This is a genomic window from Burkholderia sp. PAMC 26561 (assembly GCF_001557535.2).
GTDB lineage: Bacteria > Pseudomonadota > Gammaproteobacteria > Burkholderiales > Burkholderiaceae > Caballeronia.
Genome location: NZ_CP014311.1, coordinates 1 through 184,640, shown reverse-complemented (window position 1 = coordinate 184,640; position 184,640 = coordinate 1). Strand labels below are relative to the sequence as shown.

General features: G+C 56.2%; 171 protein-coding genes and 5 pseudogenes. 48 read left to right on the top strand and 128 right to left on the bottom strand.

Features of this window, described 5'->3' with window-relative positions:
* The first annotated feature begins 452 nt into the window (after positions 1–452).
* Complete coding sequence (locus tag AXG89_RS34355; protein WP_062175073.1) at positions 453–1,544, top strand: CAP domain-containing protein; 1,092 nt, start codon at positions 453–455, stop codon at positions 1,542–1,544.
* 663 nt (positions 1,545–2,207) lie between these two features.
* Here the strand turns inward: AXG89_RS34355 and AXG89_RS34350 are convergent.
* The 18 genes and pseudogenes from AXG89_RS34350 to AXG89_RS34265 all read right to left on the bottom strand — a co-directional run.
* Complete coding sequence (locus AXG89_RS34350; RefSeq protein ID WP_062175072.1) at positions 2,208–3,641, bottom strand: hypothetical protein; 1,434 nt, start codon at positions 3,639–3,641, stop codon at positions 2,208–2,210.
* Positions 3,642–3,656: 15 nt separating this feature from the next.
* Positions 3,657–4,277 (bottom strand): hypothetical protein, encoded by a 621-nt coding sequence (locus AXG89_RS34345; protein ID WP_062175071.1) that lies wholly within the window; start codon positions 4,275–4,277, stop codon positions 3,657–3,659.
* A gap of 13 nt (positions 4,278–4,290) precedes the next feature.
* Positions 4,291–5,409, bottom strand: a complete 1,119-nt coding sequence (locus AXG89_RS34340; protein WP_062175070.1) for a hypothetical protein — start codon at positions 5,407–5,409, stop codon at positions 4,291–4,293.
* 17 nt (positions 5,410–5,426) lie between these two features.
* Positions 5,427–6,863, bottom strand: coding sequence for a GspE/PulE family protein (locus AXG89_RS34335; RefSeq protein ID WP_335672011.1), 1,437 nt, complete (start codon positions 6,861–6,863; stop codon positions 5,427–5,429).
* Between the two features lie 774 nt (positions 6,864–7,637).
* Positions 7,638–8,219: a hypothetical protein gene (locus AXG89_RS34325; RefSeq protein ID WP_069638510.1), complete on the bottom strand. Its 582-nt coding sequence runs from the start codon at positions 8,217–8,219 to the stop codon at positions 7,638–7,640.
* Positions 8,206–9,486: a hypothetical protein gene (locus tag AXG89_RS34320; protein WP_062175090.1), complete on the bottom strand. Its 1,281-nt coding sequence runs from the start codon at positions 9,484–9,486 to the stop codon at positions 8,206–8,208. The genes AXG89_RS34325 and AXG89_RS34320 overlap by 14 nt, the downstream gene beginning before the upstream one ends.
* A gap of 8 nt (positions 9,487–9,494) precedes the next feature.
* Positions 9,495–11,165 (bottom strand): hypothetical protein, encoded by a 1,671-nt coding sequence (locus AXG89_RS34315; protein WP_062175067.1) that lies wholly within the window; start codon positions 11,163–11,165, stop codon positions 9,495–9,497.
* A 5-nt stretch (positions 11,166–11,170) separates the two neighbouring features.
* Positions 11,171–11,770 (bottom strand): toxin co-regulated pilus biosynthesis Q family protein, encoded by a 600-nt coding sequence (locus AXG89_RS34310; RefSeq protein ID WP_062175066.1) that lies wholly within the window; start codon positions 11,768–11,770, stop codon positions 11,171–11,173.
* A gap of 22 nt (positions 11,771–11,792) precedes the next feature.
* On the bottom strand, positions 11,793–12,221 hold the full coding sequence (locus tag AXG89_RS34305; protein WP_062175089.1) for a lytic transglycosylase domain-containing protein: 429 nt from the start codon (positions 12,219–12,221) through the stop codon (positions 11,793–11,795).
* Positions 12,222–12,232: 11 nt separating this feature from the next.
* Positions 12,233–13,495 (bottom strand): hypothetical protein, encoded by a 1,263-nt coding sequence (locus AXG89_RS34300; protein WP_062175065.1) that lies wholly within the window; start codon positions 13,493–13,495, stop codon positions 12,233–12,235.
* On the bottom strand, positions 13,492–14,295 hold the full coding sequence (locus AXG89_RS34295; RefSeq protein ID WP_062175064.1) for a transglycosylase SLT domain-containing protein: 804 nt from the start codon (positions 14,293–14,295) through the stop codon (positions 13,492–13,494). Before AXG89_RS34295 ends, AXG89_RS34300 begins: the two co-directional genes overlap by 4 nt.
* Entirely contained in the window at positions 14,288–15,538 is a 1,251-nt protein-coding gene (locus AXG89_RS34290; RefSeq protein WP_062175063.1) for a TrbI/VirB10 family protein, read from the bottom strand. Before AXG89_RS34290 ends, AXG89_RS34295 begins: the two co-directional genes overlap by 8 nt.
* 5 nt (positions 15,539–15,543) lie before the next feature.
* Positions 15,544–16,416, bottom strand: a complete 873-nt coding sequence (locus AXG89_RS34285; protein ID WP_062175062.1) for a TrbG/VirB9 family P-type conjugative transfer protein — start codon at positions 16,414–16,416, stop codon at positions 15,544–15,546.
* Between the two features lie 2 nt (positions 16,417–16,418).
* Positions 16,419–17,123 (bottom strand): type IV secretion system protein, encoded by a 705-nt coding sequence (locus AXG89_RS34280; RefSeq protein ID WP_062175061.1) that lies wholly within the window; start codon positions 17,121–17,123, stop codon positions 16,419–16,421.
* A gap of 963 nt (positions 17,124–18,086) precedes the next feature.
* Positions 18,087–19,092, bottom strand: a pseudogene (locus AXG89_RS45165) (reverse transcriptase domain-containing protein).
* A 489-nt stretch (positions 19,093–19,581) separates the two neighbouring features.
* Positions 19,582–19,983, bottom strand: a complete 402-nt coding sequence (locus AXG89_RS44525) for a hypothetical protein (RefSeq protein ID WP_335672010.1) — start codon at positions 19,981–19,983, stop codon at positions 19,582–19,584.
* Positions 19,984–20,333: 350 nt separating this feature from the next.
* Positions 20,334–20,564: a hypothetical protein gene (locus AXG89_RS44520; RefSeq protein ID WP_335672009.1), complete on the bottom strand. Its 231-nt coding sequence runs from the start codon at positions 20,562–20,564 to the stop codon at positions 20,334–20,336.
* Positions 20,565–20,877: 313 nt separating this feature from the next.
* A pseudogene (locus AXG89_RS34265) lies at positions 20,878–21,138 on the bottom strand (transposase domain-containing protein); the annotation flags it as partial.
* Between the two features lie 502 nt (positions 21,139–21,640).
* On the opposite strand from AXG89_RS34265, the gene AXG89_RS34255 reads away from it, so the two are divergent.
* Positions 21,641–21,985, top strand: coding sequence for a hypothetical protein (locus AXG89_RS34255; protein WP_162916217.1), 345 nt, complete (start codon positions 21,641–21,643; stop codon positions 21,983–21,985).
* Between the two features lie 8 nt (positions 21,986–21,993).
* Here the strand turns inward: AXG89_RS34255 and AXG89_RS34250 are convergent, their stop codons facing one another.
* The 3 genes from AXG89_RS34250 to AXG89_RS34240 form a co-directional block, all read right to left on the bottom strand.
* Positions 21,994–24,066, bottom strand: a complete 2,073-nt coding sequence (locus AXG89_RS34250) for a recombinase family protein (RefSeq protein ID WP_062175057.1) — start codon at positions 24,064–24,066, stop codon at positions 21,994–21,996.
* A 136-nt stretch (positions 24,067–24,202) separates the two neighbouring features.
* Positions 24,203–24,535, bottom strand: a complete 333-nt coding sequence (locus AXG89_RS34245) for a DUF6788 family protein (RefSeq protein ID WP_062174913.1) — start codon at positions 24,533–24,535, stop codon at positions 24,203–24,205.
* Positions 24,536–24,587: 52 nt separating this feature from the next.
* A complete protein-coding gene (locus tag AXG89_RS34240) occupies positions 24,588–24,884 on the bottom strand; it encodes a Y4bD/Y4pK family protein (RefSeq protein WP_062174803.1) in 297 nt (98 codons plus the stop codon).
* A gap of 2 nt (positions 24,885–24,886) precedes the next feature.
* Between AXG89_RS34240 and AXG89_RS34235 the strand changes: the two genes are divergently transcribed.
* Entirely contained in the window at positions 24,887–25,909 is a 1,023-nt protein-coding gene (locus AXG89_RS34235) for a reverse transcriptase domain-containing protein (protein ID WP_236873612.1), read from the top strand.
* A gap of 160 nt (positions 25,910–26,069) precedes the next feature.
* On the opposite strand, the pseudogene tnpC reads toward AXG89_RS34235, so the two are convergent.
* The 3 genes and pseudogenes from tnpC to tnpA form a co-directional block, all read right to left on the bottom strand.
* Positions 26,070–27,422 (bottom strand): annotated as a pseudogene (tnpC, locus tag AXG89_RS34230) (IS66 family transposase); the annotation flags it as partial.
* A 104-nt stretch (positions 27,423–27,526) separates the two neighbouring features.
* Positions 27,527–27,880, bottom strand: a complete 354-nt coding sequence (gene tnpB / locus AXG89_RS34225) for an IS66 family insertion sequence element accessory protein TnpB (protein ID WP_062004250.1) — start codon at positions 27,878–27,880, stop codon at positions 27,527–27,529.
* A complete protein-coding gene (gene tnpA / locus AXG89_RS34220; RefSeq protein ID WP_062175055.1) occupies positions 27,861–28,346 on the bottom strand; it encodes an IS66-like element accessory protein TnpA in 486 nt (161 codons plus the stop codon). The genes tnpB and tnpA overlap by 20 nt, the downstream gene beginning before the upstream one ends.
* A 1,473-nt stretch (positions 28,347–29,819) precedes the next feature.
* On the opposite strand from tnpA, the gene AXG89_RS34215 reads away from it, so the two are divergent.
* Complete coding sequence (locus AXG89_RS34215) at positions 29,820–31,157, top strand: replication initiation protein (RefSeq protein WP_062175054.1); 1,338 nt, start codon at positions 29,820–29,822, stop codon at positions 31,155–31,157.
* Here the strand turns inward: AXG89_RS34215 and AXG89_RS34210 are convergent.
* Both AXG89_RS34210 and AXG89_RS34205 read right to left on the bottom strand, forming a co-directional pair.
* On the bottom strand, positions 31,147–32,271 hold the full coding sequence (locus tag AXG89_RS34210; RefSeq protein ID WP_069638502.1) for a ParB/RepB/Spo0J family partition protein: 1,125 nt from the start codon (positions 32,269–32,271) through the stop codon (positions 31,147–31,149). The two genes, AXG89_RS34215 and AXG89_RS34210, sit on opposite strands and share 11 nt — an antisense overlap.
* Before the next feature lies 1 nt (position 32,272).
* On the bottom strand, positions 32,273–32,944 hold the full coding sequence (locus tag AXG89_RS34205; protein WP_062175053.1) for a ParA family protein: 672 nt from the start codon (positions 32,942–32,944) through the stop codon (positions 32,273–32,275).
* Positions 32,945–34,668: 1,724 nt separating this feature from the next.
* On the opposite strand from AXG89_RS34205, the gene AXG89_RS34200 reads away from it, so the two are divergent.
* Both AXG89_RS34200 and AXG89_RS34195 read left to right on the top strand, forming a co-directional pair.
* Positions 34,669–35,511, top strand: coding sequence for a hypothetical protein (locus AXG89_RS34200; RefSeq protein ID WP_062175052.1), 843 nt, complete (start codon positions 34,669–34,671; stop codon positions 35,509–35,511).
* 29 nt (positions 35,512–35,540) lie between these two features.
* Positions 35,541–36,017 carry a hypothetical protein gene (locus AXG89_RS34195; RefSeq protein ID WP_162916216.1) on the top strand — a complete coding sequence of 159 codons (477 nt, stop codon included), beginning with the start codon at positions 35,541–35,543 and terminating at the stop codon, positions 36,015–36,017.
* 52 nt (positions 36,018–36,069) lie between these two features.
* Here the strand turns inward: AXG89_RS34195 and AXG89_RS34190 are convergent, their stop codons facing one another.
* Positions 36,070–37,845, bottom strand: a complete 1,776-nt coding sequence (locus AXG89_RS34190) for a site-specific integrase (RefSeq protein ID WP_062175050.1) — start codon at positions 37,843–37,845, stop codon at positions 36,070–36,072.
* Positions 37,845–38,351 (bottom strand): hypothetical protein, encoded by a 507-nt coding sequence (locus AXG89_RS34185; RefSeq protein ID WP_162916215.1) that lies wholly within the window; start codon positions 38,349–38,351, stop codon positions 37,845–37,847. Before AXG89_RS34185 ends, AXG89_RS34190 begins: the two co-directional genes overlap by 1 nt.
* 736 nt (positions 38,352–39,087) lie before the next feature.
* Here AXG89_RS34185 and AXG89_RS34180 point away from each other — a divergent pair.
* From AXG89_RS34180 to AXG89_RS34125, 12 genes and pseudogenes are all read left to right on the top strand, one after another.
* Complete coding sequence (locus tag AXG89_RS34180) at positions 39,088–39,363, top strand: HU family DNA-binding protein (protein ID WP_062175048.1); 276 nt, start codon at positions 39,088–39,090, stop codon at positions 39,361–39,363.
* 620 nt (positions 39,364–39,983) lie between these two features.
* The gene (locus tag AXG89_RS34175; protein WP_062175047.1) at positions 39,984–40,307 is read left to right on the top strand and encodes a helix-turn-helix domain-containing protein; all 324 of its coding nucleotides are present in this window, start codon (positions 39,984–39,986) and stop codon (positions 40,305–40,307) included.
* Entirely contained in the window at positions 40,304–41,269 is a 966-nt protein-coding gene (locus AXG89_RS34170; protein ID WP_062175046.1) for an ABC-three component system protein, read from the top strand. The genes AXG89_RS34175 and AXG89_RS34170 overlap by 4 nt, the downstream gene beginning before the upstream one ends.
* Complete coding sequence (locus tag AXG89_RS34165) at positions 41,253–41,501, top strand: ABC-three component system middle component 8 (RefSeq protein WP_035924712.1); 249 nt, start codon at positions 41,253–41,255, stop codon at positions 41,499–41,501. The genes AXG89_RS34170 and AXG89_RS34165 overlap by 17 nt, the downstream gene beginning before the upstream one ends.
* Positions 41,488–43,284 carry a DUF2326 domain-containing protein gene (locus AXG89_RS34160; RefSeq protein WP_062175045.1) on the top strand — a complete coding sequence of 599 codons (1,797 nt, stop codon included), beginning with the start codon at positions 41,488–41,490 and terminating at the stop codon, positions 43,282–43,284. The genes AXG89_RS34165 and AXG89_RS34160 overlap by 14 nt, the downstream gene beginning before the upstream one ends.
* Positions 43,285–43,409: 125 nt before the next feature.
* Positions 43,410–46,986, top strand: a pseudogene (locus AXG89_RS34155) (helicase-related protein).
* Positions 46,983–51,224, top strand: coding sequence for a sacsin N-terminal ATP-binding-like domain-containing protein (locus tag AXG89_RS34150; protein ID WP_062175044.1), 4,242 nt, complete (start codon positions 46,983–46,985; stop codon positions 51,222–51,224). The pseudogene AXG89_RS34155 and the gene AXG89_RS34150 overlap by 4 nt, the downstream one beginning before the upstream one ends.
* A gap of 296 nt (positions 51,225–51,520) precedes the next feature.
* A complete protein-coding gene (locus tag AXG89_RS34145; protein ID WP_062175043.1) occupies positions 51,521–54,415 on the top strand; it encodes a DUF1156 domain-containing protein in 2,895 nt (964 codons plus the stop codon).
* A 5-nt stretch (positions 54,416–54,420) separates the two neighbouring features.
* Complete coding sequence (locus AXG89_RS34140) at positions 54,421–57,747, top strand: Swt1 family HEPN domain-containing protein (protein ID WP_062175042.1); 3,327 nt, start codon at positions 54,421–54,423, stop codon at positions 57,745–57,747.
* Positions 57,748–57,920: 173 nt separating this feature from the next.
* On the top strand, positions 57,921–59,489 hold the full coding sequence (locus AXG89_RS34135) for an ATP-dependent nuclease (protein WP_062175041.1): 1,569 nt from the start codon (positions 57,921–57,923) through the stop codon (positions 59,487–59,489).
* Complete coding sequence (locus tag AXG89_RS34130; protein WP_062175040.1) at positions 59,474–60,517, top strand: UvrD-helicase domain-containing protein; 1,044 nt, start codon at positions 59,474–59,476, stop codon at positions 60,515–60,517. Before AXG89_RS34135 ends, AXG89_RS34130 begins: the two co-directional genes overlap by 16 nt.
* 272 nt (positions 60,518–60,789) lie before the next feature.
* Complete coding sequence (locus AXG89_RS34125; RefSeq protein ID WP_442861788.1) at positions 60,790–61,962, top strand: PIN domain-containing protein; 1,173 nt, start codon at positions 60,790–60,792, stop codon at positions 61,960–61,962.
* A gap of 87 nt (positions 61,963–62,049) precedes the next feature.
* Here AXG89_RS34125 and AXG89_RS34120 read toward each other — a convergent pair whose 3' ends face one another.
* The 12 genes from AXG89_RS34120 to AXG89_RS34065 form a co-directional block, all read right to left on the bottom strand.
* Positions 62,050–63,024, bottom strand: a complete 975-nt coding sequence (locus AXG89_RS34120) for a hypothetical protein (protein ID WP_162916213.1) — start codon at positions 63,022–63,024, stop codon at positions 62,050–62,052.
* Positions 63,025–63,221: 197 nt separating this feature from the next.
* Positions 63,222–63,743 carry a type II secretion system protein gene (locus AXG89_RS34115; RefSeq protein ID WP_062175037.1) on the bottom strand — a complete coding sequence of 174 codons (522 nt, stop codon included), beginning with the start codon at positions 63,741–63,743 and terminating at the stop codon, positions 63,222–63,224.
* Position 63,744: 1 nt separating this feature from the next.
* The gene (locus tag AXG89_RS34110) at positions 63,745–64,152 is read right to left on the bottom strand and encodes a type II secretion system protein (RefSeq protein ID WP_062175087.1); all 408 of its coding nucleotides are present in this window, start codon (positions 64,150–64,152) and stop codon (positions 63,745–63,747) included.
* Positions 64,153–64,156: 4 nt separating this feature from the next.
* Complete coding sequence (locus AXG89_RS34105; RefSeq protein ID WP_082771738.1) at positions 64,157–64,687, bottom strand: type II secretion system protein; 531 nt, start codon at positions 64,685–64,687, stop codon at positions 64,157–64,159.
* Positions 64,684–66,765: a secretin N-terminal domain-containing protein gene (locus AXG89_RS34100; RefSeq protein ID WP_236873611.1), complete on the bottom strand. Its 2,082-nt coding sequence runs from the start codon at positions 66,763–66,765 to the stop codon at positions 64,684–64,686. Before AXG89_RS34100 ends, AXG89_RS34105 begins: the two co-directional genes overlap by 4 nt.
* Positions 66,766–66,941: 176 nt before the next feature.
* Positions 66,942–67,451, bottom strand: a complete 510-nt coding sequence (locus AXG89_RS34095) for a hypothetical protein (protein ID WP_062175036.1) — start codon at positions 67,449–67,451, stop codon at positions 66,942–66,944.
* Positions 67,448–68,143: a hypothetical protein gene (locus AXG89_RS34090; RefSeq protein WP_162916212.1), complete on the bottom strand. Its 696-nt coding sequence runs from the start codon at positions 68,141–68,143 to the stop codon at positions 67,448–67,450. Before AXG89_RS34090 ends, AXG89_RS34095 begins: the two co-directional genes overlap by 4 nt.
* Before the next feature lie 3 nt (positions 68,144–68,146).
* A complete protein-coding gene (locus AXG89_RS34085) occupies positions 68,147–69,418 on the bottom strand; it encodes a hypothetical protein (RefSeq protein ID WP_062175034.1) in 1,272 nt (423 codons plus the stop codon).
* A 31-nt stretch (positions 69,419–69,449) separates the two neighbouring features.
* Positions 69,450–71,135, bottom strand: a complete 1,686-nt coding sequence (locus tag AXG89_RS34080; RefSeq protein ID WP_062175033.1) for a GspE/PulE family protein — start codon at positions 71,133–71,135, stop codon at positions 69,450–69,452.
* Positions 71,132–72,322 carry a type II secretion system F family protein gene (locus AXG89_RS34075; protein WP_062175032.1) on the bottom strand — a complete coding sequence of 397 codons (1,191 nt, stop codon included), beginning with the start codon at positions 72,320–72,322 and terminating at the stop codon, positions 71,132–71,134. The genes AXG89_RS34080 and AXG89_RS34075 overlap by 4 nt, the downstream gene beginning before the upstream one ends.
* A gap of 11 nt (positions 72,323–72,333) precedes the next feature.
* Positions 72,334–72,789: a type II secretion system major pseudopilin GspG gene (gene gspG / locus AXG89_RS34070; RefSeq protein WP_062175031.1), complete on the bottom strand. Its 456-nt coding sequence runs from the start codon at positions 72,787–72,789 to the stop codon at positions 72,334–72,336.
* Positions 72,790–72,799: 10 nt separating this feature from the next.
* Entirely contained in the window at positions 72,800–73,894 is a 1,095-nt protein-coding gene (locus tag AXG89_RS34065; protein ID WP_082771737.1) for a cytochrome-c peroxidase, read from the bottom strand.
* A 285-nt stretch (positions 73,895–74,179) separates the two neighbouring features.
* Here AXG89_RS34065 and AXG89_RS34060 point away from each other — a divergent pair, with 285 nt between their 5' ends.
* The 3 genes from AXG89_RS34060 to AXG89_RS34050 are packed head-to-tail and all read left to right on the top strand — an operon-like array spanning position 74,180 to position 82,599.
* Entirely contained in the window at positions 74,180–76,630 is a 2,451-nt protein-coding gene (locus AXG89_RS34060; RefSeq protein WP_082771736.1) for an IPT/TIG domain-containing protein, read from the top strand.
* Between the two features lie 44 nt (positions 76,631–76,674).
* Positions 76,675–82,182 carry an RHS repeat-associated core domain-containing protein gene (locus AXG89_RS34055; RefSeq protein ID WP_162916211.1) on the top strand — a complete coding sequence of 1,836 codons (5,508 nt, stop codon included), beginning with the start codon at positions 76,675–76,677 and terminating at the stop codon, positions 82,180–82,182.
* Positions 82,183–82,200: 18 nt separating this feature from the next.
* Positions 82,201–82,599, top strand: coding sequence for a hypothetical protein (locus tag AXG89_RS34050; RefSeq protein ID WP_062175027.1), 399 nt, complete (start codon positions 82,201–82,203; stop codon positions 82,597–82,599).
* Between the two features lie 448 nt (positions 82,600–83,047).
* Here the strand turns inward: AXG89_RS34050 and AXG89_RS43925 are convergent.
* The 32 genes and pseudogenes from AXG89_RS43925 to AXG89_RS33890 all read right to left on the bottom strand — a co-directional run.
* Positions 83,048–83,332, bottom strand: a pseudogene (locus tag AXG89_RS43925) (IS5/IS1182 family transposase); the annotation flags it as partial.
* Between the two features lie 222 nt (positions 83,333–83,554).
* Positions 83,555–84,823 carry an IS256 family transposase gene (locus tag AXG89_RS34040; RefSeq protein WP_062173550.1) on the bottom strand — a complete coding sequence of 423 codons (1,269 nt, stop codon included), beginning with the start codon at positions 84,821–84,823 and terminating at the stop codon, positions 83,555–83,557.
* 330 nt (positions 84,824–85,153) lie between these two features.
* A complete protein-coding gene (locus AXG89_RS34035; protein WP_162916210.1) occupies positions 85,154–85,438 on the bottom strand; it encodes a hypothetical protein in 285 nt (94 codons plus the stop codon).
* A 336-nt stretch (positions 85,439–85,774) separates the two neighbouring features.
* Positions 85,775–85,975 carry a hypothetical protein gene (locus AXG89_RS42610; protein WP_162916209.1) on the bottom strand — a complete coding sequence of 67 codons (201 nt, stop codon included), beginning with the start codon at positions 85,973–85,975 and terminating at the stop codon, positions 85,775–85,777.
* A gap of 2 nt (positions 85,976–85,977) precedes the next feature.
* Positions 85,978–86,208, bottom strand: a complete 231-nt coding sequence (locus AXG89_RS34030) for a hypothetical protein (protein WP_062175024.1) — start codon at positions 86,206–86,208, stop codon at positions 85,978–85,980.
* 52 nt (positions 86,209–86,260) lie between these two features.
* Positions 86,261–86,560 carry a hypothetical protein gene (locus AXG89_RS34025; protein WP_162916208.1) on the bottom strand — a complete coding sequence of 100 codons (300 nt, stop codon included), beginning with the start codon at positions 86,558–86,560 and terminating at the stop codon, positions 86,261–86,263.
* A gap of 47 nt (positions 86,561–86,607) precedes the next feature.
* Entirely contained in the window at positions 86,608–87,006 is a 399-nt protein-coding gene (locus tag AXG89_RS34020; RefSeq protein WP_062175022.1) for a type II toxin-antitoxin system VapC family toxin, read from the bottom strand.
* A complete protein-coding gene (gene vapB, locus AXG89_RS34015; RefSeq protein ID WP_062175021.1) occupies positions 87,006–87,242 on the bottom strand; it encodes a type II toxin-antitoxin system VapB family antitoxin in 237 nt (78 codons plus the stop codon). The genes AXG89_RS34020 and vapB overlap by 1 nt, the downstream gene beginning before the upstream one ends.
* 305 nt (positions 87,243–87,547) lie before the next feature.
* Positions 87,548–87,847, bottom strand: coding sequence for a GNAT family N-acetyltransferase (locus AXG89_RS45160; protein WP_442861789.1), 300 nt, complete (start codon positions 87,845–87,847; stop codon positions 87,548–87,550).
* An 8-nt stretch (positions 87,848–87,855) separates the two neighbouring features.
* The gene (locus AXG89_RS42605) at positions 87,856–88,032 is read right to left on the bottom strand and encodes a hypothetical protein (RefSeq protein WP_162916206.1); all 177 of its coding nucleotides are present in this window, start codon (positions 88,030–88,032) and stop codon (positions 87,856–87,858) included.
* Between the two features lie 96 nt (positions 88,033–88,128).
* Positions 88,129–88,884 (bottom strand): DUF4393 domain-containing protein, encoded by a 756-nt coding sequence (locus tag AXG89_RS34005; protein WP_062175020.1) that lies wholly within the window; start codon positions 88,882–88,884, stop codon positions 88,129–88,131.
* Between the two features lie 74 nt (positions 88,885–88,958).
* Entirely contained in the window at positions 88,959–89,702 is a 744-nt protein-coding gene (locus AXG89_RS34000) for a hypothetical protein (RefSeq protein WP_062175019.1), read from the bottom strand.
* Positions 89,703–89,720: 18 nt separating this feature from the next.
* Positions 89,721–91,273 (bottom strand): IS3 family transposase gene (locus tag AXG89_RS33995; protein ID WP_236873610.1). Its coding sequence is split into 2 segments (ribosomal slippage): positions 89,721–90,811 and positions 90,811–91,273, totalling 1,554 coding nucleotides; the frame shifts between segments, so codons are not numbered across the junction.
* A gap of 124 nt (positions 91,274–91,397) precedes the next feature.
* A complete protein-coding gene (locus AXG89_RS33990; RefSeq protein WP_062175018.1) occupies positions 91,398–91,793 on the bottom strand; it encodes a Rap1a/Tai family immunity protein in 396 nt (131 codons plus the stop codon).
* A gap of 33 nt (positions 91,794–91,826) precedes the next feature.
* On the bottom strand, positions 91,827–92,144 hold the full coding sequence (locus tag AXG89_RS33985; protein WP_062175017.1) for a hypothetical protein: 318 nt from the start codon (positions 92,142–92,144) through the stop codon (positions 91,827–91,829).
* Between the two features lie 29 nt (positions 92,145–92,173).
* Positions 92,174–92,500: a hypothetical protein gene (locus tag AXG89_RS33980; RefSeq protein WP_162916205.1), complete on the bottom strand. Its 327-nt coding sequence runs from the start codon at positions 92,498–92,500 to the stop codon at positions 92,174–92,176.
* 147 nt (positions 92,501–92,647) lie between these two features.
* Positions 92,648–93,907 (bottom strand): hypothetical protein, encoded by a 1,260-nt coding sequence (locus AXG89_RS33975; protein WP_062175015.1) that lies wholly within the window; start codon positions 93,905–93,907, stop codon positions 92,648–92,650.
* Positions 93,908–94,665: 758 nt separating this feature from the next.
* Positions 94,666–95,310, bottom strand: a complete 645-nt coding sequence (locus AXG89_RS33965) for a hypothetical protein (RefSeq protein WP_062175013.1) — start codon at positions 95,308–95,310, stop codon at positions 94,666–94,668.
* Between the two features lie 66 nt (positions 95,311–95,376).
* Positions 95,377–95,859, bottom strand: coding sequence for a GNAT family N-acetyltransferase (locus AXG89_RS33960; protein WP_062175012.1), 483 nt, complete (start codon positions 95,857–95,859; stop codon positions 95,377–95,379).
* An 18-nt stretch (positions 95,860–95,877) separates the two neighbouring features.
* The gene (locus AXG89_RS33955) at positions 95,878–96,168 is read right to left on the bottom strand and encodes a DUF2471 family protein (RefSeq protein ID WP_062175011.1); all 291 of its coding nucleotides are present in this window, start codon (positions 96,166–96,168) and stop codon (positions 95,878–95,880) included.
* A gap of 620 nt (positions 96,169–96,788) precedes the next feature.
* Positions 96,789–97,130, bottom strand: coding sequence for a hypothetical protein (locus AXG89_RS33940; protein WP_062175008.1), 342 nt, complete (start codon positions 97,128–97,130; stop codon positions 96,789–96,791).
* A 16-nt stretch (positions 97,131–97,146) separates the two neighbouring features.
* Positions 97,147–97,479 (bottom strand): hypothetical protein, encoded by a 333-nt coding sequence (locus AXG89_RS33935; protein WP_062175007.1) that lies wholly within the window; start codon positions 97,477–97,479, stop codon positions 97,147–97,149.
* A 339-nt stretch (positions 97,480–97,818) separates the two neighbouring features.
* Positions 97,819–98,277 carry a hypothetical protein gene (locus AXG89_RS33930; RefSeq protein ID WP_062175006.1) on the bottom strand — a complete coding sequence of 153 codons (459 nt, stop codon included), beginning with the start codon at positions 98,275–98,277 and terminating at the stop codon, positions 97,819–97,821.
* 303 nt (positions 98,278–98,580) lie between these two features.
* A complete protein-coding gene (locus tag AXG89_RS33925) occupies positions 98,581–99,057 on the bottom strand; it encodes a hypothetical protein (protein WP_062175004.1) in 477 nt (158 codons plus the stop codon).
* Between the two features lie 65 nt (positions 99,058–99,122).
* Positions 99,123–99,506 carry an avidin/streptavidin family protein gene (locus tag AXG89_RS33920; protein WP_062175003.1) on the bottom strand — a complete coding sequence of 128 codons (384 nt, stop codon included), beginning with the start codon at positions 99,504–99,506 and terminating at the stop codon, positions 99,123–99,125.
* 72 nt (positions 99,507–99,578) lie between these two features.
* The gene (locus AXG89_RS33915; RefSeq protein WP_062175002.1) at positions 99,579–100,016 is read right to left on the bottom strand and encodes a DUF29 domain-containing protein; all 438 of its coding nucleotides are present in this window, start codon (positions 100,014–100,016) and stop codon (positions 99,579–99,581) included.
* A gap of 403 nt (positions 100,017–100,419) precedes the next feature.
* Positions 100,420–101,103, bottom strand: a complete 684-nt coding sequence (locus tag AXG89_RS33905; RefSeq protein WP_062175000.1) for a tyrosine-type recombinase/integrase — start codon at positions 101,101–101,103, stop codon at positions 100,420–100,422.
* A 183-nt stretch (positions 101,104–101,286) separates the two neighbouring features.
* Complete coding sequence (locus AXG89_RS33900) at positions 101,287–102,111, bottom strand: hypothetical protein (RefSeq protein ID WP_062174999.1); 825 nt, start codon at positions 102,109–102,111, stop codon at positions 101,287–101,289.
* Positions 102,098–102,322: a hypothetical protein gene (locus tag AXG89_RS42600; protein ID WP_062174998.1), complete on the bottom strand. Its 225-nt coding sequence runs from the start codon at positions 102,320–102,322 to the stop codon at positions 102,098–102,100. Before AXG89_RS42600 ends, AXG89_RS33900 begins: the two co-directional genes overlap by 14 nt.
* A gap of 74 nt (positions 102,323–102,396) precedes the next feature.
* Entirely contained in the window at positions 102,397–102,948 is a 552-nt protein-coding gene (locus tag AXG89_RS33895) for a phospholipase D family nuclease (protein WP_062174997.1), read from the bottom strand.
* Between the two features lie 319 nt (positions 102,949–103,267).
* A complete protein-coding gene (locus tag AXG89_RS42595; RefSeq protein ID WP_162916196.1) occupies positions 103,268–103,438 on the bottom strand; it encodes a hypothetical protein in 171 nt (56 codons plus the stop codon).
* Positions 103,439–103,509: 71 nt separating this feature from the next.
* Positions 103,510–105,831 (bottom strand): nuclease SbcCD subunit C, encoded by a 2,322-nt coding sequence (locus AXG89_RS33890; protein WP_062174996.1) that lies wholly within the window; start codon positions 105,829–105,831, stop codon positions 103,510–103,512.
* A gap of 80 nt (positions 105,832–105,911) precedes the next feature.
* On the opposite strand from AXG89_RS33890, the gene AXG89_RS42590 reads away from it, so the two are divergent.
* Positions 105,912–106,442 carry a hypothetical protein gene (locus AXG89_RS42590; RefSeq protein WP_162916203.1) on the top strand — a complete coding sequence of 177 codons (531 nt, stop codon included), beginning with the start codon at positions 105,912–105,914 and terminating at the stop codon, positions 106,440–106,442.
* Positions 106,443–106,584: 142 nt separating this feature from the next.
* Here AXG89_RS42590 and AXG89_RS33880 read toward each other — a convergent pair whose 3' ends face one another.
* The 5 genes from AXG89_RS33880 to AXG89_RS33860 all read right to left on the bottom strand — a co-directional run bounded on the left by AXG89_RS33880 (position 106,585) and on the right by AXG89_RS33860 (position 110,454).
* On the bottom strand, positions 106,585–107,958 hold the full coding sequence (locus AXG89_RS33880; protein WP_062174994.1) for a metallophosphoesterase family protein: 1,374 nt from the start codon (positions 107,956–107,958) through the stop codon (positions 106,585–106,587).
* 83 nt (positions 107,959–108,041) lie between these two features.
* Positions 108,042–108,527 (bottom strand): NADAR family protein, encoded by a 486-nt coding sequence (locus AXG89_RS33875; RefSeq protein WP_062174993.1) that lies wholly within the window; start codon positions 108,525–108,527, stop codon positions 108,042–108,044.
* A 171-nt stretch (positions 108,528–108,698) separates the two neighbouring features.
* Positions 108,699–108,887, bottom strand: a complete 189-nt coding sequence (locus AXG89_RS33870) for a hypothetical protein (RefSeq protein WP_062174992.1) — start codon at positions 108,885–108,887, stop codon at positions 108,699–108,701.
* An 8-nt stretch (positions 108,888–108,895) separates the two neighbouring features.
* The gene (locus tag AXG89_RS33865; RefSeq protein ID WP_062174991.1) at positions 108,896–110,188 is read right to left on the bottom strand and encodes a recombination directionality factor; all 1,293 of its coding nucleotides are present in this window, start codon (positions 110,186–110,188) and stop codon (positions 108,896–108,898) included.
* On the bottom strand, positions 110,185–110,454 hold the full coding sequence (locus AXG89_RS33860; RefSeq protein ID WP_335672013.1) for a DUF7696 family protein: 270 nt from the start codon (positions 110,452–110,454) through the stop codon (positions 110,185–110,187). The genes AXG89_RS33865 and AXG89_RS33860 overlap by 4 nt, the downstream gene beginning before the upstream one ends.
* Before the next feature lie 649 nt (positions 110,455–111,103).
* Between AXG89_RS33860 and AXG89_RS33855 the strand changes: the two genes are divergently transcribed.
* From AXG89_RS33855 to AXG89_RS33830, 6 genes are all read left to right on the top strand, one after another.
* Positions 111,104–111,703, top strand: coding sequence for a hypothetical protein (locus AXG89_RS33855; RefSeq protein ID WP_062174990.1), 600 nt, complete (start codon positions 111,104–111,106; stop codon positions 111,701–111,703).
* A gap of 85 nt (positions 111,704–111,788) precedes the next feature.
* Positions 111,789–112,706: a hypothetical protein gene (locus AXG89_RS33850; RefSeq protein WP_062174989.1), complete on the top strand. Its 918-nt coding sequence runs from the start codon at positions 111,789–111,791 to the stop codon at positions 112,704–112,706.
* Between the two features lie 11 nt (positions 112,707–112,717).
* Positions 112,718–113,188 (top strand): bactofilin family protein, encoded by a 471-nt coding sequence (locus tag AXG89_RS33845; RefSeq protein ID WP_062174988.1) that lies wholly within the window; start codon positions 112,718–112,720, stop codon positions 113,186–113,188.
* Between the two features lie 33 nt (positions 113,189–113,221).
* Positions 113,222–113,503 carry a hypothetical protein gene (locus AXG89_RS33840; RefSeq protein WP_062174987.1) on the top strand — a complete coding sequence of 94 codons (282 nt, stop codon included), beginning with the start codon at positions 113,222–113,224 and terminating at the stop codon, positions 113,501–113,503.
* 163 nt (positions 113,504–113,666) lie between these two features.
* Complete coding sequence (locus tag AXG89_RS33835; RefSeq protein ID WP_062174986.1) at positions 113,667–113,855, top strand: CsbD family protein; 189 nt, start codon at positions 113,667–113,669, stop codon at positions 113,853–113,855.
* A 245-nt stretch (positions 113,856–114,100) separates the two neighbouring features.
* Positions 114,101–114,421 carry a DUF4148 domain-containing protein gene (locus AXG89_RS33830; protein ID WP_062175081.1) on the top strand — a complete coding sequence of 107 codons (321 nt, stop codon included), beginning with the start codon at positions 114,101–114,103 and terminating at the stop codon, positions 114,419–114,421.
* A 480-nt stretch (positions 114,422–114,901) separates the two neighbouring features.
* Here AXG89_RS33830 and AXG89_RS33825 read toward each other — a convergent pair whose 3' ends face one another.
* From AXG89_RS33825 to AXG89_RS33755, 14 genes are all read right to left on the bottom strand, one after another.
* Positions 114,902–115,591: a hypothetical protein gene (locus tag AXG89_RS33825; protein WP_062174985.1), complete on the bottom strand. Its 690-nt coding sequence runs from the start codon at positions 115,589–115,591 to the stop codon at positions 114,902–114,904.
* A gap of 22 nt (positions 115,592–115,613) precedes the next feature.
* Entirely contained in the window at positions 115,614–116,054 is a 441-nt protein-coding gene (locus AXG89_RS33820; protein ID WP_062174984.1) for a hypothetical protein, read from the bottom strand.
* Positions 116,055–116,096: 42 nt separating this feature from the next.
* The gene (locus AXG89_RS33815; protein WP_062174983.1) at positions 116,097–117,830 is read right to left on the bottom strand and encodes an ATP-dependent helicase; all 1,734 of its coding nucleotides are present in this window, start codon (positions 117,828–117,830) and stop codon (positions 116,097–116,099) included.
* A gap of 10 nt (positions 117,831–117,840) precedes the next feature.
* Positions 117,841–118,695 (bottom strand): hypothetical protein, encoded by an 855-nt coding sequence (locus tag AXG89_RS33810; protein WP_062174982.1) that lies wholly within the window; start codon positions 118,693–118,695, stop codon positions 117,841–117,843.
* A gap of 312 nt (positions 118,696–119,007) precedes the next feature.
* Positions 119,008–119,622, bottom strand: a complete 615-nt coding sequence (locus tag AXG89_RS33805; protein ID WP_062174981.1) for a DUF4400 domain-containing protein — start codon at positions 119,620–119,622, stop codon at positions 119,008–119,010.
* Between the two features lie 203 nt (positions 119,623–119,825).
* Positions 119,826–120,344 (bottom strand): hypothetical protein, encoded by a 519-nt coding sequence (locus AXG89_RS33795; protein WP_062174979.1) that lies wholly within the window; start codon positions 120,342–120,344, stop codon positions 119,826–119,828.
* Positions 120,345–120,355: 11 nt separating this feature from the next.
* Positions 120,356–122,230, bottom strand: a complete 1,875-nt coding sequence (gene traD / locus AXG89_RS33790) for a conjugative transfer system coupling protein TraD (RefSeq protein WP_062174978.1) — start codon at positions 122,228–122,230, stop codon at positions 120,356–120,358.
* Complete coding sequence (locus AXG89_RS33785; protein ID WP_062174977.1) at positions 122,227–123,648, bottom strand: TraI domain-containing protein; 1,422 nt, start codon at positions 123,646–123,648, stop codon at positions 122,227–122,229. The genes traD and AXG89_RS33785 overlap by 4 nt, the downstream gene beginning before the upstream one ends.
* A gap of 1 nt (position 123,649) precedes the next feature.
* Positions 123,650–124,618 (bottom strand): type IV secretion system protein, encoded by a 969-nt coding sequence (locus tag AXG89_RS33780; RefSeq protein WP_162916202.1) that lies wholly within the window; start codon positions 124,616–124,618, stop codon positions 123,650–123,652.
* An 86-nt stretch (positions 124,619–124,704) separates the two neighbouring features.
* Positions 124,705–125,472, bottom strand: coding sequence for a hypothetical protein (locus AXG89_RS33775; RefSeq protein ID WP_062175080.1), 768 nt, complete (start codon positions 125,470–125,472; stop codon positions 124,705–124,707).
* A gap of 26 nt (positions 125,473–125,498) precedes the next feature.
* The gene (locus tag AXG89_RS33770; RefSeq protein ID WP_062174975.1) at positions 125,499–127,961 is read right to left on the bottom strand and encodes a VirB4 family type IV secretion system protein; all 2,463 of its coding nucleotides are present in this window, start codon (positions 127,959–127,961) and stop codon (positions 125,499–125,501) included.
* Entirely contained in the window at positions 127,955–128,218 is a 264-nt protein-coding gene (locus AXG89_RS33765) for a conjugal transfer protein (protein ID WP_062175079.1), read from the bottom strand. Before AXG89_RS33765 ends, AXG89_RS33770 begins: the two co-directional genes overlap by 7 nt.
* A gap of 46 nt (positions 128,219–128,264) precedes the next feature.
* Positions 128,265–128,615: a TrbC/VirB2 family protein gene (locus tag AXG89_RS33760; RefSeq protein WP_062174974.1), complete on the bottom strand. Its 351-nt coding sequence runs from the start codon at positions 128,613–128,615 to the stop codon at positions 128,265–128,267.
* Positions 128,616–128,628: 13 nt separating this feature from the next.
* The gene (locus tag AXG89_RS33755; RefSeq protein ID WP_062174973.1) at positions 128,629–129,678 is read right to left on the bottom strand and encodes a CpaF family protein; all 1,050 of its coding nucleotides are present in this window, start codon (positions 129,676–129,678) and stop codon (positions 128,629–128,631) included.
* 433 nt (positions 129,679–130,111) lie between these two features.
* Between AXG89_RS33755 and AXG89_RS33750 the strand changes: the two genes are divergently transcribed.
* Entirely contained in the window at positions 130,112–130,564 is a 453-nt protein-coding gene (locus AXG89_RS33750) for a zinc-finger-containing protein (protein ID WP_062174972.1), read from the top strand.
* A gap of 146 nt (positions 130,565–130,710) precedes the next feature.
* On the top strand, positions 130,711–131,076 hold the full coding sequence (locus AXG89_RS33745) for a hypothetical protein (RefSeq protein WP_062174971.1): 366 nt from the start codon (positions 130,711–130,713) through the stop codon (positions 131,074–131,076).
* 73 nt (positions 131,077–131,149) lie between these two features.
* Here AXG89_RS33745 and AXG89_RS33740 read toward each other — a convergent pair whose 3' ends face one another.
* From AXG89_RS33740 to AXG89_RS33680, 13 genes are all read right to left on the bottom strand, one after another.
* Positions 131,150–132,391: a vWA domain-containing protein gene (locus AXG89_RS33740; RefSeq protein ID WP_062175078.1), complete on the bottom strand. Its 1,242-nt coding sequence runs from the start codon at positions 132,389–132,391 to the stop codon at positions 131,150–131,152.
* A gap of 2 nt (positions 132,392–132,393) precedes the next feature.
* Positions 132,394–132,696, bottom strand: a complete 303-nt coding sequence (locus AXG89_RS33735; RefSeq protein ID WP_062174970.1) for a hypothetical protein — start codon at positions 132,694–132,696, stop codon at positions 132,394–132,396.
* A gap of 13 nt (positions 132,697–132,709) precedes the next feature.
* Positions 132,710–133,627 carry a hypothetical protein gene (locus tag AXG89_RS33730; protein ID WP_062174969.1) on the bottom strand — a complete coding sequence of 306 codons (918 nt, stop codon included), beginning with the start codon at positions 133,625–133,627 and terminating at the stop codon, positions 132,710–132,712.
* Positions 133,628–133,777: 150 nt separating this feature from the next.
* Positions 133,778–134,803 carry an ATP-binding protein gene (locus AXG89_RS33725; protein WP_062174968.1) on the bottom strand — a complete coding sequence of 342 codons (1,026 nt, stop codon included), beginning with the start codon at positions 134,801–134,803 and terminating at the stop codon, positions 133,778–133,780.
* A gap of 253 nt (positions 134,804–135,056) precedes the next feature.
* Complete coding sequence (locus AXG89_RS33720) at positions 135,057–136,592, bottom strand: hypothetical protein (RefSeq protein WP_062174967.1); 1,536 nt, start codon at positions 136,590–136,592, stop codon at positions 135,057–135,059.
* A gap of 99 nt (positions 136,593–136,691) precedes the next feature.
* Positions 136,692–137,153 carry a hypothetical protein gene (locus AXG89_RS33715; protein WP_162916201.1) on the bottom strand — a complete coding sequence of 154 codons (462 nt, stop codon included), beginning with the start codon at positions 137,151–137,153 and terminating at the stop codon, positions 136,692–136,694.
* A gap of 255 nt (positions 137,154–137,408) precedes the next feature.
* Positions 137,409–137,873 (bottom strand): hypothetical protein, encoded by a 465-nt coding sequence (locus tag AXG89_RS33710; RefSeq protein WP_062174965.1) that lies wholly within the window; start codon positions 137,871–137,873, stop codon positions 137,409–137,411.
* Positions 137,870–138,262 (bottom strand): hypothetical protein, encoded by a 393-nt coding sequence (locus AXG89_RS33705; protein ID WP_062174964.1) that lies wholly within the window; start codon positions 138,260–138,262, stop codon positions 137,870–137,872. Before AXG89_RS33705 ends, AXG89_RS33710 begins: the two co-directional genes overlap by 4 nt.
* Positions 138,263–138,355: 93 nt before the next feature.
* Entirely contained in the window at positions 138,356–138,652 is a 297-nt protein-coding gene (locus tag AXG89_RS33700; protein ID WP_062174963.1) for a hypothetical protein, read from the bottom strand.
* A gap of 45 nt (positions 138,653–138,697) precedes the next feature.
* Positions 138,698–139,159 carry a hypothetical protein gene (locus AXG89_RS33695; RefSeq protein WP_062174962.1) on the bottom strand — a complete coding sequence of 154 codons (462 nt, stop codon included), beginning with the start codon at positions 139,157–139,159 and terminating at the stop codon, positions 138,698–138,700.
* 117 nt (positions 139,160–139,276) lie between these two features.
* The gene (locus AXG89_RS42585; RefSeq protein ID WP_162916200.1) at positions 139,277–139,522 is read right to left on the bottom strand and encodes a hypothetical protein; all 246 of its coding nucleotides are present in this window, start codon (positions 139,520–139,522) and stop codon (positions 139,277–139,279) included.
* Between the two features lie 541 nt (positions 139,523–140,063).
* Positions 140,064–141,191, bottom strand: coding sequence for a hypothetical protein (locus AXG89_RS33685; protein WP_062174960.1), 1,128 nt, complete (start codon positions 141,189–141,191; stop codon positions 140,064–140,066).
* Between the two features lie 84 nt (positions 141,192–141,275).
* Entirely contained in the window at positions 141,276–142,700 is a 1,425-nt protein-coding gene (locus AXG89_RS33680; RefSeq protein WP_069638506.1) for an SEFIR domain-containing protein, read from the bottom strand.
* Positions 142,701–143,070: 370 nt separating this feature from the next.
* Between AXG89_RS33680 and AXG89_RS33675 the strand changes: the two genes are divergently transcribed.
* On the top strand, positions 143,071–143,526 hold the full coding sequence (locus AXG89_RS33675) for a response regulator (protein WP_082771734.1): 456 nt from the start codon (positions 143,071–143,073) through the stop codon (positions 143,524–143,526).
* 43 nt (positions 143,527–143,569) lie between these two features.
* Here the strand turns inward: AXG89_RS33675 and AXG89_RS43920 are convergent, their stop codons facing one another.
* The 10 genes from AXG89_RS43920 to AXG89_RS33625 form a co-directional block, all read right to left on the bottom strand.
* Complete coding sequence (locus tag AXG89_RS43920; RefSeq protein WP_236873617.1) at positions 143,570–143,743, bottom strand: hypothetical protein; 174 nt, start codon at positions 143,741–143,743, stop codon at positions 143,570–143,572.
* A gap of 762 nt (positions 143,744–144,505) precedes the next feature.
* The gene (locus AXG89_RS33660; RefSeq protein ID WP_062174955.1) at positions 144,506–145,552 is read right to left on the bottom strand and encodes a hypothetical protein; all 1,047 of its coding nucleotides are present in this window, start codon (positions 145,550–145,552) and stop codon (positions 144,506–144,508) included.
* 142 nt (positions 145,553–145,694) lie between these two features.
* Positions 145,695–146,540 carry a PRTRC system ThiF family protein gene (locus AXG89_RS33655; protein WP_062174954.1) on the bottom strand — a complete coding sequence of 282 codons (846 nt, stop codon included), beginning with the start codon at positions 146,538–146,540 and terminating at the stop codon, positions 145,695–145,697.
* Positions 146,537–147,178 (bottom strand): PRTRC system protein A, encoded by a 642-nt coding sequence (locus AXG89_RS33650; protein ID WP_062174953.1) that lies wholly within the window; start codon positions 147,176–147,178, stop codon positions 146,537–146,539. Before AXG89_RS33650 ends, AXG89_RS33655 begins: the two co-directional genes overlap by 4 nt.
* A gap of 1 nt (position 147,179) precedes the next feature.
* On the bottom strand, positions 147,180–147,902 hold the full coding sequence (locus AXG89_RS33645) for a PRTRC system protein B (RefSeq protein ID WP_062174952.1): 723 nt from the start codon (positions 147,900–147,902) through the stop codon (positions 147,180–147,182).
* A 16-nt stretch (positions 147,903–147,918) separates the two neighbouring features.
* Entirely contained in the window at positions 147,919–148,908 is a 990-nt protein-coding gene (locus AXG89_RS33640; protein ID WP_069638504.1) for a PRTRC system protein F, read from the bottom strand.
* Between the two features lie 41 nt (positions 148,909–148,949).
* Positions 148,950–149,165: a hypothetical protein gene (locus AXG89_RS43915; RefSeq protein ID WP_236873616.1), complete on the bottom strand. Its 216-nt coding sequence runs from the start codon at positions 149,163–149,165 to the stop codon at positions 148,950–148,952.
* Positions 149,158–149,376, bottom strand: a complete 219-nt coding sequence (locus AXG89_RS33635) for a PRTRC system protein C (protein ID WP_062174950.1) — start codon at positions 149,374–149,376, stop codon at positions 149,158–149,160. The genes AXG89_RS43915 and AXG89_RS33635 overlap by 8 nt, the downstream gene beginning before the upstream one ends.
* Positions 149,377–149,383: 7 nt before the next feature.
* Positions 149,384–149,857 (bottom strand): PRTRC system protein E, encoded by a 474-nt coding sequence (locus AXG89_RS33630; protein WP_062174949.1) that lies wholly within the window; start codon positions 149,855–149,857, stop codon positions 149,384–149,386.
* A gap of 86 nt (positions 149,858–149,943) precedes the next feature.
* A complete protein-coding gene (locus AXG89_RS33625) occupies positions 149,944–151,689 on the bottom strand; it encodes a PRTRC system ParB family protein (protein ID WP_082771733.1) in 1,746 nt (581 codons plus the stop codon).
* Positions 151,690–152,085: 396 nt separating this feature from the next.
* Here AXG89_RS33625 and AXG89_RS33620 point away from each other — a divergent pair, with 396 nt between their 5' ends.
* Entirely contained in the window at positions 152,086–152,535 is a 450-nt protein-coding gene (locus AXG89_RS33620; RefSeq protein WP_082771732.1) for a DUF6196 family protein, read from the top strand.
* 893 nt (positions 152,536–153,428) lie between these two features.
* Here AXG89_RS33620 and AXG89_RS33610 read toward each other — a convergent pair.
* The 6 genes from AXG89_RS33610 to AXG89_RS33580 form a co-directional block, all read right to left on the bottom strand.
* The gene (locus AXG89_RS33610; RefSeq protein WP_062174946.1) at positions 153,429–154,073 is read right to left on the bottom strand and encodes a hypothetical protein; all 645 of its coding nucleotides are present in this window, start codon (positions 154,071–154,073) and stop codon (positions 153,429–153,431) included.
* A gap of 91 nt (positions 154,074–154,164) precedes the next feature.
* On the bottom strand, positions 154,165–154,881 hold the full coding sequence (locus AXG89_RS33605) for a hypothetical protein (protein ID WP_062174945.1): 717 nt from the start codon (positions 154,879–154,881) through the stop codon (positions 154,165–154,167).
* A 1,345-nt stretch (positions 154,882–156,226) separates the two neighbouring features.
* On the bottom strand, positions 156,227–156,466 hold the full coding sequence (locus AXG89_RS33595) for a hypothetical protein (RefSeq protein ID WP_062174944.1): 240 nt from the start codon (positions 156,464–156,466) through the stop codon (positions 156,227–156,229).
* Positions 156,463–159,582 carry an SNF2-related protein gene (locus AXG89_RS33590; RefSeq protein WP_062174943.1) on the bottom strand — a complete coding sequence of 1,040 codons (3,120 nt, stop codon included), beginning with the start codon at positions 159,580–159,582 and terminating at the stop codon, positions 156,463–156,465. Before AXG89_RS33590 ends, AXG89_RS33595 begins: the two co-directional genes overlap by 4 nt.
* A 61-nt stretch (positions 159,583–159,643) precedes the next feature.
* A complete protein-coding gene (locus AXG89_RS33585) occupies positions 159,644–160,438 on the bottom strand; it encodes a class 1 isoprenoid biosynthesis enzyme (protein WP_062174942.1) in 795 nt (264 codons plus the stop codon).
* A 91-nt stretch (positions 160,439–160,529) separates the two neighbouring features.
* A complete protein-coding gene (locus AXG89_RS33580; protein WP_062174941.1) occupies positions 160,530–160,979 on the bottom strand; it encodes a hypothetical protein in 450 nt (149 codons plus the stop codon).
* A gap of 566 nt (positions 160,980–161,545) precedes the next feature.
* Here AXG89_RS33580 and AXG89_RS44120 point away from each other — a divergent pair.
* The 9 genes from AXG89_RS44120 (at position 161,546) to AXG89_RS33535 (ending at position 168,147) form a co-directional block, all read left to right on the top strand.
* The gene (locus AXG89_RS44120) at positions 161,546–162,316 is read left to right on the top strand and encodes a DUF1173 family protein (RefSeq protein ID WP_062174940.1); all 771 of its coding nucleotides are present in this window, start codon (positions 161,546–161,548) and stop codon (positions 162,314–162,316) included.
* Positions 162,317–162,354: 38 nt separating this feature from the next.
* Positions 162,355–162,756, top strand: a complete 402-nt coding sequence (locus AXG89_RS44115) for a DUF1173 family protein (protein ID WP_250645755.1) — start codon at positions 162,355–162,357, stop codon at positions 162,754–162,756.
* A gap of 68 nt (positions 162,757–162,824) precedes the next feature.
* Entirely contained in the window at positions 162,825–163,304 is a 480-nt protein-coding gene (locus tag AXG89_RS33565) for a hypothetical protein (protein WP_236873615.1), read from the top strand.
* Positions 163,305–163,364: 60 nt separating this feature from the next.
* A complete protein-coding gene (locus AXG89_RS33560) occupies positions 163,365–164,000 on the top strand; it encodes a hypothetical protein (RefSeq protein WP_162916199.1) in 636 nt (211 codons plus the stop codon).
* Between the two features lie 43 nt (positions 164,001–164,043).
* A complete protein-coding gene (locus tag AXG89_RS33555) occupies positions 164,044–165,180 on the top strand; it encodes a phage Gp37/Gp68 family protein (RefSeq protein ID WP_062174937.1) in 1,137 nt (378 codons plus the stop codon).
* On the top strand, positions 165,177–165,500 hold the full coding sequence (locus AXG89_RS33550) for a hypothetical protein (RefSeq protein WP_069638499.1): 324 nt from the start codon (positions 165,177–165,179) through the stop codon (positions 165,498–165,500). The genes AXG89_RS33555 and AXG89_RS33550 overlap by 4 nt, the downstream gene beginning before the upstream one ends.
* A gap of 50 nt (positions 165,501–165,550) precedes the next feature.
* Entirely contained in the window at positions 165,551–165,940 is a 390-nt protein-coding gene (locus AXG89_RS33545) for a DUF7682 family zinc-binding protein (RefSeq protein WP_062174936.1), read from the top strand.
* A gap of 334 nt (positions 165,941–166,274) precedes the next feature.
* Complete coding sequence (locus tag AXG89_RS33540; RefSeq protein ID WP_335672012.1) at positions 166,275–166,733, top strand: hypothetical protein; 459 nt, start codon at positions 166,275–166,277, stop codon at positions 166,731–166,733.
* A 499-nt stretch (positions 166,734–167,232) separates the two neighbouring features.
* Positions 167,233–168,147, top strand: a complete 915-nt coding sequence (locus tag AXG89_RS33535; protein ID WP_162916198.1) for a competence protein CoiA family protein — start codon at positions 167,233–167,235, stop codon at positions 168,145–168,147.
* 551 nt (positions 168,148–168,698) lie between these two features.
* Here AXG89_RS33535 and AXG89_RS33530 read toward each other — a convergent pair.
* A complete protein-coding gene (locus AXG89_RS33530; RefSeq protein ID WP_062174932.1) occupies positions 168,699–169,844 on the bottom strand; it encodes an integrase domain-containing protein in 1,146 nt (381 codons plus the stop codon).
* Between the two features lie 1,338 nt (positions 169,845–171,182).
* Between AXG89_RS33530 and AXG89_RS33525 the strand changes: the two genes are divergently transcribed.
* From AXG89_RS33525 to AXG89_RS42580, 3 genes are all read left to right on the top strand, one after another.
* Complete coding sequence (locus AXG89_RS33525; RefSeq protein WP_062174931.1) at positions 171,183–172,202, top strand: PRTRC system protein D; 1,020 nt, start codon at positions 171,183–171,185, stop codon at positions 172,200–172,202.
* Positions 172,199–172,537 carry a hypothetical protein gene (locus tag AXG89_RS33520; protein ID WP_062174930.1) on the top strand — a complete coding sequence of 113 codons (339 nt, stop codon included), beginning with the start codon at positions 172,199–172,201 and terminating at the stop codon, positions 172,535–172,537. Before AXG89_RS33525 ends, AXG89_RS33520 begins: the two co-directional genes overlap by 4 nt.
* Before the next feature lie 127 nt (positions 172,538–172,664).
* Positions 172,665–172,817: a hypothetical protein gene (locus AXG89_RS42580; RefSeq protein ID WP_162916197.1), complete on the top strand. Its 153-nt coding sequence runs from the start codon at positions 172,665–172,667 to the stop codon at positions 172,815–172,817.
* A gap of 296 nt (positions 172,818–173,113) precedes the next feature.
* Here AXG89_RS42580 and AXG89_RS33515 read toward each other — a convergent pair whose 3' ends face one another.
* The 3 genes from AXG89_RS33515 to AXG89_RS33505 all read right to left on the bottom strand — a co-directional run bounded on the left by AXG89_RS33515 (position 173,114) and on the right by AXG89_RS33505 (position 176,414).
* Positions 173,114–173,338: a hypothetical protein gene (locus AXG89_RS33515; RefSeq protein ID WP_062174929.1), complete on the bottom strand. Its 225-nt coding sequence runs from the start codon at positions 173,336–173,338 to the stop codon at positions 173,114–173,116.
* A 103-nt stretch (positions 173,339–173,441) separates the two neighbouring features.
* Positions 173,442–174,536 carry a DUF7146 domain-containing protein gene (locus AXG89_RS33510; RefSeq protein ID WP_062174928.1) on the bottom strand — a complete coding sequence of 365 codons (1,095 nt, stop codon included), beginning with the start codon at positions 174,534–174,536 and terminating at the stop codon, positions 173,442–173,444.
* Between the two features lie 543 nt (positions 174,537–175,079).
* The gene (locus AXG89_RS33505; RefSeq protein WP_062174927.1) at positions 175,080–176,414 is read right to left on the bottom strand and encodes a serine hydrolase; all 1,335 of its coding nucleotides are present in this window, start codon (positions 176,412–176,414) and stop codon (positions 175,080–175,082) included.
* A 111-nt stretch (positions 176,415–176,525) separates the two neighbouring features.
* Here AXG89_RS33505 and AXG89_RS33500 point away from each other — a divergent pair, with 111 nt between their 5' ends.
* On the top strand, positions 176,526–177,563 hold the full coding sequence (locus AXG89_RS33500) for a hypothetical protein (protein WP_062174926.1): 1,038 nt from the start codon (positions 176,526–176,528) through the stop codon (positions 177,561–177,563).
* 555 nt (positions 177,564–178,118) lie between these two features.
* Here AXG89_RS33500 and ssb read toward each other — a convergent pair.
* From ssb to AXG89_RS33480, 4 genes are all read right to left on the bottom strand, one after another.
* Positions 178,119–178,637 carry a single-stranded DNA-binding protein gene (gene ssb / locus AXG89_RS33495; protein WP_062174925.1) on the bottom strand — a complete coding sequence of 173 codons (519 nt, stop codon included), beginning with the start codon at positions 178,635–178,637 and terminating at the stop codon, positions 178,119–178,121.
* Positions 178,638–178,649: 12 nt separating this feature from the next.
* Positions 178,650–179,309 carry a hypothetical protein gene (locus tag AXG89_RS33490; RefSeq protein ID WP_236873614.1) on the bottom strand — a complete coding sequence of 220 codons (660 nt, stop codon included), beginning with the start codon at positions 179,307–179,309 and terminating at the stop codon, positions 178,650–178,652.
* A gap of 162 nt (positions 179,310–179,471) precedes the next feature.
* A complete protein-coding gene (locus AXG89_RS33485) occupies positions 179,472–179,903 on the bottom strand; it encodes a hypothetical protein (protein ID WP_062174923.1) in 432 nt (143 codons plus the stop codon).
* A 106-nt stretch (positions 179,904–180,009) separates the two neighbouring features.
* On the bottom strand, positions 180,010–180,327 hold the full coding sequence (locus AXG89_RS33480) for a hypothetical protein (protein ID WP_062174922.1): 318 nt from the start codon (positions 180,325–180,327) through the stop codon (positions 180,010–180,012).
* Between the two features lie 540 nt (positions 180,328–180,867).
* Between AXG89_RS33480 and AXG89_RS33475 the strand changes: the two genes are divergently transcribed.
* The 3 genes from AXG89_RS33475 to AXG89_RS33465 all read left to right on the top strand — a co-directional run bounded on the left by AXG89_RS33475 (position 180,868) and on the right by AXG89_RS33465 (position 184,320).
* Positions 180,868–181,581: a nuclease-related domain-containing protein gene (locus AXG89_RS33475; protein WP_062174921.1), complete on the top strand. Its 714-nt coding sequence runs from the start codon at positions 180,868–180,870 to the stop codon at positions 181,579–181,581.
* 213 nt (positions 181,582–181,794) lie between these two features.
* Complete coding sequence (locus AXG89_RS33470) at positions 181,795–183,063, top strand: hypothetical protein (protein ID WP_062174920.1); 1,269 nt, start codon at positions 181,795–181,797, stop codon at positions 183,061–183,063.
* Positions 183,064–183,135: 72 nt separating this feature from the next.
* A complete protein-coding gene (locus AXG89_RS33465; protein ID WP_062174919.1) occupies positions 183,136–184,320 on the top strand; it encodes a FlhC family transcriptional regulator in 1,185 nt (394 codons plus the stop codon).
* Positions 184,321–184,640 lie beyond the last annotated feature (320 nt).

Below are 184,640 nucleotides of genomic sequence, written 5' to 3'. Positions count from 1 at the left end.
TAGAGTTCGACCTTGAGACGTCCAACGAAGAGTATGTGACGATATGTCGGCGCTCCCGAGGTCGAATCGTAAGGGTGCTAGATAACAACGTATTCAAGAGCGCTGTACTTTCGCTGACGCTTCTCTGGATCGGCTCTTCGCTGCTTCCCATCGCCGGCCAGTCTGAGCCGGTGGCAACCGGCGCTATCCTTGTCGGCGCTTTCGTATTTCTACGAGTGAAGAGACGGCGCGGTCGTTCGCCGCGAGCCTAGCAAACGGTTGCGCATAGGCAACGGAGGGTTGGGCGGTCCCCTTACCTCGATTTACAATGCGTACCGGCCAATTTTAGGAAGCGGCAGATTAAGAAGACAGATCGTTGCTCACGCGACTTGACTTCTCATGCCGCTCGGTAAGCTAAGAAATAAGCAGATCGCAAAAATGCGACTGCACCAACGACCTACGAGGGTTTTCAAATGAAAGCATCAAAAAATATCAAGCTCATGGCTGCGGTCGCAGCTGCTTCTCTCCTTCTGTCGGCATGCGGTGGCGGCGGCGGTGGGAACAGTTCCGCGGCGCCAGCCACAGGCGCGAGCGCTCCGGCAGTTCCTGCAAGTGGAGTCGCACCGCAGACGTCAATCCCAGCCACGACATATGCTGCGGACTCTTTCCAAGCGACCGCATTTGCCACACTGAATAACTACCGGGCGGCTATGGGCGTCGGCACACTCAAGCAAGATCCCGTGCTTGATACCTCTGCGCAGGCTCACGCGCTTTACCTTTTTTCGAACCTTAAGACCGGCGCGTTGACGTCACTGTCGCATGACGAAGTCGCAACGAATCAGAACTATTACGGTGATTCGCCTTTGTCTCGGGCTCAGAAGGCCGGAGCGCCAGCCACCGAATGGATAGCCGAAAACGTTGCAGCCGGAGTAAAGCAAAGCGCTGACGTTGAGGCGGCGCAAGATTGCATTGGTCAAGCTTTGGCATCCGTTTATCACCTCGTCGCCCTGACCTCGAATCAAGAGTCAGTGGGACTCGGCTTCAACCCGGGCGATACAACGTATCCGATTTACACTTGCGCAAGTGACTTTGGCACGTCTACCGGCGTACCGGGTAATCCGCTTCCGAATGCATTTACCTCAAGCGGAGGGCAGATTCTCCAGCTTGGGCTTGTTTATCATTCGCCATATGCGAACGAAGGCAACGTTGCCCTCGCGATGCGCCCCGAATCGCCGAATCCTGCCACCGATTTGGCGGCTCCTGGTCGTCCAATCCTCGTGCAAGTGAACTCGCAGAGTGGTAACACCCTTACCGTGTCTCAATTCACGATCGCCGACAGCTCTGGCGCTGTGGTGCCAACGCGGATTTTGGTTCAAGCTAAAGCACAACCGGGCTCCACCGCAACAACTGTCGTAGATCCAAACAACCTCCTTCCTTCCGGAACGGCGATCCTTTTGCCCCTCGCTGCGTTGAAGGCCTCGACAACGTACACTGTAACGTTTAACGGTGCTCGCGACGGCAGCGCTGTAAGCTCAACTTGGAACTTTACGACTGCAGCAAACTGACCTGCTCGTCAGGTAGACAAAAGGCGCTCCTCGATGACGGGAGCGCCTTTTTGTTTTGTGAAGCAGCTGAAGCTGACCTTACGTTCCTCCACCGCATCCCGCGCAGGTAGGATAGTTGGGGCTCACTATGAATGGATTCATATTCTTCGGAGCCCAAGTACTTGTCGATTCGTTTATGAGACAAGTGACTTGCCAGCTATTACCTTGGTTTCCGTTCCAGTCCGTCCAAACAGGACCAATGCTGTTGTCGTAATACCGTTGCGTATATCCGCTACGTGTAAATGTTTGGTCGTTCGGGCCAAGGGTGATGCCCTGGCCAGCGGCCGCCGTTGCACACATCTCCTGCGGCGTCGGGTCAACTCGTGGCGGCGGATTTTGCGTTGCCGGCGGCGGCGGCGGCGGTGGCGGTGGCGGCGAATTACACGAGTACGCCCAAGCACTGCCAGTCCACACAGGTCCCGATGCGAAACCATACTGGCAGCTCGGCGGCGGTGTCATGCACTGATAGCGAGGTCCACTCTTAGTCCACGAGTAGCCAGGTGGACAGTTCGGTGCCTGTGGCGTAGTCAATGAGTTCTGCACCCATTGAGCATTAGATGGTTGAATGGACGCAGCCGCCAGCAGCGCCGCGCCCAAGATGACGATAGGTTTCAAGTCGTTTCCTCACTCATTCCCAAAAGAGCAACCGGTATCAACTTCGGCTTGCAGCCCGAGCTGATCGCCGACCAACGAATTCGCACCGTCGGCAAGGACATTAAATATTTGCAGCATCCAATTGGCGCCGGCGGAACCCATGACAAAGCGATTGCCCGCGAGGGGCGGATTGTGATTTGCATAGTCGGTACTGACCGACTGCGGGATGATCTCGTACCACGGTGAGCCGCCCGGGCCACATGCAGGAACGGCTATCTGCCAGCCGTTGGCATAGCCGCTCAGCTTTTGGACGGTCGTGAAGTTTCCGACGAGATTGCTAATGGGTACCCAGTTGCCCCATTTATTGCACACCCACATTTGGTTCGCGCCACGCATCGTGACCGTGTTCCACGCGCAGTTGCCCGCTGAAACGTTGAAGTTGACAGTTGGCGCGGTGATCGTGCCATCGGAATTGATACTACCTACTTGCTGAATAGGCGCGGAACCGCTGCCGGCTGCATTCTGAATATACAACCCGTTGTTGCCTCGAACCGCTGCACTTCCGTTTTGATCGCCGTAATAGGAGACACCGCCCGTCCCGATGGTCAGGCCGTTGCCATTGTTGCTCGCGTTGTACCCAGCCGCATTGACGTTTGCCATCGCGCTTCCCGCCTGGTTCTGGACAAAAAGCGCTCCACTCGTCCTGACAGCGGCATTGACCGTATCCCCGTAATACGTTGCGCCCGGACCGATCTTGAGGCTGTTACCAACGGGTAACGTCAGCGAATTTGCAGTGACGTTTTTCGCATTCTGGATGTCCTGATTGTTCGCGTTCATCGTCCCGGTCAAAGGCAGCGTGCCGTCGCGCCGGTAATACGGTGAATTGCCGTCCGCGCCAAACCCGTTGATGGCGAGGATCGTTCCGCTCTTGTTCCCGTTCGGATTTGCAAGCGTCCACTTCCCTTGGATCCCGGTGATGACAGCCGGCGCTCGATTGGTCGAGTAGCCAAACGAACTGCCACCCGCCGACGCGATGATGCCGGCGCCTTCGATGTCCGCCGTTCCACCTTTCATCAGCGGCAAGCTTGGGTAAAGCGACGTTGCGATGTGACACGTCCCTGCTGCAGTCGAACACGCGTCGGGCACGATCATCATCGCGATCTGATATGTGCCGCCCCAAAACGGCCCATTTTTGAACGTCACGCGATTGTTGGCCAAGGCGCTGAGTTGCAAGAGCGATGGCGGTGTTATTGGCGTCGCGACCGTTTGCGAGTAACCGGCTGGAATCAGCGATCCATATTGCGCCGTCACATAGCTGCCGAGCGCTGCATTGATCGAGGCAAGATTCTGCCCCTCGATCTGCAGCAGGTTCGTGTGCTTCGCGGCGATGTCTTCCTTGATACCCTGTACTGTCAGCAAGGCCGCGCCGACCAGGACAATCAACATCTCCAGAATGCTTCCCATGTCGGCAGCCCCGCCTTACGTGCGAGTCGTGTACAGCTGCAGGCTTGCAGTCGCACCTGCAGAGCTGCACGACGTGGCGGACGTGCTTGCACTAAACGGTACCGTGGGAGACGCTACGACTGTGCCGTTTACCGAAACCTGCGTGTAGACCGTGGACAACGCCGCAACGCTTAACGAGCAAATCGTCTCGGTGACTGGATACGTCAGGATAAGCGAATCGTTCGCTGTAACCAGCGTTCCAACGCTGGTCGATAGCGTGCCATTGAACAAGCCTTTGATCGTCGACTTGTCTGTCGAAACACGCGATCCTGCTGAGTCGAACGCATGGTTTTGCGCCAGAATCTGCAACGTCTCCGCGGAGAAGTCCGCATCGTTTTGCGTGGCATTCAGAATGCCCGTGTGGAACATCTGCGCCTCGCTCTTGAACTGCGAGGAATGAATGAGGTCAAGCACATACTTTCCACCCGCGTAGACCGCAAGTGCGAGCAACGCAGCGCCCGCCATAACAGCGCCTGCTTCGATCATCGACAACTCTCCCGACTGTTTCGTCCTGCGGGCAATCGTGAGCATGCGTTGGCGACGGCTCGCTTTGGCAAGCGCGGCGGCGTCGAGGTGTACCTGTTCTTTTTTCTTCATGGCCAAGCTCCTTTTAGTTAATTGAGACGCCGGGCGCGCCCGATGTCATGCTGATGGCGCCGGTCATCACATAGGAGCCGATACCGATGGTGAGAAACAGCGCGGCCGCAAAGCCGAGCATGAGGTAATGGGTGACGCGCGCATTGCGCTTGACGGATTCGACCACGCGATCCAGTGACTGCCGACCGAGATTTTTGATCGCCGCTTCGAATTGATCGCGCCCCGCTGCGTCGGTGATCGTGTCGACGATCTCCAACGAAAAGATGCCTGTATCGAGCGCGCGCATCGGCTCGTCCGAGCGTGCGGTGAGACGCCGGTGCATGGATTTCAGATGCCAGCGCAACCATGGGTCCGATGTTTTCAGCAACCGGTAAAGCGCAGCGCGCAACGTCAGGTTCGAATCGAACAGGCCGGCAAGCGACACGATCAGAAGCGCAGCTCTCAGGTCTCGGCGGTTACGCCACAGCATCGGCAGGCGATCGAACTTGTTCCGAACATGTCCGGTCCAGCGTTTGAGCGAATAGAAGTACATCGTCACCAGGCCGATCACCAAGCACAGCGAAAGCCACCAGTAGTCGTACGCGAAGGTGTCGACGTGATAGAGCCATCGTCCCGCGTCAGGCCACTGCTCTAGCGGCTTGGAATCCAGGATCTGCGGATAGATGGCTCCGCCGAACAACATGCAGTAGCCGTACATGTAGACCAGCAACAACGCTGGATACGCCATCTGCAATTGAGTCGTTGCCGACAGCACGCGTTTTGCGCTTGCCGCCATTTCGGCAAGTTCAAACCCGCGAACTACAGCGTCCTGTTGCGCGGACTCGTCGGCAATATCGAGCAATGCATATTCGTCACCCGGGATGAACGGTTTGATCGCGACAGAGAAGCTTTCGCCCCGCTGCATCGTCTCGCGGATCCTCGCGAAGACGGTCCAGACGATCTGGCCGCGCGAACGGTTGCGCTTCTCATACGTTTCCAGCCGGTCAAACAGCGTTTCGGTATTGCGCAAGCCTTTCTTCGCGATATCTAACCGCGTTTCGCGATAGAAGACTTCGCGCACCTTCTGAAAGCGCCAGCGGGCATACGCTTCCCGCTGCCGCACGGGCAGCATCTTTCCGATTAGGTTGAACATGGTGTATCCGCAAGCCCTTAAGGCATCAGACCATCGACGCCGGGCATCACGCGGTATTGCGAAAAGCCCTGCATCGAACGATTCACAAATTGTGGATCAATTAATCCGCGCGAAACCTTGTAAAGAGCGTGTTCATATAGCGTCTTTCCGGTCATGTCCCCATCGTCGAACCCGGTTTTGCGCGAGCCGCGCCAAACTTGACGCGCGCCCGCCCAATCCTTATGGCTCACCCGCTCCAGAAACTCGGGCGTCGGACGGTAAAGTTCAGCGACGACCGACTGGCGCTTCGTGCCGCCGGCGACCTTTCCGGAGCGCGTCGTGAGCCCGACCAGACGGCAATGAACACAGCCGTCCATGTTCCGGCATGCCATTTTCGACGTGTCGAGCCCAAACTTGCGGCGCAGGACCTCGAGGTCCGCCTTCGGCATCACATCTTCAGCGGGGATCTTGCAGTGATCGCAGAGCGTCGGGATCAGCTTCTGATTGCCGACCGCGTTGATGAAGCCCTCGGAAGCAAGCTCATCGATGGGCAACTGCAGGCGGCCACCGGCCATGCGCATGATGGCCGCAATGATGTCGCCGGCGTGCAAGGAGAAACGCACGGGGTGACCGGTAAGCGCGAGTTCTGCAACTAGACCCATCACCACCTTGTCCCGCACTTCGCCGATGGTCAAATCGTCGGGGTCCTGACGCATGAGCGTCCGAATAACTTCCGCATATTTGCGGTTCGCTTCTTCGTCGGTTTCGTCGGGCCTGCGGATGATTGAGTAGTCCGACAGCCACGGCATTGGATATTCGGAGGGTTCATTCACGGCAAACTGCTTCTTCAAGTCCCGATCGGGAATCTGATAAGACAGCGCACGCAATGTCGTCGTCTTGCCTGAGCCGGTTTCGCCAGTCAGTGCGGTAATCCCGCCGCTCACATAGTTGAGCGTGTCGATTAGCTCAAGCTGGCTCGGCTCAAACCCCATGTCCTTTGGCAAAAGGACGTTGTAGTTCTTGAAATTGCCGTCGAGCAGCCGAAGTGCCACGTCATAGCCACCGACCAGTGGCGACGATTGCCAGCGCAAGTTGACGGTATCGGTCTTAACGACCAGCGGAATCATTGCAGACTGTGGGGCGCTCGGTTGGAAGCTATTGCCTGAGTTGGTGTTCCGTTGAACGAGATCGCTGTAGGCTGCAAACAAGGCGCGACGCACGATGGTCTTCGGAAGTTTTTCGTAGGTGTAGAGGTCTCCATTCACACGAAAGCGCACCTCCACGTCACTCTCGAATTCTCGTGGTTCGAAGTGCACATCGCTCGCACCGTACTGACAATGCGCGGCTTCGATGACATCCCGAAAGTTTCCAATCGCGCGCGACGACTCACGCAGCCCGCCCTTCACTGCCGCCACCGCTTTGCCCGCGTAGATCGCGGCAATCACCTCTTCAGTCGCGACCAGTTCTTCGCGCACGAACACGTCGGCGGTCGCCAGGTCCTTGATAAACGTCGCGTATTGAGCGCGCTCGCAAAACCTTGCCGTTGCGACCGAAATCGCGACGCCCGGTTGCAGTTCGACCGCAATAAATTCCTTGCGAGCGGCAGCGGGAATTCGTAGTGCCGCATCGTCATCGGCGGTCGTGAGAATGCGTTTATAGTCAGGCAGTGCCTCGGCAGATACGAGATGCGGCCGCCCCGTTTGCGTAAAGAGCGTATCGGCTTTCTCGTTGAATGCCTTGTCTTCGTCGCTCAACATTTCAGGTACGGCAGCAGGCTCCGGCGAGACCATTTTGCCTTGGTCTGGTGTTGGAATAGCTGTTGATGTTGGAATCGCTGCTGATGTTGGGATCGCTGCCGTCGCGGCCGACTGCCCCCTATCAACGGCATGTGCCGTCCCGTCACCGTGCTCAGCGCTGCTGGTAGCCGCGGCCTCAATCGCGCGCGATATCGACTCAATTGCGGCTTGCTCAGCGACAATCTTTTCCTTGCCTGCAACAACGGTGGTGTCCGTTGCCTCGCCATGATTTCGCTCTTCGCCGACATCTACGCTTTCCACATCCTCGACATCCGCCGAGAGGTTTCGACCAAGGAAGCTAACAGAGGCGCCGGTTGCGCGCGCTGATTGCAGCCGTGGCTCAACCGCACTGGTCGGCTCGACAAAGCTTGCCTTCGGGGACCGCAACCGCTTGAAAAACCCTGAGCGTGTCTCAGGCACATCATCCTCGATTCCACCAAATAGGCTCATGGCTTACTTCCCCACCGGAATAAAAACAGAGTTTCCGCCCGGAGCGGTAGGCAACGGACTATTCAAATCGTTAAGCGCCTGCATGCTCGAGCCAGAAGCCGACGGCTCGGGCACCGGGATCGCCTGCGCGACAATCACCTGGCTCCAGCTGCGTTTGCCCTCCGTGACGGTGACCTGATAACCATCGATGCGAGACACGGTCCAGCCGTTGAGAAGCTTTGTGCCCTGCCGCCCGGGGTAGATCGCACCCATGTAGTCGTACAGGACGTAGGAACCCGTCGAGTCACTGAACGCACCGAGGAACGTGACAGGCACCGATTGCGCGACTGGAGCCACGCGCCGTGGTGCGGGCTTGGGTGCTTCTGCCGCCTGAGCGGGTGCTGGTGTCGCTGGTAACGACGCACCGAGCATTGGGGCAGCCTGCTGGCTTCCATTGCCGTCAGGCGTCTTCTTCATGCTGTCGACGATCTTCTGGCGCGCAAGCTGGTCGATATCATCAAGCGTGAGATGTTTCTCTTGAGCGTGCAGCCCGCCCGCAAGCGCGAGTGCCATCGCGCCGGCCAGAGCGGATTTACTTATAAGCATAATATTTGCCCTTTGCGGTGAAATGAACGCCGGTTCCGTCTTCCTTCAATTCGAGGTCCAAGGAGTCGAGCGCCATGTTGTCGGGCAGGCGCGCGAGCAGCGGTGCTTGCCATTTGTATCCATCGATTTCCCATTGCCCGCGCAAGATGAGCGGACCTTGCACATCGCCCGGCGCCGGCTGGCGTGGCAGGATGCGCTCGGGATCCTTGATATCTACGACGTATCCGTAGCTATCAAGCGTGAAGGGGGTGACGGACAGTTTCTGAGGCTCAGTCTGCAGCGCTTTGATGAGCGCCTGCGATGTGGGCCACATTTTGGCCTGAGCGAGCGCGACCCGTTCCACCACGCTTACCTGTGGGCCTTTCGCATCGAGTTGCGAGCCATTGGCGTTAAAGACCACAGGACGAATGTCCTCGGGCGCGTTCGCGTCGAAGTCCTTGAAGGTGCCGCCCTGTCGCTTATAAGTGACCTTGCAGGGACCTGTCGCATTGCAGGTGGCCTTCCAGAACTGCCAGCCGGACGTGTTGCTCTCATGCCCACCAAATGCCGCGAGCAGTCGGGGGGCCATGACTGACGCAAGCGGCGCCGGTGCCGCGAAAGTGCGTGCCACTGCAGTTTGATACTCCTGCATGTAGGTAGGCGGCGGCGGTGCCGGCGGTGGCGGGGGATTGAAAAATTCGATCGCCTTGCTTACGCCAAAGAAACCGGCGCACGCGATCACGAGCAATGGAAGCGCAACCGGAAGCTTGACCGGCACCTTCTTGATTTCGGCCGTCTTGCGCGCCGCGAGCAATTCCCGGATCGGAAATGGCTCGTCGACATCGTGCAACTGCGCGCCGTGGCCAAGCGTGACCAACGGCAGGTTGATCTTCGCGCACTGATCCTCGAGCGCGACACGCCGTGCATCCAGCGACACGAGCGGAATATCTTCATCGACAGAAACCGCGCCTCGCAACACATGCACGAAGTGCACGCGCTGATCGTTCTGGATCAACACAAGCACGGCCGGTTTCGCGCGCACGATTTCAAGTAGCGCGATTCGAGCAGCGGCGGAATAAAGCTTTAAGCCCTTGCGCTCATCGGGATCGAGGTTGCAGAACCCGCCGATCGTCTCTCCGTTCGTTTTGAGCTCGACGTAATGCGTAGCATCGAACTGCTCGGCGTAGCGCCGACGCTCAGCAGCCGCGCCCTTGGTCGCGTAGGCACGCCACTCGAGACCAAACACGAGCCGCGCGCCCTTCTCTCCTGGGATAGGTTCGAGATGCATGCCGGCGCTCACATCGACGAAACAACAGTGGCCGTGAGCATGATCACTTGGAACGTGCGCGACTTGTTCCAAGCACCGCTCAGCCCGGCGATACCGTTGTTGCTCGCCGCGTCATAGTGGTTGGTCACAGCCCCATACAGAACCATTGTCTGACCGTCGGAAAGGGCAATGGTCTGGTCATCCTTGCTGCCGATGATGTCGGGCAACTGGATTTGCTGCAGCGTCGCACCCGAGCCCGCGCTGATCGTCTGGAACGGGCCATTGAGTTTCGAGCTATCGCTCCAGTACGACAAGACGATCTGGTTGTGATCGTTGACAGACGGCAGGATATTCACGAAGTCGCCAACGGTCACCGAACCCGGTTGCAGCCCAACGGAGCCACCCGACGATCCGACAATTCCGCCCGCAGAAGGCGTCGTCGCCGCAAGATAGCCCTTCGTCTCGAAGGAACCCACTGACACCGGCAAGCCGTTCAACGTCATCTTGGTAACCGTGTTGTCCTGGACGGTTTTGCCATAACTGTTCACGCCATTGATGACAGCGTTCGTGCCTTCGAGCGGCGAGTTGGCTCGCAGGACGGACAAGCCGACCGAACCGGCTGATGTCGCGAGCGACGTCGGCGAGCCGAAGGCCACCGAGTACTTCTTCAAGCCGTCCGAGATACGGTTAAAGATCACATCTGCACTGATGCCTGCTTGCGTTCCATCGTTGATGTCGAACTGCAGCGTGCGCACACGCAACGCAACCTGACGCGTCGAAATGGCATTCTCGCGTGCCAGCAGCGCACCCATGCGATCGACGGCCTCTTTCGTATCGCGCACCATGACAAGGCGGCTTTGCGGATTCACCGTGACGACACCCATCGGCGACTTCAACTGGTTGAGTTCATCCTGAATCAACGCAATCTGATCAAACGATCCGTCGCGACCGGTCGACGTCACCGCCGAGAATGATCCTGTGTTGCCCGTCGAGCCACCCGTGGTTCCCGACGACTGATTGCCGGTCGAGGTATCCGTGCCCTTGGACATCGACGACTTCACATTGACCTTTCCGGGTACAGCCGAAATGGTGAACGTCTTCGTCACGAACCGAGAGATCGCGATTGTTGTGCCGTCGAAGCTCCAGTCGAGTCCGAGATCTTCGGTCACACCGCGTAGGTACTGCCCGACCTTGCAGTTGCAAGGCTGTGCGTACACCGGCTCCACGCCTGATTTGACACTTGCGCTTGCCAGCGAGGTCGGCAGTGGTCCGCCCAAACCACCCATCGGCGCGCCGGCCGCAACCGCAGGCGCTACGGATGCGGACCCGGCGCTTTTCGGAATCAGCGATTCACGCGGAATAAACACGTCCGGGCTAATATGGACCGGATAGCCGGTTGCACTCGAGACGAGCGTACCGATTCTGGAGATTGGCAGGTTCGGCGGGAACGTCACCATCTTGTCGCGAAATACCGCCGGGAGCGTCGCTTCATAAGCCACAGGTACAAGACGGTCGCCGAGAAATGCAGTCGGCACCTCCTCAACGAGGGGCATGGATTCTGGACCATTGCCCATTGCGGTAGCGGCGTCCGCGGCGGCCGCAGAGTACGCCCGATTGACATCCATTTGGCTGACAGCGCAGCCCGAAAGCATCGAGGCCAGGGTAAGCGACGCGGCAATTTTGATCGTGTTATGGCGCATGATGATTACTCTTGGCAGTTGGCCGCGCGTGCGACGACGCGGATCACGTTGTTGGTGTGCTTGCATACGCGGGTGGGCGTGCGCATGTGATTGGTGGCCTGCATGACCTGTGTGAGGATCGACTTGAAGTCGCCGGAAAACGTCGCGTTGAATTCAAGCGGCAGATCGTCATCGATCTTCCAGGCGAGTTGCCACCCCTGCTGCTGAAGCCAACGATCAAGCGCGTTGCGCAAATTGGAGTCTTGAGGTGTGATCGAGAAGGTCAGAATGCCGTTAGGTGCGACCGCTGCCGACGGCGAGGGAAGCACGACCGGTGCAACCGCGGTCGAAGTCGGAGCCATTGCTATCTGGATCGGTTTGGCGTCCACCGAACTCATACCGCGCGATGCGAAGGCATCGTTGGAGGCCGCACTTGCAGGCGTCATCTTTATCGGCGAGGCCGTTGCTTTTGAGCCGCTCGGGGCGGACAACACTTGCCAACCTTCGCCAGCCGGCGCTGCCAAGCGCGACTGATCAGGATCGGCGGCCATCGCATTGGCGGCTACGGCCAGCATCAAAAACGCGATCAAGCGGCCGACCGGACGAAACAGGAAAGATGTTTTCATAGGAATGTGTGACGTCATGCGGTCAGTTGCCGCGCTGGATGCGGCGATAAATATGGGTGGCATAAATCAGTTGCTTTGAACTGGATACGGCGTTGTACGCGCCTACGGCGCGCCAGGTCGGCCCGAACTGTTTGATGTTCGACGCGAGGATCCAGGTGCCGACGTAGCTGTTCACGCATGCGTCGAACAGGCGCTCGCGGGTGATGCCCCACCGCGAGAGCTTTGGCAACCAGGAGCTGTTGATCTGCATGAGGCCAATGTCTTCCGAACCATCGCGATTCACGTTGACGGCATTTGCACGCATGCCAGATTCTTGTTGCGCAATGGCGCGCACGAGGACCACGTTCACCCGATGAAATGCGGCTGCATCATCAAGGCAATCTGCACGTGCAATCGACGGCGCAGCCACGAGCCACAGCACGACGCCAGCAAGAAGATGGTTGATCGTCATGACGGCCGTGCTCACGATTTGGCTCTGTCAAAGAAACGCACGTCATGGCGACGCGTCACATTCACAACGTTGCCGTCCGCATTCACGATGAACTGGTCGGACGTGCCGTTAAACTTGTAGTAGCGGCCTTTCTGTTCGCCCGTACCGAGATGCCTTGCATCCGCCACCGTTACGTGACCGACCGAATCGGCGAATTTAAAGAACGTCGATCCGTCCTTGTCGAACACACTCTCCAAGGCGGCCTTGTTCCCTGTATCGAATTCGTAGACGGTTCCGGCGACCCGGGCCACTTCCACTTGGTCTGCGCCGTTCGATACAACGAAGCGCTCGGCGCGGTTGATCGTGAGTACGTTGCCGGAGTCATCCCACTTCGGGCGCAACGACTTGCCGCTTTCATCGACCACTTTGATTTCCGCTGCCGGTTTTGGCGAAAATTTGATCTGGACGTGCGAGTCGTCGCCATCACGAATGGCGACCGCACCAAGCTTTGAGGCAAGCAGCGAATCATGGACGGGGGCGTCTGCAGAGCTCGCGGCAATCGCAGCAATTGGATCCGCGATCGTCGATGCCGATGCCGATGCAGATGCAGATGCAGATGGCGACGGCGCGTTGCTCGCCACATAGTTCACAGCCACCGACTTGGGTGCCGAGCGCCGCAAGGTGACATGCCGCGAATCGAAATCGACGTCCGCGTACATGTCGGATGAGGCGATCAGCCGGTCGAACGACTGCATCCAGTTTTCGCCATCCCGCGTTGCGAAACTCGTTGAAGCGGTGAGGTCGATATCCTTCTGCGCAGAGCCTGTCCACCCTTGCGGCACCAACGCCTTAACCATTTGCGACAGCGGCATGGTGGCGTTCAACGCGCGGGTGTTTTCAAGGTGCGAATGCGCACCGATTAGCGCGAGACGTCCGGAGAAACCCGTGAAGCCGGACGGGAGATCGTCGCTTTCGCGGGTCTTATCGCCCATGAAGCGGTTTGCTTTCTTCCAGTACGCCGTGGCAGTGGTTTGTCCTGTGGAGTAATGGATGACGTCGGGCGTGCCAGGGACGACGACATAAGGTCCTTCGTTGTGGCCGCCCTCGACACGCAGATTCTGTCCTGCCCGGGGCTGAAAGTAGGTTGAACTTCCATCATTGAAGACGAGGGCAGGACGCTCGAGCACATTACCTGCGATTTCGTAGTCGAAGTCGAATGGGTCGGTGCCGGCGAGCGCGACGTTCACCGAGAGCAGTGCCAACGCAATAGAAACGACTGTGAGTGATTGCTTCATAAGCCGCGATCGATTTGAGAGAGGTGCTGGACGAACCGCGCGAGATATTCACGCCCCGGCTGCGGGTTGGCGCTGTGGTAGTACGCCACCGCTTTCACCGCGGAATGCGTCTTCTGATAGTTCTCGTTGAGAATCTCTTCGGCGACGTGGATGTTGGTCGCCGGACTCAAGGCGTCCCACGGCGAAGCAAAGCGCTTGGAGTGGTATCCCCAGTTGACTTGCATGATGCCAATGTCGAAGTCACTTCGACCATCCGCGATCAGGATGCGAATCGCGCGATAGGCATCATCGCGCGTGCGAAAGAAGAATCCGCGACCAGCCACATTCAGCGTCCATGGCCACGCCCTGCCGTTATAGGCAGATTCGTTAAGTGCTATCCCGGCGAGGATTTTTGGATCGACTGTGGAATGCATGGCGTCGAACGGCGCTTGCGCGGATGCGCACGCCCAGCCGCCACGGCGCTCGGTCATCGCAGCCTGGGCATCATCGGTGAGTACGCTGGGTTGTACCCATCCGCCTCTCACGAGAATGGCAAGCAGACTGACGGGCGCTCCATCAACGTTGACGGTTGGCGTTGCGCCCTGCCCCATTTCCAGCGATTGGCCGTCCAGCCGTTGAGCCCACGACTGAAACGGCTTCATCCCGCATGCGTAAATCGGGATACCGTCGATATCGAGAATGGTGCGCTGACCGGCACTGGAAACAACGAATTGGGTTGGGCTAATGATCTCTTCGATCGTGGCCGCATTACATGCGGATCCAACGAGGAGCAGCGCGGCCGCAAGGAGCGTGTTAGTCATGGTAGGGCTCCATGACGATGTCCTGCGTGACTTGCACAAGGAACTTCTCACCCGGATCGACCGTGATCGTGGGTGGGATGTTTTGGTTACGCTGCAAAACTGCTTGTGCTGTCGTCGCGGCGACCTGACCTGCCGTGCTGCCGTAGGTCGTGACGCCACTGGGGCTAGACGTCGTCGCTGTCTGGGCGCCATTGTCGAATGACTTCAGCAGAATCGCAGTGATGAAACCGGCGCCGAAGATTTTAAGGAAGTGATTGTTCACGTCGCCCGAGAATCCGGCATAGCCATTCTGGTCAGCGCCTTGCATGCCATTCATCGGCACGCTCTTTCCGTTGGGCAGGCGCAGGCTTGTCGAGGCAACTAGCAAGCGCTCTTGGCCAACCTTGACGTCCGCGCTGTACTGGCCGTTGATAAACGAGCCTTTCGGGATCATCAGACAGTCGCCTTGAAGGCTGTCGTACACGTCTTCATCAACCATGAGCGCGACACGTCCCGGCTTGTCCGAATTCAATCCCTCGATCGTCTTGACATGGATGTTGTGAGGGGGCGTAAGCGTGCAGCCGCGTGAGCGACCGTTGAACGTTGTCTGCTCGATGCCCCCTTGCGCCGCCGCCTCGCGCAAAAACGCGCGATCCCTGTCTTCAGGCGCTTGGCCCTGCTTGGCAAGCTGCATGGCGAGCTGCTCCGCACTTGGGTCGCCTGCGGCCGCTCGTGATGCACGAAACTCTTCCAACGAGGGAACACCTGGGGGAAGCGTCGTCGCCTGCTGAGGGTTATTTCGCGATCCGCCGGACTGCTTGAATACGGAGGACGTGTTAATCGCGTCTTGGGCTGCATTACGTGCGAGCGCCTGCGTATCCGCCCCACCCTTGTCAATTTCGCTTTGGAAATCAGTGCCCGTTAGCATCGGCTTCACAGGATGTTGAGCAGCGGCTGCATCAGACGCCGCGCGTGCGGCTGCCTCCGCCGCTGCCGCGTCCCGCTGCTTGCGGATTTCCTGTTCAATATCAGATGGACCTTTGTCGCCCGCGCCTTCAGTGCTGGACTTAAGCGCTAGGCTCTTTTTGTCGCGTGCGTCCTGCTCTGCCTGATTAGATGCCTTAAGTTCATAGAAGAAGCCCAGAACACCGATCACGATTGCGGCAAGAATGCCGATGCTCATGATGGCGTTCCGAGGTGTCTTGCCCTTCGTGAGCGCGATCTGCTCGTCGTTGGGATTGTCAGCGGGGTTTTTCTTGGCCATGGCGATCAGAACAGCCCGAACACGTGGCGACGACCGCGGGTGACCGTGACTTCGTCTTTGCCAGATTTCAAGACGATCTCATCGGCCAGGCGCTGCAGCACAAGGAAATCACCGCGACGAATGAAGTTGGCGACAACCGCGTCGCCGTGATCCTTGATAAACGGTACCGGCCACGACTGCGCTTTCTGCGGCATGCGCATCCAAATAGCGTGACCGTCGTCAAAGACCACCTCGGGTGTAAATTCGGTGCGACCGTCAACGCTGTAGTCCCAGTTCAATTTGTCCGGTGCGACACTGACCGATCCGGAGTCGACGCCGCCGCGATCGGAACCAGCGCCCTGGTCGTCGCGCGAGGTCACACGGGTCATTGGCGAGTGCGGATATTGAAAGCGAACGGTCTGGTAGAAAAAGCCCCCTGCCGGCGACGCAATGAGCGTGAAGTCGTACTCGCGCTTGTTGGTCGTAATGTGAAGCGTATTCACAAGATCAGCTTTGTGGGGCTTGATGAAGATGTGGTTTGACTTGTCGTCGTCGATTTCCCACTGGATGCTGTCGCCCATGGCGGGGTCCGCAATGAGCTTCTCGCCCTTCTCCAGTTCGATGGTCGTGAGCTTGAGCGGCGCGGTCAGAACACGGTAGATTTGATCCCGACTGTATGGAAAGACGCCGATGCGCGCGTCGCCGGGCATCGTCACGGGGTCTGCCCCGCCATTGAACGGATTGAGCGCGCTCATCGGGTTGTCGGCGATCATCGCAGGTGTCGTTGCGTCGCCTACTGATTTTCTGGCGATTGCCACAGGCGCGGTGACGACCGTTATCGCCGCGACTGCACAGATGGCGAATGCGCGCCGGCTAGCGTGTTTGAGATTGGCGTTCATGCTTAGGCAGTCCGCTCGAGGCGAAAGAACGGGATAAAGACCCCGAATGGATTTGACGTGAGCGCCGCATCCGCAGTGGGTGCGACGATCTGGTAGCGCAAGGTCAGCGCATAGGCTTTGACATCGGGCTTGCCAGCGCCGCCGGCCTGTGATGTCGAGGTTGTGAATTCAACAAGGACGGTTGAATCTTCCAAGAGCGCAATGTTTCGGACGTTGACCTCGCGGATCAACTTCGGGTTGGCGATAATCGCCTGGAAAGGTGCGTCTTGATCGAGCCAAGCCTTGAACTGACTTGAACCCGCTCCGATCATCTCTGCTTTTACGGAGTTGATATTTGCCGTCATGCGCGACGTTTCGAGCCGGTCCGTCAAAACCGGCTCGATCGTGAACCAACGGACCGCCATATCTTTAACGTGGGCGCGAATGGCTTGGGAATCCGGTTTGTATGCGACGAGCTCGGTCGTGACAGGATGGCCCGTCACATCAGCGGAGACACCGACGACGCGGACCACTGAAGGCGGCGGCTGGCGGGTCCACACAGCTCCCGCGGCGATGGCCGCGCAGGCAAATGCGATGAGCATCCAGCGGTTCGACTCAAGCTTGAGCCGTGTGCTGGTTTCGAAGATTACTTTGCTCGGGTCTTCCTCGGCATACATACCTGGAGCTGTCGCGAGCGCGGCCTGGCGCTGGTTTCTGAAAAGACGCATGGGAACCCTTGTTGGATTGGGTTCCATTGAACCAGCGTCATCGTTTGCGTTGATCGCTAAAGACAGGTGAAATTGCCTCTCTTTCTTGTGGCCAAGTAAAAAGAGTCGCGCCCACTCGAAATTTCGATGAGGGGTTATACGGCGTATAACCCCTCATCGAGAAACGTTGCGAAAATAGCGTCTCTTTCTGTTCCCGCGGACCACATCTTTGTGATAGGGGTCTGCCAAAAGCGCGTGAGCCCGTCGAGATTTAATCCTGCGTGGGAGTGATGCGACCCAAGACACACACTTCCCTTCGAACAAGTCAAGTCGTCTCCGGCGAGGTATCTGTGTCTCGGTGATGCGCCCATCGAAATTTGTGTATGCCCGGATTCGGTCCGAACAACGGTAGCCCGTTGCTCGAATGTTGAAGCGCTGATGGTTTGTGGCCCATATACGCCTTAGTGTCGACCTCAAATTGGCCAGCATCCGCCGAGCATGCTTGGACGTAGACGATGTTCCGGTCGCGGTAGGGACGGTGGTTACCCACCGCCCCCCGCACAGATCCGTACGTGCAGAACTACTGCATACGGCTCCTACCAAAGGTGTTGACGTAAAACCGCTCCGACGGATGCGGGTGGAGTATCTTGCAAGGAGGCAGGTATTTGCTGACCACACGACTGAACCGTGACCAAGGCAGCCGATGCCGCTGACTTCTTCGCATCAGTGCGTGACGCCAAGAGCGGCGCACTGCGTAAAGGAAGCCCGATAAGCGGCGAAGGTTGCCCGGCACTGCATGATAGTTAAAATACCCTTGAATCACCCGCCTCAGCCATCTACCTACCACAGGTACCGGTTCATGGCGACGCCGCATCAGCGTTTGCCGAATGCGCGCCAGTGATGCAAGCATCCGCTTCTTGCTCGTCAACCGAATGATCTTGAATTGGCCATTCGACCGAGCCGTGCCACAGCAGTGCGTGAAGCCTAGGAAGTCGAATGTCTCCGGCTTTCCGGCCCACGCTCTTGACGTTGTTGCGCGGCGAATCGCCCGAAGCGAATCAGCCGCGTTTTGTCCGGGTGCAATTCCAGTTTGAATTTGGCAAGACGTTCCCGCAGTGCTGCCAGGAATCGTTTTGCATCGCCTTCGTATTGGAAGCCCACCACACTGTCGTCGGCGTAGCGTACGAGGATGACATCGCCAGCCGCATATCGTTGGCGCCACTGCTGCGCCCATAAATCCAGCACATAGTGCAAGTAGATATTTGAGAGCAGGCGAAATCACAGAACCCTGAGGTGTCCCCGCACAGAAGCAATGCGGCGTCCGTCCTCGAGTGCCTGCCTTCAGCCACTTTCGGATTATGCGAATTACTCGTCGATCAGCAATCCGATGTTCTAGAAAGCGGAGCATCCATTCGTGATCAATTTCATCAAAGAACGAACGAATGTCCGCATCTAAAATCCAGTTTACTTTCCGATCCGAAATCCCTACCGATAAGGCATCGAGCGCGTCGTGCTGACCGCGTCCCTGTCGAAACCCGTACGAGAACCCGAGGAAGTCCTGCTCATAGATTGCGCTCAGTACCGTGGCTACGGCCTGCTGCACAATCTTATCTTCCAGCGCTGCAATCCCCAACGCACGCAACTTGCCGTCCGCTTTCGGAATGCAAACCCGTCTGGACGCTTGTGCACGGTAGGCACCCGAATGAATCTCCCGGTGCAGTTCGTGTACGCGCCCATAAAGATGGCTCTCGTAGTCGTGCCACGTTACTCCGTCCACGCCTGCCGCAGCCTGCTTGCGAAGAGCATAAAAGCTTTCCACCAACAGTGACGGCGTAACGTGGTGCAGTAGTGCCGTGAAACGCGACTTCCGATTCCGTCGAGCTGCTTCACGTACGCCTTCGAGTCCCGTCGACGCGGTTATATCCCGGCTCTGAGTCCGGGGCGCGGGGTCCTCGTCAGCGTTCCCTTTGGTTACACCCCTTCCCTCCATCACCTCCGCCGGGTCATCCCCTTTGTTCGGCAACTTCCTCGGTAGTATGGGCGTATCCGACTTCTCACCGGCGTCAATGGCTGGATTACGGTCATGGACCTTCCCAGCCCTGTCCGGCCATACTACGCCGGACACCGATGAGATCTCGCTGCTTCCGTATGAAAGACTTCCCGACATGCTCAGGGTCTCCGACCGCGCAGGATCAGCGCACGACTTGCGATTATCGTCATGCTCCGTGTTGCCTTCCGCTTCGCTTAACAGCGTCGGCATCCCAGAAGAAATATTTCGCGGCTGAATGGCTGGCCTGTCGGTTTCCCCTGTCAACGCTTCGACATGTACCTCGCGATGCATGCCGCATGACTCGGGGCCAGAGTGATTCGCCACTTCTTCTCCGTATTGAACTTACTCAACTATCTTTCATCGGCTTTGCAGCCGCACTAAGCGGTGTTTTCTCCACACTACGAAGGAAGCGTGAGGATCAGCGGTCCGCTAAAACGGCATATCGTCGTCACGCGGCGCGGCCAATGACCGCTTCACAATCTTTAGCCATTCCTTCAGTTGCTTGATGTCTTCGAATACGAGCAGGTCATGTTCAAGGGCGTGGAGGCTCTCCTGCAGCGAGAAGATATCAGAGGCAAGATTGCGCATGATGGTGCCGGGCGACACGTCGATGAAGGGTGGAATTCCGTAGCTGTGCTTGAATCCGTTCTCGACATGCAGGATTTCGTGGTCGAGTTCACCGACCTGTTCCTTTAGTATCTTGTTGTAGTGTTTCAACCGGTCTTCGCCGATGTTGTTGATGGCGCTTTGGTCGATATGTTCCAGCTCCAACTGCAACTCAAGTAATTGCAACAGGCTGTTTTTGCTATACGCCTGATTGGCCCTTTGCATGAGAGCGGTCTTCCGCTCACGTTCCTGCGGATCAGTTTCTCGATCAGGATGAAGAGCGCTGGCTAGTTTTCGGTAGACCTCGCGAATCGATAAGCTGAGCTCTGCCTGCTCCGCTTGTTCTCGTGCCTCTGCAGCGAGTTGTTTAGGGGTCTTTTTTCGTTTGCGCGGCGTTCTTCACGAGCTTGGTTTTCGACGGCGTCTTGTTTTCGGAGCTGCTCCATTTGCGCCTGCGCGCGCTGCAGCACATCCTCGGGCGAACTCATGTCAACGTCGTCGCCTAACTCAACGCCGAGCATGGCTCGAGCGCCAATTTCATATCATCAAACTCGGCGGCAGCTTCACTGTCAAAGTCAGATTCGCTGTACGGTTGTAAATCGTTTAAGCTCCGGATCATCGCTCTCGGCGACCAATTCCCCCGTCAAGTCGCTGATCAGGTCGGCAATCGTGCGCCGCTCGGATTTGGTCAGCCCCTTCATATCGTATGTTTGGTCCAGGCGATAAACGAGCTTGGTACGCAAGTCGACGGAAGTTTGCTCAAGGGGCGCGAACTCGCTAAGGTATTTCCGATGGAAGGCAGGCATTGCTGCCTCCCAGGCGCTCAGCCGAGCACGCCGCTTTTCGATCTGCTTGATCAGGGCGTTGAACGCCTTTTGCCCTTTTGACAGTTGAGCCTTATTGTGGTCGGGGCAATGCTGATGGCCCTGAGATTTGTCCTGGTCATAGGATGATTTCCGCTGGTCGATGCGAGAGAGCGAGCACCCCTATTTTAACGGAGGTCGCGGTCGCCGCGCGTTGGTCCCGCACGCGGCTATACAAGCACGCGCACGTCGCGATCGATGATCGACTTATGCCGCATCGTGTCGAACGGGGATTGGACCCCAGAGGGTAGTCTCTTCAGACGGCGGTTGTAGCAAGCTGCACGCGTTTCGCGAAGTTAAACGGCAGCAGGTCACTAATGTCAGCGCCCGGTGCCCGTTGTGGCATCTCGGTCAGCACATGAGGCAGATAGGCATAGGGCTCGACCTTGCATGCCCGGCACGTCAGCACGAGGCTATAGACGATGGCGCTCGCCTTCGCGCCCGCAACTGTGTCAGCGAAGAGCCATGAATTTCTCGCGGTTGCAAATGGCCTGATATCTCTTTCCAGAATATTGTTATGTGTGCCTTGCTAAGGCACGGTTGATTGGTCGGTGCAAATCCGACCCGGCCAACTCTCGCTCCGGCCGGAAGCACAAGGGCGGTCCAGGAGGTAACAAATGGGCTGAAGCACTCTTTGAAAAGGCCTCGAAGGAGGTCAGCGGGCTCTGCGGGCCGCAACGTGAGTGAACACTGAGCAGGCCTCGAAAAATCGTTGTGGAAGCCGACTCGCCATAATAACGAGGAAGGCCGATGTCGTCGGAGAAGCGAGCGAGATACGCATCCGGCGGTTCCACCGGGGTAGTGGTGGCAGCACGCAGAGAAGCGATTAACCGTGCAACAAGGGAAGTCCGTGTCGGTGCGTGGCGGGCAGTCGCGCAACGGCAATCTCGTGAGAGATCGAGCCGGCCGCACGGATGGCGGATGGGGCGTAGTAGTGATGAAGCCGGGTAACGCTGGTGGAGCCAAGGCCCCCTGTTTCAGAGCAAATGGCGGAAAGTGGAAAGAACCCAAGGATTGACGTGAGTCTACTAACCTTGCTTGATTCGGTTCGGACGCTACAGACCACATTGCAGACGAAAGCAAAGAACGAACCGGCTACGCGGTTCTACAGTCTGTGGGACAAGGTGTGCCGAGAAGATGTTCTGTTCGACGCCTATCGGCGCTGCCGCGCAAACCGCGGTGCGCCGGGAGTCGATCGAGAGCGTTTCGAGGATATCGAAGAACATGGACGAAACGACTGGCTGGAAAGATTGCAGCAAGAGTTAAAGGCCAAGACTTATCGGCCTCAGCCCTTGCTGCGCGTATGGATCCCCAAAGCTAGTGGTGGCGAAAGGCCACTCGGTATTCCGACGGTGATCTCATAATGCACCTCTCACAGTTGAGTGTTGGAATGTTGCCGCTGTAGATGCCCTGAAGTGCGCACCCAATCCTTTAGTTGCCGTTCCTTGGCGGCATCCAGCGTAACCCACCACGGGCCCCGCCCATCGAGCTTGCGCGCCTGGACTACCTGGCGCTCGATCCAGTAATACACGACGTGTGGACTGACATGCAGCCGATGAGCGAGCTGCTGTACCGTGAGCTCGTCTGGCCGCTTGAAGCAGGTTACTTCAATTCGATACCGGTAGCGGATCCATTTGACCATTTCAAGCGTGAACGATTTGCCAGTAGAACTGCGTATGCCTTCCTGATTGAGGTGCGCCACGATTTGCCGGTCAGGCAGATGCTGCGATAGTTCGCGCACCCGCTCGACGAACGCGGCGGGGTAACGCATCGCATCGGCAGCCGGCTTGGGCAAGTCCACGGTGATATCAGTACACGCGCTGCCCTGCCAGCGGATATGCAGCACCGCTTGTCTCGTGGCGGACCGTCTCTCGACCGTGATGTCCCGGATGAGCAGTCGCAACATGCGCTTGCGATCCTTCGCTGATGTGGTCGGCGCCCGCCAGAGGCGCGGCAGATTGCGCGCTAGCGCGAGGACCTGAGCTTTCTGTTCGGACGTGGCGACGAGTGCCTTCTGGCTTTGGAACTGGGCGGCTTCCGTCCTGATCGCCTCGAGGCGGAGCATCGCGTCATTCCAGCGCCGCTCGAGGGTACCCGCGACCAGACGGTTGGCCGGGTCGCATTCCTGATAGCGACGTTCAGCGAGTGCGACCTCATACTCGGCGCGTTCGATGCGCATGTGCCACTGGCGCATGATGGCATGATCGCGTTGCTCGAGTTCGCTCAGGGCGGTCACGGCGAGCTCGAGTTCGGCTGGCTGCAGGGCGGTGAATACAGCCTCGCCAATTGCGTTGTCAAGTAGTTCGCTGCGCATGCTCATGCAATCGGTGGTCGCCAGCCCCTCGCGGCGGCGAGCACTGCATAAGTACAATGGATAAAGGCCGCCGTTTCCTTGGTAGCGAACGGTCAACGCCCGACCACAGCAGCCGCATATCAGCAGTCCCTGAAGCAGCGCCAATCCTTCACGCGCCGCACCACTGAGCACGGTACCTTCGCCGTTGGTCCTGTTGAGCGCCAGGCGGTCTTGGTTGCGCTCAAATTCCTCCGGGGTGATATATCCATCGTGATGGTCTGGCAGATGAACGCGCCACTCTGCCTTCGGAACCGGCTGCACGCGCTTATGGACCTCTCCCCGTGGCGTGATGCGCTGCCGATACTGGTATCGTCCAAAAACATAGATGCCGGCATAGGAAGGATTCCGTATCAAACCGAGAACACGTTCGTGACTCAGGCGCCCCCAGATGAGTCGACCCGCCCATGCACCTCCATAGGCGCGCTTGGGAAAGCGCAGGCCCTCTTCGGCAAAGCGCTTGACAACCGCGTATGCGCTGCCGGTCTCCTGAAACAGACGAAATGCCAGTTGCACGGCACCGCGTACCTCGTCATCGGGATCCAGGACGATGCGTCCTTGATCGTCGTAGCACAGGCCAACCGGGAGCGGAAACCGCAATTCACCCTTCTGCGCCTTGTTGAGCTTACCGCCCTGGAGGCGCCCGTGCAAAAAATGGAGTTCGGCCTGCGCCATCGTTCCTTTGAGACCGAGAAGCAGGCCGTCGTTGAAGTCGCCCGGGTCGTAGCAACCATCGGCGTCGATCACGAGAGTATGAGTAAGCGCACACAGTTCGAGCAGGCGATGCCAGTCCAGGTTCGAGCGCGCCAGGCGCGACACTTCCAGTGCAAACACTGCACCCACTTGCCCCATCGAGACATCCGCCACCAGCGTCTTGAAGTCCTCGCGGCCCGTCATCTGCGCCCCCGACTGACCGAGGTCCCGGTCCAGCGTACGGATCGCCGTTTCCGTCCAACCCAATGCCAGCGCCTTGTCCTTCAACGCATACTGGCGCTCGGTGCTCTCCTGATGGTGTCGCACCTGGGCCAGTGTAGACTGCCGGATATAGATGTACGCCGGCTTGCTTTGATGTTGGGGGGTGATCTTGGTGTTCATCGGCGGCCTCCTCGGTCAGCTCCAGCGCGGGCCCGGCGGTGAGCCAGGCCTCGAGCATGTTGGCGATGAGTACGCCGGCCGATTGCGGATCGATGATGTGGGTGAGTGACAGCGGAGACTGGTTCACCGGCGCCCCTCAGAGCGCCTCGCGGCGGCGCAATAGTTCGCGGTTGATCTCGCAGATTTCCTCGATGATCTCGCGGACTCGGTGATAGTTCGCCAGACGTTCGGTAACGTCGGGGTAATCGGCTTGCGGTACGTAGTCCATTTGGGGCCGGCGGCCGGGAAAGCTCACGGACAGGTAGTACTTGGGGCCATGGCCGGGGCCGTCTGCACACTTGCAGCCCGGTTTGCCGCAGCGCTTGTAGCGCTCGATGAGAGAGCCGCGCAAGAGCGTCTCTAACGCCGGCATTTGCTTCAGCAATTGCGCGCGGCGTCTGCGCAAAGTGGACGACGGAATATCTTCCATTGGCGGACCACGTTGAAAACTGGTCTGATAATAGGACAAGGAGATGCATTGATCAAGCTCCTTTGTTCGACGACTTCCTGGATGGGGCGAGCTGGTCGATCAACGTGACCAGCTCCAACAACATGCCCAGATCGAAGCAGCACACTGACGCGATGGCGTCGTCGTGGACAGTCGGTGTGCCCCAGTCGGTCCATTCGCGCGCAATGCTAAAGCTGCCACGTTCTGTATCGCGCAGAAGCAATGTCTCGGTGCCTGCGACGCGGCGCTCCTTCAGAACGGGAAAGCGTTGGCCCCTGAGGGGATGGAACGGGTGACGAATCTCAGCCCATCCCAAATGCTCGCTGAGCACTTGTGCAGTTCGCGCTGACCGTCCCAACTGTTCGGGACCGTGTGGTGCAGATGGCGGTATTGCTGGTAACAGGTCCGATCTTCGAAGTGGACTTGTTTCGCTGGCAATATGGCTTTCGGACGGGAGTGGACGCAAAGATGGCGTTACGGCGCATCCATTTCGGCATTGTCGATCGGGGTGCACGGGATGTTGTCGATGCTGACCTGTCTGATTATTTCGACACCATTCCGCATGGCGACCTGATGCGCTGTGTGGCTCGGCGTATAGCCGACGGCTCCGTGCTGTCGGTGATTCGCGACTGGCTAAACGCCCCTGTGATCGAACGCACATCGAACGGTGAGCGGCAATCCACGGAAGCAAAGGACAGTCATCGAGGCACACCGCAAGGTGGCGTGATATCGCCACTGCTCGCAAACCTGTACTTCCGACGGTTCATGCTGGCTTGGTATGGCCACGGCTACGCCGATAAGTATCAGGCGGAAATCGTGAATTATGCCGATGACTTTGTGATCCTCTGTCGCGAAGGACGTGGTGAGGGAGCGATGGAAGCGATGCGGCACTTGATGGGAAAACTCGGCCTGACGGTCAACGAGAAGAAAACTCGGCTGGTGAAGTTGCCGGACGAGAGGTTTGACTTCCTCGGTTATACCGTCGGTCGCTTCTATGGTTTGGGAGGCCGTCCGTACTGGGGCACCCGGCCGTCGAAGAAGTCTATCAAGCGGCTGAAGGATGCGGTCCACGACGCCACAACTCGGCGTTGGAACGCCCTTGACGTAGAAAGTCGAGTCACGGAATTGAATCCGTTGTTGCGAGGTTGGGCCGGTTATTTTAATCAAGGCCCAGTGACGCGGATTTATGAAGATCTCGACCGGTACGTCGCGCGGCGCCTACGGGTCTGGTTGATGCGCAAACGCGGGAAGACGGGAACGGGGTACCGCCAATACTCTGACCAGTTCCTTTACGAATCATTGGGACTGATACGCCTCCGCACGCTTGCCGCCAACCGTTCGAACGCGAAGGTCTGATGTTCTGAAAGAGAGCCGGATGCGGGAAATCCGCACGTCCGGTTCGATGAGCGGGATGTGGAAACGGAGCTATGGTGAGGTTATTCGGGCACCGCCAGACGAAAGAGGCGGCAACAGACAAACCAACCCTACCGCCACCGCGCCACATCTCGACTCTACCCACGGGGGCACGCCCATCGATCACGTGTCGGCTTAAATATTTCCATTGGTTTCTCGTGTAGCTGATCGCCTTACCCAGCAAGCTTTCAGGCAGAACCTGGGGCGCCTGCGTATCCAGCCATGTCTTGAACGCTTCTAGCAACGGCGCGCTGTGTTGTTGCCGCAGCCGGTAGGTGTAGTCGGGTTGCGTCTCGCCATCGGGCAGTTTTGTCCGAGCGAGCGTCTCAACGTGGTAGAGCGCCTTGAAGTATTCAAGTGCCTGCAGCGCACGACCACCTGTCTTCTTTTTCTGTCCCTTATGCGCATCAACGAACAAGCGCCTTGCGTGGGCGATACAGCCGAAATGAGTGGCACCTTTGAGCGTTCGCCAAGCACTGTACCCGTCAGTCATTAGCATGCCTTTATAGCCAGCGAGAAACGCCTGCGGATATTGCTGCCCGCGCCCCGGCTGGTAGTCGAACAGCACCACCGGCTGCTCGCTGTCTGCGGCGCTTCTGTACGTCCACATATAACTGGTGCTTTGTGGCGTCTTGCCTTCTTCCTTGAGTACCTGCACCTTCGTCTCGTCGCCGTGGATCAGCGGCGGTGACAACAGTGTTTGGCGCATTGCTTCGTACAGCCGGCTGTAGTGCAGCTCAGCAGGCCTGATGATCCAGTTCGCCAGCGTGCCGCAACTCACCGCAATGCCCGCTCGGGCGAGCGCGCGTTCCATCCTGTACAGCGGCGTGCCGTCAACATATTTGCCGGTTGTCACCGTCGCAATCATTGCCGCGCTCGCGCTGCTACCCGGCAACGGCTGAACCGGCATCGGCGCGATTACTATCGGCGTGCGTTCGGCGTTGTGCTCGCAGTGGCGGCACGCATATTTGAAACGCACATGTTGGAGCACCAGCGCCTTGATCTCGATGTGCAACTGCTCGCTTGTTTGTTCGCCCATGCGGTGCAGCGCGTTCTGGCAACATGCACAGATCTTCTGCTCATCGGGAAGATCGTACTCGATGCGCCGGCGCGGCAACTCTGCCGGCAGCGGCTTGCGTCCACGCTTGCCGCGATTGGGTTTATCAAACTCCGGCAGTCCCGTATCGGGCAGCGCGAATGCGTCATCCGAATCATTGTCACCGAGTTCAGTCGCGGCGATTTGCTCGGCTTCGTCGAATATGCGATCCTTGAGTTTCTCGCTGCTCGGCGCGAAGCGCTTGAGCTGCGCCAGACGGAACAACTCCTCGAGTTGCCCGACGCGTTGCGCAAGTTGCTGGTTGTGGCACTGAAGCTCGAGAATGCGCGCGATCAGCTCATCGGACGAAAGCTGTTTGAGATCGTCCTCAGCGGACGGATGACTGGCGTCGGTATCCATGTCCTCCACAATAGCGAAGCCGCACACCGGATGGGTTTACGTCAAAGTGTAACAATCGCGCCGGGCGTCGCGCGCGCGACGCTCGGCGCGCTGCTACTGACCCTTCAGCTCACGTGTCGGTACTGCCTCGAAGGGTGACGACGCACGGCGTCGATGTCGATGCCTTCGAGTAACCAGTGAAGCTGCTCGCTCGTCAGTTCCATCACCGCCTGCTGTCGGCGTGGCCAGGCGAAACGGTCCGCCTCTAACCGTTTCATCATCAGCCAGAAACCCGAGCGCTCGTAAAACAGCAGCTTGATGCGGTTGGCCCGCTTGTTACGGAAGGCGAAGACCGCCCGGGCAAATGGGTCAAGCTGCATGGACTGCTCGACCAAGATAACAAGACCGTTGATCCCGTTCCTAAAATCGACCGCGTCGCGGTGCAGATAGACCCGCAGTTCAGCGTCCAGTCGGAACATCACAGCGCCCCAACGTTTCGATCATCGCCGATACCAGCGTCGCGTCGTGGACGCCGCACTCGAGTCTGAGTGTGATGCCATTGGGCATTTCCACAGTTATGCGCGATGGTGCCGACGGGCGCTGCGCGACACGCGTGGCGTCGCGGTGCGGCGGCGGCAACTGGGGAAGTGGCGGTTGTGGGTCGGCGCAAGCAATCTCGACGACCGGAACAAAAGCTGCCGCGTCCCCTGACCCCTGCGTCGCGCCCTCGCCGCGGTACGTCTTCTCGTGCTCGCAGATCCACCGGTGCAGTAAATTCGCGTTCACCCGAGCCCTCAGCGCCATGCCCGCCACCGATACTCCGGGCTGCAGGCAAGCCTCAATCAATCTCTGCCTGTCCCGTTTGTCAAAACGCCGTTTGCCGTCCCGACCCACGCTGATGACCTTAAGCGGCAAAAAATCTGAATCTGAATCATTCTGTGTCATGGAAGGTGTCCATTGATTTTCAGTGCACACATCCTGCGCTATCTGATCTCATGACACCACGTGCGCTCAATTCACCGCTTACGATGTTCGCGTTTCACGGACTTTGTGAGGATAGACTGGGCCTATCTCGACCGGCGCAACCCACCAAAGCCCCGAAGAAATGGCCTCGATGATCACAGGCTCGGCACGAAAAGGGGTTGAGCTCCTTGTCTCAAAGCTGTCTCTCGTGGCAAACGTGCTTGATCGACTGTCCAAATGTTCTCGTCAGCAGCGGCGGAACTCTCACTACTTTTGGACGCCAGTGACGCCTCAATCACAGCGAAGCGGTCTAACCTGCGCGTGAAACGCCTAGAGACATGCCTGCCTTCCGGTCGAGATTTACTTCTTAATAGCACCGGGATCGTTTACGTGTTTCTTTAACACTTTACTTCTTTAAAACGTTTACGCGGCTAGAAAGCCTTCTGGGATAAGGCTCTCAGCCGCGTTTGGTGTACGTTGGTGGGAGAATAGGTGGGTGTCTATGGGAGCGATAGTGTGTGGATATGGGAATACAGGTGTACGCCGATAGGGAGGATGGCGTGTGGATATGGGGTCGACGGTGTACTGCGGTGGGATTACGTTGCATAAAAGGTAAAAACTCCGAACGATCGGAAACCGGTGTACGCCTATGGGAAATTGCCACCTACGTTTGGTGTACGACTATGGTCTCCGAACAGCATCCGACTTGGTGTACGTCTATGGTGCTGGGCCTTCTCCCCTATGTAAGTCTTTGACAGCACTGGCGGAGCGGAATCACCTCAACCCTTATGTGCTCGTTAGTTTCTAACTTATTGAAAATTAACAGTTTTACATACATGCGTGGGTTTTGAGGTGTACGCTCATGGTGTTTTTCCACTTTTATTTCATGCCGACGTTGTCACTCAGAAATGTATATTTCCCGCTGACTTAAAGCCTCAGGTGTACGCCTATGGGATCCGGGTTGATAGAGAAAGCTGAGCGATGGTGTACGTCGATGGGAAATTTAATAAAAAACGTCTCGATGGTGTACGCCTATGTGGAGTAAGCCATGTGGGTCGCTAGTTAAGGTGTACGCCTATGGGACCATAGTGGCGCCGCTAACCGAATTTGTTGTGCTTTGGGGTCATTAAGTGCTTTGTGGCAGGACCGCGGATTCGTTTTTGCAGCTCCAAGGTGTACGCGTATGGTACCGGTGGGGATAAGACAGCAAAAATTCGCATCATTCCCGAGCTTCGATGGTGTATGTCTATGGTAGAGACGCCGAATTTAGTCACTCTGCCGCCCAAAATTTTTACCACGCGGCGAGGATCACGACGAAATGAAGAGATCGTGGCCTTCGTCTAAATGGTGGAACAATGCGAGAATTTTTCCACCATCGAGGTGGAAAAACTATGGTCTGTGTTCCACCTTTATGGGAGAATAAAGTCCAATCTAATTGGTTGAAAGACGATAAAAGTGGCCATTCGCAAAGATCTGAAGCTAGATAATGTTGAGCAATTCGGATTGTTCCCGACCGCTGAGTTGCCGGAGCCCTTCCGGAAAGCAACTGCGGCTGTGCACATGGCCCCGGAGAAAGGCGCCCTATCCTTGCCTCAATATAAACTCTTTGACGCACTGTTAAAGAACGCTGGCGCTCAATACAAGAAAGACCCCTCAAGAATCTGGTTCGACATTGGACTTGGTCAGCTCACAACGGAGATCGGTCTGAATTCAAATAATCGTAAGTACATGAAGACTGCGATTAACTCGCTGGTGACGTTCGGCGTCAATTGGGATTACTTGGCAGGGCTAAACAAAGGGCAGTGGAATGCAAGTGCGTTACTTGCGGGAGCGAGAATTACGCCTGGTGGAGTGCTGCAGTATCACTATGCGGAGAATCTGAAGGAGGTCTTTCTTAACCCGGGTGTTTGGGCAAACATCGACATGGCTATTATCCGTCGATTTCGGCGCGCGTCGTCTGCGGTGCTTTACGAGAATATTGTTCGCTACGACGGAATTGGAAAGACCCCAGAACTGAGCGTCGACGTGTGGCGAAACTTGATCCTAGGAATGGAGTGGAAGAAAGGTTCTTACGCAGAGTACAAAGAGTTCAAGCGGCGCATTTTGACGTTTGGTGTGAACGAGATCAACGCGGTATCAGACCATGTTGTAGAGATGATCGAGGTGAAGTCGAAGACCAACTCTCGGTCGGTCACGGCGATCCAATTTATCATGCGGCCAAAAGATATTCCGCACGTCGCAAACGAGGCAGATCTTGACGTACTCGGACGCGTAACCAAGCTGGATGTGCCGCTCTCGGAAGCTCGTCGTTTGCTGGCCACTCACGGGCAGGAGGCGATCGTTACCGCTCTCGACTACATGGATCAGCGTTTGAAACTAAAGGGCGGTCCGAAGGTCGAGAGCGTGCCCGCGTATTTCCGCAAGACCCTCCAAAATGGATATAAGGTAGACGAAAAAGCGAGTGCTACAGAGAGTGTGGTTGGAGGCTCTTCTGCCTCACACACCGCAGCTCGCGCAGCAACCAGCAACAACATTAACGACCTTTTTCAAACATATCGTCGCAAAGAGGTCACTGGGTATTTTTTCGAACTCGATGCGGCAGATCAAATGGCGGTCTTGCAGCGATACAACGAGCAGCAAGGGACCGCCAGCCTGAAAATCGAGTCAGGAAAGAAAATGAAGAAGACGAGTGAGACGGCGTTCTACACTTGGCTTGCAAACGACGTTTGGGGGCTTCCGACGGATAGCGACATCCTAGCCTTCGTTATGGATAACGCTAAAATTAGTTTGTAGAGGTTGTTTTGCCGGGAGCTGACTCGCTTGCGATGACTTCGCTCTGTCCAGATGCGGGCCTTGCTGCTTCTGGGGAATCCAACAGGTGTGTTGCTATGAATTCTCGAACCACCTTTTCAAGCCGCGTTACAAGGAGTGATTGTTGGTCGTCACTTAATCCAACCAACTTGAGTTCGGTTCGGCCATCCCGGTAGCGTTTAAGCGAGCCTACCTCCCGCCCCTCTGTAGTGTGAAACGGGACGTTCCCGCTGTAGTGCGTCTTCGTCGCTCCAGGGGGGGACGTGCCGTCCAACTTCTTAACGTACTCCTCAAGTCTACGGACAGACATCTCGCCGTTTACCACACGTTCGAGTATTGATTCGGCAGTGCTCTCGTTCGTGCGGTCGAGGATTAGTTTTATGTTGTATGCATGTGCAAGACCAACGCTACCTGTGTCTGCCATCTGCTGAAGGAAATGCTTTGGCAATCTGCCGACAAGTAGCGTCTTTGACACCAGCGCTTTGCTTACACTGAGGCGCTCTGCTAGTGCGTCCTGGCTCTCAAAAATCCCGCTAGATAAGACGCGCATCCACGCGACCGCATCGTCGAAGACTGTCTGCTGGGTGCGGCTTTTGTTAATACTGCTTGCCTTAAGGTAAAGTTCTTGGTCACTTAGTTCTGGAACAACTTCCGCATCGATGGCTGTTTCACCCAAGCTTTTTTTCGCACGAAAGCGGAATTCTCCATCGACGATAACGTACTTGTCAGGGTGGCGATGGTTTCGAGTAACCGTTATGGCGACATGTTGCCCCTCTCGCCGAAGTCGAACAGCGAGCTCGTCAATTGCAATTGGGCTGTAGAACTCGCGCGGGTTGAAAGGGTTTGAGACTAACTCGCTTAGTAGTAGTCGAACCCGTGGTGTTACTGCTGAAGCGTTTGCGCGGTGTTCGTATGTTTTTCCGAGTGCGTCATTCTCGCCGACGACCGTGATGCTCGCTGTCGGCGTGTCGGACCCATTCGGTACGCCGGTCACATCTAGGCGACCGTCTACGTCTGCTCTTTCGTTCGCTATTCCCTTGCGAATGGACGCGCCGAGCCCCATTTTGGGCTTCGCTGCTTTTTGGTTCGTTGTCACTTTAATCCTCAATGAGCCCTACGATCGTGAGAATTTCCTTCGCTACTGCGGTGATTTCATCTTTCGCCTGCTTGGCGGTGCGCTGCCCTCTTACGCTAAAGACAGTAGCGCCCATCCCGATAGACGTTTTATAAATCTCGCGAAGTGCGATGGTGTTCTTGAGAATCGGATAGGGATTGTCCTCGGCCATAGCCGCCCTTACTTCGGCATAGCCTGTGGTTTTTGTATTAACCCGGTTGAAAACAATCCCGCAACCTTTGGGGTTGCTGCCGATTGTTCTGCGAACCAGCTGAAGCATGCCGACGGTACTCCATGCGTCGAGTGCCGACGCGTCCATGGGAACTAATACAAAATTGGATGCACCCACAGCGACCTCAGTGTTTTTGTCATGCACCGACGGCGGACAGTCGACGATGACGAGGTCGTAATCGTTTGATATTCGTTTGATTTCACGGTCGAGATTTTTTCCAGCTGCCGCTAAGTTCACCACTGTAAATGGGTATGGAGCTTCGCCCGCTCCAGTCGCGCGAACAGACGAGCTCTGCGAGTCCGCATCAACGACAAGCACCCGCAATTCAGGGTCATCGTCACAATACGCACCGGCCAGATTTAGGCTAAGCGTGGTTTTGCCACTTCCACCTTTTTGGTTCGCGACGGCAATGACTATTCCCAAGGGGTTTTCTCCATTTAAGAAATCGCATAAATAGCAAACTAATAAGAATTCGGTAGTTATGTCTTCGCGTGAAAAATTTTGGTTTCTCCGAGACTACTTGCTATAAGAACGACTGTTGTTTTTGATTTTTATCAAATAACCGACCGGATGTCCAGAATTTTTACAACGCGAGCTTTGCGGCGTCCAGAAATATCTTGATGCCAAGTTTTTTGTCCCCGGACTTCAAAGAATCCATGGGTGGTAGAGGGACGATGTCGAAAAAGGCGCACGGCCCTACGAGGTGTGCGTGATTACCCAGGTTCGTCGCGAAAAAAACCGTCGAGTTTCCACGTGGAAATCGAACAGAGGAAGCATGCTGGCTGTCAGTTTGCTGGGTCGAGTTTCCACGTGGAAATCGGACAGAGGGAGCACGCTGGCCGTAAGTTTGCTGGAATAGGCTGACCTGTGGACGCCCAATGATGCCGGAACCGCGCCCTATTGATTGCGTCACTTCTTTGTCAGAACCGAGCAGATCGGACCAATTCTAAAATACTGCGATGACGACGTCATTCTTGTCATTATCGCCTGTGTCTGTGCTTGTTCAACGCAACTGGGTTGCATTCTATGCGCGTTTTGCGTCGCGTAGGTGTCGCCGTGGCTTACACGCTGGTCGTAGTTGAGCGCTCGGGCTTGGCGAAAGCGGGAAAAATCTTTATCTGACGACGAAGTGGTTTCCACGTGGAAACCGTAGAAAGATGGATACAAGGCATCGGCATTGCGAGCCGTTGATGACTCAAAAATCCGTTTTTTGTTAAAACAAGTCGAGGGTTTTCATGGCGGTCTTGGAAAGCTTTGCCACAGGCAATCAGGGGCTGTGCGGATCTTTGTTGATCACTTGCCGACGTTTCAGGCGCCAACCCGTGTGTGCCGCTGCCTCACCTTTCGAGTACCCGCAGGGTGTCTGAGGCTACGTGAAGATCTCGGAATTGGTGCCTAACTGTATAGGTCGCAGAAATAGCGATGGAACCAGGGCTGGATCCTGACGGATCCTTCGGTATTCAGATTATCTTGTCGCGAACTAAGGGGCTTGGACCCCATAAGTATCGAATGTTCGCTAATTTAAAATCTACCTTCGATTGTCTTTGGCTCAGTGCATTGCTCTCCTAATTTGTGTTCTAGACTAAGCCAAGCGTGTGAAGTTAAAGGGAGCGGTTCATTTTTCATCGAAAAATGTGAAAATTCGTCAGGTTAACGTTTTCAGGAGTGAATCATAGTCAGAGAAATTTCTCGCGCTTTGAAGGCTCATTCCATGTCCAGTGCGTGTGACACGAAGGTATGGCTCATCCGATGAGGGCTGACTACACTAGGTGAGAGAGATGAGGAGAGTATTCACGAAGGGCAACTGCTGTGGCCTTGGCGACGAACCGTCTCACGGCCGGAAGTAGACGGTGAGCCGCCCCAGCCTGGCGGGCTATGGCGGCCAGTGCGTAGTGAACATCGTCGTCGCGCCCGGCCGCTGACGCAGCACCCGGTCAGGGCAGACAAGCGGATCGCGAGCGAGGGTAATCGCTCGTTCGGTAGTCGCCTTTGCAATTCTCGCGTCCATTCCGTCGTCAAAGGACTGCAATTGAGAGTCTAATACGCTTCTTTTCGATGAGTTGACAACACGAAAGTTTGGATATCCTTGGGTAGCTGCGAGTTCCGCCATCGACCTTAAGACGTGGCAATCGAAAACTACAATCGAAATGGATAAAGAAACCTTAGTAAAAGATCACCTGGCCCTTGCCAATTTATATAGCAACGGGAAGGGCGTCTGGTGGAAAACAATCGAGGAAGCCTCTCACGTTCTGTCGTTGACCGAACCTCGAGTTTCGGCCCAGCAAATAAAACAAGCAAGGGCGGTGGCAGCATTTCCTGCGGAGGTCATTCGATTATTCGAGAAGAGTGGAACAAACACATATGTTCGCAGGAAAATTATTGAAGCAAAAGAATGTTTGGGGTGGCCGGAAGTAGTGAAGCGGGCATTGACGTTAAAACCAGCAGAAACGAGAGCTGAGCGACTCACTATCTTATCTACTCTCGCAGGTGGCAAACGATCGGAAAAGGTGTTTCGCGGCGAAACCCCCTTGGCGCTGCAAAAGACCTACCAGAAAGGTCTAGAAAACGGTCGTTGGAAAAATCTATCGCAAGCAAGCAAAGAGCTCGGTTTCACTAGCAATTCTTTATACAAAGCAATGGATATATGCAAGCTACGGAAACCAGTCACCGATCACTTTCCGCTGGATAAGATCTCAGTTTATCTTGGTACGGAGTTGCTTAAAGTGATGGATTTGTTGGGTTGTGCAGAGTTCGAAAGACGCGTTTCTCTTTTGGAAGAAAATAATCAAAACCTGTCTTTTAAAGCGAAACTAGCAAAGATTAGGGCGGACACCGTTTCGGTTGTTACTGAAATAAAAGTGCGCCGTGCGCGAGGCAAAGTAATTATCGAACTTCATTGCGACGATAAGAATGGAAAACTTACCTCCCGTCAAAGAGAATTAGTGTCGTTGATCGGTTCAACGATTAACGCCTTTAACTGTGTCCAATAGTAGATATACTGAATAACTCTCGACGTCAAGTGAACGAGCTAACAGGGCGAACAATGGGAAAAATCAGAAAACTCAAGGTTGTTGTTGAGGCAATGACAAATTCCGGGGATTTTGTGGAACTCTTCGACCAAGATTTCGTGGAAGAGCAGGCGAGGGCAATGATGGCAGCTGCAATGGCGGATGAACAGGCGCTCGATTTCGATGAGACCGAAGGCAATATCAGTGTGTCGTTGTTTAACGATAGGTTGGAAGAGGATGACCTTGATTCTTCGGAAACAGATTTCGTTCAGTTTCCCCACGACTTCGCTGTAGAGGCGCTGCATCTCCATTTTGGTTGGGATAGGTCGTTTTTATTTGAGGCTCTTTCAATACGCCGGATCAGGCGTCTGATAGAAGAGCATAACAATTTACGTGTGCCGGCAAATTCAAGGCACCACGAGTATTTTTACGACCTGATGTCCAGTTTGAACAGTGTTGATTCAATAGACAAGGGCTATTTCAATTAGCTATTTTAATGATGGTGCAGCCGTACGTTAGGTGCATACGCCAAAAAAGTACTCAGTCGCGGTTAAATAATTTTCCGGCTTCTTCCATCATTCTTTTTTTCTCCGCCTGTACATAGATGCTTGTGGTTTGCAGCGAGCGGTGGCCAAGAATCTTTTGGACAACATCAAGGGGGGCGTCGGCGGCTGCAGAAAGCGTTCCGAAGGTATGTCGAAATGCGTGAGAGGTTGTTTTGCTCAGTTTCAACCGTTCTTCTGGCCCAAAGACATCCGATTCTATAATCAAACTTAATAATGAGCGTTCGACAAGACGCCCTAAGGCACCCGGGTGATAGGGCGCTCGATTATCAGCGTGCTTGGATTGTGCGTCAGGAGCCTGGGGGATGATCATCGGCGAGATCAAAGGTCCTCGAGCGTCGGCACTGTCAAAATCTTCCATTCGATCTTTCCAATGCTCCGAAAAAGCGCTCACAGCGTTTGGACTTACAGGTACGGTTCGAAGTTTTGCGCGTTTCCCGATGACCGTCAGTTCCCACAACGGTTCCCGTGCTGTCCCGTAGATAGATAACCTAAGATTTTCGCGCCGAGCGTGCGCTGCTTCCTCACGTCTTAGACCGGACTCGGCCATGAGCAGTATTGCGGCCCTGGCAATGCGCCATTGGCTGGCCTGAGGCGCTTTCGCCCGCCGGTCAAACTCCATGGAAAGCCGTTCCCATAACCCGCGACTCAACGCACGCTCAATCTGGATATCGTCCTCCCGCGTAACGGTAACCGGATCGTTGACCGCTTTCCAGGGGTTGCCGGCGAGATAACGCACGTCGACAAGCCACGTGAATGCTGCGCGAATAGCGCGCGTGGCATAACGCTGCGACTCGGGGCTTAGGGCGCCAACGGAGAATGGGCGCCAACGTTCAGAGGATCTTGAAACTCTCGGTCCAACAAACGAAGGCGAGGGGAGTTTGAGGAAATCTTTATACGCTTCGCAGTCGTCGACCAGTAGTGAGCTCATCGGCTTGCCTCGGACCATAACGGACCACAGAACAAATCGTTCCAGTTCCTTTGTGTAAGCACGAAGGGTCTTTGGCTGATCTCGGTATTGGTTCAGATAGGCACGCACCGCGTCCAAGTCATGTTGCGCCTTGATGTAGCAAAACGCGCTAGAGCGGTTTTCACCCGTTTTCCCCGAGAGGCCGCTATTTAGACCCATGCGCTCAAGGGGGGCCAGCTTGCCCATCGCGCCGTCAATCAAAACCACGTTGGCTGACACCAGCGGTTTACTGGTATCCACATCATCGTCGACCCGACGTCCAAGCACGTCCTCGTGTCGCCGCAACCACGCGACAATGATGCGAGCACGGTGGGCACCAATGCGAGGGACCGAGCGCCACCAGGTCCCGCCGCGACGATTGCACAGGGCAATTAAGTCGCCGAGCGTCGATACCCGTTGGGATTTGAGACGCTTGGCAACCATGGGCCGGAACCACATCCCGATCCCGTGGTTGATGTGCGGTGAAGCTGCTGACAATTGCGCAGCTTCTGTGACCATCTTTAGCGTGACGGCTGTTAGTTTGGCGCTACCGTGCTTTTTGACCGATGTTTTCAGATGGTCGGCGAGTACCGTCGAGCCGTTCTCGATAGCCAGATGGACCAGCTTATTTAACAAAGTCCGCAGGTATCGCTCCATTGCTCCGGGCGTGGCAGCATGGGCGTCTTCGTCGGTGTCGTAATAGGTGCGCGCAATTACCTTAGGAGAAATCCGCTGAACGAAGGCTCGCAACGCAGCCAGATCTTTCGCGGTAAAGCTACGGCCGATTTCGAGATCTTCTGCCATTAGCTGCGCTCCTGCGGCGTTGAATAAGGGTCCAAGGTCCGTCGCGCGCGTGCCAAAACGACCTGAGGGTGTCGCGCAAATACGGATTCAAAGCCATCGAGCAATTCGTTGTAAAAAACGAGCCCGCGGACCGGATGAAAAATCCGATCGTTGTAGAGCGCGTGCAGTCGGGCTGAATGATCCATCAACAGCATGGTTTCTGCTGTTGCGATTAGCCCATCAACCGCGTAGCGCTTCAGCAATTGACTACTTGGCCGCGTGAAAAGTTGCTCGCCGAACAACTGCAAGGTCAGTTGCAGAATCTCTCGTGCGGGAGGCGTGAGCTCCGGCGACGCCATAAGCAGTGCAAGACTGGGTGTGGTTGGACCTTCGACGTTGAACGAATCTACCCCAACCACATCGAGCCTGAGTCGGGATATGGGTCTTGGGTATCCAAGCATCACCAGTCGGGCGCGGTGATAAAGACCATCAATCGAAGCCTCCTCGGTGTTGTCAGGTGATTCCAAAACCTACTCCTGCAAAGGGTCCGGTGCGAAACAGCGCTATTTTGCCATCGAAACGCAGGTGTGATAATATCGATTATCACACCTAGGCCGACCGAAGCGGAGCGCTTTCGAGTTCAAGACGACGATCGGGAACCGCGCCGGAGTGGCAGGGCGGCGTCGCCACGCTGATGTCGGTCGGCGTCACGATTGCCCGTGTTTGCAGGTGCGCGGTCCGACGCGATAAGGTGCGGGCTTCACTCACTGAACATCGCTATTAGCGATCGGTAGGAAGAAGGCCGGGCGGCAAGCCACCCAGCACGATTGTTCCGGTGCCGGTCCGCCATGTTCGAGGCCGTCAAGGCGTTTAAGAATGCAGTGAACGCGCCGTGATGAAGCCGGGACCATGTAGATGTTGACTAGGACCATTGGCGACGGAATTGAAGGGGTAGATAGTTTATGGCTATCTACCCCTTCAGTTGACACACACGCGCGTTCGATGCCGTCCAGGCCCGCCTCGCGAAGCGGGGACGGCGCGTAGCAGTTGGGCGCTCGCTGCGCCGTTGCAGAGAGAAGCTTGGCGACGTTCAGGTGAATGCGTATGGTTCGCGGAGCGCCTGCCCGGTCATCAGCTACGGCTGTCTGCTAAATGTTGCTTCGTTCTTACCCAATCAGGTAGGTGGCCGGCTAACCGTGGCCGACGGTTGCGCTTGAATGCCGGTGTGCGGTAGGGTGCCGATTTCAGCGGAGAAGCGAATTCATGAATAAGCAAGAATTGATTGACGCCGTAGTAGCAACCACAGGTGAGAGCAAGGCCGCAACGGGCGAGACCATCGACGCCATCCTGGATGCCGTGATGCGTTCGGTGACGGGAGGCGACGCAGTACAGTTGATCGGTTTCGGATCTTTCTCGATGGGGGCACGCGCTGCCCGCGTGGGCCGCAATCCGGCCACCGGCGCAGAAATCCAGATTCCCGCCGCGAAGACCGTCAAATTTACGGCTGGCAAGGCGTTTAAAGATGCCGTGAACGCCTAGTAAGCCGCGGCGCGGGCGATCCTAGTTTGCCGTACCCGGGTGGGAAGCGCCTGCTCAGCAATCTGTTTCCCGGTCCACCGGACGGCATTCGGACGCCCCGGCTTGCCTTTCTCCTGGTCTCTGAGGTTGTTGAAAGGTTCCCGCGGTCCTCGAAGACATACTTGGCGGCTGTCCCGGATATGCGCAGAACACGCCCGGACAACTGCCAAGCAATTCAGCTACTCGCGATTACTTCAGTTATCAGATGTGGCGATTTTTATGCCGGGTCGAAAACGACATGCTTTCGCCGGCAAAAACCGCAGGCGGTGGCGACGGGGCAGGGGAGGTGTGGCGGAAGCGGGCGGCGGCTGCGCGCGCTTTCTATGAAACAGAGGCGTTGCGCGAAGGCTGGTCGGTGCGCCAGCTGGGCTGTTGAGGAGAAAGCGTCAGTAATGATGAAACCAACTTCAATCTGACGTGTTTTCCGCTTCGGCCCGACGGCTGGTTAGGATATATTCGAACGGATATAATTTGAAATTGGGATTCACATCCGGGATCAATACTCAGCAGCCGGACGTGGGTTGATGGCGGAAGCGGTCGAAAGTAGTGCTCAACTGGTACGGGTTGAGCGGGAGATGACAATGTCTCGCAAGGCAATTTCTGGAGGCACGGACAGCGTGTTGGCTGATCTGGAGCTTGAGGATGCGGAGGAACTTTCCGCAAAAGCGGTCCTCGCGGTCAAGCTCAACGAGTTGATCGAGAAGCGTGGTCTGAGCCAGACAGAAGCCGCGAGTATCACCGGTATGACGCAACCGAAGGTGTCGCAGGTGCGCCGATTCAAGCTCCAGAACATCTCACTCGAACGCCTGATGCAGGCGCTCGTGTCGCTCGATCAGCACGTGCAGATTGTCGTTCGCCCTGCGCGCCGGGCTCATGGCGCAGGCATCACCGTAGCTGCGCGATGAGGTTTGCTTACGAAGACCTGAGCGACGGGCAGTTCGAGAACCTGATCGTGTTCTTGTGTCAGCGCCTGCTTGGCATTTCCGTGCAGGGGTTCGCCAAGGGACCCGATGGCGGACGGGACGCCAAGTTTGTCGGAACGGCCGAACTTCATCCCAGCAAGGCGGCACCGTGGGTCGGCACGACTATCATCCAGGCCAAGCACACCAACGGCTACAACCGCAATTTCTCTGAATCTGATTTCTTCAGCACGACGGCGGCGAACACGGTGTTGGGGAAGGAGATCCCGCGTATCAAGAAGCTGCGCGAAAGCAAGCAACTTGACCACTACATGCTGTTTGCCAATCGACGTCTGGCTGGCAATGCCGAGAGCGAGATACGCGCGTATATTGCTGCCCAATGCGACATCCCCGAATCGTCAATCCACCTATGTGGCCTGGAGCATCTGGAGGTCCTGTTGAAGACCTTTCCGGACGTTCCGGAGAAGGTGAACCTCGATCCGGTGGATTCGCCATTGATCGTGAGTCCCGATGACCTTGCCGAAGTTGTCCAGGCGCTCGCGCGGCAGCGGAGTGGGGTATCGGATGTCCTTGACGACCCGCCGACCATGCGTGTGACGTACGAGCAGAAGAACGCGCTCAACAACATGACTGGTGAGTATGCCAAAGCTCAGCGCCGACGTTACCTCAAGGAAACTGCACAGATCCGTGCATTTCTGGCCGCGCCCGAAAACCTCGAACTGCTGCGAATGTATGAGTCGGTAGTCGACGAGTTTCAGCTCAAGATTATCGCAAAGCGCAAGGACTACCAGACCTTCGACGCGGTGATGGAGTACCTGGTGGACTTGCTGTTCAACCGTGATCCTATACTGCGCCAGCACGCGCACAAGCGACTTACACGTGCGGTGCTGTTCTACATGTATTGGAACTGTGACATCGGGGAGGTGGGTGATGCTGCGGCCGAGTAAGCACTCTCACCCAGACCGCACGGTCATCAACGTGTCACTCCTGTTGCTGGCGCGCCTCAAGGCGCGCCGCGTGGACGAGTACGACACCTTGCGCAAGTATGCGAAGAAGGCCGTGATTGGGGGCGACGTGCTGTTTCAACCAGCGCTGAACTTTCTCTTTCTAATGGGACTGATCGACTATCGCCCCAAGACCGACGCCGTAGAATACGTGGGGCCAAATGAAGCTGTCTAGACTCTATTCGAACAAGCCCGACCGGTTCGAGCCCGTAGACTTCGAGTCGGGCTTGAACGTCGTCATGGCGGAAATTCGCTTGCCTGAGAATCGCAACAAGGACACGCACAACCTAGGCAAGACTACGTTGGGGCGGTTGCTTGATTTCGCTTTCCTCGCAGGACGCGACTCGAAGTTTTTCCTCTTCAAGCATTTCGACTTGTTCAAGGACTTCGTCTTTTTTCTTGAGGTCGAACTGCAGGACGCGTCGTACGTGACCATACGTCGCGGTGTCGAAGAGGCAACCAAAATCAGCTTCAAAAAGCATCGTGGTGCACATCAGGATTTCTCTACGCTCCCGCTGCAGGAATGGGACCATCAGGACGTTCCGTTCGAGCGCGCGCGCGATCTTCTGGATGGCTTACTTGATTGGCGCGTGCTTAAGCCCTGGTCGTACCGAAAGGGCTTGGGCTATCTGCTACGTTCGCAGGACGATTTTCGGGACGTGTTCCATTTACGGAAATTCGCTGCCGCGCACGCTGATTGGAAGCCGTTCCTCGCTCACATACTAGGTTTCAACGCAAGCCTGGTGGCCAAACACTACGAGAAGGAAGAGGAACTGACGAAGAAGCAGTCCACGGCACAGACCATCAAGAATGAGTTAGGCGGGTCCATCGAAGACATTAGCAAGATAGAAGGTATCCTGCTACTCAAACAGAAAGAAGCCGAGAAGAAACAGAAGCTTCTCGATGCGTTCGATTTTCGCGCGCAGGACAAGGATCGGACCAAGCAATTGGTCGATGTCATCGACGAACGCATCTCGGCGCTCAATGGCGAACGTTATTCGCTAAATCAGAATAGGAAGAAAATTGTTGCCTCGCTGGAGGAAGAGCAGATCCAGTTCAATCCAGACGAGGCTGAGCGGCTATTCGAGGAAGCCGGCGTGCTGTTCAGGGGGCAGGTCAAGAAGGACTTCGAGCAGTTGATTGCATTCAACAAGGCGATCACAGACGAGCGCCGCGTGTACCTCCAAGAAGAGCTCAGCGAGGTGGAGGCCGACTTGAAGCGTGTCAACGCAGAACTCGGCGTGCTCGGCAAGAAGCGTTCGGATACGTTGTCTTTCCTGAGCGGCACGGACGTTTTCAGCAAGTACAAGCAGGTTTCCGACGAAATGGTGACACTCAGGGCGGACATCACGTCGCTGGAGCGGCAACGCGGTTTCTTGCATAGGCTGCAGGAGTTGCGCACGGAAATCCGCACGTTGATGGACGAGCGAGGGCACCTACAGACACAGATTGAGGCCGACGTTGAGAAACAGAACTCGGACCAAACCAGCCTTTTCTCTGCTATCCGGCTATTTTTCAGTGAGATTGTCGAAGAGGTAATTGACCGCAAGGCATTGCTCAGTGTGTCGCCGAACCAGGCTGGTCATCTAGAATTCAAAGCGGAGATACTTGATGAGTCTGGCAATGCCACGAGTGCCGACTTGGGACACACCTATCGCAAGTTGCTGTGTATCGCCTTCGACATGTCGTTGCTTCGCGCTTATCTCGACGACAAGTTTCCGCGCTTTGCCTATCACGATGGCGTTTTCGAGTCGTTGGATGATCGCAAGAAGGAGAACCTGCTGGCGGTCATTCGTCGGTACGCCGAACTTGGACTCCAGCCTGTCATCACTTTAATCGATTCGGACCTACCCACTCGGGCGGAAACGGAGGGCTCGGTGTTCGATGAGAGCGAAATCGTGCTGCGGCTGCATGATGAGAGTGAGCAGGGTCGTTTGTTCAAGATGGCGACCTGGTAAGCGCGATAAAGAACTGAACGCCGCGAGCAATTGAGAATAATGAAGATCGCGATGGTGGACATTTTGCGGGACGAGGTGTTTTCAAGGCTTGCACAGAATCTGAGAATAATAAGGAAATTCCTGCGATGATGAAACTCGACCAACTCCAGCCCAACGCCGCCATACGCGGCATCGTCCCCAATGCGCTGGTGACGGTCGTCAACGTCCAGTGGTTCGGCTCGGAGGCACTGGAGATTACCTACAAAACGGCATCCGGTAAGGTTGCTAACGAGTTGCTTTACCGTCACGATGAGTCGCGCTTGGAATTGGTCGAACTTGGTAGGCCGTGGAGCTTTGACGGTGACGGCGCGCTCTTCCGCTTGGTGTCCGAGGCCCAGCGCATCCGGCTTGCGCATTTGTTTGACCCGGTGCTGGCGGTGCACACTTCGGTTGTCGATCCGCTCCCACATCAGATCACAGCTGTGTACGAGTCCATGCTCCCCGCCAGCCGTTACGCTTCCTATTGGCGGACGACCCGGGTGCTGGCAAAACCATCATGGCCGGACTGCTTATCAAGGAGCTGATCGCCCGTGGCGATCTGCAACGCTGCCTGATCGTCTGTCCTGGCAGCCTCGCGGAACAATGGCAGGACGAACTCTATCGGCGTTTTCACCTGCCCTTCGAGATTCTGACCAACGACAAGCTGGAAGCGGCACGCACCGGCAACTGGTTCTTGGAGACCAACCTGGTGATCGCCCGCATGGACAAACTGTCGCGTAACGAAGATGTGCAACAGAAGCTCCAGGCGCCCGATTGCCGCTGGGACCTGGTGGTCTGCGACGAAGCGCACAAGATGTCTGCCACGGTGTTCGGCGGTGAAGCCAAATACACCAAGCGCTATCGGCTGGGGCAATTACTCTCGACCCTAACCCGGCACTTCCTGTTGATGTCGGCGACACCGCATAACGGCAAGGAAGAAGACTTCCAGCTTTTCATGGCGCTGCTGGACGGTGATCGGTTCGAGGGGCGTTTCCGAGACGGTGTGCATACTGCGGACGTGTCCGACCTCATGCGCCGCATGGTCAAGGAAAGTCTGCTCAAGTTCGATGGCACGCCGCTATTCCCCCGCGGATTGCCTACACCGTGCCTTACATGCTGTCGGATGCGGAAACCCACCTTTACAAAATCGTCACTGATTACGTGCGCGAGGAATTCAATCGCGCTGAAGCACTGGAAAATGACAAGCGGGCTGGCACCGTCGGCTTCGCGTTGACTATCCTGCAACGGCGGCTCGCCTCTTCGCCGGAGGCTATCTATCAATCGCTGCGTCGTCGGCGCGAACGTCTGGAGAGCAGGCTACGGGAATTGGAAGTCCTTCATCGTGGAGGGCAGGCGATGCCCATCCTGGCCGCATCACTGCCAGCCTTCGATAGTGAAGACGTTGAGGACCTGGAAGAAGCGCCCGACATTGAGGTCGAAGCCGCCGAGGAGGAAATCCTCGATCAGGCTACCGCGGCTCGCTCCATTGCCGAGTTGCGTATCGAAATCGAAACTCTGAAAGGGCTGGAAGGCCATGCCATGGCCGTCCGCCGCAGCGGCACCGATACCAAGTGGCGTGAACTGGCCAGTCTGCTTGGAGAAATTTTCACCACGGGACCTATTGGTCAGCATGTCACCGAATCTGGCGCGGGCGCGATTCCCTCGCCCAAGCCATCCCCCCACCAAAAGATCGTCGTCTTCACTGAGCACCGCGACACGCTTAACTATCTGGAGCAGCGTATCGCTACGCTGCTTGGTCGCAAGGAGGCAATTGTCGTTATCCACGGTGGCATCGGTCGCGAGGAGCGCCTGAAGGTACAGGAATCCTTCAGGCACGACCCGGAAGTTCAAGTGCTGTTGGCCACCGACGCAGCAGGTGAGGGCATCAACCTCCAGCGGGCGCACCTGATGGTCAACTACGACCTGCCGTGGAACCCTAACCGGCTCGAACAACGTTTCGGCCGCATCCACCGCATTGGCCAGACCGAAGTGTGCCACCTGTGGAATCTGGTGGCAGACGGCACACGTGAAGGCGACGTCTATCGCAAGCTGCTGGAAAAACTTGAACAGGCGCGTCAGACGTTGGGTGGCCAGGTGTTTGACGTTCTCGGCAAGCTCCAGTTCGAGGGCAGATCGTTGCGCGATCTGCTGATCGAGGCCATCCGCTATGGTGAAAAGCCCGAGGTCAAGGCTTACCTCACCACCGTGCTTGATGCCGCTCTCGATCGCAGCCATCTTCAGGGGCTTCTCGATGAGGGTGCACTGGTTCGCGATGCCATGGACGTGAGCCAGGTACAGCGTATCCGCGAAGACATGGAGCGCGCCGACGCACGGCGTCTGCAACCGCACTACATCGAATCGTTCTTTCACGAAGCCTTCAGGCAACTCGGTGGCACCGCGAAACAGCGCGAAGCCAGACGCTACGAAATCACGCACGTTCCCGCTCCAGTGCGCAACCGGGATCGCCTTATCGGCATTGGCGAACCTGTGCTGCCGCGCTACGAACGTATCGCCTTTGAAAAATCTCTCGTGGCACCGCAGGGCCAGCCGCTCGCAGCTTTTGTTTGCCCGGGTCACCCGCTGCTCGATGCCGTCATCGACCTTACCCTGGAGCGCAACAGAGATCTCTTGAAACGCGGCACCGTGCTAGTCGACGAGGGGGACCCTGGCACCTCGCCGCGTGTAGTTCTCTACCTGGAGCACGCCATTCAGGATGCCGGCCTTACCCGTTCGGGCGAACGTCGTGTCGTATCCAAGCGCATGCTCTACGTCGAGCGGGATGCACAAGGCGTCACGCGCCACGTCCACTACGCGCCCTATCTCGACTACCGCCCCTTGGCAGGGAGTGAACCAGGTATCGAGGCCATCCTCGACCGGACAGAATGCCAGTGGATTAATCGCGATCTGGAGCAAAAGGCGCGGGCTTATGCCATCGCCAACGTGGTACCGGAACATCTGGCGGAAGTACGTGGCCACAAGCTCGGACACATCGCCAAGACTGAGGCAGCGGTAAAAGAACGACTCACCAAGGAAATCACTTACTGGGACCATCGCGCTGAAGAACTCAAGCTGCAGGAGCAGGCTGGAAAACAAAATGCCAAACTCAACTCCGGCGAAGCCCGCAAGCGTGCCGATCTTCTGCAAGGGAGGCTGCAAAAGCGGCTCGAAGAGCTGAAACTCGAAGCGCAGATCTCGCCACTGCCGCCCGTGGTGCTGGGAGGGTTGCTAGTGGTCCCGATAGGGCTGATCCAGGCTATGACCGGGGCGGCGGAAAACACTCTTGGTGTGCCTCTGGCACCAGTGGATACGCAAATCAGCGCCGCCCGTGCCCGCGCGATCGTCATGGAGATCGAGTGTAGCCTCGGCTTCGAGCCCACCGACCGCGAACTTGAAAAACTCGGCTACGACATTGAAAGTCGTGTTCCCGGTACTGGCAAGCTACGCTTCATCGAAGTGAAAGGCCGCATCGCGAGTGCGCAGACCATCACTGTGACGCGCAATGAGATCCTTTATTCGCTCAACAAGCCTGACGACTTCATCCTCGCCATTGTCGAATTTACAGGCGAAGACACTCACCGTCCCCACTATCTGCGCCAGCCTTTTCAGCGCGAACCGGATTTTGGGGTGACGAGTGTGAATTACGACTTCGCCGACCTCCTTGCGCGGGCGAGCGTGCCTTCATGACTGGCTCCCCGCCTTTCTTCGAGCCGATTCGCCAGCGCGCATCCCAGCGATGGGATCAGTTGGAGTGCGACCCCGAGTTGGCAGGGCCGTGGCATCAGCTCTTCAAGCAGGTGCAGAGCCCTCGGCACATCCTGTCAGAACTATTGCAGAATGCGGACGACGCCGGGGCAACTGAAACCTCCGTACGCATTGAAGATCGATGCTTTGTCTTCACGCACAACGGAGAGGACTTTAAGGAAGAACATTTCGCGTCTCTCTGCCGCTTCGGATATTCGAACAAGCGCGCTCTGCATACGATCGGCTTTCGCGGCATAGGCTTTAAGAGCACGTTCAGCCTAGGTGACACAGTCGAGCTCTACACACCGACGTTGTCTGTTGCCTTCGATCGCCGCAGGTTCACTGAGCCGAAGTGGCTTGCTTCGGCACGTACCGACGAAGGCGGCACGAAAATTAAGGTTGCCATTAGCGATGAGCACCGACAGCGTGAAGTCGAGAAGAATTTGCAGGATTGGCTGAAAAGCCCAGTATCGCTCCTTTTTTTTAAGCATATTCGCCGGCTGCGCATCGGCGATCAGGAGGTGCATTGGGGCAGTCTTGGCCCTGGTCCCGTGCCTGGAACCGAGTGGATGACACTTCACCAGGATCCTGAACAAGCGTTCCTCGTCGCGCGATCCGAGGCCGAGCCGTTTCCACCGGATGCACTAACCGAGATTAGGCAAGAGCGCTTGCTCGGCGCCGATCAAGACGCCGATTTTCCTGCCTGCAAGGTCGAGCTCGTCCTCGGCACAAAGGGGCGCCTGTACGTGGTCCTGCCAACTGGCGTCGAGACGTCTCTGCCGTTTGCCTGCAACGCACCGTTCATCCAGGACCCTGCTCGCCTTAAGATCAAGGATCCCGAAACATCGCCCACAAATCGGTGGCTGCTTGAGCGTGTTGGAACGCTGGCAGCTGCGGTAATGGTGCAATGGCTGGGTCAGTCCTCCTCGAATCTCGGCGAACGGTCCCGCGCCTATGGCCTTCTCCCCGATGTGGATCGCGACGACAGCTCCCTCGAAGGTACATGCGGCACGATCGTCGAGGAGGCGCTTTGGCATGAAATCCAAGACGAACCATTCCTCTTGACGCATGATGGCGAGCTCCGGCTCAATCGCCAGAGCGTGGTTATTCCGGAGCAACTGTTGGATGTTTGGCCCCCGGAGCGGGCCACCATGGTCATGGATAGCGCCAATCGCGCAGCGCTTTCATGCCATGTTTCTATTTGCGATCGCGAGAAACTGGTTCGCTGGGGTGCAATCGAAGTGATTGGCATAGATCGGGTTCTTGAAGTCTTGCAGGCCGAGCGTCTGCCAAGGCCAAAAAGCTGGCGGAACTTGCTGAACCTTTGGACGTATATCGCACCAGAGATCGCCGGATATCGTCCTTACATGAATGTAGATAGGAATGCGCTCCATATCATTCCAGTGCAGGGTAGGGACGTGCTCTATGCAGCGAATGAGGTTATACGTTTGGGGGAAAAGAGGCTTCTTCAGTCCGAAGCAGACTGGGAATTCCTCGCCGCGCATCTGCTGGTCGTTAATCAGAATTGGCCGCGTTTCCTTGCAGAGCAACGCCGAAGCGCTGCAGAGCACGATGCTGAACAAAAGAAGGAAGACATCGAGGCCGCATTCGCGGTCCTGAAAGCCATCGGGCTCGAGGAAACGAGCGAAGCAAACAGGGTCGTTGAACAGGTCGCGGTGGACTTCTTCAACCAGGAGTCAATCGCCTTAGCAGGTTGTGTTCAACTTGCACAAATCGCAGCCAAGCTTGGTGCAACGGCCGGCGAAACCCTCCGCTTCGTTACGCGTGATTGTCACGTGCGTTCACCTCGCCACGTCGTTCTCGTCGACCATGATGGTACGTTGGAGGACATGTTCCCGGAAAATTGGCGTTCCGCGCACCTGTTGCACGACGACTACTCGAAATCCCTTGGCTCGTGCACTTCGGAGGAATGGCTCCGATGGATCTCGTCGGGACGTTCTGGGCTGCAGACGTTCGTCCCCTTCATCCAGACGGTATCCACGATATGGGGACACCAGAATATCCGTGCTGAACTTCAGAACCGTGGGTTCGTGGGGACGGCCTACCGTCCTTATGTGACCAGCCACTACAGGGTCGAGGATTGGAACTTCGAGGAAGCTCACTGGCGGTACTGGGCCGCTCTCGCAAACGATGACCTGAGACTGTGGGAGCACCTGGTAGATCGTATCTTTGCTCAGCCCGAGACGTTCTGGTCGAAAGCCAAGGGTGCGCGGATAGTCCAGGTAGCCACAACCGGGAAGGCAGTGTCCATTACCAGTGAACCGTTATGGCCAGCTTGGATATTGAAGCTGCGTGATCTGCCCTGCCTACCAGACACGCACGGGTTTCGCCACAAACCGGCTGACCTCTTGCGGCGCACGCCGGAAACCGAGTCGCTCATGGACGTTGAGCCATTCGTTCACGGACGACTTGACGAAGAAACTACTCGCCCGTTACTGAAACTGCTCGGAGTGCGTGACACACCCACGGGTCCGGATCGGTTGCTGGATTGTTTGCGGGCGCTTGCGAAAGCCGGTAGGCCGCCGATCCATGAGGTCGAGAAGTGGTATCGGCGTCTCGATCAGATGATCGAAACGTGTTCGACGGCTGACTTTGCGGGAATCAGGAACGCCTTTCGTGATGAGCGGATCATCTTGACGGAAAGTGTCGGGTGGGTAAGCTCTGGAGGAGTGTTTCTGTTATCTGACGACGAGGACGTTCCCGGTGCCGCACTAATTCGTGCCTCGGTAAGCGACCTCACGCTTTGGCGGAAGATCGGGATCGCGGAACGGCCGACAGCGGACTTGGCCATTCAATGGCTGAAGACACTGCCCGCGGGCAAAGCGCTGACCCAGGATGACGTCTCTCGTGTTCGAGCCCTCCTCACAAGGCATGCTGTGCGCATCTGGAGCGAGTGCGGACATTGGATTAACCTCGTGAACGAGTGGGTACCGATCAATGCGCTCAATTACGCGATTTCCATGCAATCCTTGGTGCCATGGAGCCACCTGCATGAGTGGGTAAAACAGCAAACCGCGGATTTTCAGCGGTTACCTGCGGAGCTTACGAATGCACTACCGTTCGTAGCTATCCCACACCTTGTTAGTCGTATCGAAGATCGCTTCCACCGCAGTCCGTTGTGCTCGGGCCAGCCTGAACGCAAGGCGTGGCTGAACGTATTGGGGGCGGAGCTCTGCAGGATCGAACTGGACAACGAGTCCGACACTACCCGTGTACGCGCTCTCGCGGCTGAACTAGCCAAGTCAGCGTGGCAGACCGCGCCCGGCCTCGAAATCATTCCCTATATCGACGGGACGCCTGCCGGAACACCTAAACGCACCGAGGTCGTGTGGCTCGACGGAACGCTCTACGTAGATCGGCTGCCGAACGCGAAGCTAGCGCGCATGGTGCCGGACAGACTCGGGAAGATCTTTGGTAGGCCTGACATCACCGCGGCGCTCAACTACTGCTTTGCGAGAACCCCGGAGGAAGTAGCAGAGTATCTCGAAGAGAACTTCAAGCTGGCGCCGTGTGAAGCATTCGCGTTGTCCGACGTTGAAGGCGCCCGATCAGCACACATACCTGCCACAGCGGATATCGACACGACATCGTGGCTTTTGTCCGCGGGCGCGCCAATCAATCACGCAGCGGGCAGGGCGAGTGACGACGATGAGGTCTTTGCGGTTTTGCCGGCGAACGACGTCCCGTTCTCCTGGGAGATCGAAGGGGACTCCATTGGTCTCGAGAGCGAGGATTTCCAACGACAGAAAGAGCATACCCATCCGACAATCAAGCCGAGCATGATTGATCGCTTCGCTCACGGCCAAGGCTTCCGAAAGGATGGAGCGGATCATTTCGTTCACGCTGACGGCAGTTGGATCACGAAGTCAAACGGCGACCGTTTCGCCTGGGAGCGCGGGACTGCCGGCGGTGAAGTCATTCGCCGCTACTGGATAAAGGATCATTGCTTGGAGCGCGAGCCGCTCCAGCTCGACTCGGATGTGTGGGCATTGATCGACAGTTTTCCGGAGACCTATGCGCTCGTGCTTTCAAATCCCCAAGGCGGCCCGGTCGAGGTACTAGGCGTTCGTATTCGCGCCATGCGCGATCGCGGCGAGCTTACTCTTTATCCAGCAACCTATCGATTGGTTTTTGACCATGGCCGAGAACAGCAGGAATAGTCCGGAGACTAAGCTTATCGGTGTCACACTGTGACCAAGGCTGATCGTCATGATCCGGGAGCGCATGAAAGTGCCATATTGACCGCGACCATGGTCGCAGAGTCTGCAGGAGACACTTGTACTCCCCGGCCGCCCAGTCAATTTAGATCAGTTTGGCGCCAAAATATTGGAGGGGTGCGAAGGCACTCCGTGACCAAACTCTATCAACTTAGCTCCATCGACAGCCTGAACGACGCGCTTGCCGAGTATCAACAAGCCCAGATCGGCCATGTCAAGGCGCACAAGTTCCGCTTACTATGATCCCGAAAAAGAAACTCATTGAAGTCGCACTGCCGCTGGAGGCGATTAACCAGGCCAGCGCGCGCGAGAAGTCCATTCGCCACGGGCACCCGAGTACGCTCCATCTGTGGTGGGCGCGGCGGCCTCTGGCGGCTGCGCGGGCGGTGATCTTTGCGCAGATGGTCGACGACCCCTCGGCGCATCCGGACATCTTCAAAACTGAAAAAGCGCAAGAGAAGGAGCGGCAGCGGTTGTTCCGCATCATCGAGGAACTGGTGAAGTGGGAGAACACCTCGAACGAGAAGGTGTTGCAGCAGGCGCGTGACGAAATCTGGCAGAGCTGGCGTTACACCTGCGCCGAGAACGCCGATCATCCGCGCGCGAAAGAACTATTCGACCGCCACGTGCTGCCCGCATTTCATGACCCTTTCGCCGGCGGCGGAGCGCTACCGCTGGAAGCGCAGCGGCTAGGGCTGGAGAGCTATGCGTCCGATCTCAACCCGGTGCCGGTGCTGATCAACAAGGCGATGATCGAGATTCCACCGAAGTTTGCCGGCAAGCCGCCGGTGAATCCCGATGCGCAGCAACAAAAAGCGCAAATGGACCAAAGTTGGAAGGGCGCGCAGGGGCTGGCCGCCGACGTGCGGTACTACGGCCAATGGATGCGCAACGAAGCCGAGAAGCGCATCGGTCATCTCTACCCCAAAGTTGAGGTCACGGCGGCAATGGCGCAGGAACGGCCGGACCTGAAGAATTATGTAGGCCAGAAGCTTACCGTCATCGCCTGGCTGTGGTCGCGCACCGTGAAAAGCCCCAACCCGGCCTTTGCCAGCGTGGAGGTGCCGCTGGCCTCCACCTTCATGCTCGCGACCAAGCCGGGCAAGGAAGCCTATGTCGAACCTGTGATCGAGGACGGTGGTTACCGCTTCACGGTGAAGGTGGGCAAGCCGAAGGATGCGGAAGCGGCGAAGAACGGCACCAAGCTGGCGCGGGGGGCGAACTTCAAGTGCTTGATGTCGGGCACGCCAATGGACAGCGCCTATGTCAAGGACGAGGGTAGGGCTGGACGCTTGGGCGCGCGGCTCATGGCCATCGTCACTGAGGGGGAGCGCGGGCGGGTCTACTTGTCGCCTACTTCATTGATCGAGACTGCAGCCCAGATGGTAGAACCGACTTGGATGCCTGAAGGATCGTTTGTCGAAGACGCCCGGGCGTTCACTCCATGCATTTACGGGATAAAAGAGTGGCGACATCTCTTTACCCAGCGCCAGCTCGTGGCGCTGACGACCTTCTCGGATCTTGTGCAGGAAATGCGCAATGCGGTCAAATCGGCTGCATTGGTGGCGGCAGGGCGCCCTGATGACGGGAGAAGGTTAGTCGAAGACGACGCAGAGGCCACGGCTTACGCTGATGCGCTGGCCATATTTCTCTCGTTTGTGCTGAGCAGATCAGTGGACCGAGGCTCGACGATTTGCACTTGGGACAACAGCCCCAAGATGGAGGCGCTTCGGAATACCTTTGCCCGGCAGGCTCTTCCGATGACGTGGGATTTTGCGGAAGGGAATCCGTTCTCCGAGTCGAGCGGCAATTGGATGAACAATGTCGAATGGGTTGCGAAGGCCGTCGATTATTTTCCGGCGCGCGCGGGCGGCGGAGCGGCGCAGCAGGATGCGTCCACTCAAACGACCAGCGAGGGAAAGGTTGTTTCTACCGACCCACCCTACTACGACAATGTTCCCTACGCGGACTTGTCGGATTTCTTCTACGTCTGGTTGCGCCGTTCGCTGAGGCCGTTTTTTCCCGATCTCTTCGCCACGGTGGCTGTGCCCAAGGCCGAAGAACTGGTCGCCACAGCCTATCGACACGGCGGCAAAGCCGGCGCCGAAGCATTCTTCCTCGACGGCATGACGCATGCAATGCACCGTCTCGCTGAGCAGGCGCATCCAGCTTTCCCGGTCACTATCTACTACGCCTTCAAACAAGCCGAAACCAATGACGATGACGGCACGACGAATACCGGCTGGGACACCTTCCTCGCCGCTGTGATCGAGGCGGGATTTTCCATCAGCGGAACCTGGCCGATGCGGACTGAATTGGCCAACCGCATGCGAGGGGCAGAGTCCAACGCCCTCGCTTCCAGCATCATCCTCGTTTGCCGCCAGCGCGCTGCGAACGCGCCAACAGCCACTCGCCGCGAGTTCGTCGCGGCACTCAAGGCCGACTTGCCGCAGGCGCTGGCCCACCTGCAAGCCGGCAACATCGCCCCGGTCGACCTCGCCCAAGCGGCCATCGGCCCAGGCATGGGGGTCTATACCCGTTACGCCAAGGTACTTGATGCCGAAGGCAAGCCGCTCTCGGTGCGCGCCGCGCTGGCGCTCATTAACCAGACCCTCGACGAAGCACTGGCCGAGCAGGAAGGCGACTTTGACGCCGACACCCGTTGGGCACTCACATGGTTCGAGCAGACCGGCTTTGCTGAAGGTGATTACGGTGTAGCCGAACAGCTCTCCAAGTCGAAGAACACTGCTGTGGCCGGCTTGGTCGACGGGGGCATTCTTATTTCCAAGGCTGGCAAGGTGCGCTTGCTGAAACCCGCTGAAATGCCCACCAACTGGAACCCAGAGACCGATAGACGGCTCACTGTCTGGGAGATAGTGCACCACCTGATTCGCATGCTCGAGGCCGGTGGCGAACGTGCAGCGGCAGCGGCGGTGACCAAACTCGGCGTGAAGGCCGAAACCGCGCGCGAACTCTGCTACCGCCTTTACACCCTGTGTGAGCGCAAAAGGCGTGCAACCGAAGCCATGGCGTACAACGGCCTGGTGCAGAGTTGGCCGGAGATCACCCGGCTGGCCAGCGAAACGCCTCGTGCTGCTGCGCCAGGTACCGAAGATTTGTTTGATCAGGAATAAGCACCATGGCCATTACCAATCACGAACGTGTCGGCAAGGCACTGGAGCTTCTAAAGGCCGGTCTGGGGCCGTTTGTCGAGCGCGAATTCAAAGCAAAGTACGGGAACAACTGGGCGTTCGAAGTGAAGGACGTATTGTCGGACACCCGCCTCGGCGTCGGCAAAAATGAATCGCTCAATGACGTCGCTGTTTTGCTGGTGATCATGGACCGCAAATGGGGTGATGTATTTCGCCAGATTCTCGGCAAGACAGAGCGCAGTTTAGTGAACGAGATTCAGGCTGTACGCAACAGTTGGGCGCATCAGGAACCCTTCTCCAGCGATGATGCCTACCGGGCTCTCGATTCGGCTGGGCGCCTGCTTTCTTCCATTTCGGCAACTGAGGCGGACGACGTCGAGAAGATGAAGATGGAACTGCTGCGGGTGCGCTTTGACGAGCAGGCGCGCAGCGACAAGCGCAAGTCGGCTGGCATCGCCATCGAAAGCGGCGTGACGGGCAGCCTCAAACCCTGGCGTGAAGTGGTGATGCCGCACGAAGATGTAGCTAGCGGCCGGTACCAGCAGGCCGAATTCGCTGCCGACCTCTGGCAGGTGCATCTGGGCGAAGGCACGCCCGAATATCGAGATCCGGTGGAATTCTTCCGCCGCACGTACCTAACTGAGAGCCTGAAGGAGATGCTGACAGGTGCCGTTCGGCGTCTCACGGCGGGCGGTGGCGACCCGGTGGTGCAGTTGCAGACGAACTTTGGCGGCGGCAAGACACACTCGATGCTGGCGCTCTATCACTTGTTTTCTGGGATTGCACCGACCGAACTTGCCGGCATCGATGCGGTGATGGCAGCGGCTGGAGTCAGCAAGATTCCTTCGGCCCGCCGTGTGGTGCTGGTGGGCAACAAAATTTCTCCGGGTAATCCGTCCACCAAGCCGGACGGTACGGTGGTGCGCACGCTATGGGGCGAACTGGCTTGGCAACTGGGCGGAAAGAAAGCGTTCTCTCGTATCAAAGCTGATGATGAAAACGCCACCAGTCCCGGAGACGTACTGCGCGAACTGTTCAACGAGTATGGCCCTTGCCTGATTTTGGTCGACGAGTGGGTGGCTTACGCACGACAGCTGCACGACCAAAGTGACTTGCCAGCCGGCGGCTTTGAGACGCAATTTACCTTTGCACAGGTGCTGACCGAATCGGCCAAGCTGGCCAAGAACTGTCTGCTGGTGATCAGCCTGCCAGCCTCAGACACGTCCGGCTCTCCGCACACCCAACCTGATGACGTGGAAGTGGGCGGAACGCGCGGACGTGAGGCATTGGACAGGTTGCGTAATGTGGTGGGCCGTGTCGAGTCTTCATGGCGACCGGCGACCGCGGAGGAGGGTTTCGAGATCGTGCGCCGACGGCTGTTTCAGCCACTGTCAGACCCGGCACAGTTCAGGGACCGTGACGTGGTGGCGCGGGCTTTTGCTGAGTTCTATGGCACCCAACAGGCCGAGTTTCCGCCGGAATGCAGGGAATCAGAATACGAGCAGCGTATCAAGATGGCGTATCCGATTCATCCAGAGATCTTTGACCGGCTCTATACCGATTGGTCCACCCTAGTGAAGTTCCAGCGCACGCGCGGCGTGCTGCGCCTCATGGCAGCGGTGATTCACAGCCTTTGGGAAAAGGGCGACCGTAACCCGCTCATCCTGCCGGGCAACGTGGCGATAGATGACCCACGCGTGCAGTCCGAATTGACACGCTACCTGTCGGACAACTGGGTGCCAGTGATCGAGAAAGATGTTGATGGCCCCAGCTCTTTGCCGCTGCGGCTGGACAGCGAGTTGCCCAATCTGGGCAAGCTCTCGGCATGTCGCCGGGTGGCACGCGCCATTTATATGGGATCGGCACCGACCACGGCTGCTGCGCACAAGGGCATCGAAGATCGAAGGGTGAAGCTTGGCTGTGTGATGCCAGGAGAATCACCCGCCGTGTTTGGCGATGCCTTGCGGCGCATGGCCGGTGCGGCGACCTATCTGTATCAGGATGGACCACACTACTGGTACTCAACCCAGCCAACGGTAACAAAACTTGCGGAAGACCGAGCCGAGCAATTCAAACGAGACCCGGACAAAGTGGCGCATGAGTTGGAGCAGCGCCTGCGCAGGGACCTGGCGCGGACTGGCGACTTCAACCGCATCCACCCCATGCCGCAAACGGGGGCCGATGTGCCTGACGATCTCGATGCGCGTCTGGTAGTTTTCGGCGTGGGACACCCGTATAGCAAGGAGGGCGGCAGCGCCGCCGAGATTGCCGCCAAGGCGATTCTGGAAACGCGCGGGAACACTCCTCGCCTCTTCCGCAATACCTTAGTCTTTCTGGCTGCAGATAAGACCCGTTTGCAAGACCTGGACGAGGCGGCACGCAAGTACCTGGCATGGGCGTCGATCCTGGCCGAGAAGGAGCAGCTCAACCTGTCTCCATATCAGGTGACCCAGGCCGAGACCCAGAAGACCGCCGCCGACAGCGCTGTAACCGCAAGGTTTCCCGAGACGTACCAGTGGCTACTGGTTCCAGTGCAGAGCACACCGCAGGCCGCAATCACCTGGGAAGCGCTGCGGCTATCGGGACAGGATGCGCTGGCCGTACGCGCAAGCAAAAAGCTACGCACCGATGAGCTATTTCTGACCAGCTTCGCTCCAACGCGTTTGCGCATGGAGCTGGATCGCATTCCTCTCTGGCGTGGCAACCATGTGTCGGTGAAACAACTGGTGGAGGACTTTGCGCGCTATCTCTATTTGCCTCGGCTCAGCAATTCCATGGTGCTGCTGGACGCGATCCGAGACGGAGTGAGTCTGTTGACCTGGACGCAGGAAGGTTTTGGCTTTGCCGACAGTTTCGACGAGGGCGCCAGTCGTTATAAAGGCTTGCGCGGTGGACAAATGGTGACGCTTGCCGACGCTCATGCACCGGCGCTGGTGGTGAAACCGGATGTCGCGATCAAACAGCTTGATGCCGAGCGCACGGTTCCCCCGCCGTTTGCCGAACCGGGACAGCCACCGGGCGATGACCGAGGACCAGCACCCACTCCTCCACGTGAGCCCCCGCCGGCGCCAGCGAAAGCTAAGCGCTTCCACGCTACGGCAGTCCTCGATACGACCCGTGTTGGCCGTGACGCCAGCCGAATTGCGGAGGAAGTTATCTCGCACCTCGCCGGCCTAGTCGGGGCGACGGTGACGGTGACCATCGACGTCGCAGCCGAGATACCGGAGGGGGCTCCGAATCAGGTAGTCCGTACGGTGACCGAGAACATCCGGACGCTGAAGTTCACGCCGGGGAGCGGGTTCGAGGATGAATAGCGGAGCGTCGTCGGAGAATCCACATACATACCGTTCTTTGCTAGGCACCGGACGGTCGTTCAACGTGCCCCTTAACGTGTAGACGGGGTCGCAGGCGGTCGGTCAAGACCGTCGACGACCGAGCAGGCTAAGCGCGATCAAGGTAACAATCACACGAACGAAAGGCACGGGGAATGAAGGTCATCAAAAAGCTAATCCTCAAAAACTTCAAACGCTACAAGACGCTCGAGATTGAATTTGACGCTGATTTAAATATTCTGATCGGCGGGAACGAAGCCGGGAAAAGTTCGGTGTTGCAAGCACTCGATTTTGTGATGAGCACAAGCCGCAGTAAGGTAGAGAGCATTGGTTTGGAGTCTTTGTTCAATGCAGCTTGCATTGAAGAGTTCATGCGCGGCAAACGTCAGATCGAGAAACTTCCCACGATGTTCATAGAAGCCCACCTCGAAGGGTTCACCGACCTCGAGTTAAACGGGAAAAATCACGACAAACGCGACGTCGCTACTGACGGGATTCGGCTCATCTGTGAGCCTGTAGAGGAGTACACCGAGCATATCGGGGAGATCCTGAAGGATCCCAATTCCAGCTTTCCGTTCGAGTACTATGCCATTCGCTTTCTGACCTTCGGAGGGTATCCTGTCCATCCCTACAAGAAGCCACTCAAGCATCTGTTGATCGACAGTTCTCTGATCAACAATGAATACGCGACGCGCGAATACACGAGATCAATGTATCTGGCGAATGCCTCGGTGCTCGAGCGAAATCGTCACGGGTTGGAGTATCGGAACGCCAAAACGAAGTTTCGCGACGACGTGCTGATCGACGTGAACGGTAAGTTGCCAGACTACAAGTTCGGTGTCAGAAGCAGCCCAAGAGCGAGCATCGAAACGGACATCATGATTACCGAAGGCGATATTCCCATTGACAGTAAGGGGAAGGGGCGCCAGTGCTTCATCAAAATTGAATTCGCGTTGCGGGACCGAGAGCACACATTGGATGTTGTCCTCTTGGAGGAGCCTGAGAACCACCTTAGCTACGTCCATACACGGAAGCTCATCGATCGGATCAGCCATGCGACAAAGAAGCAAATCTTCGTCGCTACGCATAGCAGCATGATCTGCACGCGCTTGAACCTGCGTAAGGCAATCATTCTCAGCGAGACTGATCCGGGAAGTCCCACGTCGTTGAAGGGGCTGCCTACGGACACCGCGTCGTTTTTCATGAAGGCCCCGGACAATAACGTGCTTGAGCTCGCCCTGTGCAAGAAGGCAATTCTTGTCGAGGGAGACGCAGAATTCATCCTGATGGAGACTCTGTACAAGAAGCACGCGGACGGAGGCTCACTAGACAAGGACGGTGTGCACGTCATCTCGGTTGATGGTACCAGCTTCAAACGCTATTTCGATCTCGCCAAGATTCTGAAGATCAGGGTGGCGGCGATCCGTGACAACGACGGGGCATATCAGAAGACCTGCGTTGACAACTACGCCAACTACAACGAGCCCACGATCAAAATATTTTCCGACCCGGACGATACGCGATCCACCTTCGAAATTTGCATGTGCGAGGACAACACAGTCGCTTGCGAAGACCTGTTTGCCGCGGGAAGGAAGAAGCTCACCGTTCAGCAATACATGCTAGACAATAAGGCAGAAGCGGCGTTCCAGCTTCTGGATAAGAAGGCAGATGTGCTGGTCGCGCCGGCCTACATTCAGGAGGCGGTGGCGTGGATAAAACAGTGATCTTCGCCGTCGCCGGCTCGGGAAAAACATACAGGATTGTCGAGCGATTGGATAAGGTCCGACGCGTCTTGATTGTTACCTACACTGAAGCAAACCGGGACAATCTGCGGACCCGAATCATCCAAAAGTTCGGACATTTTCCAGCGAACATCGTCCTTTACACATACTTCACATTTTTGCATTCGTTCTGCTATCGACCGTTCTTGCTGAGCGAGAAGCGAACGAAAGGGATGACGTATGAGCGGCCTTTAGAAAAGGGGCCGAAATTTGGGCTTGGCGATGACCGCCGCTATATGACAAAGGGGCGCTGGCTATACCATCATCGACTCGCAAAATATGTGGAGCAAACTGACACGGTCAACGATGTGATAGCGCGAATCGAGAAATACTTCGATGCCTTCTTCGTCGACGAGGTCCAGGACTTTGCTGGACATGATTTCAATCTGCTGATGTCACTTTGCCGGAGCGAGGTCGAGTGCATGTTTGTGGGTGACTTTTTTCAGCATACATACGATACGAGCCGCGATGGCGCGGTGAACATCAACCTTCACGCCGACTATGAGAAGTACAAAGCGCGCTTCAAAGCGGCAAAGATGGACTTGGATCTCGTATCGCTGATAAAAAGTCGGAGATGTAGCAAGTCAGTCTGTGATTTCATTACTGAGCAGATTGGAATTCAGATCAAGTCTCACTCGGATGCGCTCACTGAAGTCAGATTGGTCGAGGATCATGTGGTTGTGCAGGAAATCTATCAATCGCCCGAAATCGTAAAGCTCTTTCTACAGGAGCATTACAAATATGGCTGCTACTCGCAGAACTGGGGGGCTTCGAAAGGTCTCGATCACTACCAGGACGTATGTGTGGTGCTGCACCCTGCCGCACTCGATGCCTGGAAGGCTGGAGCGTTGGCAACCCTCAACCCAGAGACTCGCAACAAACTCTATGTCGCATGCTCACGAGCACGCGGCAATTTGACCTTCGTTCCCGATGCATTCTTGAAGCAACACAAACGTAAGCGAGCTAAGTAGTCGGCGCACTAATCGCGATAAACAGCTTGCTCATAGAGGTGCGAGTACCCGCCGTCGGAGATACTGTTGCAGATTGCCTATTTTGCTATTCGAGTGGCCGGTCCAGGGTGCGGAGGCGACACACGAATGTCCAAACGTGGGCCGCGACGAATGACTCTTCCTGGCCGGGCTGGGACCTTACTGCCGGCCTCCGCTACCGCCGGACCGCCCTTCGCCAGTGACACAATTATTTCGCGTCTGGAAACCCTTGCCCAGTAAGGCTGGGCCGGAACGTGGTCGCCGTTTGGTCGCGAGTTGACACATATATTCTCGCAACGTTGGCAGTTTTAATACGCTCTACGGAGGCTGAGACTCATCTGAAATATAGAGGCCATACTTTGGTAGTCGATCTTGCGACTGTGAACGAGCTGGTGGCGACGGGTCTTGAGAAGGTACTAGCCTACAGTCCCGCTGTATATCTGGCCGCCTCGTCATCAGGCGTTCTCGACAACCTTATTTCGGAGGAAGAAGGCAACAAGAGCACAGCGAATATGGCGGAGCAAGACGGCCGTATTGTTCTGACTGAACTCGACGATGCCTATCACGAGAGGCGACGCGCGTATCTCCATCGCCTGCGCGAGTGCGTCGACAAATACTGCCAAGTTGTTCCCGTCTACGGAGTGGAGGACCCGCCCCTCGATCTTCTTAAATTCCGCGAATTGATCGACGAAGAATCATACGATGCACTCCTTCTTACCCTGGAGAAGAATGCTGTCTTCCTTACGTTGGACGGCCGTCTTCGGGAGCTCGCGAATGCCGTCGGCGGCATCAAAGGCGTTTGGCCGCAGGTATTCGTCGCTGCTGCAGGTAACGCGGGCCTGTGCTCAACGGGCGAGTATGCGCAGCTCGTATTTACGAGCCTTATCAAGCGTCGTTCGCACGTTGCAATCAATGCGATGGATTTCGTTTGGCTTCTATCACAGCCGATGGACTTCCAACATTTTGCGATGCGTGCGTTACTGAAACATATGGCTAACCCCGCTGTCGATTGGAGAAGCGCTGTGTTGTTCGTCGGCGAGTCGCTCAATCGTACTGCGGTGGCCGGCGCAACGCTCTCTGCGTTACGTCGAATTATCGAAACCTTCGTGCCTGTTCTCTTTGCCCGCAGGGACGCAAACGCTAACCTCGTTCACGTTTCACTGGAGCTGGGCGTTGCCCAGATTGTGAAAACGGGCTTTCAGCCGGAGCAAGCACATCCCATGGAGGCACCAAAGATTGCCGAAGACCAAGCTCTTTGGCGGCGCTTTCTCTCAGCATCGATATTCAAAGCTCGCCGTCTGGCGACGGAGCAAACAGTGGATGAGCTTGCTTCGCGTTCGCTCAACGTTGCTCCCGTGTACTGTTGCGTCGGACCTATGTATCGAATCAATGAGGCAGCTAAGTCAGGCCAATTGAAGCAAATCTGACGGTGCTGTTTTTAGTCCGTTGATGTTGGGAGTGGACAAGATTTTAGCCGTACCCCCAGGGGGGCAGTTTCCAGTGGAAATCAAAAGTTAGAAGCAGTCTTTTGCAATCGCGGCGAGTGGGCGCTCGTTCGTCTCGTGGAGCGAAAAGGGAGAGTCGCCGAATGAGCGAATTTCGGAGCCGTCCTTTCCTAGTAGCAAAAAAGTGTTGCTATCTCCCTCGATCACGTAGTAGCTCAAAGTAGTAGATCCGTTTTCGGGCGAGGGCAACCGGACGGCTCTATAGCGAGACAATTGTTGCTTGCCTTGGCAGGCATAAATTCGCAGTTCTTCCCGAGTATCCTGCGTCATCACATACTGCATCGGTATCGTACCTGTAACCGCAACGTAGATCGAAACGAATTGTCGGGCTCCATTTGCCCGAGCAGTCTTGAAAAGGATCTGCTCGACCAGAAAATAAGATCCGAGCACGGAGACTGATGTCAGAAGAATTGAGGCTAGCACCCTATTGATCGCAGTATTCTTAAATATCGCAGGCGATTTCGATAGCCGGCGCTCGTTGCGGAGTCTTATCGAACCCCGCTTTCCCAAGATGTTCCATCGCGCACGCGCTTGGGCCCGCGTTTCAATTATGTCCTGCTGCTTCCGAGCCGCCTGTGCGAAGCGATTTCGAAGTCCTATGTCGTCGCAATATTCAAATCGTCTTTTCTTAGCGCGAAGTCCGCCGAATTTTTTTGTCCACGCATTACCTGCGACTACGATCAGCCATAAGTATGAGCCCGAGACACTTGCGATAATCAAAAGCAGTCGCCAAAGATCACTTTGATTAATGCCGGCCAAAATTGTCTCATACACATCTGCTTTGAAGATGAACATCGGTACAGCGGCAACCTCATTCCAACCCTCATTTACAGACCGGCCGACGCCATAGCACAAGCCCGTAATCAATGGAATTGATAGTGCAATGCATTCAAGTGCATGACTGGAGAGCCAAACTCTAAGGCTAGTTGATTGTGGGCGTTTGTGGAGCGCCTTAGCAAATTTCAATCTTGCGTTTTTTTTCATTCTTTGATTTTCCTTAACGTCTGCCTGCGGATCGGCAGCGTAGTGGAGCAAGGTCCAGTTGTTACTGACGCCCGCTCTAGCGTGTTGACTACACGCCGGTGAGCGGTTTGGCTCGGCCCACGGCGCCTTGGATGCAAGATTCCTCCCGAAAGGGGCAGGTCATTCACTTGTCCCAGGGTTGAGCCGCGAACGCAATTTCATTGAGATGGTATTTGCAAGGGAGCAGCGATGCCGCCCGCTGATGCTGGCATGAATAGGAAAGCCCAGTCGCGATACGTCTCTTTATTTTCAAAGCTTTGATAGATTTCCGGGAAGTTAGCCCGCTTGATCGGCTTGGCGTTGGAAGAGCTGCGCACACCCAGTATTCCCCCTTCCGGCGCCGTGATCAGGTCCCACGGCGTATCCGGCGCGGCGGGGTCGGCGTACAGCGTGCGAAGGTATCTTTTTATCCCCGGGTACCGCGGGTCCCGCAACAGGTCCGAAAGTGAATTGGGATAGCGCGGCTGGCCGGGTGGCGTCGCTAGATAGTACCCTTGCAGTGCTTGACGATAGAGATCACCCCGGTAGAGAAGTTCCTGGTCGACCCACCGCCGATGTTGGGCCGCGCCAAGAATAAGTTGCGCCGACACTGTGATCGCAAGTATGGCAATCAAGATCAAGGTGCCGACGTATGTAAAGCCAGCTTGTCGAGATGGGCGGGGTCTGCGTGAAAAGGCCATTTCACCACTCTCCGTAGCTAGTGCCATCTGCAGCCGTGCCGGGAGCGGTGCTTTTCAGGTCATAGATAAGGCCTTTATCGGGGTCCTGTGGCGCGATCAGCGACCAGTTCGACGAGCGTGCAACTGGGTCGACCGGCAACGTCCTCAAGTATCGTTTGTCGACTAGTTCCTGAAGGGTGTCGGGGTAGCGCCCCGTATCGCCATAGAATTTGTCGATGGTGTCTCGAGTCGTCTTGAGATTTTCCCGCAAGACGGCGTCGCGGGATCGGTCGATGGTATGAAAATAGTTCGGGACCGACAAAGTCAGCAGGACCGCGATGATCGCGAGCACCACCAACAGTTCAATGAGCGTAAAGCCCTTACTGCGTTGTTGACGCCACGCATGGCACACTCGACGGGGCTTGGTCATGACCTCACCACTTCGCATAGGGGATGCCATTAAGCCCCTTCCTGGTCGATCGAGAAGCGACGTCATAGACATCGTCACCAGATTGAGGATCGGACGCCTCGCTTGCGTATGAACGTGTTATCCACGTCTGATCGTTGGCCAGCGCACCCTCATTGTTCATCGGGTCGCGTGGAATCCGACGCAGAAAAAAGATTTTCGCTTTGTTCGGGTCATGCGCATCTTCGACGCCGTCCACAAGCACCTGCAGGTTCGCGGGATAACCTGTACCTTGGGCCGGTCTAACGAACCGGCCATCATCCCCGGCGAGCTTATAAGCGTCGATCGCGGCTCTAATCTCCTTAAGCGCGTCGTTTAACTGCGTCTCCTTATGACGTTGAATCTCGCGTTGAACGACGGGGAGAACGGCGCTTGCCAGCACCGCCAGAATACCGAGCGTTATAACGAGCTCGATGAGTGTAAAGCCCCTCGCGCGCTGCACCGCGGGCGAAGGACGGCGTTGCACCCGAGAAGAAGAAAGGCTGCGCATGGTCGTCATGGGCTGATGAGCACCGATTGGGGCGCGGGCAACTGAAGATTGACCGCGGTGCCGTCGGGCGTCGCACCAGCCGCACTGATAACCCGGATTTGCGCAGAGGCCGACGCGGAAAGGGCCTTGAATGTGAGCGATAGGGCGGTTGCTGTAGCGGTTGCGCCCGTCGCCGCCTTCAGGTCGCTGTTCCGCGCGTCGGTCACATAAATTTGACCCACACTGCGGTCAACCCGTTGCGTGAATAACGTCGCAACCCCGCCTTGTGACAGGAACGGCCCTTCCTTGACATCCAGCACCTCGACTTGCTTCGGATCGTATCCAATCACCATCGGCAGACTAGCGAGCGGCTGCGTGGGCTTCATATCGAGGTCCACCCGAAACGTGTCGCCTGTCTTAACCTGAAGGGGACCGCGCCATTGCAAGCCGTCTGTCTGGTTGGGGTTAGTATCGGGCGCCGCGTTTACTTTTGGCGATCCGTTCCCAGGTGCGCTTGGGTGATCGTCATCGCTTGAATTGTTCGAGTGGATGCTCATGTCACGAAGACTCGATTCAGTCCCGGATTGGAATTCCATCGTTTGCAGCTGCATGCGCGGCTTGTTGCGAATCAGGCGCGGCGTGATCGACAGGACAATTTCGTCATTCTTCTTTTCATTTTGATCGGTGCCGAACAGGCGTCCCAACACCGGGATGTTCCCGAGACCAGGAATATGATTCGAGGTGCGTGTGCGCTCGTCGTCGATCAGCCCGGCCAGAATTTGGTTTTCACCATCGCGCAGACGAAGGACGGTGGACGCGCTGCGCGTGCCGATCGTGTAGGCGAGGGATCCCGAGGTCGTGGTTACCTGATTTGCGATGGTGCTGACCTCGAGCGATATCTTGATCGCAATTTCGTCGTTTATCGATATCGTTGGTGTCACTTCGAGCTTGAGACCCACGTCAAGATACTGAATGTTTTCAGCCACGAACCCAGTGGTCGTCGACGTCGAGGTGATATTGGGGACCTTATCGCCAATTAGGATTTTTGCCGTTTCTTTATTGCGCGCTCGAATTCGGGGATTGGCCAACAAATTTGCATCGTTGCCGGTTCCCTTTGCGTTGATGACCAGCGGCGAGATCGTAGCGCCAGTCGTCGCCTGCCGGGCGTGCAACACGTCGGCAAGAGTAAGCGCTGTGCCTGCGGGGAGCGGGACGAGCGACAACTGATCGGGGAAGGTGATCCCTAGATTCGTCAGTCGGTCACGATTGACTTCAAGTACCTCGACCTCGAGCATGACTTCCGGCTCGGGTAGGTCGTGCAGGGCCACGATCCGTTCGGCGAGGCTGATCGCCTCTGGCGTATCGCGCATGAGGACCATGTTCTGTTTTTTGTCGACCACGATGTCGCGCGTTTTCAAAAGCGTTTTGAGGCTCGCGGCGACATCCTCCGCTTCCGCATTGGCCAGAAAGAACGACCTTACCGTGAGCGGCTGATAATCCTTTTGCTTCGCGGTCGTGTCAGGATAAATAAGCACGGTGCTTTTGTCGAGCACGCGCTGAGCGAGCTGACCGGTCAACAAGACCGTGTTGATTGCATCCTTGATCGATGTCTTTCGCAAATAGACGGTGACCTTCTGGTCAAGGTGCACGTCCTTGTCGAAGACAAAATTCAGGCCCGACGTTTTCGACAAAACTTCAAACACCTGCTTGATGCTGGCTTCGCTGAAGTCGATCGAGATCGTGCGCCGATAAGCCTCGGCAAGCTCCGGGCTGTTGGTTGGGCTTTGCGTGCGTGTCTCGATGAGGCCAAGTAGCTCGCGGGCGCGGGCGTGATCGGGCTCTTCAGCGAGGATCATGCGCAGTTGCTGTCGGGCGCCTTCGTCGTCTTTCGCGGCAAGCGCGTTTTCCGCAGCATGTAACAGTTGGCCATCGACCGGCGCGCGCTGCACGCGACGCAGACCATCAAGCGCACGCCGATTTCCCGGGTCGGTCGCCAGAATACGTTGATAGATCAGTGTCGCCTGCGCAAAGTTAGATTTGAGGAGCGCATCGTTCGCATCGTTGAGAAACTGGGTAATTGCCTGCTCGCGGTACGTCTCGTATGCCATGCGGATCTGCGCGTTGTTCGGGTCGAGTTGGCGCGCCTGGGCAAACTTCGCAAGGCTCTCTTCGGTACGGCCTTGCGCACGTAGCGTTTGAGCGTCCTGGAACGCAGGGTTTGCCGTTGTGCAGGCGTTCAACAGGATCAAAGTAACAATGCAGGCGATTCTGAGTTTCATCGGTTTCAGTCAATTTGCAGCGTCTGCACCAGGTGTAGAGGCCTATTGCTAATGGTAATGGTGGGCAGTGCGATGCTGTCGATCTTGTAATCGTTGAGGATCGTGTCACCGGCGGAAACGACGAATGTCTCGCCGTCCTTCGATAGGAAGACTTTCCAACCCGTTGGCGTTGTCATTTTGCCGACGTAAGTGAACGGGCCGGCGGGCTTCTCCGCAAGCGCAGGGGGAAGGGGTGGAACGAGCGACACCGGTGGCGCCCAAGATGTCGGCCGGAACATGTCGTCTTCTTCTGCAAGACTGGTTGCCGAAGCCCCTTGATCAATGAGGCGTGATCTCAATGGTTTCACGCTCGGCTTGGCTATGTCGGTTGAACGATGCTCACCCGAAATCGCTGCACTTTTGCGTACGGGTTGCACCGTCGCACTCTCGGTATTGTCGGAACGCGTCGCGGTCCAGATAACCGACACCAGGGTCAGGCCGGACAGCACGAGCAGCAGTGTGCGACGCTTATTCATCGAAGCCCCTCAGGCAACGGCGGAAGATCCAGGGTCACGTTGGTAACATTGGCCATCGCAAGCGCCGCTGCTTGCGTGCTTGGCGCTGATTGTGCTGTCACGACCCGGTCGGCTGGCTTGTCGTTCACATAGAGCGTCAGGTGCAGCTTCGCCTCGACGACAGAAGAAGCTACGTTATTGCGCTTAAATTCAATATCGTCGAGCGACAGGTTGGGAATATCGGACAGCGCCTGCCGGATAAACCTGTGGATTGCCGAATAGGTCCCCTCGACCGGGCAGACAATCGTGTACTGGCCAAAGCCGCCGTCTTTGATCCACTGCGTTTCGTAGGATGCCTTCTTGACGATTAGACCGTTCTTCGAGCTTTGGTCAAACAGCGTCGCTAATCGCGGCTCGATCAAACCTGTGTTGCTTAACACCGCGTAAAACGCGAGCCCATTACGGTCGACAGGGTCCAAATCGACGCGCGCGCGGCGCACGGTGGATGCCTGATTCCGGTACACAACGAGTTCGGCTCGGGCCGAGGCGACGGACGACTCACCGGCCAGATAGACAAGTAAAGATCCGAGTGAACAGACCAAGAGCGCAAAAGCGCCTCCGATAACGGGCCAGCCGATGCGTAGAACGGTTATTTTTGCGTGGAGGGTCAGATTTCGCCACATATCGTCTCGCCCGTTTTTTTTCCTGCTCATAGCTCAGCTCGTCCACTTCGCACGAAACTCGAATCGCATCGGTTTCGCGGGGTCGCGATCAACCACTTCATGCGCGGTGAGATAGGCGTTGGCAAAAGGTGCCTGCAAACGAAGACGGTTGACGAAGTCGAGCATATTGCCGACATTGGCCGCCTCGGCGACCCCGGTGATCTCATTGCTGGCCGCATTCGGACGCAGAGAGAGAATTGCGACGTCGCCTTTGGAGGCGAGCGCGACGCCGTGCAGCAGTTCATCCCAGGGCAAATTCAGCGATGCGACCGCGCGATTGATCGCGTCGATCTGGCGCGACGTAGGTGCTTGCGCTGTCGGCGGTCGCCGGCTGGTTAAATGCGCTTGTTGGGCAATTCTCGTATGTTGCGCATCCACTTGTGCGATCGTTGCTTGTGTGACGGCGAACTCTTTCGCGCCCCAGACGAGCGGGAGGGCGCAGAGGAGGGCGAGGGCGACACCGATGGCGGGCAATTTAGCGCGTGGATGTTCGGTCTGCAGGAAATCAAAGCGGCTGAGGCGCCCGAGCGTCGCCCGGGAGGGGTCTCTTCTTAATGCGAGCCGCTTTCCTGCAAGCTTCCCACCATCTTTCACTTTCAGGGCCGCCAGCGAGATCGCTCGCGCTTCGTCGACCAGATAGGGCGTGGAACCCACCGTTGCGTGGCTTGCCATGTTCAACCGAGCGAGCACGGATTCGGTGAGGAACGATCGTGGGTCCACGTGATCCGGGAGAAATTCCTGATGCACGACGGGGTGGTGTCGATCGAGCAGCACCGCGGTAGCGCTAGAGGCGCTATAAGACACCAACCATTGGCTCTCTTTAGACGCGAGAGGAGCGATCCACCTGGCTGCCCACGTCAGAGCAGGGGAGACCGATGCGAGTTTGCATCCTCCTTCTTTTGACAAATGTAACAACGCGTCCATCAACTCGCGCTTGATGGCAAATACGGGCAGCCGGCTGTTCGGCGAGAAATTGGGCACCACAAGCCACGCGCTGTCATGCTCGTTGTAAAGACGACTAAAACGTGCGCGGGCAAGCGTGATAATGTCGGATAATCGTTTGACACTTTTGGGAACATCCACGGTGAATGCACGTAAATGGGGGCTGTCTAGTACTACGTCGAGCGCGGCGCCTCTCGACGAAACAGGTTCAACGAGCCGGCGAGCAATGGCGAGGATGTCAGCAGTGTCCATGCGCCAGTCGCAAGGAAGCTCTGTAAATGCGTTTTTGCGCGTCATGAACGATGAGTTGCGCTCGAGCACCATGCGCTCGGCACCGATCCTCAACGTGTATCGCTTAGTCTGCCATCGTGACACGCTTGACCTCGCTTAACGTGGTGTGCCCAGCGCACGCCAGTGCTACGGCGGCTTCGCGCAAGCTGCGCGTGCCCGACGCCCGGGCGAGCGTCTTGATGGCAGTCAGGGAGGCTTTGTTCAGGATCAATTCGCGCAATGCGTCGGTCATAACAAGCACTTCGGCGATCGAGCGCCGCCCTTTAAAACCAGTCTGCCGGCATTGCGCGCATCCCTTGCCATGCTTGAGCGTGGCGCCCGACAGATCGACAGGAGCCCAGGTCCTTTGGTCGGCTTCGCTCGGCTCGTAAGATTGCGCGCAATGCACACAGATCAACCGGATCAGCCGTTGAGCGCTGATCCCGTTAAGCGCCGATAAAAAGGCGTAGATATCCACGCCCATGTGCGTAAAGCGGCTGAACACATCGAAACTACTGTTCGCGTGGACGGTGGTGAGCACCAGATGCCCTGTAAGAGCTGACTGAATGGCGATCTCAGCGGTTTCACGGTCCCGAATTTCTCCGACCATGATCTTGTCGGGGTCGTGTCGCAAGATGGAGCGCAGCCCGCGTGCGAACGTCAGCCCCTTTTTATCGTTCACCGGGATCTGCAACACGCCGTTCAACTGATATTCGATCGGATCCTCAATGGTGATGATCTTGTCCCGGCCGTCATTGATTTCGCTGAGCGCCGCATAAAGCGTTGTGGTTTTGCCGGACCCGGTGGGACCGGTCACCAACAACATTCCGTAGGGGGCAACGGCAAGTTGGCGCAATGCATTGATATCCGCGGGATCGAATCCCAATGAGCTCATTGACAGCGATCCTGAACTGTCGAGCATGGATTTCTTGTCGAGCACGCGAATGACGGCATCCTCACCGTGGTGGCTTGGCATAATCGACACGCGCAGGTCGATTTGCCGGCCGCCGGAAGTAATGCGAAAGCTTCCGTCCTGCGGGACGCGCCGCTCGGCGATGTCGAGCTCCGCCAGCACCTTTAATCGCGAGACGACCTGTTCCGCCAAGCGTGAGCCGCTGATCGTTTTCGCTGGGTCGAGCACACCGTCAATGCGAAATTTGATCGCGAGCCCAGCGGCGATGCACTCCAGGTGAATATCCGATGCACCGAATTTCAGGGCGTCGTATAGGGTCGAGGTCAAAATGCGCACAGCCGCGCTATTGGCGTCATTCACTGCGGCGAGGCTGATTTCCTCGATGCCCGATTCAGTGAGTGCAGACACCTCTTGAACTTCCGCGACGACCGCATCGACCGCACGTGTGTCGGTATCAAACCGCGACAAGTAGGCAAGCACATTGTCTGGTGTAGCGAGCGCGACACTGATCGCGCATCGGTAAGTGGCTTCAACGAAGGGCCTGAGGTCTGCATCGAACGGGTCAGTGCAGACACAATAGAGTTGCCCGTCTTCAAAAAACAACAAAACCCGGCGCTCGATGCAGCTCGCTAGCGACAGCCGCGTGAAATCGGGCTCCACTTGTTCCAGATAGTCGGCGTTCAGAACCCGAAGCTTGAAGACCGCGCCGAGGCGGTCGACCAGTTGCGACGCGTCCAATTCCAGTGCGGCCTGTAGCGACTCGATGCTGGCATGTCCACTGATCCGGGCGCGTTGCACAGCGCTCAGAAAATTGTCCTGAGCGTGTCCAGCCGCAACAAGATCAGAATGTGCGGTCATTGCAGGCTCCCTGCGAGATCGAAGATCGGCATATAGAGCAAAACCACAATTCCACCGACGACCAGACCGATGATGGTCATCAGGATTGGCTCGAACGATCGCGTGAAGCTGTCGATAAAACGCGACACTTCGCCTTCGTAGAATTGCGCGGCGCTCGAGAGCATGTTGCCAAGTTGCCCTGAACGCTCGCCTGCGCGAAGCATGCGTAACGAAATAGCAGTCGTGAGCGAATTCGCCTGGAACGCGTCACTCATCACACCGCCTTGTTCAATGGTCTCGCGGGCAAGATCGAGTGTCGTCGCAACATCCGGCGCGTTGGCCGTGGCGACCGTGCGAATCGCTGCCACGACCGGGATACCGCCCTCAAGCAGCATGCCCAGCATGTTGTAAATTCTCGACAGACGGTACAGTCTTACGTGATGACCAACAAAGGGTGTCTTGGCAAGAAGCCTCCCGAAAAGAGCGCCCTTGCGTGCCCTATGGATTGCAACGATGAGCGCCATGACCACAATCAAAAGAACCGCGCCGATCGTCGGCTTGTTCGCCGAGACATACTCGCCGTATTGGAGCAAGATGCGCGAAGTCCAAGGGAGCGTCTGACCGGAGTCCTGATAAACGACGGCGAAGCTCGGCACTACGTAGCCGATCAGGAACGCCGTTACGAGTGTCCCGACCGAGGCGAGGATTGCAGGATAGATCGATGCGGAAATCAACTTGCCGCGGATCTGATCCACTTTGCGTTGGTAGTCGATGAATCGGGTGAGCGCGTGGGGCAAATTGCTCGTGCCTTCTGCTGCCCGAACAAGACCAATATACAAGTCGGTGAAGGTGGCCGGTTGCAGTGCCAGGGCGTCAGAGAGACGTTGCCCCTCTCGCACCGAAGCGTGAACAGCACGCAACACTAGCTGGCGTTGACCCTCGTCTTTTTCAGCGAGTCCCTCGAGGCATTCGGGTAGGCTCAGCCCGGCATTGAGCAACGCCAATAATTCCTGGCTGAAAAGGGTCAGCGAGATTTTGCTTTTGGTCCGCCACGGTTGTTTTGCGTTCCCAACCTTGAGCGCCCGGATGTCCAGTACGAGGTGACCGCTCGTTTCAAGACGCCGACGCGCGTCACCCATATCGGGTGCTTGCACCGATATAGTATGGACCTGCCCCGAAGGCGTGACGGCGCGAACGTCGAAGTGCATGGTCGGCTCAGTTAGGGGCCGACGACGTCGGCGTCTTCGCCCGTGCCGCCGGGCTGCCCGTCCTTGCCGTATGACGTGATGTCGTATTCACCCTTGGCACCGGGAATATGAAACACATAAGGGTGTCCCCATGGGTCCAGTGGAATATCTTTGCTCAGGTAGGGGCCGTTCCAGCTAGGGGCGGCGGAAGGACGAGTAATGAGCGCGGCGAGTCCATCTTCTTGAGTGGGAAGGGCGCCGACGTCTATGCGGTAGGCATCGAGTGCTTTGCTGAAGGCATCGATCTGACTTCGCGCAACCGTCGCCTTTGATTTGCCGACCTGGGCGAAATACTTCGGGCCGACGTACGACGCGAGCAACCCGATGATGACGATGACCACCAGCAGCTCTAGCAAGGTGAACCCACGTTGCCGAGCCGCTGTAGGTTCACGCTCGGCATTGAGCGTTGAATTGACGTGTTCTTTCATGTTGTCTGTGCTACCGAGCTGAAGTGGCTAATGCTTGCGAGGTTGTTGCGCGTGTCTTTGCCGTAGCAGGTTGGCTCAGTGCGGCGTCACGCAGTGGGAGCGTTGCTTCACGCCCTGTCAACGTGGTGAGAAAATCCAGCAGATCCATTCGCTCCACCGGCGTCAAAATGATCGGCCGGCCGCTCGCATCCGTTCGCTGGTAGGTTTCGAGATCAACAGCCTCTGCGAGCGTGTCGACGGAACCATCGTGCATATAGGGCCCTCCGATCGCTACGTTTCGCAGTGACGGCGTCTTGAACTTCCCGATGTCCTTTGGATCTTTGGTGACCACGAATCTTCCAAGTGCGGCGATATCGCTACTGCTCAAAACGAGCTTGCCGATCGCGGCCGCGTCCTGAGGATTTGCCGATAACACGGCTTCGACTGCGGACGACATGCGATCGCCCAAGTGCTCCATGCCAATACTAGAATTGTGAAACTTACGGTCCGTAAATAACGCATGGTTCTTTTCTATTAGATGACAGCTAGCACATTTCCCGGTGCCGTTGAATATGGCGAGTCCGTGAATTTGTGCAGTTGTTAATGCTGTCGAATCCTTTCCGAATGTATAACGGTCAAAATCAGAATTTCCTGATAGTAAAGTTTTCTCGAAAGCTGAAATAGATTTGGCGACGGCAAAAGCGGTAACTTTTGCAGATTTTCCAGGAAACGCGTTACGGTAGAGTTTTTGATATGTCGGATTCAATCTAAGTCGGGTAAGTAACTCATCAATGTCGCGCAATCCATATTCTTTTGTCGTTGTGAAGGGCTGAAGTGCCTGATCTTCCAAATTCGGACTTCTTCCATCCCAAAATTGTGACGCGGTGAAGGCAGAATTGACAATTGACGGCGCATGGCGCTCACCCTTTCGCTCAAAAACTCCGTCCGATAACGGTCTTTGGTCTGAGAACCCGTGGGTCGGTTCGTGGCAACTTGCGCAATTTACCTGGCCATCAGCACTCAGGGATTTGTCAAAAAATATCTTTTTCCCTAACTCGACAACATGCAAATTCGTCGTGATAACGGAGTTAGCTCCGGGCAAGCCTAACGGAATAAGCGTGCGCATTCTCGCCTCTTCAGCTGAAATACGCGAAGCACTGAAACAAAAAACGGCGACAGTTATCCACCAGCTCGCACGCACGAGCACTCCAATATATTAAATGTAATAAAAACGGAAGGTTAATGTAACTTTGAGTAAAATTTAGTAACACAGGACTTTCAGGGAAACCAATATTCACTTAAATAAGTGTTTACCCTTATTGTCTAGAATTACATATTCTTTGAGTATTCCCGTCAATTCGCCTGCATCCGGGCTGAGAAAATTACATAGACCTACTTTGTCGGCGGCCAGATGTCGGGGAAAAACCATCTGCGCGCGGTGTGTTCGCGCGCTCGTGTATTACGGAAGAACAATTCTGAACGTATCGATCAGCCAAGTGACGAACCCCGGCAAACGCGGGTAGGCATTCACACTCCACGGCTGCGAAGCTTAGCCTTCGGCGCCGTAGTACTGTTTCTTGTCGCCGGGATGCGTCCTGCGCTTGCACAGGTTCAGTACTCCTACGATCCGAACGGGCGCCTCGTCAAAGTGACGATGCCCAACGGCGCCTTCGCGACCTACACGTATGACCCCGACGGCAACATCCTGTCGATCTCCAACTCCGCCGCATCCGCCGTCTCGATCACGGCGATGACGCCGCAGTCGGGGCCGGTTGGCTCGACTGTCACACTGCAGGGAAGTGGATTCGATCCAGTCGCGGCGAACGATACCGTTCAATTCAACGGGACATCTGCAACGGTTACCTCGGCGAGTGCAACCAGCCTCCAGGCGACGGTCCCTCCGGGTGCGAGCTCGGGAACTGTTTCGGTGACAAATAGCCATGGCACGGCCGTCGCGCCTACGGCATTCAATGTCGTGGCCGCTGGCACCATACCGACGATCACAAAATTTTCGCCGGCTGCAGCTGCTGTTGGTGGTGCGGTGACGATCACTGGTACGGGATTCAATCCGTCGATGGCCGGTGACACAGTGAGCTTCGGGAACATCACGACGAATATCAATAGCGCGACAGCATCGTCGATCGTCGCTAATGTGCCGACGCAAAGCTCATCCGGAAAAATAACGGTGGCGACCTCGGGCGGGACGGCGGTCAGCAGCACTGATTTCTATGCTGTGCCGAACGCCTTCACGCCCGCGAATATCACGACAAAAATTAGAGTTCAGCCTGCCGCCGCAGCGCAGACTGTGAGCCTGGCGGGGTATTCCAAAGCGGCGTTAATGATCTTCGATGCCACGGCAGGCCAGAAGCTGTATTTCACTGGAACAAGCAATACTTTTTCGAATGCGACCTTGACGGTTTATTCGCCCACTGGGTCGGTCGTGACAAACACACTGACCGCGTCGACAACGAATTTCTCGGCCGACCGTCTGCCAGTCACCGGGACTTACACAGCGGCGCTGAACGGCAATAGTTCAGGCCATATCAAATATCAGTTATTGCAAGGTCCGACGGACATTTCCGGCACCTTGCCAACAGACGGCTCGACAATCAACTTTAGCCTGCCGATCGATGGGGGTGCCACCTATTCGTTCAACGGCAACGCAGGGCAAATGTTCGATATCCAGACCACAAACACAAATTCATCTACTGCCGGTTTGCCACGGTTGTTTGTGCAGGACCCAGAAGGTAACGTCGTTGCGGACGAGGGCGAGAGTTGGAGCGGAACAAGCATTTTGCACATACCCGCGCTTCCGTCCTCGGGTACCTACTCGCTCAGGCTAAGCCCAGTTGATCTGGGCACGAGCTCTGGAACGATTCAGTTGATTTCGGTTGTGCCGCCCGCTACCGGTACGTTCGCGATCGACGGAGCCCCACTAACTATTCAGTTTAGCCAGTATCAGTCGGGGACCTTCACTTTTAGCGGGACGGCCGGTCAACGGCTCTATTTTATGCCGACGAATTCGAGTTTCGATACGGGCCTTCAGGTGGTCGTAACGGCACCGGATCAAAGCGAAACTTTGCGAACAATGTTAAATGCGTTTGAGCCGGAGGCGGACGATTTGGCAGTCCTTCCGGTCAACGGTACGTATTCGGTTGCGATCACCACGCCCGACGATAGCGCCGGGGCAATGACTGTCGCGCTCAAAACCAAGCCGACGGACCAAGCGATTACGGCCACGGTGAACGGAACGGCGTCACAGCTGAGTCTCGCGTTTGATCAAGATGGACAAGTGACATTTACCGGCACAAAGAACCAAGCGCTGTGGATCCAACCCACAGCGTATTCCTATGCGAGTTGTGCTATAGCCGAGCTTTACGATTCGACCAATACCTCACTGGGAAGCACTGCTTTTTGCGATACGAGCAGTTCCAAAAATGACTTTAGCGGCAATCCGCTTGCGGCTAGCAGCACTTACCACCTGCACGTCTCGCGCAATGGCGATCCGAGCGCCGGCTCTTCTACGTTTGCAATTACGACCGTGCCTGCGGATAAGACTGGCACCTTGACGGTCAATGGCGCCGCGGTCACCGCGACTTTAGGCGTCCACCAATCCGGACACTACACCTTCGCGGCGAACGCGGGCGATGTGGTGACGATTGCTACCTCTGGTCAAACCCTCGACCCTTCCACGTTTATCCATTTGCTAGGCCCCGACGGTTCCGAAGTCGACGAGTGGTTTCCAAATAGCCCGTCTGATTCGCACACATTGGCTGCCCTCCCGACAACCGGAACGTACGTTCTTGAGATCGTTCCGAATACGACTGCCGCTGGAAAGATAACAATCAAAGCAACCAAATGATGGTGCTGGGCCTCGCCAAACGTATACGGAATGAAGAGAATAAAGTGAATAAAAAACACATGGTGTCCGGGGTGTTGCGCGTCGTGAAGCACAAGCGTGCTTACATCTTCAATATGTCGCGGGTGGGCGTATTCAGCTGCGCGGTGATTACTAGCTTCCTCTTGCAAACGTCCTTCGCAGCCGAGCAAGGTGTAGCCGCTAGCAAGGTCGTTTCGATGCAGCGCACGTTAGCCGCACAGCCGGATGCACTGCCGGGTCAAGCTGTCACGCAATTGGCCGACGGAAGGTGGTTGATGTCGGGAGGCAAGGGCGCACAAAAGACCTTAGCCGTTATTGATCCCACAACCGGTCGATCAGCAACACTGCCATACTCTTTGATTCAGTCGCGCATCGGCCACAGCGCCACGTTGCTGCCGGATGGCACGATCTTCGTTTTCGGTGGTACCGACGAATCAGGATCCGTCGTGAACACCGGTGAAATCGTCGATCTCCACGCCGGGGCTCCGCGAACACTCGGCACTCTCGGGTTAATTAGTCGGTCCGGACATACGGCAACGTTACTTGCCGATGGAACGGTTTTGCTTGTTGGTGGACGAGATGCCCGTGGCGTAGGCGTCGCAGACGCAGAGCTTTTCGATCCGATGTCACAAACGGCATCGCACATCAACACGCGCCTCGATCCCGTACGATGGGACCAGGTTGCTGCCTTGCTTCCTACAGCGGGCGTGCTGCTAGTCGGCGGAAAAAACGCGTCCCTGAGCGACATCCAGACCGCGCAGGCCCTTGACCCGATCGCGCAGACAATCAACGCCGTTGATGACGCGTCCGCCGCTGCCTTGGTCAACTCGATTTTGGGTACGACGGCACCATCAGTCGTCGCGACGTCGCCTGCAGCATCGAGCACGAATTTCCCCGTTAATAATCGCATCGTCGTCCGCTTGTCCAAGCGCATGAATGTCGCCACACTGAGCGCGCAGACGGTCACTTTGGTCGGTCCTAATGGTCCGGTCTCGACGACCGTGGTAGGCGCCGAACGTGGCCTTCTCCTCTTCGTGAGCCCGAAGCAAGATCTGCTTCCTGCAACCCATTATTCTCTTTTTGTAAAAGGTGCGACTGACGAATTGGGGCAGCCGCTGCCGGTCGTCGCGGTCGGATTTTCCACTGGTTCAATCGCCGCAGCCAATGCCCACGCCAAATCAGGGACTGCTGGCGTTGGCGCCCCTGTCGCGGATGCCGGATCATCAAATCAGTTGGCCGCTGCGCCAGTAGCGGCAGTTGCCTCACAGGGGCAGGTCGCAAGCGAGGCGGCGGTTGCAGATGCTGAGCTTGGCGTGGAAGAATGGACGCCAGAAAACCGGCATCAGCACGGTAATTGGCGAACCGGTCGGCACAAAAGCCGTTTTCAATCGCTTCCGCCGCTTCAGGCAGCCGGCGGTGTAACTGCTCTGGCTGGGCAGGTTTTGCGCCTCAATGGTAAGCCCTTGGCAGACGTCGAGCTACGCTCAAGTGGGAAGACGACCCGCACCGATGTGACTGGCCGCTTCATCCTGGAGAATCTTCCTGCAGGTCCGGTTGTCCTTGAGATTAATGGAGCGACGGCGGATGGCGGGGCGGTCGACTACGGCTATTTTTCTGATCGAGTGGTGCTGAAGGCAGGAACAACGACACCGCTGGGCTATCCCATTTGGATGACGCGGCTCGACACGAAGCATGTAGTTAACATCGCTTCGCCTACGACACAGGAAACCATCGTCACCAATCCGAGCATTCCAGGCTTGGAGCTGCATCTTCCGGCGGGAACGGTCATTAAGGATAGACAGGGCAAGATCGTCACTCAACTGTCCATCACGGCGATCCCGACTGATAGACCACCTTTCCCGTTGCCAGCAGGTGTCAATGTTCCGACATATTTCACCGTGCAACCCGGTGGTTCGACGATCGAAAATCTGAATTCACGTACGCCTGTTGGCGCCCGCCTGATTTATCCAAACTTTACAAATCAGCCCCCGGGATCGACCGTTTTGTTTTGGGACTACGACCCGCAAGCAAAGGGTTGGTACGTTTATGGGAAGGGCAAGGTCAGCGTCGACGGAAAACAATCTATTCCTAATCCTGGCGTGGCAATCTATCAACTTACGGGCGCCATGGTTGGCTCCCCTGATATGGGCCCCCCTCTAAATCCTCCGCCTTGCGAGGACGAGTCGTGCGATGGCCCGGACCCCACGCCTAATCCAGATCCACCTGATCCGAATCAACCCGACCCCAATCAACCTGATCCGAACAACGGCAGCGGCGACAGTGGTGGCTCGAGCTGCACCGGCGAAACCGCTGGCGATCCTGTGGACTGCTCGACGGGCATCTTTATGTACCGCCATCGGGATCTAACGATTAAAGATAAGGTGTCGATTGGGATCACGCGCACGTATCTCTCACGCGATGGCACGCAACGTGGATTTGGGATCGGCGCGACTCACGATTACGACATGTTTATGGTTGGAGACACGACTCCGTGGACTTATCAGGACCTGATACTTCCGAGAGGAGGACGGATTCACTTTACGCGGACGTCTTCGGGGACCAGTTATATAGATGCTGTTTATGTGGCACAAAGCACCGCCAATTCGCGCTTCCAGGGGGCAACGCTGTCATGGAACACGGCGGTTGGGGACTGGATTCTGCGAACGAAGGATGGCTCTTCGTATGAGTTTCCTGAAGCGGAAAACAACACGATTCCGTCATTTTCAGGAATGCTGGCGTTCACCGACAAGAACGGAAACAAAGTCACGATCGAGCGCAATACTCCGAATAACGACGTCTCCCGTGTTGTCTCCCCGAACGGCCGGTTTATTACGTTTGCCTACGACGACAATTACCGGGTCACTCAAATTACGGACATCTCGGGGCGGATCGTCCAGTACCAATACGACGACTTGGGACGGCTGTCGGCCGTAACCGACCCGAATGGGGGCGTCGAACGGTACACCTACGACAGCAATAATAATATGTTGTCTGTCACGGATGCCCGCGGCAATCTGAAGATTCAAAATACATACGAACCAACCTATCAGGGGGTGGCGACGCAAACCTTAGCGGATGGAGGCGTCTATCACTTCAGCTATGGGTTTTCATCGGCTACGGCTACGGCTAGTTCGTTCCCGAAACATCTGACGACGGACGTGACAGACCCCAATGGCGTGTTATCGCGTCGCACGTTTGATACAAACCAAAATGCGACAACAAACGTTGCTGGGATGAACGGCGACTATGTGCTTAGGTTTGATCAGGCGATTGGAACGTCGCTTCAATGGTCGCGCACAGCAGTTCGTGACGCTGCCGGAAGGATGACGTCGTTCACAGATGAAATTGGACGAACGACGACAAAATCGTACGACGCTTATGGTAACTTAGTTAGTCAAACACGTCTGTCTGGAACGCCGCAGGCAGCGACGACGACTTACGCCTATGACGGTAAAAATCGGCTTGTAACTAAGACGGACGCTCTTGGTCACACAACGTCTTATGGCTACGATTCTAGCGGTAACGTGATTTCAAGAACCGATGCGTTAGGTCACGTGTGGTTAAAGACTTATGATTCCCAAGGCAATTTAATAACGCAAAAGGATCCTCTTAGTGGTATGAAGAGCTACGTCTTTTCGAGCGGATTATTGTCCCAGGTCACGGACGAAATCGGGAGCGGGACTAGACTTAACCGCGACTTGCTAGGACGCGTTACCTCAATTGTCGATGCCTTAGGAAATACCAGAAATTACGGTTATGATGCCCTTGATCGTGTCACCAAGGTAACTGATGCAACCGGTCAAAATCTAAGCAAGCAGTTCGATGCGAATGGAAACGTACGGCAGATTACAACGCCAGCGGGTCTTATTTATGCATATACATACGATACTCGTAATAGACCCACATCAGAAATTGATCCTGCGGGAAAATCTACAACGTGGTCCTATGACGCAACAGGAAAGCTTTTGAAAATGGTCGATAGGAAAGGTCAATCGACGAGCATGATTTATAATGGGCTCGGTCAACTTACTGCACGTAACTATGCCGACGGAGTAAGTGACGCATTAACATGGGACGCGGCAAATAGATTGCTCTCGGTTACAAGAGGTGGCGACACTTATTCCTTTGTCCATGATGGATTAGACAATGTCGTTCTCGAACAAGGGCCGGCAGGGAGCGTAAGCTCGACTTACGACATCGTTGGTCGACGCACCATACTGATGCCTGACGCGCAGCCGACAGTCACGTACAGCTATGACAATGCCAATCGGTTATCGGTCATGTCGCAAGCAGCGGGTTCGTCGAACGGAAATGTGCCGCAAAATGTAGCATACGTATGGGATATCGCTAATCGACTTATAGGGCGTACATTGCCAAATGCTATAGGCGAAAATCGTGTGCTAAATGCGTCTGGTGATGTTTTACAGATAGGTTTTTCGTCAACAGCACAAAGCATTGGAACTATAATCTACACATACGATGCAACACATCGGCGTGTTTCAGTCAACAACACAGTGTCTCCTCCGATCCTTCCTGCTTCTGCATCGTTTCAGTACGACGCCGCTGGTCATCTAATTAATTTCAATGGCGGACAGTTAACTTATGACGCCAATGGGAGTATGACATCTGACTCGTCGTATTCCTATGTTTGGGACTCACGAGGTGCTCTCTCCCAACTAAATACTATCTCGGGGCAGTCAGTTGCATCTTTTTCTTACGATCCGTTGAAGCGTAGATCAATTGTCATGTTGCCTACCGATCCATCGCCACGTGCGTTTCTTTACGACGGGTTTAACATTGTCCAAGAAACGGTTTATATGCAAACAAATGACTCAGGGAAAAGCACAATCGCAACTTATTTAAATGGAAAATCTATCGACGAGGTAATTGCGCGTTATTCAACGCAAGGTTCCGAAACTATGATAGTAGACGGGCAGCGAAGTGTTATAGCTTTGTCGGACACTTCTGGAGCATTGCGAACCTTGTATCAATATGATCCAAATGGTGTTGGTACCAGCACGGGTAATACAAGCGCGAATCATGTGCAATATGCGTCACGCGAAAATGATAATACGGGTTTATATTTTTACCGGTCTCGTTATTATCATCCGGCTTTAGGGCGCTTTATCAGTGCTGACCCAATCGGGTTTGCTAGCGGCCAGTTGAGCTCATACGCTTATTTAAACGGAAGCCCGCTCAGTGGCCGCGATCCGTTGGGTTTGATGTTTTCACCAAATGGCAGCGATTCATATGGACCCGGTGACCCAAGTCCTAACGATGGCACTGGAGGCGGCGGAATTTGTCCTTCGGATAACGGCGGCAGTTCTCAGTATGCTGGCTCGCCGAAAACAGGTGAGCCGCAATCTTGGGAGCAATATGGTACAACTGATCGCTACTATGGCCCTGACGGAAACGCTGCATACGACATAGATTCGCACCCGGACCACGGCGCGGGGACTCCTCACCTGCATAATTGGGTTGACGGAGTTCGGGGTCCCGGTATTAGTTTACCGCCCGGTACATTTGGTCGTTAACCCACAGCGAGGTTATGTATGAATGTTAACAAGGTCAGTTTCGATGCGGTACCCAGTTTCCATGATTTCGAGATTATTGGTATAAGATTTGATTCTCACTCGGCAGTTGAAATCGCGCTTAGAGAAGAATCGACAAATAAACGTGTTTTGATAGCCCTAAGCGGAATTGTAGGATTTAAAGGAGATCTACTATTACATCAAAATGTTGTACAAGATTTTTTTATAATTGATTGGCTCTCCGGTAATTTGGAGGGCTGGATTACGGACTGCAAAGACAAGTTAGCCGGTCAGATCCCGCAGAATCTGTTTGCATTGAGTGCCGAGCGGGTGCGCGCCGGGAGTCTATTTTTAGCAGTTTTAAAGTCGTCTATCGGCTTTGAATTTACCTCTTTTTTTGAAAAGATTGAAATATTTTAATAAATTTACCCTTCTAAATCCACCCAATATATTCGGCTAACTTGACCGGTACACGGTGACGGTTTTGTCGAGATCGGAACGCTCGAGCGTTGATGGTTCACCGCCTGCTTGCGCGGGTAATGTAATTCGTGGGCAAGCAGCACACAGCAAGCGACTGTGGCCCGATATATCGTGGTTGGCGAATTTGAACAAATCGATGTTCGATTACGTGCAAGAGCGATTGCTTTCTAAACGTCGAGCGTGATGTCAGATAAACGGCGGAGTAGTCCGATCCTATTTCTTGTAAAAGAAAACTGGCGTAGTTCGATGTGATTAGTCGGCCCTGCAAAATTCACTCGGCAATGCAAATCGGAATTGTGATTGGATGCAGGGATGAATAAGGGATCGCACATTGGAAGGGTTAAGTGCCTGGTAAGCCGGTGTTCGCGGTGAAGCAGCGCAGCCAGGCGAGCGCAAAAAATACCGCCGTCAGTCCAAGGCGAACAATTGCACGCAGCAGCCAGCGCAGGTAATAGCCTGTCGCGCACGACACCGCATGCAGCGCATCGCCGCTTTGTCCTTTCAGCCAACAACGTCGCATGCCATGATCCTGCTTCACGTGGCCAATGATTGGTTCAATCGCTTGACGTCGCTTGAGCCAGCACCGCTGCGGTCTCGTTAGCGTTTTGTGCTTGCCTCGGTGAATCAACTGTACGGGACCAAGCTCGGCGTCTACGCCGCGAAAGCCGAGATTGGCAAGTACCGTATTGGGCTTCGGTTCGCCCGGCACGTTCCCTAACAGAATGGCGTTAATGGGATGGACGCCCCCACCCGAAACGGCATCTATGTGCCAAATCTATGGTCCACCCCATTTTTGCAACCCTGATCTTCGATGGCGAGTTTGGCTTGCCTAAATCTATTCGGCGTCGTTGTGGGGAGTTACTGTCAAATCTGGTGTTTGCGAGGCTCGGCATGATCAGGCGGCAAGCGGTTGCTGAGCCGGTGTGCTGTCGGTCACCGGTAGTCCGTCTTTGAAAGGAACGCCTTGGAGCAGTGAGGCGACTTTTTCGGGCGCACGAATGCGCCGCCACGATTTTTCCGCCGACTCGATCAGCTTGAATGCGAGGCCCAGGAAGGTCGCCCGCGAGACGCAATTGCGCGTGCGGGTTGTTCGATGCCGAACTGTGGCGAAGGTCGACTCAATGGGATTAGTCGTTCGCAAGTGCTGCCAGTGTTCGGCAGGAAAGTCATAGAAGGCAAGCAACTCATCACTGTCTTTTGTGAGTTTCTCCGTCGCCTTCGGATACTTGGCCGAATAAGCGTCAATGAAGCGGTTGAAGGCCGCGCGCGCTTCTTCGCGTGTGGCGGCTTGCCAGATCTCCTGCAGGCCAGCTTTGGCCCGACCATGCTGCGATTTGGGCAAAGCGTTGAGAATGTTTCCAGTCTTGTGAAACCAGCAACGCTGGTGCCGCGTTTTCGGAAACACTTCGGCCAATGCTGCCCACAGCCCCATTGCCCCATCGCCGGCCGCGAGCAGCGGACCGCTTTGTAGGCCTCGCGCTTTCAGATCCAGCAAGAGCTCGCACCAGGCGTCCTTCGACTCGCGGAACCCGTCGCCGATCGCGACGCGTTCTTTCGTTCCGTCCGGCTTCACGCCGATGATGACCAACAAGCACTGGCCATCCGAATCGTCGCTGCGCAACCCCGTGTGGATGCCATCGGCCCACCAATAGACCCAGCGGGCGTCTGACAGATCACGCTGATTCCACAGGATGTGCTCGTCGGCCCACTGAGCCTTTAGACGGCTGACCACGTTGGGCGAAAGACCGTTGGCCTCTTCGCCCAGCAGCACGCTCAGCGCTTCTCCCATGTCGCCGGTCGAGACGCCACGTAGATACAGCCAGGGCAACGCCGCTGACACGCGGGGTGACTTCCGAATGTAGGGCGGCACGATGTTCGAATTGAACTTCACGCCCGAGCCCGAGCGATCGCGAACTTTCGGCACCTTCACGGTGACCGGGCCGATTGCTGTGACGACCTCGCGCTCAGGCAGGTAGCCATTGCGAATCACAGTCCGTCTTCCATCAAGGGTCTTCACGTTGTCGTATCTTTCTAGCAATGCCGCCAATTCTGCCTCGATCGCTTGCTGGACAATCTGCCGCGCGCCCTGTTGAATCAAATCGTCAAGCCCACTGGGCCGTGCTTCCGATTTACCCGCGCTTGTTTCTTCTGTAAGCTTCTTCATTGGTGGTGGATCTCGGTTTGGCTGGTTGTTACTCTAGACAAGCAACATTCTCAGCTAAACCGCCACCGCCTTCAAATCCCTGCCTCACCCCGAACACCACTTTCGACCATAACTCCCGTAGTTGCCTGCCGTGACGTTACGCTCCGCGGATGTGGTTCCATAGAAGCTTGGATAATCTCTCTTGATGTGATCGCGGATCTGCTGAGGCGTTACGCTTTCCCCAGCGCGGCTGACGATCTCGAAAATGGTCTCGGGTAACTTCATTTGTTCTTTCGCTCGGCTACCGGCAATTTCACGGGGCGCTCGCGCGCCGGGTTGTCTTCCGTGGCATTACGAGAAAGACACGAACTCGCCGATGCGGCCCGAGCGTTCACGAGTCAAAAACACAAAACCGAACGCAATGGAATCCTTGACCTCGATGCAATCGAAGGAGACGAAACTCTTGCTCTTCCCTTCTGTAAGCTCAACAGTCACCGGATGTGGCTTCCCGGTGTCGGTTCCATCATTGGGGAGAAGCACGTACAGCGCTCCCATTTCGGGCGGCGTTCCCGGCATCACTCTCGCTTTGTAGGAAGCTTCCTGGCCAACACTATCTTTAATCGTCAAAGTTTGCATCTTCTATGTTTTCCTTTAAAGCTCTCGTTGTGTTTGTTGGGGGCAAGCCGAGCGTGCACGGACGAAAAAGATGACTGCGGCAGCGCCGGCAATCAGGCCCGCAAAGTCCGCTGCTGACGATGCGTTCTCAACGAATTCCGAACGTCCAAACACACCGAGATTTAGCAGCCCGCCAACTACGTACAATGCCCCGCAAAGAAAAATTGCAGTTCTCGCGTTCGATCGCGCCGTTCTCATAACGCTCCTTGTTTTCCGCTCTGCTTTCCGACTGGAAGCAGTGATGGCGCCTTCGGGTCGCAGCTGTGCATGGGGAACTCCCAGCTAGTGTCTTCACGCTCAACTTTGCTTCGAATATAAGACACCTGCTTCATCAAGGACGGATAGAAATTCATCAGGAACACACGTGAACTGAACAGTGTCCGGAGTTTCCGCCTCTGGAAGCTGAGCTACATAGAGGACTCCTTTCGCTGGACGCCATGAGGAATAGGCATCGCGAACCGCCTGTTTCAGCCTCGTTTGAACAGAGATCGTGGTCATGGCTATTCCGATTCGAGCATAATCTCGCAGACCTGCTCTTTGTTTTTGATGGTTTTGACTAAATGATGACGATCGCCGATCACGACCTCAACAATACTGTTCGGATCGAACCGAAGTTCCCGAAGCCAAATCATGCGGCGAACGCTGAAGTACTCGACTGACGGGACGTTGATAGTGGTGCCATCAGCCTTCACAAGCTGCGCGCTAACGCGCGACGTAGGGGTCGCATTCAATTCCTTCTCCTTTCCTGTGTTCTGATTGCTGTTCAATGCCGCTTAATTGGCTTCACGCACGTTGACCGAAAAGATGTAAGTCGTTAAACGCAAGTTCGATTTGTTTGATTGCTTTCAGTTCGTTGTCGACGGTCTCGACCGAGACGAGCCTCGTTAGCCTCAATGCGCCCTCGACCTCGCGCATTTCGATCATTGCTGCTTTGATCTTAGTGCCCGGGGAGCAACGACTTTCTAAGCAGTCAGGTAACGCGGTCAAGGAACGCCGAATTTCGTCGTCGCTCTTGGTCAAGCGGAGCGGATCGCCACTGGTCGGCGTGCCGTCGTAGTAGGCGTAAAAGGCAAATCGATTCATCGTCATTTTCTCCAGCCTGCTTGAACCCCGTTGTTTTCCGAGCTTCGTTAATCAAGCCAATTTTCGACAGTGACGCCTGGATAAGCGGCGAAGTCTCGAACATTGTTAGTCACCACCGGCACGCCTAGCGATACAGCGTGCGCCGCTATCAGCTTGTCGAGCTGGTCCTTCTTCCTCTCGCGCGTCGCCTCTCGAATCGGACCGTATGCGGTTGCAGCAGCCGCGGCAAAGGGCACTACCTTGATGAGGTCGATCAGGGATGCAAGGTTGCGTCGCTCGCGTGCCGGGTTCGCACAGACAACGACGCCGTATTCCAGTTCGGCAAATGTGATCGCTGACATAACCACGTCCCCGACGTAGCACTGAGCAAACCGCCGCGCGACTTGCTCGGGCTGGTTCTTCATTAGGTAGATGCACATGTTGGTGTCCAGCATGTAACGCGGCATTACAAACCCTCACGTTCTGCTTGCTCTTGGCTCCCGCGGCCTTCGGCCATGAAGTCCGTTCCGAACTTGGCAAACCTGTCGAGCACGCCCGCGAGTGAGCGACGCGCGGGGCGAATGCGCAGTTCGTCGCCCACGCGCTCAATCTCAACTTCAACGTCGATGTTCTCGTAAGCCAACTCGGCGGGGATGCGAACAGCCTGCGAATTGCCGTTGCGGAAAACCTTGGTGGTATGCATGATTCGCCCCCGAATTGTGTGTACGATGGATGTACTATAGCAAAGATCGAAGCAAATGTACATCCGACGTGTGTACTTGGCGCAGTAAATGGAGCAACCTGTGTTTCCGTTGTTCGCTCAATAGCCTGCGGCCAGAACTGCCCCGATCAATCCGGCACATGCCAGCGGCAGGAATGTCAACCGCCACTTGCCTACGCGCACCGCCCATGCTCCGACCGCGACAAGTCCAACGGCCTCGATGATTTGAATTACTTTTAAACCGTGCATTGCGTTCGACCAGTTGTTTCCGTTCTGCCTGCCCGTCGCTATCGCGGTGCAGAAATGCGTGTCAGGAAGTTCAGCGCTGGCTTTCCTGAGATTGAGTCGTTCATCGGCTCACCTTCGGTAGTCAGAACCTTTTCACAAACCCGACGTGATGCAACATTGGTCTCGTCAACGATGGCTTCAAGCCAAAAAGGCCGCGACTTAAAGCCCCGACGTAGATCATTGACGCTTCGTTTCAAAAGGTCAGTCGCAATTCCCTGGCCCCGAAACGGCTCCGCGACAGCATATCCGACGCTGAATCGCGGCTCTCCGTCGTACGTCTCGGCAGGCACGAAAAGCACTGTTCCTTTCACAACGCCCGATCTGCCAGCGCGTAGGTGATACGCATGTTCTCGCCGGGTTGATCGACAAACAGCAGAAGGCTTTGGTCATATTTAGCCGGGCGGGGATCGATGAGTCCCGCTGTCATCGCTTGCTGGAAGCTCAAAAGGCCCAAGTGCGGATCACTCATTTCTGACAGGTTCATTCCTCTTCAAAGTCATTGTCCCGGTTATGCTCGCACATGCTTGGAGTCAGCTTTGAGATTTCCGTCTGCGTTGCCAATTTTGTTCCCCAAATTTTTCTAGTCTTCTAACAGACAGGCGCGCTGGAACAGCTCACCCAAGCCATTGAGTTGCACGAACCAAAAGTCGAAATCCGCTCCCTTCGCGCCTTTATATTCAGCGGTCCACGGATCATTCGTGTACGAGACAATTCCCAACGACACCAAATGCTCGATATAGGTGTACACGAGCTCGGGCTGCGCGAGATCTTCCGGACGCACGGCAACTTCATTAAGGCGCGCCTTTTGACCGTCAGTCATACCTGAAGCATTGATCAACACAGCTCGCTCGTCCTTCAGCAGCGCGGCCAACCCTTTCTGAGGCGGCCGCATATAAGCGGCAGGTCTAGATGCTGCGATTTGCCGAAGCAGCATAGCCTCATCAGGAGCGAGTTGGCCGACGATTTGAACGAATGCGGGATGAGCTTCACCGACTCGCTCTCGGTCCATTGCTCGAGCTAGCAGACGTTCAAACATATCGCCGACTACACTGTCATCGTCGTGAAATTTAAGCTGCTCAGCTATTGGCAATGCCAACGACTCAAAGGGGGCTACACGGCGATCCTCGGGCACACGCTCAATGGACTTTTGGAGGTGTTTCGTTAACCTGTCCTGAAGCATAGCGGTGTATTGCAGAGGAAAAAGCGCCAAGCGCAGCGTCTTAACGAGGTCCAGGCCGAACTTTCCCGTCTCCTTCAACGCAGGTGATACGGCGTCTTCATACGTCGCTTTGGCAACCTCAGGCGCGATTGCTTTAATTAGATCGAGTTCGTCCATGTCTATGATTGTCCATTTATTTCACTATCAATCTTCATCGTCGTTTCCGTCGCCACGTTTGCCGAGATATTTACCTAAGCTCCAACTTGGGCAGTTTTCATCGCTTCAATCAATAGCGAAATATCCGGCGCTGTTGCAACTGCTTGGCCGATTGAAAGTAATTCGAAGCAGAGGCCGCCGCGAATATCAGCCTTAACGTGTTCATCGAGCTCCGCCAAACGCGAGTGGTTTATAGCGGGTACACGATTCGGCGACGGATCCGACGACTCGTAATGCGCGCCTCCGGCAAAGTTGCGAAAGTACTCCAAGACCTGCTTCCGAGAAAATTTCTCTCCAATACGGACGGCACCGAGGGCGTCAACGTATAGCGACATCGTTAGCTCGCGCCGGCCAAGTCCATCAGTCGGGGGAAGTAGTGATAAGTTGGTGGTCGGTGAATGTGCTGCAATAGTTGTCACCTCAACCGCAAAGCCTTCTTCGGCGTCTGCCTTCACTCCCGTGGAAGGGTTATCCACACGGAAAGTTCCGATGAACGAAAGCAGCAACTCACGCTGTCGGCCGCCGCCCGCGATACAGTTTGCCGCAAGGTCAAGACGAAGTCCCTTGAAGGTCGCTATCGCTTCAATGTCCGGCGCGATGATTCTTGGTTCTTTTTTAAAACCGTATTCGCGCCACGCCTTGCCCAAAAAGCCTTGAACGAGTAGTAGATGCAGCGTCGTGCTGCCGCGGCGGAGATCGCCTGAAGACAACTCGTCAGGACTCTCATGCCACCAATCCCTCAGAAGCCACTCAAGGTCTTCGAGGACGGCGGTTGTCAACGTACTTGTCGTGTCACTTCAAGCAAACTGCTTTAGTTCTTCCGGCTGCATGCGCTCCGGATTGAGCCAGACTTCATCCTTCAATTCCCAATTACGCGTTGATCGGGACCAACGCCGTGGATTGCGCTCCCTGGCCTCTGCATAAACTGCTTCACGCTGCGCGAGCACTGCGGCGGCTACGCCGTTGTGGCGCTGCGCCGGCGTGACGAATTTCAGGCCGCTGTGTTTGTGCTCCTGGTTGTACCAACGCACGAACTTCTGCGTCCAGGCCCGTGCCTCATCCACGCTGCCGTACGGCCTGCGCGGGTAGTCGGGCCGGTACTTGCAGGTGCGGAACAGCGACTCTGCGTACGGGTTGTCATTACTCACACGCGGCCGGCTAAACGAGGCCGCGACCCCCAAGTTCTCCAGAGTGGCAAGCATCGTCGCACCCTTCATCGGGCTGCCGTTATCCGAGTGCAGCACCAGGGGACGTCCTGCCAGGCCCTCGGCCAGACTGGCACGCCGCATCAGCAACGCGGCTAGTTCTGCCGATTCGGCTTCATGCACTTCATGAGCGACAATCTTGCGGCTGAACACGTCCAGCATCATGTACCAGTAGTAGTACTGTCCTTTGACCGCCGCCGGCAGCCACGTGATGTCCCACGACCAGACCTGATTCGGTGCCGTCGCACAATGACTGGTCACCACCCGGGTCGAAGGCTTGCGCGCACGACCCCGGTGATGCTGCTGCGAGGTGCTGCGCAGCACGCGATAAAAGCTCGATTCCGACGCGACATACACGCCGCGATCCGCCAGGCTTGGCACGATCTGGCTGGGCGGCAGGCTGGCAAACTCCGCACTATTGGCCACCTCAAGAATCTGTTGCCGTTCGGCCTCACTCAGCCGATTCCCCGGCAGCGGCCGTTCGGTCGTGGTACGGCCATCGGCGAGCACCGCGTCACCGTCACACACCCAGCGCTGGAATGTGCGCAGGCTCATGCCCAGCTCGTCGCAAGCCTTCTCCAGCCGACAGCCTGACTGCGCCGCCTCGCGTATCAACGATATACATAACAGGCGATCCGGGACGTTGATCAATCGTCCTCTTTGTCTCCCCAAATCGCCTGGGCTTTTTTTCTCAGAATCAGCAGCGCAGCCGCTTCCGCCAGCGCCTTCTCCTTGCGCTGCAATTCTTTCTCGAGCTGCTGGATGCGCTTCTTGTCGTCCTTCGACTGATGGCGCTGCTCGCGTGCCTGCTCCGTGGCATTCGCATTGGCCGAACGGCAAGCGGCTCGCCAGGCGGATATCTGTTCCGGATAAAGACCTTTTCGACGGCAATACTCGGCCAGTTCCGCTGCATTGAGCGGCGCGGTTTCCAGCACTACTGCAAACTTGTCCTCCGAAGACCATGCTTCGGGATTCTTCCCATCGCCCGGCACAGCCAACCCTTGTCCTTTCGCCTGTCGGCGCCACGTGTACAACGTCTGTTCGGTAATTCCCGTTTCTCTGGCCAGCGCCGAAACCAGCGCGTTTTCCGGCGGCATCATGCGCCGCACCAGCGCTTCTTTTCTTTCTGCTGAGTAGGTTTTCATTCACCCTGATTTTACCGCCCCCGGACCATGTCTATAAGAATCAGATAACACGACAAGTAGTCTGACGCCGGGGGAGGACCGCCCCGAATTTTCTATTTCTCATCGTTTTCTGTTTTCCGAGCAGTTACGAGATTGGGGACGCGCGTTCGCGGCACGCGAGAATCAGCGCATTGTGCGCTAACAAATTCATCTGCCAATCCCACTGACTAGGATGTTCTGACACGTATTTATCCACAATCGCAACAAGTTGGCCGCCGCTCACCTGCGCAATGCATACCTTCAGTCGGCGCATGTACTCTTCGCGCGCTCCAAACATCGCGCTGTACAAAATTCCGTCGACCAAGCCCTGCACATACCCTAACCGTTCAGAGAATGGCGAATTTCGGTAATGCTGCCCCGATAGATATCCACCTTCAACGTACGCCCCAGCCGGACTAGCAGCATGCGATGCCAAGGTCCAAGTCACGAAAACGGCGAAAACCGCAAGCAAGGCACGCCTGCCTTTGTTTTGGTCTTTCATCCCGATGCCCGCCCTAGTTCTGTGTTTTCCGAGTCAATTCAACGAGGCGTCCGGCCTAAGCGGCCCGATGATTTTGTGGATGACGGGCCAAACTAAGTATGCAGTCCAAGCAACATCGTCCGAGCTGCAATAGACCAGGAATTCATCCTTATCTAAGCTGCTTGCGCGATACTTATATTCGCCACAACCCGCAACCTTGTTCCAAGCGAGACTTTTCGTAATTTCTAGGTTGAAGTCGTCTTTCCACGGGCCAGGATACCGCTTCGCGACCGCGATAGTTTCTGACCAGCTTGAGCTAGCGCCAAGTAGCGCGACGGCCGCAACTGCCATAGTAATGATTAATCGCTTCACGCTCTTTTCCGGTGCTCAATGCTTGGACGTTATTGCTTCATGTCAACGAGCTGGCTAGCAACATAATATTTTTTCGGATTCAGCAAGCACATTGCTCTCATCTGATCGACCACGAAACGCGGGTCGGTGTCTATCAATTCGGTCGTGTAAAACGTGGTGGCGACTGGACGCGATACCAGCTTATACCACGCTTTGTTTGGTCCGATAGTGTCAGGAATTTCAAGAGGTTCTTCGTCATAGATTTTGAGAAACTGCGTCATCGAAAGATCAGCGCCGTTGTGCGCTTTTTTGTATTCGGCGCGATGCTTGATAATGTCACTGACGATCCCGGCCACGAATGTGCAATCGAGGTTCATGCGACTCGCCTGTTTGAACTCCGTCTCCGGAATGACCTTATATGCGTACGCTTGCGACCCCGACCCTAGCAGCGTAATAGTCACGCAAAGCGACTGAATGACAGTGTTCCGAACTGATTGCATACTCTTTTCCAGTGAACGGTGAATTCACGTCGTTTCTGATCTGAGCGACAGTAATGGAACAGACACGCGTGTACCCATGAATTGGATACCCTCAGGCGTGGCGCGGACCTTCAGCGCATCCTTGTAGCCATAAAATTCTCCCGCACCCGTTCCAGATGGCACTTCCTTCAGACCGTTGACAATGACCGTGTGGTTGCCGAACTGCAGGCACTCCGGAGCGTATGGCTCAGCTCGATCAGACACGTACAGGATGGCGGGCCGGCGGTCGCGCAGTTCTGGCTTAGCGTAACGCGCTGAGAAAAACGAGTGGAGAACACTGGCAAGCACGACGCTTGCCGGATCATCGCGCGAAAACAGCGCGACATAGGGTCGGCGACTACTCTCGTGCACGGCGCTCACACCCACATTGAATTTTCGGGCATCCAGCGCATAGATGAGTTCAAGCGCCCGATCAAGCGCCTCGCTGGTGTCGCTCGACAGCTGGCGCGCAGCGACGAATGGACCCGCCCCCTCTTCCATCCATGCCGGACGCGCGGCAGCACCGGCGACTGAAGAGGCAATGGACTTGATCGAGTAAAACGGAATCGTTGAAAAGTCAGCCGGGCCGAATACCTGCAGTCGATTGACGGCATTGGCTTCGGCGGCCAGTTCCAGATCATGATCCCAACCAATGCTGTTCAGTTGTTTCCGGATTCTCTCCGGAAGCGCGTACATCAACGCAGAGACCCAGTAACGCGCCCCTGTATCAAGCGCTACCGGCAACGCGGTCTCTCGCAGGTCAAGTGCCCGAAACCCTTCGAACGTCGCTTCCATGCCCAACTGCGCGATCGCTGTGGCAACAAGTGTATCCTGCACGGCTTGCGCCCCGGTTTCGATCAGAAGCAGACCGGGCATCTTCTTAAAGCTCATCTCCTCGAAGAAAAGCACGAGTGCGGGCAAGATGGCGTGGGCCTGCTTGCCCAGCATGGCCACCGGCCCGTTCTCGGACACCTCAAGCTCCAACCGGTAGATCGCTTCCAGTACCTCCTGATGCGTGTCGTTGCGGCTCTGGATAGTCCAGAACGGCGCATTGCGCTCCAGGCCAAGCCTTGATCCTAGCCTTTCGATGTCCGCCAGCGACTTGAATCCGCGGGACACCGCGATCGCGTGCTGGCACGTCGTTAGGGGGTACGACGTACCGAACACCTGCTGGGAGTGCTTCTGGAGACGCTTGGCGTCACGTTTGAGCGACGCGAAGTTGCGAACGACTGACGTGGTGAGACCACGGATGAGAGAGAGTGCCATTTTTAGTCCTTGGCGCGCCTCGTAGGCATGCCTTCCGGTACATTGAAAATTCGCCTCGGGCTGGACCGCATCCGAGCCACAAGCCGCTGATGACCTCCGTGCTTCCCGCGAGGGTCGTCTGTATGGACAGACGTGCGCAGCACTGGCGCAGAAGGAACGATAACGCAGATCGAGGCTTGCGGGCAAGTGTCAGTGGCGACAGGCAACGAGGGGCAGGTTCTGAATGTCCTCTCTGCTCCTTCCCGCTTCGTTAACCGTAGGCGGCACTCGGGTCCACGTCGTTCTTTTCCTATTCGGCATTGTTGAAAGTCGCGCGGTCTATTGCGGCTATTGCGTCATGCACGCATAGAGCTAATTTGTTATGCGCTGCAACTATGCCGTCAGCGAGCGGAGCGTTGCTTGCGTGCCGATGACGCCGCTCACCGTCAAGCAGTCTTTCCGCTTCAAGCAACGAAGTGCGCGCCTGGTCCAGTCGCCTCGCCAATTCTTCGCCAACCATCTCGCAGCCCCTCCCTTCTGTTTTCCCTACCCTTCCAACATTGGAGCAGCAGACTCGATCTGCTCGATAGTGAGATGACGCGTCAGGCTCAGCGCCGCCACAATACGGCGACCCTCGCCGAGAATCGCTGTACGTAGTAGTCGCAACGCCACCATTAACATCGGCAAAGCGAACCGTGCGGCTTCCGAAACCGGTTTTGCTTATAGGTGCGGCCTTTAAACATTGCGGCTCTACCGCGTCGTTTTCCAATTTGTTCTGTTCACACGACTGCACGTTCCATCGGGATCGATTTCCCGGCCTGAAGGCCGATGCGAGCAGCCACACTGTCCTCGACTTCGAATCCGTGCTTTTGGAAGAGAGGAACCAGATCGGCATAAGCCGCAGTCAAAGTGAGGTGCTTGTAGCGGCGCGCACGAGCGTATGCGTCCATGTTGTCGATTACCAAACCAAGCAGCCCCAACCCCTTATGCGATTGAAGGGTGTAAACGCGGTCACCCGGTGCGATCGGCCGCTCAAGATCACAAAAAGCTACGTCAGCAAGATGAAGTTCGTCTTGGTAGACGTCGGCGATCGTAAGCTCCATGACGAGGTTTGCCTTCCGTGGCACCCCTCGCCATGCCTTGACCATCAAGATGTCCCGTATAGCGTTCTCGCCGATAACCTTGCTGATGGCGGAATGAAGTTTAGGATCGCTGCGCTGAAAATAGGCTCGCAACTGCATTGGGTCAACGTCTTTCCACTCTCGGGTGACGATCCGATTCCAAATGTTGCCGCCTAACGCGTGCATGCTAAGCGGCTTGTCCTTGATGATCTTGGAAAGCTTTTCACGATCGAACATCTCGACGGTAAGGCTGTCTCCAAAGCGTTCCCGCAGTTGACGCAGCGGTACAATGTCTCTCAGCATGAACTTATCCTTTTTTCTTGTAATGCTGCGATAGCCGCAGCGTTCTTTTTGTTTCCCTACCTCTTGTTATCGGCACTCAATCAGTCTCAGATAGGCTAGGGCCGGTTGTCCCGAGACGCTGTCTGTTATCGGTTTTGGCGATGAGCCAAATATCCTGGCAGCCACCTTTTGCGAGGCGACATTCGTTGTTCCAATGACTGCCTGAAGATAGAAGCGCGGGATGTGTCGCCCGAACCCCGCTCGCATCTCTGAAATACTTTGCTCCATCACTTTGGTAGCGACACCCTGGCAACGAAAATTTTCATCAACGGCGTATCCGATATCGAATAGGGGGATTTGGTCAATGTGCGGGCCTGCAATGAAAATTGCGATTCCTTTAACCACACCGTGTTCGATAAGGGCATAAGACACGCGGAGTGGTCCCGTTTCCTTATCCATCAGAACGACCAGATCAGAAGGCGACGGGCACGCCTGTGGCCGGATACGTCCTTCTTTGTAAGCGGCCTGATAGCTTATCAAGGCTGTAAGCGGGTTGGTCATTTCGACCATGTGCACTCCGTTGTTTTTCTAATTGACGCGACGCCAAGCGTCTTCAATGGCACCAAAAACGATCGGCACAAAGTCATGGCCTTCGAACGAAGCAGGCCGATCGTCCTTCGGATAGTCCAAGGCAGCCGGCGCGCGAATCATGTCTAAAACCCGCTTGCTGTGTTTGCCGGAGTTGGCCACCTCAACCAACACTTCCGTTTCGATGGTGTGAAGCAACGCCCACGTCAGGATGCCTTTCGAGCGATGACGCTGCACAACCGCTGGAACCGCGTCCCGAACTGCCGCCTCAGCGGCAAATAACACGTCCACTTCTTTTCCTTGTTATTCACAGCGGTAGCAGACCAAATACGCTCGCGGCGGTCGTTAGGGCCACCGCAATCGCTGTCAGACCCGCAGCCGTCCGATTCAACGCACCCGATTCCTGAGCTAATCGTATAAATGCGACGTTCCATCCGAGTTGCTCAAGTTCGGAGACGACCGGCGCCATCCCGTTTGGCCAACTGGGATCGGGCGACACGCAACTTGCTTTCCACCAATAGTACGCAGCAGCCAATCCAAAAACGAACCCAAAAACGGAAAGCAGTAGAGCGAACACATGCATTCCTTCACCTTGTCCTAGTCGTCGAGCGGGGCGAGTACCCAGGTCCCTTGCTGCACCAAATAGAGCTTCAATCCCTCACATGCCATGTCTTCGATAAGCCAGTCAGGCACTGCGTCAGACTGGATCGAGTGCACCAGCACGACTTGACCGAATAACAACTCCCGAAGCTCAACCTCTATCGGCCCAAGCCTGGCCCTTCGCAACAGAGATTGGTCAATCGGCATGCATTTCCCTGTTTTCCATTCCGCCTACCTTCGCGGTCCACACAAGAAAGGCGGTACATGCCGAGCCGCCTGCGGAGTATCCCTGAAGTAGTCTTCGACGATTCTCATCCGCCGGTGGAATTTGGTGGCGTCCAGCCCGCCCGTCTCGCCAAAATCTCCCACTGTTTCTCGGACGCATCACGTTGTTGCTCGCAGTACTTGGCGAGCTTCCCGAAAGCCTGATGAAGCGTGGGGAAACTCTGCGGCGATATCCCGAGCAGCCGTCCCTGCGCCCCGATCGGCGCGAGTTGTTGTCGTGCCATGGCGCAAATTCCCTCAAGCGCAGTTCGCAACTTTTCATCCTCGGTCGCGACGGCCACTTCGCTGAGTTGATTCATGGCAGTCGGCATGGGTCCAGTTCGGTCCAACGCCTTAAGGACATTGATGTAATCCTTCTTATCGTTCATACGTCTGTTTTCCGGCTTATGTGGCAGTTTTGGTTTGCGCTAGAAACGTATCGATGGCTGACAGGTGTACGCGGTAAATCTGTTGCGCGTGGGCGTTGAGACCCAGCGCATCAACAAAAGCCGGTTGCGCGTGGAACGTTGAGTCTCCGCTAACACGGACCCCGATCACATACCAAAGCAGTGTGGGAGGCGTGTAACCGGAATTTCGACTATTTTCCTGTACGTCCTCACTTACCGCCCTGGTAAGCGCTTCCATCGCTATCGCGCGGCCCTTGTGAGCGAGCAGCGTAAGGATTCGGTCCAATATCAGCCCGGGGGTTTTAACAAACGAAATTTCCGCGTCTTCCATGTTCGACAACTCCGTAAAGTTTTAGGACAATGCAAAGCGCTCACAGGCCGATGTTTTCCTATCAGTTGTCGCGGCGAATCTCGTGCCGATACAAATACACCATGTAGTGACCGCACGTGCACTGGAATGTTTCGCCCTCAAGCAGTCCATTGTATCGCTGGTGAATTATGGCGCAATCGGTCCCCTCCCTAGGACCACCACAAGAGTACTGTTCGACAGAGAGTGAGCGGAGGCAGTTCGCGCAGTCGATTGTCGATGGTCGTTTTCGAGCGTTCAAAATGTCCTTGTTTTCCGACCTATTGCTCGTTTTCGTAATCCGGCTCGGCACGCGTGATCGGTCTATTCAGGATCACCGCATTCGCGGCTTCGATGTGCACCTGGTAAGCGCGAGTAATCAACGAGATCGTGATCCCGTTCAAACGTCACCTTGTCCCATAGCTGGATGAAGCGACGATCAAGTTCGCGAATTAAGTGAACAAGATCTGCATTGGACAACAGTTCCGGCGCGACCTTCAGCGCAGAGAGAACATCTGGACGATCGGACGACCAGTACGCCTTTGCTGACCGAAGCGTTTGGAAGCTCTCAATTGTCGTCCCAATATCTGGTACGGTAATCCAACCGCCGCCACTCTTGCGTTCGTACACATCGCGGTCCGATCCGTCATTTGTGGGGATACTCATGATATCGATGCCGTCATGCGACGAAACGATTTCTGGCTTGATATCGCCCTGATACTTTCCTGCTTTAATGTCGGCCCAAATTTGGTCCAAATCTATTTGCCGCTTATTGCTCTGCATTATTGAGATTTCCATGTTTTCCGTGTCGTCGTTACGAAACCACTTTCACGCCAGCGCGTGCCTCGACCAGCGTGTCGACAGCTCCTTTCGGAAGCCCATTCCAAACCATGAATTGTGCACCTTCGTCTTCCTCAGCGTGAAAACTGTCCATCGCTTTCCCGCGCTGCGTTACGCAATTTCGACTCAGCCTCAACCCAATCGCCATCTGCGATTGCTTTCCATGCAAGACGCAACCGGACAATTTGCTCATCGGGAGAGATCATCAACAAGTCGTATGCGCTCTTCATGACTCTGTTTTCCGTTCTACTGGAATCGAACCGCTTTGACGTTGAGAAAGGCCTCTACTTCAGCTTCCACTTTCCTCTTTGGCCCCGGCTTAAACCGCGTCCACCAATACGACATGAACTGCACATCCCGCGATTCCATTGATGCATCGAGACCCACCGCGATATGGAAAAATCGACATGCAGTTTTCAACGCCGCCCGCTTCTCGGTGCGCGCGGCACGTTCTTGCGCTGCTCGCGCTAGCTGCAAAGCGGCGCACGCCGCTTCCCCGCGATATGCCGGACTATCGCGATGCTTGCCCAGCGCCTCTTTTAACCCTTTGGCATCTGACTTCAGCAGCTTTGTCTGACGGCCTCGCCATCGGATAGCATTGTTCCTGCTCCACTTGCCGTTGGTGTACTCAGCATCCACGACTTCGCCATCAATTTCGACGTCGTAGTGACCGTCATAGTCCGGTAACGCGGTCATAGAAAACCATTCGGTATATCGCGTCATTCGTTTCCCCTCTTTTCCGATCCTTTTGTATGGCGCCACGCGCGGGCACGCGGCGCCTTATGCCGCTAAATTTTCACAAACTCATCGGCTCCAGCGTTGATCGATGCCCACTCGTCACCTGCTGCGACTTGCTTCGTCATCTGCCATAGCGTGTTTATTTTCGTGTTGCCCGTGTTCGGCTCGCATTGCCCGACCCACGACGTAATAGCCTGAAAGTCGCGCCAGTGAACGACAAAGGAGATCAAATCGCCATCCACATAACCGCGCAGGTCGCCTTTAGTGGTAACGCCACCGGAACTGACATTGCTGTCGTAGGTGCCGGTCAACTCGTCGCCCTGCTGCGTGAGTTGCATTGTCGAACCCAGGTCGTTTTTCCACGATCCCGAAAAGTCGATGGACGGACCTGTGCCTGCTTTTGCATATTTCAGTGACTGTTCCAGATGCGGCATCTCAAACCTCCACACTGCAAATCGACGGCGGCCGGCCGGCGAGCGGGGCGCATTGCGCCGGGTGCTTTTCCGCTATTCCGGATGAAATTCTTGCGAGAGCACGTCATCGACGGCCCATGGCAATGCTTCGGGGAACACATCAAGGTCGAGGCCCGTTTCGTTGCTCGCAATGCTGCGTGCCTTCGACCACACGATATCGAGCCACGCGGCATCGCTGAATTTTCCACGAAGGCTCGGAGCTTCGTCTAAAACGTAGGCTACTTCCTTGCGCTGCGTGCGGATGGTGAATTGCCAACTTTTGCTGCGACGTGAGGGCTGAAATTGCCACTTCAAAAGATGAGCCAAGAGGACCGACATACGGCTTGCCAATTCGCGCTGTTCGCTCTTGCCCACGTCCTCAATCTCCTCTGCGATGTGCTCAACGTCGATGGCGGTCAGCCTGCCCGAACGCAGAAGTTCTGCCTGCTCGTTGGCCCATGCAACGACGTCCTGTTCGTATCTCGTTCCCATGATCGTTCCATATCGAGACAATGGTTAGATTTTAGGTGCACATGTGCACCATTTCAACGCGATTTCGATACTCTCGCTATCGTTTTTCTGGCGTGCTCAAGAACGTTGTCGGGCATGCTCGACGCCGTGTGCTGTCAGGTGCCGCGAGGTACGCCTTCCACGTCGACAATGCTACGGGGAACGCTTGCCCCTTGTTGAGAGCCGCAAGTGCATCAGCCTGCGTCATCTCGGCCTGCTCAATAAGCGCCCGCAGCGCGATGCCGTTATCCGAAACCTCGTTCATGGCCTTTACAGATGGTGTACAAGTGCACCAGAATATCATGGGAAAGAGGCGCAAAAACTGCCGTTACGGTTGCAAAGCCCGATTGGTTTAACGGCAACAAGTCGGCAAAACTTGATTTATTCAGATGACCTCCTTGATAGCGCGGCGTAATTCGGCATGGGAAACATCGATATACCGGCTGGTCTGATCGATATCGGCGTGGCCCAATAGCAGACAAACATCGTCGATCGACGCACCATTCAGAAGGAGTTGGGTGGCGAACGTTCGACGCCCACTATGACTGGTCCCTTTCGTTCCCGCCAACTGGTATAGCTTCGACACATACGCTTGCAGTGCGTCCGCCGCCCAGTAATCAGCTTCAATACCGCCCTCGCTTGTCCTGCGCTTCCGACTGAGGGAAAAGGGGTAACCCGTCCTGCTAAGAATCAATGCGAGGCCTGGATTCAACCCCAGGTACGCGGACGAATCAAGCGTCGTGCCGAACTCACGCTTTACGCGATAGTCGAGATACCGCTGTAACGCCTCGATGAGCTTCGCGGATGAGAGATAGATACACCGCTGGCGACAGCCTTTGGTAATTGCCGCACGTAACGAAACTTCGTGGCGAAGCTTGCCGTTCGCGAATAGAACGTCGGCAACGGTGATTTGAGCTATTTCGGTGATCCGCATCCCGCACGTAATCCCAAGAAGCAAAATTACCGCGTCACGCTCCGGGTGTCGGCTAGTTGTTTCGGTCACGCGTAAAAGATGGCGAAGCTGACTCGGTTTGAGCACTGCGGCCCGTTTTTGCAGCTTTTTTGGCATAGCTGACCTCTGAACAGAATGTGTTTGCACTTCGTTCAGAGAGAAAAACCGTGAGGGTCTTTTTCGAGGATAGCACCGCGCCCAACCTACCAACCTCGGAAAGTACCTGGAGGCACATGCAGCGCACCTACGGCTGCCAAAAAAAATCCCCAAGGCAAGCGCCTTGGGGATTGTCGAAAGTTGCTACAAGAACAGATGAGCAGTTGCTCGCCGTGCTACCTCAAGCGAATCGTCCGCGGCGGCGAACATATCGCATTGCCGTGTTGCACGGTCGAGTCGCGGCAACGCCTTTGCGTATCTGCTAACGCCAGAACCGTCAAAGCTATCAGCGCCGGCGGCCGCGCAAATGCGAATCCGACGAGCTGAGTTCACCCGCCCGACGTGCAGGTGACAGTGCCGCCGTCGCGCAACAGAACCCCAGGCTTGCGCCGTGGCTTCCTTCCACTCGGTCGTGCCACCAATAAAGATGCCTATAGCCGGTGACAGCAAGCTTGCAACATCGTTGATTTGCATCCCGTTCTGCACGGCGAGCAGCATCCTTGTTGGCATGCCGCGCAGTCGTTCCTTCCACCGCAACGAACACTCCAACGATGCGAGACCACCCGCTACGATGTCGGGCAGCACGATCCAATCTGCACCCTCTCCAAGCCGATCTACGGCAAGGAGAAACGCGTCCTCATCAAATGGTTGCTGCTGAACGAACGCCGACCAAGCGCCATTGTCCAATGCGTAACGCATGCCCTCGGTGCGAAGCTCGCCTTTGGCGGAAACGAGAAGGCGCCACCCGGCATCGCGCAAAGCAGCCAGGTTCCGTCTGGTCCCCGTACGGCTCGCATAGCCCACCATAGGCGGCCGATGCATCGCGATGCGTTCTTCACACTCGCCATCGTCGGCCGAGCCATCAACTCCATAGTACTCAGCGTACGCCATGTGATTTTGCGACCAACCCGCCTTTTCACCATGTGCGTAGGGCGCAAGCCATTGCGGAATCGAGTCATCGATCATCATGGATGTGGCACCCCCGCAGAACATCCTTGCCTGCTGTGGCAAGAATTAAAGATGCGTCTGCAGACCTACGAGCCAGATCGACAATCGCACTTAGCGCGACTTCCGCCTGCGCCTGAGGGTCGTTGTCTGCGATTGCATCTCGGTCCACAAGACCTAAGCTGATCAGCGTGTTGAGCACGTCATCGGTGAAATCACTGCACGAGTAAGCCATTGTTGCTCCAAAAATGATGCGGAGCAGCCCGAGCGGGCTGCGAACCCGCTGGGTAAAATAGGTGTACGGCTGATTTATTGAACGCTATACCGCTGTCCTCTTGCTGTTACGTCGTTCCAGTTCGAGAGATACGCACGCACAATGTCTGGCCGACCTCGAAGCACAATCACGTTTTCCGAGTTGTACAAAGCTGCCTGCTGACTGTAGTTGTACGACCCTGTCTGAATCACATCGCTGTCTACTGCCAGAAACTTGCTGTGTTGCGAGGGGTATGCGCCCACTACCGTCACTGGAATGTTGGCATTGACCAGCGCACCGAGCGCAGCACGCGCCTTGCCACTGCGATCCTCCTGAATGTTGTTTCGATAATCGACCGTGACGGCCACATCGACCCCACGCCGTTTAGCCGCGATAAGCGCCCGAACCACTGGCGCAGCTGTGAACGAATAGGCAAGTAACCGGATTGATTGCCGCGCACTTTGAATCGTTGAAAGGACAAGCGCCTCGCCACCGCCATCGGGCGAAAACGCGACCTGCACATCCGCATCGCCCGCAAATGCAGACGCCGGAATGATCGCGCAGGCCGCAAGTGCGATGGCAGCGCAGAAGGAACGAAAGTTCTTCATATAGATTCCTTTAAGTGGAAGGTTTACTGCCGAAGCCCCACGTCCAAATGGATCGCGGGGCTTCGGCAGGTCTCAGCAGCGACGATGTCGCGGCACGTTCATTGAGGAAGCACGCTCAAGCGTGCGTCGAAGCGGTACTGCCGCTCGTTCGTCCGAGTGCGGCGAAACAACAGGGGGATGCGGCGCTTTCGGCGGACGCGAATGCGAGGGTCCACTGGACACAGCCAAGAGCAGCATCAAAAGATTTGCCATGATTTCACCAATAAAAATGGCGCCGCAATGGGCGCCAGACGGGGTTATGCCGCCGATGAGTCGACGGTTAGTTATGCAACGGCGACACGCGGACCGTGAGCCATTGGCCTTGCACCATCACGTCTCGCAGGAGAGAACCGTTCAAACGGTACTCACGTACGCAAGGTGTTTCGGTGGCAGGAGCCTTTTCAGTTGAAAGTGACGGCTCCGGCTTGCGGCCGCCTTCGAGGGATTGCATGCGGGTGCTCCTAAAGGAAAACGAGGAGCACCCCATGCGGGGAAGCTCCCCACGAGGGTTAAGAAAATAGATCAGGCTGCAAGCGCCTGGACTTCGATAATCGCGTCAGCCTCCGCGACAAGATCGGGTGTTTGCGAGATAAAAAACTCCCGCTGGTACCCGCCCTGTTGCAACACTTCCCGCTTCATGCGCATGAACTGCAGCTTTCGTTGTGGATCAAGCGGGCCGTCCGATTCATCGCTAAAGAGAGTTTGGTACGGCTGCCCGGTGTTTTGGGCGAGGTATAACGCAATGCCACGCGTCAAACACTCGTTAATCCATACCTTCTGGCCACCCGACATCACCTCGACCAGCTTGGTGCTGTCGTTGTCGGCGTCGTGCACAAGGATTTGAAACCCCTCCCGCATTTCACCGCTAGCCAACGCTCGTTGCGTACGAATCTCGACCGTGAAGCGGCGACCGTAACAAGCCAGCAGGAGCTCGTTGACGGTGTGCGTGAGTGCCGGCCCTGCGTCGTCGATCGTCAGAGCAATAACACCATCGTTGCCAAGACCTTTTGCCAGTAGCTTCCAATGTGCAATCTCACTGGAAAGCCGACTAGCTCGGACTTCTGTTGCGACGAACGGGATCAACTCCGTCTTCAGCCTTTCGCATTCAGCCTGCAACGTCGTTTGCGATCGGATGAGAGCTTCGATTCGGGCTTCCAACCCCACAACACCTTCGCGATTAACCGATAATTGACGGTCGATATCAGCGATTGCAGCAGTCACATCGACTGCACCAAGGCGAGTAACCTCCTCAGTAATCTCCGTCAGCTGCGCGATCAAGCGAGACTTATCAGCCTCGACACGAAGCAAGCGTGCCCGTTCCTCTACGGCCAAAGCCTTGAGTTCCGTTTGCGCCGCCTCGAGGCCATTGGTTGCAGCCTCCAGCAACGGTTTCTTAGCAGCAAGCTCAGTCGCTCTTTCGAGCTTCTGACGTGCGACGCTAACCGCATCGTTCAGCGTTTTCAGCTCAGCACGCTTTGCAGCAAGGTGCTCGAGCGCAGGCGCCAGCTCCACGGCCAACTTTCTCGTTTCCGAATAAGTCGTTCGTAATTGGGCCACCGAGATCCGCTGAACCTCTGCCTGTACCTTCGCTTCACGTGCCTGCGACAACAGCGGACATCTCGTGTGCATCTCGTGGCCAGCACAGGGAACCGAGTCGACCACCGCAGCTTGCTGCCTGAGGTTTTCAAAATGAGCCGCTTTGGTCGGCCCTTCCTTCTCAAGACCCTGCAACTTGCCCTGCAACTCTGCGTGCTGAACCTGCTTCGCCTGCAGCGCTGCAATCTCGATTTGCAAAGGCTCGACTCGCGCGGCCTCCCGGCCGATCAAAAGCTGCGCCTCATCACGCTGCGCTGCCGCTCCAAGAATTGCTTCTCGTTGGGTCAACGTCGCTTGATGCGTTGCGACCGACCTGTTCAGCGTCGACGTGCGTTGCTGCGTACGCGTCTTTGCGGCAGTGTCCTCGTCAATCAGAGTTTTTAAAGCACCGTTCAACTCGTCCCGTCGCACGCCGAGTTGGCGAAGCCGAGCCTCAATGGCGGCCGACTCACTTTGCTTGACGGCGAGCGTCGCGCGCTGCTGAGTCAGGCTTGTTGTGACGGCCACCGCTTTATCACGGTCTGCGCGGGTAGCTCGAAGTGCTTCAAAGTCGCGATCCGCCAAACGCTGAACATCCGACACACGTTCACGTTTAAGCACCAAAGCCGAAATCTCAGCGTTGGTGGCGTCGAGCGCACGGCCCAAAATCTTCGCAACCTCGGCAGCTTTTGCTGACAACGCCTTCAGATTCTCGATCCCGAGCAGTTCGGCCAGCAACGTCTTGATTTCCCCCGATCCGTAGGTCGCAAGTGGTCGACGGTTTTGAGCCGAAAACACACTTGTGAAGAACGTTTCGAGTGAGCCATTGATTGCTTCGACGCAGCGGTTATAGGTATCCGCCTTGCCGTCTGAGACGGTGCCATCCGGTAGGGACACCGGGTGCCACGTGCCGTCCGTCGACCGATACGCCAGGTAGTACTCGGCCTTGCCAGTCTTTCCGGGCTTTCGAAACGAAAAGGAGGACCGATAGCGGATGCCATCGTGTTCCCATTCGAGTTCCTTGAGCGCGGTGGGTGCACAGATATGGTCCCAATACGAGAATGCATCGACCGACATCTTCGACGCATGCGACGGCATGATCGGATACGGATGCAGGTTGTCCATGATCGTCGTTTTCCCGGCCCCGTTGGGTCCGGTCAACGCAATCAGGCCTTCCGGCAACCTTTCCAGATCAAGCGTGAGACTGTCGCGGTGCATACCATCTCGCACCCCGTAAAACCCTTCCAGCGTGAGTTTCAGTGGGCGCATGGCGGCAACTCCGATGCTTGGTGCGACATCTCAACCCATTGCGCATAGAACCCGTCGTTGTCATCGTCCGGAAACGCGTCATGAACGGTCCCAACGGCGGATACGGCAACAGGTTCTGGCAAGCGAGGCGCGCTCAACGTGCCATCGATTGCGGCGCTCACCAGATCGCAGACCTTCGCAAACTCGCGTCGGGCGCTAATGAGAAGCTCATCCCAACCCGAGTGACCGGTCAGGGTGCGAATCTCCATCGCGGACCACTGCGTTGCGTAGCCTTCACGGTACGACCAGAGAAGGTGCTGCAGCTCTACCGTTGGCGTCACAGCGATGTTGCAAATGCCAGGGGCAGTTGCAGACATCACAAGGACTTTTCCGGACTGCGCAATGACAGCGCCGCGGTGTTCGCCGAACGGCTGATGAAAAATCGCCGCAGTGAAGCCGGCGTGGTCGACGAGCGACTTTTGAATTTCGCGCGCGGGACGGTGCTCGGACGCAAAGGTACGAATCCAATCGGATCCGGCAGGGTAAAGCCCAAACATGATTGCACTCCGTTAAGGAAGAAAGACGGAGTGCGCCCGTTAGGGATCGCTCCCCGCCAGGGTGAAGAAAAATGAAACTGCTGAGAAAGGGTGTTGCTTACATCGATGCGTCCAGGACGCGGTGAAACCTTGTTTCGATAACCTCGCGGGCTATCGGAACACGGCTCGTGTTCACGAGCGAGAGAGCCGTAATGGCCTCTCTCACTGGATTGGCAGCTTACGCTGCAAAAAGATCATCCTCGAGCCACGAGGCCGGTGACGAAACGATCTGGACGGTTGCGTCCGGAGATTCAATCGTTTCGACAAGCGTCTCGCGTTCATCGCTTGCAGGAGCAGAAAACACCTGACTAGGCTGAGAAGATTCAAGGGAGTCGATACGGCCTAGAATGCTTGCCGCTATCGATTCCGCGTCGTTCGCCTCGAGCAACTGAAACCGCTCGAGCAACGGCGCCGCACCGACCTCCGTCAACTCGCACCACCGCTCGAGCTTTCGCTCGACTGTTGCCTCAAGGCTGATCCCCTGAGCGCGGCTGCGTGTAACCGGAAGAATGCGCGCTTCGACCTTTAGCTCCGATGCCCCGGAAAAAAGCGCCGCGATCGCCTCACGATCAACCGATTGGCGATGCTCCTCATCGACCTGCCAACGAACACGAACAAACTTGTCCGTTGAACTCGCCGCGATCTCGGCAAGCCGGGCCATGTCAGGCGGCCCGTCGAAGTCGATACAGACCGTCTCCCGCGCAGGGGTGGCGACCAGTTCCGCTCTCGCGTTGCCGGTAGACACATCCCACAGCAGATAGCCCTTATCGCCTTCCTCGCCGTAATGAAAGCGCCCGATTGATCCCGGATACGCGACCACCCGCCCTGCACGCTCCCATTGCTGGTGTTTGTGAATATGGCCCAGCATGAACGCATCGCAATCGGCGTCGAACAACGCACCGAGGGAAAACTCGTGATCGAAACCGGCCATCATGACGCCGTGTTCGGTCGTGCAACCATTGACGGTCCCATGCGACACACCGACCGTTCGAATACCAGCCGCGCGTAGCTCACGGTTGACCTTGCCGGCCGCCGCGAGATAGTCGCTCAGCACGTCGCCAAGTGCAGTCGCCGCATCCTTCGCGCCCACCGCGGCCGCGAGTTGCCCTTTGTTGATCGTGGGCAAACACGTGAACACGACGTCCGCGCCGATTTCAAGAACGTCACTCAGCTCGTCGGGGTTAAATACCGGCCCGGCCGACGCAAAGAATTGCCCCTCGAACCAGCTTACTTGCTGCACGCGATCAGCGATGAACACGGGATACCGGTCGCCCATCAACGCAAAGTTTTTCAGCGTCCCAGGTGGCTCGTGAGAGAACGTCCCTTGCAGCATCAAGACCGGCATTGAAAAAGCGAGCCGGTGGATCTGCCGCGCGAGCCGATTGAGCGATGGTGCATGCGCATCGAGGCGATGGTCCGTCGCGTCGCCTGAGATGACGGCGAAACCGGCCTGTCGCTCGATAGCAGTGGATACAGCGAATCCGAAACAGCGGTCCGCTTCCTCCAGATTGCCCGGCGCGTAGTGCAGGTCAGAAAAATGAGCGATTTTCATGTCGCCTCCTTAAATGAAAAAAGCTGCATCGGTGTCCCGTGGCAGCTTCATCGTTGTCGCCGAATGGCGAAAGAAATCTAAATTTAGGTGCTTCGCAATGTGTCGCGCACTTTCATCAGCGTGATGCCAAGAAGGTTTGTTCCTCGCCAGTTTGACTTATCAAGAATCAACGGATCGCGCTCACCAAGCCCGACACCCCAGATTCGATCGTAGGGGCTCGCCTCGACAAGTTCGGTCGATGCGGTCGCCAATAGCAGTGTTTGCAACCGTGGGTTCTGCGAGAATTTTTCTCGACAACCTACGTAGACGATCGATTCCCGCTTGCTTAGCCACTTTTGCATATCAAAGCCTTTGACCTGTCGGCCCAACGCTTTTTGCTTTTTTGGATGGTGGGCGGCCAGTATTGCGTTGGCCGATGTGTCATCCTCAAACAACTTGGCTTTCGAGAACATCATGAATTGTTCGACGCTCTGAAACTCGAAACCGTGGTAAAGAAACTTGCAGGGATGCCAGTTGCTCAGTGCATCGTCAGCGCCGAAGAACAACGTAAAGTTGCCGATCTCACGCATCGAATAGTCCTTCAAAAACAGAAAATGGGCCGCCGAAGCGGACGGATTCGATGCGCAGAGAAGCGCGCTCGAAAACTCTTTAGCAACGCGTGTTTGCTGAAGGGTTCTCGGCTATCGAAAGTCAAAGAAGGTGAACCGGCCCCGAAGGGCCGGCAAATGAGGTTAGCGGAACTACTGGATTCGCTTCACCAGGTGATGCCCGCCATCGAGTTCAACCTGCTCTCCGACCCGCAGAGCGCCAATGCGTTGAATATCGACTGCGTCATACCCATTGTCGCTATGAAAGTAATCCTCCGACACGGTGTTCGTGCGTGGGAGGACATACGTTTCATCCCAGGTAGCGTCGTAGAGTCGTGCCATTGCGGTCCTTACACGAAGGTGGTCGATTGCACGGCGCTCGCAATTTCGGCTTCGAGTTCGGTCCTGTCAGCAAGTGCGCTGGCCAAGAACCGGTTCATCGCGTCAACTTGATCGAGCTTGTTCGTCCAACCCCTGCCGTACCGATACTGGCCAAGGATTCTGACGTCTTGCTGCCGTTCCTCCAGATGAAGGCCCAAGCGATGCAAAAGATCCGTCATGCGATCGCGCTTGTCTTCCAGCGTTTCACTCGGATGTGGCTCGTAGTCAACGGAATCGGCGGTTGCCTGGCCGGTCGATTCAGATGTCGGATCAGCCGCGCGTTGATCGATCACGTGCGTCTCACCGGAGGCCTCAATCAGCGCGACTGCCTGATTCGCGGCTTCCAACGCTGGTACCGCACCGTCTGCACCGTCAAGCAAAGCGCCCAAGTCGATATCCGCGTCGAGCACCGTCAGCATCTGCTTCTGACGGACCGCTTGGCCATTCTCGTCAATGCGCGTGATGTCGAACTCACGCTTTGAAAGCCAGAACCGCGTGCCGGTCAGCCGGCCGCGCGCGAGCGCTACCGTCTGCATGGCGCCATACGCTTTCTGAAGAACGTAGATGGAGTTGGTGGGCAGCTCGATCAGCCCGAGACCCTTGATTTCGGGGATCACGAACAGAAACGACGCTGAGAGATTGCATTTGCGCGCCTGATACTGAGGACATGCATGCGGATCGCACTTGCCATCGGGTATGTCGTCATCCTGTCGGTGAACAATCAGTCTGCCGCCAAAAGACCTTCTGACGCGTGTGGCTCGCTCATCGCGTTCGACTGGCGCGTAGGTCTTGCAGTAGCGCACGCCGTCCGGGCCATACTGCGAGAAAAACTGGCGGCTCGTCGTCGTGTAGACCGCCATTTCGTTGGGGACGTTTCGAAGCCAATCGTCGAAGGCAAACATCACCGGAAATCGATAGAGCTTCATGCCATCGCCCCGATCCTCGCCATACATCCGGGTGATCTCGTCTGCCGTCGCCGGGTTGGAGAAGTCTGAACGCCTGCACACGAAGTACGGAACGTTCTTCGGCACCAACGCGTTTCTGAGCTTCAGTTTGCTCTCGAGGGTTTTACCGATCGTCTCGTATGAGTCGCCGGCGGCCACCATCGTGTTGTACAGATCAACGGCTTGTTGATTCGCCTGCATTGCGCGCGTAAGAACTTTGATACCTGGGCGAATCTTGCCCATGGTTGGAGGCCGGAGGGCCCGCTCCTCGACCAGACTGCGCGGCGTGAGGTCCAGCATCGATACAACTGCATTCATGATTTTGAACTCGCGAGAAAGAAGATGGCCGCGGTGCGCAGTTTGGTCGCCTGAGATTGGATCTCGCCGGCGGCCGCAACTCCTCTGCGTTCGGTCACTTGATGGATAAATACGGAACGCTCGGCATCGCTGAAGCTTGCGACTCGAGCCACTTCACAGCGTGTGCGCCACGCATTCGAGGTTGTGTCCCATTCAGCACGCTCAAATTCGATCTTGTCTTTGATCGCATTTGCAATGCGCTGATTGAGGCGGTCTTGCAGCAACATAAACACCTCCAGAGAAAGCCGATCGGAAACCGATAGGCGAAAAAAAAGCCCGCTCCGGTTAGGGAGCGAGCTTCGAGAAATGGGGAAATGAGACCTACACGCCACGTCCCTTCTGGGGACGTGGCGCACAGGGAGCCAGTAAAGGCTCTATCAGAGGACGTAAAGTCGTCCTCGCGCAGCATGGTCACGCCGCGCAACAGCCCTTTTCGGAAAATACATTCCGCCGCAGGAATCACGGATCAGCCAACTTCGATCGTTCTACCCAGAACAGGCTCTGGAGAGAGAACACCCGAAAAACTGGGTTCGAACGATGTACCCGGTCGCCAAATGAATGCGAGCCAGACGGTACGAGTATCACGGCTGAAATTGGGGAGTGTTTAGCTAGGCACTCAGCACAAGAAGATATCCACACCAGGAGCTAACTGGTCGGAGCATGCTCAGAAGCACGGCTTTGGAGAGAAAAGATGGACTCCGGGATGGGAGTCGAGGTCGATGCGTCAGAGACGCGGGGTATGGATTGAAGTATTCCGGGAAATGGATGCGCTGTGGACTCGAAAGGTCACGAATTTGATATGTCTTTCGACGGTACGACCGGTTTTCATTGATCGAGAATCTATGTCTGAGAGAGCACATACAGACCGAGAAAACCATGTCAGCTGTTCCACAGGAAACGCCCGAGGATAAGGTCCCCGCAATCCCCGCAGCTTCGCCGAATGCCGAAATCGAGTCGGGCCTCAAGCCTCTCGCCAGGCTCACGAGCGACGACCGGATTGCGCGCATCATTCCCGACACCCATGCTCAGACCGAGCTTCAGTACTATTCAAAGTTCGCGCGGGAGTTCCTCCGCGCCCACTATTACTTCTGTTCCGCCAAGATGTCCGTGGCGAGGGGCGGTAAGCGGATTGCGATCGAGGAAGAATTTCGAGTCGCCGACGAGTGGTTTAAACGGGCGTTGGCGCAGACCAACAAATTGCCTCGGCGCAACCTCGGCATGAAGCCCAAAAGCGTTACCGTCGAAATGAAAAACGCTCTATCTGGACGGCTTGTGCGCTTGCTCTCTATATACGACGTGATCTTTCTCAGAACCCTCGAGGGCCTGTTCCTTGGCGTCGTGTCAGCACATCAACGCCAATCAGCGTTGGCGGCTGCCGAGGCGCGGCTTCACCAGTTTCCCTTCATCTGTATACCGGATAGCGATCGATACGCGCCCGAAGGCGTCCTGCTGCCCGATCCGGATAAAGCTAGTTAGGCTTGCCAACTGAGACGCCGGCGCTGGATTGACAGCGCCACGCGGGCGGTACGCTCAAACCTAGACAATGAAAACGAGGTCCTCTATGGATTTACGCGATATCCAACGGCTTCACGCGCAATTCGCACCCGACATGACGACCATTGATTTGCCGCGACAAATCGCAGCGCTTCCAGCACCGGCCAATGCTGGCGGCAATGAAGTCGCCCCGACCATGCGCCGGCGGTGGGCCCAAACTGGACCCATTACGCGTTTGAGCGTTCTCGCAGCGGCCGCAGCGGTCGTTGTGGCAATGGCCGGCATGGGTGCTGCCTCGATTTACAAAGGACTAAGCACCGCGCAAAGGTCAATGCCGGTCACAGCGACCGCGCCTGCGAATACACAGACGGCACAGTCGACCAACAACTCCAGGGCCGATGCAAACCAAGTCAGGGAGATCGATGCGGCACCGGCGCAACCCGTGATGAATGCACCCGGACTCACTTCGAGTGACCTCGCAGGCGCCTCGATGTTAGGGCTGACAGCTGAACAATTCCGAAAATCGCTCAAGGCGAGCAGCACGCCGACTCAGGCAGCGCCCTCGGCACCCGCACAATTCACAGCCGAGTCCGAACGCGCCGCGCTCTCCCCCATCCACCGAAGCACGCCGCGCAGCAGCATCGCACCTGCTGTTGCCCCGAACTCCATCCCCAGTGCAACGATAAACGCGCTCGCGGTTTCACCAGCGCCCGCTGCCGCTATCAAGCCAGTGGAACCTGTCGTCGTGCAACAAGTGCCTCAGCAATCGGTCAGCGTCGCGCCGGTTACGGCGAGCGAGGCGACTCCGGTTGTCAGCACCGCATCGGCCGCAACCGCAACGAAACAGACGCATCAGTCCCGTCGTCGGATCTCGAAGCCGCGCGTCGAACAGGAAAGCGTCGCTGAACCGACTACGTCAACGCGCGCTGTCACGCCATCCGCTCCAGCGGCCCGGACAGGATCGAACGAAGTACAGATGTTCTAGGAAGCTTGGACATGAAAAACGAACTTTACATCACCCTCATCGCCTCCGGCTGTGCGATCAACGGCGACATGATCGTCGATCATGGCGTCAGTTGCTTTGGCTTATGCGCGGGCAGCATGATCTCGACGCGCGGCTTGCTGCATATCGGCGAAGGCGGCCTGGTCAAGGGCAGCACGCAAGGCGAGCACGTACGCATCGACGGGCGTGTCGACGGCAATGTTCACGCCCGCGATTCGCTCGAAGTCAACGGACATGTATCCGGCGACATTTTGTATAGCGGCACGATACGCTTAGGGCCGAACGCATCGCTTAACGGCACGCTTAAGCGCGTTGCTCGAATGATGACGATCGACGTGGCTCCCGCAAGCGACGCAACGCTGGACGAAGAAGCCTCGGCACCTACGCCGGCCGCCCCAATCGTCGCCGCTTCAGAAAAAGGCGATTCGAATGTGACTGAGCTCCACCGCACCGCAGCGTTCTGAACCGTGCCTTGTCGAACGGACCAGTAAGCCCGCGTGGGCGACGATCCGACTGAAAGCTATGCCGTGGATCGCGGCCTCTCACACCTGGTCGCAATTACGATGACTACAAAAGCCGAAACCGACTACCGAAGCGATACTTGGGAAGCCGCAGCGCAGGAAGCGGCGTTCGCGGATTTGTGCTTTTGCATGCTATCTGATGGTCGGTTTATTAATCGCCATGCGATGCCTGACACGATTGCGCACCGCAGCCCGTTTGTATTGCCTGATGCATTCCTGGCCGCACTTCTGGAAACAAGCTTGCACTTAGCGGACTAGGGTTTATACTTATTTTGTCTCCTCCATGTCTCCACTGATATGGATTAAGCCCGCCACCTGAGCGGGTTTTTTTTTGTCTCGTGTATCCGATTCGTCGGGATCGCTTTTTGCATCTTAGTCTTCGCTGCCAAATTCAGGCGCATAACCGAAACGGAGGTTTGCTATGAATAAGGACCAAGTGAAGGGCACTGCAGAGAAGGTGAAGGGCAAGGTCAATGAGGCTGTGGGCAACGCCACGGACGATCCCAGCCAAAAGGCGAAAGGCCAGCTACAGCAGGGTGCCGGCGAGGCGCAGAAACAATATGGCGATCTGAAGGAAGACGTGAAGGATGCACAGAAGCGCACTCCGTAAGCGCAACTGTTCGTGAAAAACGCCGGGTCTTCCCGGCGTTTTTTTATCCGCGCTGCTTCCAGCCGCAAGCTCGTTCTGCTCGGCTCATGGCAGCAGACTCATTTTGCTGCAGTAAGGGTTAACACGTAAATAGCAATAATCCTTTGTCATCTTCGCGGTTAATCTTAAGCAGACGTTTACCTACACTAGAATCACTGAAACGCAATCGGGTGTTTGCGCAAAAACAAGATTCGGAGGTAAGCATCATGAAACTCTCAACCCTCATCGTGGCTGCAGCCCTTGCAATCCCCGCTGTGTCGTCGTTCGCTCAATCTAGCCAGGCACCTGTTACCCGCGCTCAAGTGAAGTCGGAGCTGGTGCAGTTGGAAAAGGCCGGATACAACCCGGGCACGGGCGACCGCACGAGCTATCCGGTTCAAGTACAGGCAGCGGAAGCCAAGGTGGCCGCCCAAAACGACCAATCGAGCTATGGTGGGGTTGCTGACGGTACGTCTGCCTCGGGCAGCTATCACGCCCCTGCGCACACCGGTGCCACTGCCATGGATCCGGTCTACCGCGCCCTTTAAGGCGACTGCGCAGTCTGGTTTTGACCGAAAAAAAAGGCTGCTGTCGATACCGACTGCAGCCATTTTGCTTCTTCAGGACCTCCCCCATCGGCTTAGTTGCCGGTGGATTGCCCAGCGCAAGTGCCTGGGCTTTTTTCCGTTTCCTGTATCGGTTTCGCCTCGTGTGCTCAGCATGCCGCCTACGCCTTTATTAACCGCGCGTCTGCGGCGTACACATTTAGCAACACCTGTAACGAAAAGTAAGCCGAATGTGGGGAAGCCCACACAAGGCCGGGTTGGGAGTCAACTACTATGCGGTTGCTGATCGACAAAAAACGCCCGACGATAAAACCAAAAAGCAGAGGCAGCAGGTCAGTTACGAGAGAAATACCGCCAAGGCGGTAACGGGGGTTCCCACCTTGGTTTGAAGGCCCGGCACATGTCCGGGCCTTTTTCATTGGCGCCTAAGACGCCCGTTTGGTGACGCGGATGGCGTACTCGTTACTCGTCACCAAATGCATCCTTCGCGATCATCGTCCTCACGCCCACCGGCACGGTCATGTCGACACGTTTGCTCCACTCGTGACCGGCATCAACCGAAGACAGCTCGATTAGTACGTGGACAGTGTTGTCCGAGTTAAAAGTCAGTACGTTGGTATCCACATAGAGGCTGTCGGCGGTCTTACTCGGGACGGCAAACCATGATTCCGTCCGATGCACCTGAACCGCGGCTTCCTCGGTTGTATGAAGGGTCGGGATGCCAACATGGGTGTCAAACTGGTATTGAATGTGCCGAGGCCGAGCGTTCTCGCGCGAGCCGTCGATAGTCATCTGCACCACAGCCTGCTCAAGGTTCTTGAAGTCACGCCACTGGCCATTGACGCAAGTAAGCAAAGCGGTCCCGGCAGTGCCTTCGGTCAAAAAGCCGTTCGAAGGGCATGCATCCCCCGCGGACACTTTAGCGGTAGATACGGTGCCAACCGTATTCACGAGACCGATGCTCTGACCGTCGGCGGCCGTGATTCTGGGCCTAGCTGTCTCGGAAACCGTTGTGTCCTGCACAGCTATAGACTGCGCGCAGGCGAGCGTCACGTAGCAAAAGGAAAACGCGATTAGGAGTAGTTTTTTCATCTGTGATTTTGTTTTAGCGATTGCCGGATCGAGTCGATTGACTAAAAATTTCGAATGCATTCGCTCGTGCGTTTTCGCCGGTTTATGCGGCTAAAGAACGTCGCGTGTTTGCATTCTTGAACAAGAGGCCTGCGGCCCTCGTAGACAGGAGCGATAGGGCGACGAGGGCAGCTACAAGGAACGCAAAGGATGACCGCGACGCGGATTGAGCGCGCACTACGTTCTCTCTTTGCTGCTGGAACGCTATGCGCCGCTTTTCCATCTTTTGATTCAGCTCGTTAATCGAACGGAACCCATACTGCGTGAGAACAGTTTCCTGCTCGTCCCCGGTCAACCGCTCTACTATCTGCAACGTCCGCATATCTTTCGCGGCGTTGGCCGCCTCGCCAACAATCGCTAAGGTGGCGGCGGAGCTCGTGGCGAGGGATGTGAGGGCGATTGCGGAGCCAATGGCAGTTGCTCCTGCCGCCACGACTAAAGCGGCGCCGATTGCCTTCTGTCCAAAAATCAGTTTCTGTTTCAACTTTATTCCTTGTTTTGTGTAGCACTTCGCTTATTGAACTTGCTATGCAGCAAGCGCCGAATCAGCGGTCGCCTCGATTTGCGCTTCGGTCACAAACCTGGACGCAAAATTTTTGGCCGTGCCTGAAATCATCAACGACTCGCGCGCGCGGGTCATCGCTACATAAAATAGCCTCCGCTCCTCGGGTTCAGTCGATTTGGCATCCGGCACGATCGTCTCTTCGGAGCGTGCGATCCACACGTGATCCCATTCCAGCCCTTTGGCGCTGTGCATGGTAGTGAGAATCAATGCGCCGGGCTTGGCCTGGTTGTTCTCCTGACGCATGAACAGCAGCCGTTCGGCGAACGTTCCCGAGAGCCTTGAAAGAACGTCGTACGTCGATTGAATCGCACGAATCGCTTGCTCTTTTTTTGCGTACTTCAACATCCACTCGCTGACCCCGGAGAGCGTCAACGAGTAGAACTTCCGATCGCAGAGCCCGCGCCATTCGGCAAGCCGCTTCATGAATTCTCGATAGTTCGTTGCTACGTCTTCGGGCAAACCCAAATCAACCAGATCGGCCCTGCTGCGCTGCTGAAGTTCGACACCCATGTCCGCGTGAAGCGCCCGCAGTTGCTCGGCGCGCAAGCCGAGGTGAGCCAGCACCGAATCCAGCCCGGTTTCCTTCACCCGCTCAACGATCTCGAGCAGATTGCACATGAGCGCGCCTTCCGGCCGACTGAGCACCGAAGATCCCGACGCACGGTAATACTTCACACCGTGCGACCGACAAACAGCCTCAAGTGGATCGAGAATCCGGTTTGTTCGAGCGAGAATCGCGCAGGACTGTTTCGCAGTAAGCAACGGTCCGAGTGTCTCGACGGCGGCAACGGCCTCTTCATACTCGTCTGCGTGCCGCGACGCCGCCACCCGGCCGCCTACACCCTTCTCGGCGCGCAAAACCTTTGAGATGCGATCGACGTTGTTGCGGATAAGGCGATCGGCGGCCGTCAAGATTTCGGAGCGACACCGATAGTTGCTCCCAAGCACCACCGGTTTAGCGTCGAACTGCTTGATGAATGCTTCCATCCCCCGGTAGCCCAGCGCTTCGCGAAACGCGTAGATGCTTTGATCGTCGTCGCCAACGACCGTCACAATCGAACCGGCCTTCGCATGTAGCTCGATCCAGCGGTATTGAAGGGGATCGGTATCCTGAAACTCGTCAACGAGGAGAAAAGTGAAGGGATACGGAAGGATTGTTCCGTTTTCCATGCCCTCGACTGCCAGACGCAGCATGTCCTGAAAATCGATCTTGCCGTTTCTCGCCAAAGCGTCTTGGTAGGCCGCGTACAGTTGCCCGTCTTCGCTTTGCGGATCGAATTTGCCGAAGTTCGTCTTGATCTTTTCGATCGTTGGAATGACGTCTTCTGCCTTTCCTTCCCGCCCTATCTCCTGCATCACCCGGATGAGCAATCCAAGCCGGTCGCCGTCGGACGCGATGTCGAGTGGCCGGCTGCCCGGCCGCTGCAACTGCTTATATGCAAGTGAGTGGAAGGTTCCAGCTATCAAGCGTTTCTTAACCGCCTTGCCGGCGGTAGCAAGGATGCGGTCGCGCAGCTCGAGCGCGGCATCTTTAGAAAAAGTCACCGCGCCGACCATCACAGCGTCTTCCTGAAGCAGGAGCGCCGCCTTGGTCGCGATCGTTTTGGTTTTGCCCGCGCCAGGACAAGCGATCGCCACGCAGTTCTGGCGCAACTGGGCGACTTCCCGTTGCTGGGGGTTCAGTTCGTCCAGCATCGCGATACCCTTACAAGCCGCGCACTGTCGTCATCAGGCGGAGGTGCGTCATGTAGCCACGCAAGCCCAACGGGTTGAACTTCTTCAGGAACCGCACGGTTTCGTCGTCGACGTCCGACTGATCGCGAATACCGTTCCACACCATGAAGTCGTAATGATCCATGGCTTTGTCGAACTTCATCAGCGCGCTCAGGATACGCATCGAAAACCGCGAGTAGGCTTCGACCTCGATCTCCAGCGCCGGCATCGGAATGGTCGGCTCGAACACAAAATCGTTGGCCGCGCGAAGCTCGGCTTCCTTCGATACACGATAGCCTTCGGCAACACGGTGCTGTTCTTCGACGTATTCTTCGAGCGACTTAAGCTGCTTGTCGAAGAAACCATTCACGGTTTCTTTGTTTTCGCTGCCAAATGTGGAATTGCCGAATCGCTGCATGTTGATGCTCATGCGGTTCAGGTACGGCCACCACTGTTCGAAAAGCGGCTTCAGCCGTGTGTGGTTCAGGCGTACATGCGCCGATACGACGGCGGCACCAGACAACTGGCGATCAAGAAGTTGACGGCCGATTTCGCGGCGGCGCTTGATGATGGCGATGCGTTCTTCGCCGGGCAGGTCACGAAACAGCTTGCGGGTCTTGGCGACTTCGGCGCGTTTCATGGTCGCGTCGTCTTGGGAAATCACGCCTTCCTTTTGCAACCGGTCGGCGTCGGCCTCCATTTGGGTCAGCTCAAGCTCCAGCTCGCCGTCATCGGCGCCGTCACTGACGGTGGCGGGCGTCGGAACGCTTGCTAACAAAACGGGTTCCAAAACCGCGCCGTTATTGGCGGCATTCTTATCGACTAGCGTTTCTGCAACAGTGCTCATTCGGCCTCTCCTGGCGGGCATGTGCCCGTTGGTGGTTGGAAAACAAGGCGCGCGGAGCGCTGCCCGTGATTGCCATTGTTACGGGACGTCGGGGATAGCAGCATTGAAAACACGCGCTATTTCGTACGGCTTTGTTCGGTTGGCCCTGCATCGGGCGGGAGAAGTGCCAAGTTGCAAAACCAACAACTTGTACTCACTGGGCTAATCGGCAACCCCCAAAAAAACAGGAGGGGTTATACGGCGTATAACCCCTCCTGAAGAAAGCTCACGGTTTTCGTACGTCTTTTCGCGCTAATCCATACAAAACCCTTTCTATCTGGCAGATTGGAACGACTCGGCTGCCTTCCAAAGCAAGCCGCCTAGCAATGCTGCAACGACCAGCCAATATGCGGCAATCACGGGAATCGGGACAACAAGAACACCGAAAAGCGTTCCGAGAACCATTAGAAGACCATGCCCAGCCAGATGAAACGACAAAGGACTCACGAAGCCTGCCGCAGATGCTTTTATTTTGCGCCGGGCGGTTCCGTCGAAGAACATGGCTATAGCGAAAAGAGCCGTTCCCACGATCCAAAGCTTCATGACCATCGCCCGATACATCATGCGATAGACAAGCAGCCAAAAATTCTCCGTCCACGTATGAGCGAAGGTTGAAAATCCGCCGTCCGTCATGCCGCCAACCGGTCCCGAGGCGGCGAGCGTCCTGCGCAGCAAGCCGTTTTCGACAAACGACCGCCTGAATAGTGCGTTAGCCGAGCGCGTAGCCTCGTCTGCGCGATCGACACCTATCGATGCGACCAACGAAGCCGTTTCCGCCTCGGGGATCTCGAATAGCGAGCGTTCTGGAATGGCCGGCATCACCGCGATGGCGAGCACCGGCACGAGCAGAAACCAAACTTTGAGGTGCGAGCCGAAGCGACTAGCCATGATGGAAAATCTGCAAAAGGATCAGTGCCGGAACCGAGACAAGGGCAAACAGACCCAGCCAGAAGAAACCAGGCCGTCGGTCTGCAATCGTCGCAAGCGCATAGCATCGGGCAGGGGCACCGACCGAAAACTCCGCCGGTGGCATGGCCCCAGGTTCGTCAAATGCGGCGACAGTATCCAGCGCCCGCCGCGCGGTGCGTTCATCAACGCCCGACAACTTCGCTATGATCGAAACGGTGAGCGACATCATATTCCTCGAAATAAACGCGGAAAGCTTCGCCTTGCAGCACGCGCGAAGCGAGTTGAAACGCTGCTGTGCGCTCCGTAATTTGTTCGGGACACCGTTCGTCGATGGTCTCGAACTCACAATTCGCGTGGCGTTCTTCGAACAGCGGAATCGGCTCGAGCATCGGCGACCAAACGCTCAGCTTTTCTCCGCGCTTGGCGACATAGCGACGCGCGTATAGCGCCTTTGCGGGCTCGAAGAGACCTTGCATGAAGGCGATATGCTGATCGCCGCTACGCTTGGCGCGTTTAAAACCGCTCAATGCGGAATCAATCATTTCGGCAGCCAGCGGCCCTTTGTCACCGCGGAACCGCTCGCCAACGAAGTCGACCACGCGGGAACACGCGAGCTCAAGTTCGGGTGCCACATTAAAAACCGGGATGAGCTTGTGCGACAGCTTGTGGTCGCGAATGATGTTTTTGAATGCGACAGACATGGTCTTTTTTATTAGCCTTCGATGATGGGAATACGACCTTGATACACCGCACCGCCCGAGATGCGCATAAAGTACTGCAGATTCGGCAAACTGTGAATTAAGCGCATTGGGATAAGTGGCGCCTTTTCGAGTTGAAGGGTGCGTGACTGCGAGCCACTGAACTCCATGGCGTGCGACTCGGTCGTGGTGTTCGTGCTGTTCGAAATATTGACCACGCGGATCGCCGTTTCACCGACCTTGTCCGAAAACCACTTAGCCGTGTCGCTGTCTTCAAGCCTAAGGATTATTTGGTTATTCAGGTTACCCAAAACCTGCAGCATTTTTGCAGCGTTTCCGAGCTTCGCTTCAAGGTCGGCGCGCGCCTGGAACGCGACAAACGCCTTAAACCCAGCTCCGCGACCCTTGTTCAGGATCTGAATCACCTGTTCGTTGATGGCTTCTGCGATCTCGTCGATGATCAGGACGACGTCGGGCTTCTCGGCGTAGAAGTTATAGATCGAGCCGCAAACCGCCGCAACGTCCGACAATGCCATTGAGGCGATCGCCTTCTGCACAATGTTATTCGAAAGGGAATCGAGACCCATATACAGCACGGCTTTTTGCTTGATGATTTTGTCGATATCCCATATTTCGCGCTCGTCGTCAAAATCGTCGGCTTTTGGCGCGAGCATCAACCCGGTTTCGCCCGTGGCAAGCATCTGGAGAAGTGGTAGTGCCGAGGCGATAATCCGCATGTAGTGCTCGCGGTCATGAGTGTGCGTCGCGATTAGACCATCGAGCGTTTCATGCCCGCGGTCCACCGAGGCAAACCGGTCGATGTAAAGCTTGGCCATTCCGTCAACCAAGGAAACATCATTCTTGCCCTTCGTTGCTTGCTGAACGGTCGAGCTTACGACCAGCGTTTCCCAATCGGGCAGGCCGTGCTCAACGAAGAAGCGGCGTAAGCAGCGGTCTAACAGCGTGCCAATGCCGGATTGCGCGTATTTGAGGATGGACCGCAGATTCGGCTTGTCGCCAACGTACAGTTCACCCTTGACGGCGCGGTCGATAAACAAGAACGCGAAGTCCCGAAACGGCCCCTCTTCCATCAACTGAGCGATTCGCGAGGGAATTTCCGACGGCTGCGACCAATTCTCCAGCGGGTTAAGGCGGATCGACTCTGCCGGTTTCGCCTGATTGAAATAAAGGAATTTCCGGCCGGCGCGCTTGCACTCCTTCTCAACGCGCTTCTTCCAGTCGTCATCGTTCTTCGGATCCACGATGATCAGCACATCCTTGGGATTGTGGATCACCTGCGTGGAGATGACCTCGTAAGTACGAGTCTTGCCAGAACCGGTCGTGCCACCGACGAGCGTATGGCCACCCATCGCCTTGTAGTGAAACGGCACGCGAACCTTTTTGGGTTCCATCCCGTGAATCCAGGAAGATCCCTGAGGCATGCGATCGCGCACGCTGTCTGCCGGCGCGAACACCGACTCAATGCGCGCTTCGACCGCGCGGCCCAACTCCGTCTTGTTCAACCAGCGCGGTAACGAAGGAATATCAGTGGTCGGCATGCGCAGAATATCGTGAGCGATCTGCGTATGCTTCTGCGTCCATTCAAAGCCGGTGCCGAGATACATCGAATCCTCGCGCTCGCGCATGTTTCTCTGCGTAGCGAGCAGCTTGGATATGTGTATCTTGCTCAGCCACTTGGTCGAGATCGCCATGCGAAAACTCAACGCGCGCCAGATCTGCACGCCTCGCATCATCAGCAGCGCCAGGCCGAACAGAGCGAATGCCCAGCTATACGGCATGCCTGACAGAAGAATGCCGACAATCGCCACGGCCCATACCACGGCCGGTCGCACTTCATAGATTGGTCGGAAGTGGTTGATGTAGTTCATATGGCTGGACGCTCCATGATGATCCGCCCCGCTCGTTCCACGATGCAGATGTCGTTTCCGTGCGCCCGCATGAGCAAGCTACGTTTTCTCAGTTGCTCAACCAGCGCGTCGCTTGTCATGCCGTACGCACCAATCAGCCGTTTTTGAACCGTCAACCCCTTTTCTTCCCAGGCAACCTTCGCTTTGCCCGTTGCGACATCGTCCGCCAGTGCCCGGAAAAACTCGCGCATCATCACGGACCCGGAACCGAACAACTCGTCGAGTTCCTTGTCAATGGGTCCGCCGCGACCTGTTTTGGGAGCCGGCACCGTCACCGCCACGGGATCCACGGCGACGGGATTGCCCGCCTCGGAACGAGTCTCACCCGTACTCGGCGACGCTGCCAACGCTTCACTGCGCTCCAATGCGTCAAGCAAGGATTGCGAGAACTGCGGCGTTATCGCTTCCGGACGGGGCCCCGTTGGAGGCGCCGCCGCAATGTCGGGGGATGCCGCGCTCGCATCTACCCACGACACCGGTTTTGCGGCGCTGGGCGAGATCGGAAGTGGCTTAGCACCATCGACGGGAACTACGGGAACTACGGGAACTACGGGAGCGGCAGGAGCGGCAGGAGCGGCAGCGGCTACGCCCGGCGCGGACGCGGGCGAAACACTTGGCGCGACCGGCTGCGGTTGAATCTCAAGGGCGACGTGAACGGCGGAAGGGACATCGAATTTGACAGGTGCAAACACGCCGCGTTGCGCCTTGCGCTCGAAGTCGACCGCCACATCCATGGCTTGACGCACCACCTTGTGCACCAACGCCTCAAACCCTTGGGGAGAACGTTCAGGATTGATGGCGCCAAAAAGATCGGCGAGCACCGCCGTGTCGAGTCCTGAAAGCAGTTCCGCCGTAATAACGGTCTGCGCGAACATTGCCGTGCGCATCCGTTCGCTTTTCAAAGGTGCCATTCGGCGCTCAATGGTGTATCCGCCATTACCAACCCAGGTCCCGAACGCTCCATGCGCGGCAGGATTCCAACGCGTGAGGTCCACAAGCCGCGTGAATTCAAAGTGACGGCACGGCTCGTCGAGTAACGAGCAGGCTGCGGCCAGGAACACGGCGAAGTTGTATTGGGGCTCAAGCCGCCTGCGCTTCTCTGAGGTCAGGTCGGCCGCAAATTTCTGCCCGCCGGCGAGCCGCATCGCGTAGAAAGTCGATTCAACGGTTGCCCTGAACGCCCCGCCCGGCTCACGATGAAGCTCTGGTGTGAGCGGCATTGATGAAAACCACAGTGCGCAGCGCGTCAGCACAGAAAGCCACTTGCGCTCGAACTCGGCCTGCGTGCTTTCATTCGCACACTGTCGAACTAACTCGATGCGCTTCTCGTAGAGCTTGAGCAGTGCGCCAGCGTCAATAGGTTTGTGGATTTCAGACATATTAGAAAAGCCCACCGGTCGCAACCTTGGTAGCCATGCGCACCCCGCCCGTGCCGCTTGCGCCCGCTCCGCCGCCAAAGATACCGGCAAGCTTCGGAATTTCTAAAGAAAGCAATAGCATGAAGACTGAAAGATCAAACACATATCCCCCGTTCAGGGTGGTATGCGCGCCCACTGCGCCCGCCTTCGAAAATGCCGAGGAAACCGCTGTATTAACCAAGCCCATCAAAATCGACACGACGACGATGTACATCCCGGCACTGATCATCCAGTCGAGCCACTTTTGGAAATAACCACGGGTGTACGAGGAACAGCCTAATGCCAACGCGATTGGCCCAACGACAATTCCGATTGCGGCCTGAATCTGGCCCACTGCCGTGAAGTACGCGTAGAAGATCGCAGCGACTGTCATCACAATAAATGCAAGCAGCAAGACCACCGCATCGCCCAATGCCTGAGCCGGATGAGTCAGCGTGCCCCAGACACCGTAGCTCTCTTTCATTCCGTCGAATATTGTCCCGCCAAGGCGTGCCATTTGACCCGCCACATCCGGGCTAGAGCCATTGATCGCAGTCGCGAGGTTTTGGAACCACGTCCAAAATCCCGTCGCCGACGTCGCGTACCCAAGATACAGCGCGAGGAAGATGCCAAGCACAGCGATCTCCTCGAACACTGCGATCCAAGCCGATACCGGATGATGCGTTCCGGCAAAGCGAACGCCTGCAAGAACGATCGTTATCACGCTGAGCGCCCACGCAAATTTGTTCGCCTCGGGCAAGACTTTCTGGCTCAGTGTGACCGCATTCGGAATCAGATTGACTAACAAGCTCGCGATTTGTGTGACCGCGTCGCCCGTGCCTTGGCCAAGGTCACCGGGCTTCGAGATGCTCGCGAGTGCGTTCGCCGAATCTCCAGTGGTTTGGGTCGCCCCAGGCGTGTCGGCCGGTGTTACCAACTGCGCGTGAGCCATTTGAGATCCGAAAGCTGCTAACAACACCAGTGTGATCGCAGCACTTTTCAGTCTGCGCCAACATGTCTCGAAGAGGATATTCATCATCATTGACCCAATACTGTCGAGGTTGCGATCGAGCTCTGATAGGCAGCGCGCTCCTGATCCTGTTTGGACTGCAACGTTGCCCGCGCCGCGTTGGATGCGGTCGCGTCAGCGACCTTGGCCTGCGTATCCACAGCCTCGCTTTGCTGCTTGGCCGCCATCATGGTCAACATGTCACCGTTCTGGCTGGACACGATATCGAGCATGTGTGTCGTAAGTTCCGCGGTCGCTTGCTGCGTCGGCGATAGATTCAACTGATCCTGTATTTCTTGGCGGCGTTTGGCCAAAGCACCAACGTGCGATATGACGTCGTTACCCTGCTGAAACAGTTGTTTTGCGGTCGTGTCGTTGTTTTGCAGCAGCGTGTTCTGGTCGCTCAGCCATTGTTGCGGCGTCTTGCCGGACTGGGTCACAAGCGAGACAACTTTTGTCAAATATTGCGCGTTGCTTTGCAGGCCACCGTAAAGGGACTTCAGGCCATCGGTGTATTTACTCAAGCCGCCAATGTCGCCCGCAATCGTCTGCGCCTGCGAGAGCATTGCTGCGGGATTCAGATTGGTTGCCTGCTTGAGCTGGTTCAGCATCATCTGATACTGATAGATCAAGTTTGTATTCTGGTACACCTCAGACTTGACCGCTTCGGCCGCCGTAATCGTGTTCTTCGCAAAATTTGTCGGATCGAACACGATGCCCAAGGCGTGGGCGGCACTTAACGGTAGCAACGTCATCACGCAAATTGCAGCGAGCCTACCAACCGTTTTCTTCAACATGATCAATTGTCCTTTCGTTGATGGTTTTAAGCGTTTGCGAGCACATCACGCACGTACGCGTCCTGCCAGTTATCCACACGAGAGTTGACGTGCTTGTCCAAAATGGCCTGTGCCCGGCCGTCCGAGCGCAGATACGCGAGCGATTCTTTCGAGAACGTTGCCTGCAGCATCCGCGTCTGGGTCGCCGTGACCCACAGGTAGTCACGGTTGGGGACCGCATTCGCGATCATCTGAATCTGGTGATCCGTCAGCCCGAAGACATCGCGGTACAAGCCCTTGTTGTTGAGCGCGTCGCTATTGGGCAGGTAGATCAGGTTGGGGATGTTTTCTTTCAGAATCTCGAAGTTGGCGACTCGTGCCAGTTGTCCGAGAGACTGTGTTGCCATGAGTAGTGCCGCGTTGAGCTTACGAATCGTGACCGCCCAGATTTCCAGACGGGCGTAGAACTTCGGATAGGTAAAGAAGAAGCCTGCCTCCTCGATCTCGATGACGGTGTAGCGTTTGCCGTCTAGGATCTGAGCGATACGATAAAAGGCGTAATCCATGAAGAGCGCGGCCGCCACGGGATAGTTCTGGAACAAATCCCCCATCTCGATGGAGAGATCGTCAGACAGCGCAAAGCCGTCCTCGACATGATCGAAAAAACGGCCGTTTTTCTGGCCCTCTGTCCACACCTGTAGCCGTTCGCGCAATTCAGCGGGCAAAAGGGTGATCAAGCCTGAGAGGCGCCACTTGTCGGGCGAGTACGCTTCGGCCAGCGTCTTGATGCGCTCGAAGATCTCCGTTTCCTGCGTTGGCGTGCACGTAAAATCTTCGCCCTCGATGACAAGCTTCACCCACTCGGCCACGTACGGCCAATGTTTCGGATCGGAGAGGAGCGACAAAGGATTGACCGACGTTGCTGCTTCGAATCGGCCAGTGGCATCAATGAATCGGCCCCCACCAAGAAGCGTCGGGATGCGGGTCGATCGATCCTTGTCAAAGCGAATCCGGCGCGCGTTGTGGCGTCCGGTCTGCGACATGAAGTAGTTAAGAATGACCGACTTACCGGCTCCGATCGGTCCCACAACAAGCCCGTGCGCCTTGCCGCCCGGGTGATGCAGATCTACGTGTTGCAACGTGCGATGCCGTGTGGGCAGGCAAGTGAGGGGGCCGGTTTTCGTGCCCGATTGCTGCGTTAGCCACTCGTTGACTGTCGAGCCCTCGCCCACGCTCGTGAGTGGCGCGATATCGGAAACCGCTGGCGTCTCGACGAATTGCAAGCGTTTCTGCTGGTCCCATCGACCGGGCAAGGTCGCGCTCCACGCGGCAAACAGGTTTGTACGTTCCTGAATCACACCGAAACCTGCGTTGCCAATTACGCCCACAACCTGGCGCGTCGCGTCTTCGCACTCCTCGGGCGTACTTCCGTAGACGACAACCGAAATATTCGCGAACCCGTACTGCTGCCCTTCTGCGTCGAGTTTGGCCAGCGCCTCGCCCGCTTCCTTCGCGAGCATCTCGCGGCCTTCATCGTTCTTTTGCTCTTCTTTCGTTGCCCACTGCTTCAAGATTGCGATCGGATTGAAAGCGGCGACCTTGTAGAAACCGCGAATCTTTTTGATGTAGGCGCTCGCGCGCGACGTATCCAGAAAGCGGAACATGACGCACACGTCCAGTTCCGCGTCGACTTGCGCCAGCACGTCGAGCGCAGCTTCCTGAAAGCCCATCCATTCCTTCACGCCGATGATGCGCGCGTAGACCTTGCCGTGGGCCGACTCAAACATGAGTTCGGACGCGCCGATCGTGATCTCGGTCTCGGTGAGATGCGTGTCGAGCATCGTGACCGGATACCTCATACGGCGCTTGGGCGTGCTTGGGTTGGCTCTTTGATGCAGAAAAGACAGCGCGTTTTGCAGTTGCAAGCGCTTCATCTTGAGCCGCGTGACGCCGCCAGCAAAGCCGTCGATCACAGCTTCAAAGCGCTTGATTTCATTCTGAATTTTCGTGAGGTCGAAAACGAATGCACTTCGCGCGAGCACCAGGTCTTTCGCAGCCTCGAACATGGCCACCGCCAGATTCTTACCGCCCACGGTCATGTGATAGCCGACCTTATCAAAGATCCGCGAGATGCCCGTTTCCGGCGTGAACGCGAGCGCGAGCGAGTGTGAATTGCGGAAGTACTTGCCGCTGCCTATGTTCGCGCTATTGATGGCATCGATCCGGGCGTCCGCTTTGGACGCGAATTCGCCCGACGTTTCCCCCTTCACCCGGCGATGCGACATGCGCCACCACGCCGTGATCCGGTGGTCGAAATTGCGGCACGCGTGGTCGAGGTTTTCGCGCGCGGCGGTGATGTCCCCCGGGTTTGGCGTGTCGGCATCGATCCCCTCGAACTCGAACACGGTCAGCAGCGACCCGTCCTTATCCAGCACGATCTCTGGCGTGATCATGGTCATCCATGGCGCGATCTCCTGCACCGACCGCTTGGTGAACATGGATTTCAGCATGAGAGGTCCTGATCGAAGCCGTAGGGGCGCTTAAAACGCGCGCTGAACTTGGCATTGGGCCCCGGCTCGTAGACGTCCGGATAGCGGTTGTAGACGAGCATGACGATGCGCCACCATGGGTCGGTCGAGCTTTTCCAGCGCAGGAAAATGTGCACTAGTACGCCCACCACCAGAAAGGAAACGCTCCAACTCGTGTAGCACAGGAGCGCCGTCAGGGTGCCATTGAAAATGGCAAGGCCGCGATCGGCCCCACCCATCTGGCGCGGCAGCGATAAACCACGGCTGACCTTGTGCTGGCGCATATCAGCAGACTTGGGCAAGGTGGAAGTGGTCGCGCATGATCGGCACGGCAACCGATGCGATACCGAGGCCCACCAGCACCACCGAGAAGGTCTTGGCGATGTTGCTTTCGGAATTCGCCACTGCCACACCACCGATCGTGATCAGCACGATGCCGATGCCGTACAAGTACGGTCCGCTGATCAAATTACTGATCGTGCAGATGATGTCGGTGAGACCCGTCAGCGACGAGAAGTCGCCAGCAGCCATGGCAGCGGCCGAAACCAGGCTCAAGGCAGCGCCTACAAGGAGTGGCTTGCCAGGCTTGAACTTTCGTGCGACTGCAGCGGCGGAACTGAAAAACTTGTGTTTCATGTGATGCTCCCGATTAAAAAACGCGTTTGAGGTCGTAGTCGTTATTGCGAAAGCCCCGGATTTCGAGGATTTCGGAGACGTGGCGCATTTCGCCCGTGCGTTTGAAATGCACCACGTAGTTAAAGCAATCAGCGATGTTCTTGCGCATGTCTTCTAGCTCCCAGCGGGAGCCCGGCGGAATTCCGAGCATGGCGAGGCTCTCGAGGCGGCTGAGTGCCGTGCGAGCGTTATTCGAATGGATAGATGCAAGACCCCCGTCGTGGCCAGTGTTCAGCGCTTGGAGCAGGTCGTACGCTTCGCCGCCCCGTACTTCGCCGACGATGATGCGGTCGGGTCGAAAGCGCAGGCAGAGCGCCACGAGCAACTGAGTGGTGACGTTGGTATCTGCGTTCGAGAGCAGACGCACCCGGTTGGGAACATGTACCTTCAGTTCCATCGTGTCTTCGATGGTGATCACGCGCTGATCAGCTGGAATTGCCTCGATCATCGCGTTCAAAAAGGTCGTTTTTCCCGCCGACGTGCCCCCAGCGACAAGCACATTCTTCCGTGACTGGACCAGCGAGACCAGCGCGCGCATCAATGCTTCGTTCTCGATGCCGTCATCGAAGACGATCGCTTCCGCGATTTCCGGCCGGGCATTGGCGGCCGCGAAAGCGCCCATCGCAACGTAGTCGGACAGCGAGAGCTTTGATTCGCGGTGTTTGCGGATACTTAGTGCGTGGCCGTCGATGGCCGTCGGGTTCATCACTGCGGCAATGCGCAGGTTTTTGTGGCCGGCATTGATGATGCCTTTGTCGCTCCCTGCGCGTGCCGATTTGTCTACCGAGGATGCCAGTGAATGAATTGCGGCTTCCAGATGTGCCGGGCGAAGATCGACATTGACCTTCGACATGACGCCGCGGTGCTCGACCCAGACGTTGTGCACGTCATTGACCATGATTTCGGCTAGGTCGGGCGCGTCGAGCTGCTCTCGCAGGGGCGAAAGCGCTTCGAAAAACATGTTCACCGCTTCGGATTCGAGCGGGCGCAGTTTGAGTAAGTGGGTGTCGGCAAAGTCGGACATGCGTGCCTTTTGCGGCGATCTAACATCCGACTATTGTTCAGTGCCGCACATGCGAAGAGTCATCGAAAGACGAGCGAAATCGAGCGGCTTTCCGCGGATCGACGCCGAGCCTAAACATGCGCGCATGAAAAAGGACAATACGTCTGGCGAAGCGATGTGCCGGTCGAAAAGTGCTCAACAAGGGAAAATGAAGAGGGGGTTATACGGCGTATAAGGGCACCTTCAGAAAGACACGCAAAAAGACCCCTCTTTCCAGCTTCCACAGCGCTTTCTATTCAGCTAGGTGCTTGGATCTACTCGTATGGTCGGCTATTTCTCTTCCGCGAATAGACTAAAATCCAGCGATTCTGGTTCGAATGCCGTTACATCCTCGAACTCGGTCATTCAAAGCCCTTGTACTCCGTATAAGGACGCCCAAAGTCATGGACCTGTCATGCGTGTTGCCCGCCCTGTTCAACCGCTTCCCCAACCTCGTTGCGACTACTGCGGCGCGGCCGCGGTACTAGCGCACGCCGGCGATATCGCCTATCCATACCGCGAGGATCACGGGGCACTCTGGTTGTGTGAGCCTTGCCAGGCGTGGATAGGAATTTATTCACGCAGCACCCGAAACGTGCCGCTCGGGCGGCTTGCAAATGGTGAACTTCGGGAATTGAAGGCCAAATTGCATGCAGCGCTCGAGCCAATGGCCGCAGCTAAAGCACGGCGCGATGCATCATCAATCTTCGAGGCTCGCGCCAAAGGCTACCGATGGCTCGCGAGTGCCCTGCAGATCGACGAAAAAGCGTGCAACATCCATCAGCTCAGTGCCGACCAATGTCGCGCAGCGGTTCACGTGATCGAACAGTTCGAGAATTCGCGCCTGAACCGCGCCCCTTCAGAATAAACGCTCGCCGTTCGTTAACCGGTGGACACAACCCTTTTTTCCTATCGATGGCCCGTACCCTTCCCTTCAATCGCAGCCCGCAAGCAACACGCGCTCGCCTCGCGAAGCTTTCACTTGTTCCGCTACCCAAACGAGAAGCCGACCTCTTGTCGCTACACGCGCATTGCGCACTACAGGCGCTTATAGACGCTCGTGGCTGGCTCGCCGGTGTCCAGTCGCTCACCGAGGTGCTCATTCTTACTTCTTTCGTCGCCGAAGCGGGATATGGGCAAATCGCGCGCGCAACGTGGCTCGACGCGGAAGCTGCGCTGAATAGTGCTTTTTGCGAGGGACGGGACGCCGGTCGCTGGCGTGTCGACGCGGACAGTTCTATGTCCATCGCCGCAGTGCTTGCGATGCATGACGTGCAACTCTATAGCGCACCCTTCGGCGTGCTGGCGAACGCGAGCGCACGTCTAGAAAGACTGAAAGCGGGCGAGCCTGAGCCGCTGCCGCAGAGGAAGCGTGCTTAGGGGGTGCGTAAACGACAAAACCCGGCACGCAGCCGGGTTTTGTCTTAAACACAAATGACCAGCTTGCGCCGGTTCAACAAATTACTTCCATCGTTTCTCCGAACGGCGCTTTCCTCGCCCGTGAAAGCGGCGTGGTCGACGCCCAAAGCACCGGAAAATACGGCACCTGCGTCGGAAACCGCCCCTCCATATCTGTCAGGTAGACCAGAAACGCCGGGTTGATTCCTTCGGTCAGCACCTTTTCAAATGGCTCAATGAAAGCCGTTCCACCGCCGCCCCGCACCGGTTTGATCTCAGGCGAGTCGCCTCGCTCAAAAATCTGGACCTGCGTGACGCGCGTATCGCAATCCATCACGATCAAGCGCGCCGGTTGCAACGAATAAAACGTCGACAGGATCTCCGCATTGAACTGCGCCTGCGTCTCAGCCGTGACCGAGCCACTGGAATCCCGTACGAACACCGCATCGGCGACCGCCGGCGTATGCAGCGAGGGCAAATAAAACCCAAGATGCAGATACCGGCGGTTCGGCATGGCAAAGCTGTAGTCGCTTGGCGTTGCCTGTTGAGCAAAGCGTTGCAACACAGCCCGCCAATCGACCACCGGTCGCACGGCTTCAGAAACCATCGCCTGAAGTGAACCTGGAAGCTTGCCGTACATCTGCGCCGCTTTCGCGGCTTGAATGACGGCAACCTTCCACTCCGCTTCCTTCGTTGGTTTGTCTTTGCCCTGATATGGGCGGACTTCACCGAAGGACGCAGGCTTAGGCTCACCACTGCTTGCCGCCCCGTGTGGTTCTGCAGCTTGAGCCGGATTCGCCGGTTTATCATGATCGTTCCCTTGATCCTGACGTTCCGGCTTGCCCGACATAGACGGCAGACGCTTGCTGTCGGCATTGCTTTGCGCTCGCTTCGCCTCCTTGCGCGCTTCCTCGGTTAGCTGGCCATAGATCTCCTCGGCCGACTTGCCCGTATAGCGCGCATCCAGACAAACGCCCTTTGGCAACACCATGCCGGCGTCGATCACGATCGGATTAATGGCGTAGTCCGCGGCATCGTTCCAGCGCCCGGGGTCGCGCGCATCCATCCGCCAGCAATGGCCGTTGGCCACGTGGAGAACTTCGTGCGCGAGAACGCCTCGGACTTCGAGGTCGTTCAAGGTAGCAAGGTAATCCGGGTTGTAGCCCAAGGATTCCCCATCCACCCAGAACGTCTCGCAGGTACGATCCTCGACCACCGTCAACCGCAGCACCAGCGCCCCGAAAAACGGCTGCGAAAGCACAAGCTCAGTGCGTTGTTTTGTTATGCGAGGATCGATGCTCATAGCCAATCCCACGCGACGTCAGCGAACTTGAAGTACTCGTCAATCGATTGCTCCACCGTTACGAAGAACGGACCGGGCCAGTTTTTAGCCCATTCTGGAGCCTGTGCAAACGACACAAGGTCGTCCGACGAGTCGGAGTAATCTTTTATCGCTGAAGCCTTCTCTTCGCCGAGGGCCGAAACATATTCGGTCACGTCGAACTGGCATTCGCCTTGAGCATCCACGTCAACTGCATGGTTGTTGACCCATGCCTGCGGGTGAAACGTCGCAACGATGCGTTTTGCGATGATCGATTGCATGTCGTCTCTCCCATCAGGCCACAAGGCGCAACTGCATGGCTGAAGAGTGCTCGACTTCCGGAATCGGCGCCGACGGTGACATACCCATAAACGCCGCCATCAATCCTTCGATCTCGTGCGCCTTACTGGCCACCTGAGAACGCAGGACCGACGATTCCTTCAAGTCCGATCCCGTGTGCACGGCCAAATGCGTCTTGGCCTGCTCAAGGATGTGTGTGAGCTTCGGATCGTTCGAGAAGTTAAGCTTGGGCAAGAGTGCGCACAACTCGCGCACGTTGTTGGCCACGTCCAGTCGTACGTTGCCGCTCGCATACAGGCGCGATGCCATTTGCGAAACCGCTTCGTACAGACGGCCAACCAGGTCATCGTTGGCAGTCGAGATCGAGGCGAGAACGTGTTGATCCAACTCCGTTTTAAGCGTCGCCAGTATGTCATCCGGCAACTCGACACCGAACTGGCTGGCATCGGGAAACGGCAGCACGGCCATCTTGACGCCGAACTTTGTGTTCAGCTCAGCGAGGGTCGGATAGTCCGCCTCGTTGAACAGCCCATTAAGTTCGATGCGCGCACGCTCTTTTAGGTCCAGGTAGTCGGTCTGGAAAATCGAAACCGCCAAGTCGAATTCGTCTTTCAACGAACGCATTTTCTCGGCAAATTCCATGTAGACCATCGTCGGCAAGAGCCGAACGCCCAACTGGTCGTACTTCAACGTGTGGTCGTAGAAATAAGATCTGATGCGGCTTGCCAGCGTCAGGACCTCAGCGAAACTTGGCGCGTACTCAGGCAACAAGCGCTTGTTAAAGCGGCCAATGCCTTTGGCTTGGTGCGACTTCTCGACTTCCTCGGTGACCTTGCCGTCGAAGCGGCGAGCGACCCACGTGGAAATCGTGACCGAGCACAGCATGACTTTCGATTGAATAGACGTGTTCATATAAAACTCCATATATAAAAATGGGTTTGGGTGAAGCTAGAAAAGGAACAACGAGAAAGGAGGCGGACGCGCCAGTGCAGCGCGCCGTGCCTCGAGAGAAATGGGAAAACTTGAAGTGCGACGATTGATTGCGGAGCTTGAATGCCCTGCTTATTCGCCGCGGATGATCTTGCCGACTTCGCCACCCTGCGCGTTGATGAACGCATAGGAATTAGCGATGGTCGGCGTACGGCGCAGCGCATCGCGAACCAGCAAGGCGCTGTATTCACGAAGGCCGCCGGCAATCATTCGATCGACGTAGACCATCACGCGATCGAAATTGGCTTCAGTCGCATACGCGGCCAGAGCGGCAGCCGTCGCATACAGCGCAGCGGCGTTTTCAGGAATTGGTGCCCTGTCCGGATTGAGCAGAATCGCATCCGGCGATGGAAGCTCGCGGAAGATCTGCAGAAAGGCGACAAACTCCGACGCCGCGCCCTCACCCACCGAACCCGCGTGCGAGATGAGTTCGAGCGCCTTCGGCACCACGTCCATCGTCTTTGCGACGAAACCCCAACTGCGCGGGCTCGGCGTATTTTCGATGTCGCGACTGGTTTTTTGAACCGAGAGCAGATCGGGACGAAACCGCAGGAATGCGATCAGCGCAGGCGCAATCCCTGACCTGACCGCCCAAGCCGTCCAGTCATCGATCGTCGGCGTAAGCTCGACAACCGTTGCAAAGCGGGATATGACGGGATCAAGAATCCCGGTCACGCCGGCGTTGTCAGTTCGGCGGTTGGTTGCCGCGAGAAAGGTGACGTTGGACGGCAACACGTGCTCACCAATGCGTCTGGCAAGCAGGAGTTGCATCTTGGCCGCCTGAACAGCCGGTGAGGCTTGCCCCAGGTCATCGAGAAACCAGATCAACGGGCGTCTTGCGGACAAGGCGCGCTCGAGATCTCCGAAGGGCAGAAACTGAGCCGTCTGACCATCGCGAGATGGAAACGGCAGACCCTTTGAATCCGTCGGATCTTCAACAACCGGGTGACTGATAAGCAGTTCGTGGTCGGTGGCTTGCGCGACCTGTTCCACAATGTCGCTTTTGCCGATGCCCGGGCGCCCAGTGATCAGCACAGGAAGGCGCTTGGGGACATACAGCGAGAGCAGTTCGAACAGTAGCGAGGACGTGACTTGCATGGTGGCTTTCCCTGAAAAAGAAAAACCCCACAAAGCCATCGCCCAAAGGGACGTGGTCCCTGTGGGGTAGATGAAGCCGGCCAACGCGTGAGCGTGGCGCGGATGGTCGATGCGTCTAGGACGCGGTTGATGGATGAAGTGTAGGCACACCGGGCGCCGCAAACGCTTCGAAACGTCGCGTTTTCATACCCGCTTTCGTTGGATGCTGACTTCGAAAGAGCAAAAAAACCCGACGCAAGCGCCGGGTGTGGAGTCAAGAGGATTGCGTTGAGTGCTCAGCCTGTTGGCCTTGCGAAAGAAGATACTGCGCATACGCAAGCGTGCCGTCAGACGCGCGAAGTGTCCTGCTTTCGGCACTGTCGTGAGCAGGGGCGACCAAGCTATAGCGCAGACTTGCTCCATATCGATTGCTCGTGATCATGTTAAAGCCGCTTGCGATCGATTGCTCGACGTGTTGAGCGCCGGTAATCACTTTATGACCGTATCGGTATCGCGCGGACTGCGCCCGTTCTTTTGCACGTTCGGCGTCACGCGCAACCGCTTCGGCTTTCCGATTTGCGGCAGCGCGTTGCTCCCATTCCAGTTGCTGAGCTTCGTCCAAACCTGCGAGGGCGAAAATCGCTCGCCGGCGGGCCTTAGCGGTCACTCCGTTGAGCTTTACCCCGTAGAACTCACGGACTGCCTTTTTCGTCCAGCGATTCGCATCGTCGGGACGGTCCAAGACATCGATCAACAGGTGCAGATCGGCGTTCTGAATGGCAAGCGCCATGCGATTGGCAAACTCGAACGTGGTGCGGCCGTGATCCAGCGCCGCAAGGTGTCGATGCAGGTCGTACTCGCGTTGGCTGATTTCGCGCGCTGCCCGCTTCTTCTCCAAGCGCTCAAGCGTCGACGCCTTCCGTTCATCGGCCATGACGCGTCGAAGGACGGTCGCAAACGGGGAAACCGGCGAGCCAATATCCACCGGCTCAAAGTAGGTCTCCGGTAGCGCACGCGCGTCCAGTAGGCCGTGGCGACAAAGCAGGTCATCGACCTCCGCATGGGTTGTCTCATTGGGGAGCAACCGTGCGACCATGGCCAGCACTGCCGCATTCGCTGAAGATATCGACTGCCGCGAGTGCGTCATCACGCTGATGAGCACTCGAAGCTTGGAGACCGGCATGACGCCGCGTAATTCCGGCACGGTAAGGAGCGTCCTTGCCCATCGAATGTCATTGCCGAACGGCTCGGCAAGCGCTGCATAGTCTTCAAGCACCGCCTCCGCAACCGAAGCACCAGCGGCGAGCGCATAGGCGAGATGCACCTCGTGTCGCCCGTTGACATGCCCCGATCCAAATGAGACTGCCGGTCCGCCAGGGCCGAATCCGAAACGAGCGCGGGCTTCTGCCTCACAGAGCTGAAACAGGCTGGCCGACCCATTGTTGGCGAAGGCGATAACCTGCTCCGAGGTGAAGAGGTACAACGGCCGCGTAGACAATTCGAACGCGAAAAACAGCAATTGCCAATGTGAGCGGCGAATCTGCCACGGCTCGAGGCGCTTACCATTTGGACGAAAATACGCGCCGTCGATCTCGTCAAGCATGGCCAGGAACAAATCAGGCATCGAGCCCGACATGCGCACAGTCAGTTTGCCGTCGAACTTCGTCACGCACATGGGATGCCCGGCGTGACTTAGACTGACGTCGGCCGCTTCGATGCCCCGGAAGTGGGAGTCGTTGTGAAACAGTTGGAGTACTTCAAGCAACGTCGCAACGGAGCGGGAAAACTTGGTGGTCGAAAGATGGAACATGATTGCCTCATAAAAAAACGGGCAATCGTCCCCAGCCGGGTCGATGCCCGTCAGGGTGAAGCGCCATTCGGCGCAAGGAAGAACAACTGCGAAGGGTAATTAAGCGACGTCGAGTTTGTGGGCGATAAGTCGTGCTAGGTCCCACGCCTGGTTGCGGTTAAACACCTTTGCGCGAAGCAAGGGCATCATCGCGTAGCGGCGCTCGAGATCCTCGGCCTCAGGCCGCGTCACCCAGTCCACGTGAATGATCCAGCCCTCCGAGTTGCCGATACAAACAGACACCGAAAGCCGGTCGAACATGAACTGTGACGGCCACATCCTGGCGTGCCGCGCACCGTATGCATATTCGTCGGGATGGTCTCGGGTGTTTGCCAACGAGAGCCATTCCGGCTCCAGTTCGGTGCGAGAGAGACATGCCCAAAGCGCGCCGTATACTTGATTGACCGTCTTACCGTCCGTATCGATTTTTGCGCTTGGGACCACTGCGATCGCGTCGGCGCTGGCTGCAACTGCCCGCGCCGCGAGATCTTTCTGTCCAAAAACAGCTTGTCCGAGTTGCATCGTGATTTCTCCGTAAACGAAAAAAACGCGCCGAAGCGCGTCAATTGGATTGCCCGCCATCCGGCGCGCACACAAAAAAAACCGCATCCCGTCAGGGGATGCGGCTTCGTTCTTCTGCGTGGCTTTCGCCCCGCTACATTAATTACTCAATGCCAATCGCGTTCGCGATCATGCTTCTGCCCATTATGGTTTGACCACGCTAAGAAAGCAGCAATGGACACGCCAAGCACAAATGTGAAAATCGTCGCACCCACGTTAATCTCCTTTCATGGCTAAAAGACCTGCGTACCACAATACTACTCCAAGGAGGGCAAGCGAGGCCGTATTCAGCAACGTTGGTAAATCCCACCGCACCGCGGAATGAGCATAGCCGACCGCGCCGACGATAGAGGCTGCCGAAAGCGTCTGCATAAATCGACCATTCTGCTGACGCTGGTCTTTCGTCGGCAATGCAATCGGATGAAGAAACCGGCGAAATCCAAACGGAACGTTTACAGGCATTTGAGCCTTGTAAGTACCGTTAGGTCCACCGTGCACGGGCAATATATAGCCTTCGTGCCGCACACTAAACGCCGGTGAGCATTCCGACGCTTCCATTTTCGCCATTACCGCGACAAGTCTAGGCGGCAAAAGCATTTCTCCAGTCGTATTGTCCAGCGCAACCCGGTCTGTGAGGGTCAATCCGCAGGTGTATTCAACCTTCACCGTTGCGAGCTTCATTTACGGGCTCCCGACGATGTGTTGATCCCGCCGGCCAGCCGTAGACCGTCAAGAAACGCTTGATAACCCGTGCTCGTTTCAAGCTGCTCGAGCGCAACGTAGTTTTCGCCTCCACCCGTCAGGTCCTTGCGGTCCCGGCGCGTACGGAATGAAAAAGCAACGCCCTGCTTGCACGGCTTGTCGAGCACATCGAGAAACAACGTCTCTGTGCGAAGCGAAACGCGACCAGACCGAGTACGGCGGCCGGACTGGACAACAATTTCATGGCTGCGCAAGTGCAAATCGTGCGCAACCCGCCGCAGGACTCGCGCGGCGTGCCGTTGGAGAGCCGCGGTCGTTCCAGCGCTCGCTGCTGTACGGTCCGAATAAAACAAACGGGGGAATTTCATGCGCTACCTCACAAAAAAAAGCGAGGCAGGTCCCTTGCGGGAACTGCCCGCAAGGGAAGGAATTGAAGCGGCGTCGAATGACGCCGCCGTTGACTAAGCTACTTGGGAAAAACGTTCTTCGTACAGCTTCAGTTCGGGACGCAAGCGCGCATACCGCGCCTCTGCATCCATGTCAGTCGAGAGACGCCCGACGTCCGCGAAATAGCGAACACGTGCGCCATTCGGTTGAAATGCTGGATCAAGCATGATCGCCCGGAATTCCGTCACATTTGCGGCCTGTGCGGCAACCTCGATCGGGCGCATCCTGTACATATTCTCGCCATTCACGTCGTTGGTCTTTGCGTCCCAACCCGTTGTGCAACCGTGTCCAGCAAGTTCGTAAGTGTTCATCTTGAGTTCCTAAGACAGGGATTGAGTGAAGAGAAAAACGCTGGATCAATGCGTGATCCGATAACCGGAGCCGCTGTTAATCAAATAGACATGCTCGCCCGGGGCGAACTGTTGGTCATCGACCTGACTCACAACAACGGTTTGCCCGTTGGCGCGAAGCAGAAACACTTCGAGACCGCTGTGGCGCGACATCATCGAGCTCACGCGCTGGGCAATGACACCCGTAGCCGAACCCGACAGTGCACCTGAGATATAACGGCCGCGTCCGTTCCCAATCACCTGGGAGCCGAGGAATGCACCTGCGACCGAACTCACGATCGACGACAAACCCGACGAGTCGGAGTTGCTTTCGATGGTGATCGGCCGCACGCGGATGACCGTTGCCTGTTCCATCTGGCCAATACGCTGCACGTCGTAACGCTGATAGGTGTTGGGCGAGCCGAAATCAGCCGATGCGCAGCCGGTCAAGATGCAAAGAAAAAGGGACGAAAACAGAAGTTTCAACATGGTTGCCTCAGGGAAAGAAACGCAACCATCCGCTAGGGATGGTCGCCTAGCGGAAGAAAACAATTTGGGAAAGTACGCCGTCCCTTGAAGGGCACGCCGCTACAACGGGAATCTCGACTACGACATCCGTTGGAGATGATGCAGATTGACGCGCCCGTTTTGAACGAGATGTCCTTCTGCTACTAGAGAAAAGCCCGGATCCCACTTAACGATTGCCGAGCCATCGCTCCACACCGAACTTATCGTTCCGCCGTGAAGCTGCGGTGGACTGGCTTCTACATCCTGCCCAGAAACACGTATACCGGCGGTGAAACCGTTCAACGACGAAACCTTGAGGATCGGAGTAGTTGCGTTTGCAGACATGGTTGAAGCTCCTTGGAAATGAGGGAGCCGCCCCGTTGGGAGGTGGCTCCCGTTGAGGTAAGAATGTATTGGCTGGCGGGTCGCCGGCATGAAGCGGATTTTTACGAAAGCAAAAGCAGCGACTTAGGTGCTAACCGACGCGATACCGGTAGCAATCAGTAAAACGCTGGTTAGAAAAATCAATATCTTCCACGCTTCGGCGTCCTGTCTCGCGTACCAGCGAAGACTGTCGAAAGCATGTTTTGCAGTTGCAATCATGGAAACAACTCCTGATAAATAAAGGGAGCTGTCCCAAGATGGGAGAAGCTCCCATTGGGAAGAAAAAAAGGCGACCAACAGTGTGGCCGCCATAAAGACTGGACCGAGGAGGACCAGACTGAGAGAGAGGAAATGCAAGAGCCCAGCATGCCGAGCGTCTTGTGTCGATGCGCTAGGAGCGCGGGGAATGAAGCTACTTTAGCGGCGCGCGCGTCGCCCATTGCGTCAAAAGGTTACGAAAACGCTATAGCTTTCAAATTTTTCGCCCTGGAAGACCAGACAATCAGGTAGACATAGGGGGAGCGTTGTACTGTTGACGAAGCGAAGCCTCCACAACCAAACGTTCGGCTTGAATATCAATGTTCTCAGGCACGAAAATGTTTAGCTCCTGTAACCGCCTAAGGATGAGCCACGCGTTGTAGTCGTGAAAGGGGTTAAGGCCCATTACATTGCCCAAATTCTGGCTTGCCTTTCCCAATTCAGCTACGATCTGAGCGAAATCATGGATAGCCGCACTTAAGTCCCACTTCCGAATAAAGAGTAGCAAGGCAGAGAAGGCTAAGACGCTCGCGCTTCCGGCGTCCCTCTTTTCGGCTAATAAGGGCTCGTAATTACGGCTGATAAATTCCGACAATGAACAGGTCTTCCCGTACTCATCCGTCAGCGCATTAGGATCGAACGCGGCACGCCCTCTGAATCTCTGTGCGAGCAAACCAGCACGCCTGCCGTCGTCCCCGAATATTGCGAGATGATTCTCAAACACTGCTTTCATTGTCGCCCGGTGCTGAGGATTACGTTCTATTATTCGGCGCGCTGCTTCGGCGCGCCAATCGAATGCCTTCAGCGCCGCAATTTCCTTTGTCAAGGGTACGCCTTTAGGTAGTGAGCCGCGAGCAAGGAACTCATTTCGTTGCAGCGCATCGATCCATAGGAGCAGGCGCGAATCAAGCGTAACTTCGAAAAGGGAGCCGATCTTCTTAGTAAAGAACCATTCGCGCATGTCACGGATTGAGGCTTGGCTGAGAAGGCCTAGGTCGATCCCTGTGCAAACTAAGTCTCTCACCGCACGAGTTATAGTCGATTTCGACTCCGTTAAGGCTACGAGATTTTCAGGGACTTTATTTGCGGTGTCTGGGCTGTCAAAATCACAGTGCTGCTTGTGCCCTGGTGTTGTGAACCTGAAAAAAGCTTGACGGTTGGTCCTACTCCCTTTTACCGCCGTTCGGACGATTTCAGCACCGCGTACAAAGCAGCATGGGCATTGAAGATCACTTCGTAGGAAACTGCGCCACGCTTCAGGAATGGTGTCCGCAGAGACCATAGGTTGACCGTAACGAGCGGATAAATGGTTGAGCAATTGGTGCGCATCGAACTCACCGCGGAGTGATGACGAATAAGCTGTCAACGGCATTGAACCTCCTATACTAAAGTTAAACTCGCAACCATATCGATATTTCTACACAAGCCACTCGGTCGATTTTCCGCAAATCCGCAGTCATGGCAGCCTCCCGATGTCCGCTGCGTTTGCAAGTACTGCAATGTCAAGGGTTTGCCAATCCCAACGTGGAACATACCGTCCTTCAGCGGCGTTAGCGACAACCTCCGCGAGCGCCGGGGGCAAGCTAACGCCAAAGATCTGCTCGAGTTGTGCACAATAAGTTTTTGACTTAGCTCGTGCAAACACCTCGAAAGCATCGTGTTTATTTAACGCATACAACAGTGTCTCAGGGTGCCATCGAATCCCCGTTTTATGGAAAGCCGCCCTCAAGAAAGCTATAAAATCGGCCTGCATCAAATCTGTTGTGCTAATCCCAGTTCCCGTTACTCGTTCTATTAACAGGTCGGCTCGCAAAGAAAGTCGTCTTAACTGAAGCTTTTGGTTCCGAATCTCCAGCGATTTAAGAGGCTGCCATATTCTGGAATAAGACTCGGTACCTTGTCTCTGTATTTGCATAGAAATTGGTCCATAGTACAGCTTGGTCAGAAGCAATTGAACGACATCAAATTTTTCAAATTTAATAAAAACCGCCAATGCATACAAGAATAGCTCATGCATTACAAACTTAAAAAAATCGGCGTCTGTCTCGCGATATTGCATGACGCCGGACGGTATTGTGTCATAAGCTATCACTGACTCTATAAATCGATGAATTTCTTCAGCATTTCTCAAAGAAGATGCATATTGAGCAAGTGCAATAAACACTTGTATTGCCTCGTTCCTGGCCGGGAGAACTGCTTCTAGATTGGCTATCAGAACGTCAAATTGCTCATCTCCAGATGTGCTTCGAAAGGTGTCCAGGCTTGTTGAAAAGGTACGAAAGAAATCAGCGATGGCACCAGTCGCAGTTGGTCTGCCATTTTTAATTGACTCAACCGCCCGACGGTATGCGGAGGAAGTTCCAAGCGATGGAGTTGTTACGTCATTTAAAAATGACGGGGGTGACCCTAACTTAGGTTTTACATGAAATGGTTTATCAAAAATCCAACGCAATATACGATCAAAGTTTTCCGAATACGTCGCAGCGTCGCTTAGATCAATGTAAATACGTGATCCGTAAAATACCGGTAAATATGGATCACCATCCTTGTCTCGAGACGTGACAATTGCGAGAAATTTTCTATCGTCCTGTTGAGCGAACACCCTTGGCGAGATAATTTGTGTCTCTGTTCCAACGCCGCCGTGCCGGCCGTCGGCTTTTTCTGCGTAAGTACGGTCTGAGATAATAAGAACTTTCTTTACGCGCTCATCAGTTACCATAGACTCCATAAATTGGATCGAGTCGTCGCCTTCGCGCAAATCCCACTTATCAAGAACTACGTCTACTCCAGATTCGACAAGTTCGGTGGAGAAACTCAAGACCCAATTTTGGTGTTCTTCGTTGGACCAGCTATAAGATATAAACACTCTTGGCGTCATCATGTTTCTCTGAGGGATAAGGTAATGCAGCATATTACTTGATTTAAACATTTTTAATCGGCCTAGCGGTTCAATCAAGCGCTCCCTATCGCTACAGCTCGGCTTTTAACTTCTACCGACAAAGGCACCACGAATAGTGGCGATTACGCTTACCTACCAGCACCAACGCATCTCCCACAAACTTCATTTAGCTAGGCATACTTAATACCCCGTATTCAGCGAAAGTTAGAGACGGGTTCGTTTGTTTAGCTCTTTTTTGGAGCCGCAATGGCTTGGATTGGCATCAAAGTCCCTTAGTAACGGGGATCAGGCCGCTTGCTTGCTTGCTAATCTAGCTGGATCAGGGTGCGCAAAAGTCGGCGAGGCCAACGTTATGGGTAATTTCTGCAGGGTCGCACATGCAACATCTCATGAACCGATTCGCTCATACCTGGAGTACCAGGCGCGCCCATCCCGACGGGCAAAAATTACGTCTTCTCCTCGTGGAGAAGACAACCGCAATGGCGTAGAAGCGCTAGCGGCCATGATGTCTCTTCACGACGCCGACTGCCGTGTTGCCCTCGGTGGGCGCGAAGCGATCGCGATTGCGAGCGAATGGTTACCGCAAATCATCGTGATGGATATTTCCATGCCGGATTGCAACGGTTTACAGGCAGCGTTGGCGATACGCGCGGATTCGCGGACCGTCGAAACCGTGATCATCGCGTTCACCGCTTTGGACGAACAGGATGTGCGCCAACGCCTCGTCGATGACGAGATCGACGCGTACTGCCAAAAGGGCCATGCGACCACCTACCTAATGCGGCTGATCGAGACGCTCACGAGCTGATATCGGTCGCATCCAAAGGACGGTGTCGCGCACCTACAAGGCCTTATCGACGCTTCGTTGCAAGCGCAACAAGTGCGAGCCCCGCGCCGAGCGCCGCATAGATCGGGACGAAAGAACGCGGCGGCACGTGCGCCTCGAATCCCGGCGTTACGCGTTCGGGCACCACGTGGTAATCCACGACATACGCAGTGGCGGCCGTAATTCCAGCGGCTCGCACGATCGCTCCTGTCGACGCGCGACGGCCACGCAGTGACTCGAATAGCAAGCCCCAAAAAACGCTGGCTCCCCAATGAATAAATGCACCAGTCCCCGTGAGCCGTACGCTCGCGCGCTCATCGAGCATGGCTTCTGCTGGCCACACGCAGTGCGCGACGGCATTTATCGGGGCTACGGCGCTTGATCCGTTGTTGACCCCCTCACGGGATGCAACTGCCCCAGAGGCAATTGCGGCACCAGTCCCAGACGCGAACGCGCGTGCCAGTAGATTAATGAATTGCATAAATTTCTCCTGTTAGTGGTCTACTCTCTCCGCAAGGATTGTTCTCCGGCTGATCATCCAAGCGGACATCGGCCTATTACCGTCCTGTTGTATCCTGCGCATTTTAAGAAGACGACGAGGGCTCTCCCCATGAAAGCTCGGATAACTTCCCACGCCCGAGTTACAAGCGTCGACGGTCCGGCGTTCGACCAATTCGACTACAGCCTTTACGGTGACGATGGGCTGTTTCACACCGATACTGTTACGGTTCGCACTGCGCGGGTTTTCGCGGCAGAGCTCGAAGGATCCAGCGCATTCATGATGCTGATGGTGGCTATTGCCGAGGCAGATCCGCAGAACTATGCCGCAATGGTCGGGCTATCGTTTGACGACACTTCGACTAATAGCGCAAATCACACGGACGAAAAAAAACCGCTCCCAACAGGAGCGGTTTATCGAAAGGGTTAAAACAGCGAGAGTGAAAACTGTTCGATGCACGCCTTAGGCGACGGCTCGTTGGTCGATTGGTCCAAGGGTACATCCCAAGTGATTTGAGAGCGTTCGAGATGCCCCAAATTTATAGAGCAAGTTGGCCTCGGGATCTGCGAGAAGTTCGCTGAACAGACAGCGGTATTCCTGCGGAGCATCATCTTGCCCCGATGCAACGATGCCGATGCGCAGAGCAAGCTCATCGGCCGACGCCACCGCCCACTTGCTTACCCCCTCAGGCGCACGCGAAATGGTCAACGCGGTGTCGCGCGGCACCGGTGAAGCTTTGCGCAGCATGTCCCGATATTCTGGGATGGCGCGCTTGGCGAAGCCGGGATGAGCCATATCGAGGTCATACGCGAGGTCGGTAATGAATGACCCGACGGCGTTGTATTGCCAGCCAGCGTGGTACCAAGGTTTTCCGTCGAACGACACCACCCGGTTTTCACCGTCGATCGCATGACACTTGACATCGGGCATCTGGCGCATGACCTGAGCGGCCGGCAGCAACCGCGGTACAGGAGCCGTCACCGGCACCGATCCGCAATCGTCGACGGTAAGCACACGCCATAAGCTGAATGGGCCGCCTTCGCCATATAACGCAATGAGCAGGTCGACATCCCCGTGCAGAGAAACGGATAGACCACCGGCACCCAACGCGTCGAACCGACTGTGCTGGCCCATCTTCGCAAGGCGCCGTTGCACATCATCCAGCGACTTCTCTGGGATGCTTGCATCGAAAGCTTTCCCCACCCGAAGGTCGATCTGCCTGTCGTGCAACATCATGGGTTTTGCCAGTTCTTGGCGCCAAGACTCGATGTATTGCTCGGGCCTGATATCACCGGATCTTGATTGCAGCATCCCGCCTTCACACGATCTGGCGTGGTGGAAGACTCTCCGCATCACGCTCTCATAATTGCCGATCGTAATGCCCGACCAATGGTCGCGATGCGGATAGCAGTTTTTCTCATAGGTTCTTTCGAACAACGCGAAAATCCATTCGCCATCAGCGCGTTGAAACGCGCCAGCACGCTTGCACGTCAAAACAGTTGCACCCATACAAAGCTCCAAGAAATTGATGCGGAGCAGCCCAAACGGGCTGCGTACCCGCTTAGGTAAGAAAGGCTGCGCGGAACGCCGCCGAACGAAAAAATGCCGACTCCTTGAAGGGAGTCGGCAGATTACAAACAGATAAAGACGATTACCACGGGATAGGTTCGGCCTCGCCTTTCCGAAGCTTCTTCTTCCGTGCTTTGCGCGCCACGTACGTGTAGCCAAAACGGGCCCAGGCCGCGGGGTCGATCGGAATCGGGTTCGTTCTCCCCGTTGCGAGGTTCACGAACACGCCCGAAAACGGCACCGCGCCCGTCCGAAACATCATCCACAAGAGGTTGAACGCCTGAACCGCGATCGCCTGATTGATTACCAACGACTGCTTGCGCAGTGCGTCGGCCATCGAACAGGACGGCGTTTCATCCGTTGCGTCGAGCGCAGCGTCGATCAGGTCCGGAAACAGTTCGCCCACATGCGGCAACCGCTCCGGTCTTTTCTTGGCTTCGCTCAACGCCATCAGCTGGCCGATCACCACTTGGCCACGGTCCGTGTCATTCCCGCAGTCGAGGTAATAGACGTTGGCGTTGCGGGCGGCCTCAACAATCGCTCCCCGCGCCGCACGCGTATCCACGCAACCAATGATCAGGTCTGCGCTGTAGCAATTCACATTTTTCGTGAACCGCTGCGTCTCGGCACGCCAGTTGGTACCCATCAACGCGTTCAACCGATTGACGATGAGCGAAGCTTTGTATTCGCCCACGTCGTTCGGATAAAAGCCTTGTCGGCCAACGTTGGTGGGACTCACCGTGTCGTCATCGAACACGGTGCAATCGATGCCACCCGGATGGCCGAGCTCCACCATCGCGTGGTGCAACCGAGCGAGACTCGGCAACACCGCGCTTCCGGTGCCGCCGGCGCCCACCACGATCACTTGCCAGGGCCGCGACAACATATGCGACGGGATCGGGTGACGAGCCTTCATAGCTTCGCTCATACAGCCCCCGCCAACTTGCTGACCCGGTACCACGCAGCCGGTACGCGCTCGACTTCCTCGAAGATGCCTTTCGCGCACAGCCGAAATGCGAAACTGGGCACGTGCGCGGCGCAATTTCCAACGACAAGCGAAAACTTGGTGTCGTGCTTGTCGTCTTCGTTGTCAATGCTCGAGAAATACGCCGGATGCCGGCCATGTGAATGGCAGTCGATGATCAACACCTCATCGTCGTGGCGTTCCGGCCGGTCGTACTGCAATGACCCGCTCGACTGCGAGAGGATCTCCATTGGCAGAAGCCGAAACTGATGCGTCCTGGTGCTCCAAACGATCCATGATCCGGTTTCGTTGGGGTACGCAGCGCGCGCCATCGCAACAAACTCACCAATCAGCTCTTCGGGCACACGACCACAAATCAGGTTCGTATGCTCTTCTACGCTGCCATACGGAATCGGAATCGGCGCCGTGAAACTGGCGACGCGCCGCACGAGTGAGATCCACGGAAGGCTGATCTCAAGAAATACGCCGTTTTCAGCAACCAGCAACCGCTCGCCGGCCGAGGCCATGGGACCAAGCGGCTCCCGCCGGGGAACCATGACCGTCGGAAACGAGCGTTGCAACACGCTATCTGCTGCATTCATATCAACGCTCCTTGCCGGCGATCAGTGCGCCGAGAGTAAATTTCATGGAAACAAGTGACTTCTTGGGAAATTGCTCGCCGAACGTGCCGTCGAGCATCGCCTTCCAGAAGGCAAATTCACCTTTGGGATAGGAAACACGCTTGCTACCGTGATTGGGGTGCGTGAACGCCGACTCGAAAAAGCCGCTCTCCCAGCCGGCGATCGAGGAAACGTCGATTCGCTTCGGAACATGAGCCGATCCGATGCAAATCTTTCCAAAATCCCAGGTGTTAAAGTAAGGCGGTTCATGCAGCGTCGAAGCCGGGGTTGGGCGGCTGTCTTCTTTCAGCGCGAACACGCTGAATCCGTTCGACGCTGCTCTGAACACCAAACCCGGATGCGGCACGATCGCGCTTCGCTTGCCGATTTCCGGGCAATCGAAGAACACGCGTCGCATCCCCGGTCTACACCACCACGTCACCGCGTCTTGCGACACCGCGAGCACTGTTTCTGGAAGAAACTCGGCTCTCGGTGCCGCGTTTTGCGACAGTTCCGTCAGGCATTTCAGAAGCGCTGCTCGATCGATTGGCCGACCCGCGCCGATCGATGCCCGACCGCCCTTTCCAGGGTTGATCGGATGCACCGTCCCGTAGTGCGCCGTCTGATCCCGGCCGCTATAAAGCAGGATGGCGCTGGTGGCGCACACCTCTTCCCGGCGATCCGAGCCGATATCCAAACCTTTCATATGAAGCTCCGATTGGTTATGCCGCAAGAGCCGCGATGACGCGGTCCAGTTGGCCAAGAATAGAAAATGCCTTCGACCAGTCCGCGTACTGCTTGCGGATCGCATCGGGCGTAGAAGCAAAGGGAATGAAGCCGTAAAACGTCGAGCCTTCACCGCTTTGAGACAGGTGCTCATAGTGGTCATCGAGCAGCTGGCTGATTCGCGGACTGTCACAGGCGATCAGCGTCGCTGCGGCATACGCACACTCAGGTCTCGCTTGCAGATCGAAAAGACACCGCGGCCGGCTGATTTTGAGCAGGAGCGTCAATGCTTCGAGCTCTCGGCAGATGCGCCGCACCGAACGAGGACCGCACTCGTGTAATTGCCGCAGTGACGCGGCACTGAGCGCAGGCGTAAGAGAAAACCGGTGCGTCTTTCGGTTGTACCGGCCGACGTCCATGTCGCTCGGACAAAGCTCGGCGCGGACCACCGAAGGAAGGTAGTTTTCCAACTCCGCTTCATCGTCGCCAAAGCGATCCTTGAGGATTTCAAGCACGTCCTCATCAGACGCCTTGCTGTCGCCGTCCCAGTAATACGAGGAAAACATCCCGAGAAACTCATCCGGCGTTCGAACCCAGATCGTTCGGCCCATCGCACGATTGATCAATGCCATCGTGGTCGAGACCAATCGCGGGTGGGCAGCGCGAAGCTGCGCCACCTTCTCGCCGATATCGAAGATGTTTTCTTCCTGCATTTCGATACCGAGATACAGAGGCGAAGTGGGCTCGAAGTCACGCGAGTCGTACTGATACTGCATCTGCTCGCGCACGGCTTCGACGTCGTGGATCACAAAGTTGAAGTTGAGGCACTTGAGCCGTGGCATTTCCCGCTTCGCCCAGGCAAAAAAGCCTCGGACAAACGCCTGGCCGGCGCTCGAGAATCCGGGAACGTCACGTGCCCGTATGGGGCCCGTGACGAACTGGTCGTAAATCAAACGGCAGACATCCTGTTCCGCCCGCCAGCGCATTACCGCCGAGGTCGGAACCCCGGAGGCAATGGCCGGCAGCGTCAGAAAACCATGGGCAGGTCCACGTCCGGCAGCGGCAGCGCGTTTCGATTGCCATTGGGCGCCCGCGACAGCGATGAGTGCACCAGCGTGCTGAGGATCGAAGAGCATTCACCGATCTCCTTGTCATGAAAAAAAACCGCCCTTCCGGGCGGCTCGTTAGTGGATGTAGCGTTGTCCGGGTCGGATAACGCCTTGAGTAACTCGCGCTCACGCATGGGAGCCTTTGGCACCGGCCGCGCGCACGAACTTGAACCGCATCACCTCGCCCGAGTACTCCGGGCCGTCGATGGCGGCTGTGGTCAGCTCCGGATACTGCGCGGAGTAAAGGTCGCGGACTTCATCCGGCGTGAAGGTCGGTCCAGGATCGGCCAGATTCACGCCGTTGTAGACAAACTCGCGAAGCAGCTTGGCAATAGCAATGGACATGTGAACCTCAGTCGAAAAGTGAAGTCAGGTCGGTGCCGGATTTTTCTACTGCCGGCGCGGCGGTCGATGTTGCTGCGGTGGTAGCGGTGCTTTGCTCGCCCTCAGCGTTGTCATCCGCCTCGTCTTCGTCCGATTCGTTGTCGAAAGACGGTTTGGCGGCGGCCGCAGGTTTCACTTTGCCGCCCGTCAGCGCTTTCGTCGCCTTGGAGACTTGCGTCGTTTGGGCAGCTTCAAGAATCGCGGTGGTTGCCGCGACCTGGTCGGCGAGCGACGCGCGCACACCCGTGTAAGCAGCGAGCGCATCTGCAAAACCGGCATCGAGCTCGGCTGCCGAAGCGGTCAGCACGAGCGGTTGCAGCATCGCGACATCTTTCGCCGAGCCTTCCGGCTTGACGAACACCACAACATCGTCGCCTTTCATCTGCAACGAAAGCGTGAGCTTCGTGCAGCTGCGCAGCAGCGGTTCGAGAGAAACAAACATGGGAAAACTCCTAAGAAATAAAAAGACCGCCACAAGGGCGGTCTGAACGAGATGGAACAGCCGGTCGATGCGCAGAAACGCGCGGGTTAATACTTGAGCACCTTCGGCAGCTTGCCCGTGTAGTCAAAGCCTTCGACGGCAAGAAGCGCGTCGATGACCTCGGTTTTGGACTTGCCGAAGACTTTCTTAAAGTTGTCGCCAAGCGCGGCCTGAAGACCGAGCTCGTTGGCGACCACCATCATTTCCGACTTCGTGATCAGTTCAAGAAACTCCTTGCAGAGCTTCCAGTGCAGACCCAGATCGAGCTTGTGGTGCTTGCATAGTTGGGTGAGGTAACTGACGTCCAACCCTTCGATCGCAGCCACAGCGATGCCAATCATGGCCTTGTCGAGCGTCTCGTCCGACGCGGCTTGCACCGCTGTCACCGATTTCGTCACGTCCTTCGAGGGGATGCGTTCTTCAGTCATCTTTTCCCAGATGCCGGAGAACGTCTGCTCCTCGATGCAGCGCGCGTTACCTGAAAGCACGATGGCGATCAGGTATTTGCGCGCCGTCGCCGGATCACGACCGACTTCGCGACGCAACGCTTTGCGCCAAAGTGCGACGCGATACGTCTTCATCTTGTCGGACTCGGCAACCGTTGTGACGGAAGGGTTAGTGGAAGGAGCAATGGAGCCCGTTGCACCGGCGGTTTTCTTCGCCGGGACTGCGCGAGCACCGGTACCGGATTTCGCTTCGGCCACCACAGGCTGGCTTGCAGCTTTCTCAGCCTGCAGGCGTGCGGCCACCTTCTTCATGTTGCAGACGGTGTCGAAGCACTGGCCCTTGTAGACCTTGCCCATCGAATCAGGCAGGCCACTGACCGCCGCACCGTAGTTTTGGCACGCGTGGCAGGCGATCGCCTGTTCCGCGCCGACGCCTTTAGGGCCGTCGACTGCCAACTGAACGCGCGTTTCGTTATCGCCCGCGCGCACGATGCGAACGACCGGGTACTCGTCGCGCAACCCCGTCACAACCGATGCGAGCTGGTGCTCGCTCTTCTCGTTGTAGCAGGCGCGATTCGTACAGTTTCCCGTCGTGATCGCTTCGCCGAACATTTCGCCCTGATTGGCCGAATTGTGGTGGCAGCCTGCGCAATCGGTTTTGTCGAAGATCGCGGCGGACAGGGAGCAAGCAACCTGTTCGATCGTTTTCTTGATTTCGCCGACCGATTTGCCTTCCTTGATGATCACAGGCAGCAACTTATCCTGTGTCTCTTTGGGAAGCGCCGCAAGCAACTCAGCATGACCGAGTTTGATCGTGCGGGTGTTCAGCGCTTCCAACACGCCGTTGCTGCAGTTCATGAGCGCAAGTCGCGCTTCGAGAGTCGCGAGCGACCAGCCAATCATGCGCGCCGCTTCCTCGCGATCGCCCTTACAGATGCCAACTTGCTCGGCCGCAGCAATGGCTTCTTCGGACGGCGCCATGTTGGCGCGCTGCACGTTTTCGATAAGGGCGAGCTGCTTCGCTTCGGCCTCATCGACTTCCTTTAGCGTAACGGGGATCTCGTAATCTTCCCCGTGAGCAATCATCGCGGCTCTGTATCTGCGTTCGCCGGCGATCAGGACCACGACACCGTCTTCGTCCAGACGCACGATGATCGGGGTACAGACGCCTTTCACCTGAACGGACGCCACCAACTCGGCCATTTCGGCAGGGTCGAAGTACTTGCGCGGGTTTGATCGAACGACGATGACTTTCAGGGGCAATGTCGGCTGCTTCTGAGCCAGCAAGGAAGCCACGAATGCGGCGCTTGCGGGAGTTTGCTGCTCGACGGCGGTAGGTTGTTGCATGGGACAGGTCTCCAAAATGGGAACCTGCCCGTTCGGGAGAGGTTCCCGAAGGGTTGAACAACGAAAAGAGAGGTTTGGCCGAGGTGATCGGCGACGGTCGATGCGTCAGGGACGCGGGTGATAGTGAAACAATACCTGCTACATCTGCCCGCCTAGATCAGAAAGGTGGTCAAAACATGGTGTCTTTCGGTGAGCCTCCTGGACTGCGCACAACTGCCGCTGCGCGACAGCATTGGTACGACAATCACAATCCGAGACCTCATTCTCTGCTCTTCGTGACAAGTGAATTTGGTATCCGACGAAGATGATCCCTTTCGTTTCGATGGATACTAGCGACCTTCGCTGCTCGAAAAGTCAAAAGAGACAGCCGCGTGCTTTCCTTTCTCGGAGCATTTGATGGTCGATATTTCACATGAATCTCCTATCCAAACCGAGTTGCGCCTTCGCACCGTAATGAAGGTTGCGCGCCTTAAATTGTATCCAGGTCTCTATGCCTTTGAAGAGTTTGCACTCGGCTCGTTTCCAAGCGCTGCACGTGCTGATGCTCTTGCGCTGGTGCGCGACGACAATATCTGGAGTCAACTTGTTCCGTGTGAAATTCATGGTCCAGACCTTTTCGGGGTCTTTCGATTTCACTTTCCAAAGGGTGCGGATAACAGTGGGTTCGTAGGATGGCTCGCGACGCACCTCAAGCGGAAGTTCGGAACTGGAGTCTTCGTGACATGCGGACAAAATAGTGCGGACGGAGGCATTTTCGACTACTGGGGAGTACCTGCTGTCCTGGCACACGAAATATTCGAAGAAGTGGAACTTTTGATCCACCCTGCAAACGCATTGGAAGAATAGATTTCGCCTTGCCACACACTTCGATGCCGTCGAAACCACCGACGACATAAACCCGGCACTCGGCCGTGATGTATTTCAATCAAGTTTCGCAAAACGCTCCGCTCAGAATCTGAGCGGGCTTTCCGCGACCGACTCTAGCCGACCCACAAGGGACAGCGAAGTTTCTCGATAACGGCCATCCCCGACAGTGATATCTCAAATTTTGCGATGCCTTCAGAAAGGGAAGCATTTGCCGTTAAGCGGTATGCACAACACCGAAAATTTACGTTTGGATAATGACAAATTTCCGTGACCCCATGGTTCGTTCGGGTAGGGAAAACCGGCTTTTAGCGCTGCGCATATATGTGCGCGAAGCGTTAGGCACAGGGGCAAGACCACTCGGAGTGGTGGCTGCCCTTTTAGTAGCACTCGCGCTGTTTCTAACGACGTGGCACCTTGCGATCGTTCCGGCATTTAGGGTGAACGTGGCGTCGCCGATCCCCCCGATACGTCAAGCAGTTGTGACTATCGATAAACTTTCGTGGCTTAGGCCTGGCCCCAAAGGCGGCTTCTTAATGAAGCAGTCGTTCGTATTTCGCGTCGAAGGGCTAGACGTAGAATATCCCGCGAGTTTTCATGCAAATCCAGGTGAATCAATAAAGGTTTTTTACGTGGTTGACCAGCAAGGAAGGATTCTCGTAAAAGGTATAGCCCAAGTCGATTAGCCAATTTAAGAAACGATTTTCCATTTGCTGTCAACGATCTAAGTCACGGTATTGAAGGACCGCTTGCGGCCGAACCCGGTCCCATGTCGAAATTCCGCAGGCGACCGTGAGCAATCAGTCGAATTCCGCAAGACGAGACATTCGATGTACCCTATGGCGGGAGGAACAGCAATTTACTACCGTCGCCAGTCATGAAGTATTTTGCTGGCTCGCACCCGTTCGTGCCTTGGCCGCGCGAATGTATGCGTCTGCCTGCCACTCCTCGTAACCTAGAAGGAACCCCTCCATGCGTTCAAGCGATTCGTTCCAGCCAGTTACTTCTCCTGTATGCAGAAGAAGTATATAGGCGTCAATCCGCCACGCTTCGTCAGGTCGCGCATACAATACGCGTCTTGTACGGTGGCCTCTGAAAACCTTCATTCCGACGTACTCTCTCTTTACAAATCGTCCAGCCGCCACATAACGGTCGAGTAGCCGCTCTGGAATCACACTGACGTCCGTCAGCGGTGGATATTCGCCGGCGAAAGCGGCAAAGGGTTTGACACCGTCTAGCATCAGCGCAAGCTCCCGATTTGTGTGGACTTGGTAAGGAAGGTCATCAAGCCAATGACGGGGTCTCAGAATCGCTGAGGCCGATTCTCCAACCGAGAAACCGAAATGCGCTGAGATTCTAGTCGCCTCGTGGGCGTCTAACTCATAGACACAACGTGCATCAAACCCTTCGTCCTCCAGTAAAGAGGAAATGACAGACGGATCTGGCAGTTCGATCGCAAAGCTCTTTGAAGGGCATGCCGTGGCTGCATCGATGATTTCGAGGATGAACTTAACAATCATGTCGGATTGCCCAAAGTTTGGTGCTTCAGATTGTCGTCAATCTAGCACCATCAGTCCAATGACCGCGTCTGGCCGGTTGCCAAAGTTAGTTCTATGCATAGAACTGGTGGAAAGCTTCGATCGACGCGGCTACGGAAAGCGGTTGTAGCGGGAAACATTGTGCAAGCTCATTCATGCTGGTCTGGTCGGTAAGCCGCCGAGTGAATAGCGCCACAGCGTCTTTCCTAATGTGCCCATGGCGGTTCAGAAATTGCCCCCAGAGGGGCATATTGCGGAACCTGTTTTCTGCCACCGTCGCCGTCGCGATGTAGCACTCAGGAAATAACCGTCTATAGGCTGGCAAGTTGTATAGCCACGAGACCCCGGCTACTCGCCTGACCTCCCTGTGCTGTGAGCGGACGTGGTTTATAAGCGAAGTCAGCTCAGATAACCGGGAGGCCAAGCGCTCCTCGCTCAATGGAGCATAACGCTCCTCATCGGCGTTATGGAAATGAAGCCGAATTCGGTCCGCATCCTCAATAGCGTACGAGAAACATCCGAACGTCGCGACAACCGTTGCGGGCTGAACCCGATGGGGCAGATGACGGTAAAAGCGGTACGTCCATTCGCGTAGATCGGTCTCGCGCCCCAACCCTGCCACATAAGCTGTCCAGACCGGACTATTGCTATCGAATTTTCGATCACCAACGAACCGCACGTACAGATTCGTGAAGTCAAGAAGAGCCACCGGCAACGCGATGGGTCCTAGCTCCGAGACTCTTCCGGCGAACTTGAGCTGAAGGTCAAAGAATTCCTTGGCGTAACTCATTCCGATTCCACCCGGTGAGACGTTTTCCTGTTGCGAGTTTAACAATTGTCGCCAATCCTCGGTCGGCTGCCGAATGTCCGAAAGTGGCCGACTCGGGACTCTCGCGATTCGCTCAACACATGTCGCAACAACGCTTCGATCGGGCCGACAGGTGCCGTAGGGGTCGATGCGCCGTCAAGATCAACAGACCAGCCCTCAACTGCCAGCCTCAACGATCATCCCCTGAGCCTATGGTCCGCGTCTGACCGCTCCTTGCCAACGTATAACCGGAATCATCTCCGATCCCGTATTTGGAGAGAGGCACGCTCAGACATTTACTTACATTTCTAACAGCTCGCCTTGTCCACGCTCACGGTGTCGTGCCGTTAACTAATCGTGGGCGTGAGCTGGGTTTGGCCCCCTTGGCTTACATTTCGCCGCCGCATCGGCTCTAAAAAGGCTTCATCGTGTCCGAGGATTATCAGTGATTACAAAGTTGAAGCTAGCGTCGTGGGCGATGATGTTAATTGCCTCGTTATGCATATCGGTGCCTGCATCGGCACATATCGACGTCGGTGTGGGAATCTACGCGCCTGCACCGCGGTATGCGCCGCCCCCGGTCGTGTACGGACCACCGCCGGTGATCTATGAAGCCCCGCCTGTCGTGTACGGCGCGCCTCCAGTGGTCTACGGTGCGCCGCCCGTTATCTATGGTGTGCCGCCAGGAGCTTCATCTTACGGTCCCCCAGGGACCTATTACGGGCCCGATTGGCGTGAAAGGGAGTGGCGCCGGCGTGAATGGGAAGAGCGGCACCGCGAAGATTGCCGTTGGCACGACTGTAACGATCGCCGGCGTTGGTGAATGGGCAACATATCGCGCCGCGAGGGCGCAATCGTGCAAAAGCAGCACTCCAGCCCTTTTGAGCAAGGACCAAGCTCCGTCGCCTATGGTCGCAAGTGGCAGATGACGCGGTGGCCGTAGGGGAGTCCACACCGCATACCGGCGCGATCCATCTCACTAGGGCATTCCAGCTCGGGTACAGATATTGTCATCGTGACAGCGTCCGGTAGGAATGGAAGGGCATAGTCCAACCTTGCCGGCATGCGAAAAATATGCGTAAACTGAACACTGAGGCATTTGACGCCTTCTTTAGCTTTTCCGCGCCTCCCCGCAACACGCTACATCCCAACATATAGGCCTTAGCACGAATCGTCACCACAACTTTTTACCGAGACAACGCAAGAAGTTGCACATACTGACCTACTTGTCGATAGGTTCCCTCAAAGGCGGAGGCAAAAAAAACCCGGCATTAGGCCGGGTTTTGACAAAAGGACACTATGGCAGTGGTCAGCTGCCGATCCAATCTTACACCGCAACCGCAGTTGCGATCGGCCGAGACAGAAGCGTCGTCACCGCCCCTGCAAGCGCCCACTCGCCAAACTTCGACTCATGGCTCTCGTGTACCAACCGGTCGAGGCAGATCACCTCGATCCCGTCGGCTTGCACCGTGCCGAGAATCTTGGCCAGCACCGCCCGGTTTGATCCTTCACGCTTAACCGTGACCGTGCTTTCACCGACCACAACATCCACATTCGTACTTTTCATGCAGCCTCCTTTAACAGTTTGCGCATTTCGCCGGCTGTTGCGTCAGCGAGAAGCGCCAGATCATCGACGAACCGGTCAAGCAACGAGTCCATGTGCAGAAACGTCTCGTCTTCAAGTTCCGGTGTCGTCCAGTCCAGTCCCGCCTGCGTTGCATCGCGTTTGTGCGCAACCATCTGGTCCTGGTAGACATCGATGCTTCCCGGCAAATGAAAGTACTCGACCTTCAAGACGCCTTTGCGATTCCAGCGCAATGCACGTCGCATCGCCTGGTATTCGATGCGCCACGTCCACGACCGGTCATAGAACAGGATGTAGTCAGCGTTGGGCAGGTTGTAGCCCGCTCGCCCCGATGCTTTGGTTGCGAGTAGGCCCGTCGCCGACCCCGTCAAAAACCGCTTGTCCTTGTCGGCCACGCGCTTCTTGATTGGGATTTCGCCATGAAAACGTACAGTCTCCACGCCGTCCGCGCCGAGCTCGCGCGCGATCAGATCAAGCACGCCCGGGTTCTCGGCGAAAACAATTGCCTTTTTGCCTTCCTGCGCAATGGCCTTCATCCTCGCAATCACCGCACGTTGCTTGCTGGTCAAGCGAAGCACACCATCGACACCTTCCATGCCGAACTGCGGATAGTTGGCGGCGAAGTGCACTGCGCGAATGCGCGCGAGGATCGTCACGAGATTGCACGCTTTCGTGTCGCTCCTTGATTGGCGGTACCAGTCCGCAAACTCGTCGGCCGCACGCAGGTATACCGCCAAGTGCTCGCGGTCCCACTGCACCGTGTTCACCTCGAACTCGGGCGGATCGATTTGGATGTACTTCGCAACCTCGGGTTCAGCAACCAGCCGCCGCTTGATATGCGGCGCCAGCATTGCCCGATAGCCGTGAAGGTTCCCGATCTTAGGCACCTCGCGTTTCGCCCCTTCCTGCAGGCTCTCCGCAAATTGCCACGTCACCCACTCAAGCACGACGAAATCATCGCGAAACCGGTCAACGCCTCGCATCGCATACTCGACCGACTTGATCCAGTTCGGCTCGAGGTAGCCGACCCTGTAGCCATACCGCTGCGCCGCGGTCCCGTCACCACCCGTAAATGCGATCAGCCCAAAGGCGTCTCTTGGGTAGTTGGGGATTGGCGACCCCGTGAGCACGAAACGACGCCGTGCCGAAAGCTCCCAAAGCGCTTGGCTTTGGTCGCTCGTTGGGTTGGCAAGCCTTTCGCCTTCATCGGCGACCAGCAAACCAATCCGCCGGCGAAGCCGATGCGCGTATGTAACACGCTTCGAACCTGCCCTATCGACCGGCATCCGCAATCGCTCGTAAGAGATCAGATTGATGCGCTTCAGTTCAACCAGATCGTCTGCGCTCCCGATAACCTTCACCTCATCCGGCGATATCGGCAGCAAGGCGATTTCGCTGAGCATCTCTTCGATCAATCGAGATTCCACAACGATGAGACCGTGCTTGACGCCCGATGCGAGAATCAGTGCGATGGAAAGCCTGGACTTTCCGCAACCCTGCTCCCACGCGATGACGCAGCCTGACGGCTTCAGAAGCGTTTCGATCAGGTCATCCGTCTGGAATTCCCAATCGAGCCATCGATCAATTCCCAGTGCTTCGACTCTGCTGCGCAACGCGTTAGCCTGTTGCGGATACTTTGCTAACAGCCCTTCGTGCACGACCTCCCAGCCCTCGGACACATTGTCGACCGCAAACCGCGCGTTCAACTCGTCGACAGAGAGCCAATAAGACGTGCCATGCACAGCGTAGCGGTAACGACCATCGTCATCGCGCGTGAAAGCCACATCTTGGCCGGCTTTGATGAGTGGGCTGCCCCACTTGGTCGCATCGACGACATGCGTTTGCTTGGCGGTCCCCGTGACCGAGTCGAGCGACCCTGTACCGGTGGTCCATGCGACGTGTCGAAGCGGCGTTGCCTGCCGCTCGCTGCGTCTCACCCGTCGTGCAAAGTGCTCAAGAAAGCCAGGTTTGAACATCGGCACGCCACCCGCAGCGCGGATCCTTCCGAATAGCTCATCGAGCGCAGTCAATGGGTTTGGCTGGACGAGATACGTCTCCATGTCCAGCAACCCTTGACCCGCATACCGAAAACCACGCGGCAGTCGATGACCGTCGCGCGAATAGATGCGAGAGTGAAGGACGCGATTGAGTACCATCGCTTCGGTAAATCCACAGGCAAACCCGAGGCGAATCTTGCGGCCATCGTGCGAGATCGCGACCGCGGTGTCGCCCGTGACCGGCCGAGTGATGAATGGCTCGCTGTCGTCAAGCTTTTGCAGCCTCAGTCTCGCTTCGCCAAAGGTTCGATCCTCGTAGTGCAGGCCGAGGTCCGGCGCGGCGCAGTTCAGGTCAGAGACGACCGTGCTGATACAACTGTGCGGCCGACTGCGATATCGATCAAACACCACGATAGCGGTTCGCACGTTTGCACCCTCTTCCTTGAAGGCATCGGGCGGCAACTCGAACAGACCAGCAGCGCGCCGCGCCGCTTCATCATCCCGATCGCCCGTGACCATCGCTTGCGCGGTAGTCAATGGCAACAGCGCAACAACGATGTTGGCCGCGTCAAGCGCCTGATACACCGCATATTCGTGACTCAACGCGCTCGTATGAGCGCCGTACCGGCCCCACGTCGTGCAAGCGAACGGCTTCAGGTGCGGCGATTCGAGGTGGATCGAAAACGGCGGATTGATGAGGGCGATATCGAAGCGGGTCGGTTGGATATCCTCCATCCCGGCTTGCCGAAATACGCACTCGAAACCTGCCGCCTCGAACGTGCTCTGACATCGAGATATGACGTCGGCATGAACGTCGATCCCATACACCGCGTGCTGCTCGGGATCTGCAAACTGCAACAGGCGCCCCGACCCCACCGAATTGTCCAGGATGCGGATTTTTCGGGGAATATTCCAGCCGCTCACGAAACTCCACATGAACGCGGCCAAGGCATCCGGCGTGAAGAACTGGCCAAGGTGCAAGCGCCTCGCGGCGTGAAGCTCCCCTTGGTGCGCGACCGGCGCGGCCTGTGAACCCAAGCTCACGGTCGACCGAAGCGGCGCGTACCAATCGGGCACAAACGAAAACAGATCTCTCTGCATGAATGACACTCCACAAATGAAAAGACCCGCCGAAGCGGGTCAGAAAGGAAAAGCACGCCGGTCAGTACCGGTCGCGCGAAGCAAGATGTTCAGCGCCGTACTCGCTCACGAACAGTGACAAGGCGTCACCGACCTGATGCGAGAACTTGAACTGCCATTTGTCGTTGAACATCACGACGTCAAGTCCGTTGAAGGACATCTTTTGGCGGGTTTCGAATTCGAGATCGCTCACGTTGCAGTGCTTGAGGTGCTGGCCCAAAGCGCCGAACTCGTGCTTGAACGCAAACGTCGCTAACCCGTCAAACGTCAGCGCAAGAGTTTGCGTCGATCCATAGTGAATGCGTCGTTTCCCGGAAGAGCGGAAAGACACTTCGGACGAGACGCGCTTTTCAAGCACGACAGCACTGCTCGTGCGCTTGATCTGCGAGTCGGGCTTCAACCAGAAGCCGTTGATGATCGCCTTCGCAGCTTGTGAAAACGCGACCTCACGGCCGGCATCGCCCGCGTAAGTCTTCTCAAGGTGTTGCCAAAAGCCGTCGAGATCTGGAAGCTTCCCCGCTTCGAGCACCTTTCCGACATCCAAGCCGAATCGCTTGAGCTCGGCATCTTTATCGATATCGAGCCGCCCGGATCCAGGCGCGAACTTGCGGGATGCCTCCATCACCAAGCGCCCGGTGAGGCGGCTGCAGAACTCCTGCAACTCCCGTTCAGTAGCGTAGGAACTTCGGGTGTTCATGGCGGTGTACCCCGCGCCAAGATCAGCGAAGGCTTCTTTTTCCGCTGCCAGGACATTGCCATAAGCGCGTTCGGCCGCGTCCTGCGCCGTTTTGAACAGATGAACCAGATTTGTGAACATGCAGATCTCCAAAAAGGAAATGAGCAGGCGCACGCCCACAGGGGGCGGTGCCCCTGCGGGATAATTGAAGAAAACTCTAAAAGTGAATCGCTTAACCAGCTTGAGCGATTTCACGCAGCAACCCTTCGTGGGTGAGCGCCTCGTCGCACACGTGCTGCACGAACGCTTCTGTGTCGAGCGCTTCTATACGGTCGACGATTTCAGAAACGTCGTCAGTGAACGCCTCTGGCGTGTACGCCTTGGGCATGTATCCGCCCAGCGCAAGTGCCGCATAACCAGTAACCGAAAGACTGATGCCAAATCCGTTCGACTCCTCGCCGTTAACGGTTGCATCCAGCAATGTGAAATCCAAACTGATGATGCACAGCGAGTCCGAAAAGATGTCTAGGCTCAGACGGGACTCTTCATCGCCGCCTTCGTATATCTCGCCGAGTAGATTGGGTATCCGCTCGGCAAGACCGCTTCGTATAAGCGTGAGCTTGGCCCTCATGAGAGGTTGAACCTGGCTCCAGACTTTGGTGTAGTTATTGAAAGCCTGCATGTGATTCTCCATTTGAAAATGCAGGCGCAAGTCCTCGAAGGGGCTGTGCCCCTGCGGGATTGTCTAAAAAAATCAAAGGGAATGCGCGGTCAGAACTGCCTAACGGCGCGGTATCGATGCGCAGATAAGCGCGGGTTGGAAATGGTACTTTATAGCTTTCGGTCCCTCGCCGTTTGCCGAAAAGCTTAGAAAAACCACCTCCTTTTCGTTGAAATCTATTCGCACGGCTTGCCGTCCAGCAGCGGTTGTCCACAGATTGTGTGGGCAAGGTTGTGGATATCTGTCTGTGTCTCCATGCCAGTCATGGCTTGAGTCGGCATTGCATCTTCCAGGTCATTGAGCGGTCGACTATGGTCTAGCGACTCTACCGAAATACGTCAGAAGTAGGTCCAAGGCTTCATGCATCCCGCTTCGGATCTACGCAGATTCCGAATAGCGTATGTTTTCTCGCACGTTTCGGTCACTCGTCCGCCTCATGACCGTTGAAAATTTGGTAGGCCGGCGACGCTGCACCGACCGGGTGTTTGTTTGCTTGACCACTACCCCACCGCGCATAGGCGCTTCCAATGCCCCTCATATCGTTCGACGGTATCAGCCAGCCTCTCGAAGAGGTGCAAGACAACCCGGCTCGATTTGCACTGAACCTAGAACGTGCTAAGAAGAGCCCGGGCTACGCGGTGTGCGGCTGCAAACCAAGGTCTGTTTCGTCACCGCTGCGACTGGTGATTAGACGGTACGGGAAACTCTTCCATCTCGCCCGCTGGCCCGACGAAGGCGCCAAACACGACGCGAATACCTGCCCATTCTTCTCCGAGTCCAGTCCCGGTGGCGAATCTGGCGCCACTGCCCAGGACGCCATTCGAAACACGCCCGACGGCCTGAACGCGAAGCTCGACATTTCCTTGAGTGTCCGGACAGTTGATCGAGTGTCGCCTTCCGGTGGATCAACGCCCACGCGCGCGGCAGGCCGCCGCAGCGCGCCTTTGCTTGGTTTCCTGCAGCGTATCTGGACAGACGCTCGGCTTAATCAATGGTCTGGTGGCGCCCAGCGAAACTGGGGCACCTGTAATGCGCGGGTGCTCGCGCAGTTGGGCGAGGGCAAACTGAACGGCCGTCCGATCCAGGAGGTCGTGCATGTCATGCGCCGGTACGAAGAATCGCAGCAGACGGCGATCAAGGCTGAGCTCGAAGAATTTCTTGCGCGCATTCAAACCACCGCCGATGCCTCTGAGCGCGGCATCGTCATCGCGGAAATAAAATCGATCGACCCCTCCAAATACAGCTTTGTCGTCAAAATCCGTCAGACATTCGAATCGTTTTCGCAGCGAAGGACGTGATCGGAAAAGCAGCGAAGTCATTTCGTTACGCATGGTCGATGATCGGCAACGCCGAAGCGCGCGTCATCGCAGTACTGCTTCTCGAGCGCACAAAGGACGGCAATCTACGCGTCATCGATCTCGCCGTGCAGCTATGCAGTAAAGCGTTTATCCCCTGCGATTCCAGTTATGAGGTCGCGATGGCCAACCGGCTTGTCGCTGACGGTCGGCGCTTCTATAAGCCCTTGCGGCTCCTGCCAGGCGAAGAGATGCTGCCCGACTTCGTACTGGTGGATACGCCCGTGCCAACGGCAATCGAAGTCTACGGCATGGAATCTCACGACGGGTACCGCCGAAGAAAGGAACAGAAGCAAGCGATCTACTCCCAAAACCGTACGCCCTGCATCGAATGGGTTCCACCGGCTCATTTAGCGTCGGTTCGCTTGCCGGCTGCGGCTTGACTTTTAGGCGCGTGGCGTAGGTTGAAGGAAGCGCTCAAACGGGCCTAACTAACCAACGAGGACACCCCATGCACGCCCCTTCGTTTTTTCTTCAACGAGCCGTTGCTCGCGGCGCCGATTGGCAAATGGCGTATCCCGCACTCGCGCTGGCCAGCTCCACTGACCCGGTTGACGAAAACCGCAAACAAATCGTCGTCGCAGCAGCTGACGATATGTGCCTGCGCACGGTCTTCTTCAGTTCTCTCGGGGCGATTCTAGACTTCCAGGCGACGTGGGAGGAGTTGCGCGATGCATCGTCCTGGCTGGGCTTTACGCTTCGTTGGAATCGTTGGTGGCTGCCTGACAGCGCGTCTCATGCGGCGCTGACACGAGCCGCCTACGCTCCCAATGACGTGCGGATCGCCCATCGCCCCATCATCGGCACTCTTTCCGATGACGCGGCTTTTCGTACCTACCTCATGAGCGTCGAGTCCACCTATCGACGCGACGCCACGATCTCGCGTGTCCTCTTTGCCATGAGCGACGGTTTCGCCGACGCCGTGGCCTAGGCCGACTTAAGAGGAATACCCATGAACTCCAAAAACTTTCACAACGTAGAACAACATGATATGACCGCGAAATCTCAGATGCGTGAATGTACGTCTGGAGCGTCGACCCAGGAGGCAGAGTTCGCCGCATGGGCGGTAACAATCAATCTTCAAAACGTCGCCGCCGGCCTCGCTCATATCTCGATTCCCGAGCAGCGTACGGAACAAATTGTCGATTTCGCGAAGGCGGTCTTTCTCGATGGCATGCGGCACAACGCGCTTCTTCAGGCTTCCGGCGCGGCAGTTCCCTCGGCTCAAATCGGTCAGCCCACGCTCGAAGGTTTCACCGACGCCTTACTTGCTCCCCTGACGATCGTTCGAGACCATCAGGGCTTTTTCAATCATCCCGGCTTGCCCGCGTGCGATGAAGACGTGCGCCTCGACAAGCTGCTTGGAGCGTTTGGATTAGAGACCAAGTTAGTCGATCTCGAGTCTGAGGCACTTGCGCTCGATGCCAAAGAAAAAATGAGCGAAGCGTTAGATTTTTCCGCGTGGATCCCGACACCGCCTGCCGGTGACGGATGGATGCTTCTCCAAATCCAGGAAGCAGAGGACGGTGCATACGCGCTGTTCGCTCGGCGCGCGACAAATTCCGACGGCGCGTATCGGCCCACCCGTCAATTGACGACCGCGGTTCAAATCGGCGGCCGCGCATGAATGTCTGCGCCGATGCCATGCGCCGACCAGCGAGGAACACAGCATGAAAAACACCAAGATCGATTGGGCCTCACATACGTTCAATCCGTGGGAAGGTTGTCAAAAGGTCGGCCCTGGGTGCGACAATTGCTACGCGGAAGCGCGCAATGCCCGCTTTGCTGGTGGCGTCGCAGTCAATTGGGGAGCGGGGGCACCCCGGCGGCGTACCAGCGCGTCCAATTGGTCAAAGCCCCGCAAATGGGCCGCGGAACACGAAGCCTACTTCGCCAAGCACGGTCATCGGCAACGCGTCTTCTGCTCGAGTCTTGCCGACGTGTTCGATACCGCGGTGGACCCTCAGTGGCGCGCGGACCTTTTCGCGTTGATTCGGCACACCCCCGAACTCGACTGGCTCCTGCTCACCAAGCGAATCGGCAACGTCCCCAGCATGTTGCCCGCAGATTGGGAAGATGGCTGGTCCAACGTCTGGATTGGCGCGACTGTCGTCAATCAGGCCGAAGCGGACCGAGACATCCCAAAATTATTTGAGGTCCCTGCGGCGATACGCTTCTTGTCGATCGAGCCAATGCTGGGCCCGATCGACCTTCGCCGGTTTCTGACGCCCACCGGCGTTCACTGCCCGGACGTTTGCCTCGATACTCGGTACGTACTCGAGAGCGAGATCGAAACCGTCCTCGACCATGGACAACATGAGCCACTCTGTCCGCGCTGCGGCGAGCGTGGGAGTTGGACAGGATACGACGCCGGCATCGATTGGGTAATTGTGGGCGGCGAGAGCGGGCACCATGCGCGACCTATGCATCCCGCATGGCCAAAATCGATCCGCGATCAGTGTCGCGTCGCGGCCGTCCCGTTCACGTTTAAGCAGTGGGGAGAATGGAGCGAGTTTGCGAACGAAGATCACTACACACATTACGGCGAAGAGCGCCATGCACACGCCTGGGTCGATGCCCGAACAGGTAGCCATGGCTTGTGCTGGATCGTTGACGACGACGGGGTCTGGTCGAACCATATCGGCGAACCGCCAACCGATAAAAACGGGCAAATAGTCGAGCACGTTGCCGTTATGGGATGGTTTGGCAAGAGCGCGTCGGGACGCGTGCTGGATGCTCGGCAACACGATGAGTCGCCCGAGAGCGCGGCGGCATCCACACCTTCATCGATTCCCGCGACCGCGTGAGCAAGGTCGTCGATATCAGGAAGTTCCGAGTCACCCGGGACGAGCGCACTCACCGACCAGGCGAATGCGCTCATCGGCACATCAAGCTCGACCGCCACGGCGGCATCGTCACCTGCGGCAACTGCGGCGCCGCCCTTTCGGCGTTCTGGGCGCTCGAAATGCTCTCGGAACAATACGCATCGGCCTTGGCGAATATCGCGCGGCTGGACCAGCGACTAACGCAAGCTAACGACCTAATCGCCACCCTCTCCGCCGCGCTCGATGATCGACAAACGATTCAGAAAAGCACACTAATGAGTGACGTTCCGACGCTTGACTAGCGCCCCCTTCGTGGTGCAATGAGATCATCCAATTTCGCACCATTCACGTTATGAAGCGCACGTTCTCTTGCGGACACATCGGCAAAGGCCAGTATTGTCACGCCTGCACGGCCGCAGAAAAATCCAGACAGACTGAAAAGCTAGCGCGGGAAAAAGCCCGGGAAAAGAAACAGCGCGCCGCTGAAGATGATCACGTCGACCTATCGATGGTGACCCACCTACGGGCGGTTCAACAGCAGGCGCGGGAGATCCTTCGCAAGGTCAGCGCAGGCGAGCATCCACTCGCGCTTAATGGAAAGCCCCTGCGTTCGTGTGCGGGACAGGTTATCTCCGTTCCTGTTGGCCGCTCGTACCGTCTACTTTTTGACGCACCAACGCTTCGACCATTGCAGCTTTTAAGTCATGAAGCCTATAACCACATCGCCGATCGACGTGCATGACATTAAAATAAGCTTTCGACGTTGGGCTAATTGTGGGAACATTTCTTCGGCCAATATAGGCAGGGCGATATCAATTAATCTGACAATTCGCCGAAACTGAAATCATAACTTTTAGCCAATGACCGACGAACTTTTCCCATGCGCTCATTGTGGCGGCAATTGGTCCTTTGGCTGGTCGCAACGCGTGATAGACAGGCCATCAAGACCTCAACTGGATTTATCCAAGTGGGGCACCGGTGCTGGACGCGCCTTGAGAATGGGTGACACGGAACCACGTCCGCCCGAAGAACCGCCGACCGAGCAGGTCGTGTGTATTGCATGCGAAGACTGCGGAATGCAAACCCCGTGGGAGCCGATCGGAACTGACAGGAATGCCGCACTGGATCGCGCCGGTGTCATATGGAATACGCGATTCAATCGACCCGCTGCAACGAAAGGTGATTTACTCGACCTTGCTCGAAAAGAAATCTCTGCAGTCGATATTCCCTACATTCTGGATCTGCTGTCGCGTACCACTGAAGACTGGGAAACACGCGGGCCGATCTTCGGGATGCTCGCTCAAAAAGTCGTCGACAGTAAAATAACAATGCGAGACTTTTGGCCGGTCGATCCGGTGCTCAAAGACGCAGCCCGTTTCCGGACGTTGGTACAACTCGCCAAATTCGTCTATATCGACAGCATCGCTTCCGTACAGTTTCCGCGCATCCCAGCGACGGGCGGCGACGACGACTGCAGTTTCGAAACACGGATCGCCGCCGCTGTAGATGATCTGCCCGAGCGCAGCCGCTGGTAGCCTTAACTGACATTTTGACGGAAAACAGGAGTTTTCCGTCGCAACTGACCAGCACTTCACCGTTTCGCCTTCCCGCCAATTATCTTGCCGCACGCCACGGTCGGCCAGGCGTTTCCTTGACAACGCCGCCCACGCGTCATGATGAGTCAACGCCTCGCACTTTAGCCGGGCGCCTTACCTGAGAATCCCAATGACCCCCATCGAGTACCTTTGCGCAGCATATCGATATCGCGCTTCGCTGAAAGTCGAACTCACGGCCGCAGTTCTACTTGGTTTGATCATGAGCTACCACGCCATGACCAGCCCCTGGCTTGACTGGCTAGCCCTGTAGCGCCACAAGTTGTTTCGCGCGCCACGGGAAGTGAAATATGGTCCATTGAACGACTAATCTCGGCCCTATGACAAATGACGAAGGCGGGCTGAAATAAATACGTTGAACACTCCACCACAAAGATTTGGGCTCGAGGCGAGATTCGCAGTCGACCGCGATGGGAGAATCGTGCACGTTTCAGAGGTTGATCGTGGCCGCGCATGCAGGTGCTCTTGCGCGGCCTGCGATCGCGCAGTTGTCGCAAAGAAGGGAGCGCACAACGTATTTCACTTCGCTCACGACGTTTCTGGAAGCTGCGCGACTGCTGCAGAGACGGCGCTGCACCGTGCCATCAAACAGGTCATCGCGGACGGCGACGTAATCGCGGTACCAGAACTGGTAGTAGAGGCGACAGCGGCTTATAACGGGCATACAAAAAGCTCGCGAACAGTGCTGGAGGAGCGTCGTGTTTCTTATAACTCTCCGCGCCTGGAAGAGCGAATTGCGGACATCGTTGCGGACGCCGTCGTCTTGGTCTCAGGGCGAGACCTAATCATTGAGGTAGCTGTCACGCATCGAGTTGACGATGACAAGCGCGCGAAAATTGCACGAATTGGGCTATCCGCTTTGGAGCTCGAGGCGTGGCGTATCCCTCGCGACGTTGATTGGCCCAACCTCCGAGCCTTTGTACGGGAGTCGTTTTCGAGCCGAGTCTGGCTGCACAACCTCCGTGAGCCAATGCAATATCGACTCGCGCACCTGCAAGCGTTGGAACATGCAAAAAATACATCGCTGTATTGGGAAGCGTTGAAAAGGGCTAGGCTTGCAAAAAAGACAGCCGCAGAGTCAGCTCGGCTCCACGCAGAATCGCTCAAAGCTGAAGCGGACCGGGCAGTGATCGAAAAATTTCAACGGCTATGGAGGATCTACAAGACAAGCACTTTGCCGCGGGTGAAACTCGACGCGAAGGCCTCGGGGTATGTCGACAGGTGGAACGAGGAAGACGCTGGCAGCGACCCCGGCGCGTACTTCAATCTGTTGCTCGATTTCATCAGGAACACGACAGCGTCGACGCTGCAGGCTGAGCACACGGAGAATAATTGAGGTGAAAACCGACATAGCGTCAACAGGTGGTCCCCTGTTCAACAAGTATTTCCGCGTTCGGCCAGGCCAACACCGGCCAATAAACTCTCCCATATTTGGATCGCTGACAATCACGTCGTTTTCACTTATCTAGCACGGATCTCACTTTCCATTGCACCAGACAAGTTGATACGCCCTATCAATTGCCGTAGGGGCGGTCCAGGCGGCTTTTTTCGCCCCCTTATACGGCGTATAGCCCCTCCCAAAGAGTCGAAACCTTCTAAGTGTTTGAAAATACGCGACTAATATTTCGGACCCCGGGGGTGTTACAAACGAACCAAAAACGAACCAACTCCGCGCCAAAACGGCGAGCGACCAAAAATTCCGATCGCAGCAGTTCGATCTAAAGCGGATCTCACAAAACGAGTACAACCTCGATTTTCGAATCCTATTTGTTGATGTAACAGTCGCAAACGCAGCTCCGCTGTCGTTTATAAACACTCGCAACCTGTCGCCCCGCCTGACGCTCAACAAAGGTCAATGGTCGGCGCTTGCATAACTGCCAAATGTCACTACGAGCCGGACCAGTCCGTTCCGGCCAATACCCGATAAAGCGCCTGCCGGGAGATTCCCAAGGCAGCCGCCGCGTGACTCTTGTTCCCGCCTGTCGTGATGAGCGCCGCCGTCGCTTGTTCGAGCGAGACCTTTGGCACCTGCGCTGCCGCCTGTATCCGATGAGTTGATAGATAGGCGTTTGCCTTCGTTGCGCGACTGTGTCCCGCAGCTTCCACAACACGTTGAATAGCTGCACGATGCGTCTCCCGGTCAACGCGCTCGAGCGCGCCCTTGATCGGCGCAGGAACACTCGTCAGGCGCTCATACAACTGTTGAAGATATTGGTGCCGCAGGCCGTGACTGGTTACGCCGATCCCATCTTCTGTCACTCCGTGACATTGGAGAACGTAGTAGTAGTGATTCCTCCACTGCGCCATCGTCCTGCCATGCGGCATCATTGAACCCGTATAGGGATTCGTCACTCGCGCAGCTTCTTCGAGGACGGCAAACTTAAATTCCAACGGCACCTCTCGGGCTCTGCCGCCCTTTGTTCCGCGAACGACCGCCAAGAAGGCCGCGTCGCGAATGGCCTCAGTAGGGCGGAGCATGAAGCTTTCTTCAACTCGCAAACCGAATGTGGCCTGCAACTTCAACTGCATAGCAACGTTGACGTTTGTCAAAGCAATTTCCTCGATTTTGGCTACCGCATCTACCCCGTTTCCTTCCCAGGATTTGTCGCACAGCGCGACATAGGACCTGACGAGCCCGAGCGCTTTTCTGTCCGCATAATCCGACAGCGCGCCGACCAGGCCGGATTTACCCATCCACTCGGCGAGCGCTCGAAAATACGTGAGCTTGTTTTCTATTGTCCCGCCCGATTGGCCGTCCTTAACCCACAAATCGACAAGCGCTTGAATGTGTTTGCCTTTAAGCGAATACGGACTTTGAAGCGCGTAGCCGTTCTCGCGAAGTTCCTCGAACGAACGGCACAGCTTTCGCATGCGGTACTCCTGCGTCTTGATCGAAAGCGCCTTTGCACTGATCCGCGTGCGGCTATGGACTCGATTCACGTTATCGAGGAACAATCGCTCAAACGCACCGCGGAAATCGGGCGGAAAGCGATAGCTCTTCAGGATTGCGGATACATTCAAAATGGCCGACATCGATTAGGCCTCCGTCCGTACTGACGCGCCGAGCACGGCCGACGCGATCAGCCAACGCGCCGAAAACCTCCTGCCCTTACGATTGCTGATCTGCATAAAGCGCCCTCCCCAAAACCTATCGTCCGTTGTTGATCTCAGCCCAACCACCCATTGCTCGGCGGCCGTCACGCTCTCTGCCTCGGTGCGCTTCGCGAGAATCGACTGGAGCCTATCCCCGTCGTATCTGTATCGCGCTGCGCGTTGCGTACCCCGCCGGGTCTTACCTTCCTGTTCTTTAGCGATTCCATTCGATCAACCCAACACGTGGAAGAAACGTGTTCGACTGTCCTGCTGCCTGCTGCCAATCCATCACGCTCCCGCGTGAAGATCGCCCGCGAAGTTGCTGCACCCGCCCTATCGAACCGGCCCCGCGTTGCGGGATCACTGTCGCTCGGTACGGCGTGCTGCATCGCTGGTCAGGTAAGCAGAGCATTTCGCTCCGCGACCCGGCTAGGCGGCTGCTGCGGCTACCGCGCCGGCCTAGACGCCTTTCTGCGTCGTTTGCGTGCTCACGCGTTGCTCGCGCTCCGCACACACCTTGGCCATTTGCTCGGTAATACTTTTTGCGCATTTCTTTCTCCGGCTGCGCCTACCGTTCGTCTTCCGTACAGGGTTCAGCCAATCCGTTACCTGGATTGCCGATGCCCCCATCCCCAAGCACGTTCACTCAGTCGCCGTGTGTCGGACTTCGCGTAACGCGCCCAGCTTCGTATGCTGAAAGGATGTGTCCATGTGAGCTTGAGTGCTGTCGATGCGAACCCGGAAAATGTCCGAGGTGTCCGCATACACAGTGTCTCAACTCACTTACAGGGGCCGAACTGCCCGCAAACCTAATGGATATCGCTGTCCAGTGGTCCTCAACTTTGACCACTGTGTACTTGATTCGAATCAGAAAAAAGCCCCAACAACTTGGAGCCAGGACAGAAGAGCTTTTCGCTAGGCAAAGCGAGGCCCTCGATGGTCAAACTTGGAGGTCGATGCGCAGAACGCGCGGGGTATGAAAAGGAGAATAACCGGACCTTGATGAATAGGCGGCTTCAAAAGGTAGGTAAATGTAGTTAGCTTTTCGATCCTTGACATGCTGCGCAGGCCGTTAAAGTTAGATCACCGTAATTGCTTGGGCCACATTTTGGGCACTTAAGAGGCCAAGCTTGGCAAACCCCAAGTGCGGATCAAACCGTTGGGCCACATTTTGGCCCAATAAGTGCCCAAGTGGTTGTCTAACCTTTCCTTTGGGCACTTAAGTGCCCAATAAGTGGCCCAGCAGCTGCGGCAACTAACCCCTACTCTGGAGAGAGCATGAAGTCATCAGTATTCGCAATCGACGTCGGCTACGGAAACACAAAAAGCGCATTCCGAATGGGGTCTGACATAGCGACGCAAATGTTTCCGTCGCTCACACCGATCGCGGTGGACGACGCCGTCTCGGCATACGGCCAAGGCATCGTCGCATCGCGCAAGGTTGCTCCAATCAGGGTCGGCGGGACGGCATACGAAGTTGGCCCAGGTGTGGACATCTCATCTGCATATGGCAACGCCGGACGGACGTTGTCAGAAGACTTTTGCTTGACGCCCAATTACGCTGCGCTGCTTGGTGGCTCGCTGCATTTCGCTGGGGTCGATGATGTCGAACTTCTCGTTCTTGGCTTGCCAGTGCATACGATCACCCGGCATTCGAGCGAACTCAAAACGGCATTTACTGGAACTCATGACTTCGGCCATGGGCCGGTGCGCATCGGTGCCGTCAAGGTTATCCCGCAGCCACTCGGCTCCCTAGTTTCTTTTTCCGAATACGGCGGCAGTCGCTTCGATCGCGAGAACGCGCACCTTGTTATCGATGTTGGCTATTTCACGACCGATTGGGTAGTAGCGAATGGCTTCACGATGAACGACCGCCGAAGCGGCGGAGCGCCGGGCGGGGCGTCTCAGATCTATCAGCGCATCGCCTCCCTCATCTCAAGTAACGAGGGCGACACCGTGAGCGACATCGAACGGATCGACAAGTGCTTACGCGAAAACAAACCGTTTCTTTTCTATGGCAAAGACATTGAACTGGCGCCGCTTGTTAAACAGTCACAAGCGGTCATCCTTGCGACCGTCAAGGAGATGCAGAACCGCGTTGGTCGTACCGCGGATCTGCGGTCGATCGTCTTGACAGGCGGCGGCGCTGCACTTTATGAGCCGGCGATTCAAGCTGCGTTCCAGCGTGTCCCGCTCGACGTCCTTGCAGCACCCTGCTATGCCAACGTGAAAGGCTTCCTTATTATTGGTGAAGCAGCGCTTATCCGGGAGCGCAAACCGGCGGGAGCACTCGCATGAACGGCAAGATGCTGGTGAAAATCACCCTCAACGAAGCGATAGACCCCGATCTTTTCGCCTACCTCTCTCAGTTCGACAATGCGCGCCTGCGCGCGGGAGCATTCCGGTCGATCGCGAGCGCGGCCGTGCGCGCGAGGAATACCGTGACGGTGACTGGCACTGCGACGGCTGATCATGTCACGTGGGAAAGCCCATTGCGAGAAACAAACGAGATAACGCCCGCTGTGAACATGGCAACAGCCTTAGACCAAGCGCACTCGCCAGCTGCCGCGACCGTCGCAGAAACGCCGGCGTTCCTGGTAGATGAAATCGCAGACCAGTTCGCAAATTTTTAGCAGCAATCGTCAATATGCAGTGCCAGCATCGATCGGTTTTGTAACGACTTGACTACCCTACCGAACTGTCAATATAAGTCATCGGCTAACGCAACAAGGCAAGCCGCCAACACGAAGGAGCAACTCAATGACCATAGTCGATACCCTCATGCAACTCGATTGGACCCGCGCGGTGCGCTTCTGGCTTCTCGTCTTGGCGGGCGTAGCACTGCTGGAAGCTGCGGTTCTGCTGTGGCGCGGCATCAAAATGAAGGCAGCCAAGGGGAACAGCGATGCTTAATCGATTTTTGAGCCTTGAGCGTGTCTACCAGAGGGGTATCCTCGGTGTCCTTTGCCTTGTCTTGTTTCTTTGCAATTTGAGCGTGTGCCCGTCGACGCCCTTTTGGAACTCGATTGCTGGAGGGTGTTTTATCGCTGCGTGGTTGCTGTTTGGCATGTTCAAACCGACACTGCTTTTCATCAAATTGCTCTTCGCGATGATGCTGTTCGTGGCGGTCTTTCTTCGCATCTAGAAGACCAATCCAAACCGTATAGGCGAAAAAAAACCCGGCACACTGGCCGGGTTTTTCGTTATCGCTAGTGCAGAAGAATTTCTCCCTTTGCACCCGCCACTCGCTGGACGCAGTACGTCACAGCCGTTTCAAAATTGAGCCCCTGTTGGGCGCGCTGCACGCTACCTGCCCGCTTGCGCTCGAACACATCGAACTCTTCCGCTTCAGACTTACTGACGGGCAATGAACCGTTTTCCCGGCCTGATGTTGCAACTATCTCAAACCGACCGACCTTCACGCAAAAACTCATGACTTTCTCCCAGTTGGAAATACCCGGGCGGATGTCGGCCCGGTAGGGACGAATCCCCACCGGGTGGTAAATAAAATGATGCAGCCGCTAACGCCGAAAAAAACTAAATGCTTAACCCGTGATGCTGGGTCTGCACATCGGGACGCACCGCGATCAACGGTGAAACCGTCGTTCGTGATGCTGCCCACTCGTCCGCAAAATCGGTTTCGCGCTTCTTCGGTCGATGAACGATCGCAGTGAATCCTTCAGCCCTCAGTCGCTTGGCCAGCTTCAATGCAGCGTCGACGCCTGGAGACTTCCTGGTCCGTGGGTCAACGGCATCAAAATCGGCGAAGACGTGAACTACGCGAATGCCCAGTCCGTCGGGCACGACAAAGTCCGCCAGCAGAACCCGATTGAGACAGAACCACACAGGCACGCCGAATAGCATGTGCGCCGCGTAAGCAGTTTCCATCCCTTCGGCTACACCGATCTCTCCGTCAACAGGATCCATCAGCCGGACTGCGCCGCCGTTGAGTCGGCGCAGTGTCACGTCATTTAACTTCGGCGCCAGAATCTCGCCATCGTTAGTCACGACGGTGGCCTTCGCAGCCTTGGATCGGTCAAGAAACGTTCGATGCAACGTTCCAAGCTGACTATCCGGCAAGGTGAAGCGAGCCAGGATCCCCGGCCATTGGCCAAGCACCTTTTTCTCGTGCCGGTACTCGAGCATCCCCATTCGAAGCGCCGGTGACGGCGCAACGGTCAATCCGGGAACGCGCGAATGTAGATAACGTGCGGCCGCACTGTCGAAACCGATGCGGACTGCACGCTCCCACATCGAATCGAGATGCTTCTGGGCCCAGGCAGGGTCAACCTTTCGCTTTTGGCTCGGCGCTGGTGACGTCGGCATGCGCTTGGCCTGCCGCTGGGATTCCGCCAATGTGCCACCCTCGAGCTCAACCATCAGTTCTCGAAACGACAGTCCGGCGGATCGACAAATCAACTGGTAACCATCACCAGCCATCCGATCGCCGCCGTTGCACTTGCGGCATACCCAATCACCGCGGCCACGCTTGTTGTCATAGGTGAAGCGGTCGGTACCGCCACAGATGGGACAGGGTGCGCCCTTCCCGTTCAGCGAGCTTGCCGGAACTCCATACCGCTGGAGCAACGCAAGCCACTGTTCCGGGGACAGCTTGATGTCCTTTACATTCATTGGTCACTCCAGGATTGGTGTGGTTGAGGGTCGATGCCTGAACAGGCGGTAAAAACCGTGCTCAAAAAAGCCGTCCGAGTGCGAGCGGTCGAGCTCGGCGAACGGCTTTTTTCAGCAAAGCAGATTAGGGAAAAGGATGTGCGGCGTGCGCGCTAGCTAGTCGAGTTGCGACGACTGAGATAGGTCGTGATCCAGCCCATCCCGCGAGGGATGGACCAGAACAACGATAGGTGAGGCTTTACAGGAGCAGCAGTGAGGCTTTTCGGGATCAGATCAAGGACCAAGCAGCTCGCGCATAAAGCGGCGCGAACGGTTCTATCTTGTTTCCTTGCAAACATTGACCGTTGCGCCAAAAGCAGCAGCGGATCGGTGGGGCGGGCGGCTTAGAATTGTCAACTTGGGCATCTGTGGCCTTCGTCGATGCGCTGAAGCGCGGGTGTATGGCTAGTCTAGTTGCAGGTCATTCATTCGAGCCGTCAAATGGCTTCGATTTCATACCGTCTTTTAATCACCATTGCCGGCGATTCACAACCTCCCGCGAATTCATCCAAGCTTCTGCAACTCAAAATCCTTTCGATGCTGATGCAATGTCATTGAATGGACAACGCCGTCTGCGCTTAAGTTGAAAGTGATTTGAACGTCGAATCTTGCAAAGAAGTTTTGATCGTCCTCCGGGAAGAGGTCGAATGGGCTTTGACCAGTAGCCTGCGCGACTAAATGATGCTCCCGTGCGACTATGGTGATCACGAAATCCGATCGCAATTCATAACGGCCAGCGTATGAGTTCAAGATGGTCGGATCGATTGAAACGACTAGTCTTGCCTTGGTAAGCGGCTTACTCGGATCTAAAAGATGATGTGCGATGTCGCCCACCTCAGCAGCAGCATTGGACAGCAACACCACGCCGACCCGCGCTCGACGGAAAAACAGAAGCATAGAGCGATAGCCCGCTGTCCCGCCATCGTGGCCGAACATCTGATCGTTGCCAACCGTTTGGGATCCCCATCCGAGCACAACATCGTTATCAGCAATACGCCGTCGATAGATCAGCGTGTCTTGAACCGCATCGTCAAGATTTGACTTGCGTTCTCCAAAAATCGTCTCGATCAGAGTCAGTTGGTCGTTTACCGTAGAGCGCAAGGCACCGGCGCCCGCTAACACTGACGGACCGAGGTTCCAACCAGGAACAGCCTTCATCTCAGCATCGTGTCCGGGGACCAGACGGCCACCCATCGAACCGGACGGCGCAATTGATGTGCTGTTTAACCCCAACGGTATGATTACGCGCTCCCGAAGCAGGCTTTCATAATCTCTACCAGCACGACATGCCAAGGCATGTCCCAAAAGCCCCGCGCCGAGATTTGAATATTCATGTTCGGTGTCGATATCACGTGTGAGCTCATGACTGGCAAGGAACTGGTACAGCGCTTCAGCAGTGTAGTTCCGAAAAGGGTCTGGGCCCTCGCTATTGAAGTTGTCTGGCATTCTTGGAAGGCCCGACAAATGCATAGCTAAATGCTGCAGGGTGATTTTCTGCCCGTTGCGTTGCGGTACGACGACGCCGGATGGGAGCAGGTCCTCAACTGGTTCGTCTAATCTTGCTTCTCCTTTCCTCACCATATCGGCGAGTAGCAAGCTTGTATAAACTTTGGTGATCGAGCCAATCTCAAACACGGAGTCGCCGTTGGGAACACGGAAGTCATCGACGCTGTGTCGGCCGTAACTCAGGATACGTCGCTTGTTGCCTTCAATCATCCCAACCACAAGGCCGACACTTTGCTCCCGCAAATCCACTCGCTCCGCTAGGATAGAAATAACGTACTCGTCGCTTGGGAAATGCGACGGTTGGGACTGTGCGGAAGCGTCGGTTTTTAGCATGCTGCCCTCGTCACGTATGCGAACGAATGATTCTCTAGCGCCAAAATCTTGAGAAGGGAATGTTTTATTGTGTTCGGGAGGAGGACGCAGGTAACAAAGCAATGGTGATTTATGTTTTTTCCTGTTGAGGTTTCCAATCTGATGTCCATCATATTAAAAATTTTCGCAAGCGCTGTCCTTACAATTGCAATTCCGATCACCACTTCTTGGTTTTTTTTATCTGGGATAAAGCGATGGTCAAACACTGTAAATGCAAAGGAGAAAGCCGTAACGCTCCTGCGTAAGCTCACGAACGGCGCAGCTTCCGGGGGACTTACTGTTGGAGTTGCGGCAACAACGACAATACAAATCTTACTGACGAGCAAGTGGCATCAAGCAGTCACGGTCGAAGACGCCATTCAGTGGTCGTTTTTAGTCTCCTTCCTTGGAGTCGGGGCGTCGCTCTTCTTCAATTTCAAGGTCTTGAGTGCGACAGATTCATCACTAGTTAAATGCCCAGGCTGTCAGTGGCTTTGGGGCCTGCTGGTGTTGATCGCGATCTGGTTCGGCCGCGCAAGGACACAGGTTGACCTAGCCCGGGACTTCGGGGCTGTTTCCGATAAACTGCCCTCGGCTACCAGTACCGGTATTTTCTTGCGGTCGTTCGGGCATGTGTCTGTGGCCATGGCTTTCTTTATGGTGGCCGTTGAACTCTTCGCGATCTGTATGTTCCTTGGATTTGATCGAATTTTTGGCGGTTCGGTGCCCGGCAACGAGGTATCCCGATCTCGAGGTTGGGTTGCAGTTTTCAACGCTTCCCTAATGGTCGTATCCGCGGCAATTTCATCATCCGCCGCATCCGTCCTTGCCTTCAATGACCAACCCGTCAGAGCCGCTGTAGCGCGGGTCGCAGCAGACATAGATCTGCTTCCTGAGTCTGCATGCACCGGAAGTAAGACAGACAACACGAAAAAAATTGTGTTTCGCAGCGACGAACGCGAACAGGCGCTGGTATTTAGAGTCCCGGACGATCTGGGGCGACCGGATTGGATCAACCAAGTTGGAAACGACAGATTACCGGTAGTTGAATGGACCGAAAAAGATTACGTAAAAGTAATGCCGGCATTGATTTATATCGACCGAAATTGCAAGCTCACGGCCGAAAGTTAAAGCGCTCGATAAGATGAGGTGTGCGTCGTCGAACCCGGTCCAACAAAAAATGCTCTTCCGTAGTCTTGAAGCTTTGGGATCGCTCGGGACAGGTGGCAATTCGAAACCCGTAGCTTGAGCAACTCCCCTCGCCGCACGCCCAAAGTACCATGATCAGTACGATCAGGAAGTACGTCGGCGATAGGGCGTTTTCGACGGATTGTCGAGAGAGTCTGAATGGCAGATCTGCAGCAGCCGTTGCAACCGATGGGCTCACAACTCCGGGGTGCAGCACCGTCACTACGTAGAATCGAGCATTCATAGATGTCTGCCAATGCCTGAATCCAAAGTAGACGATCTTTACAGTTTTTCCGAGCCAGAACCCTGCGAATGCCCGCCCATGCACTATCCGAAGCCAATCCGTTGACGGTAAGTGTTACCAACAGAAAACCAGCGGTTGCCGCGGTACCTCTACGGCAAATGTTGCGGATATTCGCAGGCCGTGAAACGTAGATAGAAAAAGGAAAACCCCGCACAAAGGCGGGGTTGATGTTTACACTTTTTGGTTACGGGAAGTCAGAAGGGGATGTCATCGTCCATGTCCGCGAAGCCACCACCGCCGCCAAAACTTGCCGGAGCAGATGCCTGAGATGCCGGTTGTCGATTAGGCGCAGGTCTCGAAGAAGCTGGCCTGCTCGCCGGCGCTGAGCGATTCTGCGACTCAAAGCCGTCGCGATTCGAGTCGCCCCGCTCACCCGAAGAACGCCCGCCAAGCATTTGCATCTGCTCGGCAACGATCTCCGTTGCGTACTTCTCAACACCGGCTTGATCCGTGTACTTGCGCGTACGGATTCTGCCTTCGATATACACCGATGAACCTTTCTTCAAATACTCGTTCACGATTTCAGCCAAACGGCCAAAAAACGTGACCCGATGCCATTCGGTCGCTTCCTTCATCTCGCCGGATGTCTTGTCCTTGTAGCGATCTGTTGTAGCGAGTCGAATGTTCGACACTGCGTCTCCACTTGGGAGATAACGTGTTTCGGGGTCCGCGCCGAGGTTACCGACGAGAATCACCTTGTTGACTGAAGCCATAAGAGAAACTCCTTAAGATTTTTTTCGAATTGACCATTGCCACTTGTCCCATAGGACTTGCGCGCCTTGTGCATCAAGCTTTGGCCGACCGTGTTTATCGACTGCCGGCACCTTGATCTTGCCGAGACGCTTCACCTCGACTGAATCGCCCGTTGTGCATCGTGCGTCGGCGATCGCGTCGCGAAGCCCTTCGCCTTGAAGAACATGGACTTCGCCTCGGTGAGTGAGCGTTAAACAGAACGACTCGTACGTCTTTCCAGGCCGCTTGCCATCTGGAAAGGTCTTTTCGCCCCATTCCTTGATCACGCCAAAGCGGGACCGCTCGACGCGTCGCGGTTGCACGGCTTTCGACGAAACGTCCTCAACATGTGGAACCAGGTTGTCAACGACCACTTCCGCTTTTGCCGAAAAGCGCTGGGAGCCTTTGCTCGGACGCTCCTGAGAGTCGTGATGCTCACGATCAATCGAGCCGACGGCGTCCTTGATTGCAGTCGCGATCGCCTCGGTAACCGAGCAGGAAAACTCGCGTACCAATGCCCAATGCGGTGTGAGAGCGGGAATCAGCTTCATACCGACTGTTGTTTCTCGAAGGTCGTAATCAAAGGCCGGCTTGAACTGAACGACCACATCGCCTTCATCGCGAAACAGCGCCGGCTCCCCAGCGATTGTCACTTGGCGCTCATTGGACGTGCCCGTGCCGACGACGATCGGTGCCGAGGGTGCGTTTGACGCGGCTGACGCCGGCCGTTGTGAAGCAGGCGGATTAGCGGATGGACTCGAAGCAAAAATGCCTTCGAAAATTCTGCCGAACATGATTGACGTCATGGTGCCTCCTTATAAGAGCGTGCCGAAGCACTCGCACCGCACTTCTTCCATGTCGCGCTTGAGCAATGGGTTGCTCGTGATGATGTCTTGCAAGATTTCCGGATCGATCCCGTTGATCGAGCAGACGTATCGGTATGGCAACGCGCCATCCCAAAAACCCATTACCCAGCCGAGTGTCGCTCGGTAGTCATCGGTGTCGAACTTCTTTCTGTTTCTAAGTCGTTCGCTAAAGAGCGTGCAGCAGTCCATCAGCGATTCCGGCATGTTGTCACCGCGCCGACTGTCTGTCGCAAGACTCACGAGAGCGTCAACCATCTTGTCAATCACGCTATTGGTCCAGTATTGCGGGTCCGGAAGCGGATCACGCTTGACAGTAGCAGGAACGATAGCAGAGGGTCCGCCGAACATGTCGAGTTGCCATGCTGTAACTTCGTTTTGCATGAGAGTGCTCCAGTGAGCGGGAATCCCATGCCCCAGACGGGAGGATTCCCGTAGGGGTGAAGTTGCAAAGCCGCCGGTTGGCGGCTTTGCGGTGAAGGCGTGGCGACTAGCTGTCGGTGCCCGTCTTAAATGGAACGACAACGGCCGATTTTGCGTACTGCCGCTTAATCGGTGTTGCCGGTTGCGCTTGAGGCTCGACTGCCGCAATGGGTGCAGCAGTGGCCGTTGCTGGTGCTTCTCTCGATTCGTTGGCGTTTGGATCGGACTTCAGAGCCGCTGAGATCGACTTCTTAACCCAGGCGGTACCAACGAAAACAACGAAAATGGCGGCGAAAAACGAATGCGCCGCAAACCACAGCGCGAAGCACACGGCCAAAAAGACCAAGGGCGACTTGGCCGCCATATAAACCAACTGTTTCGGCATTTTTCTCTCCAGAAAAACTAACGCACTAGGGGATGGCCAGACCGAAGTCCGGACGGTTTCGATGCTCGGATGAGCAGGGAAAACGGGCGCGCGGAGAGACGCTTTCGTCAGGGCTCGTGACAAGCCATCACGGAAACGCTCACCGGAAAAAGGGAATATGGCTCGAAGGACGGAGTCGCCCGGAGCAGAAGTCGATGCGTAGAGAACGCGAGGTATGCAACCGACTTTACGCGAGCGCGACCGGTATGGCCGATGGAAAGCTCGCAAATTTATAGTGGCTTTTGAATCGACGAAATTGGAATTCGAAACACACGCCAAGGTGTGCGACCCAGTGATCGGCCATCGATGATTACTGAATGAGCTCGAAACGCGATGCTGCAACGCCCTCTTTCACAGAAAGGCGCTCAAAATCATCCGTCTTTCCGATCCAATCCTCTGATGAATCGGCGTAACCTACCCTGGTGGCGTGCTACGCGACGTCTTGACAATGCCACGAAGCTGCCAAACTCGTTTCAACCAAACCAGAGCTTGAGGAAGACGATGTTCTTCGAAATGTTGATCGCAGGGGCTGCTATATATGGATACCGGCAATTTGTAAAACGGCCACATGCCAATAAGGCGGGCAACGCATCGTGGTGGGCACCAGCGACTGAGCGTGCGCAAGCGTCTGGATTGCTAGGAGAAAAGCGCACGCAAGCCAAGCTGACTGAAGCGCTCGGGTGGTGTTGCGGAACGGACTACTATCTCCACGAAGGCTCGCTCATCATCGAGCATGCCCCTGGCACGCGTTTCCCCACTATTGAAATCGACCATCTTGCTGTCACACCTTTCGGCATTTTTATCTTCGAGACCAAAAACTGGAGTGGGGTGATTGAGCCGTCGTCAAATCCCGACTTATTGGTTCGAACGACGACCGATGGCAAAACGGAAGAACGAAAATCGCCAACTGCACAGAATCGTACCAAGCTGGCCTTCCTGCGATCCGTGTTACCCCGTGAATGGAACATTCAAGGCGTGGGCGTATTTGCATCTCCCGAATGTCAATTCTCGGCAACGCTTGATACAGATCTGATTTGTATTGATGAGTTGCCTTTCTGGCTTCGCAATCAGCGCCACCATGGCAACGGCGCGTTAATTGATATCGCCATGGCTGCGAAAGCAATTCGAAAGTTCGAGGATACCGCGCCAGACGCTGCCATCGCCCACAAGCGAAGGATCTATCAAAATCAATCAGCCGTGTCACGAAGTATTTAAGAGGACTAGTTCGGTAAGAACCTACTTATAACCCTTAATTTTCATCAAAAACTACCGTTAATAACGAATGATTTCAAATCCACGAGCCCTTTTTGTGCCCCTTCGTGCGAAAGAGGGGGTAAAAAAAGCGTCTTTCGGCGCTGACCAAAATCGTGTACAGCCTAATCTGACTTCACCAGACTTAGGGGCCTATCGAAACCATTGGAGTCGACAATGCAGCTCAGTAACTTGTCCGTGAAAAAGACGACCACAAGTCTCGCACCATTCAGCCTTCTCGAGCCAGAAGGTCTTGACCCCCTTGAAGATTTTGATTTTCTCAGTGGCAGTGACTACTCGTCTGCCACGCGAGAAACGATAACGGAGGTAGGTCGCAAACTGTTCGGCACCAAACCCGAGAACGAAGAACTTGTTGCTCGTCTCACCGAATACATGCTCTCGGTGACGGCGTCGCGGAAAAAGATTGCTGGTGAACTGGTCTTGTTGGGCGGAAGCCTTGCAAACTCGATGATGCTAATCGTGGATGACCACACAGCAAAAGTCGGCGTCTCAACTTACAACATTAACCAAGGCAAAACCCAAGCCTACAAGTATTTTAAAGAGTCGCTGCAGCTTACCAAGCACGCTGCTCGTAAATACATGCGTTGCTTCCAAAAATTTGGGGACGATAACGAGGCAGTGCAGCTGTTTAACATCGGCGAGCTAAACATTTTGTCCGCGCATGATGTCACCGACGATCAAATCAGCACGGTTATGCGGCACAAGCTTGCGAATCCGAAGATGACTCAGGACGATGTACAAGAGCTGCTTAATTTTCTACGCAAACAAGAAGAGACTCTCGAGGACAAAGAAAAAGAGCTGGAAAATGTCCACGGTTTGCTCGAAGACAGCAAAGACCAGTTGCGGGGAGCCGAAGCTGACTCAAAGCACTTGAAACGCCAAGTTGCTGATCTGAGCCGCGCGCTTCGAGAGAAAGAAAATCAGCTTCAAACACAGAGTGATTTTGTGAAGGAGCGTACGTCGGGGTTGGGACAACTGCAGAAGGACTACCAGGACAAAGCAAAGGAACTCGAGAAGGCATTATTCGAACTAAACGCCCTTAAAAACGCTAAGCCCGTAGTGGAAGTCCAAACCAAAACCGTTGATGCGGTCCCGGAGGGCTTCACAACTCTCAGCGAAGCCTACGAAACCCGTATGGCAGATCTCAAAAAAGCCGAGGCGTTGAAGGCTCAAGCCGAAAAGGAACTTGCCGAATTGCAAGCGGACGTCGCTGCAAGCCGGGCTGCAATCGAAGCCGAAAATGCGGTGCAAACCACGCTTAACGAACTGGTCTCCGTCTGGGAGCCCTTCGTAGCGAAGTTCTCTACAGCACAGCTTGTCGTCCAAGCTTCTAAAGATCCGGCGCGATACACGCCCTCGCTTCAGGCACTAGCCGCAATGCTTCGGAAATGTTTGTCAGAACTCGACGGAGCGATCGGGCTGTAACGCCATACCTTTTGTAATGACGAGCGGTGTACAGACCAGCACCGCATCGAAAACACGACACTAAATTCAAAAATGAACACGTCCAGCTCCATCACACGACAACCGACGAACACAATAATTCCGCATTGGCTAATCGAGAAGATTCAGCGAACAAATTATGCGCTCACTGATTTCATGCAGATTGCGCTTGCGGATCACGACGCCTTAAAAAACGTGCTTGCCGTTACGATGCCGGAGATGATGGAGTTTCGAAAGCAGGCCTCGCCGATGGCGACGTTGATGAACATGCCATTTGTCGCGCTTGCCCCTGTACTGGATGATTCTCGCGATTGGAAGTCGATTATCGAAGGGCCGACACCCTCAGCGAAAGTCAATCAGCTTTCCGCTGAGATGCCGCTCGTGGACAGAGTCACAGCCCGCGATATCTTCCACTACAACAAAGACTACCTGCAGTTGCTCAAAGATGTATTGCACATGAGCTTAGTTGCAGTGCCCTTGCTCGGCATCTCCTTTGAGCTTGCGGCGTACTTAAAGAGCATGCCAATCGGCCAACTTGAAACCGCAATATCGCCAATCAAATTTCCTCTTTTTCGGTGGCGCTTCAACACGAAGAGCTTTTGGGACGAATACAGCTCGAACGGACTAACCGAAGAATCCGTTGCGCATTACATCATGCAAACTGCACCGGTTCGCGCCGGCGATTTACCCTACCAAGCAATATGGACCAGTCTGAGAATTGATCGCGCACTGAAGGAATTCTATGCGCGCTCAATGATGCAACAAGGCTGCCGTGCATCGACCGCGACCAATTTGTTTGACCTCAACCAGGGCAAAGCACGACTCATCTACAAGGAGTACCACGGGGTTAAGTCACCATCTGGCAACAATGCGAGCTCGCTTACGTGGTACGTCGACCAAGGCGTCCGTCGCCTTCAGGCAACGGTGTACACATGGCTGTATCGAAGCGCTTTGGCCAGTGACGGAAACATCCCGGAGGCACTCATTGCGTCCAACGACCTGATGGCAAAAATGTTCGGCAAAAATTCGGTAATCTCGCCAGATCGAGGTAACCATCTCACCCGCAGGATGGCCAGGGACTCGCTGCTGCGAATGGCGCCGTGCCGCTCTTGCGGGACGCATTACATCCTTTCCAATGGCGAAGGAAAAATTGAGTTGGAACAGAATTTTGCATGCCCCGGATGCGCTCTTCTGTTGACCTCAAAGGGACAATCTAGCAAACGAAAGGTGAAACTTTGAGGCATTTCGATGGAGCGGTTTGCAAGGCCCACGAATGGTCCGTCGAAGCAGGACTGATCATCTTCACGAAAGACGGTCGCGCCCAGTTCGGTTGGCGGGATCTGATCACAGGCCAGTTTCATTCCGAAGCCGATGGCCGTTGCATTAGCGAGGTCATCGGCGCGATTGAGTTCAACTCGGATGTTGCCCATTAGCGATGCACGACTTTGCCTACCTGTTCAGGGACAGCGCCGCATCTTGGCTTGATGGCCGAGGCGACGCCCGATTCAGTTGTTATGAACGATTTTATCGGGCTTCGCGGGCAGCCGCGCCCCAGGCCT

Excerpts from the sequence above, each read along its gene's own strand:
- AXG89_RS34245 (WP_062174913.1), bottom strand. The coding sequence starts at position 24,535 with ATGGAAGATATTCCGTCGTCCACTTTGCGCAGACGCCGCGCGCAATTG.
- AXG89_RS33675 (WP_082771734.1), top strand. The coding sequence starts at position 143,071 with ATGGGTAATTTCTGCAGGGTCGCACATGCAACATCTCATGAACCGATT.
- AXG89_RS33475 (WP_062174921.1), top strand. The coding sequence starts at position 180,868 with ATGTTCTTCGAAATGTTGATCGCAGGGGCTGCTATATATGGATACCGG.
- AXG89_RS33560 (WP_162916199.1), top strand. The coding sequence starts at position 163,365 with ATGACCGCGAAATCTCAGATGCGTGAATGTACGTCTGGAGCGTCGACC.
- AXG89_RS33695 (WP_062174962.1), bottom strand. The coding sequence starts at position 139,159 with ATGTTGAAACTTCTGTTTTCGTCCCTTTTTCTTTGCATCTTGACCGGC.
- tnpB (WP_062004250.1), bottom strand. The coding sequence starts at position 27,880 with ATGTTCCGACTGGACGCTGAACTGCGGGTCTATCTGCACCGCGACGCG.
- AXG89_RS33960 (WP_062175012.1), bottom strand. The coding sequence starts at position 95,859 with ATGGTCGAAATGACCAACCCGCTTACAGCCTTGATAAGCTATCAGGCC.
- AXG89_RS34115 (WP_062175037.1), bottom strand. The coding sequence starts at position 63,743 with ATGGCCTTTTCACGCAGACCCCGCCCATCTCGACAAGCTGGCTTTACA.
- AXG89_RS33655 (WP_062174954.1), bottom strand. The coding sequence starts at position 146,540 with ATGAGCGAAGCTATGAAGGCTCGTCACCCGATCCCGTCGCATATGTTG.
- AXG89_RS33775 (WP_062175080.1), bottom strand. The coding sequence starts at position 125,472 with ATGTTGAAGAAAACGGTTGGTAGGCTCGCTGCAATTTGCGTGATGACG.
- AXG89_RS33850 (WP_062174989.1), top strand. The coding sequence starts at position 111,789 with ATGGATTTACGCGATATCCAACGGCTTCACGCGCAATTCGCACCCGAC.
- AXG89_RS34285 (WP_062175062.1), bottom strand. The coding sequence starts at position 16,416 with ATGAACGCCAATCTCAAACACGCTAGCCGGCGCGCATTCGCCATCTGT.
- AXG89_RS33640 (WP_069638504.1), bottom strand. The coding sequence starts at position 148,908 with ATGCGCTGGCGGGCGGAACAGGATGTCTGCCGTTTGATTTACGACCAG.
- AXG89_RS33925 (WP_062175004.1), bottom strand. The coding sequence starts at position 99,057 with ATGACGCGATATACCGAATGGTTTTCTATGACCGCGTTACCGGACTAT.
- AXG89_RS34200 (WP_062175052.1), top strand. The coding sequence starts at position 34,669 with ATGGATAAAGAAACCTTAGTAAAAGATCACCTGGCCCTTGCCAATTTA.
- AXG89_RS33780 (WP_162916202.1), bottom strand. The coding sequence starts at position 124,618 with ATGGCTCACGCGCAGTTGGTAACACCGGCCGACACGCCTGGGGCGACC.
- AXG89_RS33940 (WP_062175008.1), bottom strand. The coding sequence starts at position 97,130 with ATGAACGATAAGAAGGATTACATCAATGTCCTTAAGGCGTTGGACCGA.
- AXG89_RS33860 (WP_335672013.1), bottom strand. The coding sequence starts at position 110,454 with ATGTTGCTGCAAGACCGCCTCAATCAGCGCATTGCAAATGCGATCAAA.
- AXG89_RS33990 (WP_062175018.1), bottom strand. The coding sequence starts at position 91,793 with ATGAAAGACCAAAACAAAGGCAGGCGTGCCTTGCTTGCGGTTTTCGCC.
- AXG89_RS33835 (WP_062174986.1), top strand. The coding sequence starts at position 113,667 with ATGAATAAGGACCAAGTGAAGGGCACTGCAGAGAAGGTGAAGGGCAAG.
- AXG89_RS42600 (WP_062174998.1), bottom strand. The coding sequence starts at position 102,322 with ATGGCTTACTCGTGCAGTGATTTCACCGATGACGTGCTCAACACGCTG.
- AXG89_RS34020 (WP_062175022.1), bottom strand. The coding sequence starts at position 87,006 with ATGCCGCGTTACATGCTGGACACCAACATGTGCATCTACCTAATGAAG.
- AXG89_RS33875 (WP_062174993.1), bottom strand. The coding sequence starts at position 108,527 with ATGCGTGAGATCGGCAACTTTACGTTGTTCTTCGGCGCTGACGATGCA.
- AXG89_RS33650 (WP_062174953.1), bottom strand. The coding sequence starts at position 147,178 with ATGAATGCAGCAGATAGCGTGTTGCAACGCTCGTTTCCGACGGTCATG.
- AXG89_RS33525 (WP_062174931.1), top strand. The coding sequence starts at position 171,183 with ATGAAGTCATCAGTATTCGCAATCGACGTCGGCTACGGAAACACAAAA.
- AXG89_RS33815 (WP_062174983.1), bottom strand. The coding sequence starts at position 117,830 with ATGCTGGACGAACTGAACCCCCAGCAACGGGAAGTCGCCCAGTTGCGC.
- AXG89_RS34305 (WP_062175089.1), bottom strand. The coding sequence starts at position 12,221 with ATGACGATCAACCATCTTCTTGCTGGCGTCGTGCTGTGGCTCGTGGCT.
- AXG89_RS34135 (WP_062175041.1), top strand. The coding sequence starts at position 57,921 with ATGAAGGTCATCAAAAAGCTAATCCTCAAAAACTTCAAACGCTACAAG.
- AXG89_RS42605 (WP_162916206.1), bottom strand. The coding sequence starts at position 88,032 with ATGAACCTGTCAGAAATGAGTGATCCGCACTTGGGCCTTTTGAGCTTC.
- AXG89_RS34025 (WP_162916208.1), bottom strand. The coding sequence starts at position 86,560 with ATGAATCGATTTGCCTTTTACGCCTACTACGACGGCACGCCGACCAGT.
- AXG89_RS42580 (WP_162916197.1), top strand. The coding sequence starts at position 172,665 with ATGACCATAGTCGATACCCTCATGCAACTCGATTGGACCCGCGCGGTG.
- AXG89_RS33620 (WP_082771732.1), top strand. The coding sequence starts at position 152,086 with ATGGTCGATATTTCACATGAATCTCCTATCCAAACCGAGTTGCGCCTT.
- AXG89_RS42595 (WP_162916196.1), bottom strand. The coding sequence starts at position 103,438 with ATGCAATCCCTCGAAGGCGGCCGCAAGCCGGAGCCGTCACTTTCAACT.
- AXG89_RS43915 (WP_236873616.1), bottom strand. The coding sequence starts at position 149,165 with ATGCGTGAGCGCGAGTTACTCAAGGCGTTATCCGACCCGGACAACGCT.
- AXG89_RS34005 (WP_062175020.1), bottom strand. The coding sequence starts at position 88,884 with ATGGACGAACTCGATCTAATTAAAGCAATCGCGCCTGAGGTTGCCAAA.
- AXG89_RS33965 (WP_062175013.1), bottom strand. The coding sequence starts at position 95,310 with ATGCTGAGAGACATTGTACCGCTGCGTCAACTGCGGGAACGCTTTGGA.
- AXG89_RS33935 (WP_062175007.1), bottom strand. The coding sequence starts at position 97,479 with ATGGAAGACGCGGAAATTTCGTTTGTTAAAACCCCCGGGCTGATATTG.
- AXG89_RS33635 (WP_062174950.1), bottom strand. The coding sequence starts at position 149,376 with ATGTCCATTGCTATTGCCAAGCTGCTTCGCGAGTTTGTCTACAACGGC.
- traD (WP_062174978.1), bottom strand. The coding sequence starts at position 122,230 with ATGAACTACATCAACCACTTCCGACCAATCTATGAAGTGCGACCGGCC.
- AXG89_RS34065 (WP_082771737.1), bottom strand. The coding sequence starts at position 73,894 with ATGCGCACGCTTATTCCGTTAGGCTTGCCCGGAGCTAACTCCGTTATC.
- AXG89_RS33845 (WP_062174988.1), top strand. The coding sequence starts at position 112,718 with ATGAAAAACGAACTTTACATCACCCTCATCGCCTCCGGCTGTGCGATC.
- AXG89_RS33760 (WP_062174974.1), bottom strand. The coding sequence starts at position 128,615 with ATGAAACACAAGTTTTTCAGTTCCGCCGCTGCAGTCGCACGAAAGTTC.
- AXG89_RS33465 (WP_062174919.1), top strand. The coding sequence starts at position 183,136 with ATGAACACGTCCAGCTCCATCACACGACAACCGACGAACACAATAATT.
- AXG89_RS33930 (WP_062175006.1), bottom strand. The coding sequence starts at position 98,277 with ATGCAGAGCAATAAGCGGCAAATAGATTTGGACCAAATTTGGGCCGAC.
- AXG89_RS34040 (WP_062173550.1), bottom strand. The coding sequence starts at position 84,823 with ATGAAGAAGCTTACAGAAGAAACAAGCGCGGGTAAATCGGAAGCACGG.
- AXG89_RS42585 (WP_162916200.1), bottom strand. The coding sequence starts at position 139,522 with ATGTCTGCAAACGCAACTACTCCGATCCTCAAGGTTTCGTCGTTGAAC.
- AXG89_RS33880 (WP_062174994.1), bottom strand. The coding sequence starts at position 107,958 with ATGAAAATCGCTCATTTTTCTGACCTGCACTACGCGCCGGGCAATCTG.
- AXG89_RS33915 (WP_062175002.1), bottom strand. The coding sequence starts at position 100,016 with ATGGGAACGAGATACGAACAGGACGTCGTTGCATGGGCCAACGAGCAG.
- AXG89_RS33870 (WP_062174992.1), bottom strand. The coding sequence starts at position 108,887 with ATGGCACGACTCTACGACGCTACCTGGGATGAAACGTATGTCCTCCCA.
- AXG89_RS34180 (WP_062175048.1), top strand. The coding sequence starts at position 39,088 with ATGAATAAGCAAGAATTGATTGACGCCGTAGTAGCAACCACAGGTGAG.
- AXG89_RS33545 (WP_062174936.1), top strand. The coding sequence starts at position 165,551 with ATGAAGCGCACGTTCTCTTGCGGACACATCGGCAAAGGCCAGTATTGT.
- AXG89_RS33595 (WP_062174944.1), bottom strand. The coding sequence starts at position 156,466 with ATGAAAAGTACGAATGTGGATGTTGTGGTCGGTGAAAGCACGGTCACG.
- AXG89_RS33645 (WP_062174952.1), bottom strand. The coding sequence starts at position 147,902 with ATGAAAGGTTTGGATATCGGCTCGGATCGCCGGGAAGAGGTGTGCGCC.
- AXG89_RS34160 (WP_062175045.1), top strand. The coding sequence starts at position 41,488 with ATGAAGCTGTCTAGACTCTATTCGAACAAGCCCGACCGGTTCGAGCCC.
- AXG89_RS34110 (WP_062175087.1), bottom strand. The coding sequence starts at position 64,152 with ATGACCAAGCCCCGTCGAGTGTGCCATGCGTGGCGTCAACAACGCAGT.
- AXG89_RS33825 (WP_062174985.1), bottom strand. The coding sequence starts at position 115,591 with ATGCATTCGAAATTTTTAGTCAATCGACTCGATCCGGCAATCGCTAAA.
- AXG89_RS34100 (WP_236873611.1), bottom strand. The coding sequence starts at position 66,765 with ATGGCATACGAGACGTACCGCGAGCAGGCAATTACCCAGTTTCTCAAC.
- AXG89_RS33785 (WP_062174977.1), bottom strand. The coding sequence starts at position 123,648 with ATGTCTGAAATCCACAAACCTATTGACGCTGGCGCACTGCTCAAGCTC.
- AXG89_RS34250 (WP_062175057.1), bottom strand. The coding sequence starts at position 24,066 with ATGAACACCAAGATCACCCCCCAACATCAAAGCAAGCCGGCGTACATC.
- AXG89_RS34300 (WP_062175065.1), bottom strand. The coding sequence starts at position 13,495 with ATGAAGCAATCACTCACAGTCGTTTCTATTGCGTTGGCACTGCTCTCG.
- AXG89_RS33580 (WP_062174941.1), bottom strand. The coding sequence starts at position 160,979 with ATGCAGGCTTTCAATAACTACACCAAAGTCTGGAGCCAGGTTCAACCT.
- AXG89_RS33795 (WP_062174979.1), bottom strand. The coding sequence starts at position 120,344 with ATGTCTGTCGCATTCAAAAACATCATTCGCGACCACAAGCTGTCGCAC.
- AXG89_RS33975 (WP_062175015.1), bottom strand. The coding sequence starts at position 93,907 with ATGGCACTCTCTCTCATCCGTGGTCTCACCACGTCAGTCGTTCGCAAC.
- AXG89_RS33900 (WP_062174999.1), bottom strand. The coding sequence starts at position 102,111 with ATGATGATCGATGACTCGATTCCGCAATGGCTTGCGCCCTACGCACAT.
- AXG89_RS33585 (WP_062174942.1), bottom strand. The coding sequence starts at position 160,438 with ATGTTCACAAATCTGGTTCATCTGTTCAAAACGGCGCAGGACGCGGCC.
- AXG89_RS33765 (WP_062175079.1), bottom strand. The coding sequence starts at position 128,218 with ATGGGTGGGGCCGATCGCGGCCTTGCCATTTTCAATGGCACCCTGACG.
- AXG89_RS33735 (WP_062174970.1), bottom strand. The coding sequence starts at position 132,696 with ATGCAATCGATCATCGCAAAACGCATCGTTGCGACGTTTCACCCGCAG.
- AXG89_RS33725 (WP_062174968.1), bottom strand. The coding sequence starts at position 134,803 with ATGCAAGTCACGTCCTCGCTACTGTTCGAACTGCTCTCGCTGTATGTC.
- AXG89_RS34090 (WP_162916212.1), bottom strand. The coding sequence starts at position 68,143 with ATGAGCAGGAAAAAAAACGGGCGAGACGATATGTGGCGAAATCTGACC.
- AXG89_RS33685 (WP_062174960.1), bottom strand. The coding sequence starts at position 141,191 with ATGCCGTTGACAGCTTATTCGTCATCACTCCGCGGTGAGTTCGATGCG.
- AXG89_RS33680 (WP_069638506.1), bottom strand. The coding sequence starts at position 142,700 with ATGATGACGCCAAGAGTGTTTATATCTTATAGCTGGTCCAACGAAGAA.
- AXG89_RS34280 (WP_062175061.1), bottom strand. The coding sequence starts at position 17,123 with ATGCGTCTTTTCAGAAACCAGCGCCAGGCCGCGCTCGCGACAGCTCCA.
- AXG89_RS34140 (WP_062175042.1), top strand. The coding sequence starts at position 54,421 with ATGGCCATTACCAATCACGAACGTGTCGGCAAGGCACTGGAGCTTCTA.
- AXG89_RS34150 (WP_062175044.1), top strand. The coding sequence starts at position 46,983 with ATGACTGGCTCCCCGCCTTTCTTCGAGCCGATTCGCCAGCGCGCATCC.
- AXG89_RS44115 (WP_250645755.1), top strand. The coding sequence starts at position 162,355 with ATGATCGGCAACGCCGAAGCGCGCGTCATCGCAGTACTGCTTCTCGAG.
- AXG89_RS34290 (WP_062175063.1), bottom strand. The coding sequence starts at position 15,538 with ATGGCCAAGAAAAACCCCGCTGACAATCCCAACGACGAGCAGATCGCG.
- AXG89_RS33660 (WP_062174955.1), bottom strand. The coding sequence starts at position 145,552 with ATGGGTGCAACTGTTTTGACGTGCAAGCGTGCTGGCGCGTTTCAACGC.
- AXG89_RS33895 (WP_062174997.1), bottom strand. The coding sequence starts at position 102,948 with ATGAAGAACTTTCGTTCCTTCTGCGCTGCCATCGCACTTGCGGCCTGC.
- AXG89_RS33485 (WP_062174923.1), bottom strand. The coding sequence starts at position 179,903 with ATGCAAAACGAAGTTACAGCATGGCAACTCGACATGTTCGGCGGACCC.
- AXG89_RS34035 (WP_162916210.1), bottom strand. The coding sequence starts at position 85,438 with ATGCAAACTTTGACGATTAAAGATAGTGTTGGCCAGGAAGCTTCCTAC.
- AXG89_RS33505 (WP_062174927.1), bottom strand. The coding sequence starts at position 176,414 with ATGCTAAAAACCGACGCTTCCGCACAGTCCCAACCGTCGCATTTCCCA.
- AXG89_RS33730 (WP_062174969.1), bottom strand. The coding sequence starts at position 133,627 with ATGAACACGTCTATTCAATCGAAAGTCATGCTGTGCTCGGTCACGATT.
- AXG89_RS34050 (WP_062175027.1), top strand. The coding sequence starts at position 82,201 with ATGAATGTTAACAAGGTCAGTTTCGATGCGGTACCCAGTTTCCATGAT.
- AXG89_RS34350 (WP_062175072.1), bottom strand. The coding sequence starts at position 3,641 with ATGGGAAGCATTCTGGAGATGTTGATTGTCCTGGTCGGCGCGGCCTTG.
- AXG89_RS33530 (WP_062174932.1), bottom strand. The coding sequence starts at position 169,844 with ATGTCGGCCATTTTGAATGTATCCGCAATCCTGAAGAGCTATCGCTTT.
- AXG89_RS42610 (WP_162916209.1), bottom strand. The coding sequence starts at position 85,975 with ATGACCACGATCTCTGTTCAAACGAGGCTGAAACAGGCGGTTCGCGAT.
- AXG89_RS33480 (WP_062174922.1), bottom strand. The coding sequence starts at position 180,327 with ATGCCGAAACAGTTGGTTTATATGGCGGCCAAGTCGCCCTTGGTCTTT.
- AXG89_RS34105 (WP_082771738.1), bottom strand. The coding sequence starts at position 64,687 with ATGACGACCATGCGCAGCCTTTCTTCTTCTCGGGTGCAACGCCGTCCT.
- AXG89_RS34175 (WP_062175047.1), top strand. The coding sequence starts at position 39,984 with ATGTCTCGCAAGGCAATTTCTGGAGGCACGGACAGCGTGTTGGCTGAT.
- AXG89_RS33720 (WP_062174967.1), bottom strand. The coding sequence starts at position 136,592 with ATGTTCCATCTTTCGACCACCAAGTTTTCCCGCTCCGTTGCGACGTTG.
- AXG89_RS34145 (WP_062175043.1), top strand. The coding sequence starts at position 51,521 with ATGATCCCGAAAAAGAAACTCATTGAAGTCGCACTGCCGCTGGAGGCG.
- AXG89_RS34075 (WP_062175032.1), bottom strand. The coding sequence starts at position 72,322 with ATGCACTTCGACGTTCGCGCCGTCACGCCTTCGGGGCAGGTCCATACT.
- AXG89_RS34310 (WP_062175066.1), bottom strand. The coding sequence starts at position 11,770 with ATGAAAACATCTTTCCTGTTTCGTCCGGTCGGCCGCTTGATCGCGTTT.
- AXG89_RS34320 (WP_062175090.1), bottom strand. The coding sequence starts at position 9,486 with ATGCATCTCGAACCTATCCCAGGAGAGAAGGGCGCGCGGCTCGTGTTT.
- AXG89_RS44525 (WP_335672010.1), bottom strand. The coding sequence starts at position 19,983 with ATGCAAAGGGCCAATCAGGCGTATAGCAAAAACAGCCTGTTGCAATTA.
- AXG89_RS33750 (WP_062174972.1), top strand. The coding sequence starts at position 130,112 with ATGCGTGTTGCCCGCCCTGTTCAACCGCTTCCCCAACCTCGTTGCGAC.
- AXG89_RS34165 (WP_035924712.1), top strand. The coding sequence starts at position 41,253 with ATGCTGCGGCCGAGTAAGCACTCTCACCCAGACCGCACGGTCATCAAC.
- gspG (WP_062175031.1), bottom strand. The coding sequence starts at position 72,789 with ATGAAAGAACACGTCAATTCAACGCTCAATGCCGAGCGTGAACCTACA.
- AXG89_RS34325 (WP_069638510.1), bottom strand. The coding sequence starts at position 8,219 with ATGCTTATAAGTAAATCCGCTCTGGCCGGCGCGATGGCACTCGCGCTT.
- AXG89_RS33610 (WP_062174946.1), bottom strand. The coding sequence starts at position 154,073 with ATGATTGTTAAGTTCATCCTCGAAATCATCGATGCAGCCACGGCATGC.
- AXG89_RS33470 (WP_062174920.1), top strand. The coding sequence starts at position 181,795 with ATGCAGCTCAGTAACTTGTCCGTGAAAAAGACGACCACAAGTCTCGCA.
- ssb (WP_062174925.1), bottom strand. The coding sequence starts at position 178,637 with ATGGCTTCAGTCAACAAGGTGATTCTCGTCGGTAACCTCGGCGCGGAC.
- AXG89_RS33630 (WP_062174949.1), bottom strand. The coding sequence starts at position 149,857 with ATGTTTGTTTCTCTCGAACCGCTGCTGCGCAGCTGCACGAAGCTCACG.
- AXG89_RS34120 (WP_162916213.1), bottom strand. The coding sequence starts at position 63,024 with ATGAAAAAAAACGCAAGATTGAAATTTGCTAAGGCGCTCCACAAACGC.
- AXG89_RS33540 (WP_335672012.1), top strand. The coding sequence starts at position 166,275 with ATGCAAACCCCGTGGGAGCCGATCGGAACTGACAGGAATGCCGCACTG.
- AXG89_RS33520 (WP_062174930.1), top strand. The coding sequence starts at position 172,199 with ATGAACGGCAAGATGCTGGTGAAAATCACCCTCAACGAAGCGATAGAC.
- AXG89_RS34295 (WP_062175064.1), bottom strand. The coding sequence starts at position 14,295 with ATGACTAACACGCTCCTTGCGGCCGCGCTGCTCCTCGTTGGATCCGCA.
- AXG89_RS34170 (WP_062175046.1), top strand. The coding sequence starts at position 40,304 with ATGAGGTTTGCTTACGAAGACCTGAGCGACGGGCAGTTCGAGAACCTG.
- AXG89_RS33755 (WP_062174973.1), bottom strand. The coding sequence starts at position 129,678 with ATGTCCGACTTTGCCGACACCCACTTACTCAAACTGCGCCCGCTCGAA.
- AXG89_RS34340 (WP_062175070.1), bottom strand. The coding sequence starts at position 5,409 with ATGTTCAACCTAATCGGAAAGATGCTGCCCGTGCGGCAGCGGGAAGCG.
- AXG89_RS33890 (WP_062174996.1), bottom strand. The coding sequence starts at position 105,831 with ATGCGCCCACTGAAACTCACGCTGGAAGGGTTTTACGGGGTGCGAGAT.
- AXG89_RS34190 (WP_062175050.1), bottom strand. The coding sequence starts at position 37,845 with ATGGCAGAAGATCTCGAAATCGGCCGTAGCTTTACCGCGAAAGATCTG.
- AXG89_RS33565 (WP_236873615.1), top strand. The coding sequence starts at position 162,825 with ATGCACGCCCCTTCGTTTTTTCTTCAACGAGCCGTTGCTCGCGGCGCC.
- AXG89_RS33770 (WP_062174975.1), bottom strand. The coding sequence starts at position 127,961 with ATGCTGAAATCCATGTTCACCAAGCGGTCGGTGCAGGAGATCGCGCCA.
- AXG89_RS33920 (WP_062175003.1), bottom strand. The coding sequence starts at position 99,506 with ATGCCGCATCTGGAACAGTCACTGAAATATGCAAAAGCAGGCACAGGT.
- AXG89_RS33500 (WP_062174926.1), top strand. The coding sequence starts at position 176,526 with ATGTTTTTTCCTGTTGAGGTTTCCAATCTGATGTCCATCATATTAAAA.
- AXG89_RS44520 (WP_335672009.1), bottom strand. The coding sequence starts at position 20,564 with ATGCCTGCCTTCCATCGGAAATACCTTAGCGAGTTCGCGCCCCTTGAG.
- AXG89_RS33980 (WP_162916205.1), bottom strand. The coding sequence starts at position 92,500 with ATGAACCTCGATTGCACATTCGTGGCCGGGATCGTCAGTGACATTATC.
- vapB (WP_062175021.1), bottom strand. The coding sequence starts at position 87,242 with ATGCATACCACCAAGGTTTTCCGCAACGGCAATTCGCAGGCTGTTCGC.
- AXG89_RS33700 (WP_062174963.1), bottom strand. The coding sequence starts at position 138,652 with ATGAACACTTACGAACTTGCTGGACACGGTTGCACAACGGGTTGGGAC.
- AXG89_RS34315 (WP_062175067.1), bottom strand. The coding sequence starts at position 11,165 with ATGCGCCATAACACGATCAAAATTGCCGCGTCGCTTACCCTGGCCTCG.
- AXG89_RS33555 (WP_062174937.1), top strand. The coding sequence starts at position 164,044 with ATGAAAAACACCAAGATCGATTGGGCCTCACATACGTTCAATCCGTGG.
- AXG89_RS44120 (WP_062174940.1), top strand. The coding sequence starts at position 161,546 with ATGCCCCTCATATCGTTCGACGGTATCAGCCAGCCTCTCGAAGAGGTG.
- AXG89_RS34355 (WP_062175073.1), top strand. The coding sequence starts at position 453 with ATGAAAGCATCAAAAAATATCAAGCTCATGGCTGCGGTCGCAGCTGCT.
- AXG89_RS33515 (WP_062174929.1), bottom strand. The coding sequence starts at position 173,338 with ATGAGTTTTTGCGTGAAGGTCGGTCGGTTTGAGATAGTTGCAACATCA.
- AXG89_RS34085 (WP_062175034.1), bottom strand. The coding sequence starts at position 69,418 with ATGGTGCTCGAGCGCAACTCATCGTTCATGACGCGCAAAAACGCATTT.
- AXG89_RS33805 (WP_062174981.1), bottom strand. The coding sequence starts at position 119,622 with ATGGCTAGTCGCTTCGGCTCGCACCTCAAAGTTTGGTTTCTGCTCGTG.
- AXG89_RS34060 (WP_082771736.1), top strand. The coding sequence starts at position 74,180 with ATGTCGGGGAAAAACCATCTGCGCGCGGTGTGTTCGCGCGCTCGTGTA.
- AXG89_RS33625 (WP_082771733.1), bottom strand. The coding sequence starts at position 151,689 with ATGCAACAACCTACCGCCGTCGAGCAGCAAACTCCCGCAAGCGCCGCA.
- AXG89_RS34345 (WP_062175071.1), bottom strand. The coding sequence starts at position 4,277 with ATGAAGAAAAAAGAACAGGTACACCTCGACGCCGCCGCGCTTGCCAAA.
- AXG89_RS33855 (WP_062174990.1), top strand. The coding sequence starts at position 111,104 with ATGTCAGCTGTTCCACAGGAAACGCCCGAGGATAAGGTCCCCGCAATC.
- AXG89_RS33715 (WP_162916201.1), bottom strand. The coding sequence starts at position 137,153 with ATGCAACTCGGACAAGCTGTTTTTGGACAGAAAGATCTCGCGGCGCGG.
- AXG89_RS33605 (WP_062174945.1), bottom strand. The coding sequence starts at position 154,881 with ATGAGTTACGCCAAGGAATTCTTTGACCTTCAGCTCAAGTTCGCCGGA.
- AXG89_RS33830 (WP_062175081.1), top strand. The coding sequence starts at position 114,101 with ATGAAACTCTCAACCCTCATCGTGGCTGCAGCCCTTGCAATCCCCGCT.
- AXG89_RS34080 (WP_062175033.1), bottom strand. The coding sequence starts at position 71,135 with ATGACCGCACATTCTGATCTTGTTGCGGCTGGACACGCTCAGGACAAT.
- AXG89_RS33705 (WP_062174964.1), bottom strand. The coding sequence starts at position 138,262 with ATGAAATTCCCCCGTTTGTTTTATTCGGACCGTACAGCAGCGAGCGCT.
- AXG89_RS34095 (WP_062175036.1), bottom strand. The coding sequence starts at position 67,451 with ATGAATAAGCGTCGCACACTGCTGCTCGTGCTGTCCGGCCTGACCCTG.
- AXG89_RS42590 (WP_162916203.1), top strand. The coding sequence starts at position 105,912 with ATGAACGGTCCCAACGGCGGATACGGCAACAGGTTCTGGCAAGCGAGG.
- AXG89_RS33865 (WP_062174991.1), bottom strand. The coding sequence starts at position 110,188 with ATGAATGCAGTTGTATCGATGCTGGACCTCACGCCGCGCAGTCTGGTC.
- tnpA (WP_062175055.1), bottom strand. The coding sequence starts at position 28,346 with ATGACACAGAATGATTCAGATTCAGATTTTTTGCCGCTTAAGGTCATC.
- AXG89_RS33510 (WP_062174928.1), bottom strand. The coding sequence starts at position 174,536 with ATGAATGTAAAGGACATCAAGCTGTCCCCGGAACAGTGGCTTGCGTTG.
- AXG89_RS33905 (WP_062175000.1), bottom strand. The coding sequence starts at position 101,103 with ATGCCAAAAAAGCTGCAAAAACGGGCCGCAGTGCTCAAACCGAGTCAG.
- AXG89_RS33810 (WP_062174982.1), bottom strand. The coding sequence starts at position 118,695 with ATGAGCACTGTTGCAGAAACGCTAGTCGATAAGAATGCCGCCAATAAC.
- AXG89_RS33710 (WP_062174965.1), bottom strand. The coding sequence starts at position 137,873 with ATGAAGCTCGCAACGGTGAAGGTTGAATACACCTGCGGATTGACCCTC.
- AXG89_RS33590 (WP_062174943.1), bottom strand. The coding sequence starts at position 159,582 with ATGCAGAGAGATCTGTTTTCGTTTGTGCCCGATTGGTACGCGCCGCTT.